This is a genomic window from Microbispora sitophila, assembly GCF_014892245.1.
Lineage (GTDB): Bacteria > Actinomycetota > Actinomycetes > Streptosporangiales > Streptosporangiaceae > Microbispora > Microbispora siamensis.
In genome coordinates this window covers 229,983-435,130 of the sequence record NZ_JADBGC010000005.1, presented here as the reverse complement: position 1 = coordinate 435,130, position 205,148 = coordinate 229,983, and the positions used below count along the sequence as shown (strand labels likewise).

Genomic DNA, 205,148 nt, shown 5'->3' with positions numbered 1-205,148 from the left:
GAAGGGCGAGTTCACCCCGCCCGCAGCCGGCACCACTCCGACGCCGTTCGTGTCCGAGGGCGGTTTCGTCACCTTCGAGACCACGACGGCCTTCACGGACGCCAAGCACGTCACGGTGTGGGCGAACGACGCTCCCGGGGGAAGCTGGCTGCGCGTCCCGATGTCCCGTGAGGGCGACCGGTGGCGGGTGACCCTGGGCCCGCTGGCCCCCTGGTTCTACTACTACCAGCTGATCGTGGACGGAGCCGGGGCCAAGGACACGTCGAACCCGACGAAGGTGACCTCCGAGCCGACCTGGAGCAGCTTCTTCATCCCGGGTGAGAGGTCACGCCTGCTCTCGGACGTTCCGGCCGGCCAGGGCGGAAAGGTCGAGAGCCTGACCTACCGGAGCACCGTGACGAACCAGGACCGGACCGCGTTGGTGTGGACCCCACCCGGATACGACCCGAAGCGCGCGGAGCCGTATCCCGTCTTCTACCTCCAGCACGGCAGCGGTCAGAGCTACACGGACTGGGTCGAGATGGGCCGCGCCAAGCAGATCCTCGACCACCACTTCCTGGACGGGAACCTGGTGCCGATGGTGGTCGTGATGGGCAACGGCAACGTGTCCGACTTCAACAAGGAGCTGCTGGACAACATCGTTCCCGCGGCCCGCGCCCACTACAACGTCTCCGGCGACCCGTCGCAGCAGGCACTCGCCGGCCTCTCCATGGGCGGTGTGCAGACGCTCGGGGTGCTCAAGGCGTACCCGGGCAAGTTCGCCTACGTCGCGGCGTTCTCGTCCTGGTTCGGCGATGGCGCCGGCGTCGACGTGGCGGCGATCAACAGCGGGACCAAGATGTTGCGCCTGTACGTCGGCGACCAGACCGACTTCGTGCAGCCGTTCTTCATGTCGTCCCTGACCACGATGAAGGATCTCGGTATCCGCTACGAGTTCGACGGGGTCACCCCCGGACCGCACGGCTGGGACGTGTGGCAGAAGAACCTCATCGACCTGGCGCCGCGTCTGTTCAAGCGCTGAGCTGTGACTTCCGCGGCGCAGTCGCCCGACACCACGGGCGGCCGCGCCGCGCCGTAGCGCCTCAACGGCCTGCCGGGTCGGGGAACGAGCGGCCGGCGCGGCGTTCACGAGTGGCACCGCGCCGTCGCCGTCATGCCCGAGATCAGCGAGGCGTCAGCTGGGCGCGGTGCGCGCGGTTGACGTCGATGAGCCGGTCGAGGGCGTCACGGGCCTGGGAGAGCTCGGCGATGTGCCGGCTGATCCGGTCCCGCTCCTGGAGCAGCCGCTCGAACGCCTCGTCGGAGTTCCGCTCGCTCGGCGAGTCGACACACGGGAGCACTTCGACGATCGTCCTGCTGGAGAGCCCGGCGGCGTACAGGCACTGGATGAGCCGTACGCGCTCGACCTCGCCGTCGGTGTAGTGGCGCTGGCCGCTGGGGCTGCGCGTGCTGGTGAGCAGGCCCTGCTCCTCGTAGTAGCGCAGAGAGCGGACGCTCACCCCGGCCCGCGTCGCCAGCTCACCGATCCGCATCGCGCCTCCTGTCGGAAAAGTCTCGGCCCGAACGCTTGCATCTGACGTCAATGTCAGGTCTTAGCGTAGTCGCCGTGTCCAGCCGGCGGACGCGACCATCCGCAGGAACGTCTGAAAGGCACTCAGGAATGACGACCCTTTTCGACCGCCACCAGCTCGGCGCGCTGACCCTGCCCAACCGTGTGGTGATGGCCCCCATGACCCGGGTCCGTGCGGCCGCGGGCGGCCTGGCGACACCGTCGATGGCGACCTACTACGCCCAGCGCGCCACCGCCGGGCTCATCGTGACCGAAGGAGTGCAGCCGAGCCTCGTCGGCCAGTCCAACCCGGGCACCCCGGGACTGTACACCGACGAGCAGGTCGAGTCCTGGCGGCCGGTCACCGACGCGGTCCACACCAACGGCGGCCGGATCTTCGCCCAGATCATGCACGGGGGCCGCGTCTCCCACCCCGACACCACGGGCATGTGGCCGGTGGGCCCCTCGGCCGTCGCCGCCCCCGGAGAGGTGTTCACTCCCGCGGGGCCCAAGCCCGCACCCGTGCCGAGGGCGCTGGACACCGCCGAGGTGCCCGAGCACGCCCTGTCCTACGCAAAGGCGGCGCTCCGCGCCGTCGACGCCGGTTTCGACGGCGTGGAACTGCACGGCGCGAACGGATACCTCATCGCGCAGTTCCTGTCCAGCACCGCCAACCTGCGCACCGACGCCTACGGCGGCTCGATCGCCAACCGGATCCGCTTCGCCGTGGAGGCGGTGTCGGCGACCGTCGAGGCGGTGGGCGGCCACCGGACGGGCATCCGGCTCTCGCCCGGCGCGGGCATCTGGGGCGCGGAGGAGACCGACGTCCCCGCCCTGTACGGCGCGCTGCTCGCCGAGCTGGCCTCCATGGACCTGGCGTACGTCCACCTCGAGGCCACCACCGACGAGGAGGTGCTCGTCGAACTGCGCAAGGCCTGGCCCGGCACGCTCATCGTCAACCCGGTCTTCCCGATGGGCCCCCGGCAGACGGACAAGGCGGCCGCCGATCACTGGCTGGGGCTCGGCGCCGATCTCATCAGCTTCGGCCGCGCCTTCATCGCCAATCCCGACCTCGTGGAGCGGCTGCGCCAGGGGCTCCCCATCGCGCCGCACGACCAATCCACCTGGTATCAGGGCGGCGATGACGGCTACCTCACCTATTCCGCATACCGTCACGCGGCCTGACCCTGCCCGGGGGCCGCAGGGGATGAGCCGGGCCGGCACCCGGTCGCGCCGCCGAGCGGGTCCCTTCGTGCCAGGTGAGCCGGGTCTCGGCTCCAAGATCAAGCCCATCCTTTTCGGTGGACCTCGTGCCGTGTCCGTGCGTCCATGCCCGCCGCGTGTCGTGTCGACCCCGGCACGCGGCAGGCGGTCGCGCACCCGCCCACTCCGGCGGACCCGCGCCCTCCTCGCCGTACCGCGCGTCGTGCTCCGCCACCGGATCCGTCAGTGGATCAGCCATGCCGACCGACCCTGGTGATGAGTTGTCGCGCCCGCACCCGTCATACCTACGACGGGACACGACGAGGCGGAAGGATGACGTGATGAGTGCGGACACGCGGCTGGAGGAGCTGGGCGTGAGCGGCCTGGGTGGGAGCGGTCTGGGCGAGGTCGACGAGCCGGCGTTCTCGGCGCTGGCGGAGCGGCACCGGCGGGAGCTGCACGTGCACTGCTACCGGATGCTCGGGTCGTTCGAGGACGCCGAGGACACCGTGCAGGAGACGTTCCTCCGTGCCTGGCGGCGGCGGGAGACCTTCGAGGGGCGGTCGACGTTCCGGGCCTGGCTGTACCGGATCGCCACCAACGCCTGCCTGGACCTGCTCGCCAAGTGCCGCCCGGAGCCCGCGGCCGGCGGCGAGGTGCCGTGGCTGCAGCCCTACCCGGACCGGCTGCTCGACGAGCTGCCCGCGGGCGACGCGGACGAGCCGGAGACCGTCGCCGTCGCGCGGGAGACGATCGAGCTGGCGTACCTGGTCGCGGTCCAGCACCTCGCGCCGCGCCCGCGGGCCGTGCTGATCCTGCGGGACGTGCTCGGCTGGCCGGCCAAGGACGTCGCGGAGCTCCTCGGTGACTCCGTCAACTCCGTGAACAGCGCGCTGCAGCGGGCCCGTGCCGGCATGCGGGAGCACCTGCCCGCCGAGCGGCAGGACTGGACCGGCGGAGAGGAGGACGCCGGGACGCGCGAGCTGGTGCGCCGCTTCACCGACGCCAGCGTGGCCACGGACATCGGCGGGCTCGCCGCACTGCTGCGGGACGACGTCCGCTGCTCGATGCCGCCCACGCCGGGCCTGTTCGTCGGCCGCGACGCGGTGGTGAACGACTGGGTCGAGAGCGGCTTCGAGGGCATGAAGCACCTGCGCGCCGTCCCCACCTCCGTGAACCGGCAGCCCGCCGTCGCCTTCTACCAGTGGCGGAAGCGGGAGGGCGCCTACCTGCCGCTGACGATCGACGTCCTGCGCGTCACCGGCGGGGCGATCACCGAGATCTTCATCTTCCACGACGACCGGTTCCCGCGGCTCGGGCTGCCGGAGCGCCTGCCGGCGGACGGCACGGAGTAGTCCCGGTGCGGACGCTCGCGCTGCGAGGTGGCGCGCGTGTCGCGGTGGTCGCGGCCGAGTGGTGCGACGCGTTCGGCGTCGTCACCCGCGGGCGGGTGCAGCTGGAGCTGCGCGACGGCGAGCCCGGGCCGGTCCTCGGACGCGACGCCGGGTTCTGGCTCCGCGGCACCGGCGTCCGCGCCCTGCGGAACCCCGGCCGTCGCACGGCGAGGGTGCGCATCGTCACCCCCAGGGCCAGGACCGTCTCGTGCCGGTCAGCACACCCCTACGCCAGTTACCGATTGATGGAGGACGACATGAACAGCACGAATGACACCGGGGTCGTCGCAGGCCCGGCATCGGGCCAGACCAGCCACACCCACCGACTCCGCGGGCTCGCCGGCACCGGCCTCGTCGCCACGCTCGCGGCGATGGTGGCCACCACCCTCGCCGCCGCGCTCGCCCAGGCCGTCGGCGTCGACTTCGAGGTCCCCGATGGTGGCGAGACGATCCCGTTGCCCGGATTCGCCGTGGTGACCGGCTTCTTCTCGGTCGTGGGCATCGTCATCGCCGTCGCTCTTCTTCGCTGGAGCGCCCGCCCCGCCGAGCGATTCGTGTGGACGGCGGTGTCGCTGACCGCGATCTCGCTGGTCCCGCCCCTCCTCGTGGGGGCGAACACCGCCACCACCACCGCCCTCCTCGGGCTACACCTCGTCTCTGCGACGGTGATGATCCCCACCCTGGCGCGGAGCCTCCGCACCCGGACCGATTGACGATCCCGCAACGGGACAACGCGCGGCGCAAGGGCGTGTGCGAGCGCACCAACGTGGCCCCCGGTGCTGCCACGACGACCTCAATCACGAGGCGAGCCGCCGCGCCGGGGTGGCGCGGCGGCTCGGCCGGGCGGGCCTGTGGCCGAGAACTCAGGCCGGTACGGAGGCGACGCCGGGCTCCAGGAAGCGGGACCCGGTGACCTCCTCGGAGATGCCCGTCCGGTCGAGGTACGGCGTGATGCCGCCGGTGTGGAACGGCCAGCCCGCGCCGAGGATCATGCACAGGTCGATGTCCTGCGGCGCCGCGACCACGCCCTCGTCGAGCATGAGCCTGATCTCCTGGGCGAGGGCCCGCAGGGCCCGCAGCCGCACATCGTCCGCCGTGGACGGGGACGAGCCGCCCTCGAACAGCGCCCGCACCTCCGGGTCGATCCGGAAGTCCGGGCCGTACAGGCCCGGCTTGCCTGCGGCGACCAGCTTGGCGAGGTTCTGCGAGACGCCGAAGCGGTCCGGGAACGCCGCGTGCATGGTCTCGGCGACGTGCAGAGCGACGGCCGGGCCGACGAGCTGGAGCAGCGCGAACGGCGTCATCGGCAGGCCGAGCGAGTCGAGCGCGTGGTCGGCGGCCTCCAGCGGGGTGCCCTCGTCGGCCGCCGCCGTGACCTCGCCCATGAACCGCGTCAGCAACCGGTTGACGACGAACGCGGGCGCGTCCTTGACCAGCACGCACGACTTCTTCAGCGTCTTGCCGACCGCGAACGCCGTGGCCAGCGTCGCGTCGTCGGTGGCGGCGCCCCGGACGATCTCCAGCAGCGGCAGCACCGCGACCGGGTTGAAGAAGTGGAAGCCCACCACCCGCTCCGGGTGCCGCAGGCCGGCCGCCATGTCGGTGACCGACAGCGACGAGGTGTTGGTGGCGAGCACGCAGGTCTCGGAGACGACCTCCTCCACCTCGGCGAAGACCTTCTGCTTCACGCCGAGGTCCTCGAACACCGCCTCGATCACGAAGTCGGCGTCGGCGAAGGCGTCCTTGGTCAGCGAGCCCGTCACCAGGCCCTTCAGCCGGTTGGCCTGGTCGGCGGAGACGCGGCCCTTGCCCAGCAGCTTGTCGACCTCGGCGTGGACGTAGCCGACGCCCTTGTCCAGCCGGGCCTGGTCGAGGTCGGTCAGCACGACCGGGACCTCCAGGCGGCGGGCGAACAGCAGCGCGAGCTGCGAGGCCATCAGCCCCGCGCCCACCACGCCGACCTTGGTGACCGGCCGGGCCAGCGACCTGTCCGGTGCCCCGGCCGGCCGCTTGGCCCGGCGCTGCACCAGATCGAAGGCGTACAGCCCGGCCCGCAGCTCGTCGCTCATGAGCAGGTCGGCCAGCGCCTCGTCCTCCGCGGCGAAGCCCTCGTCGCGCGACGCCGTACGGGCCAGGGCCATGAGGTCGAGCGCCCGGTACGGCGCGGGGGAGGCCCCCCGCAGCTTGAGATCGACGAGGGTCCTGGCCTGGTCGATCACCGGGGCCCAGTCCTCCGCGGTGTGGTCGGCCCGCTCGACGGTCACCTCGCCGCGCAGCACCTGCGCGGCCCACCGCAGCGACTCCTCGACGAAGTCGGCGGGCTCGAACATCGCGTCGGCGATCCCCAGGGCGTACGCGTCGCGGCCCTTGATCATGCGGTTCTGCGACAGCGGGTTCTCGGTGATCAGCTTGAGGGCCTTCTCGGGGCCGATCAGGCGGGGGAGAAGCTGGGTGCCGCCCCATCCGGGCACCAGGCCGAGGAAGCACTCCGGCAGCGCGATCGCCGGGACGCCGGACGACACGGTGCGATACGTACAGTGCAGGGCGATCTCCAGCCCGCCGCCCATCGCCGCGCCGTTGACGAACGCGAACGACGGCACATCCAGCTCGCCGAGGCGGCGGAACACGTGGTGACCGAGCTGTCCGATGGCCAGCGCCTCCTCGCGGGAGGACACCGCCGCCGCGCCCTTGAGGTCGGCCCCGACGGCGAAGATGAAGGGCTTGCCGACGACGCCGACGGCCGCGAGGCCGGAGCGCGCGGTGATCGCGTCGAGCGCGTCGTTCAGCGCGAGCAGGCCGTGGGGACCGAAGGTGTTGGGCTTGGTGTGGTCGAGGCCGTTGTCGAGCGTGATCAGGGCCATCGTGCCCGCGCCGTACGGAAGCTCGACGTCGCGCACGAGCGCCTTGGTGACCACCTCGTCGGCGTTCTTGCCCTCCAGAAGGGCCTTCCAGGTCTCGATCGTGCTCATGCCAGGTTCTCCCAGATGACGGTGCCGCCCATGCCCATGCCGACGCACATCGTGGTGATCCCATAGCGGACGTCGGGCCGCTCGGCGAACTCGCGCGAGAGCTGGGTCATCAGCCGCACGCCCGACGAGGCGAGCGGGTGGCCGAACGCGATCGCGCCGCCGTACGGGTTGACGCGCGGGTCGTCGTCGGCGATGCCGAAGTGCTCCAGGAAGGCCAGCACCTGTACGGCGAACGCCTCGTTGATCTCGAACAGACCGATGTCGTCGATGGACAGCCCGGCCAGGCGCAGCGCGCGCTCGGTGGAGGGGATCGGGCCGATGCCCATGACCTCGGGGTCCACACCGGCGAAGGCGTAGGACACCAGCCGCATGCGCGGGGTCAGGCCCAGCTCCCTGGCCACGTCCTCGGCGGCCACGATGCAGCCGGTCGCGCCGTCGTTGATGCCGGAGGCGTTGCCCGCCGTGACCCGCCCGTGCGCGCGGAACGGCGTCTTGAGCGTGCGCAGGCCCTCCAGCGTCGTGCCGGGGCGCGGCGTCTCGTCCACGGTGGCCAGGCCCCAGCCCTCGGCGGCCTTACGGGCCGCGACCGGCACCAGGTCGCGCTGGATCTTGCCGTCGGCGTACGCCTTGGCGACCTTCTCCTGCGAGGCGACGGCGAAGGCGTCGGCGCGCTCCTTGGTGATGGACGGGTAGCGGTCGTGCAGGTTCTCCGCGGTCATGCCCATGACCAGCGCCGAGCCGTCCACGAGCTGCTCGGACAGGAACCGGGGGTTGGGGTCCACCCCCTCGCCCATGGGGTGGCGGCCCATGTGCTCGACGCCGCCGGCGATGGCAACGTCGTACGCGCCGAAGGAGATGCCGCCCGCCACGGTGGTGACGGCGGTCATCGCGCCGGCGCACATGCGGTCGATGGCGTAACCGGGGACCGACTTCGGCAGGCCGGCGAGCACCGCCGCGGACCTGCCGATGGTCAGGCCCTGGTCGCCGATCTGGGTGGTGGCCGCGATGGCCACCTCGTCCACCCGCTCCGGGGGGAGGCCGGGATTGCGCCGCATCAGCTCGCGGATGACGCGGACTACCAGGTCGTCGGCACGCGTCTCGGCGTACAGGCCCTTCGGGCCCGACTTGCCGAAAGGCGTCCGAACGCCGTCGACGAAGACGACTTCACGGGACGCAGGCACGGGTTCGCTCCTACTTGTCGGTAGCTTCCGGCTCCCTATGCTACTGGTCAGTAACCGGTCCGGGGATCGGTGGGGTCGCCGTGTCTGTGAGTGATCCTTAACTGGTCGGAAACCGGGCGGAATCAGCACATGTCGCCGGTGACGATCTCATTCGGGATGCAACCCCTCAAAGCTCAAGAATCCCTCCTCTAACCCTTGTGAGTGGCTTTCTTGGGGCATTGCACTCGAAAAGGAACCAATGCGCTCTCCTGTGCGCGCCTGGACCAAGGCGCTCGCCGCGGCCGTCACGGCCGCGACCCTGTCCACCCCCCTCCTCGCGGGACCCGCACACGCCGCGCCGCCGACGCCGGCCGGCTCGAGCGGCGGGGACGGCACCTGGACCGTCGAACCCGTCGGCGGCGGCCACCGGGTCACGCTCCACCTGAACAAGCCGCTGCCGGTCCGCGACGCCGTCCCCGAACTCGCGGCGGACGGCCGGTCGCTCGGCCCGGCCGAGGAGTCGCCCGACGGCATGACGCTGACCGTCGTCACCCCCGACCCCACCGTCGCCACGGCGTCGTCCGTCGGCGTGGCCTGGAACGGCGAGGTGCCCGAGGCCGCCGCGGCGGTCGCCGGCAAGGCCGCCCCAACGCCCGCCGAGTCGCCCGCCAAGCCGCACGGCAAGCCGGCTCCCGCGCCCGTCGATCCCGCCGCGCCCGGTCCGTACGCCGTGATCCACGACGAGTACGACCTCGGCGACACCGCCATCACCCTGGAGGGGCTCGGCGGCCGCCAGGCCGAGATCCGGGCGAAGGTCTACCTGCCGGAAGGCGCCCCCGGCAGGCGTCCCTTGGTCGTCTTCCTGCACGGCCGCCACTCGGCCTGCTACAACCCCACGGCCTGGACGACGTCCAACACCCAGTGGCCCTGTCCTGCGGGGCAGCAGCCCATCGCCAGCTACCAGGGCTACGACGGCCCCGCCGACGTCCTCGCCAGCCAGGGGTACGTCGTCGTGTCGGTCAGCGCCAACGGCGTCAACGCCGCCGACAACCCCTACAGCGAGGACCGGGGGGCGCTGGCCCGGGGCGAGGTCGTCATGCGGCACCTCGACCTGCTCGCCGACGCCGGTAAGGGCGTGGGCGACGCGAAGCTGGTGAGCCTGTTCAAGGGCCGCCTCGACATGTCCGACGTCGGCCTGATGGGCCACTCGCGCGGCGGCGAGGGCGTCGTCAAGGCCGCGCTGATGAACGCGGGCCGGGCCAGGCCGTACGGGATCAGGGCGGTGCTGCCGCTCGCGCCGACCGACTTCGCGCGGGCGACCCTGCCCGGCACGCCGATGGCCGTCATCCTGCCGTACTGCGACGGGGACGTCTCCAACCAGCAGGGTCAGCACTTCTACGACGACTCCCGGTACGCCGCGGACGGCGACCCGGCCTTCCGCTCCTCCCTGATGGTCATGGGCGCCGACCACAACTTCTTCAACACCGAGTGGACCCCGGGCGTGGCGCACGCGCCCGCGTCCGACGACTGGTCGAACCGCAACGACCCGGTCTGCGGCGGCGCCGCGCCGTCGCGGCTGACCGCCGCCGAGCAGTACGCCGTCGGCACGGCGTACATCGCCGGGTTCTTCCGCCTGGTTCAGGGCGGCGAGCAGGGCCTGCTGCCGCTGTTCGACGGCAGCGGCGGCACCACCGCCTCCGCCGGGCGGGCCGTCGTGCACGCCGTCGCCCAGGCGCCCGCGGGCAAGCGCCTCGACGTGGCCTCCTTCACGTCGCTCGCGCCGTCCACGCGGGTCTCCGGCGCGGCCACCGCGGTCGTCTGCGCCGGGATGCTCGGCCGCTCGCCGCAGAGCGGCCTGCCGTCCTGCGCCTCCACGCTGACCACCTCGCAGGCGCCGTCCTGGACGCCCGCGACGTACGCGAACAACGTCGCCTCGACCCCGGTGCTGCGGTTCTCCTGGAGCGACCCCACGGGCACGGTGACGGTGCCGCTGGACAAGCAGGTCCAGAACGTCTCCCGCTACGACGCGCTCACCTTCCGCGTGGCGAGGGACGAGACGGCGACCGGCGACGTGGACCTCGCGGTCGAGGTCGTCGACAAGCGGGGTGCGTCCCAGACGGTCAGGGTGTCCGAGGCGAGCGACGCGCTCACGGCGTTCCCCGGAACGGCATCGCCGCTGCCCAAGACCTGGCTGCGCACGGTCCGCGTCCCGCTGGGCGCGCTCACCGGCGTCAAGCCGCAGCAGATCAGCGAGATCCGGATCTCGGGCGCGAGTCGGCAGGGCGCGGTCTACCTCGCCGACCTCGCGTTCACCACGACGGCCGCGGGTGAGGCCCGCACCGACAGGCTGCCGCAGGTGTCGGTGGAGGGCGCCACGGTGGACGAGGGCGACGGGCCCGGCACGGCCACGATGACCGTGCGGCTGTCGGACAAGAGCGACACGCCCGTGACGGTCCAGATCCAGACGATCGCGACCGGCGCCGCCCCGGTGGTCGCCTCGGCGGCGCAGGAGGTCGTCATCCCGGCCGGGGCCCTGGAGGCGTCCTTCCGGGTGCCGGTCAACGGCGACACCGCCGTGGCGTCCGCGCCGCAGTCCTACCAGGTGGTCGCCTCGGTGCCGGTCAACGCGACGATCGGCGGCGGCTTCACCCGGCTCGTCGTGAACGACGACGACGCGAGCTGAGTGAACAGGCTCCCGGGGGCCCGCCGGCGACGGCCGCGCCTCCGGGAGCCTCCGCGTGCTCACACCGGTTCGAGGAACTCCAGGCGGTTGCCGACGTTGTCGTGGGCGTAGAAGCGGCGATGGCCGGGGAAGTGCGGATCCCAGGCGACCTCGACGCCGGCGGCCTCCAGGCGCGCGGCAAGGTCGTCGAGGCCGGTCACCAGGATGCCCGGATGTGCCTTGCGCGCGGGGCGGAAGTCCTCCTCCACGCCGAGGTGGATCTCCAGGGCGCCGGCCCGCACCCACAGGCCCCCGCGCGCGGCGAGCGCGGGGGGCTTGCCGATCTCGGTCATCCCGAGCACGCCCACGTAGAAGGCGCGGCAGTCGTCCTCGGCCCCGGGCGGGACGGCGAGCTGGACGTGGTGCAGGCGGTAGCCGAAGGAGGACTCCACGTCCGGGCCGTAGCCCCGCATGTCACACCTCTCCTTTGATCTCCAGCCGTTCGAGCGCCTTGGCCAGCGGGTGGACGGTCAGGCCGATCTGCCACTCCCGCGCGCCCAGTGCGCGCAGCCGCGCCGCCACGGTCTCCTCGCTGATCGGCGCGGGCGGCTCCCAGGTCAGCCTGCGTACGGCGTCGGGCTGGAGCAGGTTCTCCGTCGGCATGCGGTGCTCGTCGGCGAGCGCGGCGACGACGGCCCGCGCCGCCACGAGCCGCTTGGCGGCGGCCGGGTCCCGGTCGGCCCACCGGTTGGCCGGGGGAGGGCCGTCCCCGGGCCCCACGGGCTGCGGCAGCGCCGCCTCCGGCATCGTGCGCGCCCGGTTCACCGCCGCAAGCCAGTCGTTGAGGTGGCGGCGGGCGCTGCGGCCGACGAACGGCGTGATCTCGGTGAGGGACTTGGTCGTGCGCGGCTGGTCGAGGGCGGCCTGCACGATCGCCGAGTCGGGCAGCACACGGCCCGGCGCGAGGTCGGCCTCCCGCGCGATCTCGTCGCGCAGCGTCCACAGCTCCCGCACCACGGCGAGCCCGCGCAGCGTGCGCACCCGGTGGATGCCCGAGGTGCGCCGCCACGGGTCGGTACGCGGGGGATGGGCGGGAGCGGCCAGGATCGACGCGAACTCCTCCAGCGCCCATTCCAGCTTGCCGGTGGCGGCCAGCTCGTCGTGCAGGACGTCGCGCAGCTCGACCAGCACCTCCACGTCGAGCGCCGCGTAGCGCAGCCAGTCCTCCGGCAGCGGGCGGGCCGACCAGTCGGCCGCGGAGTGCCCCTTCTCCAGCCGCAGGCCGAGGACGAGTTCGACCATGGTCCCCAGGCCGACCCGCTCGTAGCCGAGCAGCCGCCCGGCCAGCTCGGTGTCGAACAGCCGCCGCGGGCGGAAGCCCAGCTCGGCCAGGCACGGCAGGTCCTGGTTCGCGGCGTGCAGGACGATCTCGGCGTCGCGTACGGCCTCGTCCAGCGCGGACAGGTCGGGACACTTGATCGGGTCGATCAGCGCGGATCCCGCGCCGGCCCGGCGCAGCTGCACCAGGTAGGCGCGGCCGCTGTAGCGATATCCGGAGGCGCGCTCGGCGTCGACGGCCACCGGCCCGCTCCCACGGGCGAAGGCGTCCACGGCGGCCGCGAGCGCGGCGGAGTCCTCGATGACGGGCGGGATTCCCTCGCGCGGCTCCAACAGTGGCTGGACTACGGGTTCTGTCACGGGCTACGGAACTTTCGGATCATCACGGCGGGCGGGGCGCGGATGCAGCGTGGCGACGTCGGGCGGCAGCGGGGGGATGCCCGCGGCCAGGCACATGAGATCGCACCAGGCGGCCGCGTGCGGCGACAGGTCCTCGTCGAGCGGCGACCACGAGGCCCGCAGCTCGATCTCGGTGGTGACGGGGTCGTCCGCCTTGCCGCCGAACCCCTCCGAGACGGCGCGGGTGACCGTGCCGCCCACCGCGGCGTACCTCGCGCCGTGGGCGTCGAGCGCCTCGGTGAGCCAGCTCCAGGCCACCGGCCCCAGCAGCGGGTCGGTGGTCATCTCCGGCTCCATGTCGGCGCGTACGTAGGCGACGAGGCGGAACGGTCCCTCCCAGCCGCGCTGGCCCTCGGGGTCGAACAGCATGATCAGGCGGCCGACGGCGAGTTCGTCGTCGTCACGGTACACGGACGCCCCGACTGCACCGGAGTACGGCGCGAGCCTCTGGGGCGCAGGGATGTCCTCCAGCTCGATCTCCGGCCGTACCTCGGCGGGGCGCAGCGTCTCCAGCGCGCGCCGGAAGGCGGCGGGAGGCGCAGGCGGTTCACCGAGGGTCATGACGGAAGAGTAGGTCGGATTCGGGAGAGCGCGAAGCAGGGGGGTGGCTGTGGGGGGCATCGGAAGTCGTCAAACCGTCGCCGCCAGTCGAGCCGTCACCCGGTCGGCCGTCCGTGCCGGGGCGCGTCCGCGCATGCGGTCCCGGCGGTCGCCGCGGCCGTCCGCGCGGTCTCGCCGCCCCGTCGCGCGCGCCGCGCTGCTGGGGCGGGCGGGGCGCGCGGCGTCGCTGCCGGCACAGTGCTCAGTGCGGCGTTCGGGGGAACTCCACATCGAAGTCATCGCTCCGGGGCCTCTCGTCGGATCCACGGTCGTGGCGGTCGCTCGGGACTGATCCGACGTTGGCACGTCCCGGCGACATTTCCCCGCATCGCACTCGGCGTGTCTCGAAAGTGGTATTGGAATCGATGCCGGATGGCCGATTGGCGAACACATTGCCGAGCTGTGAGATGACTCACAGGAGGGGATGGGGTTCACCTTACGCGATCATCGGCCTTCCTCGCGTCGTTCTGGAGCCCCAGGTCATGGGTCAGGGCGCGGGGCGGCGCCGGGGCATGGCAGGCTGGTGCCGTGAAACCCCAGCTCGCCGATTCCGTTTTCATTCGCGCGTGCCGGCGCGAGCCCGTTCCGCACACGCCGGTGTGGTACATGCGCCAGGCCGGGCGCTCGCTGCCCGAGTACCGCAGGGTGCGCGCGGGCGTCGAGATGCTCACCGCCTGCGCCACGCCCGACCTCGTGGTCGAGATCACCATGCAGCCGGTCCGCAGGTACGGCACGGACGCGGCGATCTTCTTCAGCGACATCGTGGTCCCGCTCAAGGCCGTCGGCGTCGACCTCGACATCAAGCCCGGCGTCGGCCCGGTCGTCGGGACCCCCATCCGCGACAAGGCGGGCATGGATGTCCTGCGGCCCCTGGAGCCGGACGACGTCCCGTACGTGACGGAGGCGGTCGGCGCGCTCACCGGCGAGCTGGGCGGCACACCGCTGATCGGCTTCGCCGGAGGGCCGTTCACGCTCGCGTCCTACCTGATCGAGGGCGGCCCCTCCAAGAACCACGACCGCACCAAGGCCATGATGTACGGCGAGCCGGAGCTGTGGCACGAGCTGATGGAGCGGCTCGGCGCGATCACACTCGCCTTCCTGCGGGTTCAGGTGGCGGCGGGCGCCTCGGCCGTCCAGCTCTTCGACTCGTGGGTGGGCGCGGTCGCGCCGCAGGACTACCGCACCTACGTGCTGCCGCACACCAGCAAGATCTTCGCGGGCCTGGCGGACCTCGGTGTGCCGCGCATCCACTTCGGCGTCGGCACCGGCGAGCTGCTCGGCCTCATGGGCGAGGCCGGCGCCGACGTGGTGGGCGTCGACTGGCGGGTGCCGCTCGACGAGGCCGCGCTGCGCGTGGGCGCGGGCAAGGCCCTGCAGGGCAACCTGGACCCGGCGATCCTGCTCGCGCCCTGGGAGGTCGTCGAGAGGCGGGCCAGAGACGTGCTCGAACGCGGCCGGGTGGCCGAGGGGCACGTGTTCAACCTCGGACACGGCGTGCTTCCCTCGACCGACCCCGACCAGATCGCCCGGCTCACCGACTTCGTCCACGAGTCGTCGGCCCGCTGAGTGCTAGCTGGGCGTGCGCTCGGACTCCCGGCCCTGATCCTGGTTCTCGTCCCGGTCCTCGCGGGGCGCCGGCTCCGGTGAGCCGAGGTGCGGCTGCCCCGCGGGGCCGCCCGTGGGCGCGGGACCCCCGGGGAAGCCGGGCCCGTGCCCGGGAGGGACTGGAGGAACGGAGCCGGGGGGTACGGGGCCGGCCGGCGGGGCGGCACGGCGGCGCATCCGGCGCATGACGACCCGGACGGCCAGCCACACCACCCCGGCCACGACGATCCAGGGCAGCAGCGCGCCCAGCACGGTCAGTGCCATCACGGTCGACGTGGTCAGGGTGTCCCACCCGGCGCGCAGCCCGGCGAGGAACCCGGACTCGTCCTTCTTCTTCTCGGTGCCGGCCGAGTGCTCCGGCGGGGGCACCAGGGTGAGCGTCACGGTGGCCATGCCGGTCTGCGCCTCCAGGGCCTTCTGCCTGGCCTGCAGCGACTCCAGATCGGCCTCGCGGTTGGAGATCTCCCGCTCGATCTCGAGGATCTCACCGATCTTGTTCGCCTTCGACAGCAGCGTGCGGAACTGCCCGAGCGCGGCCTCGGCCGACTTCACCCGGCTGGCGACGTCGGCGACCTCCTCGGTGACGTCCTGTGCGTTCTGCCGCATCGACGTGCGTTTCCCGAGGTCGCGTCCGAGCTGGGCGAGCACGTCGGTGTAGCGCGCCGGGGGCACCTTGAACGCGATCATCGACTGGACGCCGCGCGAGACGGACTCGCTGCGCTCCTCGGCGACGTACCCGCCCGCGCCCGTCACGATCGCCTTCGCGCGGTCGGCCGCCGCCGTGACGTCCTTGGCCTCGACGGTGAGCTCGGCCTGGTAGATGATCGCGCGGTCGGCCGGTTCGATCCTGGTCTTCTCCTGCCCGCCGCTCCCGCCGCCCGTCGCGGGCGCCCGCTCCTCGCCCTGATCCATGGCCGCGCCCGTGGCGGCCTGCCCGGCCGGGGCCACGGGCGCGGCGGCGCTGCCGGCCGTGTCGCTGCTGGTTTCGCCCGCGCCGCCACACCCCGTCAACAGAAAGGCGACGGCCACCAGGGCCGCCGCGCCGTACCGGATTCGCCTCATGTCCTTTACATCGGCTCACCGATACGGACAGTTCGGCGCCGGCGATCACGATGGCATCACGATGCCGCCGTGGTCGCCGGCGCCTTTTGCAGCGGGTTCGGGGGGTGTGGGGCCCCGCGGGTCCGGCCGGGCCGGGCCGGACCCACGGGACGTCGTGCTAGCCGCGCAGCCGCTCGATCAGCGTCTTCGCGTCGCGGATGAGCGCGTCGCTCGCGGCCTTGTCGGTCACCCGCTTGGCGTCGCCGGCGAAGCCGACGAACCGCTCCAGGGCCTTGATCGCGTCGTCCTTCTTGCCCTTGCCGGCCTCCTTGGCCGCCTGGTCGAGCTGCGCGATCAGGACGTCGCCGTCCTCGGTCACCGTGCCGGCGCCGCGGAAGGAGGTGAGGAGGGCCTTCACGTCCTCGAAGGAGGTCGTGACGGTGAAGGTCGCCGTCTTCTTGGTGGTGTGCCCGGCCTTGTCCTTGGCGGTCACGACCAGCTCGTTCTCGCCGAGCGGCAGCTTCCACAGGGGGAGCGCCTCGCCCGACTTGACCTGCAGGTCGCCGATGACCGCCGTCACGCTCGCCACCCCGGACGTGGCGTCCGTGGCGGAGAAGACGGGCGTGATCGAGGTCGAGTCGCCGTGGTCGCCGGACTCGACGCCGCTCAGGGTCAGCGCGGGCGCGGTCTTGTCGATCTTCACGGTGACGGTGCCCTGCCCGATGTTGCCGCCGCTGTCGGTGGCGCGGTAGCGCACCTCGGTGGTGCCCTCGGTGCTGAACGTCACCGCGTTGTTGGCGCTGAGCCAGGTGGCGCCGCCGTTGATCGAGTACTGCCGGCTCGACACCGTGCCGTTGTCGGTCGCGGTGACCGTCATCGACACGTTGCCGGTGTACCAGCCGTTCTCACCGTTCGGCTGGGCCGGGTTGAGCGTGGCCGTCACGGTCGGCGGGGTCTTGTCGGCGACGCCGTCGCCCACGAAGGTGAACGCGTCCACGTCCACGCCGCCCGTCGAGGTGACGTAGAGCTTGCCGCTGCCCGTGGGGGCGTTCGGCAGCGCGGTGGTCACCGTCTGCCAGCCGGAGCCGGCCGGGATCGCGACGGTCGCGAAGGGGGTCGCGGTCGGCGAGTTCCAGCGCAGCGACAGGGTGCCCGCGCCGGTGGCCGTGGTCTTCACCGAGGTGATGCCGGAGAAGTTCACCGGGTCGTAGCCGATGTAGTCGCCCGCGTCGAACGAGGTGACCTTGTTCAGGCCGGACGCCGTCTCGTCCTGGGTCTTGGTGACGCCCTTGCTGTCGTCCCCGTGCTCGGCCTGCATGAGCTTCGGGTTGAGGATCAGCGTGGCGTCGCTGCTCGCGCCGGGGATGCCGTTGGCGCCGTTGTCGCGGTAGCTGACCACGACGACGCCGAAGATGTTCTCGGTCACGCCGTGCTCGGGCGCGTCGGCCGGGGTCGCCCAGGTGACGGTGCAGCCGGTGCCCGTGGTGATCGGGTGGGCGTGCGTGTCGTGACCGAGGCCGAAGGTCCACTGGACGCGGCTGCAGGTCGGGTTGTCGCCGTCCTCCTGGTCGCTCACCGCGACCTTGAACGGAACCGCGTTGCCCCAGTCGATGAAGCCGCCGTCGCCGGGGGTCTCGATGCTGACCTTGGGCGCGGTGTTGCCGACGGTGATCTCGATGGTGGCGAGGCCGAACCTGCCGCCCGCGTCGGTGACGCGGAGCCGGGCGGTGTACTGCCCGAGCTTGTCGTAGGTGTGGGTCGCCGTCACGCCCTTGGCGTCGAAGGAGCCGTTGCCGTCGAAGTCCCACTCGTAGGTGAGGGCGCCCGCCTCGGAGTCGGAGGACTTGGCGCCGCTGAACTCGACGGTGAGCGGCGCGTTGCTGCCCGACGTCTTGTCAACGGTGATCTTCGCCTGCGGGGCCTTGTTGCCGGGCGAGTAGTCGATGCGGTACAGGCCCGCGTCGGGGTTGGCCCGGAAGAAGCCGTCGCCGTACTCGAGCACGTACAGCGCCCCGTCGGGGCCGAACTCGAGGTCCATCGGGTTGTCCGTGATGGGCATCGCCATCTTGGTCAGCTCGGCGTTCGGCAGGAAGTGCTCGATCTTGGTCACCGGGCCGTCGGAGCCGGACACGGTGAACGCCGCCAGGTAGTCCTGGGAGAACTCGCCGAAGAAGAACTTGTTGTCCCAGTATGCGGGGAACTTCGTCGTCGAGGGGTTGTCCGCGTCGTAGTGGTAGACCGGGCCGCCCATCGGGGCCTGGCCGTTCTGCACCGGGTCGAACTCGGTCAGCCCGGACCACTCCGCCGGCTGGTCGCTCGCGCGGTCGCCGTAGTACAGATCGGCCGGGGTCGCGGGCGGCACCGTGTCGAGGCCGGTGTTCCACCGCGAGGTGTTCTTCGCCCCCGCCGCGCAGTCGAAGAACTCACGCGGCTTGGAGTTCGCGTAGTCCCAGTTGTTGTAGTTGAAGTTGTTGCCCGTGCAGTACGGCCAGCCGCCGTTCATCGGCTTGTTCAGCGGCGTCACGTTCCACTCGACGAGACCCATCGGGCCGCGGTTGGGGTCGGCGGCGCCGGCGTCCGGTCCGTAGTCGCCCCACGACAGCGTGCCGGTCTTGCCGTCGACGTCCATGCGGAACGGGTTCCGCACGCCCATCACGAAGATCTCGGGCCGGGTCTTGGCGGTGCCCTTGGGGAAGAGGTTGCCGTCGGGGACCGTGTAGGAGCCGTCCTCCGCCACCTTGATCCGCAGGATCTTGCCGCGCAGGTCGTTGGTGTTGCCCGCGCCGCGGCGGTCGTCGAAGCCCGGGTTCATGCCGGGGGCGTCGTTGTTGGGCGCCATGCCGTTTGCGCCGGGGGTGCTGGCCGGGGTGTTGTCACCGGTGGCCAGGTAGAGGTTGCCCTCGTCGTCCCAGTCGAAGTCGCCCGCGACGTGGCAGCACTGCCCGCGGTTGGTCTCGATCTTGATGATGACCTGCTCGGTGGACAGGTCGAGCTTGTCGCCGTCCCACTTGAACCGGGAGAGCTGGTTGTAGCCCTTCCACTGGTTCCAGTACGACTCGTCCGCGCCCGCGGGCAGGGAGTTGGGCGCCGACCCGGTCGGGGTCTCCGCCGGGTACGGCCCGGTCATCTTCCTGGGCGCGTAGTAGACGTAGACCCACTTGTTGTTCGCGAAGTCGGGGTCCAGTCCGATGGTCTGGAGGCCGTCCTCGGAGTTGTTGTAGACGTCGATCTTGTTGATGATCTTGGTGACGCCGGTGGCGGGGTCGGTCATCCGGATGTCGCCGTTGCGGGCGGTGTGCAGCACCCGGCTGTCCGGCAGGATCGCCATGTCGATCGGCTCGCCGACGTCCTTGGTGAGGGTGACCTTCTCGTAGTTCTCCCAGTGCAGCGCGTCTTCGTGCGCCTGGGCCGGTGCGGCGGTGAGCGTCGCCGTGAACGGGAGCGTCAACGCGGCGGCGAGACCGCCGACCAGAATGCGAGTACGCTTCAAATCTGCTGCGCCTCTTCTTTTCAGGGGGGTGGCAGGGAAAGGCGGGCCGCCGCGTGCCGGTGGAACGGGTCGAACGCGTGGCGGTCCGCCATAGTGAGATGACTGGCCGAGATGCTCGGGCGGGCCTCAGCCTCAGCCGCGGAGCTTGGCGATGTTGTTGTAGCTCAGCTCCGCGTACTGCAGCGACTGCGCCGGGTTGGCCGTGCCGCCGGGGGCGTTGTCCTGCTCGTACATCGGGTTGTGGTAGCCCTTGGCGCCCATCTGGGAGAAGAAGCTCTTGTAGTCGATGTCGCCGGTGCCGAACGGAACCATGTCGTAGCCGTTGGACGTGCCGGTGTTGATCTTGCCGTCCTTGGCGTGGAACAGCGGGAACCGCGTCGTCTGGGCCTGCACGACGCCGAGCGGGTTGAAGACCTGGGTCTGGGTGGAGCCGTCGGGCGCGGTGTAGGTCTTGTACTTGTACTGGGCCACGTGCGCCCAGAAGATGTCCATCTCCAGCCAGACGTTGTTCGGGTCGGTCTTCTGGAGGAAGTACTCCAGGCGGCGGATGCCGGAGGAGCGGGTGGGCCGGCCCTGCGCGTCGAGCGGGCCGCTGTCGAGCAGGAAGCTGTAGGCCACGTCGTGGTTGTGCGTGTACAGCTTGAGGCCGGCGGCGGTGGCGAGCTCGCCGAGCGCGTTCCACTTGTCGGCGGCCACGTCCCAGTCGGCCTTGTAGGCGCTGCCGGTCGGGTCGCTGCCGGTGCCGACGTGGCCCATGCCGAGGATGTTGGCGATCTCCAGGTGGAGCTTGAAGCGGTCCAGGTCGGCCTGGCTCAGCGGCCACGAGCCGGGGATGAAGCCGTGGTTGCCCTCGGCCTCCAGGCCGTTGTCGTCCAGCCAGGTGCGCAGCAGGCGGGCGCCCTCGACGCTCTCCAGGCTGGCGCCGCCCTCGGCGTTGCGGTGCTGGCCGTAGCCGGCGAACTCCACCTGCTTGTAGCCGATCCGGCTGAGCTCCTGCAGCACGGCGCGGAAGCCGGACGGGAGGTTGCTCGACAGCGGGTCGCGCGAGATGGCGTCGCGGACCGTGTACAGGATGATGCCCCGCTTGCCGGGCGGCACGAGCACGCCGTTGCCGCCGGCGGTCGCCGCACGCGCGGCCGACTTCATCGGGCCGGCCGCGGCCACGGCGGCGGCCGCCGCCATGCCGGTCGTGGCCGCGAGGAACTGGCGGCGGTTGAGCCCCAGCCTGCGTCCGAGGTTGCCGGCCGTCTCCATCTCTTCTTCGTACGCACTCATCGTCTTGCCAACTCCATCTGCGTGAAGAACCTTGATCCCCCCGATGACGCGGCCGAGCCGCTGGTGACTCCTCAGGAGCGGACGGGACGGTCAGGTGTGACGGCCGTCGCCGCGGCGGAGAACCACTGGATGTCCTGCCATGGGCACCGCCGTTCGTCTCACTCCGACCCCTCATGACCTGTGCGGAGCACTTGGCGAGCAAGTTACGCCACTTTTGCCTAACGGGGAAGAAGTTTTTTCATGATCTTTTGAACTTTCTCCTTCGAGAGGACAAAGTCCGAGGATTAGCGATGGGCTCGCAGGGGTGGCGGCGACTGCGACTGCCGGTGCCGTCGGGCTGGCCGAGCCGGCAGCCGAGAGCCATTGCATCGTTCCCATGCAGGTGGGTGAACTTTCTGTAGCTCACAGGAAACTTTTGCTTGTCAGTGACGAAAGATCCCTCTTACTATCCGAATGTTCCGGGGTCATCCTTCATACCCGAGTTGACGGGAGAGTTACAGTGCCCATCGGTGTCTGGCTGGTCGGCGCCCGGGGGTCCGTCGCGACCACGGCGGTGGTCGGAGCGGCGGCGGTCCGCGCGGGAGCAGCCCCGCCCACCGGCTGCGTCATCGAGGCGGCGGGCTTCCCGGGGGACTTCACCCCCCTGGGCGATCTGGTGTTCGGCGGTCACGACGTGGTCGCGATCCCGCTGCGCAAGAGAGCCGAGCTGCTCGCCCAGGCGGGCGTGCTCCCTCCCGTCCTCACGACCCTGCTCGCCGCGGATCTCGACGCCGCCGAGGCCGAGATCAGGCACGGCTACGTCCCCGGCGAGGAGAGCCAGGCGGAGGCCGCGAGGCGGCTCGCCGGCGACATCGCGGACTTCCGGGAGCGGCGCGGCCTGTCCCGCGTCGTCGTGGTGGACGTGTCGTCGACCGAGCCCCCCGCCGAGGTGCCGTACGCCACGCTCGCCGACCTCGAGGAGGCGCTGGCGTCCGGGCAGGACGTGCTGCCCGCGAGCTCCCTGTACGCCTACGCGGCCTTCACGGCCGGCTGCGGCTACGTCGCCTTCACCCCCTCCGCCGGCCCGACGCCGCCCGCGCTGGACGAGCTGGCGCGGCGTGACGGCCTGCCGTACGCGGGACGCGACGGCAAGACCGGGGAGACCCTGGTCAAGAGCGCGCTCGCGCCGATGTTCGCCGGCCGCGCGCTGCGGGTCCGCTCGTGGTCGGGGCTCAACCTCCTCGGCGGCGGCGACGGCGCCACGCTGGCCGACCCCGCCGCCCGGGAGAGCAAGTCGGCGAGCAAGGCGCGGGCCGTGCCCGCGATCGTGGGCGAGGACGTCGAGGGCCTGACGCACATCGACTACGTGGCCGACCTCGGCGAGTGGAAGACCGCCTGGGACCACATCACGTTCGAGGGGTTCCTCGGCGTCCGGATGACCATGCAGTTCACCTGGCAGGGCTGCGACTCGGCGCTGGCCGCCCCGCTCGTCCTCGACCTCGTGCGGCTCGTCGCGCGGGCTCACGAGGCCGGGCACAGCGGCGTGCTCCCCGAGCTCGGCTACTTCTTCAAGGACCCGCTGGGCGGCGCCGGGCACGACCTGCCCACCCAGTACGCCCGGCTGGTGGCGTTCGCACAGGCCCTGTCGGAGGAGCGGCCGTGAGGGCCTGGCTGGAGCTGGTCCGCGCGCCCGCCGCGCTGTCGGTTCCCGGGGACACGCTCGCCGGCGCGGCAGCGGCCGGACGATCGGCCCGGCCCGGCCTCGCCGCCGCGTCCGTGCTGCTCTACTGGGCCGGAATGGCGCTCAACGACTGGTCCGACCGCAAGATCGACGCGAAGGAGCGGCCGGAACGGCCCATCCCCTCCGGCCGGATCAGCCCGGGAGGTGCCCTCGGCCTCGCCGCCGCGCTGACCGGCGCCGGGGTGGCCACCGCCGCGGTCTTCGGCGGACGGCGCGGGCTCGCGCTCGCGGGCCTGCTCGCCGGCGCCGCCTGGGCCTACGACCTGCGTCTCAAGCACACGGCGGCGGGCCCGGCCGCGATGGCGGCCTGCCGCGTGCTCGACGTCCTGCTCGGCGCGGGCCCGCACACGCGGGCGGCCGCCCCCATGGCGCTGGCCGTCGGCGCCCACACCTACGGGATCACCCTGCTCGGCCGCGCCGAGGTGGACGGCGCCACCCCCGCGACCGTCACCCAGGCGCTGGCCGCGACCGGCGTGTCCGCGGCTCTGGCCGCCGTCGCCTGCCGGAGCGGCGAGACCACCGGGCGGCTGGGCGCCGCTGCGATGATCGCCGGCTACCTCGCCACCGCCGGAAGGGCCCAGGCGGCGCTGCGCGCCGACCCCGACCCCGAGCAGGTGCGGCAGGCGGTGCGGATGAGCATCCTCGGCCTGATCCCGCTGCAGGCGGCCGCGGTCGCGGGGCGGGGCAGGCTCGCCCAGGCGGCGGCGCTGCTGGCCGCGCTGCCGGCCGGCCGCTGGCTGTCGGCGAAGGTGGCCACGTCGTGATCTGGGCCTACTGCACCAACGGCTTCCGCGACCACCCGCTCGACCAGACGCTGGAGGTGCTCGCCGACCTCGGCTACACCGGCGCGGCGGTCACCCTCGACCACGGGCACCTCATGCCCGGAGCCTCCCCGGCGGAGGTCGGGCGGATCGCGGCGCTGGCGGGTCGGCTCGGCCTGGCCCTCGCCGTGGAGACGGGCGGCCGTTACACGCTCGACCCCCGGCGCAAGCACTTCCCGACCCTGCTGCACGACGAGGCCGAGGCGCGCGTGCGCTTCCTGTGCCGGGCCATGCGGGTCGCGGCCGACCTCGGCGCCCCCGTGGTGCACCTGTGGAGCGGCATCCGGCCGCCCGAGGTGCCCGAGGGCGAGGCGTGGGACCGGCTCGTACGGCAGTGCGAGCGCCTGCTCGAAGAGGCAGGCAGAGTGGGCGTCACGCTCGGGTTCGAGCCCGAGCCGGGCATGCTCGTGGCGGACCTCGCCGGATACGAACGGCTGCGCGGCCTGCTCGGGGGGCACCCGAGGTTCGGCCTCACCCTCGACATCGGGCACTGCCGCTGCCTGGAGCCGTACGACGTGCCCGAGTGCGTCGAGCGGGCGCTGCCGCACCTGGTGCACGTGCAGATCGAGGACATGCGGCGGGGCGTCCACGAGCATCTCGAGTTCGGCGAGGGCGAGATCGACTTCCCGCCCGTGCTCGCCGCGCTCGACGGCTTCGGCGGCCTGGTCGCCGTCGAACTGGCCAGGCACAGCCACGCGGCGCCCGACGTGGCCAGAAGGTCGATCGAATTCCTGAGGAGGGCACATGACCTGGCTGGCGCAGGCCGTAGCCGACGTTGAGCGCGACCCCGAGACCGTCTACGCGCTGTTCCCGCGGGCCGCGCGGGAGGGTGGCCCCGGCGCCCGCGCCGAGCTGCTGAGGGCGCTGGCGAAGGCGCTGCCGGAGCCGGCGGGGGCCGTCATGAAGCTCTACTGGCAGGGCGACGCGGGGGAGCGGCTGGAGATCCTGGAGTCGCTTCCGCAGCTCGACCTCGGTCCGGCCGCTCTCCCGCTCGTCCACGACGCCCTGCGGACCAACGACACCCGGCTCGTCGCCGCCGCGCTCGGCCCGTACGGCTCGGCCTGGCTGGACGACCACGCCTTCCGGCAGGGCGTGCTCAAGTGCGTCTTCATGTCCGTCCCGCTCGCGTCGGTCGAGGGCCTCGGCCGGCGGTCCGACGAGGAGCTGCGGCGCATGCTCGCCGACTTCGCCGCCGAGCGCCGCGCGGCCGGGCGTCCCGTTCCCCCCGACGTTCTCGAGAGGCTCTGATTCCGATGAGGATCTTCGACCCGCACGTCCACATGACGTCCCGCACGACGGACGACTACGAGCGCATGTACGCCGCCGGGGTCCGCGCCGTCGTGGAGCCCGCCTTCTGGCTCGGCCAGCCGCGCACGAACGTCGGCAGCTTCCTCGACTACTTCGACGCGCTGCTGGGCTGGGAGCCCTACCGCGCCGCGCAGTACGGCATCCGCCACCACTGCACGCTCGCGCTCAACCCGAAGGAGGCCAACGACCCGCGCTGCGCGGGCGTGCTCGACGAGCTGCCTCGCTACCTGCTGAAGGACTCGGTGGTCGCGGTCGGCGAGGTGGGCTACGACTCGATGACCCCGGAGGAGGACCGCGTCTTCGAGGCCCAGCTCGCGCTCGCCGAGGAGCACGGCCTGCCGGTGCTCGTGCACACGCCGCACCGCGACAAGGCGGCGGGCACGCGGCGCACGCTCGACGTGGTCAAGGGCATGGACCCCGGAACGGTGCTGGTCGACCACCTCAACGAGCTGACCGTCGGCATGGTCCACGAGGCCGGGTGCTGGATGGGCTTTTCGATCTACCCCGACACCAAGATGGACCCCCAGCGGATGGTGGCGATCCTCAAGGAGTACGGCACCGAGCGGATGATCGTGAACTCCGCCGCCGACTGGGGGCGCAGCGACGTGCTCAAGACCCGCGAGGTCGGCGAGGCCATGCTGGCCGCCGGGTTCACCGACGAGGACGTGGACCGGGTGCTGTGGCAGAACCCGGTGGCGTTCTACGGGCAGAGCGGGCGCCTGGCGCTGGACGACGTCGAGGCGGGCGGCGACTACGAGGGCAACACGATCCTGCGCGGGACGCGCTGACCATGCGCCTGCTTCATCCCTCCGGTTCCGTCGTCCACCTGGCCTACTGCACCAACGTCCACCCCGCCGAGGACCTCGCCGGGATCCACGGGCAGCTGTCCGGCGTCGCCGCCCGGGTGCGGGCGCTGACCGGCGCGCCGGTGCTCGGCCTCGGGCTGTGGCTGTCGTCGGGCGCGGCGCGGGCGCTGCGGGCCGACCCCGGCGAACTGGCGCGGCTGCGCGCCCGTCTCGACGAGCTGGGGCTGGAGGTCGTCACCCTCAACGGCTTCCCCTACCAGGGCTTCCACGACCAGGTCGTGAAGCTCCGGGTGTACCGGCCCGACTGGGCGGAGCCGCAGCGCCTCGCCTACACCCTGGACCTGGCCGAGATCCTCACCGTGCTGCTGCCCGACGACGTGACCGAGGGCTCGATCTCGACCCTGCCGCTCGCCTGGCGCACCGGCTGGACGCCGGACAAGGCCGGGGCCGTCGCCGCCAACCTCGACGCGCTCACCCGGGGCCTGCGGGCGCTGGCGGAGCGCACCGGCAAGACGATCCGCGTCGGCTTCGAGCCCGAGCCGGGCTGCATCGTGGAGACCACCCCGCAGGCGGTCGAACTGCTGGGCGGCACCGACCCCGCGCACCTCGGCGTCTGCCTGGACGCCTGCCACCTGGCCGTCGGCCTCGAGGAGGCCGCCGACGCGGCCGGCCTGGGGCTGCCGATCGTGAAACTCCAGGTCTCGTCGGCCGTCGAGGCGCCGCCGGGCGGCCAGCGGGCGCTGGCGGCGTACGAGGAGGAGCGGTATCTCCACCAGACACGCTGCGCGGCCGGGTACGCCGACGACCTGCCGGAGGCGCTGGCCGGCGGACTCCCGGCGGACCTGCCGTGGCGCACGCACTTCCACATGCCGCTGCACGCCGCGCCCCCGCCGCCGCTCACCACGACCACTCCGTACCTGGAGGACCTGCTCGGGCGGCTCATGACCCCGGACGGGGACGTCACCGCGCCCCTCACTCGGCACCTCGAGGTCGAGACCTACACCTGGAGCGTGCTGCCCGGCCCTGTGGACGTCGCCGAGGGCATCGCCGCCGAGCTGGACTGGACCCGGCGGCGGCTCGCCGCCCTCGGACTTAAGGAGATCTGATGGCGCCCGTCGTCGTCGTGAACGTCGTCGGCCTGACCCCGCGCCTGCTGGCGCACATGCCGAACGTGTCCAAGGTCGGTGCCGCCGCGTCGCTGCGGCCCGTGCTGCCCGCCGTGACCTGCTCGGTGCAGGCGACGCTGCTGACCGGCACGATGCCGCGTGACCACGGCATCGTCGGCAACGGCTGGTACTTCCGCGACCTGGGCGAGATCTTCCTGTGGCGGCAGCACAACCGGCTGATCCAGGGCGAGCAGCTGTGGGACGCGGTGCCCGGGATCCGCACGGCCAACGTCTGCTGGTGGTACGCCATGGGCGGCTCCAGCGACTTCATCGTCACCCCGCGCCCGATCTACTACGCCGACGGGCGCAAGGAGCCCGACTGCTACACCAGGCCGCCGTCGCTGCACGACGACCTGGTGGCCGAGCTGGGCGAGTTCCCGCTGTTCACCTACTGGGGGCCTACGGCGAGCATCACCTCGTCCAAGTGGATCATCGCGGCCGCCCGCCGGATCCTCGCGAAGGAACGGCCCGACCTGCTCATGGTCTACATCCCGCACCTCGACTACGACCTGCAGCGCTTCGGGCCCGACGCGCCGCAGGCCGTCGCGGCGGCCCGGGAGGTCGACGCCGCGCTCGCGCCACTGCTGCGGGAGGACGCCACCGTCGTGGTGCTGTCGGAATACGGCATCACCAACGCGTCCCGCCCGGTCGATGTCAACCGCGCGCTGCGCCGGGCCGGGCTGCTGGAGGTCTACACCCAGGACGGCATGGAGTATCTCGACCCCTGGGCCTCGCGGGCCTTCGCGGTCGCCGACCACCAGGTCGCCCACGTCTACGTGCGCGACCCCGCCGACCTGCCCCGCGTACGGGACATCGTGGCCGAACTGCCGGGCGTGGACGAGGTCCTGAACCAGGAGGGCAAGGCGAAGTACGGCCTCGACCACGAGCGGGCCGGTGACCTCGTCGCCGTGGCCGAGCCGGACGCCTGGTTCACCTACTACTACTGGCTGTCCGACGACCGGGCGCCCGACTTCGCGAAGCTCGTGGAGATCCACCGCAAGCCCGGATACGACCCGGCGGAGCTGTTCATGGATCCCAACGACCCCCTCGTGAAGCTGCGCGCCGGCACGGCGCTGGCCCGTAAGAAGCTGGGCATGCGCTACATGATGTCGGTGGTGCCGCTCGACCCGGAGCCGGTGCGCGGCAGCCACGGCCGCCTGCCCGACGCGGCGGCGGACGGGCCGGTGCTGCTCGGCCCCTTCGACCGGGACGCCTACGCCGCGACCGAGGTCAAGGGTCTGCTCACGCAGCTACTGAAAGGCTGAGCGTGTGAAGATGGCCGCCGTCCCCCTCGGGGGCGGCGGCCATCCGGCGTTCGGAGGCCGGGTGCTCACTCGACCGAGAAGACGTGGTCGCTGATCAGGCGGGTCGCCCCGATGATCCCGGCGGTGTCGCCGAGCTCGGACAAGACGATGGGCAGGTTGCCGGTCGCCAGCGGCAGCGAGCGCTGGTAGACGACGCTGCGGATCTCCGCGAGCAGCGCGTGGCCCAGACCGGCCACCCCGCCTCCGATGATCACCAGGCCGGGGTTGAAGAAGCTCACGAGCGAGGCCAGCACGATGCCCACGTGCCGGCCGCCCTCGCGGATCATCCGTACGGCGGAGGCGTCACCCGAGGCCGCCGCCGCGGCGACGTCCTCGGCGGTCAGCGTGCCCTCGTGCGCGAGCCGTTCCGCGAGGAAGGGGGAGTCGCCCGACTCCGCGGCGGCGCGGGCGTCGCGGGCCAGCGCCGCGCCGCCGAAGTACGCCTCGAGGCAGCCGGTGTTGCCGCACGTGCACAGCGGACCGTCGTCGGACACCCGGATGTGGCCGATGTCGCCGGCGCTGCCGGTCACCCCGCGGTAGATCTCGCCGTCGACCACGATGCCGCAGCCGACGCCGGTGCCGATCTTCACGAGCAGGAAGTCGCCGACCGCCCTGGCGAGGCCCGCGTGCAGCTCGCCGAGTGCCATGATGTTCACGTCGTTGTCCACGAGCACCGGGCAGCCGAACTCGCGGCTCAGTGTCTCCCGCACGGGGAAGCGGTCCCAGCCCGGCATGATCGGGGGCGAGACCGGCGTCCTGTCGAGGAAGCTCACCGGGCCGGGGACTCCGATCCCGACGCCGTGGATCTCGGTCGTCTCGCCGGTCCGCAGCTTGCCGACGAGCTCGAGGGCCTGCTCCAGGACCGCCTCGGGGCCCTCCCGCACGTCCGCGGGCTTCGACAGGTGGCCGAGCACCTCCAGCTCACCGTTGGTGACCCCCACGTCGATGGACGTGGCGCCGATGTCGATGCCGACGAAACGCAGGTGTGAGGCGATCCGTACGATGCCCGACCGCCGGCCGCCCCGCGAGGCCGCGAGCCCGCCGGATTCGAGGAGGTTCAGCTTGGTGAGCCGGTCGAGCTCGAGCGCGAGCTTCGACGGTGACAGACGGGCCACCTCGCCGAGTTCGGCGCGCGAACGCGCGCCGTCCTGACGCAGGAGGCGCAGGATCCGCGCCTGGTGCGGGTTCTCGGGGCGAGCCGTCATTCGCTTCACGCCGCTCTTCGGGTCGGGGAATCGGGTGCGTGCCAGAAGTGACTGTACTTCTGCTCTGACTACAACAACTTTATTACAGCGAACCCTGACTTTTTGCCCTACAGGTGAAAAGTTTCTGAGAATCTTGCGTTCCTGTCGGCTTTGTTGGGCAGTGTTCCGATGCGTGACTATCCGTGCTCCCACGGTGGCGGCGAGGTTCTCCGCTTCCCGGCGGACACGCCCTGCGCCGGTGCGGAACCCGGGCGTACGGGCCGGTAGCTTTTCCCCATGGACGGGATTGCGGGTCGTCATGTGGTCGTCGTCGGCGGGGGCATCGCGGGTCTGGCCGCGGCGCTGCACCTGAACCGGGCCGACGCCGGCCTGCGGATCACGGTGCTGGAGGCGGCGCCGAGAGTCGGCGGCAAGCTGTACGCCTCGCAGGTGGCGGGAATCGAGGTCGACGCGGGCGCAGAGTCGATGCTGGCGCGGCGGCCCGAGGGCAAGGAACTGGCCCGGCTGGCCGGCCTCGGAGACGACCTGGTGGACCCCGGCACGACCCGGGCCGCCGTCCTGTCGCGCGGGTCGCTGCGCCCGCTGCCCCGGCAGCAGGTGATGGGCGTCCCCTCGGACGTGGTCGCCCTCGCGCGCTCGGGCATCCTGTCGCCGGGCGGCCTCGCCCGGGTGCCGCTCGACCAGTTCCTGCCGCCCACGCTCGTGACCGGCGACGTCTCGGTGGCGGCGTACATCCGGGCCCGGATGGGGAGCGAGGTCGTCGACCGGCTGGTCGAGCCACTGCTCGGCGGCGTGTACGCGGGCCGGGCCGACATGCTGTCGCTGGACGCCACCATGCCGCGGATCGCCGCCGTCGCCCGCACCGAGCGGTCGCTGCTGCAGGCGGCCAGGAGCATCACCGCGGAGGCCCCCGCGGACGCCGGGCCCGTCTTCACCACGCTCAGGACCGGCCTGGGCGCGCTGCCCGACGCGGTGGCGAAGGAATCCGGCGCGCAGATCCGCACCGGTGTCACGGTGCGCGACCTGATCCGCACGCCGGACGGCTGGCGGCTGGTCACCGGTCCCACCAGGGACGAGGAGGTGATCGACGCCGACGCCGTCGTCCTGGCGGTCCCCGCGCGGCCCGCCTCCCGCCTGCTCGGGCGCGAGGTGCCCAAGGCGGCGGCCGAACTGGCCGGGATCGAGTACGCCAGCATGGCGATCGTCACCCTCGCCTACCCCAGGACGGCCTTCCCCGAGCCGCCGGAGGGCAGCGGCTACCTCGTGCCGCCGGTCGAGGGCAGGCCGGTCAAGGCCGCGACGTTCAGCAGCGTCAAGTGGCCCCACCTGGCCGAGGCCGACCGCAACGTCATGATCGTACGGTGCTCGCTCGGCCGCCTGGGAGAGGAACTCGTGCTCCAGCGCGACGACGCCGAGCTGACGGCCCTGGCCATGAACGAGATGGCCGAGATCATGGGTGTGCGGGGCCTGCCGCTGGACACCCGGGTGACGCGGTGGGGCGGTGCGCTCCCGCAGTACGACGTGGGCCACCTCGACCGGATCGCCCGCGTGCGCGCCGCGATCGCCGGGCAGCCCGGCCTCGCCGTCTGCGGCGCCGCGTACGAGGGAGTCGGCATCCCGGCCTGCGTCGCGACCGCCCGGACCGCCGCCACGCTCGTCCTGGAGCACCTGCGGGACGCCCACGGCGCACCGGCCTCGGAAGCCTGACCGGTCTGCGCGGGCGCCGGCCTCGGAAGCCTGACCGGCGGCGTGGGCGCCGGCCGCCGGTGCGCCTGATCGGCGGCACCCGGCGGCCGGACCACCGCCCCCTACCGGCAGAATGGAGGCATGACGGAGCCTGCCCCGCGGCCCAAGGCACGCGATCTCAACCTGGTCATCCGATACACCATGTGGTCGGTCTTCCGGCTGCGTGACCAGCTTCCCGCCGCCCGTGAGGGCGTCGCCGACGAGGTCGAGGAACTGCTCGCGCAGGCGGCGGGCAAGGACGTGACGACCCGGGGCTGCTATGACGTGGCCGGGTTCCGCGCCGACGCCGACTTCATGTTCTGGTGGCACGCCCCCTCGCCGGAGGACCTGCAGGAGACCTACTCCCGCTTCCGCCGCACGGCCCTCGGGCGCGCGAGCGAGCCGGTCTGGTCGGCCATGGCCCTGCACCGCCCGGCCGAGTTCAACAAGTCCCACATCCCGGCCTTCCTCGCCGAGGAGGAGCCCAGGGGCTTCGTCTGCGTCTACCCCTTCGTACGGTCCCTGGAGTGGTACCTGCTGGAGGACTCCGAGCGGCGCAGGATGCTCGCCGAGCACGGCAAGATGGCCCGCGATTACCCCGACGTGCGGTCGAACACCGTCGCCTGCTTCGCGCTCAACGACTACGAGTGGATGCTGGCCTTCGAAGCCGACGAGCTGCACCGCATCGTCGACCTGATGCGCCACCTGCGCGGAGCCGAGGCGCGGCGGCACACCAGGATCGAGATCCCCTTCTACACCGGCACCCGCAAGCCGGTCAGCGAGCTTGTCGCCGCGCTGCCCTAGCGATCGACCACCCCAGGACGGCCCAGGTCAGGGCCTCGACCAGGGGGCCCGCTGAGCACCGATCCGGGCATCCGCCCCCGTCAGAAGCCCGGGAAGAGGGAGCGCAGGTCGTCCAGCACGGCCGCGCCCGTGGCCGTGACGCCGTCGGCACCGGGACGGTTGCGGCCGTAGACGAGGCGCAGGACGGCGTCGGCGGTTCCGGTGACCGTGGCCACGGCGTCCGCCGGCTCCTCGGGGCGGATGCGCGGTACCTCCCCCAGGTCGAGACAGACCGTACGCCGCAGGTCGGTCAGCTCCACGGCCACTCGGGCAGGAGCGAGGCGGCGGAGCGTGCCGCCGTCGTGGAACCGGCTCATGACCAGGTCGAGGCGTTCCCACAGCAGGCGCGCCTCCTCGTCGGGGACGGTCGCGCCGGGGTTGAGGGCAACGGCGACGTCCCAGCCGTGCACCGACTGCTCCGACAGGCGGTAGCCCATAGAGGCGGAAACGCCGATCTGTCCCGCGAAGTACGGGATCGTCATGGTGATGCGCTCGGCCGCGTCGAGGGAGTCCAGCAGGCCCAGGTGCCGGGCGTCGGCCTCCCGCCACGCCGCCCTCTGCGCGAGTGGAGGCAGGGCGTCCCAGCGTGCCCAGACCGGCAGCATCTCCTCCCGGGTGGGACCGGTCATGTCCCCGGCCCTGCCCCGCTCCACCAGCCTCGCGCTGATCTCCGCGGCGCTGCCCAGGTGAGACAGCACCTGGGCGATGCTCCAGCCGTCCCCGTAGGACGGTTGCTTCAGCTCCTCCTCCGAGAGCCCGTCCACCAGCGCGGTCAACGACCGCGAGGCGGCGTGCAGCGCCGCGAGCCAACGGCCGGCGTCGTGCGTGGTCTCCGTCATGATCACTCCTTCTGGATCGTGGCTCAGCGGCCGGCGGCGGGGCCGGCCGCTGAGCGGTGCCGGGCGGGAAAGGGCTCAGACGGCCCAGCGGCCGCCGTCGACGTGCAGGGTCGTCCCGTGGACGAAGCTCGCCCGAGGCGAGGCCAGGAACGTGATCGCGTCGGCGATCTCCTCCGGGGAGGCGGGACGGCCGGCGGGCAGGGTCCGCGCGAGGACCTCCAGGTCCTCGCCCATGGGAGCGGCGCCTTCGGTGCGGGTCGGACCGGGGCTCACCGCGTTGACCCGCACGCCCCGGGGGCCGAACTCGGCGGCCCACGACTTGGTGAGGAGCACGATCGCGGCCTTGCTGGAGCCGTACAGGCTGTAGCCGGAGTGGCCGTACTCCGCCACCATCGTGGTGACGTCGACGATCGCGCCCCGGCCGCGCTCGGCCATGCCGGCGCCAGCTCGGCGACCAGGAAGAACGGAGCCTTGACGTTGACGCCGTAGACCCCGTCGAAGTCCCGCTCGGTCATGTGCGTCGTGGGGGCGAAGGGGTAGACGCCGGCGTTGTTCACCAGCACGTCCACGTGGCCGAGCAACTCGGTCGCGCGCCGCGCGAGCGACCGCGCGGACGCCTCGTCGCGCAGGTCGGCCGTGACGAAGTGCGCGCGGCCGCCGCCCGCGAGGATCTCCTCGACCGCCTGCTTGCCCTGCTGCTCGTCGCGGCCCGACAGCACCACCTCGGCGCCGAGCCGGGCCAGCGCCAGCGCGGTCACCCGTCCGATGCCCTTGGTGGCCCCCGTGACCAGAGCGCCCTGTCCCGACAGCTCTCCGGTCGTCACTTCTATGCTCGTCACGTTCATCCTTGGTTGTTCGGTTCGTTGCCGGCCGCCCGATGCGGCGGCTCGGCGCTTCGAGGGGTTAAAAGCCCAGATCGGTAAGGAACTTCCAGTTCGCCCAAAGCCGTCACCTATGCCGGCCATCAGCGATTTCTTGGGCAGTGCTCAGACCCGCGGGCCGCGCAGGGCGTCCTCGAGTTCACGGGCGAGTCCTCCCGCGACGTCCTTGGCGTCGCCGAAGAGCATGAGGGTCTTGCCGAGGTGGTAGAGCTCGTTCTCGACCCCGGCGAAGCCGGCGCTCATTGCCCGCTTCACGACCATGACCGTCCGGGCGGAGGCCACGTCGAGGATCGGCATCCCGTAGGTGGGACTGTCCGGACGGGTGCGGGCGGCGGGGTTGGTGACGTCGTCGGCCCCGACCACCAGCGCGACGTGCCGGAGCCCGACGACCACGGCGGCGGCGAACAACAGCAGATTCAGCGCCTGCTGGCCGGGGAAGACCGTGGGGCGGCCGGGCAGGATGCGCCGAACGCCATGAGGCTGCCGGTGAAGGTGACGAACCCGAGGACTAGCATGAGCGCGGCCGCGACGAAGACCCGCAGCGATCCGGCGCGTTCGTGGTATTCGGCCGTGCCGACCAGACCCGCCGCGAGCGGGCCGAACGCGTGGGACAGCGCGATCCGCTCGGGCATGGCCGTCATCGGCATGTACCGGGCCATGGCGCCGCCGACGAGGGACCCGGCGATGGCGGCGACGAGGATCCGCCGGTAGTCGACGACGTCCTTCTGCACCAGAGTGCCGGCGATCGCCCCCGCCATGCCGAGCACGGCGCCCCAGAGGTCCCCTGCGGGCCGTACGGGGCGGCGTCGGGATGGCTCGCCCGTTCCCCGGCGCCGTGCTCGACGACGATCTCATGGCCCTGCCCGGCCAGTGTCCGTGCCTCGTTCGGCGTTGGAGCCACCCGGGTTTCCCCCGCGGTTTTCTCCTGTGGGACGCCGATTAGCATTAATGCCGTCCTTTCCTCGCACCTTATCGGGACGGCATTTTCAGCGGTCGCCCAGGGCGAGGAATCCGCCGCGGCGGTCAGGAAGTAGGTGCCGCGGACATTGGTGTCCATCAGGGTCGCGAACGTGTCGAGGCCCTGCTCGAGGGTCGGGGCGAACGGGAAGGCGCCCGCGTTGTCGACCAGGACGTCGACCTCTCCGGCCGCCTCCGCGAGACGGCGCACCGAGCCGAGGTCCGCGAGGTCGGCGGCGACGAACGCGGCGCGCCCGCCGGCGGCCTCGATGGCGGCCACGGTGTCCGCGCCCTTGGCCGCGTCGCGGCCCGAGACGACGACGGACGCGCCTTCGGCGGCGAGCAGCAGCGCGGTCTCGCGGCCGATGCCGGACGTGCTGCCGGTGACGAGCGCGGTCTTATTCGTGAACTGCATGGGGAACACCTTTTCTTCGGGATCTTCTCAATGGTCCTGCGACCGGTTTTCGCGGGCGCTGACAGAGACAAGTTCCCGTGGAATCGAAGGATTCCGGAACGGCGATGTGCGTGCCTTATCGCCCCTATAAGAAAAGGCGTGAGATTCGATGTCTTCTTTCTTCGGAGGGGTCGTCGACGGCGCCCCGGCTCCCGCGGGGCCGGGCGGAGGGCGAGCGGGCTGCGGCGGCCCGCGCCTGGGGGTGAGCGCCCAAGGGGGACATTTCGGCGTATCTTGCGCGAAGCGTCGGAAACGGTCTTGGCGGCTCGAAGTCTTTGCCATACTGTGACGAAGGATCGACGTCCATGTGAGGCAGAGTGGCAAGCGGGCTGGCACGTTCCAGGGGGCGCCGCCGCAAGAGGCGGGCCCGTTCGCACGTCGTCGAGGTGTCCATCGGGGTGGCCGCCTTCGCCGTCGGTGCCGTCGCGATCGCCTGGCCGCTGTCGCGTTCCGACGCGGCCCCCGGCCACGTGGTCGCCGCGCCCACGCCGCAGGCCTCCCCGGCCGGGGAGTTGACCGTCGCCAGCGTCGACACCGACAAGAAGGCGACCAAGAAGCGGGACAAGAAGGCGGCCGAGAAGAAGGCGTCGGGACCGTCGAAGTACACCGACACCACGGCGGAGGCCTACTTCCGCAGCAGGTGGAACGACAAGACCGCCAAGCGGGTCAAGGACATTCGCACCACCGGCCGCTACCTGCGCATCTACACGAACCTCCCGGAGAACGCCGACAACTCCAAGGCCGCGATCACGCTGTGCAAGCGCGGCCTGGAGTACCTGGCCGAGCGGGGGGAGGCCAACCCCGTGGTGTTCGTCCAGTCCAGGTTCGGCGAGAACGGCAACCCCGTCCTCGCCAACATCCTCGGCCCGGACGACGACGACTGCCGGGTCACCTACCCCAAGCCGAAGTAGGCGTCACCCGGCCGGCTGCAGGGTCAGGCAGACGGAGTTGATGCAGTACCGGTCGTCGGTCGGCGTGGGGTAGCCCTCGCCGTGGAACACGTGCCCGAGGTGCGAGTCGCAGCGGGCGCAGCGGACCTCCACCCGGCGCATGCCGAGCGAGTCGTCCTCGTGCAGGGTCACGGCGTCCGACTCCGACGGCTCGTAGAACGACGGCCAGCCGCAGTGCGACTCGAACTTGGCCTCCGACCGGAACAGCTCCGCCCCGCAGGCGCGACAGGAGTAGACGCCGACGGTCTTGGTGTCGACGTACTCGCCGCTGAACGGGCGCTCGGTCCCCGCCTGCCGGAGGACCCGGTACTCCTCGGGGGAAAGCTGCCCGCGCCACTCGGCGTCGCTCTTGATGACCTTCTCCATAGCTCACCACCCTGCCTTCGGCGGCCCCTCGCGGGGATTGCGAACTGAGGAACTCCGTGGACGCTCGGAATCTTCCCCGCACGTGTTCGCGGGTCGAGGCATCCTTTCCCGGGTCTGCCGGCGTCTTCACTGACGAGGGGTTGATCGCCGTCACCCGCGCGGGGGCGGTCACCCGCACCGCCGTCAGGGCGGCGAAGCACCCGACCCGTGCTGGCCGCCGCCGGACGGTGAGAGGAGGCCGCCCGCGGGCGGCCGTCGTGGTCCGTCCCGTCGCGTGCGGCGCCGTCCGAACGCGAGAGCGCCGTACGCGACCACGAGCCTGCGCCGGAAGAGCGCGGCCGTGGGAGCGCCCGGTCCGGCCGCCGTCGGCAGCCCGGGACGGACCCCCTCCTCCCTGGGTAGGGTCACGTGCATGGCTTCGCCGTACATCGAGATAGAGGTGGGTGGCCGCACCGTCAAGGTCACCAATCCGGACAAGGTCTACTTCCCGGAGATCGGCGCCACCAAGCGCGACCTGGTGGAGTACTACGTGAGCGTGGGGGACGGCGTGCTGCGCGCTCTGCGGGAGCGGCCGACCTACCTCAAGCGGCACCCCGACGGTGTCGGCACCGAGGCGATCTACCAGAAGCGGATGCCCCGGCATCCCGACTGGATCGAGACCGTCACCGTGCGTTTCCCCAGCGGGCGCACCGCCGACGCGTTCTGCCCGACCGAGGTGGCGGCGATCGCGTGGTGCGCCAACCTCGGCACGATCGACTTCCATCCGTGGCACGCCCGCCGTGCCGACCTCGACCACCCCGACGAGCTGCGCGTCGACATCGACCCGCAGCCCGGCACCTCGTTCGAGCAGGCCCGTACGGTGGCCTTCACCGCCAAGGAGATCCTCGACGAGCTGGGCATGACGGGCTTCCCCAAGACCTCGGGCAGCCGCGGCATCCACGTGAACGTGCGCATCGAGCCTCGCTGGACCTTCACCGAGGTGCGCTACGCCGCGATCGCCCTCGCCCGAGAGGTCGAGCGCCGCTCGGACCTCGCGACGAGCGCCTGGTGGAAGGAGGAGCGGGGGGAGAAGGTCTTCATCGACTACAACCAGAACGCCCGCGACCGCACGGTGGTGGCCGCCTACTCGGTCCGGGCGCGGCCCGACGCCCGGGTCTCGGCCCCCGTGACGTGGGAGGAGCTGGCCGACTGCGACCCGCGCGACTTCGACATCAGGACGATGCCGGAGCGGTTCGCCAAGCTGGGCGACGTGCAGCGGGCGATCGACGACCGGGCCCACGACATCGGCACGCTGCTGGAGTGGTACGACGCCGACGACCGGGGCGACATGCCGTACCCGCCGAACTACCCGAAGATGCCCGGCGAGCCGAGGCGCGTGCAGCCCAGCAAGGCGAGGCCGTCCAGCTGATCGTGACCCGCCGGGTGACGTTTTTGTCCGCCTGTCTCTGCTCTTGATCGGCTCTTGCATTCCCGCCCGGTGTCCCTGGAGACGGGTGCGGGGATGGTCCTGGCGAGCGCTCGCCGACGGGGGAGCGGGCGCTCGTCCCCGGGCAAGACCGCACACGGACGAACCTGGAACACCCGAAAAGCCTCGCCCTCGCACCGCTGCCGAGGGCGGGGCCGTTGTGCACAAGACCGAGCGGGGGGAGACACCCGGATGTGCCTGAGCTGCGGCTGCGGCGAGCCTGACGACGACCACGGGAATCCCGACCACATCACCTGGACGGATCTGCGGAAGGCCTCCAGGGCCGCGGACATCAGCCCGGCGCAGGCCGCCGACAACATCAGGTCCGGGATGGAAGCCCTCGGCACGCCACCTTCCTGACGCCGGGCCGTTTTCCCCCGACTGGAACAGGTGGAAGCCGCCGCCAGACCGATATGTATGGAGAGTGACCAAGTGACAACACCGGTCAAGAGGATCACGATGTCCAAGCCGTTCTGCGCCCTCGCGGGCGTCGGCCCGTACGCCCTGGCCAAGGCCAACGAGGTGTACGAGGACATGGCCGTCCGCGGCCGCAGGCTCGTGAGCAGGATGAGCCGGGAGGCCGCGCAGGAGTTCGAGGAGACCGCGCACGAGCTGGAGGACATCTCCAGGACCGCTCGCCAGCAGGAGAGGCAGGAGCGGGAGAGGGAGACCGTCGGCCAGACGACCGGCAGGGCCCGCGCCACGACGTCCCGGGCCTGACGCGCGTCGCGTCCGTCTCGCCACGAGCGAGGAGGCACGCGCCTCCGGTCACGCCGCCGGACATCCCGGAAACCGATCGGAACGCGGAGCGGCCCCGCCTGTCTCGATTTAGGGAGAGGCGGGGCCGCTCCTGGCGTGGGCGGTGCGTCAGTGGTGGAAGCTCGTGGCGCCGTCCGGGCCGAACATGGGCGGGGACGGCATGAGCAGCCAGGCCAGCGGGCCGCGTAGGTCGTCCGCCAGGCGGTCGGCCAGATCGAGCGAGAACCCGTTGCGGCACACCACCCTCAGCACATGCAGGTCCTCCCGGTTGGGCGGGAAGGGGTACACCGGCACCAGCCGGCCTCACTCCCGCAGCCGCGCGGGATGTGGCGAGGTTGAGCCGCGGATACCCGTCCGGCATCAGCTCGTCGCGGGTGCCGCAGGGCCGAAGGGATGCATCTCGAAGACGCCGGGTTCGACGACCGTGTACGTCGACTCCGGAACCTCCAGCCACAGGCCGGGCAGGTCGCGCAGGGGTTCTGACACGACGACCCGAGCGTCGTCGGAGAGCTCCACGGACTCGAAGACCTCCGGATGCAGATGCCGGAGACTCTGAGTGTTCCCGCTGTGGAAGAGCGACCGCGAACGACGGTCGCTGGAGTAGCGGAAGGACCACAGCCGTTCGCCGTTCGACATGGCCAGCGACATCTGGAGCGGGTGCTCCACGTCGTGTCTCCGCCCTGTCCGCTCCACGAGGCCGGCCATCCGTTCCACCGCCCCCGGGGGGTCCTCCGGCAACCCCAGCGTGAGCGCCAGGAAGAACATGACCTCCGAGTCCGTGGACCCCTCGACCGCCGGGAACAGATCCGGGGCGATGGCCATGACGAGGTCCCGTTTGACGCGGCCGAACTCGGAGATCGCGCCGTTGTGCATCCACAGCCATGGGCCGTACCTGAACGGATGGCAGTTCGTCTGCTGTATCGCCGTTCCGGAAGACGCGCGCACGTGCGCCATGAAAAGCGGCGACCGGACATGGCGGGCGAGTTCGCGGAGGTTGCGGTCGCCCCACGCGGGCTTGGTGTCCTTGAACACCGCGGGCGGCACGTCGCGGTCACCGTAGTAGCCGACGCCGAACCCGTCGCCGTTCACCGTCTCCTTGCCGTACCTGGCGTGGAGACTCTGGTCGATCAGTGAGTGCTCCGGCTCGTAGAGCAGTTTCTCCAGAGCGATCGGCGAGCCACAGTAGGCCAGCCAGCGGCACATGTGTCCTGTCCCCCGTCACACAAGCTCGTCCGGCATCCGGTGCGGGTGGGCCGCGACGGCCTCGACGGGTGTACACGACCCGCTTCCGCTCGATCGGGCTCTCGGCGCGGTCGAACGCCCGCTGATCCGGCTGCACGCCATGGCGCCCCCTGATCTGCCGTTCCCCCGCGGGCAGGTCCGTACGCCCGGTGAGGCGCATTCCGGTGGTGTACTCGGCGTCAGCGCGACCGGGGCCACACGTCGTCGTAGCGGTAGCCCAGCTTCTCGATGTCGAGGACGCCCGCGACTGTGTCGCCGTACCGGGGCAGGCGGCTCTCCTCGGTGACGTTCCCGTACGCCGACCGGACCGGGGCCTTCGGATGGCGGGAGCGCCACATGTGCCACAGCAGGTCGCCGAAGCAGGCGACGACCCAGTACAGGGGGTCGTTCGGGGCGACGGGCTGGGCCAGGTCGCCCCCGATGCCCATCTGCACTGCGCCGATGTGGATCTCCACCTGCATGTTGAACACCTGGAAATCCGGATTTTTCAGCATGTTCGCAATGAGATCGGGCGAGGCCCATGGGGGAATCTTCCCGCCGTCGGCATAGGAACGCCGGAGCGGATGAACCCGCGGGACTTTGGCGGTCCACCCGGCGAACGCGCCGTCGAGCACGGCCTGATCGCGCTTCGCACTGCCGTTTCCCCCGAAGTACGCCTTGGACAGCACCGTCGAGCGCTCCGGCGCCCGGCCGTCGAGGGGCCAGTCCCAGTACGGCACGGACACGGCAGGATCGAGACGCTGGAGCGCGCGCTCGAAGTCCAGAAGGTATCTGCGCTGCCAGGGCAGGAAGAAGCCGTTGGCGTGGGTGGCCGTGAAGTCGTCCGCGTAGGTCTTGACCAGCGCGTCGTAGGTCCCCCGCGCCTTCAGTGCGCGCACCGCCCCGACGAACGCCTGCCACTGCTCCGTGGTCATGTCGCCGGTCCGCCGGCGTGTGGTCATGTCGCCGGCCCGCCGGCGGGCCGGCGGCGGGGCCGGGTCCGCGTGCGCCGCCGTCCCGCGCACCCCGAATGCGATCGCCGCCGTGCCCCACACCGCCGATGCCAGCATCTCCCGCCTGCTCGGCCCACGCATTTCCGCCCCCCGAATATCACCGGATTCCGTGGCCTGTTCCGATCGGCGGAAAGATTAGAACGACGAAGCCGCCGGGACGCTGCATTTGGCGCCGTGTCGGCTCGTCGGGAGCGGTGGAACGGCCATCGGCGACAGCGGGCCGCCGTTCCATCCGCGGTCACTCGGTGGAGAGCGCGCGGACGAGCCGGGCGACCAGGGGACGCGTCTGCTCGAACGAGGCCTCGCTGAGCGCGGGTGCGCCCACGATCGAGCGCATCACTCCCATGCCGAGCAGGAGCGCGCCGATCAGCTCGGCGCGCAGCGCGGCGTCCTGGCCTTCGAGGCGGTCGGCGAAGCGCGACGGAGGAGATGAGCTGGGGCCTGCCCGCCGTCGTCGTGCCCTCGCCGTCGGTCAGAGGGGGAGCGCGGCGGCCAGCTGACGGATCACCTCGGCTTCGCCGGCGTCGCTGGCGCCGTCGGGTGGCGCGTGTTCCGTGATGGCCGCGCCGACCACGTCGTCCAGGCATGAGACCAGCCTGGCGAGCCGTTGCGGGTCCACTCCGTCCGGTTCGGGATAGCAGACGGAGCGAAACGACCCGGGGTCGAGCACGTCGAGGTCGATGTGCACGTAGACGGGACCGGTCAGACCGTCGAGCACGCTTTCGAGGTCGTCGACGCCGTAGACCCGAAGGGGGGCCTTCTCGATGTAGTCGCGTTCGACGACGTCGCCCGCCCGGAGCCCCGCGATGATCACCTGCTCGGGCGCCAGCGGCTGCTCCGGGACAAGCGGCGCCGGGCCTTCGCCGAGCAGCGTGCGCAGCACCATCGCGTGAAAGGCGCCCGAGCGCAGGGAATGCGGAAGATACAGGTCCGGGTGTGCGTCGAACCACAGGAGCGTCAGGCGGTCGCCGTAGCGGGCGCGGGCGGCGGCGATCGGCGCCAGGTCCACCCCGCAGTCTCCACCTGCCGTGATCACGGCATCGTCGATGCCCTCCAGGGCCTGCTGAGTCCGCCGCAGGTTTTCGGTGAGCACGTCGAGCGCGCGTACGCCGGCCTGGAGATCCCCGTCCTCCTCGAGCACGGGCACGGTCACCAGGGAATCCGCCGAAACCAGCTCCGCGGTCCGACGGGCGCCCGTCACGAGCCGCGGCGCGTCGCCGGAGCCCGATCCCTGCCACTGAGGTACGCACAGCACTGTGGTCACGTCTCGACGATACAAACGGGAGAGCTCGTTCGCTGATCTCTGATACGAAACGTCCCGGACGAGCCGGGCCGCGAACGCCGTGCGGTCCGACCGCAGGCCCGGCCAGCCATGACGGCCCGGCACCTCGCCGCCCGCCCCGTCGACCCCGACCGATCCGCAGCCGACGGCCCCGCCACCGCAAGGCAGATCAAGGCTCGCACCCCGCACTGCCGCGTCATCCTCACCGTGTACGAGATGAAACGGCTCGCGACCAGGATGACGAACACACCGTCGCTGATGCGCCCGACGATCCGCTTACCGGCCCAGGCCCCGGCCAGGGTGGCGGGGGTCAACGCGGCGCCGTACAGCAGCACCCGGCTCGTGAGCTGGGTGCGGGTGGGCGGATGCCCAGCAGGCCGAACTCATCGAAGGCGAAGGTCCGCTCCGGCCGCTGGTTGGCGCGTACTCGATGCGCTCCAGCTTGGCCTCAAAGTCGGGGTCGGGGGAGTCCTTCCAGGTAGATGCGGTGGAAGGTGATTCCGCGCCGGGCCAGCAGTCATGCCAGAGGTTCGTGGTTCGCCCAGGCGACCTTGTACGGGTGCCGGGACTGCCAGCGGTCGATGACCTCGTGCATGCCCGGCGCGGTGAACGCTTTCGCGAGGGCGTCGTTGTCGGCGACGGCCACCTGCACGATCGCGGTCGCGATCAGGGCCGGGATGGCCTCCTCGCCGGGGACGGGAATGTGGCGCCGGGTCGCGACCGACTGCACGAAACCGGAGTCGAGCATGACCTGTTCGATATCCGCGAGGTACTGGTCGAGCTCCGCGTCGGGCAGCGGCTGGTCGAAGGAGACAATCATCGTGTGGTTGATCATGCAGCCATTCTTGACCCCGCACGGCGCCTGCGTCCAAGACCGGTTCGCCATTCGGCGATAACCTGAAGGCATGATCGAACTGCAGACCCGCGAGCTCGAGTACTTCATCGCACTCGCCGACGAGCTGCACTTCGGCCGGGCCGCCGTCCGGCTCTCGATCGCTCAGCCGGCGCTGTCGAAGGCCATCCGACGGATCGAGACCCGGCTCGGTGTCCCACTCTTCATCCGCTCCAGCCGGCACGTCGAGCTCACCCCGGCCGGGAAGGCGTTACAGGAACACGGCCGGCACGCGCTCAACGCGGTCAGCGCCGCCGTCCGGCACGCCCAGCGTGCCGGCGATACCCGGGCCCACCTGCGGCTCGTGCTCAAACCCGGCGGCGACGCGGGCCTGCTCTCCGGGCTCCTGGCCGAATACGCACACCAGCCCGACGCCCGCCAGGTGGACATTCTGTTCAGCGGCCCAGCCGATCGCGCCGACTTCCTGCGCGACGGCCGGGCCGACGTCGGCCTGCTCTACGCGCCGTTCGACGACCTCGACGGCCTGGCCCACGAGACGCTGCACACCGAGGACCGCGTGGTCATCGTCCCGGCCGGACACCGGCTGGCCAGGCACACTTCGGTGCGCATGTCCGATCTGGAGGGTGAGACCCTGCCACGCTGGAAAGGAATACCCGGGGGGGATGGCACCGGTCCCGAGGTCGCCGACGTGGTCCAGATGCTCCAGATGATCACGGTGGGCCGGATGATCGGGGTGCTGCCCCGCTCGCTGGTCGAACCGGTCCCGGCCGGCCTGGTGTGCGTCGCGGTGGCCGACGCGCCGCCCAGCCGCCTGGTGCTCGCCTGGATCGCGGAGGATCGCCGGCCGCTGGTCGCCTCGTTCGTGGCCGCTGCGATCAGGCCGCGCCGGGACAAGACCCGATCAGACATCGATGAACCTGACGCGCCGCTCGCTGCCGACAACGAGCGGCTCGTACCGGAGGACGTTCGGTGACTGGGACGAGCGTGCTGGCTCGAGGAGGATGCCCACGACGGACGTGTTCCGCGTCGCCTGCCCCAATTGACAAGAGCTCGGCCCGGCACCGGCTGTCTGATGCCGACCGCAACTAAAAACCGAAATGAACGTAGCGGCAGTGATCATCAGCCCGCCGCAGGAGGCCAACTCCTCCGTTACCGCAGGTCAGGTGCTACTTCGTAGAGAATTTCTTCATTGCTACCGGGACTCCCGTCGCGTCGGGCCTTCGCCGTGGTGGCGGGTCGGTGGTGTCGGGGGTACTGGAACGCTATCCGGCACCAATGAGGTTCCCGCTGATCAGCGAGCCGCCGCGGAGAACAGGCTGCCCATCGCACCGTGCCACTCGCGGCCGCCGTGCGCGATCAGGTTCGGGTCGTGGAATGCGGACGAGACCGCCGCCGCGGCATGGGGAGATTGCATCTCGGAAGTGCCTGGCGGATCGTGCCTGATGTGGCCCCAGAGAAACCCCATCATCAGGTCACAAGGCACTCTCCATTCCCCGAGAAACTGTCCCCAGACATCAAGCCCGGTGGATCAGGGATCAAACAACCTCGCCGGGACAAGATGGTCTTCAAGCGCGAAGGGCGTCGATCAGGGCATCGACGGCAGCGAGCGCGGCGGCCGTGTCGAGTCCTGCGCGGGAGACCAGGGAAAGGCCCTGGACGGTGAACAGCAGTAGCTGCGCCTGGGCCTCGGGGGTGGCGGCCTGGGTGACCTCGCCGCTGGCCTGCGCGCGCCGCAGGGCGTCGGCGACGATCTGGGTGAAGCGGGCGTGCGAGCGGGCGACGATTTCGCGGGCCTCGGCATCCTGCGGAACAAGTTCGGCGGTGGTGTTGCCGATCATGCACCCTTGCGGAACGCCGACGTCGGAGGCGTACTCCTGCGCCCGGGCCGGGTTGGCGAGCACCTCGCGCAGCGCCGGCAGCACCGGCCCGGCCTCCAGCGCGGTGACCAGCCGGCGCTCGTAGGTGTCCCAGTACAACTGGACCGCGGCCAGGTAGAACTGCCGCTTGTCGCCGAAAGCGCCGTACAGGCTGCCCCGTTCCAGGGTCAGTGCGTCGACGAGGTCCTGAACGGAGGTCGCTCCGTAGCCCCGGGACCAGAACAGCAGGAGCGCGCGCTCCAGGGCCTGGCCTTTGTCGAATGCGCGAGGGCGTCCCGTCCGTGCCACATCCCCAGGTTACGACTTTTTGACTGTGTGCACAAAAGCCCGTACGGTGATGGCTGAGCGACTTCTTGAACGATTACACAGAAGTCGGCGGGACGAGAGGCAGGACCACATGGACTTCGAGGGAAAGACGGCGCTGATCACCGGATCGGGCGCCATCGGCGGGCTCGGGCACGCGACAGCGAGAATCCTCGCCGCCGGCGGAGCTGACGTGATCATCACCGGCACCGATCCGGACCGCGGCGCCCAGGTCGTGGACGACGTGCGGGGGAGCGCGGCTGGGTCCGGCGGCGCCGTACGCTTCATTCCCGCCGACCTGGCCGACCCGCAGGCCGTGCAGCGGCTGGCCGAGGACGCTGGGGCGGTGGACATCCTCGTCAACAACGCGGGCGTCGTCCCGTTCAGCGCGACCGCCGACCAGGACATCGCCGCCTACGACGCCGCCTTCGCGGTCAACGTGCGCGCGCCGTTCGTCCTGGTCGCCCAGCTCGCACCGAAGATGGCCGCCGGCGGGGGCGGCAGCATCGTCAACGTCAGCTCCACCGCGGCCGGCCTGGGCATGCCGCCGATGGCGGTCTACGGGGCCACCAAGGCGGCGCTTGAGTCCCTGACCCGCACCTGGGCGGCCGAGTTCGCCGGGTCGAACGTGCGCGTCAACGCCGTGTCGCCCGGCCCGATGACCACCTCCAAGGTGGTGGCGGCCATGGGACCGGACCTCGGCGGCATGGGACTGACGACCGCGCTGAAGCGCGCCGCCGACCCAGCCGAGGTCGCCCGGGTAATCGCCTTCATCGCCAGCGACCAGGCAAGCTACGTCACCGGTGCCGTCGTGGCCGCCGACGGAGGCCGGACCGCCATCTAACCCGAACGCACCGGCTACCGGCACGGCGCAGGCGGGCCAGGTCCGCAGTGAGGAAGCCGGTCTCTGGCGGGTGTCCCGCGATGGCGGGGATGGCCCGTCATCGCTGCCAGAACCACCGTTACCAGAACCACGCGCCTTGGCGTGAGTGAGGAGAATGTTCAATGGGTCGTCTTGAGGGAAAGCACGCACTGATCACGGGCGGGACGGGCGGCATCGGGCTTGAGACCGCCCGTGAGTTCCTCGCCGAGGGAGCGACTGTCGCGATAACCGGCCGCTCGCGGGAACGGCTGGATGAGGCCGCCCGGCAGCTGGACGGCCCGCTGCTGCCCATCCTCAGCGACGCCGGCGACGTGCCCGGCCAGGCGGCACTCGCGGCGCGGCTGCAGCAGGAGTGGCCGAAGCTCGACATCCTGATGAGCAACGCCGCCGACGTCACCCATCTCCCGATCGAGGAATGGACCGAGGAGGCATTCGACAGGCTCGTCGCCACCAATCTCAAGGGACCGTTTTTCCTGATCAAGGCCTTGCTGCCGCTCTTCTCGCGGCAAGCTTCGGTCATCCTCGTCGGCTCTGTCTCCGCTTTCATCGGGCACGAGAACGCGGCGGTCTACGGTGCCGCCAAGGCAGGCCTGCTGTCCTTTTCCCGCGGGCTGACCTATGAGCTGAAGGACCGAGGCGTCCGGGTCAACGGGCTGAGCCCGGGGCCGACTCTCACGGACACGTTCAAGTCGCTTGGCCCCGAGCGGCAGGCCGCCATCTACGACGACCTCCGTCAGACCGTGCCCCTGCATCGCATCGGCACGGCCACCGAGCTGGCGAAGGCGGCTGTCTACCTGGCCTCTGACGAGTCCGCCTACACCGCCGGCACCGTCTTGCGCGTCGATGGCGGCATCGGAGAACTCGCCTACTGATCTCGATTCGTCAAGGATCGGATGCACGTCCCGTCGGCGGCCACTTGCCCCGGCCGGGCAGCTTTCCACAAGGAGGAGGGTGCGCGGGCGGGAGGCCGCTCCGGCATCCTGCAGGCCAATGCCCGCCGACCGAACACACGCCAGGCGGACATCCTGTCTGGCGGGGCCATCGACCGCGCCGACCACGTCCGCAACGGCACGATCTGGGCCCTGCTGTACGCGCCCTTCGACGACATGACCGCCGCGAGGGCCTGGCCGGACTGGATCAGGCGAGCAACCGGTCGACCAGCCCGTCGAGGTAGTCAGGGGTGAGCGGGACCGCGCCGAACAGGACGCGCATGTAGATCGGCGCCAGGAGATGGTCCAGCACCTCCAGCGCGTCGGGCGGGTCCTCGCCGCGGTCGCGGGCGCGGTCGAGCATGGCCTGCAACTGCCTGGTGCGGTCGGCCAGGAGCTCGTCGCGCGCCTGAAGGCCCTGCTGGCCCTCGCCTGACAGCGCGATGGTCAGCCGCACCAACGCCAGGCCGTCGGGTCCGGTGACCTCGCGGGCCACGATGGCGGCGTAGGTGCGCAGGTCGCCGGCCAGGCTGCCAGTGTCGGGCATCGGCGCCTGCGCGTTGAGCCGGGTCAGCAGCACATCGCCGAGCAGGGCTTGGAGGTTGCCCCACCGGCGGTAGAGGCTGGTGTCGGCCACGCCCGCGCGGGCCGCGATGTCGCCGACGGTGAAGTTTCCGTAGCCACGCTCGCTGACCAGGTCGGTAACGGCCTGGTGCACTGCCGCGCGGACCCGGGCGCTGCGCCCGCCGGGCCGCCTGGCTCGCCCCTGCTCATCCATACCCTCACCTTAACGCAGTCGAGACTTGCGTTAGAGTCTCCCTAAACGCAGTCATCGACTGCTTTTAGGAAGGATGTACGTGAAAGCGTTGCTCACCCTGACCTGCGCAGGTCAGTTCATGGTGCTGCTCGACAACACGATCGTCGGTGCCGCCCTGCCCGACATGCAGCAGCGGCTCCACACCGGGCTGACCGGCCTGCAGTGGATCGTCGACGCCTACGTGCTGCTGGTGGCCATGCTGCTGCTGTCGGGCGGCGTCTTCGCCGACCGGTTCGGCCGCAGGCGGGTGTTCCTGGCCGGGGTGGTGGTGTTCACGGCCGCGTCGGTGGTGTGTTCGCTCGCGCCCTCGATCGCTTGGCTGATCGCCGGGCGGGTGCTGCAGGGCGTCGGGGCCGCGGCGCTGAGCCCCGCCTCACTAGCGCTGCTCGCCGCCGCGTATCCCGCCCCGAGGGAGCGCGTCAGAGCGATCGGGTTGTGGGCCGGGTTCAGCGGCATCGGCCTGGCCGCCGGACCGCTGGCGGGCGGGATCCTGGTGGAGTCCTTCGGCTGGCCCGCCATCTTCCTGGTCAACGTGCCCATAGGGGCGGTCCTGCTCCTGGCCGGGCTGCGCGTGCTGGGGGAGTCCCGCAACCCGAGCGCGCCGCCGATCGACGTCCCCGGCACGGTCCTGTCCGTCGCGGGCGTGGGCACTGTGACCTACGGCCTGATCGAGGGCGGTTCCCGAGGCTGGACCTCGCCGGTGATCCTGGGCAGCTTCGCCGCCGGACTGGTGCTCCTGGCCGCGTTCGTCGTGGTCGAGGGTGGTGTGTCGACGCCGATGCTGCCGCTACGGCTGTTTCGTCAGCGGCTGTTCACGGTGTCCAACACGGCGATGGTCGTGGTCGGGTTCGCGCTGATGGGGTCGTCGTTCTTCTTCTCCCAGTTCTTCGTCTACGTCCAGGACACTTCGATCCTGGTCGCCGGGCTGCGGACCCTGCCCGCCTCGCTGGCCATGGTGATCGTCAGCCCGTACGCGGGCCGGTTCGCGGCCAGGTGCGGCTTCCGCGTCGTCGTCAGCATCGGCCTGGTCCTGGCCGGGCTGGGGCTGCTGGCGCTGGGCTTCGTCCACGCCGATACCGGCTACGGGAACGTGTGGTGGCGGCTGGCGGTCGTCGGCATCGGGTTCGCTCTCACCATGTCGCCGCTGACCGGGGCCGCCATCCAGGCGGTCAGCCCGCAGGAGGGCGGCCTCGCCTCGGGCGTCAGCAGCACCACCCGGCAGATCGGCGCGGTGCTCGGAGTGGCGGTGCTCGGGGCGATCGTCCACACGCGGGAGTCCGGCGGCGCCTCCTTCGAATCCGGCCTCAACAGCGCCTTCCTCGCGGCGGGTGCTGTAACGCTGGCCTGCGCCGTATTCACCGGCCTGTGGCTGACCGCGGCCCGGACGCCGAGGGGCGTCAGGGTCGAACAGTCAGGAGGCCGAGCAGTCAGTGAGCCGCCGCTGACAGCTCCTCCCGGCCGGCCCACGTCTTGAGCCGCTCGACGTAGGCCTGCTTGGTCATCCGCGGCCCTTCGGTGCCGAAGAGCACCCGCAGCGGCGAGCGAGCCGCCGGTTATGGGGCGAAGAGGACTTGGGACTCGAGGTCGAGTCGGGTGGTGGGGTTGGCGGTCGGCGGGGTCAGGTTGAGGATCCAGTCGCCGAACCGGCGGATGACGTGGGTGATGTAGGGCGAGATGGTGGCCATGTCATCGAGGTCGACGGGGTGGCCGTCGGCGGCGATGGCGTTGGCCGCGAGATAGTGCAGTGCCGCGGCGAGCTCCCGGTATCTGGTCGGTGTTGGCGTCGGAGCGGGCTGCGTTGAGGACATGGCCCAGCGGGATCTCGACGGCGCGGTGAATCGGGGCCGGCGCGTACTCAACCGCGAAGTGAAGCATCTGCCGGTCGTCTTCAGGGAGTGTCATAGGCGGGCCTCTGCCGGGGGAGTCGTTCGGGGCTCCCCGTTGTCATCCGGCGGCGAGATCCATTGCGGGCGATACCTGCAGCCGTACCGCATGAATCTACGTTGGAAGGGCGAGGCCATCGCACAACACCCTCATGAGAGGCCCGGACGAGCGACCAGGCCGAGCTGGTGGCCGCCCGGCGCCGGATCGCCGGCACGCCATGGGGCGAGCCGCAGTCTCAATGGTCTGTCTACGCACCAGACCTTCCTCGACTGCGGCAGGTGAAGCTCGGTGATCACTGGTTCTCCTGATGGGGCGATTGCTCAGGCGGTCGGGGCTGGCGCGCCGTGCCGAGGCGCTGGGCTTCGACCCGGTATGGGCGCCCGGGCGCAGGAGCTGTGGCGGAAGATCCTCACCCGGGCGTCGCGGCGGCGTTGTCGGTGCGGTGTGCCACTGTAGGAAGCGTGCGCCGCATCCACCCCTTCACCGAGGACGAGCCGGACATCCCCGCCGCCTACGCCTATCCGCGCGACCACTGGCTGCGCCTCAACATGGTGGCCAGCGCCGACGGCGCGGCCTGGATCGAGGGCCATTCGGAGGGCCTGTCCGGCCGGGCCGACAAGCGGATCTTCGGACTGCTGCGCGGCCTGGCCGACGTGGTGCTGGCCGGGGCCGCCACCGTCCGCACGGAGGGATACCGCCCGGCCCGCCCGCGCGAGTCGTGGCGGGCGCTGCGGGAGGGCAGGCCACCGGCGCCGCCCGTCGCCGTCGTCACCCGCGGCCTCGACCTCGACCTCGACAGCCCGCTGTTCACCGAGGCGGAGCCGTACGCCCGGACGATCGTGATCACCACGGAGTCGGCGCCGAAGGACCGCCGCGAGGAGGCGGCCGGGAGGGCCGACCTGATCGTCGCGGGCGACGAGCGGGTCGATCTCGCGGCCGCCGTGAGCGAGCTGCGCGACCGGGGGCTCGGCCGCGTCCTGTGCGAGGGCGGCCCCCGGGTGAACGCGCAGCTGGCCGCCGCCGGCCTGGTCGACGAGCTGGCGCTGACCGTGAGCCCGCTGCTGGTCGGCGGCGACGCGGCGCGCATACTGGACGGCGTCGCCTCGCACACGCCGCTGACCCTCGCTCAGGTGCTAGAAGAGGATGGCTTCCTCTTCTGCCGATACATCAGGGAGGCGCAGGATGAAGCTTCCGGTTGAGCCGCAGATCCCCGACCTGGACCTGCCGGTCGTGCCGCCGGTCGCGCCGATGCTCGCCAAGGCCGTCAAGGGGCTGCCGAGACAGGACGGCACGCTCTACTACGAGCCGAAGTGGGACGGCTTCCGCTGCATCGTCTTCCGTGACGGCGACGAGGTCTTCCTGGGCAGCAGGAACGAGCGGCCCTTCACGCGCTACTTCCCCGAGCTGGTCGAGGCCGTCAGGCGGGAGTTGCCGCCCAAGTGCGTCGTGGACGGCGAGATCGTGCTGATCAGGGGACAGTCGCTCGACTTCGACGCGCTGCAGCAGCGCATCCACCCCGCGCAGTCCCGGGTGCGGCTGCTGGCCGAGAACACGCCCGCGTCCTTCGTCGCCTTCGACCTGCTCGCCACCGCGACGGAGGACCTCATGGAGGCGCCGTTCTCGGAGCGGAGGGCCCGTCTGGAGGAGATGCTGGTGGGTGCGGGCCGGTCCGTACGGCTCACGCCGGTCACGCAGGACGAGGGCCGGGCCGCCGAGTGGTTCGACGCGTTCGAGGGCGCCGGTCTGGACGGCATCGTCGTCAAGCCGGGCGACCAGCCGTACGTGCCGGACAAGCGCGTGATGTTCAAGGTCAAGCACGAGCGCACGGCCGACTGCGTGGTGGCGGGCTACCGCGAGCACAAGTCGGGGCCGGTCGTCGGCTCGCTGCTGCTCGGGCTCTACTCGCCGGACGGCCGCCTGCACCACGTCGGCGTCGCGGCGTCGTTCCCGATGAAGCGGCGGGAGGAACTCGTCGAGGAGCTCGCGCCCTACCGGGTGGAGGACCTGAGCGAGCACCCGTGGGGACACTGGGCCGAGGTCGCGGCGGGCGGCGCCGAGGGCCAGCGCCTGCCCGGCGCCGTGTCACGGTGGAACGCCAAGAAGGACCTGTCGTTCATCCCGCTGCGGCCCGAACGGGTCGTCGAGGTGGCCTACGACCACATGGAGGGCGACCGGTTCCGTCACACCGCCCAGTTCCGCCGCTGGCGCCCCGACCGCACCCCCGCGTCCTGCACCTATGAACAGCTCGAACGCCCGGTGAGCTACGACCTCGACAAGATCCTCGCCCGCTGACCTGCCGGCGTCACCGGTCAGCGCCGGGCGCACCACTCGGGCGGCGTACGGCCCGCACTGGGGTACGCGCACGCGGCGTACTCGTCCGCCGCGGCGTCCGCCTGCCGGATCCGGATGAGCGAGACGGCGACCAGCACCACGCACAGCACCAGCGCCATCCTGGAGCGTCGCATGAGCAGCGCGGCGAGTACGGCGAACAGGACGGCCAGACCGGAGACCAGCATGACGGCCAGGGGCGTGTCCCCGTCCACGGCGGCGGGTTCTCCGGGGCCGAGCGGGGGGCGGTACAAGTCCACGACCCAGCCGCAGGAGGTCAGCAGGACCGCCATGGAGAAGAGGATGCCGAAGAGCGCGAACCGTAACGCTCTCGTCTCCGCCTCCTCCGCGTCCCCCTCGGCGGCACTGTTCACCGGCACCTCCTCACATGGCGGAGCACGCATGATCACCGCTGTGTGGCCCCGCCGTCAAGCCGCGGCGTCCGCCCGTGAGGGGCGCGCTGGTCAGCCGGTCAGGGCGCGGACGGCGGCGGTGACGACGACGGCGACCGCGACGATCACCAGGAACGGCGCGCGCAGCAGCAGCGCGACGGCCGCCGCGGCGAGCCCGGCGGCCCGGGCGTCGACGACGATCGTGCGGCCGTCGGCGAAGGTCTGCAGGGCGATCAGCGCCGCCAGTGCCGCGATCGGCACCAGCGCGGCCAGTCTGCGGACGAGCGGCCGCTCCAGCACCGCCGCCGGCACCGACAGACCGAGCAGCTTCACGGCGTAGCACCCGGCCGCCGTGACGACGATCGCGACCCAGACCATCAACGTCCTCCTCCGGGCGAGCGGCGGGCGAGGAGCCGGGATACGGCCAGCACGGCGGGCGCGGCGAGCACGGCCACCAGCACCGGCACGCCCGCGGGCACGAACGGCACGCAGGCGAGGGCGAGCACGACGGCCAGCGCCGCCACCGCCGCCTCCTCACGCCGGACGAACGCCCGGATGAACGCGCGGACGAACGCCCGGACGAGCGGGGCCCGGCCCGGCGGTGTGCCGGGCGGCGCGGCGTGCGGGCGGGCCGCGTCACCGGCCGTCTCGTGAGAAGCAGCGGGAGAAGCAGCGGGAAAAGCAGTGGAGCCGGCCGGGGGAGCGGCGGCGGGCGTGGAGGCGGAGCGGGCCCGGAGCATGGGCAGGAGCAGGGCGAGGAAGACGGCCGGGCCGGCGGCGTCGAGCCCCCAGACCGCCGGATCGCCGAGCGCGGAGGCGCCCAGCGCGCCCAGGAACGTGGTGATGTTCCATCCTGCGTACAGGCTGACCCCGGTGACCGTGAACCCGAGCCGGGCGAGGCGCCGGTCGGGCTGGGCCAGGGCCACGGCGGAGGTCTCGTCGATCAGCCACTGCGCGGCGAACGGGCGGACCGCCGCGGGGAGCCCGAGCAACTGCGACAGCCGCAGCCCGTAGAAGGCGTTCCGTACGCCGAGCAGCAGCGCCCCGGCCGCGGCGGCGAGCGGGTTCCCGCCGCTGCCGAGCGCGCCCACCAGAGCGAACTGGGACGCCCCGGTGAACACGAACAGCGACAGCACGCAGGTCTGGACGACGGTCATCCCCGCGCCCGCCGAGGTGACGCCGAACGCGAAGCCCGACAGACCGACGGCCGTGCCGACCCCGAGGGCGTCCCGCACGACCGCCGCCCGGGGCTTCGGCGGCAGGCCGGCCTGCACTGGTGTCGTGGTCACCCGCCCGAGGGTAACGAAGTGTGCAGGAATGTCCCCTATGGGGGTAAGCGGCCGAGTTGCGCCATCGACCCGCACGGCACGCGGGTCCGCCGGGGTCGTGCCCGGCCGCGTCCCGGCCTTCCGGCGGCCCGGGGCGGCAGCGTGGACGGCTCAGCCGCCGGCGCAGACCAGGACCCGCATGGACCGGTCGGCGAGGCAGACCTTGGCCCCGGCGGGCAGGATCTCCTCGGCGTACGGGTCGTCGCGGACGTCCTCGTCGGCGGTGTCGAGGACGGGACGCCAGGCGGCCCCCAGCTCCGGCCCGGGGAGTGCGAACGTCAGGTTCTCGTGGTGGGCGTTGATCAGCAGCAGGAACGTCTCGTCCCTGATCCGCTCGCCGCGCGGGCCGGGCTCGCTGATCGCGTCGCCGTTGACGTACACCGCCAGCGACTTCGCGTAGCCCGTGTGCCAGTCGCCGTCGGTCATCTCGGTGCCGGACGGCGTGAGCCAGATGACGTCCCTGCTGCCGTCCCCGACCGTGCGGCCCTGGAAGAACCGGCGCCGCCGGAAGACGGGATGCGCCCGCCGTAAGGCGGCCAGGCGGCGGACGAACTCGAGCAGGTCGCCCTCCTGCCGGATCAGCGACCAGTCGATCCAGGAGATCTCGTTGTCCTGGCAGTAGGCGTTGTTGTTGCCGTGCTGGGTGCGGCCGAACTCGTCGCCCGCCAGCAGCATCGGCACGCCCTGGGACACGAACAGCGTGGTGAGGAGGTTGCGTCGTTGCCGGCGGCGCAGCCGTACGATGCCGGGATCCTCCACCGGGCCCTCGGCGCCGCAGTTCCAGGAGCGGTTGTCGTCCGTGCCGTCGCGGTTGCCCTCGCCGTTGGCCTCGTTGTGCTTGTGGTCGTACGACACGAGATCGGTGAGGGTGAACCCGTCGTGGGCGGTCACGAAGTTGATCGAGGCGACCGGACGGCGGCCGCTGCTGGCGTACAGGTCGCTCGACCCGGCCAGGCGCGAGGCGAACTCGGGCAGCGTCTGGGAGGCCCCGCGCCAGAAGTCCCGCACGGAGTCGCGGTATTTGCCGTTCCACTCGGTCCACAACGGCGGGAAGTTCCCGACCTGGTAGCCGCCCGGGCCGACGTCCCACGGCTCGGCGATCAGCTTGACCTGCGAGATCACCGGATCCTGCTGGATGAGGTCGAAGAACGCGCTCAGCCGGTCGACGTCGTGCAGTTCCCGCGCCAGCGCGGCGGCGAGGTCGAAGCGGAAGCCGTCCACGTGCATGTCGAGCACCCAGTAGCGCAGCGAATCCATGATCAGCTGAAGCGCGTGGGGCGAGCGGACGTTGAGCGAGTTGCCGCACCCGGTGTAGTCGAGGTAGTAGCGGCGGTCCTCCTCGCGCAGGCGATAGTAGGCGACGTTGTCGATGCCCCGGAAGCCCAGCGTGGGGCCCATGTGGTCGCCCTCGGCGGTGTGGTTGTAGACGACGTCGAGGATCACCTCGATGCCCGCCTCGTGCAGGGCGCGCACCATCGCCTTGAACTCCTGGACCTGCTCGCCGCGCTGCCCGGAACTGGCGTACGCGTTGTGCGGCGCCATGTAGGCGATCGTGTTGTAGCCCCAGTAGTTGGTCAGCCCCCGGGCGACCAGGAAGTGCTCCGGCACGAACTGGTGGACGGGCATGAGCTCGACCGCGGTCACGCCGATCGACTGGAGGTGGTCGATCACGGCCGGGTGGGCGAGCCCCGCGTAGGTGCCCCGCTGCTCCGCGGGGATGGCGGGATGGCGCATGGTCAGGCCGCGCACGTGTGCCTCGTAGATCACCGTCTCGTGGTACGGCGTGCGGGGCGGCCGGTCGTTGCCCCACTCGAAGAACGGGTTCACGACCACGTTCTTTGGCATGTACGGCGCGGAGTTCTCCGTGTTGAGCCGGGCGGGGTCGGCGAAGTGGTAGGAGAACAGCGACTCGTTCCACCGCACCGAGCCCTCGATCGCCTTGGCGTACGGATCGAGCAGCAGCTTGGACGGATTGCACCGGTGCCCGTGGTCGGGACGATAGGGCCCGTGCACGCGGAAGCCGTACCGCTGGCCGGGCATGATCCCCGGCACGTAGCCGTGCCAGACGAACCCGTCGACCTCGGGCAGATCGACGCGGGTCTCCCCGCCTCTGTCGTCGTACAGGCACAGCTCGACCCGCTCGGCCACCTCCGAGAACACCGAGAAGTTGGTGCCCACACCATCCCAGGTGGCGCCGAGCGGGTAGGGCTCTCCAGGCCAAACCTCGCGCATGTAACCTCATTCTCCACTGCCGGGGCGAATCGTGCACCCGCGACGACCCCTGCTCTCGCACGGGAACGCGGGAGCCCCCGCCGGATCGGGTCCGGCGGGGGCTCCCGCTGGTGCTCAGCCGACGAGTTCGGCGTTCAGGGTGATCGTCGTGCCGGTGAGCGCCTTGCTCACCGGGCAGTTCGCCTTGGCCGTCTCGGCGGCCTGCTGGAAGTCCTCGGCCGAGATGCCGGGCACCTGCCCGCGGACGGAGATCACGATGCCGGTGATGCCCTCACCCGGCTGGAAGGTCACGTCCGCCCGGGTCTCCAGCGACTGCGGCGGCGTGCCGGCCTTGGCCAGGCCGTTGGACAGGGCCATCGAGAAGCACGAGGAGTGGGCGGCGGCGATCAGCTCCTCCGGGCTCGTCTTGCCGTTGGCCTCCTCCGCCCGGGAGGGCCAGGAGACGTCGAAGGTGCCGACCCCGGAGGAGTCGAGCGAAACGGTGCCCGAACCGTCGAGCAGCGCGCCCTTCCACTGCGTCGTCGCGGTACGAGTGGTCGCCATGGCGACTTCCCTTCACTAGCGAGTCTTAATCCGTCAGCAGCGACCTTAACGCCGTCGCCGACGCGATGGGCTCACCGGCATGGCCGGTCGGCTCACGCCGGCGCCGCGCGGTCCAGGATCGCCTCCAGGTCGAGGCCGGAGGGCAGCGTCCCGAAGGCGCGCCCCCAGTCGCCGGACAGGCGCGACGCGCAGAACGCGTCGGCGACCGCGGCGGGGGCGTGCCGTACGAGCAGGGACGCCTGGAGGACCAGCGTCATCTCCTCGGCCACCCGGCGCGCGTCGGCCTCTCCCGCCGAGGCGAGCCTCTTCAGCACCCGCTCGGCCGCGTCGGCGACCCTCCTGTCCTGGGCCAGCGCCACCTCGGAGAAGAACGCTTCGACCGCCTCCGGCTCCCTGGCCATCACCCGCATCAGGTCGAGGGCGGCCACGTTGCCCGAGCCCTCCCAGATGCCGTTCAGCGGCGACTCCCGGAACAGCCGGGGCATCTGCGACTCCTCGACGTACCCGTTGCCGCCGAGGCACTCCAGCGCCTCGGCCGCGTGCACCGGGGCCCGCTTGCACACCCAGTATTTGCCGGCGGCGAGGGCGGCCCGGCGGAACAGGCCCTCGGCCGCGTCGCCCCCGATGGCCCGGTCGGTCGCCCCGGCCAGGCGCATCATGAGCGTGGTCGCCGCCTCGGACTCCAGCGCCAGGTCGGCGAGCACCGAGCGCATCAGCGGCTGCTCGGCCAGCGTCCGGCCGAACGCCTTGCGGTGGCGGGCGTGGTGGAGCGCCTGCGTCAGCCCGTACCGCATGCCGGCGGCCGAGCCGATCACGCAGTCGAGCCTGGTCATGTTCACCATCTCGATGATCGTCCGGACGCCCCTGCCCTCCTCGCCGACGAGGTAGGCGACCGCGCCCTCGTACTCGACCTCGGCCGAGGCGTTCGACCGGTTGCCGAGCTTGTCCTTGAGCCGCATCAGGCGCACCGCGTTGCGGGTGCCGTCGGGCAGCACGCGGGGGAGCAGGAAGCACGACAGCCCGCCCGGGGCCTGGGCCAGCACCAGGAACACGTCGCACATCGGGGCGGAGTTGAACCACTTGTGGCCGGTCAGGGCGAAGCTCCCATCGCCCAGCGGCTCGGCCCTGGTGGTGTTGGCCCGCACGTCGGAGCCGCCCTGCTTCTCGGTCATGGCCATCCCGGCCAGCACGCCGCGCTTGTCCTGCGGCGGGCGCAGCCCGAAGTCGTACGTGCGGGAGGCCAGCAGCGGCTCCCACTCCGCCCGCAGCGACGGCGAGTGCCGCAGCGCGGCCACGGCGGCGTACGTCATGGAGATCGGGCAGCCGTGCCCGGCCTCGACCTGCGACCAGGTGAAGAACTTGGCGGCCCTGGCGACGTGCGCGCCCGGCCGGGCCGACGTCCAGGGCGCGGCGTGCGCGCCGCTCTCGACCGCGACCGTCATGAGCTCGTGCCAGGCCGGGTGGAACTCGACCTCGTCGATCCTGTTGCCGTACCGGTCGTGGGTGCGCAGGACGGGCGGGTGCTCGTTGGCCAGCCGCCCCCACTCCTGCGCCTTCGCCGAACCGGCCAGCAGTCCGAGCTGGTGCAGTTCCCCGGTCGCCCAGTCCGCCCCCTCCCTGGCGAGCCCCTCCAGCAGCGCCGGGTCGGCCGAGACGTCGTGGCCGGTCAGCGGGGGCACCTGGTTGGTCACGTCGTGGGTCACTGGGTCCTCCTGTGGTCGATGCCGGGACTCGTCCATACCGGGACGTCCACGATGCCGGGACTCCATCTCAACATTTCCGGCGGCCGGGACAAACACCGGGCGGGAGATCCGGTCAGGCGCCCGAGATCTCCAGGCCGAGCTCCTGGGCCGCCTCCAGGGCGAGGTCGCGGGCGTAGTCCTGGTCGGCGCGCGCCTCGCACAGCACCCGGTGGACGCCCTCGATCGCCCGCCGGTCCCCGCGCCCGGCCAGGCCCCGCGCGGCCTCGGCCACCGTCGTCAGATCGCGGTCCGTCAGCCGGGTGACCAGCGCGTCTCTGATGGCGGCGGTGTCGGCGGGCAGCCCCGCGATGCCCATCGTCGCCCAGTCGCGCACCTCGTCGTCGGCGCACTGGCTCAGCCGGATCAGCGTGGTCAGTCCGTCCTCGTCGTCCGGGGGCAGGACCGCGGCGAGCGCGATGGGGTCGTGGACCGTCGGCTCCCGGCCCGGGCTGTTGACGATCTTCAGCACCTCGGGGAGCGCCCGTTCGTCGGCCTGGTGGCCGAAGGCGTGCAGGAGCGCCTCGACGACCGCGGGCTCGGTCTCGTGCCGGGCCATGTCGCGCAGGATCTCCAGGATGCGGTCCCGGTAGGGGTCGTGCCCCGCACCCAGGGACACGGCCCCCTGGCCGATCCCCGCCTCCTTTCCGAGCCCCGCCTCCTGGCCGAATTCCGCGAGCACGTCGACGCCGAACTCCCGCTCCACCGGGTCGTCGCTCTCGCACAGCCGGGCCAGAGCCAGGAACGTCTCCTCGTCGTGGCGGGACTGGAGCGCGTGCACGGCCGCCCACCACGTCTCGTCGTCCTCGTCCAGGTCGCGGTAGGGCAGCACGCGCCTGAGCAGCACGTCCGCGGACGGCCGCAGGCCGAGAGCCGCCTCCAGGACCGTCGCGATGGCGGCGTGCCCGTGCTGGCGGATGATCGAGTAGCCGCCGCCGGCGCCGCGCGCCTCGACCGTGACGCTCCGGGTGCCGTCCGGAGCGGAGCCGTGGGCGACCAGCACCGTGTGCTCGCCCTCCACCCTCGCGGAGACCTCCTCGCGCAACACGGCTTCGAGATCCACCGTCGCCAGCCGCGCGGCGATCTCCAGCGGGGTCGCGCCGTCCCAGCCCGGCGCGGACGGGTCGGCGCCGTGCTCCAGCAGGGACCAGACGATCCCGTACGCCCCGAAGATCGTGGCCAGTGTCAGCGGGGTGTCGCCGTCGTCGTCGGCCCGGCCGGGATCGGCCCCGGCGTCGAGCAGGATGTCGGCCGACTCAAGGTTGCCGTTGGCCGCGGCCCACAGCAGGGCCGTCCAGCCGCCCTCCTCCGCCGCGTCGGGGTCGGCGCCGCCGTCGAGCAGCGCCTGCACGGTCTCGGCGTGGTCCCAGCACGCCGCCGCGCAGAGCGGAAGGCCCTCCTCGTGCCCCCCGCTCGGCTGGTCCGGGTCGGCGCCGTACTCCAGGAGCAGCCTGACGATGTCATGGTGACCGCCGACGGCCGCCCGATAAAGCGGCGTCGTCCCCTGAGCGGGGTTCACGGCGGTGTCCGGGTGCAGCATCGCCGCCACCCGCGCGACGTCCCCTCCCGCTATCGCCTCCAGCAACCTGCTGCGGGTCACGATTCCATGCTCACACAGCCCCTTTCCGGCCTCGTCCGCAGGGATCGTCTCGCAGGATCGTTCCCAGGATCGTTCCCAGGGAGGAGGGAGAGCGGGGCCGGCCGGGATACGGTGAAGGGCGTGAATGATCCGGGTGGTATGCGGGCATCCGACGCCGAACGCGAGTCCGTGGTGGAACGGCTGCGCGTGGCGTCCGCGGAGGGGCGGCTGACCCTCGGGGAACTGACCGAGCGGACCGAGGCCGCCTATCTGGCGCAGACCCACGGCGAGCTCGCCCAGATCACCGCCGACCTGCCGGGTGCCGCCCCCGCCCCGGCACCCGCCCCTGCGGCGCCGGCCGCCCCGCAGGGCAGGATGCGCAAGTGGATCGTGGCGGTGATGGGCGACGCCAAGAGGACCGGCACGTGGCGGATCGACGACGGCATCGGCGCGGTCTGCGTCATGGGCGACGTGGTCCTCGACCTGCGCCAGGCGGAGGTGCGCGGGCGTGAGGTGGACATCGTCGCCACGTGCGTGATGGGCGACGTGAAGATCATCGTGCCGGACGGCGTCGACGTCGAGCTCTCCGGCGTCACGATCATGGGGGACAAGAAGGTCCAGGTGGTCGAGGCCCCCCGCGGCCAGTCCGCCCCCGTCGTCAAGGTCACGGCGTACGTGCTGATGGGCGACGTGAAGATCATCGGCGACTCCCGGGCCGAGCCGATCAAGCGCGGCTGGTTCGCCTGGAGCGAGTGGTGGCAGGAGCGCCGCCGGCGGCCGGGCTACGGCGGATACGAGGTCCCCGACCGCCGCCACCACGGCCTGCACTGAGCCCCCTGCACTGAGCCCCCCTGCACTGAGCCCCCCTGCACTGAGCCCCCCTGCACTGAGCCGGTCCGCACCGCCCCGCCGCGAAACCGGATGGCCGTACGAGGCAACGGCGGGACGCTCCCAGGGCGTAGTCATCGGTGACCGTTCACCGAGGGATCACCGAGAACCTGGGGGCCGCACATGCGCGACCGGGCCGACTTCGAGCGCTACGTCCAACAGCGCTCGGACCGACTGCTGCGGACGGCCTACCTGCTCTGCCGCGACTGGGCCACCGCCGAGGACCTGCTCCAGACGGCGCTGGCCAAGGCGTGGCTGGCCTGGCGCAGGGTCGGCGAGAACCCCGACCCGTACGTCTACCGCATCCTGGCCAACACCCACGCCTCCTGGTGGCGCAGGCGCTGGCGGGGCGAGCGGCCGACCGACGTGCTGCCGGAACCGGCCGTCGGCGACTCCGCCGACCTGCTCGGCTCCCGCGAGGCCGTACGGCAGGCCCTCACCTGCCTGCCGCCGAAACAGCGCGCGGTGATCGTGCTGCGTTACTTCGCCGACCTGGGTGACGTGCAGATCGCGGAGATCCTCGGCTGCTCGGTCGCCACCGTGCGGAGCCAGGCGAGCAGGGCGCTGGCCAGGCTGCGCGTCCATTCCGCCGCCCGCTCCGCGATGAGCCTGGAGGGCTGACATGACGATGACCGACAGCGATCTGCGTGACCTGCTCGCCCGGCACGCCGCCGAGGTGAGGGGCGCGGGCGTCACCCTGGCCGACGTCGACCGGCGGGTGCGGCGCATCCGGCGCCGTCGCGGCGCCGCGGGGGCGGTGCTGGCCGCCGGCCTGGCCGCCGCGGTGCTGGTGGCGACCGCGCCGCGTACGGTCACGATCGCACCCGGCGACGGCCCGGACACCGCGGCCATGGCCGGCCCTTCGCTGACTCCGGGGGTGTCGTACCTCGCGGGGCAGCGGGTGTTCCTCGAAAAGGAGATCGATACGGGCGGGCGCGTCCTGCGGTTCCCCTACACGGGCATCAGCGAGTCGGTGAACGTGCAGGTCGACTGCCGCGAGCCGTCGTACGCGTTCGTCTGGCTCAACGGCCGACTGGAGACGCAGGGCGTCTGCGGCGTCCAGAGCGACCAGGTCGATCACCTGATCTCGTGGATCGACGAGTCCGGCAGGGATCTGAAGGGATACAACGAGGTGGACGTCGCGCTGGTGCCGGTCCAGCGGGTGGCGGCGGACCGTGACCCGGGCGCGCCGATTCCCACGCTCGGCGAGCGGGAGGTCGAGCGGCTCGTCGGCGAGACCGGCGAGTATCGCACCAGCGCCAGGGTGACGATCCGGGAGGCGTGGCTGGTGGGCGTGGCGCCGACGCCCATCAACTGTGACAGGGACATCGTGATCCGCAAGCCGAACGGGCAGGAGATCCTGTCGTCGGCGTGCGAGCAGCCCACCGAGAAGCCGCCATTCCCGAAGGGCTAGGTCGTCATGCGCCAATCCTGGCGCCGCGTGCCCCGGGGGCCGCCCTCGCTGTATCGACTCCGACATAGCCGCCAATTGCCGCCATTCATTCAAACTCTCAGTAATTGATTGAACACATTCAGTAACGTCGCAGCCATGCCTGGTATCGATCACGAAATACCGATCGAGCTCATCCGCAACCGGCCGGAGACCGCGATCGAGCTTCTGCGCTGCGTGACCGGGATGCAGATCCCGCCCTTCGTCGCCGTTCGCGTCGAGGCTGCCGACTGCACCCAGCCGGGACCGATCGAACACCGCGCCGACTCGGTGGTGGTCGTGCGGGACGAGACCGGAACGGCGCTCCTGGCCGTGATCGTGGAGGTGCAGCTCGGACGGGATGTCGCCAAGAGGTTCAGCTGGCCGGTCTACGTCACGACGTTGCGATCGCAGCACAAGTGCGACACGGCGCTGCTAGTCATCTGTCCGGACCGGTCGATGGCCCGCTGGCGCGAGCAGGCGATCCGACTGGGCCCGAACGGCGTCATCGCTCCACTGGCGATCCATCCTGGCCGCATGCCCCTGATCACCGACCCTGAGCAGGCCCGCGCCTGCCCCGAACTCGCGGTGCTGTCGGCCGTGGCACACCCCGACGAGGCCGAGAGCGAGCATGTGCTGGAGGCGATGCTGGCGGGGCTGACCACCCTGGATGAGGATCGGGCCAGAGTATATTTGAACTACGTGTTCGGCTCGCTACCTGCTGTGACCGTCAAGCGTCTGGAGGAGTTGGTGACCACCATTCAGGACTTCGCCTAGCCTCGGCCGCACCGTCAGGCGGCCGCGGAGGCGGCGCGTACGGCCTGGGCGTGGCGTTCGAGCAGGAGAGCGACCAGTTCGGGGGCGGGGCCGAGGACGTCTGCCACGGCGTGCGCCCCGGCCTCCAGGGTGTCGCGCTCCACGGCGTCGGCGAAGTAGCCGGGGGCCAGCAGGTAAGGCGCCACCACGACCTTCGGGGCGCCCGCGCGCGTCAGCCGTACGACCTCGTCCCGGGGCCTGGGCGCGGCGGCCGAGGCGTAGGCGGCGGTGACCGACCACCAGGGGCGGGTGCGTGCCCACTCGCGGGCGACGGCGGCGATCGTCGCGTTCGCCCGGCGGTCGCTGGAGCCGGCCGAGACGAGCACCACGGCGGTGTCCGGGTCGCCGATCTCCACACCGGCCTCGGCGAGGCGGCGTTCGAGGGCCTGGACGAGCAGCGGGTGCGGGCCGAGCGTGGGGCCGCAGACGGCCCGCAGCAGCGGCGTGCGTCCGGCCGCCTCCCGCAGCGCCGCCGGGATGTCCACCCGGCTGTGGTAGGCGGCGGTGAGCAGCAGGGGAAGCACGACGGCCTCGTCCAGCCCCGACAGCGCCTGCGGCAGCGACGGCGTGGCGTGGTCGAGATAGGCGGCGCGGACGTCCAGGCCGGGCCGCGCCCGCCGTACGCCGTCGAGCAGCGCCTCCACGGTCGCGGCGGCGCGCGGGTCGCGGGACCCGTGCGCCACCGCGATCAGCGGCGCGCCTGCGTGCGGGACGGTCGTCACAGGTGGATGCCGCACTCGATCTTGCCGAGGCCGGCCCAGCGGCCGCTGCGCGGGTCCTCGCCCGGCGCCACCCGGCGGGTGCAGGGTGCGCAGCCGATCGAGGGGTAGTCGTCGTAGTGCAGCGGGTTGATCAGGACGCCGTTGTCGGCGATGTAGTTGTCCACGTCCTCCTGGGTCCACCGGGCGATGGGGTTGATCTTCACCATCTGCCGCTTGGCGTCCCACTCCACGACCTTGGTGTTCGCCCTGGTGGGCGACTCATCGCGGCGGATGCCCGACACCCAGGCGAGGTACGGCTCGAGCGCCCGGTTCAGCGGCTCGACCTTGCGCAGGTAGCAGCACAGGTCGGGGTTGCGCCCGTACAGGCGCGGCCCCAGGTCGCGGTCCTGCTCCTCGACGGTCCTGGACGGCTTCACGTTGATCACGTTGACCTGGTAGACCGCCTCGACCGCGTCCCGCGTGCCGATGGTCTCGGCGAAGTGGTAGCCGGTGTCGATGAACAGCACGTCGACACCGGGCTTGACCCTGCTGACCAGGTCGATCAGCAGGGCGTCGCTCATCGACGAGGTGAGACAGAGGCGGTCGCCGAAGGTGGCCGCGGCCCAACGGATGATCTCCCGGGCGGGCGCGTCCTCAAGGAAGCGCGCCGCGGACTCCACGATTCCCTGGAGGTCCAGCGTCACCCGCTGCCGCTCCAGCCCTGCCTCTATCTCCGCCACCGACATCGCTACTCCTCACACGTCGTTCATTGGTTCATCGGATCATTGGATGAAAAGCCTTCGGGGATCACGAACGCACGCCGAGGCCGAGGAATTTCACCCGGAAGGCGCGGGCGCAGGATCTGCAGTACCATCCGTGGCTCTCCTCCTCGGTCACGTAGGGCTCCAGGTCCTCCTCGCCGCAGTACGGGCAGTAGAACGGCGCCGCCCTCTCGGTGCTCATTTGCTCGCTCCGCTCGCTGGCCTCGGGCGCTTTCCAGGTGGCGTCTTCCGTCGTCGCTCACGAGCGCTCGTTCCTCGCACTCGCTCGCTCCTCAGTCCAGACGCCACCGCGCCCTCGGTGGTCACTTGAGGTCGGTTTCGTCGGCGCGCTGGACCCATTCGGCGAAGGTCTCGCCGTCGTTCTTCTGCTTCTCGAAGTTGCGCACGACCCGCTCCACGTAGTCGGGCAGCTCCTCGGCCGTGGCCTTGAGCCCGCGGACCTTCCGGCCGAAGCTCGGGTTGAGCCCGACCGAGCCGCCCAGGTGGACCTGGTAGCCCTCGACCTGCTCGCCCTTGTCGTTGACCACGAGCTGGCCCTTCAGGCCGATGTCGGCGACCTGGATGCGGGCGCAGGAGTTGGGGCAGCCGTTGACGTTGATGGTCAGCGGCTCGGCGAAGTCCGGCAGTCGCCGCTCCAGCTCGTCGATCAGTGCTGACGCGGTCGCCTTGGTCTCGACGATCGCGAGCTTGCAGTACTCGATGCCGGTGCAGGCCATCGTCTGACGGCGGAAGGTGGACGGGTTGACCCGCAGGTCGACCGCCTCAAGCTCCGACACGATCGACTCCACCTTGTCCGGGGCGACGTCGAGGATGACCATCTTCTGCTCGACCGTCGTGTGGACCCGGGCGGACCCGTGCCGCTCGGCGATGTCGGCGATGCGGTGCAGGGTGTCGCCGTCCAGCCGGCCCACCCGGGGGGCGAAGCCGACGTAGAAGTTGCCGTCCCGCTGCGGGTGGACGCCCACGTGGTCGCGTCGGCCGCTGCGCGGCGTCTGCGGGGCCGGGCCGTCCGGCAGGGCGTACTTGAGGTACTCGGTCTCAAGGACCTGGCGGAACTTCTCCGCGCCCCAGTCGTTGACAAGGAACTTGATCCGCGCCCGGTGCCGCAGGCGGCGGTAGCCGTAGTCGCGGAAGATCCCCGCCACCCCGGCCCACACCTCGTGGACCTGCTCGGGCCGGACGAACGCGCCGAGCCGCTTGGCGAACATCGGATTGGTCGACAGGCCGCCGCCCACCCAGACGTCGAAGCCGCGCTCGCCCTGCTCGTTCACCACGCCGACGAACGCGACGTCGTTGATCTCATGGACCGTGCAGTGGGCCGGGCAGCCGCTGACCGCGGTCTTGAACTTGCGCGGCAGGTTCGAGAACGCCTTGTCCCCGATGTACCGGTCGTAGATCTCGCGGATCTGTTCCGTGCCGTCGATCACCTCGTCGGCGTCGATCCCGGCCAGAGGGCAGCCCAGAATGACACGAGGGGTGTCGCCGCACGCCTCGGTGGTCGACAGGCCGACCGCCTCCAGCCGCCGCCAGATGTCCGGGACGGACTCGATCGCGATCCAGTGGAGCTGGATATTCTGGCGGTCGGTGACGTCGGCGGTGCCCCTGGCGTACTCGTTGGAGATGTCGGCGATCACCCGGAGCTGCTCCAGGCTGAGCCGGCCGCCGTCGATGCGGACGCGCAGCATGAAGTAGCGGTCGTCCAGCTCCTCGGGCTCCAGGATCGCGGTCTTGCCGCCGTCGATGCCGGGCTTGCGCTGGGTGTACAGGCCGAACCAGCGGAAGCGGCCGCGCAGGTCGGCGGGGTCGATGGAGTCGAAGCCGCGCTTGGAGTAGATGTCGATGATCCGCTGGCGGACGTTCAGCCCGTCGTCGGCCTTCTTGTTCTCCTCGTTCTTGTTCAGCGGCTCACGGTAACCGAGAGCCCACTGACCTTCGCCGCGCGGGCGCTTGTGGTGGCGATTCGCCGGGCGGGCCGGGGTGCTCATGGGCACACGTCCTTCTCCGAGGCTCGGTCTGAGATCGGGTTTCGGCGGACGCCGGCGCAGGCGGCCTCTCACCTCGCCGTCGAGTGTGAGGGCATACGAAAAAGACGCCTGGCCGAGCGCCCGGATGGATCAGCGGAGGGCGACGGTCAGCCGGCGTCGATACAGATCGCGCTACGGACACGCAGGAGATCGACGTGGCGTCGCACGACGAGCAACGGGTCCGCTGGCATGTCCCAAACGATACCTCTGAGATCCTGGATGTCCAAGTTCGTGTCCAGGATGCGGGATTGTGACGGCAATGTGACGCGGGGTCGTCAGCCCTTGCGGACCCAGTTCTCCGGCGGCTCGGCCTCGTGCTCCCTCTCGGACGGATCCTGATGCTGGCAGTCGCACCAGGATCCGCCGCGGCAGTCCTCGTGCCGGTGCTCCCTGCACGCTGGGCAGATCATGTCTCCATTGTTCACCGCCCGTCACGGACAGATGACACGGGTACGCGTACAACGGTTCGTGAGGGGTTCTCGCGAGCAGCACGCCGGGGCCCCTATTCTGGGCGGCGACAATCCGCCCGCAGGCCACGTACTAACCGCCGCGGCAGCGGGTAGAGCGCAGTTCTCATGACCGGTTGGGTGCCATGACCTCCACGGACGCGCCGTCGCGCAGGCCGCGGCGCCTCACGCGCAAGGGTATGGCGCTGGCCCGCGCGCGTGTCACGTGGCTGCGCGAGACGAACGTCTGGGCCCTGGTCAAGGCGACCACGATGGCGGGCGTCAACTACCGGGTGACCGGCCTCGCGGGTGAGGCGGCGTTCTTCGCGCTGCTGTCGCTGCCGCCGTTCGTGCTCGGGCTGCTCGGCGTCATGGGCCACCTGAGCGGGCTGCTCGGCCCGGCCGCCATCGGCGAGATCAGGCGCTGGGTCGTGGACCAGTCCGAGCTGCTGTTCACCGACAACACCGTCCAGCGGGTCGTCAAGCCGCTGCTCGCCGACGTGCTGAGCGGCGGCCAGGTCTCGCTGATCTCCGTCGGCTTCCTGCTGTCGCTGTGGTCGGGCTCGCGGGCCCTGTTCGTCTACGTGGACCTGATATCCATCGCGTACGGCCTTGGGGAGACCCGGGGGATCATCCGCACCCGGGTCCTGTCGTTCGGCCTGTATCTCGCCGCGCTGCTGATCGGGCTGGTCGTCATGCCGATCCTGGTCATCGGGCCCACCCTGATGTCCACCGCCCTGCCCAGGTACGCCGTGCTCGTGACGATCCTCTACTGGCCCGTGCTCGTGATCGGCTCGGTGCTGATGCTCACGCTGCTCTACCACGTGAGCGTGCCGCACCGCACGCGCTGGTGGCGCGAGGTTCCGGGGGCCGTGCTGGCGCTGGTGATCTGGATCGTGTGCGCCGCGTTCCTGCGCGAGGTGCTGGCGGCCTGGTTCACCCCGCTGTCGATCTACGGCTCGCTCGCGGCGCCGATCGCCGTGCTGCTGTGGCTCTACATCACCGCGCTGGCCGTGCTCATCGGGGCGACGCTGAACGCGGAGGTGGACCGGCTGTGGCCGCTGGGCGGCGCCACCCGGCACGAGCACCATCACCGCAAGTCCGGTAAGGACTGATCCATCCCGGTAGCGGGGGAAGGCTGCGCGCCGGGTCCAGGCTCTTCGCCGACCTGCCCGTTTCGCCGGAGTGAGGGGGCGTCCCGCTCCGATAAAGTGGGGACGTCGCGACTGGCGCTGACGTGCTCCTGTGGCGCGTCACTAGGTGGGGCACCACCGGGGAGCGAATTCGCGGAGGCCGTGCGCCTGGGTCGCCGCCGCCGTCGACGTGGAGAAGGAAGGCGCCATGGCTGAGAACTCGCTGAACGCCGTCGATCCCGAGATCGCCGAACTGATCAGGGCGGAGGAGCGGCGGCAGGCCGACACCGTCAAGCTGATCGCGTCCGAGAACTACGTGTCCAGAGCCGTCCTGGAGGCGACCGGGACCGTTCTCACCAACAAGTACTCCGAGGGCTACCCGGGCAAGCGCTACTACGAGGGCCAGCAGGTCATCGACAAGATCGAGACGCTGGCGATCGAGCGGGCCAAGTCGGTCTTCGGCGTGGGCCACGCCAACGTCCAGCCCTACTCGGGCTCGCCCGCCAACCTCGCCGTCTACCTGGCGTTCCTGAACCCGGGCGACACCGTGCTCGGCATGGGCCTGCCGTTCGGCGGCCACCTCACCCACGGCTGGTCGGTGTCCGCCACCGGCAAGTGGTTCAACTCGGTCCGGTACGGCGTGCGCCGCGACACCGGCCGCATCGACATGGACGAGGTGCGCGCGCTGGCGCTCGAGCACCGGCCCAAGCTGATCTTCTGCGGCGGCACCGCGATCCCGCGCACGATCGACTTCCCGGCCTTCGCCGAGGTCGCCAAGGAGGTCGGCGCGGTGCTGGCGGCCGACATCGCCCACATCGCGGGCCTCGTCGCCGGCGGCGCCCACCCCTCGCCGGTCGGGCACGCGGACGTGATCTCCACGACCACCCACAAGACCCTGCGCGGCCCGCGCGGCGCGATGCTCATGGCGAACTCCGACGAGGTCGCCAAGGCGCTCGACAAGGCCGTCTTCCCCGGCCTGCAGGGCGGCCCGCACAACCACACCACCGCCGCCATCGCCGTCGCTCTGCACGAGGCCGCCCAGCCGGAGTTCAAGGCGTACGCCGCGCAGATCGTGAAGAACGCCCAGGCGCTCGCCGACGAGTTGCTCGCCCGCGGGTTCGACCTGGTCTCCGGTGGCACCGACAACCACCTGATCCTGATGGACCTCACGTCCAAGGGTGTCGGCGGCAAGCCGGCCGCGCAGGCCCTCGACCGGGCGGGCCTGGAGACCAACTACAACACCGTGCCCTTCGATCCGCGCAAGCCGTTCGACCCGTCGGGCATCCGCATCGGCACGCCGTCGGTCACCTCGCGCGGGATGGGCGAGGCCGAGATGCGCCAGATCGCCGCGTGGATGGACGAGGTCGTCACCGCCGTGGCCAAGGGCGACGCGGAGGACGTGATCGCCCGGGTGCACGGCGAGGTCACCGAGCTGACGAGCCGGTTCCCCGCGCCCGGCCTGTCCTGATCTCCGGAAGCGAGCGACGGCTCCCAGCGGCCTCACGAGGTCGCGGGGAGCCGTTTTCGTTCCGCCCGTGATTCCGTACGGCCGGTCGCGCGGATGAGATTTGAATTTATTCGGTTGCGCGGGGCCGCGGGGGTGCTGCTAACGTTCTCCCGTCGCCGCCACCGGGCGGCCAGGACCAGGGAGGTGAGGACTATGCGGGTCTTTCTGACGACCATGCCGTCCGTCAACTCCCGGGTGCCCGCCTAGTCTCTTCTCGCTGGGACACCCGGTTTCCGAAGGGTGTTCACCAGCAGTGTTCAACGATCTTTCTCTTCTCGGCTGGCACGACGGGCTCGCGGAGCAGCTCCCCGACCTGCCCGGCGGCGCCGTTCCCGCGCGCGTGGCGCGGGTCGACCGGGGCGCCGCCGAGGTCATCGCCGCCGACGGAACCCACCAGGCGCGGTTCGGCGCCCGCGTACGCAGGGCCGCGGCGGCAGACCCGCTCGCGCTTCCGTGCGTGGGCGACTGGGTCGCGCTCACCCGGCTCAGTGAGGGCCGCTACGAGCTGGCCGAGGTGCTGCCCCGCCGTACGGCCTTCGTCCGGGGTGGCGTGAGCCGCGACTCGCGCGGAGGGCTGTCGGGCGACGGCCAGGGCCAGGTCCTGGCCGCCAACGTCGACGTGGTCTTCGTGGCCGAGCCGTCCATGCACGCCACGGACTTCGCGGATCTCGGCAGGATCGAGCGCCTCGTGGCGCTCGCCTGGGAGAGCGGCGCCCGGCCGGTCGTGCTCGTCACCAAGGCCGACCTCTTCGATCAGGGACTGGACGATCTCCTCGCCGACGTCGCGGCGGCGGCGCCCGGCGTCGACGTCCACCCGGTCTGCTCGCTCACCGGCGACGGGGTGGACCTGGTGCGCGCCCACCTCGGCCCCTGCGGGACCGCGGTGGTCCTCGGCCCGTCGGGCGCGGGCAAATCCACGCTCGTCAACGCCCTCGCCGGCGCGGAGGTCATGGAGACCCAGCAGGTCAGGGCCGCCGACGGGCGGGGCAGGCACACCACCGTCCACCGGCAGCTCATCCCGCTGCCCGGCGGGGGGCTCGTCATCGACACCCCCGGCATCCGCCGGGTCGGTCTGTACGAGATGAGCGAGGGCGTCGACCTGGTCTTCTCGGACATCGAGGAGCTGGCCGGGAACTGCCGGTTCTCCGACTGCCGGCACCGCGAGGAGCCGGGCTGCGCGGTGCTGGCGGCGGTCGAGTCGGGCGAACTGCCCGAGCGGCGGCTGGAGAGCTGGAACAGGCTCCAGCGCGAGGCCGCCTGGATGGCCCGCCGCACCGACGCCAGGCTGCGCGCCGAGGAGACCCGCAAGTGGAAGACGATCCACAAGCAGATGAGGGGCATGAGCCGCCCGTAGGGTCGGGTGTCTCCCGTCCCGGACGGGTATGACCGGGGCGTGAAGACGATGCGGGTGCGGCTGCCGTACGCCGACCGCGCCGAGGCGGGGGCGCTGCTCGCCGAGATCCTGTGGGACATGAGCCCGCGGAATCCGGTGGTGCTCGCCCTGCCGCGCGGCGGCGTGGCGGTGGCCGCGCCGATCGCGGAGCGGCTTCGCGCCCCCCTCGACGTGCTGGTGACCCGGAAGATCGGGCATCCGGCCCGGCCCGAGCTCGGGGTCGGCGCGATCGCGGAGGGCGGGCGGCCCGTGTTCGACTCCGAGATGCTCGACCGGCTCGGCCTGGAGCCGGAGGACGTGGCGGAGGTGACCGGCAGCGAGCGGCGTGAGCTGGCCAGGCGGGTGCGGGTCTACCGGGGAGATCGGCCGCTACCGGAGCTCCACGGCCGCGACGTGATCGTGGTGGACGACGGCCTGGCGACCGGAGGGACGGCGCGCGCGGCGCTGCGGGCCGTACGGACGATCCAGGCGGGGCGGGGCCGGGTGACGCTGGCGGTGCCGGTCGCCGATCCGGAGACGGCGGAGGCGATGCGGGGCGAGGCGGACGAGGTCGTCGTGCCGGCCACGCCGGAGAACTTCCGCGCGGTGGGCCAGTGGTATCGGCGGTTCGACCAGCTCACCGATGACGACGTGCTGGGCCTGCTGGCCGGGGCGGGGTGTGGAGGGGCGGATGAGACCTGAAGGGCGCTCCGCGTGCTCCGTCGCCCGGATCGGGGGACGGGACGCGAAGCGCCCAGCGGTGACGCGTGTCGGGGAAAGGGGGAAACGCTCAGGCGACGGCGCTGATGCCGGCGCTGGCGGCGCGGCGCATACGACGGCGACGCTCGGACGCGCGCTCGTCCTCGTTGAGGCCGCCCCACGTGCCGTACTTCTCCGGACGGGAGAGCGCGTAGTCGAGGCACTCCGCTCGCACAGGACACTGAGCGCAGATGGCCTTGGCCTTGCGCTCCCGGATGTCGCGCTCGGGCTGACGCTCGCCGTCAGGACCGAAGAACAGCACCAGGTCCTCTCCCCGGCACGCGGCATCATCCTGCCAACCCCAGCTGGGGCGCGGGCGGGCGAGCTGCCGACGTACCTGAGACATGAGAAACCACCTTTGGTGAGAGGTATTTCAGTGTTTGTGCCGCATTGGACGCTTGTGGCGTCCCTTGTGCCAACGCCGGGATAGGCCGTGGTGTTCCCGGCTCCGGGGAGGAGCCCTCAGGTCAATACCGGCGTGAGCTCGCTCAGCTCGGCCAACCTGTAGGTCGGGATTCCGTCGGCGCAGGTCATCCCGCACGGTGCCGTGAACACCGTGGGTTCGACCACGACCCGAAATCGCGACGTCCCACGCTCCGTCGTGCGCCGCACGACGCAGATCGTGGTGTCGTCAACCGACCGGGAGGATTCCACGGCCACCCCGCCGACCGAGAGCTCGCCGGTATGCGCCCGGACGAAGTGCTCGGCGGCCTGCAGTGGCTCAGGGATACCCGCGCGTCCCCGGAAACGGTCGAGGACGACCTCGCCGTGCCGGTACGCGTTTGCCGCCGCGATCGCAGCAGCCTGAGACATGCTGCCGTAGTAAAGCCCGTGTGGCAAGCATACGAGGTTGGCGGCGTATCGATCGCCGCCGACATGTGTGGTTTCCCACACTTCGCCGGGCAGGTTCTCGTCGAGGGACCGCGCCAGCGGGAGCCCCAGACGCGCACAGCACGCGTTGTGCCTGCCGTGCGTGCAGACCAGGTACATCGGCTCGCTCACCAGTATGCAGGACTTCGGAACCACTCCGTGCACGAGAGCGCCCAGGTCAAGATCGTCGGGGCGCTCCACGAAGCCCTCGGCCAGCCATGGATCGTCCACCGCCGACGCGGCGACGTAGACGTGCAGGGGGCCCGTGAGGGCCCCGCGGCGGCCGGGCCGGCGGATCAGCTGCGGCCGGATGTCAAGAGCCCTGGCACGGGAGATCAGCCGGTGGACGTCGTCGGGCAGCCGGCACTCCTCCAGCTCGGCGGCCCAGGGCCCCGCGTGCTCGATGAGCAGCCAGAACCGGCCCTTCTTGGTCGCGCTCGCCAGGATCGGCGCCCCACCCGTGTGGCAGGCGGCGGGGTGCTCGCACCCGTTGGCCATCCGGTCCCCGTCCTTCACTCGCGTTTCTTAGGTAAGACTAACCTTAACCAATCGAGTCGGAGGTCGCGGGGGCGGGGACGTAAATCGACGTTAAATCCGTAAATGTCCGGATGCTGCCCGTGTATGCATCCCGGGCGCGAGGGCGGGCGCCGGTCAGGAATAGGCCAGGGCGGCCTCGGCGGCGGGGAGGGCAGCCGCCCGGTCCTCGGGCACCAGGCCGATCCTGGTCCGCCGGTCCAGCAGGTCGCCGGCGTCCAGGGCGCCCTCGTGGCGGACGGCCCACACCAGTTCGGCCCGGGTGATCCCCAGCGCCACCGGTTCGGCCAGGGCCGGATCCGCGCGCATCAGGTCGCGCACCGCCCAGGCCTCCGAGCCGTACCTGCGGGCCAGCCGCCCGGGCGTGTCCGGCCGCACCGGTCCGGCCCCGACGAGGGGCAGTCGCGCCGTACGGCTCGCGCGGGCGTGCGGACAGGCGGCGTTGACGGCGTCCTCGGCCATCCGCCGATACGTGGTGAGCTTCCCGCCCACGACCGTCACGACGCCGTCCGGCGAGCGCAGCACGGCGTGGCGGCGGGACAGGTCGGCCGTCCGGCCGTCGGGGGAGGCCGGTGCGTCGCCCGCGTCGGCCGTGTCTGCCGTGTCGACCAGGGGCCGCAGCCCGGCGAAGGCGCCGGCGACGTCCGCGCGGGACAGCGGCCGGTCCAGCGCCGTCCCGACGACCTCGAGCAGGAACGCGACGTCGCTCTCGGGAGCCTCGGGGACGTCCGGGATCGGGCCGTCGAGCGGCTCGTCGGTCAGCCCCGCGTAGACCCGCCCGTCGGCCTGGGGGAGCACCAGCGCGAATCGGGCGCGCTCGCCGGGGATCGGCACGTGCAGCCCCGCGCGCAGCGCGCCGAGGGCGCCGGGGCGCAGGACGAGGTGCGTGCCCCGCGAGGGACGCAGCGCCACCGACGGCGTCAGCTCTCCGGCCCACACGCCGGTCGCGTTGATCACCGCACGGGCCCGGATGTCGAACTCGTCGCCGGTCAGCTCGTCGCGCACCCGGGCGCCGTCCCCGGCGAGCGCCAGCGCCCGGCACCGGGTGAGGATCCGCGCGCCGTGGGCGGCGGCCGTACGCGCCAGCGCCACGACCAGGCGGGCGTCGTCCACCACCCGGCCGTCCCACGACAGCAGCGCCCCGCGCAGGCCGTCCGCGCGCAGCGACGGGGCGAGCGCGAGCGCCCGGTCCGGCGCGAGCCGGGACGGGCCGGGCAGCAGGCGCCGCGGCGTGCCCGCGGCGGCCCGCAGCGCGTCGCCCAGGCGGTAGCCGGCCATGAGGGTCGCGGCCTGACCCCGGGGGACGTCCGGCGTCAGCGGCAGCAGGTACGGATGGGCGGCGACCAGATGGGGCGCGGTGAAGCGCAGCAGGGCGTCGCGCTCCACCGCGCTCTCCCACGCCACGCCGACCTGCCCGCTCGCCAGGTAGCGCAGCCCGCCGTGGATCAGCTTCGAGCTCCACCGGGAGGTGCCGAACGCCAGGTCGTGAGCGTCCACGGCGGCCACCGACAGCCCGCGTGAGGCGGCGTCGAGCGCGGCTCCGGCGCCCGTCGCCCCCAGGCCGACCACGAGCACGTCCACGACGTCCGTACGCGCCTCGTCGAGGTCCCACCGGCGCCTGGCCGCGTTCAGTGAGGAGTTCATGTCCCCTCCACTACTTGCGCATTACTCTTGAGTAACCTACCTGGAGGCGCGACGGCTATGGAAACCCCTCTCACTCCGGCGGAACCCATGCTCTGGTCGGGCTGGGGCGATCCCGCCAAGGCCGCCGAGCTGCCCGCGCCGGTGCGCGACCTGCTGGCGGAACTCCTCGGCGTCCGGGCGCCCGCCACACCGGCGGCGACGTTCGGCGAGGTGCGGCTGCCGCCGGTGGCGCTGCCGCCGCCCGTCCTGGCCGCGCTGGCCGCGATCGTGGGGGACGAGCACGTGCGGGCCGACGACGACGCCCGTATCCGCCACACCCGCGGCAAGTCCACCCCCGACCTGCTGCTCATGCGCGCGGGGGACGCCTCGGACGCGCCCGACGCCGTCGTGCTCCCCGGCTCGCACGACGAGGTGGCCGCCGTGCTGCGCCTGTGCGCGGAGCACCGGGTGGCCGTGGTGCCGTTCGGCGGGGGCACCTCGGTGGTCGGCGGCCTCGTGGCGGCCCGGCAGGGCTTCACGGGTGTGGTCGCGCTCGACCTGGCCCGGCTCAACCGGCTCGTCTCCGTCGACCCCGTGTCCATGGTCGCCGAGCTGGAGCCGGGCCTGCGCGCGCCGCAGGCCGAGCAACTCCTCGCCGCGCACGGGCTGACGCTCGGGCACTTCCCGCAGTCGTACGAGTACGCGACGCTGGGCGGGTTCGCGGCGGCCCGGTCCAGCGGGCAGGCCTCGGCCGGGTACGGCAGGTTCGACGACATGGTCGCCGGCATGACCGTGGCGACGCCCCGGGGCACCCTGGAGATCGGCCGCGCGCCCAGGTCGGCCGCCGGGCCCGACCTGCGTCAGGTGTTCCTGGGCTCGGAGGGCGCCTTCGGGGTGATCACCTCGATGCGGCTGCGCGTCCGCCGGGCCCCGGCCGTCAGGACGTACGAGGGCTGGCGGTTCGACACCTTCGCCGAGGGCACGGCCGCCATGCGGCGGCTCGCGCAGCAGGAGGGCCCCCCGCCCACGGTGCTGAGGCTGTCGGACGAGACCGAGACCATGGTCGGGCTGGCGAAGCCCACCGACCTCGGCGCGGCCGGGCGCGACTCCGGCTGCCTGCTGGTGGCGGGCTTCGAGGGCTCCCCGGGCGACGTGGCGTACCGGCGGGACCGGGCCTCCGCCGCGCTGGTCGAGGCGGGCGGCGTGCACCTGGGGCCGGAGCCGGGGGACAAGTGGGCGCAGGGCCGGTTCTCCGCCCCCTACCTGCGCGACTCCCTGCTGGCCGCAGGGGCGACGGTGGAGACGCTGGAGACCGCGTGCTTCTGGTCGAACCTGCCGCGCCTGTACGACGCCGTACGGCTGGCCCTGCTCGGCGCGCTGGGCTCGCCGCTGGTCATGTGCCACATCTCCCACGTCTACGCCACGGGGGCCTCGCTGTACTTCACCGTGGTGACCGCGCAGACCGGCGATCCGCTCGGGCAGTGGGCGGCCGCCAAGCGCGCGGCGAACGAGGCGATCGTGCAGGCGGGTGGCACGATCTCGCATCACCACGGCGTCGGCCGCGACCACCGTGAGGCGTACGCCGCGGAGATCGGCGACCTGGGGGGCGAGATCCTGCGGGGGATCAAGGAACGGCTCGATCCCGCCGGGATCCTCAACCCGGGTGTGCTGTTGCCGTGAAATTGCCAAGATTGTTCCCATGGTCGATGTGGGCGCGGCCGCCGCGCGGGGGAAGCAGGTCTCGTCACGGGTCTCGCAGGCCGGAGCAGGCTGGGACTGCTCGCGGATCGGCACGTTCGACGCGCTGCGGCCCAACCGCAACTCCTTCACCTGGCTGAACCCCGCGACCCTGTGGCGGTCCCGCAACGAGGTCCTCGCCCAGTTGTTCGGCGACCCCTCGCCGCAGGTGCGCCGCCGCTGGGTGGCGGCCCAGCGCGACCGCAGCGTGGACGAGGACTTCCGCATCAGGCTCGACCTGGGGGAGGAGTTCTCGTTCCTGGTGCTCGGCGACACCGGCGAGGGCGACGCCTCGCAGTACGCGGTGGTGCCCGGGCTGCTCAAGCTCGGCGCGGACACCGCGTTCGCCGTCATCGCGAGCGACGTGATCTACCCGACCGGCTCGGGCAACGAGTACTGCGACAAGTTCTTCCGGCCCTACAAGGACTACCCGGCCCCGATCTTCGCCGTGCCCGGCAACCATGACTGGTACGACGGGCTCGGCGGCTTCATGCGGGTCTTCTGCGACGCCCACCCCCTGTCCGCCGAACAGCGCGGGTTCCGGTTGTCGCCGGACGGGCTGCGCGGGCTGCTGTGGAAGAAGCCGGAGACGATCGACGAGGACGCCCTCGCCGAGGCCAGGAAGATGCGGCCCAACCCGGGCCCGGCGCTGCCGGGGCCGTACTGGGTGATCGACACCGGCCGCCTGCTGCTCGTCGGCATCGACACCGGGATCAAGGGCACCCTCGACCGCGAGCAGGGCGAGTGGCTGCGCCGGGTCTCCGCCGACCCCCGGCCCAAGATTCTGATCACCGGTAAGCCGATCTACGTCAACAACGCCTACCACCCGTGCGAGATCGAGGGCGGCGGCACGGTGGACGACGTGGTCCGCGACCCCGCGCACAACTACGTCGCGGCCATCGGCGGCGACGTGCACAACTACCAGCGCTACCCGGTCCGGGCGGAGGGGCGGCTCATCCAGTACGTCGTCTCCGGAGGCGGCGGGGCGTTCATGCACGCCACGCACACCATTCCCCGGGTGGACGCCGGCGGCGTCCACGAGGACGACTTCAAGTGCTATCCGCTGCGCGGCGACTCGCTGTCGTTCTACAGCCTCCTCTACAGCAGGAGGCTGCGGCTGCGCGGGCTCTACATCACCCCCGAGGAGGGGCTGGCCCTGATGTCGCGGCAGATCGGCAACACCCCACCCCGGCCGACGCCGGGGGCGCCGATCGGCGCGCGGGTGAAGTGGGCGGCCCGGCTGCTCGGCGGCTGGCCGATGCCGTTCCGCCTGCCGGTGGGACGGGTCTTCCACCGGTACATCTCCGAACTGTCCGACTGGGACACCCCGCCCTTCTTCAAGAGCTTCCTCCACTTGTCGGTCACGGGGGACACGCTCCGGCTGCGCTGCTTCGCCGCCACGGGCTGCCTGCCCCAGGAGGAGGAGCCCCCCCTGGAGGACGAGGTCGAGATCCCGCTCTGACCTGCCGGGAGCGGGTGGGGAAATGTCGGCGCCGCCTGGCACGCTGGTGGGGTGCACGTTGTGGTGGCGGCCGACCCCGAGGGGGGCGGCACCGTGCAGCCCCTCGGCGGGCCGGCGAGCCGGGTCTCCGATCTCGCGGCGGCCGTGCGCGCGCTGGAGGCCGCCGAGCGGCCCCGCTGGGTGTGGGCCGACGCGCGCCGCGTCTACCCGGCGCTCCTGTCCGCCGGCGTACGGCTGTCGCGCTGCCACGACGTCGCGCTCACCGAGAACCTGCTGCTGGCGGCAGACGGGCGCTACGGGGAGCCCAGACTGGTCCAGGCGGCCTACGCGCGCCTGCGCGGCCTCCCCGTGCCCGACGACCCCCACGAGGCCTCAGACGCGCATCAGGCGGGCGGCACGCAGGCGAGCCTGTTCGACCCGGCGCCGCCGGGGCACGGCGTGCCCGAGACCGACATGGTCGCCGAGGTGTTCGAGGACCAGCGCCGCCGCGTCGCGCGCACACCCGATCCCGGGCGGTTCCGCCTGCTCGTCGCCGCCGAGTCGGCCGGTGCGCTCATCGCCGCGGAGATGGCCCACGACGGCATGCCCTGGCGCGAGGACGTCCACGACGCGCTGCTGACCGACCTGCTCGGGCCCCGCCCCGCCCACGGAATGCGGCCCGCGAAGCTCCAGGCCCTGGCCGACGAGGTGTCGGCCGCCTTCGGCCACCTGGTCAATCCCGACTCCCCGCAGCAGATCGTCCGGGCGTTCAAGACCGCGGGGATCGAGATTCCGTCCACCCGCTCCCACGTGCTGAAGACCGTCGACCACCCGGCCGTCGCGCCGCTGCTGGCGTACAAGGAACTGGCCCGTCTGTTCAGCTTCCACGGCTGGACCTGGGCCGCGCAGTGGGTCAGCGGCGACCGCTTCCGGCCCGAGTACGTCGTGGGCGGGGTGGTGAGCGGCCGGTGGGCCACCAGCGGCGGCGGCGCGCTGCAGATCCCCAAGGTCATGCGCAGGGTCGTGATGGCCGACGACGGCTGGACGCTCGTGGTCGCCGACGCCGCGCAGCTCGAACCCCGGGTGCTGGCCGCGCTGTCCGGAGACCGGGGGCTCGCGCGGGCGGCCGGGGAGATCGACCTGTACGCCGCGCTGGCCCAGGCGTTCGGCGGGGTCCGCGAGTCGGCCAAGATCGCCATGCTGTCCGCGATGTACGGCGGGACCAGCGGCGACGCCTCCAAGCTGCTGGCCGTGATGCGGCAGCGGTTCCCCAAGGCGTACGCGTTCGTGGAGGACGCGGCCCGCGCGGGGGAGGAGGGGCGGCTGGTCCGCTCGTGGCTGGGCCGCACGTGCCCGCCCCCGTCCGAGCGATGGCGGCGCCTGGTGGCCGGTCCGGAAGGAGCCAGGGCGGCCAGGGACAGGGGGAGGTTCACCCGAAACTTCGTCGTGCAGGCCACGGCGGCCGAGTGGGCGCTGACGCTCCTCGCGGTGCTGCGCGGGCTGCTGCCCGACTCCGCCCGGCTGGTGTTCTTCCAGCACGACGAGGTGATGGTGCACTGCCCGCTCGACGTGGCGGACGAGGTCCGCGAGGCCGTCGGCCGCGCGGCGGACGAGGCGACCCGGCTGCTGTTCGGCGACACCACGGTCCGTTTCCCGATGGAGGCGGTGGCCGTCACCTGCTACGCCGACGCCAAGTGACAAGGGGGGCCGGACGCCTTCGGCTCAGGGGGCCGGACGTCACTTCCTGGTGATGAGAGCGGCCAGCAGCAGAGCCGGCGCTCCGAGGACGGCGAGGAGCACCAGGAGCGCCACGGCGGCGGCGGTGACGTTCCGGGCGTCGGAGGAGGGCGCCGCTCCGACGCCGAACACGGTGTCGTCGCCGGAGCACGTCACTTTGTAGGTGTCCGTCTTCGGCGGGCGGATCTCGTAGAGCAGCCGCCACTTGGTGTCGCCCGTGGTGAACGGCCGGTAGCTCGCCGCCGGCCGGGTGAGCCTGACGTTCCGCCCGCGGCCGTTCTCGACTTCGCAGCGCGGATCGGGCGACGCGCCGGAGACGTAGATCGCCGGCTTCAGCGTGGGATTCAGCGCGACGGTCAGCGCGGAACCGTCGGCGGAAATCCTCCTCGGCGTGGCGGAGATGCCCATGCCGACCTCGCACACGGCGGCGACGGTCACGAGGAGTCCGCAGAGGACCGCCCAGGCGCGCGTGGTCCGCCGCAGCCAGGCGGGGTACCGCCTGGGCCGCCGTCGTCCGGGTGCGTGACGCACCGGCGGCGCGTACGGCCTCGCCGGGCGGCGCGCGGGTCCCGCCGGGTAGGGAGCGGGGCGAGAATACGGAGGGCCCGGCACAGGAAAGGCCGGCCGCGGCCCGGGTGTGATGGTCAGCGGGGCTGGTCCGCCGCCCGCCCGGGGAGCCCCGGGCGGGCCGGCCATGTACGGCTGCGGCGCCCCCGCCGTCCCCGGGCCGGACGGGCCGGACGCCACCGCGCCGGGCCCGTCGGACGGCAGCGAGCGCGGCGTCTCGGGTGACGCGGTGAAGGCGCGTGTCGGGGCGACGCGCGTACGCACCGCCTGCGCCACGCTCGGGGGGAGCCACCTGCCCTGCTGGATGGGCGAGGCGAAGTCACGGCCGCTGCCGGCGAGTTCGTTCAGCACGGCCGACACGGTCGGCCGCCCTTCGGGTTCCTTGGTCAGGCACCGTGCGACCAGCGTCCGCACCGTGGGCGGCAGCGCGTCGAGGGCGGGCTCCTCGTGCACGATGCGATACCACAGCCCCTGCCAGGACCCCTGTCCGAACGGCCCGGTGCCCGTCGCGGCGAACGCGAGCACCAGCCCCAGGCAGAACACGTCGCTCGCCGGTCCGACCCGGGCGCCCTTGAGCTGCTCCGGGGACATGAACCCGGGGGATCCCATGGTGATGCCGGTCTTCGTCAGCGAGCCGCCCTCGGCGGCCAGGGAGATGCCGAAGTCGATGACGCGGGGGCCGTCGTCGGCCAGCAGCACGTTCGACGGCTTGAGGTCCCGGTGGACGACCCCGGCCGCGTGGATCGACTCCAGCGCCTCGGCCAGCCCCGCGGCCAGGGCCAGAACGGACTCCTCCGGCCAGGGCCCGTGCTCGTCCACGGCGTCTTCCAGCGACATTCCGGGCACGTACGCGGTGGCGAGCCACGGCGGCGACCCCTGTGGGTCGGCGTCGACTACTCCGGCCGTGAAGAAGCCGTTGACCTTGCGGGCCGTGGCGACCTCGCGGTCGAACCTGCGGCGGAAATCGGCGTCGCCGGCCAGCTCGGGCCGCACGACCTTCACCGCGACGGCCCGCCCGCTCCGCGAACGCCCGAGATACACGCGGCCCATCCCGCCCTCACCCAGGCGTGCCTCGATCCGGAAGGGCCCCACCTGCCGCGGATCGTCCTCCCGCAGCGTCTCGAAGGTCCGCATCCTCGGCGTCAGGCGGGGCGGAAGGTGCTCCAGAGGGCCTGCCGTACCGGTGCGGCGGACTCGTTCCAGTCGAAGTCGGGCGAGGCGAACATGATCGCGTAGGCGCGCTCGCCCGTCTCCAGGTAGCGGATGACCGCGTGGACGGTGACCTCGCTGGTGTTGGTGTAGGTGTACTCCCAGTCGGCCGCGGGGTAGCGGTAGTCCACCTGGCGCAGCTGGACCTGTGTGTAGTCGGTGAAGTCCTTGATGTCCAGGTTCTGCTCGGCGGACCGCAGCGCCGCCAGGCTGCCGTCGGGAATCCTCTTGATCGTGATGCTCTGCCCGCTGTCCTTCGGGCCCGTGAGCCTGACGACCCCGTCGTCGGTCGCGGCTGTCCAGTCCTTCCGTACCGCCAAGGACACCCCGCCCTCGGTCAGCAGGCGGTAGCCCTCGGGCACGCGTACGGCCGACAGCGGGCGCGCGGTCGGCGCGGCGGCGCCGGTGGGCGCGAGGGTGGCGCCCGACCTGCCGTCCTGCTGGGAGACCACGGCCTCGTCCGGGCCGCTCGGCAGCAGCACGAACACGATCGCGACGATCACCGCGACCACGGCCGCGGCGGCGACGGCGAGCAGGAGCTTCGACCGGCCCTCGCCGTCGGGGACCGTGTCGGCCCGATCCTTGCGCCTGCGCCCCGCCCGGGGCCGGTGCGCGCCCGTGGCGTCCTCGGGCGCGGAGTCACCGGCCTGCGGTGAGACGGCCGCGGGTGAGACGGCCCCCGCGGCGGCGGCCTGCAGGGGCGCCGCGTGCTGCGGTCCCGTCTGCTGGGGCCGCGCGCGCTGCCCGGGCCGGTGCGGCGGCTGCGGCGTTCCGCCCAGGTCGCCGGGCATGTCGCCCGGCGCGGGCGTCGGCCACATGGCCTCCTTCGGCCGCTCCGGCGCGTGCGTCGACCCCGAGGGGGACGACAGCGGGTCGAAGCCCGTGCCGAAGGAAGGGGTCTGCCCGAAGGCGTTCACGGGCCCGAACGCGCCCGGAGGCTCGTACGCCGGGTCGCCGGCACGGGGCTCCGCGGGACGGGGAGCGGCGGCGCCGGGCGGGGTCGCCCCGGCCGCGGGCAGGCTCTCCGCCGTGAGCGGCACGCGGACCGGGCCCGAGGGCGTCTCGATGATGCGCGAGGGCAGCGGCCCCGAGGGGATGTCGAGCGGCGGCAGCAGCCCCGCGGGCGTGGAGTCCTGCGGGGTCGGCACCGACGTCGGCGTGCCGGCGCGGCCCGGCAGCCCCGCGCCGTGGCTGTGCAGCACCCGCTCCAGCATCTCCGCGACCTGCGCGGCCGGAAGCCGGTCGGCCGGGTTCTTGCGGAGCAGGCCCTCGATGACCGGCAGCAGCGCGCCCGCCCGGCGCGGCCGGTTGGGCTCCTGCGTCAGCACCGCGCCGAGCACGGCGACCGCGTCCGGCCCCTCGTACGGCGGGCGGCCCTCCACGGCGGCGTACAGCGTCGCGCCGAAGGACCACAGGTCGGCGGCGTGGGTGATCGGGCGGCCCTGCAGGCGCTCCGGCGGGATGTAGGCGGGCGAGCCCATGAGCAGCCCGGTCTGGGTGATCGTGACGTCGCCCTCGATCGCGGCGATGCCGAAGTCGGTGAGCACCACGCGGTCGGCGGTGAGCAGCACGTTGCCGGGCTTCACGTCCCGGTGGAGGATGCCGGCGGCGTGGGCGTGCCGCAGCGCGTCGAGCACCCGGATGCCGATCTCGGCGGCCTGCACGACCGGCAGCGGCCCACTCTGCCGTACGGCCTGCTCGAGCGACCAGGCGCGGACGAGCTCCATGACGATCCACGGCCGCCCGTCCTCCTCGACGACGTCGTGGACGGTGACGATGCCGGGGTGGCTGAGCCGCGCGGCCGAGCGCGCCTCGCGCAGCATGCGCCGGTGGGCGGTCTGCGCGCCGGCGTTGTCGAGCCCGAACGGCAGGAGCAGTTCCTTGACCGCGACGTCCCGGTCCAGCAGCACGTCGTGGGCGTGCCAGACCATCCCCATGCCGCCGCGGCCCACCGGGGACAGCAGCCGGTAGCGCCGGCCGACGAGACGTCCCTGCCCTTCGGGGGCGCCTCCCGCGGGGACGCGGCCCACAGGTCCCTGACCCTCTGGCATAGGGGGGACCATACCGAGCAGGCGATCGGTCGTCATAGATAAGGTCCCCAATTCACGCTCGCTCCGCAAGATCCCCCGAACGGACCGTGCGAATTGCATCGGATATCTGAGGTTGACGACGATATTACGGTCTGATGACGGTCAAAGGGAATTCATCCGTCGGCCAGCGCGTCGAGCGCGGCCGTGAAGGCCTCGGCCGGCGGGCTGACCAGACCCGCTCCCACCTGCCCGGTTCCGGCGATCCTGCCCGCGATTCCGGTGTTCACGACGGGCAGCAGACCGGTCCTGGCCACGAGCGCGACGTCGATGCCCGCCGGCGTGCCGCGGAAGCCCAGCCCCGGGATCTGGTACGCCGGGTGCTCGGCCATGGTGATCTCGTACATCGAGGTCGTGGCCGCCACCGCGTCGGACACCTCGCCGCCGACGAACCGGACGATCGCGGGGGCCGCCGCCATGGCGAAGCCGCCGAGGCCCGCCGTCTCGGTGATCGTGGAGTCGCCGATGTCGGGGTTGGCGTCATCCGGGCCGTACCCGCCGAGGTACAGGCCGTCGGGCACGCCGGCGGGGCCGGTGAACCACCGGTCGCCGAGGCCCGACACCTGTATTCCGAAATCGGTTCCATTGCGCGCCATCGCCACGACCAGGCTCGATCCGGGCACCCCGCGCGCCGCGTCGGCGCTGACTTTCGCCGCCGCCATTCCCGCGTTCAGGAAGAAATGATCATTTCCATTGATGAATCGCAGCACCTCGGCCGCGCGGTCCGGGGCCGCCTCCACGACCGCGGGCGCGATCTCGCGGACCAGCAGGGACGTCGCGGCGCGGTTGCGGTTGTGCAGCTCGTCGCCCATCTGCAGCGCCTGGGCGATGAGCGTGCGCAGATCGAGGGGGCCGCACCGCTCCAGCGCCGCCGCCAGCACCGGCCCGAGCACCTCGCCCATCCAGCGCAGCCGCTCGATCACCTCGGGCCCGTACGCGCCGTAGCGCAGCACCTTGCCCAGCCCCTCGTTCAGCGAGCAGTAGGCCGTGCCGCCGTGCTCGGCGTCGGCGACCTCCAGCATCCACATGGACGGGCTGACCACCCCCGCCATGGGGCCGACCGTGCGGTGGTGGTGGCAGGAGTCGAGGCTGATCCCCGCGCCGGAGGCCAGGCGGTCCTCCGCCTCCTCGGGGGTGGCCGCCAGGCCCTCGAACAGCATCGCCCCGACGAGGGCCCCCCGCATCGGGCCGGAGGCCCGTTCCCAGGTGATCGGCGGACCGGCGTGGAAGAACTCCCCGGCCACCAGGCCGAGGACCTCGCGCGCCGGACGTACGCCGGTCAGCATGGGCCGGGCCGACAGCATCCTCCCGACGGCGGCCGCGTTGGCGCTCTCGCGCCGGGGGTCGGCCAGCACCCGCGCGAGGGCCCCGGAGGCGCCCGGCAGCGGCGGCCGCCAGTCGACCTCCCGCCGCGGCACGGCCTGCCGGTCCAGCGCCTCGCCCAGCACCTGCGCGCCCACGGTGATGACGCGCGGCTCGCCGTACAGCATGGAGAGGGTCATCGGGCTCCGATCGGGGTCGGCGCGGCCACGCCCGTCACCCGCCCGCCAGGAGGCGGGCGTGCCGGGCGGCCGCGGCGTTGGAGGTGAAGACCGCCGCCCCGGCCTCGTTCAGCCGGGCGGCCTGGGCGCGCAGCCCCTGCGGGTCGCCGTCGGTGCCGACGACGGCCACGACCACGTCGACACCCCTGGCCACCGCGTCGCGGATCGCGGGCGCGAGCCAGGAGGACGGGTCGGGGTCGGCGCCGTGGCCGAGCACGACGTCCATCAGCACGACGCCGGAGGCGACGCCGCGCAACGCCTCCAGGCGCAGCGCCGGGTCGATCATGGGATGGGCGCGGCCCCGGGTGTAGGAGTCGTCGCCGAAGTCGGTGAACTCGCCGGCGCCCGCGGCCAGGGCCGCCTCCGCACACAGCGTGCCGCCGGCGTAGAGCCCCCGCAGGGCCCCCGCCGTGTTCGGCCGGTTCATGGGGGCGGGCCAGGACGGCCACTCGGGCACGTCGCGGCCGAGGGCCCGCAGCACCTTCTCCGCGGCGGTGGTCAGGTCGTCCTGCCCCGGACCGAGCAGCGCGGCGACGACCGGCGTCGCCAGGTCGAGGTCCCGTACGGCACGGGCCACCTCGGGGGCGGGGGGCTTGGAGACCAGCACGATCAGCTCGGTCGCGGGGTCCTCGTCGAGCGCGCGCAGCGCCTGCACGGCCGAGCGCCCGCCCACCTCGGCGGACAGGTCCCTGCCGCCCACGCCGAGCACGTGGGACACGCCGACGCCGGCGAGGTCGAGCAGGCTCGTCACCTGCTGGGCGCCGGTCCCCGAGGCGGCCACGACGCCGACGGGCCCGGGGCGCAGGACGTTGGCGAAACCCAGGCCCGCCCCGCCCACGACCGCGGTGCCGCAGTCGGGCCCCATCACGAGCACGCCCTTGACCCGCGCCCGGTCCTTGAGCAGGATCTCCTGCTCCACCGGCATGTTGTCACTGAAGATCATCACCGAGAGCCCGGCCTCCACGGCGTCGAGCGCCTCGGCGAAGGCGTGCTCGCCCGGCACGCTCACCAGGGCCAGGCTCGCCTCGAAGGCCCGCGCCGCCGACCGGGTCGTGCGCGGCGGCGCCTCGCCCCGCGTCCCGCTCGCCGGCGCCCGTGCGGCGAGCTGACGCTCCAGTTCGGCGGCGGCGTCCTCCAGCTCCGCCGCGGTGGCGGCCCGGACCGCCACCAGCAGGTCGCCGGGCGTCGCGGGCGGAACCGCGAAGCCGAGATCGCGGGCGAGGCCCAGGTTGAGCTCGGTGGCCATCGCGACGACGGCGACGGTCACTCCGGGGCGGTCGGTGAGCGCCCGGCTCACCCGCATCAGCGTCACGGAGTCGCGGTAGACCCCGGGGCGCACCTCGACCAGGTCGTTCACAGGGTCGTTCACTGGCCCTCCCGATGGGCGAGGACGGCGGACAGGCCGATCTGCACCCCCCACGCCAGGTCGGCGCCCGAAGTGTGGCCGAGGCGGAGCAGGCGGTGCACGGCGGGCTCCAGCGGCTGGTGCCCAACCACGCCGCGCAGCACCCCGGTGACCTCCGGGCTCGCCTCGCCCCTCGCGGCGCAGTGCAGCAGGGTGGCCGAGATGGGCGTTGTCCGGGTGCGGGCGTCGTAGGTGACCGCCGCGGCGAGCCAGTCGGCCAGCCAGACGGCGCGCGGCGCCCCCGCCGCCGCGCCGAGGTGCCGCAGCGCGACCAGCAGGCCGGCGAGCATATCGTCGCCGCTGGGCGTCAGCCCCGGGCCGAGGCCGATCAGCCGCTCGGCCGCGGTGATGCTCTCCACCAGCGAACCGGCCCGGCAGCCGCGCTCGAGCAGCGCGGGGGCGCCGTCCGGGTCCAGTCCCGGACGCCGGGGCGAGGCCGCGCGGGCACGGCCGAGCAGGCCGAGGGCGGGCGCGAGCCGTACGGGGTCGGCGGGGCCAAGCGGGGGAGCGGGATCCCACCAGCGGCGCACGCAGATCGACACGCCGCCGACCTCGACGGCGCCCTCGCCGACCCAGGCGTCGTCGCCCGCCGACACTCCGGCGAGGCGTTCCGGCAGCACCACGGCGTTGGGCAGGCGGGTGGCCTCGCCCGTCACCACCGCGACGACGTGCGGCTCGGCCTCGCTCCTGATCTCCAGGTAGAGCGCGAGGGGAAAGACCGCGAGCACCCTGGCCGGGCGGCGGGGCGCCTCGAGCGCGGGCCGTACGGCCACGCTCGCGGCGCCGCTCACGTAGGTCGGGGCCGCCGGGGGGCGGGACGCGGGCGTCGTCGCCCGCCGCCCTCTCGGGCGCGTGCCAACACTCACCGGACCTCCCGAAGCCAGTCGTTGCCGACGCTAAGGCCCGGTCTCCCCCCTCCGTACGGAGAAAGATGCCAACAGTCGGCCGAATGCTTGGCTCTTCCTGACAGGACCGTGGTCGGGCACAATCGGCCTGAGACGTCCCCGGAGCGGCCCGCGTAGCGAACGAGGAGGGTGAGCGACCACTGACTCGAGGGCGTCGCGACCCCCCGGTGACGGCATTCTCGGAGACGGCATTGCAGAACGACCCGGCCCCGCCCGCCATGCGCCTGGCGAGCACGGGAACGATCCTCCACGGCGTGTCGGTGGGCGAGGTGCTGGGGGTCTCGACGCTGGCGGACGCCCGCCTGATCGCGGGACGGAGCGGCCTCGACCGCATCGTGCAGCGCCTCAACGTGATGGAGGTGCCCGACATCCTCGCCTGGGTGAAGCCGCACGAGCTGCTGCTCACCACGGGCTACCCGCTGCGCAACACGCCGCAGTCGCTCGACCGGCTCGTGGCCGACCTGGACGAGCGGGGCCTCGCCGCCCTGGCGATCAAGCTCGGCCGCTATCTGGACGAGCTCCCGGGGGAGATGGTCGAGCAGGCCGACCGGCTGGGCTTCCCGCTGATCCTGCTGCCCAACGACGTGGGCTTCGACGACATCCTCAACCAGGTGCTCACCGACATCCTCAACCGGCAGGCGGCGATCCTCGCCCGTACGGAGGAGGCGCACCGGGCGCTCGTGCAGATCGTGCTGGCCGGGGGTGGGATGCGGGAGGTCACGGCGGAGGTGGCCGGGCTGCTGCAGGTGGCGGTGGGGGCGACCGACGCCGCCGGTCATCTCCTCGCGGCTGCCGGCGAGTCCGCGCAGGTGGCGCGGCTGCGGGAGATCAACGCGGCCCTCCTGCGCACCCCGGCGGCTACGCCCGCGGCCGGCGACGGGCACTACGCGGCGGTGCCGATCGTCGCGGGCGGGCACCACCACGGGAGGATCGCGGCCTACAGTGCCAACGGCACGCTGACCCCCAGCGACATCGGCATCCTGGAGCGCGCCGCGACCGTCGCCGCGCTGGTGATCACCAAGCAGGAGGCGGTCACCGCCGTCGAGAGCAAATACCGCGCCGACTTCCTGCGCGACGTGCTCACCGGCAGGGGCGGGCTGCGGGTGGCCGAGCGCGCCCAGGCGTTCGGCTGGGACCTGGAGCGCCCGGTGAGCGTGCTGGTCGCCGAGATCGACCCGGACGCCGAGGAACGACCGGTCCAGGACCGCATGCTGGCGGCGTGGCAGGCGTCGGTGCGCAAGCACGACCCGCGCGGTGCGATCGCGGGCTTCTCCCACGAGGTCGTGGCGATCGTCGGGGCGGCGGCCGACCCGGCCAAGGTGGCCAGGGACGCGCTCGCCGCCGTCTCCGACGGCACGTTCTCCACCGGCCTCAGCCGGGTCGCCTCCGGCGTGGACGCCCTGCCCGGCGCGTACGGCCAGGCGCTGAAGGCCGCCCGGGTGGGTCGCCAGCTCCACGGGGCGGGCGCGGTCGCCCACTTCGACGAGCTGGGGGTCTACCGGCTGCTGTCGCTGGTGAACGACACCGACGAGCTGCACGCCTTCGTCCGCGAGACCCTGGGCCCGCTGGCGGGGGACGACGACGCGGAGAACGCCGACCTGCGCCGCACCCTGCAGGCGCTGCTGGAGACCAACCTCAACGTCGCCGAGACCGCGCGCCGCCTGCACTTCCACTACAACACCCTGCGCTACCGGATCGGGAAGCTGGAGCGCATGCTGGGCAACTTCACCGAGGACGCGCACCTGCGGCTCAACCTCACCCTCGCCCTGCACGTCCTGCGCATGAGGGGCATCTAGGCTGACGGCGTGAACGACGCGAAGGCCCCAGCGATCACCTTCGAGCTGGACGGCGACTACATCCCGCTCTGCGATCTCCTCAAGTTCTGCCAGATCACCGACAGCGGCGGCGCGGCCAAGCACCTCATCGCGGAGGGCCGGGTGCGCGTCGACGGACGTGTGGAGCTGCGCAAGGCCTGCAAAATCCGGGCGGGCCAGGTCGTCACCGGCGAGGGGTACACGATCCGTGTGGTATGACGCCCAAGAGCTCGCCGGTTTGGCAGATCATGCCCATGTTTGTCGCGCACGCCAGTCCTAAAGTGCCCCAAACGGTCTAGAAGCGCCGCGGAGGGACGCCTGCGGGGTGGCCGACCGGCCCACGGCCCAGTGAGCAAGAGGGGCGTAAATGGCTTTCAGATGGACGATGCACGGCGACGGGAGAGGGCTGGCCCCCGGAGAGGTCGTCAAACCGGACGAGAGGCTGAGCTGGCCGCGCACCATCGGCATCGGCGCCCAGCACGTGATCGCCATGTTCGGCGCGACCTTCGTGTTCCCGCTCGTGATGGGCCTGGATCCGAACATCGCTGTGATGATGTCGGGCGTCGCGACGATCCTGTTCCTGCTGATCACCCAGGGGAAGGTGCCCAGCTACCTCGGCACCTCCGCGTCGTTCGTCGGCGGCGTGGTCGCCGTGCGGGCCGCGTTCGGCGGCGACACCCCGGCGGCCGACAAGGTCGTCACCGGCGCGATCCTCGTCGCCGGTCTGGTGCTCGCCCTGTGCGGCGTGGCGATCCACGTGCTCGGCGTGCAGATCATCCACCGGATCTTCCCGCCGGTCGTGACCGGCGCGGTGGTCATGCTGATCGGCTTCGGCCTGGCGTACGTGGTGGCGGACGTCTACTGGCCGCAGGACCCGTGGATCGCGCTGATCACGATGATCGCGACGTTCGTGTTCATCGTGCTGTTCCGCGGCTTCCTCGGCCGGATCGGCGTGCTGCTCGGGCTGGTCTTCGGGTTCGTCCTGTCCTGGATCGCCGACAAGGTGTTCGGGAACATCACCGCCTACAACGCGGGCACCGGGAAGATCGACACCCACCCCCGGGTGAGCTTCCAGGCCGTCGCCGACGCCGACTTGTTCGGCCTGCCGCACTTCAACATGCCCCCGTCGTTCCATGTCTCGGCGGTGCTGGTGGTGCTGCCCGCCGTGATCGCCCTGATCGCGGAGAACGTCGGCCATGTCAAGGCCGTGGGCCAGATGACCGGCGCCGACGTCGACCCCCAGATGGGCAAGGCGATCATCGCCGACGGCGTCGGCACCGCGGTCGCGACCGCCGTCGGCGGCTCGCCCACCACGACGTACGCCGAGAACATCGGCGTCATGGCGGCCACACGGGTCTATTCGACGGCCGCCTACTACATCGCCGCGGTCATCGCGATCCTGTTCGGCCTGTCCCCCAAGTTCGGCGCGCTGGTCGCCGCCACGCCCGGCGGCGTGCTCGGCGGCGTCACGGTCATCCTGTACGGCATGATCGGTCTGCTCGGCGCGAAGATCTGGGTGGAGAACCGGGTGGACTTCGCCGACCCGGTCAACATGGTGCCGATCGGCGCGGGGATCATCCTCGCGATCGGGCCGGTCACCCACCAGATCACCGGTGACTTCTCGCTCGCCGGGATCGCGCTCGGCACGATCGTGGTGCTCGCCGGCTATCACCTGCTCCGCGCGATCGCGGGCAGACGAGCGAAGGAGGTCACGGGTGGGGAGATCGGGCTCGAACGCGACCCGGCCGTCTGAACGGCCCGCGTCGCGGGTGCGAACGCGGTGAAGCCGCCCCCGTTCGGCTACCACGGCCCGGCCACCCTCGGCGAGGCGCTCGACGTCCTCGCCGAGGCCGGGCCCGGCGGGAAGGTGCTGGCCGGCGGCCAGAGTCTGATCCCGCTGCTCAACATGCGGCTGGCCGCGCCCGCCCACATCGTCGACGTGAACCGCGTGCCCGGTCTGGACGGGATCGAGGCCGGGCCGTCCGGCGTACGCGTCGGGGCCCTGGCCCGCCACGCCGCCGTGGAGCGCTCGCCGGAGGCCACCGCCGCGCAGCCGCTGCTGCGGCAGGCGCTGCGGCTGGTCGCCCATCCCGTGATCCGCAACCGCGGCACGGTGGTGGGCAGCCTCGTCCACGCCGACCCCGCCGCCGAGATGCCCGCCGTGCTCGTCCTGCTCGGCGGGTCCGTACGGCTGGCGAGCCGGGGCGGGGAGCGGGAGGTGCCGGCCGTGGAGTTCTTCACCGGCCCGATGGAGTCGGCGCTGCGGCCCGGCGAACTGGCCGTGTCGGCGTTCTTCCCGGTGCTGCCCCGGCGGTCGGGCACGGCCTTCCACGAGGTGGCCCGGCGGCACGGCGACTACGCGGTGGCCGGGGTGGCCGCCGCCGTCACACTGGACGAGGACTTCCGGATCGCCGCCGCCCGCGTCGCCTGCGTGAGCGTGGGACCGGTCCCGGTTGTCGTGGACGTGACCGCCGCGTGCGGCCCGCGCCCGGCCGCCTCGGTCGACTGGGCGGCCGTGGCGGGAGCCGTACGGGACCGGATCGAGCCGGAGGGCGACATCCACGCCACGGCGGACTACCGGCGGCACCTCACCGGGGTGCTCGCCGCACGGGCGCTGCGGGACGCCGCCTCCGCGGCCCGCGGGGAGGAATCGTGAACGAGACACGCCATCACGTGACGCTGACGGTCAACGGGGTCGTGCGGGAGGCGACGGTGCCCGGACGGCGGCTGCTGTCCGACTGCCTGCGCCACGACCTCGGCCTCACCGGCACCCACGTGGGCTGCGAGCACGGCGTCTGCGGCGCCTGCACGGTGCTGCTGGACGGCGAGCCGGTGCGGTCGTGCCTGACGTTCGCCGTCACGGTGGACGGCCACGAGATCACGACGGTGGAGGGGCTGGCGCGCGACGGCGAGCTGTCGCCGGTCCAGCGGGCCTTCACCGAGTGCCACGCCCTGCAGTGCGGGTTCTGCACGCCGGGGTTCCTGTGCACGGTCACCGCGTTCCTGCGGCACACCCCCGCACCGACCGAGGAGGAGGCGCTGGAGGCCGTGGCGGGCAACCTGTGCCGGTGCACCGGCTACCAGAACATCCTCAAGGCCGTCCATCGGGCGGCGGAGCTTCAGGCGGAGGAGGACCGGTGACGACCAAGTTGTTCGGCGAGCCGGTCCGGCGGCGCGAGGACGCCCGGCTCATCACGGGGCAGGGACGCTACCTCGACGACCTGGGCGAAGGTGCGCTGGCCGCCGCCTTCGTGAGGTCGCCGCACGCCCACGCGCGGATCCTCGACATCGACGTGTCGGCCGCCCTCGACGTGGAGGGCCTGGTCGCGATCTACACGTGGGAGGACCTGCCGGGCGCGCTGGCCGAGCCGCTGCCGCTGCTGATCCCGCACCCCGCGCTCACCCACGGCCGTACGGCGTACCCGCTGGCCCGGGAGATCGTCCGGCACGTCGGCGAGCCGGTCGTGATGGTCGTCGCCCGCGACCGCTACCTCGCCGAGGACGCCTGCGCCCTGATCCGGGTCGACTACGAGATCCGCAAGCCCGTCGTGGGCATCGAGGAGGCCGTGCGCGGCGTGCATCTGGTGCACGAGGACGTGCCGGGCAACGTCGGCGCGCACCTCGTCCAGGAGGTGCCGGGACCGGGCGGCCTGACCGCGCGGGAGGCGATCGAGGCCGCCCCGCACACGCTGGAGTTCCGCCTCGACGTCGAGCGCAGCGCGTGCACGCCCCTGGAGGGCAAGGGCGTGTACGCCCGCTGGGACGCCGACGACGGGTCGCTGCGCGTCTACTCCTCCACGCAGACGTCCACCAGCGTGCGGATGGCGATCGCGGCCAAGCTCGGACTGCCGCTGCCCAAGGTGGAGGTCATCGCGCCCGACGTCGGCGGCGGGTTCGGCGTCAAGATCGTTCACCCGTGGCCGGAGGAGATCCTCGTGCCGTGGGCGGCCCGGCTGCTGAACCGCGAGGTGAAGTGGACCGAGGACCGGCGCGAGCACTTCGTCTCGTCGTCGCACGAGCGCGGCCAGGTCCAGCACGTGCGGGTCGGGTTCGACGACGGCGGGCGCGTCCTCGGCCTGGAGGTCGAGATCCTGCACGACCACGGCGCCTACACGCCGTACGGGATCATCGTGCCGATCATCACCTCGACGCAGTTGCTCGGGCCGTACAAAGTGGGGGCCTACCGGGTCGAGTTCTCCTCGATCTACACCAACACCGTGCAGGTCACGCCTTATCGGGGCGCGGGCCGCCCGCAGGGCGTGTTCTGCATGGAGCGGACGATGGACCGCATCGCCGCCCACCTCGGCAGGGACCGCACCGAGGTCCGCGCGGCCAACTTCATCCAGCCGGACGAGTTCCCGTACGACCAGGGCATGACGTTCCAGGACGGGCGCCCGCTGATCTACGACAGCGGCGACTACCCCGAGGCGCTGCGCATGCTCAAGGAGCTGATCGGCTGGGACTCCTTCCCCGAGACGAAGGCCCGTGCGGCGGCCGAAGGACGCAGGATCGGCATCGGCGTCGGCTGCTACGTCGAGGGCACCGGCGTCGGCCCGTACGAGGGCGGGCACGTGCAGGTCACCTCCGACGGCCGGGTGCACGTCTCGACCGGCCTGACCTCCCAGGGGCAGGGGCACGAGACCGTCTTCGCGCAGATCGCGGCCACCGAGCTCGGCGTGCCGATCGAGAAGGTGTCGGTCGTCACCGGCGACACCCGGCGCTTCGGGTACGCCGTGGGCACCTTCGCCTCACGGGCGGCGGTGATGAGCGGCAACGCGATCGCGCTCGCCTGCCGGAAGGTCAGGGAGAAGGCGCTGCGGATCGCGGCGGAGGCGCTGGAGGCCGACCCGCGTGACCTGGAGATCACCGATGGGATGGTCCACGTCGCCGGCGTGCCGTCGGCGTCGATCCCGCTGGCGACCGTCGCCGTGCTGTCCAACCCGCTGCGGTACGCCTTCGACGAGGAGGCCAAACGGGCCACGCAGTTCGCCGGGCCCGCCTCCGACGACCGGCCGCCGGTGGCCGAGGGGGAGGAGCCGGGCCTGGAGGGCCGGGACTACTACTCGCCGGTCAGGTCCACCTTCGCGGCCGGCATGCACGCGGCGATCGTGGAGACCGACCCGGACACCGCGGAGATCAGGATCCTGCGTTACGCCGTCGTCCACGACTGCGGCAAGCTGATCAACCCGATGATCGTCGAGGGCCAGATCCACGGCGGGGTCGCCCAGGGCGTCGGCGGCGCGCTGTACGAGAAGATGGTCTACGACGAGCACGGCCAGTTGCTGAACGCCTCGTTCATGGACTTCCTGATGCCGTACGCCACGGAGGTGCCGCGCATCGAGACGGCCCATCTGGAGACGCCCTCGCCGCTGAACCCGCTCGGGATCAAGGGCGCGGGGGAGGCCGGGGTCATCCCCGTCTCGGCCGTCATCGCCTCCGCGGTCGAGGACGCCGAGGGCATCACCATCACCCGGATGCCCATCTCCCCCTCCGACCTCCACCACCTGCGCCTGCGACGGTGACCACCGTCAGAGCGCCGGAGTCACGTCGGTATGAATGAAGTCGTCACCCTTGAACAGGAGTGGTTCCTGGCACTCTCTCGCGAGTGCGTAGGAGAAGCAGGCGCCGAAGTTCAGTCCTGCTTTGTGGCCGCTGCCCCTGCCGTAGTCCCAGTAGGCCCGGCGCGCGGTCCGAGCCTGCTCAGGTGTGACCGGCATGATCTGCGCCCTCATCCGGGCGAGAAGGTCGTCCAGGAGCCGTGAGGCAGCGGGGTCACGGGCACGCTCGACCACCGCGGCCAACTCGACGTACGTCCCCGCCGAGATTCGTCGCGTCGGCGCATCCCTTATGGCTCTGGCCAGGTCGATGGCGTCCGGCTCTCCGTTGAGGATCGCGACGATCGCGCTCTGCCGTTCCTGAGTCAGGACACTTCGGCGGTGAGGCGCTTGCGGAAGACCCAGTAGGTCCAGGCCTGGTAGGCGATCACGCCCGGCAGGGCGATCAGGCCGATCCAGGTGAGGACGGTCAGCGTGTACGGCGCGGAGGCCGCCTCGGCCAGCGTGAGCCCGGGCAGGGGAGCGGTCCACAGCACGCCGAAGACGGTGGCGGTCGTCGCGGCGATCGCGGTCGCGGTCGCGGTGAAGGCCCAGCCCTCCCGGCGGCCCCACACCAGCGTCACCCCGGCCGCCAGCGCCGCGGCGGCGAGCAGGGCCGTGCCCAGCGTCCACATCGGCCCCTTGCCCGGCACGGACGGCAGTGTGGCGAGTGCGACCGGCACCGCGCCGACGGCCGCGAGCAGCGCGGCGCGCCGGGCGCGGGCGCGGACCCCGCCGGTCGTCTTGAGCGCCACGAACACCGCGCCGTGCAGCACGGCCACCGACAGCGACAGGGCCCCGCCGAGCACGGTCGCCAGCGCCGTGCCGAACAGCAGGTTGCCGAAGATCGCGCCCCACAGGAACGCGGGCAGCACGCTGCCGGCGACGATCCCGGCGTCGCACAGCGCGACCTCGCGCCGGGAGTGGACCTTGCCCCGCCACTCCAGGCCCACCCCGCGTACGACCAGGCCGGCGATGACGAGGAAGACCGCCAGGTAGAAGCCGCTCAGCAGGCCGGAATACCAGGCCGGGAAGGCGGCGAACATCGCCCCGATCGCGGTGATCAACCACACCTCGTTGCCGTCCCAGACCGGCCCGATGGTGCCCAGCACCTGCTTGCGGTCGGCCTCCGACCGGGACAGCAGCGGCAGCAGCGCGCCCACCCCGAAGTCGAACCCCTCCAGGACGAAGTAACCCGTCCAGAGGAACGCGATCACGATGAACCAGAAGGTCGTCATCTCGTGGCTCCTCAGTACATGAGCGTCGGCGTGAGCCGCGCCTCGTCGGGGCGGGCGGGAACGGCGCCGGCGGGCGCGCTCTCGACCGGCGGCAGCTCCGGGCCCGCCTTGACGTGCCGCACCAGCAGCACGCCCTCGGCCACCGCGAGCACGCCGTACAGGACCGTGAAGATCGCCAGGGTGATCGCCACCTCGCCGAGCGAGACGCCGGGCGACACGCTGGCGGCGGTCATGAGCTCGCCCTGGACGGTCCACGGCTGGCGGCCGATCTCGCTGAGCAGCCAGCCGGAGATGATCGCGATGGCGGGCAGCGGGAGCGCCAGCACGCACAGGCGGGCGAACCAGTCGGGCACCGGCTTCGCCGTGCCGCCGCGCCGCCGCCGGGTCAGCCACAGGCCGAGCACGGACAGGCCCACCGTGGCCATGCCGAAGCCGATCATCACGCGGAACGACCAGAAGACGACCGGCAGGTTCGGGGTGTAGTCCGCCGGCCCGAAGGTCTTCTCGTACCGCGCCTGGATGTCGTCGACGCCCTGGACCGTCGCGCCGGGGTCGTGCGCGGCGAGCAGGCTGAGCAGGCCGGGCACCTCGACGCCGGGCGCGATCGAGAACGGCGCTCCGGCGGTGTCGTGGCGCAGGCCCTCCGCCGCGGCGAGCTTCATCGGCTGCTGCTCGCGCAGCAGCTGGCCGGACAGGTCACCGCTGCCGGCGACGACGGCCCCCGCGATCGCCGTCATGACGAGCGCGGCGCGCAGGCTGGTCCGCCACATGTCCGGGAGGCGACGCATCGGCGTGGTCGCGTCCCCGGCGGACGTGCGGGTCGGGCGGCCCGGCCGCAGGCCGAGGCCGCGCTCGCGCAGGATGCGGTAGCCCGCGACGGCGATCACGAACCCGCCCGCCACGACGAACGAGGCGGCGACGACGTGCGGCACCTGGGCGAGGGCCGTCGAGTTGGTCAGCACGGCCCACAGGTCGGTCATCCTGGCCCTGCCGTCCACGACCTCGTAGCCGACCGGGTGCTTCATCCACGCGTTGGCCGCGAGGATGAAGTACGCGGACAGGTTGGAGCCGATGACGGCCGCCCACAGGCAGGCGAGGTGGACCCGCTTGGGCAGCCGGTCCCAGCCGAAGATCCACAGACCGAGGAACGTGGACTCCAGGAAGAACGCGAGCAGCGCCTCCAGCGCCAGCGGCGCGCCGAACACGTCGCCGACGAAGGTCGAGTACTCGCTCCAGTTCATCCCGAACTGGAACTCCTGGACGATGCCGGTGACCACGCCCATGGCGAAGTTGATCAGGAAGAGCTTGCCGAAGAACTTCGTGAGCCTGAGGTAGTGCTCCTTGCCCGTCAGGTGCCAGGCGGTCTGGAGCCCGGCGACGTAGACGCCCAGCCCGATCGTCAGGGGTACGAAGAGAAAGTGGTACACGGTGGTCACCCCGAACTGCCACCGTGCCAGGTCAAGCGCGTCCATGTCTCCCCCACGCCGGAGCTCTACAGCTCGTAGTTCTATAACCAGTAGTACTACAAGCTGTAGAGCATTAGGGCCCCGCGAGGTGCGATCTTCGTCACAGCCGGGCGGTGCGCCGCCCGGACCCCGGTTCGCGGCGCCGGATCCCGTTGCTTGCAGTACCGACGATTGCGGTCGGACCGTCCCGGTCACCAGGGACAGGGGTCCCGTCCCGCCGGGAGCGCCTCCTGGGGAGGCACGGGATCAAGAATGGACGAACGATGACAAGTGCCGCGTCCGCCGCGCGGCTGATTCGCCCGTACGCCGTGCGGTTGACGGCGCGAGGGCCGGATCGATGGGTGGGTGTACGGCGCCCCTACGCGGCGGCCGGGTGGAGGGCCAGCGTGGGATAGTCGGTGTAGCCGCGGTGGTCGCCGCCGAACGCGGTGCTCGGGTCGGCCTCGTTCAGCGGCGCGCCGACGCGCAGGCGCAGCGGCAGGTCGGGGTTGGCCAGGAAGGCCCTGCCCAGCGCGACCAGGTCGGCGCCCCAGTCGATCAGCCTCTCCACGGCGGACGCGGGGTCGGGCGCCACGGGGTCGTTGACGATCAGTGCGTTCGGCCACAGGTCGCGGATCCGCGCGTTGAGCTCGTCGCCGCCGGTCGCCAGGAGGTGCAGGTAGACCAGGTCGAGGTCGGCGAGCGCGGACACCAGCGCGGGGTAGAGCTCGTGCGCGTCCTCCTCGACCAATCCCTGGGCGCCGTTGAGAGGGGACAGCCGGATGCCCACCCGGTCGGGGCCGATCTCCTCCGCGACGGCCCTGGCGGTCTCCACGGCGAACCGGATCCGGTTGGACACCGACCCGCCGTACCGGTCGTCGCGCAGGTTGGCGTTCTGTGACAGGAACTGGTGGATGAGGTAGCCGTTGGCCCCGTGCAGCTCGACCCCGTCGAACCCGGCCTCCACGGCGCGGCGCGCGGCGGTGGCGAAGTCGCGGACCGTCGCCTCCACCTCGGCGGTGGACAGCTCGACGGCGACCGGCGTGTCCTGGAGGCCCGTCGGTGTGAAGATCTGTTCACCGAGTCGTACGGCCGAGGGAGCGACCGGCAGCCTGCCGGTGTTGTCGGGGTGGCCGACCCCTCCCGTGTGCATGATCTGGGCCACGATCCTGCCGCCCGCGGCGTGGACGGCGCCGGTCACCTCACGCCACCCCGCCACCTGTTCGTCCGTGTGCAGCCCGGGCGTGTTCATGTAACCCTGCCCCGCGGCGCTGGGCTGGACTCCCTCGGTGACGATCAGGCCGGCGGATGCGCGCTGAGCGTAGTAGAGCGCGGTCAGCGGAGAGGGGACTCCGGCCACGTATGCGCGTGACCGCGTCATAGGCGCCATGACGAGGCGGTTCGGCAGCCGGAGGGAACCCAGCTCGAAGGGCGTGAACGGCATGATCGTGTCCTTTTCTCGATAGGTGGCCCGCCAACTTGGTCAGCAAACTTGGTCGGCCAATGCCCTAGTGATACAACTTGGCCGACCAATATGCAAGCGGGCCAGCGGCCTGCGAGGGCTGGAGTGCGATGGGCGGCGAGGCGCGACGGCATGGCCTTCCGGTAGCGGGCCGTACCACCGGGGCATGTGAACTCTGCACGACCGCGGCGCCGTGCCGGGGCAGATCTTGCCGTTCTCGGCGTACGGGTGATTCTCTAGGGTGCTCGGCATCGGAGGTGGCCCATGAAGGTCTCAGGCAGCGCGCTGGTCGCGGCGGAGCGCAAGCGGGTCTGGGACGCCCTCCAGGACCCCGGCGTCCTGGTGCGGACGATCCCCGGCTGCGAGCGCCTGGAGACGATCGGCGAGAACGTGTACGCGATGACGGTGACCGCGGGGGTCGCCTCGATCAAGGGCGTCTACCAGGGCGAGGTGGCGCTGCGCGACCAGGAGGAGCCGGACCGGTTCACGCTCGGCGCGCGCGGTCAGGGCGCTCCCGGCACGGTCGAGGCGACCGTGGCCGTACGGCTCAGCGAGGCAGGGGGCGGCACCCGGATCGACTACGACGCCGAGGCCGTCGTGGGCGGCATGATCGGCGGTGTGGGGCAGCGGATGCTCGCCTCGGTCGCCAAGAAGACCGCGGGGGAGTTCTTCTCCGCCGTCGAGCGGCACCTGCTGTCCGTCTCCGCCGTCCCCGCGGAGACCGCCGTCCCCGCGGCCGCGCCGGCGGCGGGCGGCGAGGCGGCCCGTGCGGCGATGGCGGCCGTGACCGGGGAGACCGCGCCGCGAGTGTTCACGCGCGAGGCTCCGGCCGTGCCCCGCCAGGGCGTGCCGGCCTGGACGATGCTCGCGGCGTTCGGCGCGGGCGCCGGGGTGGCGCTCGGCAGCGCCGTCATCGGCTGGCTCCTCGGCCGCCAAGGCCGCCGCAGATAGGACACGCGCCGCCGCGGGCAGGAGACACGACAGGCAGGCCGGTCCCGCCGCAGCGGGACCGGCCCGTGTGGTTCGGCTCCCGAACTAGGAGAGGGCGCTAGCGGGTGCGTTCCAGTCGATGCGGTAGCGCTGCTCTGGGCCCACTGTCTTGTCCGGATTCATGAACGTCTTCAACATCAGCGGCATGAGAAGCGGCATCAGCCTCTGCATGACCGGGCCCGGCGTCTTGGCATGGTTGATCTTGGAGGCGCGTGCCGCCACCTTCTCCACCCGGGTACGGCGGAGCCGCTCGTACGTGGAGAAGGCCTGCGGTACGTCCTCGATGTCCCGCAGGCAGCGGGCGAGCTCGACGGCGCTCTCGATGGAGAGCGACGCGCCCTGTCCCGAGCTGTTCGACGGCGCGTGGGCGGCGTCGCCGACCAGGACCATCCGGTCCCGGTGCCAGTGCGGAACACTGGGCATGATGTAGAGCGCGCCCGTCACCTGCATCGATGTCACCGGGGTGTGACGGAGCAGATCACCGCCGGGCACGTCCTCGCCGTACGTCTCGCGCAGGATGCGCATCCACTCCTCGCGCGGCACCTCGCGGGCCTGGGTGAGGGACAGGGGGCGATGGTAGGGCAGGTTGACGCCCCAGGTGCTGCCGCCCGCCGCGTTGCGCCAGTACAGGTAGTAGCCGCGCCGGCCGAAGGCGAAGACCATGGTCTCCGGATCCTCGGGCACCTCGTACGAGGACACGCCTTCCAGACCGAGCATCCCGGTCCACTTCGGCCCGGGCGCGCCCGGATCGATGAGCCGGCGAACGGTGGAGTGGACGCCGTCGGCGCCGACCAGGACGTCGAACCGGGCCCGGCTGCCGTCGTCGAAGACCGCCGTGGTGCCCTCGACCCCGGTGAGCCGTCTGCCGTACTCGACATTGACGCCCTGCCTCACGGCCTCGTCGCGAAGCGCACGGTAGAGGTCGGTGCGCCGCACCACGTGCAGCGGTCCGACCTCGGACAGGGTGGGCAGCTCCAGGCGCGTGCGGCCGGCGAGCGTCATCACCGAGCGCGTGCTGGGCTGCGCGGCCGCCCGCACCGCGTCGGCCACCCCGACGATCTCCAGTGCCGCCATGCCGTTGGGGGCGAGGGCGATCGTTCCGCCGACGCCGTCGGCGCCGGTCGGGTACGCCTCGTAGATGGTGGCGTCGATGCCCGCCTTGCGCAGCGCCAGCGCGGTGACCGGGCCGGCGATGCCGCCGCCGATGATCGCGACGTTGTTCATTTCTCCTCCTGTCGGTTGACGTGCTCGCCGAACCGTCATGGGAGGGAGACCCGTTATTCTCGATTCGTTGCATCTTCGGGCCACCGCATGTCGGTTCGAAGGTTCTCCTGGTGGCGGTGTTGCAGCACCGCCACCAGGGCTAAATGTCGATGATGTTGTTTTCCGCGAGTTCCTTCATCTCGGCTGACAGCCCGCCGTTCTCGTGGAAGGCACGCCACTCGGGCAGCCCGGGGAAGGTGCCCGCGGTGAGTTCCTCGAGCAGCGCGCCGATCCAGCTCTCTTCCGCCTTGAGAATCGCCAGGTCGTACTCCGTCTCGATGAGGAACAGACGCGGCACCTGCGCGCTGTCACGTTCGTAGAGCTCCTCCAGCCCGGTGATCTCCTTCCTGATCGCCGCGAGCCGGTCGGTGAGCAGCCCGGCCACGTCGTCCGGGGGGAGCACCGCCATGACCGACAGGCCGGCTCGAAACCACGGGAACTCCGTGTGGGGGACGCTGAGCAGCTCCCGGGTCCAGTCGACCAACTCCTCCCGGCCCGCCTCGGTGATCTGGTAGACGGTCCGCTCCGGGCGGCGCCCCTGGCGGCCGCTCTCCAGTTCCTCGATCAGCCCGTGCTTGGCCAGGTTGCCGACGACCGTGTAGAGAGACCCCCACTTGATCCCCATGTCGTGCTCTTTGTTCCAGCCGCGCAGGGCCGCCGCCATCTCGTAGGGATGCATCGGCCGATGCGCGAGTGCGGAGAGCACCGCCAACGCCAGCAGGTTCGACACCTTGCGCCGCTTCGCCATCGACGATCACCCTCTTGCTTGGTTACTCGTCTACGAATATACGGACACGAGTTCATGGCCGCAAGACCGGCGATCCGGCGTACGCCGGGGGTGGGCCGGGCGGATCAGGCGGCGCGGTAGACGGTCGCTCTGTGGACCCCGCCGACCGTGCAGGAGGAACGGGTCCCGACCGCCCACAGCACCGGCGTCCCGGGCCGGGAGGCCAGGGCCGTGACCGCACCTCCCCAGCACTTGCCGTCCTCCAGTCGCTGGCGCAGAGTGATGCGGCCGTTCCGGTTCATATGGAGGAGCCGGCTGCCCCAGTGCGCCTCGATCCACGCGCCGTGCCTCCCGTCGTCCACGATCTCGGTGAGACCGGTCCCGTCGAACTCGTCGTCCTGGATGACGTCCATGGACCACTCGCGGCCGTTCCAGTGGCCGATCAGCCATCGCACGGGCTGCTCCTCGCCGATGTCGTTGAAGACGCCCCCGACCGCCCACACGTCCCTCGTGCCGCGTACGAGGACGTCCCAGAAGAGCGCGCTCAACCCCTGCGCCAACGGCAGGCGGGGAAGGGCCACACTGGTCCAGGTGTGGCCGTTCCACCTCGCCGCGGCGGGCTGCCGGGTGGCCTTGTCCCGGCCCACCGCCCACACGTCCGAGGGGGTGTGCCCGTCGATCGACTCGGCCCAGACAGGCACGTGCGTGTCCGTCCAGCGGCCGTCGGGCAGCCGGCGCTCGACGACGGGGGCGTTCGCCTGGTCGGCGTCGGCCTTCCGCGCCAGGAACCACACCTCCGGGCCGATCGCCCGCGCCTGGGTGATGCCGAGGCCGCCGCCGAGATCGGTGATCCGCCAGGATCGGCCGTCCCACCGCGCGGCGGAGGATCGAGACGTGTCCGGCGCGTAATCGGGGGCGCCGGTGAAGACCCACAGGTGATCCTCCTGGTCCACCACCACGGCGCGCCCGGGACCCTCCACACCGGCCAGGGGCAGCCGCTTCCAGCCGCGTACGGTGAACCGTCCCACCCAGGCTTCGTTGCCGACGTCCGCGCCGACGGCCCAGGCGCTCCCGTCCGCTCGCACCGCCACGTCGGCGAACGTCACAGGCTCCGTCTCCGGGAGAACGCGTACCGGCCGCCATGGTCCCGTCAGGGTGGGGGCGGGCATGATCGGGGACGCCGGTCTTGGAGTCGGCTGTCCGAGCGTGGGCGTACGCCGGGCCGGCGGCTGCGGCCGGTCACTGTCGGATGAGGTGTGCACGGTATGACGCCCCTCCTCGGGTTGGGCGCACGACGCGACCAGGACGGCCGAGAGCAGAGCGACAAGGAGTTTCCCGCCGGGTGACATGCCCCACAGCGAACTAGACGCACCGGCCCCGCCGCAATCGGCCGGCGGGGCCTGCTCCCAGTCCTGGTGCGGCCCGCGATCGGACGGACCCGCCGCGCGCAGCCGGTCGACGCCGGGCGCGATGGTGACCGTCCCTGCCGCTTTCGAGCAACGCCGTGGGCGGGGAATCGGCAGCCGGAGGCGCTGGTTGGGACATGTCGTGAAAGTCGAGATCTTCTCCGATGTCGTGTGTCCCTGGTGCTACATCGGTCACCAGCGTCTCCGTCAGGCCGTGCGCCTCTACGAGGGGGACGTCGAGGTCGCCCATCGTCCGTTCCAGCTCGACCCGGACGGGGTGTCCAGCGGTGAGCCGCTGCTGTCCGCGCTGGAGCGCAAGTTCGGCGGCGCCGCCCGGGTGACGCAGATGACCGGTCACGTGACGGGCGTGGCGGCGCAGGACGGGCTGGACCTCCGCTTCGACCGGGCGGTCGCCGCCAACACGTTCGAGGCGCACCGGCTGATCTGGCTGGCCGGGCGCGCGGGGCGCGACGCGGACATGGCCGACCGGCTCTTCCGGGCGCACTTCACCGACGGCCTCGACGTCGGCGACCCCGCCACGCTCGCGACGCTCGCCGCCGAGACCGGCGTCGACGACACGGGGGACGGCGCCGAGCAGGTGCGCGCGGAACTGGCCCGGGCCCGGACGCTCGGCGTCCGCGCGGTCCCGCTGTTCCTGTTCGAGGAGAAGTTCGCCGTCTCGGGCGCGCAGCCCGTCGAGACGCTCGTGGCCGCCCTGCGGGAGGTCGAGGCGCGTACGGCCGAGGAGAGGGCCGTACGCGTGCCGGCCGGCGAGGACTGCGACGACGGAACCTGCGCGGTGTAAGCCACCCGTCCGGGCAGGGTCTGACGACAGGACGGCGATTCTTCGGCAGAGTGCGCCGGTTCTTCCGATCGGCGGCGATCGGTAAACACGGAGCATGTCCAGCGTCCGCATCGGGGTCGACACAGGCGGCACCTTCACCGACGTCGTGCTCGTCGACGAGGAGTCCGGCCAGATCGTCACGACCAAGACTCCCTCGACTCCTGCCAACCCGGCCGACGGGTTCATGGCAGGCGTTCACAAGGTGCTCGAGGCCCACTCGGGGTCCCGCGCCCTCGATGCCGTGTCCGCCCTCGTCCACGGCACCACCGTCGCCACCAACCAGTTGCTGGAGGACCGCCCGGACGGCACGTCTCACCTGGGCTTCGTCACCACGGAGGGCTTCGAGTTCGTCCTGGAGATCGCCCGGCAGAGCGTGCCGGACGGGTACGGCAACTCCTACTTCTGGGTCAAGCCGCCGCGCATCGTGCCCGTCCACCGGGTGCGGACCGTCGGGGGACGGCTCGACCACCTCGGCCGGGAGGTCCGGCCGTTCGACGAGGAGCAGGCCGCGGACGTCGCCCGGTGGTTCAGGGAGCGGGGCGTCACCGCGATCGGGGTGTGCTTCCTGCACTCCTACGCCAATCCCGAGCACGAACGGCGGATGCGCGAGGTGCTGCGGCGCGAGCACCCCGAGGCGGTCGTGTCGCTGTCGAGCGACGTGCTGCGGGAGTACCGGGAGTACGAGCGGTCGGTCACCACGCTCGTGGACGCGGCGGTCAAGCCGATCATGCGGCGGTACATCGAGAACCTGTCGGAGCGGCTCGGCCGGCCGTTCTCCGTCATGAAGAGCAACGGCGGCGTGCTGTCGGCGACCGAGGTGGTGCACCAGCCGATCACGACCGTCCTGTCCGGCCCGGCGGCGGGCGCGCTCGGCGCGGCGCTGATCGCGGGGACCGCCGGACACCCGAGCGCCATCACCCTCGACGGCGGCGGCACCTCGACCGACGTGGCCGTCGTCGTGGACGGAGAGCCGTCGCTGACGACCGAGGGCAGCATCGGCCGCTACCCGTGCAAGATTCCGATGATCGACATCGTCACGGTCGGGGCGGGCGGCGGGTCCATCGCCTGGATCTCGCCGGAGGGGACGCTGAAGGTCGGCCCGAGGTCGGCGGGCGCGGACCCCGGCCCGATCTGCTACGGCCGGGGCGGCACCGAGGTGACGGTGACCGACGCGCACGTCTTCCTCGGCCGGGTGCCCCCGCATCTGCTCGGCGGCGAGATCCCTCTCGACGTCGCCGCCGCGCGGGCGGGCGTCGAGGCGCTGGCGGGCCGGCTGGGGCTGGCCCCGGAGCGCTGCGCCACCGGGATCCTGGAGATCAGCGCGTTCAACCAGTCGAACGCGATCAGGCAGATCACCGTCCAGCGCGGCCTCGACGTGCGGGACTTCCCGATGGTCGCCTTCGGCGGCTCCGGGCCCCTGCTGGCCTGCCGCCTCATCGACATCCTCGGGCTGCGGGCCGCGATCGTCCCGCCCGACCCCGGGAACGTGTCCGCGTTCGGCCTGCTCACGGTCGACGTGAAGAACGACTACGTGCGCACGCACGTGGCCCGCGACCCCTCGCCGGAGACGCTCGGCGAGATCTTCGCCGACCTGGAGGCCCAGGCGGCGGCCGCGCTCGACCGCGAGGGATTCGCCGACCACGTGTACGCGCGCAGCGCCGACCTGCGCTATTACGGCCAGGCGTACGAGGTGCGGGTGCCCGCCCCCGACGGTCCGGTGGACGAGGCGTGGCTCGCCGTGGTCGCCGAGCGGTTCCACGCCGAGCACGAGAGGCTCTACGGGTACGGCTACCGCGACGACCCCCGCCACGCCGTCGAGTGGGTCAACCTCCGGGTGTCCGGCATCGGCCCCATCACCCGGCCGAAGATCGCCCGCAGGCCCCGCCAGGAGGACGAGCCGAGCCCCGTCGCGACCCGCGACGTGTACTTCGAGCAGTGGGGCCGGACCGTGATCTACCGCCGGGCCGACCTCGGCGCGGGGGCGGCGGTGCGAGGGCCCGCCGTCATCGAGGAGTACGGCTCGACCCTGCCGGTGCATCCCGGCTTCACGGCGACCATGGACGACTACGGCAACCTCGTGGTGGTGAGCGATGACCGATAGGACCGTCGACCCCGTGCTCGTGGAGATCGTGGAGGGCACGCTCGCTTCCGTGGAGATGGAGGTGGAGACCGCCATCGCCCGCACCGCCCGCTCGCCGATGATCCGTGACGCGCACGACTTCCGCGCGGGCATCCACGACGCGCGGCTGCGCAAGCTGACCGGGCGCTCCTATTCGGCGCTGGTGCAGCCGATCGTCCGCGACTTCCCGATCGGCACCATGCGACCCGGCGACGTCTTCTTCCACAACGACGTCTACCTGTCGGAGGGCGGCATCGGCCACCTGCCCGACCTGTGCGTGACGGTGCCGGTCTTCCACGAGGGCGACGTCGTCGCGTTCGTCCAGGCGTTCGGCCACCACGACGACATCGGCGGCGCGGTGCCGGGATCGATGCCGTCGCACGCGCGCAGCGCGTTCGAGGAGGGCCTGATGGTCCCGCCGATCAAACTGTGGGACCAGGGCGTGCCCAACCGCGCCGCGCTCACCATCATGACGCGCAACTCCCGGATGCCCGACTCCCTGGCCGGGGACCTCGACGCGGAGTGCTCGGCCTGCCTCATGGGCGCCCGGCGGCTCGGCGAGCTTTTCGACCGGTACGGCCGGGAGGCGGTCGAGGCGTGCTTCGACGCCATCATCGACAAGACGACCGAGACGTTCCGCCGCGAGCTGCTCGCGAAGATCCCCGAGGGCGTGCACGTCTGGGAGGACTACGCCGAGCACGACGGCGTGGACGAGCCGCGCCTGCACACCCAGCGAATCACGCTCACCGTCGACCACTCGGCGGACACCCCGCTGACCATCGACTTCACCGGCACCTCGCTCCAGGCCAAGGGGCCGATCAACCACGCCGGCGACTACGCCGACGGCGTCTTCCTGAAGAAGTGGCTGGCGCCGATCCTGCGCAACCTCGCCGACACGCCCGAGCGGATGGCCGAGCTCGACGTCAACGAGGGCGTCGTGCCGCTGATCAAGATGGTCTTCCCGGAGAAGGGCACCCTGCTCACGCCGATCTTCCCCGCGCCCACCAACGCCCGTACGTTCGTGATCCTGCGCCTGCTCGGCGTGCTGGCGGGCGTGCTGGCCAAGGCGACCGGCGGCCGCATGCCCGCCGACCAGGAGACCATCCGCTACACGGGCGTGTACGGCGAGTCGGACGACGGGCCCTACCTCATGCGCGAGGTGCTCGGCGGCGGCTCTGGCGGGCGCTGGTACGCCGACGGGGAGGACACCATCCACGTGGTGCCCGACAGCCGCAACATCCCGGTGGAGTTCGCCGAGGCACGCTGGCCGTTCCGGGTCGAGCGGCTGGGCCTGGCCGTGGACAGCGGCGGTCCGGGGGAGTTCCGCGGCGGCCTCGGCTACGACAAGCACATCCGCATGCTGAGGGACGCCTCCTTCATGTCGATCGCCGACCGCTCGATCCTGTCGTGCTGGGGGGTCAACGGCGGCCGGGCGGGCCGTCCCTTCCAGGTCACGGTGGACGGCGTGGAGATGGAGGGACTGGTCGACGACTTCCCCGTACGCGCCGGGCAGGTCATCCGCATCCGCACGACCGGCGGAGGCGGCTGGGGCTCGCCGTACGACCGGCCGGCGGAGAGGGTGGCGGCCGACGTGCGCGACGGGAAGGTCTCGTTCGAGGGCGCGCGCGAGGACTACGGCGTCGTGCTGTCCGGCACCGCCGACGAGGTCGTCGTGGACGCGGAGGCGACCGAGCGCCTGCGGGAGCGGCTGCGCCAGGCGCGTCCCGGCGCCTTCTTCGACCGCGGCCCGGGGTACCCCAAACTCTCCGGCGGCCTCCCGCACGCGGAGGTGGACACCGTCTGACCTGCCGCCGCCGGGGTGGCGCCGGGGGTCGCCCGGCGTCCGGCGGCTCGTGTGAGGAAGCCGAGGGCCTTGCGCGCGGCCGCCCATGGCACGAGCCGGTCGGATGTGCGCCGACCCGTCCCGCCTCGGCGTCAGCCGCTCATCGCGACGGAACGGGAGACCTCGGCGGGGGTGGCGCGCAGCTCCGCCTCGAGCTCTGCGATCACCTGCTGAACGGCGCTCCTCATCCGCGCCCGGCGGCCGTTGAGTTCCTCGGCGAAGGCGCGAGCCGCCGGGCCCACCCATACCGGGTCACCGCCGAACTGGGCGCAGGCCCGGTCGAGCGCCGTCTCCAGGACGTGAACGTGCTCCCGGACCGTCTCGAGCGCGGCCCGCAGGTCGTCGTACCTCGGATTCGGCACCAGGTCGTCGTCCGTGGGCACGTTTCGGGCTCCCGTTTTCGATAACCGAAAAAGACACGTGGTGTGCCGTGCTACTCCTGAGATTATGTGGCTGGATATGGTTCCGGCGAGACCCGGAGGCGGACCTCGATGCCCGGCGCGCCCCTTTCCGTACGGCTACGCCCCATCGCCGTCCACTCCTGCTGGCGCTTCTCACCGCCACCGCCTGCACATCAGAAGACCCCCCAACGGCGGCGGAAGCAGGCCAAACTCTAAAAGAGCACATCCTCCACCTGCTGAAGGAGCGCAACGCTCAGAACGTGACCATCACCGACCCCGGCGGCAGGAACATCCCCTGCGGCGACGGCAGAGCCGAACAGACCTTCGCCGCGACAGGGCAAGACCTCGCGCACGGTTGCCTGACCGGGAGATGGCGGGAAGGGGCGGAGGTCGCCCTCGTCGTCCGCGCGCCCGTCACCCCCGGGGCTCACCGGACCGCCACGTGTGCCACTGCAGCCGGGGATTGGCGGCGGTGTCCGTGGGTAGCCGTTCAGTAACGGCACAAACGGGATGGTGAGTTACAAATGGCGTCTATCGTCCAGCGCATCAGAGAGTACCTGCAGAGCCCCAAGGGCCACGAGAACGTCGAGAAGGCCAAGACCATGGCGCGTGATCCTGAGAACCGGCAGCGGCTGCGCCGGCTGATGGACCAGATGCGCGGCCATCGCGCGCACCGCTGACATCTCGGGGGCCGGGCGCCGGCGGCGGCTGTTCCGGGCGCGGACGCGCCGGGGGATGCCGGGCCGTACGGGCGGCCGGGAGCGCGGACCGGGCTGTCGTGCCGGAGGGGTGACCTGGCAGGCTTGCCGGTGGAGACCGAAGGACGTTCTCCTTAGCGACCCCCGTGGAGGCTGGCCGTGCAGGGACCTCTCAGCGGCATCGTCGTCCTCGATCTGTCCCGGGCACTCGCCGGGCCGCACTGCGCGCAGATGCTCGGCGACCTGGGTGCTCACGTGATCAAACTGGAGCACCCGTCGGGGGACGAGTCGCGCGGATGGGGCCCGCCCTTCGTCGGCCCGGACCACGACATATCCACGTACTTCCTCGCGGCCAACCGCAACAAGCGGTCGATCACGGTGGACATGAAGTCCGCGGAGGGCCGCGACCTGGTCGAGCGCCTGGTGCGGCAGAGCGACGTGCTGGTGGAGAACTTCCGCACCGGGGTGCTCGACCGCCTCGGCTTCTCCGTCGAGCGCCTGCACGCGCTCAATGCCCGTCTGGTGATCCTTTCCATCACCGGGTTCGGCCACGACGGTCCCGAGGGAGGCCGGCCGGGCTACGACCAGATCGCCCAGGGAGAGGCCGGGCTGATGTCGCTGACCGGGCCGTCGCCCGACGAGCCGTACCGGGTCGGCGCCTCGATCGCGGACCTGCTCGCGGGCATCCACGGTGCGTACGGCGTGGTCGCGGCGCTGTACGAGCGGGAGCGCACCGGCCGCGGTACGGTCGTCAGGACGTCCCTGCTGGCGTCGGTCGTGGGTGTGCACTCCTACCACGGCACCGCCTGGACCGTGGGCGGCGCGGTGCCGAAGGCGGGCGGCAACCACCACGCCTCCATCGCCCCGTACGGCGCCTTCCGCTGTGCCGACGGCATGATCCAGATCGCGGTGGCCAACGACGGGCAGTGGCGTAAGGTCGCCCAGCTACTGGACATCGATCCCGAAATGCCGAAATATGCGACAAACAGGGATAGGTTCGCCCATCGGGAAGAGCTGATCGCCGAGATGGAGAAGGCGCTGGCGGCGCACGACCGCGAGCACTGGCTCGCGGCGCTGCGGGAGATCGGCGTGCCCGCGGGCGCGATCCGGTCGATCGACGAGGTGTACGCCTGGGACCAGGTCAGGTCGCAGGGCCTGCTCGTCACCGTCGACCATCCCGTGCTCGGCCCGATCGAGCTGCCCGGCCCGCCGCTGCGGTTCGACGGCCGAGCCCCGGATGACGGGCATGCCGCGCCTCCCGGCCTGGGCCAGGACAACGACGCCGTGCTCGACTGGCTGGCCGAACGGGAGCGGCGCTCGCCATGAACGAAGGCGACGCGGGCAGGCCGGACACGCGTACGCTGATCGCGCGGGTGCTCGACCCGTACTCGTGGAAGTCGTGGGACGAGCCCCCGCGGGACCGGGCCGCGCCCGGGTCGGAGTACGCCGCCGAACTCGCCCGCGTCCGGGCCAGGACGGGGTACGACGAGTCGGTCGTCACCGGCGAGGGCACGCTCGACGGACGCCGGGTGGCCGTCGTCGCCTGTGAGTTCTCCTTCCTGGCCGGCTCGATCGGGGTGGTGGCGGCGGAGCGGCTCGTCCGGGCCGTCGAGCGGGCCACCGCCGAGCGCCTGCCGCTGCTCGCCGCCCCCGCCAGCGGAGGCACCCGCATGCAGGAGGGCGCGCTGGCCTTCACCCAGATGGTGAAGATCACCGCGGCGGTCGCCGCCCACCGCGCCGCCGGCCTGCCGTACGTCGTCTACCTGCGCCATCCCACGACGGGCGGGGTGTTCGCGTCGTGGGGCTCGCTCGGGCACGTGACGGCCGCGGAGCCGGGCGCGCTCATCGGCTTCCTCGGGCCGCGGGTGTTCGAGTCGCTGCACGGCTACCCGTTCCCCCAGGGGGTGCAGGTCGCGGAGAACCTCTACGCTCACGGGCTGGTCGACGCCGTGGTCTCGGCCGAGGACGCGCGGGAGATCGCCATCCGGACGCTGGCCGTGCTCTGCGCTCCGCGCGCGGGCCTGGAGCCCGGCCCGGAACCCGAGGAGGCGGCCGAACCCGTGCCCGCGTGGGAGGCCATCACCCGCTCGCGCCGCGACGACCGTCCCGGCGTGCGCGACCTGCTCAAATACGGCGCACGGGACGTGACTCCGCTGCACGGCACCGGCACGGGGGAGCGCGACCCCGGCCTCCTGCTGGCGCTGGCCAGGTTCGGCGCCGCGCCCGCCGTCGTACTCGGCCAGGACCGGCGGCGGCAGCGGGCGGGCAGCACGCTCGGCCCGGCCGGGCTGCGGGTGGCCCGGCGCGGCATGCGCCTGGCCGGTGAACTGGGCCTGCCGCTGGTCACGGTCGTCGACACCGGCGGGGCGGAGTTGTCGAAGGCGGCCGAGGAGGGCGGCCTGGCCGCCGAGATCGCCCGCTGCCTGGCCGACCTCGTCATGCTCGACGCGCCGACCGTGTGCCTGCTGCTGGGGGAGGGCGCGGGCGGCGCCGCGCTGGCCCTGCTCCCGGCCGACCGGGTCGTCTGCGCGCAGCACGCCTGGCTGTCGCCGCTCCCGCCGGAGGGCGCGTCGGCGTTGCTGTACCGGACCGTCGACTTCGCCCCGGAGATCGCCGCCGCCCAGGGCGTACGCGCCGCCGACCTGCGGCGGGACGGCATCGTGGACCGGATCGTGCCGGAACGGCCGGACGCGGCGTACGAACCGGAGGAGTTCTGCCGCAGGGTCGGCCGTACGCTCGAACACGAGATCGCGGGCCTGCTGGACCGCCCGGCGGGGGAGCGGGTGGCGGCCCGCTTCGCCCGCTACCGGTCGCTGGGCTCCTGAACCGCTCTCCCCTTCCACCGGCGAACGGCTTCCGAGTCCGGGAGGTCTTTCAAGAACTCTCGTGACCGTCCGCCCGGTCAGGTGTGAGCGGCACCGGCACGCGCTCCACCCGGATCGCGTGGACCTCGTCGCGTGGCACGACCACCTCGTAGGCGCCGTGGTCCACCAGCCAGTAGCCGAGCGCCTCGGCCTTCAGGCCGTTGTGGCCGGTGTAGGCGATGTGCAGGCCGCCCTCCCCGCCGTCGCCGCCGTCGTCCTCGTCCAGCACGAGGCACGGCTCGCCGCCGAACGCCCCGACCGTGCGCAGCAGGGTCAGCCGCTCCAGCGCGGACCGGCTCACCCGCAGCCGCCAGTAGCCGCCGGCGGCGGTGAACCCCTCCTGCGGCGTCTCGCTGAACAGCACCACGTCGTCGCCGCCCGGCCCGACCGCGGCGGCGTAGTCCCGGTCGCGGTAGCGGGCCACGAATCCCAGGCCGACCGGCTCGATCTCGCTCATCGCGCCGGCCGCCAGGTCAGGCCGTCGTACGCGGCGAAGGGACGCTCACCGGCCGCGGTGAGGTGGACGATCTCCGCGCCCGCGGGGATCGGCATGGGCATCGTGTGGAACTGCGGCACCACCTGCTCGCGCGAGGCGGTGAAGCCGTTCCCCGTGAAGGGCGGTGCATCGCTCCAATCACCGCCCATGTGCGGGCCGTACGGGACGACGTAGGTGTCGATGTCCCGCGCGTCCCAGCGCATGATGTACAGCTCTGGCACGTCCGGCGTCAGCTCCGATCCGTCGAAGCACAGGTCGAGGGCCTCGACGAGCGCGGCGGGGGCGGTGAGGCGGTCGCAGTCCTGCACGCGGTACACGTAGCCGGAGATGATCGTGCGACGGCCCGACAGGTACGGCACGAGCAGCCGTGGCGGAACCACCTTCTGCATCCGCGTCCTGCGTCCCGGCTCGCTCATGGGGCCAAGTTTACGATCTGCGGACTCCGAGCCGGCGGTGTTCGAGCGAGGGGAGGGTGGCGCGCGCGGTCTCGGTCCACGCCGCGTCGATCTCCGCGATGAGCACGCCGGGGCCCGTGCCCAGGTCATGGCGGGCGACGCCCATCGGATCGACGAGCATGCTGCGGCCCACACCGAACCCGTCCGGTATGGCGGGATTGGGCGCCTGGCCGACCGCGATGGTCCAGGTGGTGTTCTCGATCGCCCTGGCCCTGACGAGGGTCGTCCAGTGGTCTTCCTTCAGCGGCCCGGAGCCCCAGGCGGCGATCACCGCGAACGTGTCCGCGCCCTGGTCGACCAGCGCGCGGGCCAGTTCGGGGAAGCGGACGTCGTAACAGGTGATCAGGCCGATCCTGAGCCCGGCCAGCGCCACGACCTCCGGCGCGTCCCCCGGCGCGACCAGCTTCGACTCCTTCGCCCCGAAGGAGTCGAACAGGTGGATCTTCCGGTAGGCCGCGGCGAGCGAGCCGTCCTCCCGCAGGGCGACGGCGGTGTTCCAGACCCTGCCGTCCGCGGCGGGCTCGAAAACGCCGGCGATGACGGCCGTGCCGTGCTCGCGCGCGGCCTCGGCCAGGCCGGTGACGAACGGGCCGTCCAGCGGCTGGGCGGTCTCGACGATCCCCGGGCCGAAGCGGGCGAGCGTCGCCTCGGGGAACACGGCGAGGTCGGCACCCCGCGCCCGCGCGAGGGCGTCACGCACGGTCGAGAGGTTGGTCTCCGGGTCGTGGTCTACGGGGATCTGGCACAGCGCTACGCGGGTCACGGATCACAGTCTGCCCGGTCGTCGCCACACCCCACCAGGTGAGCGTGCGCCAGATCCACTCCAGCGGGCCGTGCCGGTGCCGGGCGAGCCACCACCTGCAGAAGACCGCCTGCGCGGCGACGGTGACGACGGCGAGCACCACGACGGCGGCCCCCGTGCCGTCGGCCTCCAGAAGCGGCATCGCCAGCACGATCACGGTCGTGCCCGTCACGTAGTTGGTCAGCGTCATCCGCCCCAGCGCCTCGAACACCGCCGTGTGACGCGCGAGCAGCAGGAGCGCCGTGGCGTACGCCACCGCGCCGCACAGCGCCGCCGCCTGGTAGACCCCGCCGCCGGGCGGCGCGTGGTTCCACCACCAGGTCAGCCCGGCCGCGAGCAGGGCCGCCGCCGCGCACACGACGCCGAGGAACGGCCCGCTGCCCAGGCCGTCCGCCCCGCCGAGGCGCCCGGCCCCCCTCCTCGCCTCCGCCTCCGGGGCGGCGGCCAGGCCGAGCAGGAACAGCGCGGTGATCAGCACGTACGGATGGGGGTCGAGCACGGCGGCGACCAGGACGCCGCAGCCCACCAGCAGCACGGCCGTCCGGGGCAGGAGGCTCGCCGGAAGCAGGACGACCACCCCCAGCAGCGCGTACGGCAGCAGCACCTCGCCGGGGTCGATCAGGATGTGCGCCGCGCCCAGCGCGGCGAGCACGACCAGGCGCCGCAGCATGACGACGCGCGGGCGCCTCGTACGCAGCCGCGCCGAGCGCAGGAACAGCGCGAAGGACAACCCGAACAGGAACGCGAACATCGGGTAGAAGCGGCTCTGGAACAGGTTCACCATCACCCAGTCCAACGAGGTCGGCCCGTGCCGCACCCTCTGCTGCCAGGCGTTGACCAGCATGATCCCGCACACCGCGAACCCCCGCAGCGCGTCGACCCGCCGGATCCTGCCCGCCGCCACGTTCACCCGCCAGTCCCTTCGTGAGCCGGGCGGCCAGAACCCCAGCACCCGCGTCTCCTGCTCGCGGGCGTGACGACTGGCGACCGGGTCCCGCAGTCACCGCTCGTGCCCCATCATGGCAAGTCGTCGGATGTCGGTTCCAGCGCCTCCTGCCCGAGGGCGTGGACGCGTCGGGGAGTCCGCCGGCGCGTGCCGTCCTCCGCGGCCCCGGATAGGGTGAGGGCCGTGAGGGAGCCGCTGGTGCGGCGGATGCGGGAGTTCGGCACGACCGTGTTCGCCACGATGACGAAGCTTGCCGTGGAGACGGGCTCGATCAACCTGGGCCAGGGTTTCCCCGACACCGACGGGCCGGAGCGCATGCTGGAGCGCGCGGTCGAGGCCGTGCGGAGCGGCCTCAACCAGTACCCGCCCGGACCTGGCCTCCCTGAGCTGAGGCAGGCGGTCGCCGAGCACCGCAAGCAGTGGTACGGCCTCGCCTACGACCCCGACGGGGAGGTCCTCGTCACCGTCGGCGCCACCGAGGCCATCGCCGCGGCGATCCTCGCGCTGTGCGAGCCGGGCGACGAGGTGGTCGTCTTCGAGCCGTACTACGACTCCTACGCCGCGGCCGTCGCGCTCGCGGGAGCCGTGCGCAGGGCGGTCACGCTGCGTGTGGACGCGGGGCGGTTCACCTTCGACCCGGCCGAGCTGGAGGCCGCGATCACGCCCCGCACCCGGGTGATCCTGGTGAACTCGCCGCACAACCCGACCGGGACCGTGTTCACCCGCGAGGAGCTGGAGTGCGTCGCCCGGGTCTGCCTGGAGCACGACCTGATCGCGGTGACCGACGAGGTCTACGAGCACCTCACCTTCGACGGCGTCGCGCACGTTCCGCTCGCCACGCTGCCCGGCATGCGCGAGCGCACGGTCATGATCTCCTCCGCGGGCAAGACCTTCAGCGTCACCGGCTGGAAGACCGGCTGGGTGTGCGCCCCTGCGCCGCTCGCGGGAGCCGTGCAGGCGGTCAAGCAATTCCTCACCTTCACCGCGAACGCCCCCTGGCAGGCCGCGGTCGCGTACGCCCTCCGGGAGGAGATGGAGTGGGTCGCGGCCCAGCGGGCGGCCCTGCAGGCCAAGCGGGACCGCCTCGTGACGGGTCTGACGGAGGCCGGCTTCGACGTGCTCCGGCCGGCCGGCACCTATTTCGTGCAGACCGACATACGGCCGCTCGGCTTCGACGACGGGCTGGAGCTGGCCCGGCGGCTGCCCGAGCTGGCGGGGGTGGTGGCCATCCCGACCCAGGTCTTCTACGACCACCCCGTACGGGGCCGGCACTTCCTGCGGTTCGCCTTCTGCAAGCGCGACGAGGTCATCGACGAGGCGGTGACCCGCCTGCGCCGCCTGTCCTGAGCGAAGCCGCCTGGATGCCGTGGCTTGAAAAGTCCTTATCGCGCACCGTCATATGGCATGTACTCTAAGTGATGGCGTCAACCGTGACGCGGCGCCGGATGGTGGAGACATGACCATGACTCTTCGCCTCGATGAGGCGCAGATGGAGGCCCTGCGGTGGTGCGCAGAGAGGGAAGGCCGCAGCATGCGGGAGATCGCCGCCGCGGCGGTGGAGGAGTACCTCCGGCGCGCCGCCGATGAGGAGGTCGAGCGGTTGGCGATCGAGGCGGTGCGCCGCTGGAAGCCGCTCCTCGACCGACTCGCTCAGTAGTCCGCGACGATGTGGTCCTTGCGAGTTGTGATCGCAGTGGCGTCGGGGAGGCTCACCGAGGTCGACGAGATCGCGGACGTGCTGCGCGGCTTCACCGCCTCATCCTGAGCAGACGGACCTGGCCGGCGGCGACGAGCGGGGTCGCCAGCCACAGGAAGGGCACCGCGGTGACCGCCCACCCGCTCACCGCAGCGGTCAGCAGCCAGTAGACCCCGATCCCCCAGTAGACCCAGGCGTTGCCGCGTAGGCGTCGCAGGTCGGCGTCCGGCCGGTGCAGGCGCTGCGCCAGCACCAGAGTGAACAGCGCGCCCTGGCAGAGCAGCAGGAGGGCCTCGTTGCCGGCGAACAGGCCGGTCGCCAGGGCCCTGCCGTCCGCCTCGGCCGGCAGGTGGCCCGCGTTGGTCTCGCCGAAGATCGACGTCGTGTACGGCAGGACGGCCACGAAGAACAGCAGCGGGATGTGCAGCAGGAGCATCGGCTGGGACACCCGCTCGATCTGGTCGAACAGCGTGTGATGGGCCCGCCAGGCGAACCAGAGCATGAGGAAGGCGATGGCGAAGGCCATGAAGGAGCCGGAGTGGTCGCCGAAGAACGCGCCGAGCCGCTGGAAGTCCTCGCCCTCAGGCCGGGGGAGTTCCAGGGCGAGCAGCGTGATGGCGATCGCGAAGATCGCGTCGGCGAAGACGCCGACGCGTTCGTGTGTGAGCCCGGGACGCACCTGAGGCGTGGCCATGCGGATCTCCAGGAAAGGGGGGCAGTGGCGAGCATTCTGGCAGAAGTCGCCTCGGACGGGAGCCGGGCGGCTGCGGGAAGGCCACACGCCCGGACGCCGTCGGGAACGGCCCTGCCGCTCGGCGCCGAGCTTGTCTGCCGAGCTTGGTGAAATCTGCCCATGGATGCGGTAGGGGTGGGCGAGACTCGCCAATGAAGGCCAGGATGGGGCTGGATAGTTTCCGGGTGTGGGCGGACGCGTACTGATCGCACTGGGCGGCAACGCCATGACGGCTCCCGACGGGAGCGCGTCCCCGGCCGACCAGCAGCGGGCGATCGGCGAGGCCATGGCCCACGTGGCGGCGCTCAGCAGGGCCGGGCACGAGGTGGTGCTCACGCACGGCAACGGCCCCCAGGTCGGCAACCTCCTGTTGAAGAACCAGCTCGCCGCCCACGTCGTGCCGCCCGTCCCGCTCGACTGGTGCGTGGCCCAGACGCAGGGCACGATCGGCACGCTCATCATGAACGCCCTGCAGCGTGAGCTGGGACACGCCCGGGTGGCGGCGATCGTCACCCGCACGCTCGTGGACCCGGCCGACCCGGCGTTCCAGGACCCCGTCAAGCCGATCGGGCGCTATTTCGGGGAGGACGAGGCGCGCCGATTCGAGGGACACGGCCAGGTTTGGCGGCGGTTCGACCGTGGGTGGCGGCGGGTGGTCGCCTCGCCGCGGCCCGTGGAGATCCTGGACGCCCCCGCCGCCGTCGCGCTCATCGACGCGGGGTTCATCGTCGTCGCCGCGGGAGGCGGGGGAGTGCCGGTCGTGCGCGGGGAGGACGGCACGCTGAACGGAATCGAGGCCGTGGTCGACAAGGACCTCGCCGCCGCCGTGCTGGCCGCCGCCGTCGGCGCCACCGAGCTCGTGATCGCGACGGACGTGCCGTACGCCGCCGTGGACTTCGGCACGCCCCGTGCCCGCCCGATCGGGGAGATCGACGTGGCCGCCCTGCGCGAGTTGCAGGCGGCCGGTCACTTCGCCGGAGGCAGCATGGGGCCCAAGGTCGAGGCCGCCCTGTGCTTCGCCGAGGAGACCGGGGGACGGGCCGTGATCACCTCGCTGCACCACATCGGTGCCGCGCTGTCAGGAAATATCGGTACGAGGGTGTACAGAGGGGTGGAGAGATAGTGCCGGATCCGATCGAGGTACGGAAGGTCCCCATCGAGAGCGTCACCGACGCCTCCGGGCTGGCGAGGCTGATCGACGACGGCGTGATCGAGGCCGACCGCGTGCTGGCCGTGATCGGCAAGACCGAGGGCAACGGCGGCGTGAACGACTACACGCGGATCCTGGCCGACCGGGCCTTCCGCGAGGTGCTCGTGGCCAAGGGCACGCGCACCGCCGAGGAGGTCGCGCAGGTGCCCCTGGTGTGGTCCGGCGGCACCGACGGCGTGCTCAGCCCGCACGCGACGATCTTCGCGACCGTCGATCCGGCCACGGCCGTACGGACCGACGAGCCGCGGGTGAGCGTCGGCGTGGCGATGAGCGAGGTGATCCTCCCCGAGGACATCGGCAGGCCCGCCATGGTCGAGAAGGTGGCCGCCGGGGTGCGCGAGGCGATGAAGATCGCCGGCATCGACAACCCGGCCGACGTCCACTACGTGCAGACCAAGACGCCGCTGCTCACGCTGTCCACGATCACCGACGCCAAGGAGCGCGGCCAGACGGTCGTCACCGAGGACACGCTGAAGTCGATGGACATCTCCAACTCCACCACGGCGCTCGGCATCGCGGTCGCGCTGGGGGAGATCGAGACGCCCTCGGCCGAGCAGATCCACAAGGACCTGTCGCTCTACTCGTCGGTCGCCTCGTGCTCCAGCGGCGTCGAGCTCGACCGGGCCCAGATCGTCGTGGTGGGCAACGTACGCGGGATCGGCGGGCGATACCGCGCCGGCCACTCCGTCATGAAGGACGCCCTCGACACCGACGGGATCTGGGAGGCCATCCGGAGCGCCGGAATCGACCTGCCCGAGCGCCCGCACCCGGACGACCTCGGCGACCGGCTGGTCAACCTGTTCATCAAATGCGAGGCCGACCCGTCGGGCCGCGTACGCGGGCGGCGCAACATCATGCTCGACGACTCCGACGTCCACTGGCACCGCCAGATCAAGGCGACCGTCGGCGGGGTGGCGGCGAGTGTGACCGGCGATCCGGCCGTGTTCGTCTCCGTGGCGGCGGTCCATCAGGGCCCGTCCGGTGGAGGTCCCGTGATCGCCATCGCGGATCTGGGCTGATCGGGCTTCCCGACTGGGGCTGATCCGCTGCCCGGCCTGGGCTGATCGGGCGGAAGGAGCGCGTACGGCACCGACCGGGGCGGGCGGTAGGGTCGCAGACATGCCGGCCATTCCGCAGCCCCTGCGCCCCGACGACGACGGCGGCACCGACGCGTCCGTCGCGGCGGCGCTGTCGGCGTTCCAGGACGGCACGGCGACCGCGGCCGACGTCCTGGCGGCGCTCGCCGGGACCAGGCTGCTGGTGCCCGTGGTCGCGCTGCTCACCGAGTCGGAAGTGGGGGAGCACGGCCTGCGCCAGGAGAAGGAGAGCGAGATGGCCCTCCCGAAACTGGTCGGCAAGGACGGCCGTGAGGCCGTGCTCGCCTTCACCGGCACCGAGCCGATGCGCAGGTGGCGCCCGGACGCCCGGCCGGTGCAGGCCACCACTCCGCAGGTCTGCCAGGCGGCGCGGCACGAGAGCGCCGCCGCCGTGGTGGTGGACGTGGCGGGGCCCGTCCCGTTCGTGATCGAGGGTGGCATGCTGCAGGCCCTCGCCACGGTGGAGGAGGCCAAGAGGGACACCTCCGCCGTGGACCGTCTCGCCCGCGAGGTGCCGGGCGCCACGGTGGCCCGTCTGGGGACCGCGGAGGAGAAGCGCCGCGGCCGCTGGTGGAGCCGCCGCCGCGCCTGAGCGGCCTCGCCCGCCACCCGGCCGGTGACGGCCACGTCGTTCGCAGGAACGCCGTAGTTCCCACGAACACCTGCGTTCCCAGGAACACCTGCGTTCCCACGAACACCGGCGTTCCCAGGAACACCGGCGTCCACAGGATCGCGGTCGTCCGTCCACAGGGGAGTCCGCATCCGGGGCCACGGCGGCGTGCGGGCGTTAGTGTCGGCCCCGTGTCCCTCGTCGTCCTCGCAGCCGCCGTCCTCGGCCTGATCGCCGGCGCGTACGCCCGGGAGGTCGCCGCCGGATTCGGCGCGGAGCCGGACGACCAGGGCAGGAGCCGCCGCGGGGAGGCGCGGGGGGCCTTCGCCGCCGCGGCCCGCGCCGTGCCGCTGCCCCGTCCGCCGTACGTGACCGAGAGCGTGACCGGGCTGGCCGCGGCGCTGGTGGCCTGGCGGGTCCACCACGGCTGGGTGCTCGCCGCCTGGCTGTACGCGGTGGCCGCGGGGGCCGCGCTCGCGGAGATCGACCGGAGAACCTGGCGGCTGCCCGACGCGATCACGCTGCCGTCGTACCCGATCCTGCTGGCCCTGCTCGCGCCGTCGGGCCGCCTGCTGCCCGCGGTGGCGTCGGGCTGCGCGCTCGGCGCGGTCTACGCCGTGCTGTGGTTCGCCCGCCCCACGGGCCTCGGGCTCGGCGACGTGAAGCTGGCCGGGCTGATCGGCCTGCTCACCGGCGCGCTCGGCGTGCAGGCCACGATCGTCGCCGGGATGGCGGGCCAGGTCCTCGGCGCGTTGTACGCCGTGGGGCTGCTCCTGGCCCGCAGGGCCACCCGCACGACCGAGTTCCCGTTCGGCCCGTTCATGCTCGCGGGGGCGCTCGTCGCAATGGCCTTTCCCGGCGCTTTTCCCGGGGCTTCCCCCGGCGGGTAGCACCCGCGGTTTTCCGGTCTGGGGGGATCCGCGTACGGTCATGGGGGTGTCAGGGGGACGTCGCAGTCGGGCACACATGGAAGACTTGTCACCATGCTGCGCTGGTTGACCGCCGGGGAGTCACACGGCCCCGAGCTTCTCGCGATCCTGGAAGGCCTGCCCGCCGGGGTGGAGGTGACCACCGCGGAGCTCGCCGAGGCGCTGCGCCGCCGCCGTCTCGGATACGGCCGCGGGGCGCGAATGAAGTTCGAGCAGGACGAGGTGACGATCTCCGGAGGCGTACGGCACGGCCGTACGCTCGGCTCGCCCGTCGCGATCCGCATCGGCAACACCGAGTGGCCGAAGTGGGAGACCGTGATGGCCGCCGACCCGGTGGACCCGGCGGTGCTGGAGGGCCAGGCGCGCAACGCGCCGCGGTCGCGGCCCCGCCCCGGCCACGCGGACCTCGCCGGCATGCAGAAGTACGGCTTCGACGACGCGCGGCCGGTGCTCGACCGGGCCAGCGCCCGGGAGACCGCCGCCCGGGTGGCGCTCGGACAGGTCGCCCGCTCCTTCCTCAAGCAGGCCCTCGGCGTCGACATCGTCAGCCACGTGGTCTCGATCGGTGAGGCCGTCGCGCCCCGCGACGTGCTCCCGGGCCCCGGCGACATGGAGGCGGTGGACGCCGACCCGGTGCGCTGCGTCGACCCGGCCGCGAGCGCGGCGATGGTCGCCGAGATCGACAAGGCGCACAAGGACGGCGACACCCTCGGCGGCGTGGTCGAGGTGGTCGCCTACGGCCTGCCGCCGGGCCTCGGCAGCTACACCCACTGGGACCGGCGCCTCGACGCCCGCCTCGCCGGGGCGCTCATGGGCATCCAGGCGATCAAGGGGGTCGCGGTCGGCGACGGCTTCGAGACGGCCCGCCGCCCCGGCTCACGGGCCCACGACGAGATCGAGAACACCCCCGAGGGCGTGCGCCGGATGACCAACCGGGCCGGCGGCGTCGAGGGCGGCATGACCAACGGCGAGCCGCTGCGGGTCAGCGCCGCGATGAAGCCGATCTCCACCGTGCCCCGCGCGCTCGCCACGGTCGACGTGCTGACCGGCGAGCCCGCCAAGGCGCACCACGAGCGCTCGGACGTCTGCGCGGTCCCGGCCGCCGCGATCGTCGCCGAGGCGATGGTGGCGCTGGTGCTCGCGGACGCGGCCGTCGAGAAGTTCGGCGGCGACTCCGTCGAAGAGGTCGCGCGCAACCTGTCGGGCTACCTGTCGTCCCTGGTCATCAAGTAATAGGGTTTGTGATCATGCAATCGGCGTCCCAAGGCCCCGCCGCGGTCCTCATCGGCCCGCCCGGCTCGGGCAAGTCCACGGTCGGGCGGCTCCTCGCGGACCGACTCGGCCTGCCGTTCCGCGACACCGACACCGACGTCGAGGCCGTCGCCGGCAAGGCCGTCAGCGACGTGTTCGTGGAGGACGGCGAGGAGAGGTTCCGCGAGCTGGAGGCGCAGGCCGTGCGCGACGCGCTGGAGACGCATCCCGGCGTGCTCGCGCTCGGCGGCGGCGCGATCCTGCACGAGCACACCCAGAAGCTGCTGTCCGGCCACCGGGTCGTGTACCTCCAGGTCGGGCTCGACCAGGCGGTCAAGCGGGTCGGCCTCGCCTCGGCCCGGCCGCTGCTGGTGCTGAACCCGCGCAGCCGGCTCAGGCAGTTGATGGAGCAGCGCCGTCCGATCTACGAGGGCCTCGCCGCGATCACCGTCGCCACCGATGGCCGCGAGCCCGAGGACGTGGCGACCGAGATCGAGGCGGCGCTGTGACCGCGACGCGCATCACCGTGCGGGGCGACAGCCCGTACGACGTCGTCGTCGGCACCGATGTGCTGCCGGAGCTGCCGGGCCTGCTGGACGCGAAGGTGCGCACGGTCGCCGTGATCCACCCCGCCGGGCTGCCCGAGATCGCCAGGCCGGTGCGCGAGACCCTGGAGGGCGCCGGGTTCGAGGTCGTCGCCCTGCCCGTGCCGGACGGCGAGGAGGCCAAGTCGGTCCACGTCGCGGCCGAGCTCTGGTCGGCGTTCGGCCGCTACGGCATCACGCGTTCCGACGCGGTCGTCGGGGTCGGCGGCGGGGCGACCACCGACCTGGCCGGGTTCGTGGCCGCGACGTGGCTGCGCGGCGTCCAGGTCGTGCAGGTGCCGACCACGCTGCTGGCCATGGTGGACGCGGCGGTCGGCGGCAAGACCGGCATCAACACGCCCGAGGGCAAGAACCTGGTCGGGTCCTTCCACCCGCCGAAGGGCGTGCTGTGCGACCTGGCCACGCTGGCGAGCGTGCCGCGCGAGGACTACGTCGCGGGCCTCGCCGAGATCATCAAGGGCGGATTCATCGCCGACCCCACGATCCTCATGCTGATCGAGGACGACCCCGCCGCCGCCCGCACCCCCGAAGGCGAGCACACCCGCGAGCTGGTCGAGCGCAAGATCCGGGTGAAGGCCGACGTCGTCGGGGCGGATCTGCGGGAAAGCGGCATCCGGGAGATCCTCAACTACGGTCACACCCTCGCCCACGCGATCGAGCGGGTGGAGGACTACCGCATCAGGCACGGCGAGGCCGTGGCCATCGGGCTGGTCTACGCCGCCGAGCTGTCCCGGCTCGACGGCCGCGTCGGAAGCGACGTCGTGGACCGCACGCGCTCGATCCTGGAGTCGGTCGGGCTGCCCACCTCCTACCGCGCCGACGCCTGGCCGCGGCTGCGCGAGCACATGCGGGTGGACAAGAAGGCCAGGGGAGCGGTGTTGCGGTTCGTCGTGCTCGACGACATCGGCAGGCCCGCCCGCCTGGAGAACCCCTCGGAGGAACTCCTCGAAGCCGCGTACCGGGAGGTCGCCCGATGAGGCAGGTGCTCGTGCTGAACGGGCCCAACCTGGGCCGTCTCGGCAGCCGGGAGCCCGACGTCTACGGCGCGCAGACCTTCGACGACCTGGCGGCGCTGTGCCGCGAGACCGGCCGAGAGCTGGGCCTGTCGGTGGAGGTCAGGCAGACCGACGACGAGGCCGAGCTGGTGAGCTGGATCCACGAGGCGGCCGACAGCAGGACCCCCGTGGTCCTCAACCCCGCCGCCTTCACCCACTATTCGTACGCGTTGCGCGACGCGATCGCGCAGCGTACGGCTCCGCTGGTCGAGGTGCACATCTCCAACCCGAACGCGCGGGAGGAGTTCCGCCACACCTCGGTCGTGGCGGCGGTGGCCACCGGGACGATCGCGGGGTTCGGCATGCGGTCGTACGAGCTCGCGCTGCGCGCGATCGCGGACATGGGCGAGTGACGAAAGAAGGGATCATGGGCTACCGGTCGTACGTGGCGGTCGGAGACAGCTTCACCGAGGGGCTCAACGACCCCCTCCCGGACGCGCCCCCTCCGGCGCCGGGGGAGGTGGTCCGCTACCGGGGCTGGGCCGACCGGGTAGCCGAGCGGCTCGCCTTGCTCGAGCCGGACTTCCGCTACGCCAACCTCGCGGTGCGGGGGAAGCTGATCGACCAGATCGTCGCCGACCAGGTGCCCGTGGCCGTCGGGCTGAAGCCCGACCTCATCAGCTTCTGCGCGGGCGGCAACGACCTCATCCGCCCCGGCGCCGACCCCGACCAGATGGCGAAGAAGCTGGCCGCCGCCGTACGCGACCTGCGGGCCACCGGCGCCGACGTCGTGCTGTTCACCGGGACCGATCCCCGGGACACTCCGATCATGCGGCAGCTGCGCGGCAAGTTCGCGATCTTCTTCATGCACGTCCGCTCGATCGCCGACCTGTACGGCTGCCACCTGGTGGACATGTGGTCGATGCAGGGGCTGCGGGACTGGCGGGCCTGGAGCGGCGACCGGCTGCACATGAACGCCGAGGGCCACCGCCTGGTCGCGGCCCGGGTCCTGCACGTGCTGGGCGTGCCGGGCGAGGACGACTGGCGCAAGTCCTGGCCGCCCCGGGAGCAGGTGGACCCGAGGGCCAAGCGCCGCGAGGACGTGCAGTGGCTCAGGGAGCACTTCGGCCCGTGGATCGGGCGGCGCCTTCGCGGCACGTCCTCCGGCGACGGCCTCGCTCCGAAGCGGCCCGACCTCAGCCCGCTGCCCCCTGCTTCCTGACCCTGCTTCCTGACCCTGCTCCCTCTCCCTGAACCAGCTCCCTCATGCAGGCCCGCGCCGCAATGTTCGCACCGGCAGTCCGGCCGGCGTGAACGCCGCCTCAGACCGGAGGACGTCGTACCACGGTCCGATGCGCGAAAGGCGGACATCGCGCAAAGCTCCTGCTTCATGACCACCGGAGTCGAGAACGGGAGCGACGATGGCCTGGAAGCGATGGCGCGCGCCATGGCGCGGGCGGGTGTGGCTGCTCGTCGTGCTCGCGGCCCTGCCGATCGCGGCGGCCGCCGTCGTGGCGGTGGCCTATCCGTCGGTCGCCGCCACGGCCTGCCCCGGCTGTTACGGTCTGCAGCGGCTGGCGCCGGACGTGTACGCGGAGTCGGGCCTGCCGCCGTTCCGGAGGCGGCAGGTGCTCATCGCCGTGGAGGAGGCGGAGCGGCGCGTCCGCGCCTTCTACGGCGGCAGGCAGGCCTCTCCCCGGATCCTCGCCTGCCTCAGCGACCGCTGTTACCGCCGGATCGGCGGCGGCGGTGAGCGGGGTGTCGCGGTGCTCAACCGCGCGGTGATGCTGTCACCGGACGGCGTGGATCCGGTCATCGCCTCCCACGAGATGTCGCACGTCGAACTGCACGACCGCCTGGTCACGGATGATGCGGTGCCGCAGTGGTTCGACGAGGGCCTGGCCGTTCTCGTCTCCGGCGACCCGCGCTACCTCGCGCCGGAGACGGCGGCCGACCGCTGCCTGGCGAGCACGGACGCCGCGCTGCCGGTGACGCTGGACGCCTGGTTGCGGGCGGCCGGCGCGGACGTGCGCACCTACGCGAAGGCGGCGTGCCAGGTGAGCCGATGGGGCGCCGCGAACGGCGGGCCGCGCGCCGTGCCCGACCTCGTACGGCGCCTGAACGCCGGGGAGACGTTCGGCGCGGTCACGAGGATGTGACCGGAGCCGGCGCGGCCGGGCCTCCCGGATGAGGCGGGACGCCGAGATGACCGCCGGGTCCGGCCCTGCAGAGGCGCGCGTCGTCCCCCTGGCCTGACCTCCGCCCGCCGGTCCCGGCTTCAGGAACCGGCGGTGAGGCGGCGCAGGGCGTCGCGGACCTTCGCGGGATCGGTGGTGCGCCAGAAGGGCGGCAGCGAGTTGAGCAGGAACCCGCTGTAACGGGCGGTGGCGAGCCTCGGGTCGAGCACGGCGACGACGCCCCGGTCGTCCATCGACCGCAGCAGCCGGCCCGCGCCCTGCGCCAGCAGCAGCGCGGCGTGGGTGGCGGCTACCGCCATGAAGCCGTTGCCCCCGGTGGCCGCCACGTGCCGCTGCCGGGCCGAGGCGAGCGGGTCGTCGGGACGCGGGAACGGGATCCTGTCGATGATCACCAGGGTCAGCGAGGGGCCCGGCACGTCGACGCCCTGCCACAGGGACAGCGTGCCGAACAGGCAGGTGGCGGGGTCGCCCGCGAACTGCTTGACGAGCTGCGAGGTCGAGTCGTCGCCCTGGCAGAGCAGCGGCACGTCGAGCCGCTCGCGCAGCGCCTCCGTGGCGGCCTTCGCGGCCCGCATGGAGGAGAACAGGCCGAGCGTCCGGCCGCCGGCCGCCTCGATGAGCTCGGCGATCTCGTCGACGTACGCCTCGGGCAGGCCGTCGCGGCCGGGCTGGGGGAGATGCGTGGCGACGTAGAGGATGCCCCGGCGCGGATGGTCGAACGGCGAGCCGACGTCGAGGCCGGTCCACTCCCCGGCCCGCAGGCCCCACTGTCGGGACAGGCTGTCGAACGAGCCGCCGAGCGCGAGCGTGGCGCTGGTGAGCACGACGGTGCGATCGCCGAAGAGCTTGTCGCGCAGCATGCCGCCGACCGACAGCGGCGCGACCCGCAGGGTGGGGGGAACGCGCCCGCGCCCCTCCTCCAGCCAGACGACCTCCGCCCGGTGGACCTCCTCGGATCGAGCGTCCGTGCCCCCGCTGTTCACGCCGCCGCCGTTCGCTCCGCCCCCGGAGCCGGCAGAGCCCCGGGAGTCCCCGGCGTCCTCCGCGTCGTCTCCGGCCTCGTCGCCGCGGGCCCCCGGGCCGAAGGCGTCGAGCATCCGCTGGGCGGTGTCGTGCACCTCGTCCAGCGCGGTGAAGGCGGCCTTGCGCAGCCCGGCGTTCTCCGGGTCGTCCTTGTCCTTGTTGCGCGGCCCGAGGGCCGTGATGCAGGCGAAGGCGGCGTCGCGCACCAGCGCGAGCGTCATCCCGAGCGACCCCGGCAACGTGTCGACGCGGCCGGGCGGGGCGACGGCCAGCAGGGCGCGCAGGTCCTCGCCCGCCTCCTGGAGCCGGTCGGCCACCCCCTGCTCGATCAGCCGTCCGGCCCGGCGTACGGCGAGGCTCACCGTGCTCTCCGACAGCTCCCCGGTGACCACCGACGTCACCCGGTCGACCAGCTCGTGCGCCTCGTCCACCACGACCACGTCGTGCTCGGGCAGGACCGCGAAGTCCTCCATGGCGTCGATCGCCAGCAGCGCGTGGTTGGTCACCACGACGTCGGCCGCGCCCGCGCGCTCCCGCGCGAGCTCGGCGAAGCAGTCGGCGCCGCTGGGGCACCGCTGGGCCCCCAGACACTCCCGGGCCGTCACGGAGAACTGCCGCCAGGCCTGGTCGCTCACGCCGGGCACGATCTCGTCGCGGTCGCCGGTCTCGGTCTCGTTGGCCCACTCCTGGATGCGCTGCACCATCCGGCCGGTGGCGCTGACCTCACGCGGGTCGAAGAGCTGGTCGTCCTCGTCCTCGGGCATCCCGGCGGCCATCTTGTGGCGGCACAGGTAGTTGCGGCGGCCCTTCAGGATCGCGAACTCGGGGCGGTGCGGCAGCAGGCTCTCCAGCGCGTCGGCCAGCCGGGGGAGGTCGCGGTCGACCAGCTGGCGTTGCAGGGCGATCGTGGCCGTGGACACCACCACGGCATCGCCGCTCTCGGCCGCGTGCCTGATCGCGGGCACGAGGTAGGCCAGCGACTTGCCGGTGCCGGTGCCGGCCTGCACCGCGAGATGCTCCTCGCTCTCGATGGCGTCGCGCACCGCCTGTGCCATCTTGACCTGCCCCGGGCGCTCGACGCCGCCCAGCGCGGTCACCGCGGAGGTGAGGAGTTCTTCGACGGGCGGAAGCTCGGGACGGTCCTTGGGCACGGAAGAACGCTACCCGGTGCCACCGACATCCGGTGCGTGTCCGCCTCACCACATCCTGGCGTTCCAGGAACTCCCCCCCGGCGCGCATGGCACACTGAGATGTCAGTGCTCTCAGGTCAACGGCGATCTACCCAGTGAGGTCGAAAAGGGACGGAACGGAAGTTTCGCGAGGGTTCCCGAGATCGAGTGGACGGAAAAGGGCAGGTAAAGGCACTATGTCTGCCATGTCGGAAGTTGTCCCACTGCCATCGTTCGGCGAGGTGTTCTTCGACGCACGAGGCCAGGACCGTGTGCTCCGGGTCACGTGGCACGACGGCACGCTGGTGCTGAGCCTGTGGCGGGGCGAGATGTGCACGGCCAGTTTCCGCATGCCCATGAACGACGTGGGACGGCTGATCGACACCCTGGACGAGGGTTTCGCCGAGGCGGGCGGCGAGGAGCAGGACGCCGGGACGGGACCGTTCCCGCAGCAGGGGATGCCGGGCCAGGAGGGCTACGCTCCCCAGGAGGCGTACCCCGCGCGCCCGCAGGACCAGGGGCAGGACGCCTACGCGACCCAGGTCCACGACCCGTACGCCACACAGGTCCACGACCCGTACGCGGCCGAGTCCCAGGACGCGTACGCGACGCGGGTCCAGGACGCCTACGCCGTTCCCGACGCGTACGCGGGGCAGCCCGGCGACGGATACGCGGCGCAGGACCCCTACGGCGCGCCGCAGAACGCGCCCCAGAACCCGTACGCCCAGGCGCGGGACGGGTACGCCGTCGATGAGGGCCACGTCACGGCGCCCGACGGCTACGGCCAGGCCCCGGACGGGTACGGCAGGGCCCGCGACGGCTACGCGCAGGGCGAGAACGGGTACGCCGCCCGGGACCGTCGTGGGACGCACGACGCCGGGTTCCCCGAGCAGCCCGTCCAGTCCGACTACGAGTACCCGGACTATCCCGGCGCCGATTATCCAGGCAACGGTTATCCAGGCACAGGGCAGTACGCCCGCCCGCCGGTGCCGCCGCCCGTCCCGGCCCCCGAGGCCTACCCGGCGCCCGCCGCGCTCGGCCCCAACGACGTGCTCGTCGCCCGGGGTACGCCGACCCAGGACCGCCTCGTCGCGTCCTCGGCCCAGACGGGCCCGCAGCCGGCCTACCCCCCGGCCCCGCAGCCGGCGGGGCAACAGCCCGGGGCGGTCGACCCGAACGACCCCCTCGGCCTCGGCGCGGTCCGGCCGTACATGAACGAGCAGTACGCGAACGAGCAGTACGTTAACGAACCGCCGCTCTACACCACGGGCGAGCGCCTGCGGCCGGACCAGTGGCCGGCCGGTCAGGGCCCGGACCAGCACGCCGAGCACGAGCGCCGCGGGGGGCGGCGCGCCGGGCAGCCCGCGACGGACTCCCCGATCCCGTGGTCGGACGAGGACGGGGAAGGCTGGGAGGCCTCGCGGGGATGGTGAGGGCCCCGGTCAGCGGGAGTCCCAGCTGTAAGTAACCTCGTCGTCTGATGGACACATCAACGGCACTGCAGTTCCTCCTGCTCCCGGCCGGCGCCCTCGGCGTCGCCGCCCTGGCCAGATGGCGAGACTGGTCGGCCCCACTGCTCCTGGTGGTGGCCGGCCTGGCCGCCTCCTACGTGCCCGGGGTTCCCGACTATCGCCTCGACCCCCACATCGTCCTGGTGGTCTTCCTGCCGCCGATGCTCTACTCGGCGGCGCTGGACAGCTCATATCTGCGGCTGCGCGACGCCGCCAGGCCCGTCGGCCTTCTGGCCGTCGGACTCGTCCTGGCGACCACCCTCGTGGTCGGCTTCGTCGCGCACGCGATCGTCCCCCAGCTCCCGCTCGCCGCTGCCTTCGCGCTCGGCGCGATCGTCGCCCCTCCCGACGCGGTGTCGGCGGTCGCCATCGGGCGCAGGCTCGGCCTGCCGCGACGGGCGCTGACCATCCTCGTGGGCGAGAGCCTGTTCAACGACGCCACGGCGCTGACCGCCTACCGGGTCGCGGTCGGCGCGATGACCGGCGCCGCCGCCGACCTGCTCGACATCGGCGGGCAGTTCCTCCTGGCCGCCGGCCTCGGCGTGGCGATCGGCCTCGCCATCGCCTACCTCGCCGGGTTCGTGCTGCGGCGGCTCGACGACGCGCTGATCGCCAACGGGGTCTCGCTGCTCGTGCCGTACGCCGCCTACCTCGCGGCCGAGGCCGTGCACGCCTCCGGCGTGATCGCCGTCGTGATCGTCGGCATCTACCTGGGCCACGAGCTCAGCAGGACGACGTACGGCACGCGCCTGCTGTCGGGCGCGGTCTGGAAGGTCGCCGACCTGGTGCTGGAGTCGATCGTGTTCGCCCTGATCGGCCTGCAACTGCGCCCGATCATCGCCGGGCTGGACGGCGAGCGGCCCGGGGAGCTGGCCACGTACGCGATCGTGCTGTTCCTGGTGGTCGTCCTCGTGCGGGTCGCGTGGGTGCCGCCGAGCACCTACCTGCCCCGGATGCTGTCGAAGCGGGTGCGCGCCCGGGAGCCCAAGACGCCGTCCTGGCAGAACGTGGTGCTGACGAGCTGGGCGGGCATGCGCGGGGTGGTGTCGCTGGCCGCGGCCTTCGCCCTGCCCGAGCACTTCCCCCAGCGCAACCTGCTGCTGTTCCTGACGTTCACGATCGTCGTGGGCACGCTGATCGTCCATGGGCTCTCGTTCCCCTGGCTGATCAGGCGGCTGGGCGTCTCCACCGCCCGGGAGCGGTACGCCGACGACCTCGCGGAGGCGGGCGCCCAGCAGGCCGCCGCCGCCGCGGCCCTCGCGCGGCTGGAGGAGCTCACCTCCGACGGCGTGCTGGACGTCCACGAAGAGGTGGTCGAGCAGTTGCGCAGCCGCTCCGAGCGCCGGGCCATGCACGCCTGGGAGCGGCTCGGCGGCGGCACCGGCCCCGAGGGCGAGGAGACCCCCGCCTCGCTCTACCGGCGGCTGCGCCGGGAGATGCTCGCCGCGGAACGCGAGGTGTTCGTGCGGCTGCGCGACGAGCGGCGCATCGACGACGAGGTCCTCCACCGGGTCATGCAGGAGCTCGACTTCGAGGAGGCGACGCTCGAACGCGGCTGAGCGGGCTCAGGACCGGCCTGCCGGCCCGCCGCTAGCCCAGGCGCTGGTCCACGAAGCACCACCGCCAGTCCTCGCCAGGCTCGAACGAGCGGATCACCGGGTGGCCGGTCTCCTTGTAGTGGGCGGTGGCGTGCTTGCCGGGAGAGGAGTCGCAGCAGCCGATGCGGCCGCACTCCAGGCACTTGCGCAGATGGACCCATCGCATGCCGAGCTCCAGGCACTCCTGGCAGCCTTCAGGTGTGAGCGGCTCAGGGTCGGCCGTCACGAGCAGGTGTTCGCAGTTCCCCATGCCGCAGATGCTACGGCCCGCGATCGGGTGCCCGTAGCGCCCTCCCGCGCCCGTGGGCCGTACGCCGAACCTCTACAAACTCCCCCTCGGGATCTGCACACCGCTTCCGTAGCTTCGTGGCCATGACGACGACGGTCGAAGACACGGGCGACTTCACCGCCTGGTTACGCGACTTCGAGGGCGCCGCGCTGCTGCGAAGCACGTGGGGCGACCCCGACTGGAATGCGGGAGCACGGCTGGAGCCCGCCCTCGTACGGAGCCTCCAGCGGTTCCAGGTGGGGGAGGACGGCGACGGGGCCCGGCTCATGGACAAGGCCCGCCGGGCGGGCGACCCCGTGTACGCGGAGGCCGTCCGCCTGTTCGTGGCGGAGGAGCGCGAGCACGCCCGCCTGCTGGGCCGGCTCCTGGAGGCGGCGGGCGCGGTGACGATCCCCGGCCACTGGACCGACGCGGCCTTCGTCCGGCTGCGGCGGCTCCTCGGACTGCGCACGGAGCTGATGGTCCTGATGCTCGCCGAGGTGGTCGCGCTCGGCTACTACCGGGTCGTGCGCGACGGCGTCAGGGACCTGCTCGCCTCGGAGGTCGCGGGCCGGATCCTCGCCGACGAGCTGCGCCACGTGCCCTTCCACTGTGACCGGCTGCGGCGGTCGTTCCGGGGGTCCTCCCGGCTCATGCGGGCGATCGCCTCGGCCCTGTGGTGGTCGCTGCTGGCGGGCGCACGGGCCGTGGTCACCCTCGACCACGGCGACGCCCTGCTGCGGGCCGGAGTGTCCAGGACCGCCTTCGCCCGCGAGGTCGTGGGATATTTCCGCGGGGTCGTCGCCGAGGTGATGACCCGATGACGCGGTGGAGGGCGGGGGTCTCGAAGGGCGGGCCCGGGCGTCGTTTCCGCGGCGGGCGGGCCGGGGTTGGGTAGGGTGATCGGCATGCGACTCCTCCCGTTCGCCGCCGCCTGCGCGGCCGCCGTCCTGCTCGTCTCCGGCTGCGCGAGCGCGGACAAGGCGCAGACGTGCGCCGAGGCGACGCAGGTGATCAGCCGGACCATCAGCGAGATCGGCAAGGTCGTGGACGACCCCGCCGCCATGCGCAAGAAGATCGAGGACGGCGCAGCCGACCTGGAGAACATGGCGAACAAGGCCGCCGACACCACGCTCAGGGACGCCCTTCAGGGGCTCGCCGACAGCCTCCAGAAGCTCAACGTCGACGACGCCAACGCGGCGGTGGACGCGGCGCAGAAGGTCGCCACCGACGGCGCGAACTACCTGCGCGAGGTCAGCAAGGCCTGCCTCTGACCCGGCCCCCCCGGCGCCGCCCTCTCCGCTCACGGGCGGTCCGCGGGGATGACCGGCTTTCCTCCGGCGGGACGGAGTGCGAGCGCGACCACCACGCCGGCCATGGAGATCACGGCGGCGACCAGGACGGCGGACCGCAGACCGCCGGCGGTGGCGGTGCGTAGCGCCTCCCCGGTCAGACCGGCGGTCCCGCGACCGGCCACGGCCACCAGGACGGCCAGGCCCGCGGCGCTGCCCGCCTGCAGGAGGGTGGAGGACAGGCCGGAGACCACGCCCTGCTCCCGCGGCGCCACGCCGGTCGAGGCGAGGATGAACATCGTGGAGAACCACAGGCCCGCGCCCAGCCCGAACCCGACGACGCCGGCCAGCAGACCGAGGTAGGACCCGTCGGCCGACAGGCGCCACGCCAGCACCGCCGTGCCCGTCGCGCCCACCGCCATGCCCAGGATCAATGTGCCGCGCAGCCCCAGGCGCGGGATGAGCCGTTCGGCGGCCAGGTTGCCCGCCGTGATCGCGAGGGTGGGCCCGAGGAAGGCCAGGCCCGACTGGAGGGCGTCGTAGCCGAGCACGTCCTGGAAGTGCAGCGTGAGGAAGTAGGGCACGCACTGCAGGGTCAGGCCGTAGACGAGGATGACCCCGGCCCCGGCGGCCGTGTGCCGGTTGGCGAGCAGTCGCGGCGGCAGCAACGGGTCGCGGCCCCGCGCCTCCGTCACGAGGAAGACGGCGAGCAGCCCGGCCGCCGCGGCGGCGGACGCCAGGACGCCGGGGGAGGTCCAGCCCCACTGGGGGCCCTGGGCGACGACGAACACGAGTCCCGTGACGCCCGCGGTGCCGGTGAGGGCCCCCGGCAGGTCGAATCCGCCGGCTCGCCGCCTCCCGTCCGGTGTCAGCACGGCGAGCGCCGCGGCGGCGCCCACCCCGGTCAGCGGCACGTTCACGAAGAAGACCGCCTCCCAGCCGAGCGTGCCGGTCAGGATGCCGCCGAGCAGCGCGCCGAGACTCAGCCCGGCGGCGCCGCACACCGCCCACACGGTCATCGCCCGGTTGCGCGCGGGCCCCTCCGCGAACATGGTGACGACCAGGGAGAGGGTCGCGGGCATCAGCACCGCGCCGCCGAGCCCCTGCAGCGCCCTGGCGCAGATCAGCGGTGCGGGGGAGGAGGCCAGCCCGCCGAGCAGCGAGGCGACGCCGTACAGCACCATGCCGGCGACGAACATGCGCCGCCTGCCGAGCAGGTCGGACAGACGGCCCCCGAGCAGCAGGAAGCCGCCGAAGGGCACCGCGTAGCCGCTGACCACCCACTGCAGCGCGTACGGGGAGAACCCCGCGTCGCGGGCGATCTGCGGCAGCGCGACGTAGACGATGGTGAAGTCCAGGGCGGTGATCGAGCTGCCCAGGCCGAGAAGTACGAGAGGGATCACGGATCGCATGCAGGCAGCCTGATCGCGGCCCCGGGCCCCAGCCAGCCCCGAGTTCTGACTACTCAAAAGTTGCCTAGGCTGGACGATCGTGGATCGAGGGGTCGAGCTGAGCGAGTTCCTCAAGTCCCGCAGAGCGCGGGTGCGGCCGGAGGACGTCGGCCTGCCGTACACGGGCAACGGGACGCGGCGCGTGCGCGGCCTGCGCCGTGAGGAGCTGGCGCTGGCGGCGGGGGTCAGCGTCAGTCACTACACGCGCCTGGAACAGGGCAACAGCAGGAACGTCTCGGCCGAGGTGCTGGACGCGATCGCCGACGTGCTGCGGCTCACCGGGGACGAGCGGGTCTATCTGCACGCGCTGGCCCGCCCGGCGCATCGGCGCGACGACGTCGCGCAGGCCCCGATCAGACCGGGGCTGCAGCGTGTCCTGGACTCGCTGGTGCTCACTCCGGCACTCGTCCTCGGACGGCACGCCGTCGTGGTCGCCTGGAACAGGCTGGCGGCCGCCGTCTTCGCCGACTTCGCCGCGATCCCGGAAGAGCGCAGGACGATCGCCCACCTGATCTTCCTGAACGAGGAGATCAGGCGTATGCACGGGGAGGGGTGGCCGCGGCTCGCCCGGGAGCACGTGGCCCAGCTCCGCGTCCTGGCCGCGCGTTATCCGACGAACCCGCAGATCATGGAGCACGTCGACACCATCTGCGGGCAGAGCCCCGAGTTCCGGAGGCTGTGGCACGAGCACCACGTGGCCGCCGCGACGCACCGCGACTACGTCCTCGACCACCCGGTCGTGGGCGAGCTGCGGCTGTCCGCCGAGCTCGTCGGCCTGCCCGGCGACCCTGAGTTGCAGGGGATGGACCTGTTCGCCGCCGAGCCCGGTTCGGAGTCGGAGGACAGGCTGCGCCACCTGGCCGCCACGACGACGCGGGTGGGGTCGTCCCCTCCGCACAGTAGAAGTGGCAACCCGGCAAATCTAGGGGAAAAGGGGCAGAAATAGCGTTCTCGTATGGAAGAGAACGAACCCGACCCCCGCTTCGTCCTCGCCAACGAGCGTACGTTCCTTACCTGGATCAGCACCTCCCTCGCGCTGAGCGCGGGCGGCATCGCCATCGCGGTCGTCCCCGAGGACGTCTTCGTGCCGTGGGTGCGCACGCTGCTCGCCGTGGTGCTCGTGCTGCTGTCCGCCGTGGCGGCCGGCTCCGCCTATCCCCGCTGGCGGCACATCGACCGGGCGCTCCGGCAGGACCGCGCGCTCCCGCCGCCCGCCCTGGCCCCCATGTTCGGGTACGGCGTGGCCGCGGTGGCCGTCCTGGCCCTGCTCCTCATCCTCATGGCGCGGTGAGCGGCCGGTGAGCGGCGAGCCGAGGCCGGGCCTGCACAGCGAGCGGACCCGGCTGGCCTGGGTCCGCACCGCCGTGACGATGTCGGGCTCGGCCGTCGGGGCGGCGGGGATCATGGTCCGTCACGATCTGCCCGGCCTCGCCGTCCTCTTCGCGGCGGCGGCGCTGGCCGGGGCGGTCCTGCTGCTGCGCACAGGGAGACGGCACCGCGCCCTGGAGCGGACGCTCCGGCACGGGCGTCCGCTCGACCACCGGCTGGACGCCGGCATCGCCTGGGCGGGCGCGCTGGCCGTCGCCGCCGCGGCGCTGGTCGCGATCCTCACGCTCACGAGGTGAGCCGGGGCCCTGCGGCCCTCCGGCGGATCGCCGTGAAGGCCCCGCACGTCCGCCGTGCCCCGGCAGGTGGTCGTCAGATCGCCGGCACGGCGTCCATGCTGTGCGGGCGCGGGCTGGTCTCCAGCCGGACGCCGCCGATGGCCGTCACCGCCGCCTTGTCCGCGTTCTTCCCCGCCCACGCCTCCGCCTGCTTGCGCAGGGTCCGGTCGGGAGAGAGCAGAGTGTCCGCCATCATCGAGAAGAGGCTCGTGCACGCCTTCGATCTGACGCCGAGATCGCAGCGGGCTTTCACGGAGAGCACCTTGTCCGGCCCGTCGTACCAGATATAGACGGACATTTGGAGCCTTGCGGCGTCACCGGGCCGGCAGATCATTCCCATCGTGGCGCCGGTCAACGGGTCGGAGGCCGCGGACCTCGCGCATCTCCAGGAAGCGGCCGCCTGCAGCCAGCTCACCGCGACCATGTCGACCGTCACCTTGGGCAGGTACCGCTGCTTCGCCGTGGGGAACCTCCCGGGGAAGGAAGGCGCGGGGGCGTCCGTCACCGGCTCTGTGGTCGCCAGGCCCACGGCGGCGCCGGCAGCCCCGCCCAGCACCAGTGCTGCGATCAGCGTCCCCACCGTGACCAGCACGAATACCGCGGTTCCCGGGCGGCGGGGACGGGGGGCCACGCCGGGATGCGTGTACGGGGGCGCCTGCTGGAGGGCGTACGGCTGGGCCGCCTGCGCCCCGGGTGTCTGCGGCCAGGGCGAGGCCGTGGACGGATGGCCGGGCGCAGGCCAGGGAGGCGGCACGGTGGGGCCCTGCTGTGCGGGTGTTCCGGGAGGCGGCGGCACGGTGGGGCCCTGCTGGGCGGGTGTTCCGGGAGGCGGCGTCCGCACCGGCTGCCAGGCGGCGCCGTCCCACCGGAACCTCCCGTCGGGAGAGTATGGCCAGCGGGGTGGAGCCGCCATCAATATCTCCTCTTCATCGTGAGTTCGATGGACCGGGTGTTCGCGTTCCGCTCCAGCGCGTACTCCCAGTCGAGAATGAAGGCCATGTCCCCGTCGCCCGCGATCTGCTCGGCCAGCCAGCCGCCGACCTTCTTGACCGTCGGGGGATCGTCACGGTGGGGCAGGGCCGCGAACCACGACATGTAGTCCAATCCGGCCGCCGCCGTAGTGCTGTCCGGATTGATGATCCTGGCCTCGACCTTGCTGATGTATTCGTGGAAGTCCACCACGGTGACGGCGCGGAAGAGGTCTGCTTCGAACCGGACCTTGCCGATCCTCAGCTCACAGGACCAGAACTGCCTCTTGTCGGCGCAGGTGTGCCCCTGGCCCCGCAGTGCCTCGACCACGGTGCCGATCTTGAGGCCGGGAACGCAGTCGTGGCCGCAGTATCGCGTGTCCTGCTTGCGAACGTTGTAGGCGACGGCGTAAGCGCCGACGCCGGCGAGCAGGAAGACGACCAGGCCGATCGCCCCGACCACGATCCGGCGGGACCCGCGGCCACTCTGCGTCAACTCCACAGTCACGAAGACGGAGTATGGCAAGGATTCCCAACAGATGGGGACAAGGATCGCGAATCCCGCCGATCGACCCGGCCGGTGCCGCAGTCGCGACGATCACGGTGTGATCGGCGGTCAGTCGCCCGCGGCGGCGATGGTTTCGGCGACCTCCTCCGCCCGTTCCTCCTCCTCGCGGGCGAAGCGCTCCGCGTCGAGACGCTCGGCGATCTCCTCGTCCTGCCGCATCAGCGCGTCGAGGCTCTGCCCGGCCATCTCGAGCACGCCCATGTCGGCGTACGCCTTCTGGAGGCGGGGACTCCACAGGCCGATGTCCTTCACGCAGGGGACGATCCGGCTGAACAGCAGCGAACGGAACAGCCGCAGGTACTCCGACCGGTCCACGCACTCCATGGCCTCGGCGGACTCCTGCCGCGACAGGCCGACGGTCTCCCAGATCTCCTCGCCGCGCAGCCGGTCGCGCATGAGATAGCAGCCCTCGATCACGAAGTCCTCGCGCTCGCGCAACTCGGCGTCGGACAGGTTCCGGTAGTAGTCGCGCAGCGCCATCCGGCCGAACGCCACGTGCCTGGCCTCGTCCTGCATCACGTACGCGAGGATCTGCTTGGGCAGCGGCTTGGTGGTGATGTCACGCATCACCCCGAACGCGGCCAGGGCCAGGCCCTCGATCAGCACCTGCATGCCGAGGTAGGGCATGTCCCACCGCGAGTCGTTCAGTGTGCTGTCCAGCAGCGCCTTGAGGTGCTCGTTGATGGGGTAGGCGAGCCCGACCTTCTCCTGGAGGAACCGCGCGTACGTCTCGGCGTGCCGTGCCTCGTCCATCGTCTGGGTGGCGGCGTAGAACTTGGAATCGAGGTCGGGCACCGACTCGACGATGCGGGCCGAGCAGATCATGGCGCCCTGCTCGCCGTGCAGGAACTGGGAGAACTGCCAGGCGGCGTTGTGCCTGCGCACCTCGTCGCGCTGCCGCCGGTCCATGCGCTCCCACAGTGGCGAGCCGTAGATCGCGAGGGTGGTGTCGGGAACGCCGAGCACGTCGCAGGGGTCGACCTCGAGATCCCAGTCGATCCGCTTGACGGAGTCCCACTGCTTGTCCTTGCCCTTCTGGTAGAGGGCGAGCATGCGGTCCCGGCCGTCGTCGTACTCCCAGGTGAACCGGGCCGCCCCGGTCATCTCCACGTCCCACGTGGAAAGCTCGGCGGGGATGGTGTAGAGCTCGTGGGTCGACACGGGGGACCTCCCTTGACGTACACCGTACGTATCCCTGCGAGCGTGTCACGTACGCTGTACGTACGTCAATGGACGGGCGGACGTCCGCGGCGAGAGAGGATTCGGTCATGCTCAACCGGAACCGCATCGTCACCGTCGCCGTGGAACTCATCGAGAGGGAGGGCGCCGACGCCGTCTCGATGCGCAGGATCGCCGCGGAACTGGGCGTCGGCGTCATGTCGCTGTACAACCACGTGCCCAGCAAGGCCGCGCTGCTCGACGCCGTCGCCGAGGACGTGCTGTCGCGGATCGGCTTCACCGACGACCCGTCCGCCCACTGGACCGAGCGGGTGCGCATCCAGGCGCGGGCGTTCCGGCGCATCGCCCATCACTATCCCCGTTCCACGATGGTCGTGGTGAGCAGGCAACTGGGCTCGACCGCGGGCCTCCTCCCGGTGGAGCGCGCCCTGGCGACCCTGCGCGAGGCGGGCTTCGACGGCCGGGAGGCCGTCCGGATGCTGCGGATGTTCATCGCGTACGTCGTCGGGTCGCTGCTGCGGGAGGTGGGGGTGACCCCCACGTTCGCCCCCGTGCGGGCCGACGGGGTGATCGCCGAGGTGGACCCGGCGCTGTTCCCCGTGGTGAGCGAGTTGCGGCCGCATCTGGACTCCTGCGACCACGACGAGGAGTTCGAGTTCGGCCTGGAACTGCTGGTCCAGGCGATGGCCGTGAGGGCCGCCGCGCGGACGGACGCTCAGGCCGGGCGCGGGACCGGCGAGCGGGCCGGTCGTGGAGGCGCCCGGCAGTAGGCCGCCGGGCGCCTCCGCCCGGGTCAGTACCAGTTGTGGGACCGGAAGTGGCCCCAGGCGCCGCACGGCGAGCCGTAGCGGCCCTTGATGTACCGCAGCCCCCACCTGATCTGGGTCTGCGGGTTGAACCGCCAGTCGCCGGCGACGTAGCCCATCTTCCGCCCGGGCAGCGCCTGCGGGATGCCGTAGGCGCCCGAGCCCTGGTTGTACGCCCGGTGGTCCCAGTTGCTCTCCCTGGTCCACAGGCTGTCCAGGCATTGGAACTGCTCGCCCGACCAGGTGCGGCGGGTCACGAGCCGGAAGGCGTACGCCTTGCTGCGGACCTTCGCCGGCGCCCGGCCGAACCGGGGCGGCTGCGCCGCCACCCGCGTGGTCCACACTCCGACGTGGGTGACGGGCCGCACGTTTTCCCCGGTCCGCTCCGCGGCGGCCCACTCGTCGGCCCACGCCACGCCGCTCCCGCCACCGGCCACGGTGGCCGCGATGACGGCGGCGACTGTGTTGCGTAGAACGCTGTTGCTGTCCAAATCGGTCCTTGTCGTCGGGTCGCGTGCGGAGGGCGGGCGCGCGTGGCGCCCGCCGTGCGGCCGCGCGCCCATGGCGTGGGCGCCGCCGTCCGCTCGGCCCGCACCGGATCACCAAGAGCTTCCGGCGGGCACCGCGACGGGTCCTCACGCGGATTGAAATACGGCCGCCCGCCTCCCCGGCGGCATCCGCGGCACGCCGCGGACGGTTCTTTGCCGATCCGCCCCCCAACGCCGACCCTTCCCGGGGGCGCGGGTTACCGTGCGCGGCGCGGCGCGCCCTGCGGCGAGACCGGACGGGACGCTCGTTTAGGGTGCGGACATGAGCGTTCTCGAGATTCCGGTGACCACGATCGACGGCGAGAGCACGACCCTCGGCGACCTGCTGGGCGGCGGGGCCGCCCTGGTGGTCAACGTGGCGTCCAGGTGCGGGCTGACCCCGCAGTACGAGGGCCTGGTCGCCCTCCAGCGGGCATACGCCGGCCGGGGGTTCACCGTCGTCGGCGTGCCGTGCAACCAGTTCATGGGCCAGGAGCCCGGCTCCGCGGAGGAGATCAAGGAGTTCTGCTCCACGACCTACGGCGTGGACTTCCCGCTGCTGGAGAAGACCGAGGTCAACGGCCCGGAGCGGCACCCTCTCTACGCCGAGCTGACCGCGGTTCCCGACGCGGAGGGCGAGGCGGGCGACATCCAGTGGAACTTCGAGAAGTTCCTGGTCGCCGCCGACGGCCAGGTGGTGGCCCGGTTCCGCCCCCGCGTCGTCCCCGAGGCCCCGGAGGTCACCGAGGCCATCGAGAAGGTCATCTCCTAGGGACTGAGACCTTGGGCCCGCAGCTCGCCCGTACGACGAGCTTGGTGGGCAGTGTGACGGCCGGAGGACGCCTGCCCTGCCGCAGCACGAGTTCGGCCGCGCGATAGCCGATGTCCTGGGCCGGCTGGGCGATCACCGTCAGCGGCGGGGAGCACAGCTCGGCCCAGGGCACGTCGTCGAACATGATGAGCGACACGTCCCTGGGGATGCGCACGTCCAGCTCGCGGGCGGCCAGCACGGCCGCCTCGCCCAGCACGTTGCCGCCCGCGATCACCGCGGTGACGTCCGGCCGGTGCTGCAGCAGGCCCGCGGCGGCGGCGTAGGCGGAGTCACGGCTCGACCGGGCGTGCACGACCAGATCCCGGTCGGCGGGCAGGCCCAGCGAGGCGATCGCGGCGGTGAACGCGGCCACCCGCTGCGACTGCCCATGCCGGCCGAGGTAGGCGATCTTCCGGTGGCCCAGCCCGGCCAGGTACTCCACGGCCGTCAGCACTCCCGCCCGGTCGTCGGGCACCACGCTGGGCACGTCGTCGCGCACCCGCCGGTCGGCGAACACCACGTTCAGCCCCGCGCGCAGCGCGGGGGCCCACATCTCCCCGTCCCCGGACGGCACCGCGATCAAGCGGTCCATGCTCTGCTCGATGAGCGTGCCGATCAGTTCGGCCTCCCGCTCGGGGTCGTCGCCGGTGACCCCCACCGTGACGGGCTCGCCGTACGAGCGGGCGCACGACAGCACGCCGTCGGTCAGCCGCGCGTAGAAGCTGTCGGTGATGTCGGGGACCAGCAGGCCGATGCCGCCCGTCCGCTGGCGCCTCAGGTTGCGTCCCAGCGCGCTCGGCCGGTAGTCGAGCCGCGCCGCCGCGGCGAACACCTTCTCCCGGGTCTCGGCGCTCGCCGAGCCACCCGACAGGACCCGGGACACGGTGGCCACCCCGACCCCGGCCGCCTCCGCCACTTCCTTGATGGTTATCCGCCGCTGCGCTGGACCGCTCATGGAAACGATTCCATCATGGTTCCATCGGTTGTGTCACCGAAATCTTGACAATATGCGGTATTTCACGGGACAGTCTTGAAAACGTATCCACTCCCTCTTGTCTCGGAAGCGCGAAGGACTGGCATGGCTTCTATCGTTCTGAACAACGTCGACAAGATCTACGCGGGCGGGGTCAAGGCCGTGAACGGCCTCAACCTGGAGATCAAGGACGGCGAGTTCATGGTGCTGGTCGGCCCGTCGGGCTGTGGCAAGTCCACCGCCCTGCGGATGATCGCCGGCCTGGAGGACATCAGCGGCGGCGAGATCGTCATCGGCGACCGTGTCGTGAACCACCTTCCCCCGAAGGACCGCGACATCGCGATGGTCTTCCAGAACTACGCGCTGTACCCGCACATGACGGTCGAGGAGAACCTCGCCTTCGGCCTCAAGCTGCGCAAGATGTCGAAGCCCGAGATCCAGAAGCGGGTCAACGAGGCCGCGCGCATGCTCGGCCTGGAGCAGTACCTCAAGCGCAAGCCGGCCGCCCTGTCCGGTGGTCAGCGCCAGCGTGTCGCGATGGGCCGCGCCATCGTCCGCGAGCCCCAGGCCTTCCTCATGGACGAGCCGCTGTCCAACCTGGACGCCAAGCTCCGTGTCTCCATGCGCGCCTCGCTCAACCAGCTCCACGAGAACCTCGGCGTCACCACGGTCTACGTCACCCACGACCAGGTCGAGGCCATGACCCTCGGCGACCGTGTCTGCGTCCTGCGCGACGGCGTGCTCCAGCAGGTGGACACCCCGCAGAACCTGTTCGACGACCCGGTCAACCTGTTCGTCGCCGGCTTCATGGGCTCCCCGTCCATGAACTTCAGCTACGCCGAGCTGATCCGCGACAACGGCGGCGCGGCCGTGGCCTTCGCCGGCTACCGTCTCCCCGTCCCCGACTCGACCTTCGCCGAGAAGCCGGGCCTCGACCGCTACATCGGCCGCAAGATCATCCTCGGCATCCGGCCCTCCGACTTCGAGGACGCCGGCTCGGCCAGCGGCAACAGCGCCGGGTGGGTGCGCATCCCGGTCCGCGCCAACGTCACCGAGGAGCTGGGCTCGGAGATCAACGTCCTGTTCACGATCGACGCCCCGCCGGTCGAGCACAAGGACACCGTGGCCGCCGCCCACGACGGCGACGACGAGGAGACGACGCTGCCGCTGACCGGCGACAAGTCGCTGTGGACCGCGCGTGTCAACGCCCGCAGCCACGTCCGTCCGGGGCAGGAGATCGAGCTGGTCGTCGACACGCACAACCTGCACTTCTTCGACGTCGACTCGGGCCTGTCCATCGGCCACGAGGCCAACATCGGCCGCTGACCCCGGTCACCCCCGCCGTACTACGGGCGGCGGGGGATTTCCGGCGGAGCGGGGGTGCGGCACGCGCCCGCGCGGCCGATCGTCGTCGGCCGGCGTCCACAAGGACGTCCACGCCCGCCTCGGGCGCGGTCGGTCAAGGTCGTGCCGGAGGCGCGCGTCAGTCGAGTCGTGCCGGAGGCGCGCGTGGACAAGGTCGTGCCGGAGACGCGCTCGGTCAAGGCCGTGCCCGTGGCGCGCGTAAGTCGAGATGTACCGGAGGCGCGCGTAGACGAGCAGCGTGACGGCGGTCGCGGCGGTGACCGCCGCCGCGGCCCCCGCGGGCACCCAGCCGAGCGCGACCGCGAGCCCGGCCGTCCCGGTGCCGGCCGAGACGCCGCACAGGGCGGGCGCCGCCTTCCGTGCCGGCCCCGCCGGCCGGCTCGCGTCGCGCCGCGGTCCGTGGACGGCGTAAACCCCGGCGCCCACGATGGCCGCCAGCGCCGGCAGCAGCAGCCCGGCCGTGACTGTGGCCGGGCCGCGTCCGGCCGTCAGCCCGGCGGCTGTGCAGGTCAGGACGAACCCGGCGAACAGTGAGCCGGACGGCCCGAGCCGCACCCTGCCCCGGGCCCTGCCGTACGGGAGGGCGCCGAGGCACGCCCCGGCCAGGGCGGCCGCGAGCACCGCGAGGGACGGGTCGCCCAGCACGAGCGCCGTCCCGGCGAGGAACACGCCGGTGACGGCGGCGACCGCGGCGAGCGCGCCGCCGAGCCGGTCGAGCAGCCCGTACGCGTTGGTCATCGCGACGATCCACATCACGCTGACCGGGCCGTCCAGCCAGTCGCCCGTCAGCGTCACCTGCACGCCGCACAGCACGACCCCTCCCGCCGCCACCGACTCCACGATGAGCCGCGTGGCGAGCGGCAGCGCGCCCACGTCCGCGATGAGCCCGAGCAGCGCCACCGCCGCGGCGGCCAGCAGGACCGCGCTCACCCTCCGGTCCGGCGCGCCCAGGGCCGTCATCGTGCCCGCCACCGCGGCGCCCGCCGTGGCCGCCGCCAGCGTCACTCCGCTCAGGTAGGGGACCGTACGGCGCACCGGGCGCAGGCCCGCGACGGCGAGCAGGCAGGCGGCCGCTCCCGCGAGCGCGGGCGCCAGCGCCGGAAGGGGCGTCATCGGCTGCTCACCTCCGACCGCGTCGCGCCGCGCAGCGCCCGGTAGAGGGCCTCGGTGTCGGCCACCAGCCGGTCCACGCAGAACGCCCGTCCGGCCCACGCGCGGGCCGACTCGCCCATCCGCCGCGCCAGGCCGGGGTCCACCAGCAGCCGTACGACGTGGTCGGCCATCTCGTCGGCGTCCGGCTCGGTCAAGAACCCCGTGCGGTGGTCCATGACGACCTCGGGGACGCTGCCGACCCGCGTGGCCACCACCGGCAGGCCCGCCATGCCGGCCTCCACGAGCGCCAGCGGCGTGCCCTCGCTGTCGGAGGTGAGCAGGACCACGTCGGCCGCGGCGTACACGGTCTCGACGTCGCGCCGCCAGCCGAGCAGCCGGAAGGAGTCCCACATCGGCATGACGGCCCGCTCCACCTCCTCCTTCAGCTCGCCGCTGCCGCAGACGAGGAACCGGGCGCCGGGCAGCCGGGCGAGGACCGCTCTGGCGACCTCCGCGAGCCGGTCGGGCCGCTTGGCCTTCTTCAGCCGGCCGACGTAGGCGACGACCGGCGCGTCCAGCGGGACGCCCAGCGCGGCGCGGGCCCGGGCGCGCTCGGGCAGCGGGGCGAGCCCGACGCCGGGCGGGATGACGACGTACTGCTCGGGCCGGCCGATCCCGGCCGCGAGGAGGTCGTCGCGAACCCGGGCGCCGACCGTGACGAGGCGGTCGGTCATCCTCGCCAGCCGGCGCTCGGTGCGGACGTAGACGGATCGCCGCAGGCGGGAGAGCTGTCCGTCGAGGAGGTGGCCGTGGTAGCTGTGCACCCGGGCCGCCTCGACGCCCGACAGCCGCACCGCGAGGCGGCCGAGCGCGCCCGCCTTGGTGGTCCTGGTGTGCACGATGTGCGGCCTGAACTCGCGCATGGCGTTCGCCAGCCGGAACAGGGCCCGGTAGTCGTCGGCCGGTTTGATCGCGCGGCCGAGGCCCGGCACCCGGTGAACCGGAATCGTCGCGTCGCGAAGCTGCAGGTGGTCGCCTTCGCCGCCGTCGACGTACCCGGTGTACAGGCGATGGTCGAACTCCACCGGGCTGAGCCGCTCGCACAACCCCGTGACCTGGGTGGCGGGACCGCTCACGTTCATCCGGGCGATTATCTCCATGACACGAATCCGGTCGTCCGGTTTCATGCTGGCTCCTCCCTGATCATGTCGGAGAAGCTAGCCCGCGGTCCCACCGCCGACGGGTCGCCCGGACGCCGCCGGAAGAGACTTTTCCCTATCCGTACCCAAGCCTTACAGCCGTCCCGTCCGCCAATCCCGGGGGCGGCGGCGGGGTCGCTCCTACAGTTCGTAGCGTGGCGGAGAAGCTGGTGGTCGTGGGCCAGGGCCCGGCCGGGCTGCCCCTGGCGATGCGGGCCGTGGAGGCCGGGTTCCGCGTCGTCGGCCTCGACGAGGACGAGTGGCGGGTCAAGCGGCTGAACGCGGGGGAGCCGTGTGCCGAGGGCGTCGGCGCGGGCGCGCTGGCCGCCGCGCACGCCTCCGGCCGGTACGCGGCCAGCGCCGACGCGGCCGACGCCTCCGGGTTCGACGTCTGCGTGCTCACCTCACCCGTGCGGATGCGGAACGGCGCGCCCGACCTCGGCCCGCTCGGCTCGGCCGCCGGCCGGATCGCCCCGTACCTGCGGCCGGGGGCGACCGTGGTGCTGGAGGGCACCGCCTATCCCGGCACCACCGAGGAGTTCGTACGGCCGCTGCTCGAACAGGGATCGGGACTGCGCGCCGGGGACGACTTCCACCTCGGCCACAGCCCGCACCGGGCCGAGCCGGGCAACCCGCGCTGGCGGCTCGGCAACACGCCCAAGGTCGTCTCGGGCGTCGGCCCGGCCTCGCTGCGGGCGGTGACGGACTTCTACGGCAGGCTCGTACGGGAGACCGTCCCGGTCTCCTCACCCCGGGTGTCGGAGCTGTGCGCGCTGCTGGAGAGCGCCCGCGCGCACGTCGGCGCGGCTCTGGCGAACGAGCTGTCGATCTTCGCCGCGCACCTCGGCGTCGACGTGTGGGAGGCGGTCGAGGCCGCCGCCACCACGCCCTTCCAGCATGCCGCCGCGGCACCCTGCCCCGGGCTCGAGGACTCCTGCCTGCCGCTCGACGTGGCATACCTGCCGTGGGGGATCCGGCGCGGCGTCGGGCGGGGATTCCGGCTGGTCGAGGCGGCCAACGACGTCAACGCGCACATGCCCGCCCACGTGGTCGACCGGCTCTGCCTCGCGCTCAACCGGAGGTGCCGCTCGATCAGGGGCAGCAGGATCCTGCTGCTCGGGCTGTCGCCGGTCGAGGTCGCCAAGACGCTGTGCCGGCTCGGCGCCCGGGTGCGGGCCGCCGACCCCATGGCGGAGGACCTCGTCGTACCGGCCGGGGTCGAGATCGTCGAGCCGGACGCCGCCGAACTGGCCAGGGCCGACGCGGTCGTCGTGCTCGGCGGGCAGGACTGCTACGACTACGACCTGGTCCAGCGGGCCGGCCGGTTCGTCTTCGACACCCGGGGCCGCTGCCGCGGCCCCAACGTCGAACGGCTGTGACTCAGCGGTAGCGCAGCCGCGCCATGCGGCCGACCAGGTTGAGCGGCAGGAGCCTGGCGAGCGCCGCGACCGCCTTGTAGCGGGCCGACGGGACGCTCACCCAGGCCCCGCGGGCCAGGTCGCGCATCGCGTCGGCGGCGACGCGGTCGGCCGACAGCCACGCGAAGGGCGGCAGGCCGGACATGTCGAGCTTGGCCCGGTCGTGGAACTCGGTGCGCACGAACCCCGGACACAGCGCCATCACCCGCACGCCGTGCCGGTTGACCATGTTGGCCGCCGAGGCGCTGTAGTTCACCACCCACGACTTCGTGGCGCTGTAGGTGCCGCCGGGGAGGAACGCCGCGACCGAGGCCACGTTGATCACCCCGCCCCGCCTCTTGGACATCATGTACGGCAGGGCCGCCCGGGTCAGCCGCAGTACGGCTTCGCAGTGCAGCCGCAGCATCCGGACCTCGTCCTCCACGGGGGTGTCGAGGAAGCCGCCGGGGTGCCCGAACCCGGCGTTGTTGACCAGCAGGTCGATGCCGGAGCGCAGCCGCTCCTCGGCCGCCGCCATCCCCTCCTCGGTGGTCAGGTCGGCGCACAGCGGCTCGACCGGCACGCCGTACCGCTTGTGCAGGGCCTCGGCGGAGGCGGCGAGCCGCTCCTCGTCGCGGGCCACCAGGACCAGGGAGAATCCGTCGGCGGCCAGGCGGCGCGCGAAGGCGGCGCCGATCCCGGCGGTCGCGCCGGTGATGAGTGCGGTGGGCATGACGGCAGCGTACCCACCGCACGGGTCCACTCGTCCGGCCCCGTGGCGGCGGTCACATCTCGGCGGTGCGGCTGATGAGCTCCTCCACCTTCGCGCTGAGCCGGGCGGCGCGGGGCCACCCGGCGTACAGGGTGAGGAACACGACCGTCTCGCGCAGCTCGGCCGGGGTCAGCTCGCCCGAGCGCAGGGCGGTGTCGAGGTGCAGTTCGAGCATGTCGTCCATGTCCTGGCCGACGAGCAGGCCGAGCAGCAGCAACCGCCGTTCCCTGACCGTGAGGACCTGCCGGGACCACACCTCGGAGAACATGCGCTCCGCCGTCACCCCGAAGAAGCCGTCCGGCCCCTCGCCGGTGCCGTCTTCTTCGTAGACCTGCTTCATGTTCGCCAGCCTTCCCACGGTGATTCCTGACGGCATGCAACAAGTTGTCGTGTTCGAGGCAGTCAGGTGTTACATGATCTGCTCATCCGACGCCTGTCGATCTCACCGCGCGGGTCTCCCCCTGCTTTCGTCGGTCGTCGTTTGGGTATCGCCATCAGAGGGCCGTCAGGGGGCGGGTGCCGGTACCGGCCGGGCGATGCGAGCAGCCTCCGTATAACAGGAAGAGCCAAGATCCGAGAAAGATTTGGTCTAGTTTCCGGCCCATCGCAGATTTACCGTTGAGAGGGATAGTTGGAAAACGGGCACTACTACCTCGTAGACCCGCAAAGCGGAGGTTGGGCCCTGGTGGAAAGACCGCGGGTAAGGACCGGGGTGGTGGGAACGGTCGTGGGGGCGGCGGTGGCCGCCTCCTTGCTGTCCGGCTGTGCCGGCCCCCAATACACCTACGTACGGGACGATTCGGGCGACACCTACTTCAAGGTCCCCGTGTCATGGCGGCAGATCGACCAGAAGACGCTCGACAAGGAGTTCTTGGGCGACGCCGAGTCGGCCACCGCGCAGCTCGCGAAGCAGGCGGTGTGGACGAGGGCCTTCGACGCGCACGCCAATCCGTCCCTCGGGCATCTGCTGCAGGGCTCGGCCGGGGCCGAAGACGAGCCGTTCGTGTTCGCCAAGGTGGAGAAGCTCAGTGAGGACGCGCAGAACGCGGTGTCGCTCAACGATCTGCGCAACTCCGCTCTCATGCCGGTGGCGCTGCCCAAGGAGAAACGGCAGCAATTGGAGGCGCAAGGCCTTTCGGGCTTCGAGTTGCTGGTCGACGAGGTGCTGCCGGTCGCGGACGGCGTGCGGGGGGTCCACAGCGTCTTCAATTACAGCCTGCTGGACGGGCCGGTGCAGACGTTCGACAAGACCGCCTACCTGTCGGCCGACGGGACGACGGTCTCCACTCTTCTGATCCGCTGTTCGCCCGCGTGCTACCGGAAGCGGGCCGCGGAGATCGCCACTGTCGTCAAGTCCTTCAAGGTCAAGCACCTCATCAACCCGTGAAGGAGCCCCTCATATGAGCACGGCCCTCCCGCCGAAGCACCACGAGGGGCTTCGCGAGCCGGGGTCGGGTCCGGTGGACCGCGACCCCGTCACCAGGAAACGTCTGCCGCTGTGGGACCGCACCAAGTTCCTGATCCTGCTCGCCGTCGCGTTCGGCGTGCTGCTCTGGAACCAGATCGCGACGTACGAGGGCATCATCTCCCTCTATGACGCCTTCGTGATGACCGTCCGTGACTCGTCCTGGGTGCTGTGGCTGGCGGGCATCGAGGTGGTCCGGCAGATCCACTTCCTCATCAGCGAGCGCTCGCCCGGCTACCACCGGTTCTGGACGCACAAGGTCTTCGGCGGCTGGAACCGCTGGACTCACCGCAGGTTCAACGACTGGAACCGCTACCGAATCGCGCGGGCCGTCAAATGGGTCGTCTGGATCGCGGTCATCGCCCTGGTGCTGGGCAAGCTGCAGCAGGTCTCGCCGCTCGAGGCGCTGTACAGCGTGCCGGCCACCGTGTGGGGCTTCCTCCCCATGGCCCTGCAGCTCGTACTGATCATGGTGGTCGCCGTCGGGCAGTTCGTGGCGATCTTCTGGTTCCTGTCGCGGGGCGGCGTCGACGTCTACTATCCCGACGACATCAAGACGCGCTTCTCCGACGTCTGGGGCCAGGACCACGTCGTCGAGCGGGTCAAGGAGAACATCGTCTTCCTGGAGAAGCCGGACGAGATCGAGGCCAGGGGCGGTTACGTGCCCAGCGGCATCCTGCTGTGGGGCCCGCCCGGCACCGGCAAGACGCTGATGGCCGAGGCCGTCGCGGGCTCCACCGGCAAGCCGTACGTGTTCGTCGACCCGGGCGCGTTCATCAACATGTTCTTCGGCGTCGGCGTCCTGAAGGTCAAGTCGCTGTTCCGCAAGCTGCGCAAGCTGGCCCTGCGATACGGCGGCGTCATCGTGTTCTTCGACGAGGCCGACTCGCTCGGCAACCGCGGCGCGCTCGCGCAGGGCGGCCCCGGCGGCTGGGGCAGGTCGGTGCCGGCGCCGTTCGAGAACTCCGGCTGCCACGGCTTCGCCTACCTCGACCCGCACACGCGTACTGCGCTCGGCCGTCACGCCGCCGGCCCGGCCGCCGAGGCCGCGCCCCCGCGGATGCCGCGCACCGGCGCCTTCGTCAACCGTCTGATGTACGGCGGCGGCATGGGCGGCGGTGGCGGCATGGGCACGCTGGAGGCGCTGCTCACCGAGATCTCCGGACTGAAGAAGCCGCGCGGGTTCGTCAACCGTTACGTGCGCAGGCTGCTCGGCATGCGGCCCAAGCCGCCGCCGAAGTACCGCATCCTCATCATGATGGCCACCAACCTGCCCGAGGCCCTGGACGAGGCGCTGCTGCGGCCCGGCCGCATCGACCGCATCTACAAGGTCGGCTACCCCTCCAAGGCAGGCCGGATTCGCACGTACAAGGGCTACTTCGACAAGGTCAGCCATCAGCTCACCGACGAGCAGATCGACAAGCTCGCCACGATCACGCCGTACGCCACGGGCGCGACGATCAAGGACCTGGTCAACGAGTCGCTGATCACCGCGATCCGGGACGGCCGGGAGACCATCACCTGGTCGGACGTCATGCGCGCCAAGCGGCTCAAGCAGCTCGGGCCGCCCGAGGACGTGGAGTACATCGAGCGCGAGCGGCACGCCGTCGCGGTCCACGAGGCGTGCCACGCCGTCGTCGCCTACCGCACCCAGCACCACCTGGAGGTCGACCTCGCGACGATCGAGAAGGGCGCCGACTACCTCGGCATGGTGGCCAGCATCAAGCCGGAGGACCAGTTCACCCGGTGGAAGTCGGAGTACGAGGCCGACATCATGGTCTCCCTCGCCTCACTCGCGGGGGAGCGGATGTTCTTCGGCGAGGACAACTCCTCCGGCGTCTCGAGCGACCTGCAGAACGCGACCGCGATCACCGGGCTGATGGAGGCCTACTGGGGCATGGGCATCGGGGTCGCCTCGCTGCCCGCCCTGCAGGAGCTCGGCCTGCGCGAGGGCAAGGCGGCCCAGCCGCAGCCCGGAGGCGGCGGCATCGGCTTCACCGGCACTCCGGCGGGCCGGCGCGACGAGATGGTGCCCGACATGCTTCCCGAGCGGATCGAGTTCAACCTCAGCCGGCTGCTGGAGAAGACGGCCGAGTTGCTGCGCGAGAACCGCCGCGAGGTGCTGTCGGTCGCGCACGCGCTGGAACAGCACAAGACGCTCAACGGCGACGACGTGGTCGCGGTCATCGAGGGCAGGATGGGCCCGCTGATCGACGGCAGTGCCTACACCTCCGACGAGTTCTACGAGGAGATCGAGGCGTACCACACGGCGGCGGTGGCGGCCCACAAGGCGCACAGCGAGGTCCCGGTCGAGCTTCCACTGCCCCGGACGCGGGTGATCGAGGCGTCGGTCGTGGCGGCGTCCTCGGGTGGCGCGCCGGTGCTGGTCGCCCCGCCGCCGAACGGCACGGCCGGCGGAAACGGGCACGCCCCGGCGGTGCAGCCGGGGGTGGCGCAGCCGGACTTCGTGCCGTGGAACGGCACGCAGCCACCGGTCTCCCCGGCCCTGCCGCCCGGGCCGTCGCCCGCCGCGCCGTCCCGCACGTCGCACGGCGCGCTGTGGGCGGTCGTCGGCGTCGTCGTGGCGGTGGTGCTGCTCACGCTGCTGGGGGTGCTGCTGTTCGCCTCGCCGCGGGGTGCGGCCGGCGCCGGGGGCGCCGCCGCCTTCGGGGGCGTGCCCGCCGGCACGGCCGTCCTGCTGACCGTCGCGCTGGTCGCGGTGATCGGCGGCATCGCGGTCGCGGTCCTGCTCGTCCGCTCCCACCAGGCGGGGCGGCGGCGGGCCGAGGAGGCCAGAGACCGGGCGGCCGAACGAGCGCAGTTGCTCGCGGCGGCCATGGACCCCGAGGTCGCGATGCGGCTGCTCGGCTACGACGGCAGGCGAGGCCCGGAGGCCTGAGACACCCTGCGATCCGATCCCCGGCGGGCCGTGCCCGCCGGGGATCGGCGTTTCCCGGCCCATTTTGTATCAGAAACTTAATTAAGTTACTGATATAGTTGCGCGCGTGCCGGAGATCGCCGAGCTGAGCATCGCCCGCCTGACCCGCGTGCTCGAAGACTTCACCCGCATGCACATCCGGCTGCCCGCGGAGCGGCGGCTGAGCTTCACGACCCTGTCCGTGCTCCACACGCTGGCGGGCGACGGCCCCAAGCGGCTCACCGAACTCGCCGGCAGCGAACAGGTCACGCAGTCGGCGATCACCCAGATGGTGACCAAGCTGGAGCGCGAGGGCCTGGTGGAGCGTCAGCCCGATCCGTCGGACGGCCGGGCGGTCCTCGTCCGCATCACGGCAGCGGGCGCCGCGATCGTGGACGGACGGCGCGCCGAGCGCGTGGCCCGGCTCTCCGAGCTCGCCGACGGGCTCACCGAGGCGGAGCGGGCGGCCATCGCGGCGGCGCTGCCCGCGCTGGCCCGCATGGTCGAACTGCACGACGACTCCCGCGTGGACACGCCGCGCGACAGTGCGAGGAGATGACGATGAGCCCCACGACCACCCCGTCCGCCGCGAGCCGGCCGTTCCCCCTGGAGCCCGCGCCGATCCACGTGCCGGACGACGCGCTCGCCGACCTGCGGCGGCGCCTGGAGCTGACCCGCCTGCCCGACGACGCGGGCAACGACGACTGGCGCTACGGCGTGAACGCCGCCTACCTGCGGGAGCTCGTCGACTACTGGCGCGACGGGTACGACTGGCGGGCGGCCGAGGCCGCCATCAACGCCTACGAGCACTACCGGGTCGAGGTCGAGGGCGTGCCGGTCCACTTCATGCGCAGGCCCGGCGCCGGTCCCGACCCCACGCCGCTGATCCTCACCCACGGCTGGCCCTGGACGTTCTGGCACTGGTCCAAGGTCGTCGATCCGCTGGCCGACCCGGGCGCGTACGGCGGCGACCCGGCCGAGGCGTTCGACGTGATCGTCCCCTCGTTCCCCGGCTTCGGGTTCTCCACCCCGCTGCCGAACCACCCGGACATGAACTACTGGAAGGTCGCCGACCTCTGGCACACGCTGATGACCCGGACCCTCGGCTACGAGAGGTACGGCGCGGCGGGTTGCGACGTCGGAGCCCTGGTGACCGGACAGCTCGGCCACAAGTACGCCGGCGAGCTGCACGCCATTCACATCGGGTCGGGCCAGAAGCTCACGTTGTTCAACGGCGACCGGGGCTGGGACCTCAGCGGAGGCAGGCCCATCCCGGACGGCCTGCCCGCCGACGTCCACGCCCAGGTCGTCGCGTGGGAGAGGCGGTTCGCCGTCCACCTCGCCGCGCATGTGCTCGCTCCGAGCACGCTCGCCCACGGGTTGTCCGACTCACCCGCCGGAATGCTCGCCTGGGTGCTGGAGCGCTGGGCGAACTGGAGCGACAACGGCGGCGACGTCGAAACCGTCTTCACCAAGGACGACCTGCTCACCCACGCCATGATCTTCTGGGTGACCAACTCGATCGGCACCTCGATGCGGACCTACGCCAACAACAACCGCTATCCGTGGACTCCGTCCCACGACCGGCAGCCGGTCGTCGAGGCCCCCACCGGCATCACCTTCGTCGGCTACGAGAACCCGCCCGGCGTGAGCACGGACCAGCGTGTGCGGCACTTCCTCGACGGCGACCGGGCCGGCTGGTACAACCTCGTCAACCTCAACGCCCACGACCGCGGCGGCCACTTCATTCCCTGGGAGATCCCGGGCGAGTGGGTGGACGACCTGCGGCGCACCTTCCGGGGCCGGCGCTGACCGGTCTTCCGGCTCCGGGTCAGATCCGGAAGCCCAGATCAGGGGTGATCTCCGCCACGTCCATCTGGGCCTTCTGCAGGCGACCCGAGTAGTCCCAGTTCATCGCCTGCCAGCGGGTGAACTGGTCGAGCACCCACATGCCGCTCTGCCTGCTGCCGTTGCCCGACTTGCCGTTCCCGCCGAACGGCAGGTGGGCCTCCGCGCCGGAGGTCGAGTTGTTGACGCTGACCATGCCGGCCGTGACGCCCTCGCGGAACCGGAACACCGCCTTCGGGTCGGTGGTGTAGATGGACGACGACAGGCCGTATCCCGGCCGGTTGGCCAGGTCGATCGCCTGCTCGAGGGTGGAGAACGTGGTCACGCCCACGATCGGGCCGAACGTCTCCTCCAGGAACAGCCGGTCGTCGGGACGGACGCCGTCCACCACCACCGGGTGGTAATAGAGGCCCTCGCCGTCCATCCGGCCGACCGGGCCCGGCAGCACGGTGTGGTGCGGCTGGATCCAGCCCAGGTACTCCTCGTATCGCTCGGCGAACTTGTGGTCGAGCAGCGGGCCGTACAGCACGTCGCCGTTCGGGTCGCCGATCTTCGCGTCGCGCACGGCGGCGGTGAACCGGCGCAGGAACTCGTCGTGGACGTCCTCGTGGACGATGACCGTGCCGAGGGACGTGCACCGCTGCCCGGCGGTGCCGAAGCCCGAGAACAGTGCGCCCTCGGCGGCGAGGTCGAGGTCGGCGTCCGGCATGACGACCATCGGGTTCTTGCCGCCGAGTTCCAGGCAGGGCGACTGCAGGTGCCGCCCGCACAGCTCGCCGACGGCTCGGCCGACCGCGCTCGACCCGGTGAAGCCGACCTTCTGCACGGTGCCCTCGCCGAGCGCGCGGTCGAGACCCTCGTACGTCTGGCCTCCGTCGGCGAAGACGACGTTGAGCACGCCGTCGGGCAGCCCGGCCGCCGCGAACAGCCGGTAGAGCGCGTGCGCGGAGGCCGCGGCGTACTCCGCGGGCTTCCACACCACCGCGTTGCCGCACAGCAGCGCCGGGACCAGATACCACGAGGGGACGGCCACCGGGAAGTTGCCCGCCGTCACGACCGCCGCCACGCCGACCGGGACACGGAAGGTGAACAGACTCTTGTCGGGCATCTCCGACGGCACGGTCTGCCCGTAGAGGCGGCGGCCCTCGCCCAGGAAGAAGTCGCAGGTGTCCACGATCTCGCGGACCTCGCCCAGCGCCTCGGCGTACGGCTTGCCGATCTCCTCGGTCACCAGCCGGGCCAGCGCCTCGGTGTTGGCCTCGACCAGGCGGCCGATCGAGGCGATCACCCGTCCGCGCACCGGCGCGGGGACGCGCGCCCACTCCCGCTGGGCGGCCGCCGCGGCGCGGCAGGCGCCGGCGAAGTCGTCCGCGTCCGCGAGCAGGACGGTCGCCACCGTCTCCGCGGGCCGCGCCGGGTTGACCGACTCGTACGGCGTGCCCGAGGAGAGCTCCTCACCCGCGACGACGGAAACGATCTGCCGAGCCACCGCTGACCTCCGGAAGTGTTGCTGCTGCCGAGCCTCGATTACACAGTATTTCCGCCCGCGGCGCCCGGCGACAGCCCCTCCTGGAGGGCGACCGCGGCGGCCTGGGTGCGGCTGGTCACGCCGAGCTTGGCCAGGATGTTCGATACGTGCACGCTGACCGTCTTCTGCGAGATGAACAGCCGCTCGCCGATCTCCCGGTTGGCCAGGCCGTCCGCGACGTGGGCCAGCACCTCCCGCTCGCGCGCGGTGAGCGCGGACAGCCGCCCCGGCTCCCGTGCCGCCCCCGGTGGCTCCCCAGTCGTCATCTCCCGCGCGTCGCCGTCGTAGGCGGCGGGGGAGGCCGTGAGGGTGGTCGTGGGGGTGCTCGCCGTCGGGTCGGGGAATCCCGCCCGCGTCCCGACCGCCCTGAGCGCCTCCAGGAAGGGCCGGGCCTCCAGCTCGGCGGCGACGCGCACCGCGCGCTCCCACTCGGCGCGGGCCGCCGCGCGGTCGCCCGTCCGCAGCAGGCTCTCGGCCAGGCGCCACCGCGACCGCGCCTCCTCGTACACGAAACCGAAGCCGAAGGCCTCGGTGGCACGGCGCCAGACCTCCGGGTCGGCCGTGCCGTGGGCACGGTGCCACTCGGCCTCCGCCCGGGCCAGCCAGGCGAGCCCTTCCGGCCCCAGCCGGGCGCGCGGGCCGTTCGGCCCGTTCTCCGCCGCCCACCGCGCCCGCCGCAGCAGGTCGTCGCAGGGCTCGCCGGTCCTGCCGAGGTCGGCCAGCGCCCACAGACCGGTGGCCGCGATGCGGATCAGACTGGGATCGAACGGCTCGAGTGCCGCGACGATCGCGTTGACGTGGTCGAGTGCGGTGCGCGGGTCGCCGCGCCACAGCGCCTGCTCGGCCGCCATGCCGCGCGCCATATAGCTGATCAGCGCGTCCGACCAGAAGCGCGACAGCCACCGCAGTCTCTCGTCGGCGCCCGCGCGTCCCCGGCCCACCTCGACGAAGAGGGCGAACGACGACAGTTGGGCCTCGGCCCGGGTGCCGACCCGGACGCCGAACCCTCCCGCCAGCCGTTCCGCCGTGTCCCAGTCGCCGTCCGCGTAGTGCACCAGATAGTGCAGGAAACGCAGGTCCGTGCCGAACGTGCTCCAGGTGAGACCGGTTTCCCCGGCCAGCCGTACGCCGTCCTCGGTGATGCCGGCGGCCACCGCGAGGGCGCCGTTCTCGTAGTGGATGCGGGCGAGGTTGAAACGCGCCCGCAGGTCGATGGACAGGTCGCCCGAGGGGCGGCGGGTGGCGCGCGTGAGCAGGTCGACGGCGTGCTCGACGCTGCTGCCGAACTCCTCCTCGATCAGGGCGAGCGAGACGAGGGCGCTGGCCTCGGCATCGCGGGCGCCGGTCGCCTGCGCCACCTCCAGCGCCTTGGACGCCGTCGCCGCCCCCTCCTCGAAGCGGTACTGCCGGGACAGGGCGCGGGCGTAGGTGGCCAGGGCCCTCGCCCGCAGTGGGCTGTGCGGTGCGATCTCCACCGCCTCCCGGGCGGCCTCGATCGCCTCGGCCTCGTCGGCGCCCGCGTCCGCCAGATAGTAGGAGAGCCGCTCGCCGGTCTCGGCGATCAGGACCGGGTCGCTCGCCTCCCGGCGCAGCCGCCGCACCTGCTCCGCCGCCCGGTGGTAGTCACCGCCCGCGGCCGCCGCCGCGGCGCTGGCCAGCGCTATCCTCGCCCGGCTCTCCCCGGCCAGCCGTTCGGCCTCCGGCACCTGGTCCCAGACCTCCAGCGCCCGTTCGAAGTGCCGGTGCGCCTCCGCCGGCGCGCCGAGCCCGGCGGCCAGCCGCCCGGCCTCCACCGACGCCCGCAGCGCGCCCGGCAAATCGTGCCCGGCGAGGTGGTGATGGGCCAGCTCGGCGGGGGCGCCGCCGCGTTCGGCGAGCAGCGCGGCGAACGCTGTGTGCAGACGGGTCCGCTCGCCCGGCAGCAGGTCGTCGTAGACGGCCTCCTGCAGGAGCGCGTGCCGGAACGTGTAGCCGTCGCTGCCCGCCGTGAGCAGCCGCCGCGAGACGATCTCGCGCAGCGCGTCCTCCAGCGGCAGGTCGCCGAGCCCGGTCGCGTCGCGCAGCAGGTCGTGGCCGACCCGGCGGCCGGCGACCGCGGCGACCCGCAGCACCTGGCGGGCGGTGTCCGACAGGGTCTCGACCCGGGCGAGCAGCAGGTCGGCCAGCGTTCCGGGCAGCCGCGCCCGTTCCGCGCCGGCCGCCAGCAGCTCCTCGGCGAAGAACGGATTGCCCCCGGCGCGCTCGATCACGGTCGTCAGGCCGCGTCCCGCCACCGCTCCCGCGGGGCCCTCGCCGTACCGGTCGAGGGTGGCGAGATACTCCGCCATGTCGTCGTCGGCGAGCGGCGGCAGTTCGACGGAGGTGACCAGCGGCAGCCGTCGCAGCTCGGCCAGGACCGGGCGCAGCGGATGGCGGCGGTGGAGGTCGTCGGTCCGGTAGGTGCCGACGAGACAGACCCGCTCGCGCTGCAGCATGCGGGTGAGGAAGACCAGCAGGTCGCGGGTCGAGCGGTCGGCCCAGTGCAGGTCCTCGAACACGAACAGGACCGGCTGCCGCCCGGCTACCTCGGACAGCATGTCGAGCACCGACCCGAACAGGCGCTGCTGGGCGAGTCCCCCGGTGGTCTCCTCCGCCGGGCCCGCCTCGTCGCCGGGCAGCAGCCGCCGCAGCGCGGGACGGGCTGTGACGGCCGGGCCGACCGGCCCGTCGGCATCGGCGGCGCCGCGCAGGGCGTCCGCGAGCGGCAGGTAGGGCAGGGCGTCGCCGAGCTCGGCGCACTGCCCGGTGAGCGTCACGAATCCCCGCCGCTGCCCGAGGTCGCACAGCTCGGTGACGATCCGCGTCTTGCCGATCCCCGCGTCGCCGCCCACCAGGGCGACCCCCGCGAGCCCGGCCGCGGCGGCGTCGAGCACGCCCACAAGCCGATCGAGCTCGGCGGAACGCCCGATCAGCACCCTTTGCGGCGTACGCGCAACCACGCAGGTGAGTATGACACGCGGCCCTGACAGAACCGGTCTCGCGCTTCAGCCCGCCCCGGCCTCGCGCGCCGCCGCCTCCGGCCCCGAAGCGTAACCCGAAAGGATTCTGAACTTTTCAGCGTCCGCATAACTGTCCGTCGAGTGCTTCGATCGCACCCCCATACCTATCCATCAGGCTGTTCTTCCTCTCGGGCAATGCCGGGTGGAAAGTAATTTTCCGCGACGTTTCGGGTGACGTTGACGGCTCGCCCAGGCGGTCCGATACTTTCGCCAAACTGCCGATAGTTTCGGCATCGTGGCGCCGGCGCGGTGGCCGTCACCTCCGGCCGCCCCCAGCCCGCGGTGCCTGGTCCGCGTCGGCCTTCAAAGGAGGAAGTGCGCATGATCGACGCTCCCGTTCACCGGACAGGCCGCAGGCGCGGCCGCGTCAGGCTGCTCGTCGGCCGTGTCTGCGCCGTGGTGCTGGCCGCGGCCGTGGCGCTGCTGCCCGGCGTCGCCCACGCGGCCGTGACCACGAATCAGACCGGCACCAACAACGGCTACTTCTATTCGTTCTGGACCGACAGCCAGGGCACGGTCTCCATGGAGTTGGGGTCCGGCGGCAACTACAGCACCTCATGGCGCAACACCGGCAACTTCGTCGCCGGCAAGGGCTGGAAACCCGGTGCGCGCAGGACGGTGACCTACTCGGGCAGCTTCAACCCCTCGGGCAACGCCTACCTGGCGTTGTACGGGTGGACGCGGAGCCCGCTGGTGGAGTACTACATCGTCGACAACTGGGGCACCTACCGGCCCACGGGGACGTACAAGGGCACCGTCACCACCGACGGCGGCACCTACGACATCTACCAGACCACCCGATACAACGCGCCCTCGATCGACGGCAACCAGACCTTCAACCAGTACTGGAGCGTCCGGCAGCAGAAGAGGACCGGCGGCACCATCACCGTCGGCAACCACTTCGACGCCTGGGCCCGTTACGGCATGAACCTGGGCAGCCACGACTACCAGATCCTCGCCACCGAGGGCTACCAGAGCAGCGGAAACTCCAACATCACCATCGGCGGCTCCTCCGGAGGCGACGGATCCACGCCGCCCCCGAGCGGCGGCGGTGGCCAGATCAAGAACGTCGCCTCCGGCCGCTGCCTGGACGTGCCGAACGCCGGTACCGCCGACGGCACCCAGGTGCAGCTGTGGGACTGCAACGGTCAGAGCAACCAGCAGTGGAATTACACCTCCGCCCAGGAGTTGCGGGTCTACGGCAACAAGTGCCTGGACGCCGCGGGCACCGGCAACGGCGCCAAGGTCCAGATCTACAGCTGCTGGGGTGGCGACAACCAGAAGTGGCGCCTCAACTCGGACGGGACCATCGTCGGCGTGCAGTCGAACCTGTGCCTGGACGCCGTCGGCGCCGGCACGAGCAACGGCACCCAGATCCAGCTCTACTCCTGCTGGGGCGGCAACAACCAGAAATGGACCCGGAGCTGACGCCCGGGGCCGCGATCCCCGCCTGCTGATCCTTTCTTTACGGTGAGGAGGCTCCGGTGCGGTGGCATCCGCCGCACCGGAGGCTTCCCTGACGGGCATGCCGTGCCGATCCCGGTGAAGGGCTCGGGGAACCCCCGCCCGGGCGGGAACGGGGCCTTCCCTACCGGGCCGGCTCATACCACGATGGGCCGCAGCAGTTGCCGATGAGAAACACTCGTCGACTCGTGAAGGCACACACTGATGCGACTTGTTCGTGGTTACCTCCCCGATCACACCGGCGTCTCCGGCCCCGCGCGCTGGGCCGTCCGCGATGAGGAGGGCGACCGCCTGCTCCCCGAGGACTTCTCGCTCGGGGAGGCGCTCTCGTCCGGCCTCGGCCACTTCCGCCGGTCCCTCGCGGCGGCGGCCGGTGAGGCCGTGACGCTGGCCTCGCTCGCGGCCCCCGTGGACCACTGGACGGAGGTCTGGGCCGCCGGGGTCACCTACCGCAGATCGCGGGAGGCGCGCAGAGAGGAGAGCCGCGCCCCCGACGTCTACGAGATGGTGTACGACGCTCCCCGCCCCGAGCTGTTCTTCAAGTCGCTCGGCTGGCGCGTGCGCGGGCACGGGCAGGCGATCGCCGTACGGCCCGACTCGTCCTGGAACGTCCCGGAGCCCGAGCTGGCCGTGGTCGTCTGCGCCAACGGGGACATCGCCGGTTACACCATCTGCGACGACGTGAGCTCCCGTTCCATCGAGGGTGAGAACCCGCTGTACCTCCCGCAGGCGAAGGTCTACCTCGGCGCGACCGCGCTGGGGCCGGGCATCCGTCCCGCCTGGGAGGTGCCGGACCCCTACGCCCTCGGCATCCGTCTCGGCATCTCGCGCGGTTCCCGGGAGATCTGGGCGGGCTCGGCGAGCACCGGCCTGCTCCACCGGCGCATCGACGACCTCGTCGAACACCTCCAGCGCGCCGACCGATATCCGTACGGGGTGGTCCTGGCCACCGGCACCTGCCTCGTGCCCGAGTCGGACTTCACGCTGACGCCGGGCGACGAGGTGCGCATCGAGATCGACGGCCTGGGCCGTCTGGTCACTCCCGTGGGCACGGTCGCGGACGTCGACGTGTGACGGGCATCCCGGGGGTGCCGGCGGCCTCGCGCGGGACCACGGTCGTCTGACGGGGAAGCGCTCACGTTGCGTCGCTCGCCTGCTCGCCGGGCGAGGCGGCCGGTGCACCGTGCGCCGCTCGGGCGGCGACGATGGCGTCCGCATGATCGCGGATCCAGGCCGTCAGACCTCGCAGTGGTTCGCTGATGCCCGCGCCGAGCGGCGTCAGCCGGTAACTCACCTGGGGCGGAGCGGAGGGCACGACGGTGCGGTGCACCAGGCCGTCCTGGGCGAGCGTGCGCAACGTCTGCGAGAGCATCTTCTCGCTGATCCCCTCGATCTTCTCACGCAGCTCGAAGAACCGGAGCGGTCCGCCGGACAGCGCGCTCAGCACGAGCACGCCCCAGCGGCTCGTCACATGCTCCAGCACCATACGTGCGGCGCAGCCGCTGTGAAACTCGTCACTCAACGGCTCCGCCTCCGCCGTCCGGCCTGGACCCCGACTCCGACCTCATGAACTTACCTCAATGTATGCCCTTACCAATAGAAAGCCCGTTTCCTATCGTGACTCATCGAGGCGAGGGGAGCGGGAAATGGAGAAGGTCGCACTCGTGACAGGCGCGGGCCGAGGGATCGGCGCCGCGACCGCCCGGGAACTGGCGGCACGGGGATATCACGTGATCGTGAACTACCGTCGCGACGGGGCTGCGGTCAAAGCCGTGGTCGACGCGATCGAAGGGGCCGGGGGAACCGCCGAGCCCGTCCGTGCCGATGTACGCGAGCCGCGGCAGGTGGAGGACCTGATCGCCGCCTGCCGTCGCCTCGACGTCCTGGTGTGCAACGCGAACATCCAACCGCCGTTCGCCCCGCTGGCCACGATGACCTGGGAGGACTTCGCCGGGAAGGTCACCGGTGAACTCGCCGCCGTCTTCCACGTCAGCAAGCTCGCGCTCGCACTGATGCGAGAGCGGCGACAGGGCCGGATCGTGTACGTCTCCAGCGTCGCCGCCGACCTCGTCCGTCCGGGAGGCCTCGCGCACGCATCCGCGAAGGCGGCGCTCGAGGCCTTCGCCCGGCAGGTGGCCGGGGAAGCCGGGCCGTACGGGATCACTGTGAACATCGTGGCCCCCGGCGCGGTCCGCACCGACGCCTCGGCGGGGCTCCGCACCCCTGAGCTGGAGGCCGCCCTGGGCAGACGTTCGGTCCTGGGGCGCATGGTGGACCCCGAGGACGTGGCCGCGGTGATCGCCACGATCGCCGACGGGGGTTTCCACGCCGTCACCGGGACCCGCGTCACCGTGGACGCCGGGCACGGCATCCTCGTCGACGTGTGAGGCCGTCAGCCGGGCGATCACGGGGGGCCGCCCGGCTCATGTCCTCAGTGGCCGGTGGCGCCGTCGATCCGCTCGCGGAGCAGGTCGGCGTGCCCGTTGTGGCGCGCGTACTCGGCGATCATTTGCACCAGGATGCGGCGCAGCGAGATCGGCTGCCCGGTGGCGCGGTGGACACCGGTCTCGTCCAGCGAGCGGGCGGCGGCCACGATCTCGCGGGAGCGCTCGCACTCCGCCCGCCACACGGCGAACGCCTCCTCGACGTCCCCGCCCAGATCCTCGAAGTCCTGGTCGGGGTCGTCGTCGGAGTAGTAGAGGAGCGGGACGTCCTCACCGGTGAACTGGATGCGGAACCACCACCGCTCCACGCTCGAGAGGTGCCGGAGGATCCCGTGGAGACTGAGCCCGGACGGCGGCACCCCCTTGTCCGACAGCCGCTCCTTCGGGACGCCCGAGCACTTCAGCGCGAACGTCTCGCGGTGCCACTCGAGGAAGGCCGTGAGGATCTCCCGCTCGTCGCCGACGAGGGGAGGAGTGGACCGGGAATCGTCGTCCCACTTCTTCGAGTAGTTGGTCTCGGGAATCTCGCTCATGGGCTCGATCCTGTCAGGCGGCACCGACAGTTCCGCCGCCGCGCTCCCGGCCGGTGCGGCGGTCGTCCGCGTCCCGGCCCGGTTTTGTCGGAGCGCGTGGCTACTGTGCGGCGCGTGAAGGAACGGTGGGGCGGGGCCGCGACCCGAAACACGGGCGACGCCGAGGCAGGTCGCGCACGGGCCGACGCCGAGGGCGGTGGCCGGGCGGCGGCCAGGCGGACCCAGGTGGAGCAGCGGGAAGGCAGGGTCGCCGCGGGTCTGTCGGAGCTGGAGCGGTGGCTGGCCGACCAGATCGGACAGGGGATCGCGCAGGCACGCCAGACGGGGCCGGCCGACTGGGACGACCTCGCCAGGCGGCTCGTCGACGCGCAGGCTCCGGGTGTGGCGGGGACGGTCACGCGGCTCTCGCGCCTGCTCGCCGCCGAGGACTGGCCGGGCCTTCTGCTCGGGGAGTACGCGCTGCTTAATCTGCTCGCGGTCGCCCATCGCCGCGCCGCCGCGCTGCCCGAGCCGTTGCGGCAGACCGTGCGGGCGCGGGTCGGCTTCCCCGTCACCAGGGAGTCCGTCCTGGCCACCCCGGCAATGCGGGACCACTGGGATGTCGTCGGATGCCGGGACGAGGAGCAGGACCGGCTGGTCGCCCGGCGCGTGTGGCTGGCGGGCCGTACGACGGGCCGGGTGGCGATGGTGCTGGCGTTCTCGCCGGCCGGGCAGCCGCTCGAGTCGTTTCCGCCGCCGGGCACGACGATCGACGCCGACCTGGCCTTCTACCCGGGCGCGTCGCCGTTGCGCGCGCTGGTGGCCGAGCGACGGGGTTTCGTCGACGCGGGGCCGCCCCCGGGGACGAAGGTCTCCCAGGTGCCCGCGCTGATCGCGGAGGTGCTCGCGGCCGATCCCTGGACCGACTCCTGGCCGCTGGTGCTCGACGGGGCCGTCCCCTGCCCGGACGGCCTCGCGGACGACGAGGGGAACGCGCTGCCGCTGCATCCGTCCGCGGGCGTCCCCTGGCGGCTGCTGGCCGTCTCCGGCGGGCGGCCGGTGACGGTCGCCGCCGAATGGACGCCGCGCGGGCTGCTCCCGCTGACGGCCTGGGACGAGGAGGGCGGGGTGGTGCGGTTATGACCCGGGCCGTTCCCGGCGGGTGGGAGGCCGGGCGGGTCTCGTGGGAGGAACTGGTGTCCACCGCGCTGGTGGGCGCCGACCGCCGCGCTGTCCCGCCGGAGAGCCTGCTGGAGCGGGCCGCCGAGCAGGTGGTCCGGATGCGTGCGGGGCGGCGGCCGGGCAGGGGCAGGCCGCCGGCCCCGGCGGCGGCGGAGACGCTGCCGCTCGTGCCGAGCGCCGCCGCGGACCGGCTGGCCCGGATGCTCGCCGGTGAGCAGGGCAGGCTGCTGACCGAGTGGCTGGAGACGGCCGCCGCGCGGCGGGTGCGGGTTCCGGCCGAGATGGTCCCCGGGCTGCTCGACCTCGGGGCGCGTGACCGGTCGATCCGCGCATACCTGGGGGCGGTCACCGGAGCCCGGGGCCGCTGGCTCGCCGGTCTCAACTCCGCCTGGACGTACCTGCTTGCGGAGCCGGCGCACGTGCCGCCCGACGAGGTGTGGGAGCTCGGCACGAGGGGTGACAGGCGCGCCTTCCTGACCGCGTTGCGGCGCCGCGACCCCGCTGCCGCGCGGGAACTGCTGGAACGCGGCTGGAGCGCGGAGACGCCGGAGGACCGGGCCGTCTTCGTGACGATCCTCGCCGACGGCCTCGGCATGGCCGACGAGCCGTTCCTGGAGGCGGTGCTCGACGACCGGCGCCGTGAGGTGCGGCAGGCCGCCGCCGACCTCCTCACCCGCCTGCCGCGGTCGCGGCTGGCCCTGCGCATGACCGAACGGGCGCGCCGGTTCGTGACCGGGAACGGCTCCGGGCTCCGGGCCGAGCCGCCGCCGGCCTGTGACGACGCGATGGAGCGCGACGGCGTCAGGGCGCGGCCACCCGCCGGCATGGAGACGCGGGGCTGGTGGCTACAGCAGGTGGTGGCGCACACGCCGCTGTCGTTCTGGCCGGGTCACCTCGGCATGGCGCCGGACGAGATCGCGCGGGCCCGGATCGGCGACTGGGAGCGGGAGGTCCGCATGGGCTGGACCCGGGCCGCCATCCTGCAGCGGGACGCGACGTGGGCGCGCGCCCTGTTCGAGGCCGAGCCGCTGACCGACCTGCTTGCCGTGCTCCCGCCGGAGGAGCGGTCCCACCGGGCGGCCGAACTGGTGGCGGGCCACCCGGTGGACGGCCAGATGGTCATGATGCTGGGCGGCGTGCCGCGGCCGTGGGGGCACCGGCTGGCGAGGGCCGTGCTCAAGAAGATCGTCGAGACCACACGGACACAGCCGTGGAACGCCGGCGAGCTGATCCGGCTGGCGGGGGAGCGATTCGACCCCGTGATGCACGAGCAGGCCGGAGAGGTCCCCGAACTGGCCGCGACCCTGCGGTTCCGCTTCGACATGCTCAAGGAGCTTGCATGACCAGCGTTCTGCGCCCGCACGCGGAGGACCAGTTCGCCGACGAGCTGGCGATCCTCGCGAAGACCGACGACCGGCAGCGCCCGCCGGGCTGGCGGCTGTCGCCCTGGGCGGTGACGACCTACGTGCTGGGGGACGGCGGCCAGATCACGCCGAAGTACATCGGCCCGCGCAGGATCGTCGAGGTCGCGGTGGCGACGCTCGCCACCGACAGGGCGCTGCTGCTGCTCGGCGTGCCCGGCACGGCCAAGACCTGGCTGTCCGAGCACCTCGCCGCGGCGATCAGCGGCGACTCGACCCTGCTCGTGCAGGGCACGGCCGGCACCGCGGAGGAGGCCGTCCGCTACGGGTGGAACTACGCGCGGCTGCTGTCGGAGGGCCCTTCCCGCCGGGCGCTGACGCCGAGCCCGGTCATGCGCGCGATGGCGGAGGGACGGCTGGCCAGGGTCGAGGAGCTCACCCGCATGCCGTCCGACGTCCAGGACGCCCTGATCACCGTGCTGTCGGAGAAGACGCTGCCGATCCCGGAGCTGGGAGAGGAGGTGCAGGCGGCCAAGGGCTTCAACGTCATCGCCACCGCCAACGACCGCGACCGCGGGGTCAACGACCTGTCGAGCGCGCTGCGCAGGCGGTTCAACACCGTCGTGCTGCCGGTCCCCGCCACCACGGAGGAGGAGGTCGACATCGTGGCCCGGCGCGTGGCGCAGCTCGGCCGCTCCCTGGAGCTGCCCGAGACCGTGACCGGGCTGGAGGAGATCCGCCGCGTGGTGACGGTCTTCCGGGAGCTGCGCGCGGGCGTGACCTCCGACGGGCGGACCAAGGTCAAGTCGCCCAGCGGCACGCTCAGCACGGCGGAGGCCATCTCGGTCGTCACCAGCGGGATCGTGCTCGCCGCCCATTTCGGGGACGGCGTGCTGCGCCCGGCCGACGTCGCGGGCGGCATCGTGGGGGCGGTGGTCCAGGACCCGGTGTCCGACCGCGTGGTCTGGCAGGAGTACCTGGAGACGGTCGTCCGCGACCGCGACGACTGGCGCGACTTCTACCGGGCCTGCCGCGATGCCGGCTGAGATCGCCGCGGGCGCCCTGTCCGGCCCGGGCGGCGGCCGGGGCGGTTCCCGGCGTAGGGGCGACCGCGACGACCGGGGTCACCCGGGCGGCGAGGGCAGGCCGGGGGTGCCGGTGCCGGAGGTGTCGGTGCTGGGGGTGCGGCACCACGGGCCGGGATCGGCCAGGGCCGTGCGTGACGAGCTGAACAGGATCCGGCCCGATCTGGTGCTCGTCGAGGGCCCGCCCGAGGCCGACGGCCTGGTGGCGCTCGCCGCCGATCCCGGCATGCGCCCGCCCGTCGCGCTGCTGGCGTACGTGCCGGGTGAGCCGTCGCGGGCCGCCTTCTGGCCGTTCGCGGAGTTCTCGCCGGAGTGGCAGGCGATCGCCTACGCCGCCCGGGCGGGCGTCGAGGCGCGCTTCTGCGACCTGCCCGCCGCGCACGGTCTCGCGCTCGACGCCGACCCGGTACGCCGCGATCCCATCGGCGAGCTGGCCCGCGCGGCGGGGTACGACGACCCGGAGCGGTGGTGGGAGGACCTGGTCGAGCACCGGGGCGAGGCCGGGACGCTCGATGTGGTCGCCGAGGCGATGCGGGCCGTGCGCGAGGGGCACGTCGCGGAGGGCGTCGAGGCCCGGCGCGAGGCGTACATGCGCAGGACGCTGCGGAAGGCGGCGCGGGAGGGCTTCGCCCGGATCGCGGTGGTCTGCGGGGCCTGGCACCTGCCCGCACTGACCCCGCTCGCGCTGACTCCGCCCGTGCTGACTCCGCCCGTGCTGACTCCGCCCACGCTGTCCCTGGCCGGAGGTCGCGTCCGCGGGAGCGGTCTGCCCGCCGGGCCGGGCCAGGACGCGCCGGACGGGCCGGGCCGCCCGCCCTCCGCGGCGGAGGACGAGCGGCTGCTGCGCGGCCTGCCCAAGGTCAGGGTCGAGATGACGTGGGTGCCGTGGACCCACGGACGGCTCGCGGCGGGCGCGGGCTACGGCGCGGGCGTCGCCGCGCCGGGGTGGTACGAGCACCTGTTCACGGCGCCCGACCGTCCGGTGGAGCGCTGGCTCGCCCGCGCCGCCGCGATCCTGCGCGAGGAGGACCTGCCCGTCTCCTCCGCGCACGTCATCGAGGCCGTACGGCTGGCCGAGGGACTGGCGGCGCTGCGCGGCAGGCCGCTCGCCGGGCTGTCGGAGGTCACCGAGGCGGTCAGGGCGGTGCTGTGCGGCGGTGACGAGCTGCCGGTCGAGCTGGTGCAGCGGCGGATGGTCGTGGGGGAGCGGCTCGGGCGGGTGCCGGACGCCACACCGATGGTGCCGCTGCGGCGGGATCTGCGCGACGAGCAGCGGCGGCTGCGCATGAAGCCGGAGGCCATGGCAGGGGAGCACGACCTCGACCTGCGCAGGCCGCTCGACCTCGGCCGCAGCCGGCTGCTGCACCGGCTCGCCCTGCTGGAGGTGCCCTGGGGAACGCCACGGCGGGCCCGGAGCAAGGGGACGTTCAAGGAGTCCTGGTCGCTGGAGTGGCGCCCCGAGCTCGACGTGGCCCTCATCGAGGCCGCCGTGTGGGGGATCACGGTCGAGGCGGCGGCGACGGCCCGCGTCCGCGACCTGGCGGGCGGCGCGGGCCTGCCCGAGCTGGCCGCGCTGGTCGAGCGCTGCCTGCTCGCCCACCTGCCGGACGCGCTGCCGTACGTCCTGGGCCGGATTGAGGACCGGGCGGCGCTCGACGGCGAGGTGCGCCACCTCATGGGCGCGCTGCCCGCGCTCGTGCGGGCCCGCCGCTACGGGGACGTGCGCGGCACCGAGGGCCTCGCGGGCGTCACCGAGTCGATGCTCGCGCGGATCTGCGCCGGGCTGTCCCCCGCCCTCACGGGACTGGACGAGGACGCGGCCCGCGAGATGGCGGCGCTGATGGACGGCGTCCACACCGCGGCCGGGTTGATGGGGAGCGGCCGGTGGCTCACGACGCTGGCCGGGATCGCCCGGCGCGACGACCTGCCGGGGCTGCTCGACGGCCGGATCGTGCGGATCCTGTTCGACGCCGAGGCCCTGGAGGACGACGTGGCCGCCCGCATGGCGCGGTCGATGTCACCCGGCAACCCCCCGGCCCGGTCGGCGGCCTGGATGGAGGGCTTCCTGTCCGGGGGCGGCCTGCTGCTCGTCCACGACCCGCGTCTGCTCGCCACCGTGGACACCTGGCTCACCGGCCTGTCGCCCGAGGCGTTCGTGGACGTGCTGCCGCTGCTGCGGCGCACGTTCGGGGCGTTCCCGGCGCCGGAGCGGCGGATGGTCGGCCGGCGGGTCCGCTCCGGTTCCACACTCCGTTCCTCCGCACTGGGCTCCTCAGAAGCGGGCGGCGCCGAGGGGGCGGACTGCGACGACGGGCTGGCGGCGGGGGCCGTGCGGACCGTGCGCGAGATCCTGGGACGCGAGACGGGCGGGAGGCCCTGATGGACGGCGAGGACGAGCGGCTGCGCCGCTGGCGGCTGGTGCTGGGCGGCGCGGCGGAGGGGACGCTGGAAGGAGCGGACGCCCGGATGGACGCCGCGCTCACGGCCCTCTACGACGACGGACAGGAACGGCGCGGCGCCGGCCTGGGCGCGTCCGCGCCGCGAGTGGCCCGATGGCTGGGGGACATCAGGGAGTACTTCCCCGGCGGCGTCGTGCAGGTCATGCAGAAGGACGCCATCGAGCGGCTCGACCTGACCCGGCTGCTGCTGGAGCCCGAGATGCTGGAGGCCGTCGAGCCCGACGTGCACCTGGTGGGCACGCTGCTGTCGCTGAGCCGGCTGATGCCGGAGCGGGCCCTCGAGTCGGCCAGGGCCGTCGTCCGCACGGTCGTGCGGGAGCTGGAGGCGCGGCTGACGCGGCGCACCCTGACGGCCGTCAGCGGCGCGCTCGACCGCTCGGCCAGGACCCATCGGCCCAGGAGGGCGGCCGAAGTCGACTGGGACCGTACGATCCGGGCGAACCTGCGCAACTACCTCCCCGAGCGGAAGACCGTCGTGCCGTCCCGGCTGGTCGGATACGCTCGCGGGCAGCGGGCCGTGCAGCGGGAGGTCGTGCTGGCCGTCGACCAGAGCGGCTCGATGGCCGCCTCGGTGGTGTACGCGGGCGTCTTCGCCGCGGTGCTCGCCTCGATGCGTTCGCTCAAGACCTCGTTCGTGGCCTTCGACACGGCCGTGGCCGACCTGACCGACCGCCTGCGCGACCCCGTCGAGGTGCTGTTCGGCACCCAGCTCGGCGGCGGCACCGACATCAACCGGGCCGTGGCCTACTGCCAGAACCTCGTCACCCGCCCCGCCGACACGATCTTCCTGCTGATCAGCGACCTGTACGAGGGCGGGCCGCGGGAGGAGATGCTGCGCAGGATCGCCGCGATGACCGCCGCCGGGGTCCAGGTGATCGTGCTGCTCGCGCTGTCGGACGAGGGGGCGCCGCGGTACGACCACGACAACGCGGCGGCGCTGGCCGCGATGGGTGTCCCGGCCTTCGCCTGCACACCGGACGCCTTTCCCGGCCTCATGGCGGCCGCCATCGAGCGCCGGTCCTACGACCAAGGTCGCATTTCCGTGCGAGGACGGTGATTTGTAATGTCCGTATCATGTCTTCGGTAATGACCGCCCCAGCCGTCTTCAGCCAGCGATATCGCGCCTTGAGCGTCGGGATCGTGGCCCTGGTGATGCTCGTGGCGTTCGAATATCTGGCGGTGGCCACCGCGATGCCCTTGATCGGCCGGGAGCTGAACGGCTACCACCTCTACGGCCTGGCGTTCAGCGGTGGAATGGCGGCCAACATCATCGCCACGGTGGTCGGCGGACGCTGGAGCGACGCACGGGGGCCGTTCCCCGCCCTGTGGACGGGAGTGGCGGGGTTCGTCGCCGGGCTGGCCGTCTCCGGGTTCGCGCCCGCCATGGAGGTCTTCCTCGTCGGCCGCTTCCTGCAGGGACTCGGCGGCGGCCTGTTCAACGTGGCGCTGTACGTCCTCGTCGCCCAGGCGTACCCCTCCGCCATGCACCCGCGGGTGTTCTCCGCGCTGGCCGCGGCGTGGGTGCTGCCGTCCGTGGTCGGCCCGGCCGTCACCGGCTTCGTGGCGGAGACCTGGAACTGGCGCTTGATCTTCCTGGGCGTGGCGGTGCTGTCGGTCCCCGCCGCGCTGATCATGTGGCGGGGACTGCCCGCCTCGAGCGGGCAGCCGAGGGAGGCGATGGGCCGGGCCTTCCTGCCCCGGTTCGCCTGGGGCGTGTGCGCCGCGATCGGCGCGGCCCTGCTGCAGTACGGCAGCGGCGCTGCGGGTGCGGGGATCGTCCTGGCGGTCGCCGGAGTGGCGGTCCTCGCGCTGGCACTGCCGAAACTGCTGCCCAAGGGGACGCTGCGCGCGGCCCGCGGGCTGCCCACCGTGATCGCGCTGCGCGGCCTGGCGGCCGGATCGTTCTTCGCCGCCGAGGTGTTCGTCCCGCTGATGCTGGTGCAGGAGCGGGACCTGAACACGGCCGAGGCCGGGCTCGCGCTCACCGGAGGGGCCCTCGCCTGGTCGCTCGGCTCGTGGATCCAGGGCCGCAGACCCCACGCGCGGGCGCTGACCATCCGCCTCGGTGCGACGCTGATCGCCGCCGGAATCTGCGTCACCGCTCTGATCGTCATCCCCGCCACGCCGGCCGTCGTGGTCTTCGCGGGCTGGGTGGTGGCGGGCCTGGGCATCGGAATGGTCTTCCCGACGTTGTCGGTGCTGGTGCTGGAGCTGTCTGCGCCGGGGGAGGAGGGCCGCAACAGCGCGTCGCTGAGCATCGGCGAGTCGGTCTTCTCCGTCGTCGCCGTCGCGATCACGGGGGCCGTGTTCGCCGCGTACGGAGGCCGGCCGTGGGTCTACGTGACCTGCCTGGGCCTGCTGGTCGTCATGGCGGGCACGGCCACTCTCGTCGGCGGCCGTTTCGAGCACCGCCGCGAAGCGGGCACCATGGAGGTCTAGGGAATCCCGGAAATCCCGCCGTGGAGCAGGCCGGCCGGACGCAGCGCCCCCGCGGCGGCGCCGGGACGGCCTTCGGTGGGATCCGGGGGAAGAAGCGAGGGGATCCGAGTGCCGCGTGTCCGGGAGCTGGAGGTCTTCAGGATGACCCTGCCGTACGGCAGGCGTCCGGAGACCGTCCTGATAAAGATCACGGACTACGGCGGCATGGTCGGCTGGGGCGAGGCCGTCGATCCCGCCGAGGCCGGCCCGCTGGAGCGGGCCCTGCCCGCGCTCATCGGCCTCGACTGGGAGCACCCGTCGGAGCTGGGGGAGATCCCCGGCGGGGCGGCCGGCGACATGGCGTGCTGGGACCTGTGGGGCCGCATGAACGGCGTCCCGCTCGCCCACGCCCTCGGCGGCAGCCGCACGTCGCTGATCGCGACCGTCAGGCTGGCGGCGGACCGCTCGCTGGAGAGCATGGTCGCCCGGGTGAACCGGCACGTCTGCGCGGGCTACGGGCACGTGACCCTGGACGTCCACCCCGGCTGGGACGTCGAGCCGCTGCGCGCCGTGCGCGCCGCCTACCCCGGCCTGGCCATCGCGGTGGACGGGCGCGGCGCCTACACGGAGATCGCGCAGCTGGAGGCGCTGGACGCCTACGGGGTGGTGGCCATCGAACGCCCCTTCAAGGACCTGCTGACCAGCGCCGACCTGCAGGATCGGGTGTCTGCCGCGGTCGCGGTCGAGGTGACCTCCGTGGGCGAGCTCGACGAGGCGGTGAGCCGCAAGGCGGGCCGGGCGATGCTGCTGCGCCCCGCGAAGTTCGGCTCGCTCGGCGCCGTACGGCTCGCGCACGACCGCGCGGTGGAGGCCGGGTGGGACATCGTCTGCGCCGGCGGCCTCGGCGCGGGGCTGGCCCGGGCCGCGACGGTCGCCGTCGCCAGCCTGCCCGGCTGCTCCCTGCCCAGCGACGTGGCCGAGCCGCCGCGCAGCGCCCAGGTGGTGCTCCCGCCGGTCGGCGCGTCCGGCGGGGTCGTCGCCGTGCCGCTGACCCAGCCCGGTCTCGGGCACACCGTGGACGAGGACCGGGTGCGCCGCATGGCCCGCGAGTCGTTCCGCGTCTGATCCGTGAGCCGGCGGCGTCCGGCCGGCCTCGGGCCCTCAGCCGGATCCGCCGGCGGCGCGGTCTACCACTTCTTCCCCGGGGGGCAAGGAGGCCGTCGCGGTCGCCGCCATCGAGCACGGTGAACAGGAGTTCGCGGCGCTCCTCCGGACCGCGCCGGACGGCGAGGAGAACCCGGCCGTGGCCGTCGACCAGTATCTTCATCCAACTGCCTCGTCTTGGGGTGAGGCGGAGCACGGGCGCCGTTTTGACCTTCAAGCTGCTTGAAGGCCGACAATCCCACGCATGGATGACACCGACGCGTTGATGAGCATCGGCGCCTTCGCACGCAGGGTGAGGCTGGCTCCGAGCGCTCTGCGGTTCTACGACGACTGCGACGTGCTGCATCCCGCCCACGTAGACGACTCGACCGGCTATCGCTATTACTCCCCGGACCAGGAAGCCCGCGCGGTCCTGGTGCGGCGGCTACGCGAAGCCGGGATGCCGCTCACCGACGCTTCGGTGGTACTCGACGGCACTCGCGAGGAAGCCCTGGCCATTCTGGAAGAACCGCCAGAAGAGCTCGGGAGACCGCGGCATCGGCCCAGTCGGCGATCGAGGAGATCCTGCGTGGTCTGCCGAGGGGTGCGCATCGGGCCACCGTACGACTCGATGGGGCCGAGCTGGCCGGCGCCGTACGCCAGGTCGCCCCGGCGGTGGCGTCCGCTTCTGCGCGGGAGGAGCTCCCGGTACTCGGTTGTGTCCTGATCGAAGTAGAACGCCAGGACGGGCCACTCACCCTGTCCGCCGACGAGCAGCATCTCACTGTCGTCTCCCGCGGCCAGGCCGTCTCCACGCTGGCCGCCATCTGCACAGGGCCGCCTGTACGCATCGCGTTCGACCCGGGAGTTCTTCTTCCGGCGCTCGACGCAGGCGTCGGCCAGGATGCGCTGCTGGAAATCTCCTCGCCGGCCCAGCCCGTGGTCGTCCGCTCCGCCGACCAGGGCACCTTCACCACCTTGGTCATGCCGGTCCACGGCGAACCGGCTGACGAGTGACGCTTCACGTACGCATCGAGAAAGCGAGACCATGGACCCCGACAACCCCGTCGTCAGGCTGTGCACCCAGGGTATGCAGGCCGAGGCCGAAGGCCGTGACACCGACGCCAGGAGCCTCTTCGGGCCGGCAATCCTCCCAGCCGGGCAGCTGGGGGGCCGGGCGGCGGGCATCCGAGCACCCGTTGTCCGATGCCTGGTTCACGTGCCGGAGCGGAGCCGTTCGCGGTCCGCCTCGACCGTCTCGTCATCGACGGCGCCGGACAGGATGGCGTCGAGCAGCCCGGGGTAGCGGGCGTCCAGATCCTCGCGCCGCAGGATGAGCAGGTTCTCCCGGCCCGAGGGTTGTTGCCAGATGACGCCGCTGTCCCGTAGCACCCGCCAGTGATGGGTCATGGTGGACTTCGCGGTGATCCCCAGCGTGTTCAGGACGCTGGTGCAGTTGTGCTCGCCGCCGGCGTCGAGCAGGCGTACGACAGCCAGGCGCACGCCGTTTCCCAACGCCGACAGCACGTCTGCGATCCGGATCTGGTCGCGGTCGGGATGACGATAGGCCATGGTCCCACTGTACCGGGATTGTCGAACAGTCGTCGTGGGTGTGACATAGTACGACCGTACGTAAATCAACGTAGATTGGCGGGCTTCGCGTGCCCGTCACCGGCTCCCTCCGAAGGGCGATCCATGTCCACACCATCCGCGCCGCCCGCGCGATCCGCAGGCGAGGTCAAACCGCGCCTCGGCTGGACCCTGGCGCTACTGGCCCTGGCTCAGCTCATCTACGCGCTCGACCTCAACATCGTGTTCGTCGCGCTCCCCCAGATCGGCGCCAGCCTGGGCTTCCCCGGCCAGACCCAGCAGCTCGTGGTCAGCGCCTACGTCGTCTTCGCCGGCGGCTTCCTGCTGTTCGGCGGCCGGGCGGCCGACCTGTTCGGCCGCCGCCGCGTCTTCGTGCTCGCCCTGGCCCTGTACGCCGTCTCCTCGTTGGCGGGCGGGCTGGCCGCCACTCCCGCTGTCATCATCGTCGCCCGCGCCATCCAGGGCATCGGTGGTGCACTGCTGCTGCCCTCCACGCTGGCGCTGCTCAACAACCTGTTCGCCGAAGGCCCGCAACGCAACCGCGCGCTGGCGGTCTGGGGCGGCGCCGGCGCAAGCGGGCTCACCATCGGCGCACTGCTCGGCGGCCTGCTCACCCAGAACTTCGGCTGGCCCGCCGTCTTCTTCGTCAACGTCCCCCTGGCCGGGCTCGTCGCCCTGGCCGCCCTGGCCGTCATCCCGCGGGACCCGGCCGGAGGGGAACGACGCAGATTCGACGTACCTGGGGCGCTGAGCGTCACCGCCGGATCGACACTGCTGGTCTTCGCCCTGGTCGAGGGACCCGAACTGGGCTGGGGCAGCCTCCCGGTGATCGCCGCCTTCCTGCTGGCCGTCGCGCTCCTGGTGATCTTCACGCTGGTCGAGGCGCGCAGCGCGGACCCGCTCATGCCCTTCCGGCTCTTCCGTAACCGCAGCCTGACCGTCGGCATGCTGGTGACCTTCATCTACATGGCCACCTTCGGTGTCCTGCCGTACTTCCTCACCGTGCTGCTGCAGAGCGTCCACGGCTACAGCGCCCTGCAGACGGGGCTGGCCTTTCTCATCCCCTCACTGGCCATCGCCGGCGGCACCCAGGGCGGCGAACGCCTGGCCACACGGATCGGCACCCGTACCACGCTGCTGATCGGCTTCGCCATCGGCGTGGTGGGCACCGCCGTCCTCGCCCTCGGCTTCGACGCCGAGGGCGGCTACGGCCTGCTGGTGCCCGGCCTGATCGTCTCCGGCCTCGGCCAGGGCATCGTCTGGACCGCCATGTGGATCGCCGCCGCCGCCGGCACCGCCAGCCATGAACAGGGCGTGGCGAACGGTATCGCCTCCACCGCGCTCAACATCGGCAACGCCATCGGCCTGGCCGTCTTCACCGTCATCGCCGACATCGGCGTCGAGGGCAAGGCCGGCGAGGCTCTGCGTGTCGCCACCGCCGACGGCGAGTTCCTCGTCGTCCTGCTCACCGCGGCCGTGATGATCGCCGGCATCCTGATCACGCTCACCCTGCCGCGCCTCATCCGTCAAATCCCGGCCACCCCGCAGCGGGACGGGTCCCACGTGGCCGGCTGACCGCACAGGCGCGGCGAACGACGGCGACGGCCGGAGCACCTGACATGGCTCGCAGGTGCTCCGCCGTGTCCGTCGGTGCTGCCCACAGGGACCGCGGTTTGAGCCTGGCTGTGCTCGGCGATGGGCGGGAGGACACAGCCCCCAGGGGGGAACAGACGGGCTCAGCGCGCCATCGCCGTGTGCGGCGCCCCGCAGCCGTCGTCGATCGGGCTCGGCGTCCCCGGGGACGGGAGCACGGGCGCGGGGGAGGGCGTCGGGAAGTGCCGGTGCCGGCGCGGCTCCGCAGCGGACGGTGAGCCGGACGGCGTGACGGAAGGGCCGGGCTGGGCGTGGACCGAGGCGCGGATCGCCCTGGCCGTGAGCAGCCGGATCCGGTCCCAGTCGGGATAGGCGGTATTGATCAGGGGCGGCACGAACTGCAGGCTGGTGATCGAGGCGTGCTTGACCTTCCAGGCCAGCGGCACCAGGTGCTCCAGCATGGGCCGGGGCACGTCGGTGCTGATCATCCTGCGCGTGACCGCCGCGATCTCGGTGAACCGCGTCAGCACCATGGCCGGGTCGGCCTGGGAGAGCAGGGCCCCCAGGACGCATCGCTGCCGGTGCATCCGGTCGAAGTCGTCGCTGAAGGTGCGGGAGCGGGCATACCACAGCGCCTCGGCGCCGTTCAGTCGCCGGGTGCCCGACCTGACGACGCCCTCGTTGCGCAGGCCGTACACGATGTCGCGGTCCACCGTCACCACGAGCCCGCCGAGGGCGTCGATCATCTTCGCGAAGCCCCAGATGTTGACCAGCGCGTACCAGTCGATCCGCAGGCCCAGGATGTGGCCGACCGTCTCCTTGAGGACCTCGGCGCCCATGTGCCGCCGCCCGCCGAACAGCTCGGGGTGGTCGTCGGCGTACTGCCACACCGAGAACAGCAGGTCCTCCCGCCAGCCGGGGCGATACTCCGGAAGCTGGAAACCGAAGGGGAACCGCGCGGCCATGGGGCTGCCCGGAGGGAAGCGGACGTGCTCCAGGTTGCGGGGCAGGCCGAGCAGCACGGTGTTGCCGGTCCGCACGTCCACGCTGGCGACGTTGATGCTGTCGGTGCGCATCCCGATCCGGTTGTCGCCCCAGTCGCCGCCGAGCAGGAGCACGTTGACCCGGTCGCGGCCCGCCCACGGGTCGTCCTGGCGTACGGCGCCGCCCGCCTGGGCGGTCCCGCCCGGCGCGGCGAACAGCGAGTCGAGGGTCTGCTCCGACACGTGGACGTACCGGGCGGCGATCGCGAACGGCACCGCGACGACGACCGCGAGCACGCCCGCGACCAGCCCGGTGAGGACCTGCCCCCTGCGGGGCAGCCGGGCGGGCCGCAGGACGACGTACGAACGGATGACCAACCAGAACCAGGCGACGGCGCAGGCCGCGAACACCAGTGAGATCTGGCCCAGCCAGTTGAGCGCGCGTCCGGCGAGGCCCGCGTCCGCGCCGACGGCCACGCACGCGACGGCGACGACCGCGGTCAGGTAGCCGCCGAGCAGGAGCAGCCCGGTGCGCCACCGGCCCGCTCGCAGGTGCGCCGCGCCGGGCAGCACCGCCGACAGCGCCACCCAGCCGATGAGCGCGGCGGCTCTGAACGCCGGCCCGCGGCGACGCGTCGCCTGCGGGGCGCCGTTCCTGGGCGCCAGATCAGGGGTGACCACGCGTCAATTGAAGCGACACCGGCCGCGGAAAGCCCGTGACCGGCCCGAGCCGGAGCAGTCCATACCGGCATTTGACCGAGGCTCGACCCGGGGCTCGACCTACCAGGGGAAGGCGAACAGGCCGTAGTAGGCGGCGGTCAGCAACAGCAGCGCGGTCCCGCCGAGCACGCCGGCGAGCACGCTCTTCTGCCAGGGCGTCGGCTCCCAGCCGTCCCGCAGGCCGCCGGCCACCGCCGCGAACGTCGTGACCGTCTGCACGAGCATCACGATGGCGAGCAGGCGTACGACCAGCCATCCGGCCTGCACGGCGGGCCAGGCGCCGGCCTGGTTGACCGAGAACAGCACGATGAGCGTGATGAACGCCAGAACGGCGGCGAGTTCCCCGAGGCCGGTCCAGGCCATCCGGCGCAGCCGCCGCCGGATGGCGGGCCACAACTGCACGCTGGCCTCCATCCTGGCCTGCAGCCGCAGGTCGCGCCCGCGCAGCCGGACGACCATCTCGGTGACCGGCGCCGCGACATACCCGACCGCGGCCAGGCAGAGCGTGAGCCACAGGATCGTGCTGTCCCCCCACCACGGCGCGGCCGGTACGTCGGCCGCCTCGAAGCGCTGCACCGGCGTCGCCCCCGCGATCGCCACCGAGGGCCTGGCCGTACCCGGCAGGTCTCTGATCCAGTTCGCCAGCGTGGGCAGGTAGTCGGCCGCGTACGGCCCGCCGCGGATCCGCATGGCGTGGTCGGCCCCGGCGAGGAAGCGGATCGTGTAGTCGGTGTTGCCGCCCTTGGCCAGGGCGCCGGTGAGCGTCTCGGTGCTCTCCACGAACGGGATGGACGGGTCGTCGGTGCCGTACAGCGCCAGGACGGGCTGGGTGATCCCGCGCAGGGCGGGCACCCCGTCGTAGCGGAGGAAGTCGAAGCCGACCCCGCCCATCGCCCGGGTGAGCAGGTCGCGTACGCCGGTCGGGGCGTGCAGGCGCAGCAGTTGTTCGTTCAGCGCCCAGGCGACCTGGCGCAACGGTGAGACGTTCGGAGAGGAGACCAGGACCACGAAGGCGGTCTGGGGGTCGCGCGCGGCGGCGATCGGGACGACCCAGCCGCCCTCGCTGACGCCCCACAGACCGGCCCGACCCGGGTCGACGTCGGGCCGCTCGCGCAGCACCCGCAGCATGCGCAGGGCATCGTCGGCGAGCAGGCCGAAGTCGCGGCTGCGGAAGGAGTAGCCCACCGTCCGCTTGTCGTACGCCAGCGTCACGATGCCCGCCTGTGCCAGCCACTCGGCCTGCTGGGTGAACTCCCCGCCGTCGCCCGACCCCGACCCCTGCACGAACACCATCGCGGGGTGGCGTCCCGGGGACAGGGGCGCCCTGATCGTCGCCTTCAGCGTCTCGTTCACCGCCGGCACGAGCAGCGTCTCCGTACGGAACCGGTCGGTATGGGCGACCGGCCGCACTTCGGCGGCGGACTGGGGAGGTATGTCACGAAACTGGGGCGAAGCGGACAGAGGTGGGGGATCGAAGGCCGGCGGGGAGAGGAGATGGCCGACGGTGGCGAGCACCACCATCAGCACACCGGCGATCACCCCGAGAGTGCCCCGGCCGACGTTCATGAGGCCGCTCCCCCATGCGTACTCGTGATACCGAATCCAGGCTAAGTCATTACTCCTCCTTTGCGTCGTGCACCAGAGGGGCGGTTGGGGCCGCGTTTGTCGGCGGGACCTGTTAGCTTCCTGCGACATGCGTGTCCTGCACAGCTCCGACTGGCACCTCGGCCGGTCGTTCCACCGCGAGAGCCTGCTCGGCGCTCAGGCCGCGTTCGTCGACCACCTGGTCGAGACCGTGCGGAGCGAGCGTGTGGACGTCGTGGTGGTCTCCGGCGACGTCTACGACCGGGCCCTGCCTCCCGTCGACGCGGTCGCGCTGTGCAACGAGGCGCTGGCCAGGCTCAAGGCCCTCGGCGTGCACACCGTGCTGATCAGCGGCAACCACGACTCCGCCGTACGCCTGGGCTTCGGCGCCGACCTGATGGAGCGGGTGCACCTGCGCACCGACCCCGGCAAGGCCTGGGAACCGGTCATGATCGGCGACGTGGCGTTCTTCGGCATCCCCTACCTCGAGCCCGAGCTGGTCAGGGCGCCGTGGGAGCTGGCCGAGCGTAGCCACACCGCCGCCGTCACGTACGCGATGGACCGCGTGCGGGCGCATCCGGCGGCGCGCAAGGTCGTGCTCGCCCACGCGTTCGTCACCGGGGGAGAGGCCAGCGACAGCGAGCGCGACATCAGCGTCGGCGGGGTCTCGCACGTGCCGTTGAGCGCGTTCGCGGGGGTCGACTACGCGGCGCTGGGGCACCTGCACGGCCGTCAGGTGATGAGCGAGACGGTCCGCTACAGCGGCTCGCCGATCGCCTACTCCTTCTCCGAGGCCGGCCACACCAAGGGTTCCTGGCTGGCCGACCTCGACACGGGCCGCACGGAGTTCGTCCCCGCCCCGGTGCCCCGGCCGGTGAGCACGGTGCGCGGCCGCATCGACGACCTGCTGACCGACGGCCGCTTCGACCGATACGAGGACCACTGGCTGCAGGTGACGCTGACCGATCCGGTGCGGCCGCGCGAGGCGATGGAGCGCCTGCGCCGGCGGTTCCCGCACACGCTGGCGCTCGCCTTCGAGCCGGACGGCGTGACGGAGGGACCGGCGGGCCGGGCGAGGATCGCCGGCCGGGCCGAGATCGAGGTGGCGCTCGACTTCGTCCGCGAGGTCCGCGGTGAGCCCGCGGACGACGACGAACGGCGCCTGTTGCAGGAGGCGGTCGAGGCGTGCCGCATCAAGGAGAGCGCATGAGCGAGCGGAGCGAGCGAATCGATAAGCACAGTGCGATTCGCGAATGCGACCCCGAGCCGCCAGGCGAGGGGGTGGCATGAGCGGCCGGCCCGCCGCGCTCGCGGACGTGGCGGCCGGGCGGGCAGTGCCGGGGGCGGTGGTGCGGGAGCGCGGGCCCGGCCCGTGGACGAATGAGGAGGTCCGGTGAGGCTGCATCGGCTGCGCCTGGTCGCGTTCGGGTCGTTCCCCGGGACGGAGGAGGTCGACTTCGACGCGCTCGGCGAGGCGGGACTGTTCCTGATCCACGGGCCGACCGGCGCCGGCAAGACGACCGTGCTCGACGCCGTCTGCTACGCCCTGTACGGCAGGGTGCCCGGCCAGCGGGAGAGCGCCCGGAGCCTGCGCTGCGACCACGCGCCGCCCGACCGGGGGCCGTCGGTGACGCTGGAGCTGACGATCCGGGGCAGGCGCCTGCGCATCATCCGTTCGCCCGCCTGGATGCGGCCGAAGCTGAGGGGTTCCGGCCTGGTGGAGGAGAAGGCCAAGGCCCGGATCGAGGAGCTGATCGAGTCCGGTGGGCAGTGGACCGTGCGCAGCACCCGCAGCGACGAGGCCGGCGACTTCGTGAACACGCTCACCGGTATGACCGCCGCCCAGTTCTGCCAGGTCGCGATGCTGCCGCAGGGCGAGTTCGCGAAGTTCCTGCGGGCCGGCGGCGAGGAGCGGCGGGAGCTGCTGGAGCGGCTCTTCTCGGTGCGGGTGTTCAGCGACGTGGAGCGGTGGCTGGCCGACCACCGCACGCGCACCTGGCGGGAGGCGCAGGAGCTGGGCCAGCGGGTCGAGTCGGTGCTCGACCGCATGCGCGGCGCGGCGGGTGACGGCCTGCCGCTGCCCGAGGACGCCGGCGAGCCCGCGGCATGGGCGGAGGAGGTGCTCGAGCTCGCCCGGGGCGCGCTCGCCGACGCGGTCGCGGCCTGCGCGGCGAGCGGGGAGGCGCTGCTGTCGGCCCGCGCCCGTCTGGAGGAGGGCCGGGCCCTGGCCGACCGGCAGCGCAGGCACGCCGCCGCCCTCGTCCGGCGGCAGGAGCTCGACGCGGCGGCGGACGAGCGGTCGGACCTGGAGGCGATGCTCGACGAGGCCGGGCGGGCCGACCGGGTGGCGCCGCTGATCCGGCAGGCAGGCCAGCGGGCTGAGGCCGCCGCCAAGGCGCGGCGCGTGGCCGCCGACGCCGTGCTCCGCGCGCTTCCCGGCCTCGGGCCGGGGCTCGACGTGGAACCGCGTGCCTCGTGGCAGGACGCCGAGGACGCCGTATGGCAGGTGCGGGGACCGGACCCGGAGCCGATGGACCCGGAGCGGATGGATCCGGAGCGGCTGGCCGTCCTTGAGCGGGAGCGGCGCGACGAGGTCGCCCGCGTGGGCCAGATCCTCCCGGAGGAGGCGCGCCTGCGGCAGGTGCGAAGCGAGCGCGCGGACGCCGAACGCGGGCTGGCGGAGCTGACCGAGGAGGAATCGGAGCTGACACGGCGGCTGGCGGCCCTGCCCGCCGAGCGGCTCGACGTCGAGGAACGGCTCGCCCGGGCGCGTACGGCGGCGGCGAGCCTGCCGGGCCTGACGGCCGTCAGGGACGCCGCGCTGCGGCTGCGGGAGGTCACGGGGCAGGCCGCGCTGCTGGACGGTGAACTGACGCGGCTCGCCGACGACGAGGCGCGGGCACGGGCCTCGCAGGCGGAGCTGCCGGAGCTGCTGGCCGGCGCCGAGAAGCGGCTCAGGGGCTTACGCGACATGGCCGCGCGCGTCCCCGCGCTGGAGGCCGCCACTCTCCTGGCGGGCGAGCGACTGGAGGCCGCGCGGCTGCGCGACACGCTGATTGCCGAGCTGGAGGCGGCCGAGCACGACCGGCGCGCTGCCGTCGACCTGGCTCAGGAGCGCCGCGACCGGCTCCAGGAGGTCCGCCAGGCCAGGATCGACGGCATGGCCGCGGAACTGGCGGCAGGGCTCGTGGCCGGGGCGCCCTGCGCCGTCTGCGGCGCCACCGAACATCCTCGTCCCGCCGCGCCCGCCGGACGGGCCGCCACCGCGGACGACGAGCAGGCGGCGCAGGAGGCGTTCGAGGCCGCGCAGCGGGCCCGCGAGGAGGCGGAGACGACCGTCGCCGCGCTCTCGTCGAGGCTCGGTGACGCGACGGCGCGCGCCGCGGACCTGTCCCAGGAGGACGCGTCCGCCGCCCTCGCGGACGTCCGCGAGGAGCTGTCGCGGTTGCGCGCGGCCGAGACGGCGGTCGAGGCGGCCGAGGCGGAGGCCGGGCGGCTCGCGGCGGAGCTGGAGTCGGCCCGCGACCGGGCCGCGGAGCTGACCGGGCTGCTGACCGAGACCAGGACCAGGCGGGACGCCCTGCTCGCGGAGGGCGAGCGGCTCGCCGCCGGTCTGGAGGGCGACCTCGCGACGGCGGAGACGGACCTGGAACGCGCCCGGTCCCTGGCCGCGGCCGAGGAGGAGCTGGCCGCCCGCGCCACCCGGCTCGCGGCCGAGCTGGAGAAGCTGGGCGCGCGGGCCGCGCGCACCGGCGCGGCGCTCGCCGAGGCGCGCGCGCATCGGGACAGGCTGGCGGCCGACGAGCGCAGGCTGGCCGAGGTGATCGACGCCGCCCGCGGCGAGGACCCCTCGCTCGCCGCCCGCCTCGACCGGCTGGCCGAGGAGGCGGACCTGCTCAGGGAGGCCGCCGAGGCGGCGGCCGCGGCGGTCGCGGCCGACCGCGAGAGCGAGACGGCACTGGCCGAGGCGGTCAGGGCCGCCACCGGCGAGGGGTTCGCGAGCGTGGAGCACGCGGCGGCCGCCGTGCGCACGCCGGAGGACCGGGAGGCGATGTCCGAGCGGCTTGGACACCTGGACGCCGAGCGGGCCACGGTCGAGGGATTGCTCGCCGATCCCGAACTGGTCGCGGCGGCGGCCGAGCCCGCCGCCGAAGTGCCGGAGCTGGAGGCCGGCCACGAGCGGGCCGAGCGGGACCACGCGACCCGCACCTCGGCGCGCGACCGGGCGAAGGGCAGGCTCGACCAGCTCACGGGGCTCGCCGGGGAACTGGACGCCGCGCTGCGCGCCTACCGGCCCGCCGAGGAACGGCACCGCCTGGCGCGACGGCTCGCCGAGCTGGCGACCGGCACGTCCGGCGACAACCGGTGGCACATGAGACTGTCGGCGTACGTGCTGGGTGAGCGCCTCCGCCAGGTCGTCGACGCGGCGAACGAGCGCCTCGACCGCATGTCGAGCGGCCGCTACCTGCTGCGGCACGACCTGAACCGGTCCGCGGGCGACCGGGGCCGGTCGGGCGGCGGGCTGGGCCTGCGCGTGCTCGACGCCTGGACGGGCGTGGAACGCGACCCGGCCACGCTCTCCGGCGGCGAGAGCTTCATCACCTCGCTCGCCCTGGCGCTGGGCCTGGCCGACGTGGTGACCGCCGAGGCGGGCGGCGCGGAGATCGGCAGCCTCTTCGTGGACGAGGGCTTCGGCACCCTCGACGACGAGACGCTCGACGACGTGCTCGACATCCTCGACGGCCTGCGCGAGGGCGGCCGGGCCGTCGGCGTGGTCAGCCATGTCGCCGAGCTTCGGGTGCGCATCCCCGCCCAGCTCCGCGTGGTCAAGGGCCGATCCGGCTCCACCCTGTCGCACCGCTGACCCGAAGCCGCCGGAGCCCGCCGTCCGTGCGGCCTCCGGCGCGCTCGAGGACCGAGGACGCCGGAGGACGGGACCGGACGTCAGGTGCGCAGGCTGTAGGCGTACACCCACATGAACTTGTCGAAGAACGTGTCCCAGGGGAAGAACAGGGGCCAGACCTCGCTGTCGCGGACGAAGTCGGGGGCGGTCGAGACGTGGCGGGGCTCTGCCCATCGAGCGAGGAAGTCACCGGTGCGGCGGGTGTTGGGATCGCTGACGACGACGCCGTCCTCGCTGACGCGGATGATGGCGTAGTTGTGTCGCTTGTCCTGGATTGTGGTCGTCATCGGCATGTTCTCGGCGTGGAATCGCAGCATCTTCTCCCGCCACGCGGCAGGATCCGGCTTCGCGTTGTTCAGCAGCTGGATCTTGCTGGACATGGGCGAGGCGAGGCCCAGGGCCAGCATCACCGGTTCCTCCAGGGCTCCGGCGAGCTGCCCGTAACCGCCCCACATGACCGCGAAGGCCTTCTCGAAGATCGCGGGCCAGACGGGGAACAAGGTGTCCCTCGTGTCGTTGCCCTGCAGGCAGTACAGCAGCTCCGGTTCCCTCGACAACCTGTTCACCGGCAGGGCGGCGGAGACCCGGAACACCTCCGGTCGCTGGCTGGACGACGGCGCCCTGTCGGGCGCGGGAGCGCGCTTCAGCGCGACCTCGTACGTGTCGGGGCCGCCGCTGAGCGCCGAGGTCAGCAGGGCGGGCTGGGCGACGGCGATCGCCTGCAGGGCGGAGATGACCCGGCAGTCGCCGATCAGCCCCTGGTTGACGTCGGAGGGCAGAGGTGTTCCGGAGAAGGGCTTGTTCGTCAGCGGCAGGAAAGCGCTGACCATCGTCTGGCCCTGGGCGACCATGGGCTCGGGGACGCCCTCTGCGAGCAGTGCGACGAGGTCTCCGTCGGGGAGCTGGACGGTGCTGCCCGCCGTCGCCCACTCCTTTCCGTGTTTGACCACCCGTACGCAGCCCGGTTTCGGCCCGTTCACGACGATGATCTCCGACACCGTCAGCTCGACGGGCGAGCCCGCCGACGATTGGCCTTTGATCACGCGGCCTTCGGGAAACCGGACCCGGCTCGGCATGGACGAAAGGGTCTGTTCGGACATAAGGCACCGCCTCGCTCCGTCCTATGGGCCCTCATGCTCTATCCGCAGTTCAGAGGGGTCAACCGTGAGGAAAACTCGCGTCGTGCCCTCGACCGGATGGACGCACGCCCCGCTCGTCAAGGGGCGACGATGCGCGCCCGCTCACCGGGGTGCCCGCCTCCTCACCAGAGGGCGAGCGAACGGGTCAGGATGCCGGAGAGGTCCTCCTCCCGCACTGTCCTGGGGGAGGTGGTGAGCAGTCGCTGCTGCTTCATCGCCCCCTCCACCAGTGCCGGCACGTCGGCCTCCGCGTATCCCACGCCGCCGATGCCGTTCGGGATGCCGACGTCGCGCATGAGCGCGGTCAGCACGCCGGGCAGGAACTCCGCCGGCTCGTCCGGCTTCGCCGCGGAGGGATCGAGCAGCTCGGCCGCGCGCAGGTGCCGCGCCGGGTCCGCCTCGAAGGTGAACCGGAACGCCTCCGGCGCGGTCAGTGCCACGGCCATGCCGTGCGGCACCATGGGCTCGCTCCCGGGATAGCCGCGCGGGTGGAAGTCCTTCACCCGGCCGGCGATCGGATAGGCGTTGGCGTGCGGGATATGCACGCCCGCGTTGCCGAACCCCAGTCCCGCGAACGTCGCCGCCAGCGCCATCGCCCCCCTCGCCTCCGCGTCGTCGCCGTGCCGTACGGCCGTGCGGAACGAGCCCGCGAGCAGCCGGATCGCCTGCTCCGACCACATGTCCGCCACCGGGTTCGACCCGCAGTACGGCACGCGTTCCTCCGGTCGTCTGCGCTCATACGAGGTGTACGGCCGGGCGGTGTAGCTCTCCAGGGCGTGACAGAGGATGTCCATCCCCGCCGCGGCGGTCACCTCGGGCGGCTGCGTCATCGTGAGGTCCGGGTCCACGACGGCCAGCACCGGGCGGAGGCGGGCGTGGCTGATCCCCGTCTTGACCTTCAGGCCGAGCACGTCGAGCACGCAGATCGTGGTGCTCTCCGAGCCGGTGCCCGTGGTCGTGGGCACCGCGACCAGCGGCTTGAGCGGCCGGGAGGGAGCGCGCCCGGCGCCGATCGGCGCGTTGACGTAGTCCATCAGCTCGCCGGGATTCGTCGTCAGCAGGTTGACGGCCTTGGCCGTGTCGATGCTCGACCCGCCGCCGACCGCCACGAAGGCGTCCCATGGGCCGCTCTCGCGGGCGTGCCCGATCGCCGCGAGCAGGCTCTCGTCGGTGGGCTCGACGTGCACGCCGTCGTACACCTCCGCGTGCATGCCGAACCCGGCGATCTGTTCGGCGATCCGCGCCGGAGCGCCCGTCGCCGCCACCCCGGCGTCGGTCAGCACCAGCACGCGGCGCACGCCGTACTGCCCGAGGTCGAAACCGATCTCGGCGGACGCGCCGGGCCCGAACTTCAGGGCGGGCGCGCCGTACGTGAAGACGGACTCGGGGTTGCTCGGGACGATCACGATTGCTGGGCCTCTCACTCGCGGGGTCATGGGGGCGCGGGCCTCTGGGGCCTGCGCGGCGCGCGGCATGTCCGATGGGCAACCTGGCATGTAGCATGCTGCATGTCAATGCGCCGCCATACGGGGGCGAGCCCCACGACCCTCCGGAGGGTGGTCAGACGGTGCGAGCGGTCGCCGGCACGTCCAGTCTCACCGAGCAGGTCATCGAGGCGGTCAGGGACGCCATCCACTCGGGGGAGCTGCGGCCCGGAGAGCTGTATTCGGTGTATCGGCTGGCCGAGCAGCTCAACGTCTCCCGCACCCCCGTACGCGAGGCGATGCTCCGGCTGGCGGAGGCCGGCCTGGTGCGTTTCGAGCGGAGCCGGGGCTTCCGGGTGCTGCGCCGCGATCCCCGGGAGATCGCCGAGGTGTTCCACCTGCGGCTGCTGCTCGAGGTGCCGGCGACCAGGCGGGCGGCCCGCCACGCCGTTCCCGGCCTCGCTCGCGCGCTGCGCGAGGAACTGGAGGCCATGCGCGCCGCGGCGGCCGACCACGACGAGCCCCGGTTCATGCGGCACGACCGGGCGTTCCACGACGCGATCCTCGCCGCGGGGGCCAACCGGCGGCTCGCCGAGGTCGTCTCCGGGCTCAGGGACGCCACGGTGACGCTGGGCGCCTCCACCGTCGACCGCTCCCGCTCGCTCGCGGACGTCGCCGCGGAGCACGAGCCGATCCTCGCCGCCGTCCTCGGGGGCGACCCGGACGCCGCCGCCGCGGCGATGCGCGCCCACGTGGCCCACACCGGCGAGCTCCTCGTGGCCCAGGCCGCCGCCGAGAACGGCCGCCCCGCCGACCCCGCCGACATCGCCCTCATCCACGACGCAATGGGCGAATCTACAACGTAAAAGGGCAAAGCCGCTGCGGCGACGAGCGGACCACGCACATGATCGGAACATGGGCGAGAACCGATCGGTGCGAGACGTCGTCATCCCTCGGCGTGGCGACCTGGAGAACGCCAGGCGGGTGGTCCGGGCCCACCTGCGCCCCACGCCGGTGGACCGGGGTGCGGGCACACCCGGCGACCCGACGCTGAAGCTGGAGAGCCTGCAGCCCACGGGGTCGTTCAAGGTCCGCGGCGCGCTCAACGCCGTGGCCGCCGCACCCGAACCGCGTGTGGTGACGGCGTCGGCCGGCAACCATGGGCTCGGCGTCGCCTTCGCCGCGAAGACGCTCGGCCGCGAGGCGACGGTGGTGGTCCCGAGGACCGCCTCGGCCGCGAAGGCGGACCGGCTGCGCCGCCTGAACGTGGACCTGGTGTGCACCGGCGAGAGCTTCGACGAGGCCGAGGAACACGCGCTCGCGCTCGCCGAGGCGTCGGGGTGGTGTTACCTATCGCCCTACAACGACCCTTACGTCATCGCGGGTCAGGGCACGATCGGCCACGAACTGGACGAGCAGCTCGACGAGCCGCTGACCGTGGTGTGCGGGATCGGCGGCGGGGGGCTGGCCTCCGGGCTGGGGCTGTGGGCAGCGGGCCGCGCGGACGTACGCGTCGTCGGCGTGGAGGCCGCAGCCTCCACCGCCGTGTCCGCGGCGGTCGCCGCGGGCGGTCGCGTGCCCGTCGAGGTCGGCCCGACCCTCGCCGACGGCCTGGCCGGGAATATCGAGCCCGGATCGGTGACCGTCGGCCTTGTCGCGCGATATGTGCATCAACTGGTCACGGTGACCGAGGACGAGATCCGCGCCGCGCTGCGTTACCTGGCCGCCGAGCGTGGATACGTGGCCGAGGGCGCGGGAGCGGTGCCGGTCGCCGCCCTGCTCGCCGGAAAGGCCGCCGCGTACGGACGGGTCGTCGCGGTGGTCTCCGGCCGCAACATCACCGCCGCCGCGCTCGCGTCCGTTCTCTCGGCCGACGAGGCGGAACCGGCCGCGTCGCCGTGAGCCGCAGGCGGTGTCCGGCAATGCTGCGGTCCAGGTGGGCCGCCGCGGGAGCCGGCGTTTGCGGTGCCCGGACTGGTCGGCAGGACCAGGTCAGGGCAGAACTCGTTCCAGAAGATCGAGACGGTGGCGCGCAGGTCCCCGTGGATCGTCACCAGCTTGTCGGTCATGTCGCCGACGAAGGTTTCTCGTACGTTTCCTTCGGCAGCCCGCGCCGCTCGAACAGGTCCACCGCATCGCCGCAGGCGAGGTGACTCGATCGCATCCGCCCGACCATCGCAGTGAAATGCACCCGTCCTCCAGGGCGGAACGCAGCTTCGGGTTGCCGCCGTAGACCTCGTCGCCGGCCACCCAGGGGGCGTGGTGGCCGGCATCCGGGAACCGGGTGATCACGCCTCCTGCCGGCGGGCAGAGTCTGCGCTGTGACCTGCGGTCACCACGTGATCGTTTGTCTTCATTCAATACCGGAGGAGTTCGCAGAAGCGGTCCAGGGCGCGGTCGGTGCGGTGGCGGTCGCCGGTGGTCGTCAGATCGAACAGGAGGCCCCGGATGACGGCCATGACCAAGGTGGGAGTGACGGTGTCGTCAGGGGTGGTGGCGAGGTCGCGGAACGTGGCGCCGAGGGTGTTGAACCAGTTCGTGATCGCCTCGGCTCGGTCCGGGTAGTTCTCGGGGTGAGCCAGGCCGTCGGCGTGCACCTCGAAGATCAGCCGGACGTACGGGGCGCGCTCGGGCGCGCTGATCCAGGCCCAGATGCCGCGCAGGCGTTCCTCCGGAGAGGCCGCCTCCGGCGGGAGGTTCTCAGCCAGCCGTGTCGCACCGCGGCGGCGGGCCTCGGCAAGGACGGCAGACACCAACTCCTGCTTGCTGCCGAAGTCGTAGAGCAGCATCCGCGGGCTGGTGCCGAGAGCCGCGGCCAGCGGCCGCAAACTCAACCCGGCCAGGCCGTGCGCCAGTACGTAATCGGTCGCCCGCGCCAGCGTGGCCTCCCGTCGGGCGGGATCTGGAGGTCGCCCCACGGTGGATCATCCTCTCGCCAGCGCCGATCTCAGCCTACGCCAGTATATGGTACGACTGTTTCAACAATGGGAGGAGACAGTCATGCACTCGCTCGACCGGGCACTCGTACTGGGCGCCGGAGGTCTCGTCGGCATGGCCTGGATGGCTGGGCTCGCCTGCGGACTGCGCCGCGCCGGGGTGGATCTCGGCGAGGCCGATCTGATCGTCGGCACCTCGGCGGGCGCGATCACCGCCGCACTGCTGGCCACCGGCCAGGACCCCGACCGGCTCGCCACCCCAGTGCGCCCTGCCGACTCCGGCAGCACTCCTCCCCAGGTGGACGGGCGCCGGCTGGGCGAGGCGTTCGCGGTGCTCGCCAGTGCCGCCTCGAACCCGGACGAGGCGCGGCGCCGAGTGGGCCAGATCGCGCTGGCCGCCGAGACCGGCCCCGAGCAGGCGCATATCGCCCGGATGCGCGCCATGGCCGGCGCAGACCAATGGCCGGACCGGCAGCTGCTCATCACCGCGCTGGACGCCGAGACCGGCGAGCAGGAGGTCTTCGACCGTGCCAGTGGCGCACCGCTGCCCTCCGCCGTGGCGGCAAGCACCGCCTTCCCGGGCATCTACCCACCGATCACCATCAACGGCCGCCGTTACATGGACGGCTCCCTGCGGTCGGCGACCAACGCCGGGCTCGCGGCCGGAGCCCGCACGCTCGTCGTGATCGACCCGCAGGCGCACCTGTTTCCCCGCGAGTTGCTCCACCAGGAGCTGGCGGTCGCCGGGGCGCACACAGTGGTGACCATCGAGCCCGATCCGGAATCAATACGCGCATTCGGCTCGGACCTGAATGACCGGACGGCCTGGGAACCGGCCTACCAGGCGGGTCTTCGCCAAGCCACCGATGCCGAAAAGCAGCTCCGTCTCGCGTGGAAGACCGGATCAGACACGGACTGAGCGCCGCCCGATCTCCGGGGTGGTGCACCGAGGGCGGGCCAACGAGACGCACGACCAGCCACCGACCGTCAGCAGGCCGTCCGGCCGTCAAGATCACGATCTACCGCTGGAGCATAAGGCCGGGGGCGGGTCTCGCCAGACGACAGGTCAGGGAGCGCGCTCGCCCGCGGCCACCGTGGTGAGCGCGGCGACGGCCCGCAGCGCCGCCGCCGGGTCGTCGGCGAAGAACCGCACCCGCCGGACGGTCGCCGCCGGGCGTGCGGTCATCCAAGGACGGCGTGGGCGAGGCACCTCCATCGGTTCGCGCAGGTCGACCACGATGTTCGTCTGGGACGAGACCGCGAGGGCGAGTTCGCCGTCCGAGAGGCGCACGAGTCCCTTCTCGTCGTAGCGGCGGTCGATCCACGCCGCCGCGATGAGCTCCGCCGGGACGTCCAGGCTGAACAAGGAACGCCTGGGCGAACGGGTCGTCGGCGCCGGGCATCGCGCAGGCCGGCGCGGCGGCGGCGTCGGCCGCCGCGAACGGGGAGTCGCGCACGGGTTCGAGGCCCGCAGGAACTCGGCCATCCGCGGCGAGACGGCGCCGTCCGGCGACGGCGCCTCCTCGCTCAGCAGCGCGGCGAGCCGCTCGCGCCCGGCCCGGATCGCCGCCTCCTGCCGGGCGAGGTCGGCGTCCAGCTCCAGCAGGATCTCCCGCAGTTCCCGCGTGGAGTCGCCGGCCAGCACGTCGCGCACCTCGTCCAGCGACAGGCCCAGCTCGGTCAGCCTGCGGCCCGGGCGAGGCGGAGCGCGTCGCGCAGGCCGTACTCGCGGTAGCCGTTGACCCGCCTCGGCGGCTCGGGCAGCACGCCCTGGTGGTGGTAGTGCCGCGCGGTACGGGTGGACATCCCGGCCAGCGCGGCGAGTTCTCCGATCCGCATGCCCTCATCAGAGACGTTGACGTCGCGGCAAGGTCAACAGCTCACAGAGGCAGCCAGTGGGCGGTGAGGAGATAGCCGCCGTAGACGAGCGCGGCGGTGGAGACGAGCAGGAACAGCAGCACCCAGAGAGTGCCGGGCACGCGGGTCAGCCGGGCGAGCTGGTCGGCGTCGGAGTCCGGGGCGCGGCCGAGGCGGCGCTTGGTCTGCAGCTCCAGGATCGGCCGCACGCCGCCGAGCAGCAGGAACCACGCGGCGACGTACGCGCAGGCCGACTGGACGTGGGGCGGGGCGAACCACGACAGCGCGAAGACGGCGCCGCCCACGGCGAGCAGTGACACGGCGCCGAAGAAGTTTCTGATCATCAGCAGCATGCACGTCAGCAGCGCGAGCACGGCCCACAGCAGCATCGTGATCCGCCCGCCGGAGACCAGCCAGGCCGACCCGAGCCCGATCAGGGAGGGCGCGACGTATCCCGCCGCGGCTGTGGCGATCATGCCGGGTCCCGTGGGCCTGCCCCTGGTGAGCGTCACGCCCGAGGTGTCCGAGTGGAGGCGGATGCCCCGCAGCTTGCGCCGGGTCAGCACCGCGACCAGCGCGTGGCCCCCCTCGTGCGCGATCGTGATCAGGCCGCGGGAGATGTGCCACGACGCCGGATAGGCGACGACGGCGAGGGCGGCGAACCCGGACAGGACGACCAGCCAGAGCGGGGGCGCGATCTGCGTGGCGGTCAGGTGGTTCCACAGGGCCTTCAGGGGGTTCACCCCCGGAATCGTACGGCCCGCCGCCCCGGCCCGTGCTCCCCGTGCTTCCGTCCCCGGTCCGTACGGTCTGTCTGAGTAAGAACCGAGTAAGCGTGCCGATGGCGGTTACCTTCTACGTGTGGCTGAGCGGCGTATGCGTGGACTGCGCGGATTGAGCGGATTGAGTGGGCTGATGAGGGCGAAACCGGAGCAGGCTCCCGAGCACTCCATGGACCCCCGTGCGGACGAGGGGGAGACGTTCAGGCAGAGCGTGATCGACAACGCGATCTACGTGGACGGCGAGCGCGTGGACTCGCCGCTGTCGCTGGGCGACGCGATCGCCTCGCTCCGCTCGCGGCCGAATGCGATGGCGTGGATCGGCCTCTACCGGCCGGAGGAGGCCGAGCTGATCAAGGCGGCCGAGGAGTTCGGCCTGCACGAGCTCGCCATCGAGGACGCCATCGTCGCCCACCAGCGGCCCAAGGCCGACCGATACGGCGACACGCTGTTCGTGGTGCTGCGGGCGGCGCAGTACCTCGACAAGCCCGAGAAGGTCGCGTTCGGCGAGCTGCACGTCTTCGTCGGTCCCGACTTCGTGCTGACCGTACGGCACAGCGAGGCGCCCGACCTGTCGAAGGTGCGCCGGCGCATGGAGTCGGACCCCGACCTGCTCCGCCAGGGGCCGCAGGCCGTGCTGTACGCGATCCTCGACGCGGTGGTGGACGGCTACGCGCCGGTGGTCGCCGGGCTGCAGAACGACATCGACGAGATCGAGGTGCAGGTCTTCGGCGGCGACCCGGCCGCGCCCCGGCGCATCTACTCCCTGTCACGGGAGGTCATCGAGTTCCAGCGGGCGACCAGCCCGCTGGTCCCGATGCTCGACGGCTTCATCGCGGGCTCGCCCAAATACGGCGTGAACGAGGAACTGCAGCGCTACCTGCGCGACGTGTCCGACCACGCCATCACGGTCACCGAGCGCGTGGCGGGCTTCCGGCAGATGCTCCAGGACATCCTCGTCGTCAACTCCACACTCGTCAGCCAGCAGCAGAACGAGGAGATGACCAAGCTCACCGCCGCGAGCATCGCCCAGGGCGACGAGGTCAAGAAGATCTCGGCGTGGGCGGCCATCCTGTTCGCCCCGACGCTGGTCGGAACGATCTACGGGATGAACTTCGACCACATGCCCGAGCTGCACTGGGTGCTCGGATACCCCGTCGCGATCATGCTCATGGGGGTCGTCTGCCTCACGCTCTATCTGGTCTTCAAACGTCGCGACTGGCTCTGAGCCGCCGCACACGTGCATCAGCAGCCTCATGACCACTGAGAAGAGGATGGTGCATCGGTGAGCCTTGCGGTGGAGGTGCGCGGGCTGCGCAAGAACTACGGCGAGGTCGAGGCCGTCAAGGGCGTCGGCTTCGAGGTGGCGCCCGGTGAGGTGTTCGGCTTCCTCGGACCGAACGGCGCGGGGAAGACCACCACGATCAGCATGCTGTGCACGCTGGTCACCCCCACGGGCGGCACGGCGCGCGTCGCCGGGTACGACGTGGTGAAACAGCGCGACGAGGTGCGCCGCAACATCGGCCTGGTCTTCCAGGACCCGACCCTGGACGGCTACCTCACCGCCGAGCAGAACCTGCGCTTCCACGCCGAGCTGTACGGCGTGCCGAAGGAGGTGCTCGGCGACCGGATGCGCCAGGTGCTGGAGATGGTCGGGCTGTGGGAGCGCAAGGACAGCAAGGTCATGACGTTCTCCGGCGGCATGAAGCGCCGCCTGGAGATCGCCCGCGGCCTGCTGCACTCGCCCCGCGTGCTCTTCCTCGACGAACCCACGGTGGGCCTGGACCCGCAGACGCGCTCGGCCATCTGGGGGTACATCAACAGGCTGCGTCACAGCGAGGACATCACGATCTTCATGACGACGCACTACATGGACGAGGCCGAGTACTGCGACCGCATCGCGATCATCGACCACGGCGAGATCGTCGTGATCGACTCGCCGGAGGCGCTGAAGGCGAGCGTCGGCAAGGACCGCGTGCAGATCCAGACCGGCGACGACGAGCGGGCCATCGGACTGCTGAAGGAGAGGTTCGGCGTCGACGCCGCCGTACGCGAGGGCCAGGTGACGTTCGCGGTGGCGTCGGGGGAGGAGTTCGTGCCCCGGCTGTTCGCCGACCTCGGCGTGCCGATCCGGTCGGTGAGCGTGTCGCGCCCGTCGCTCGACGACGTCTTCATGTCCTACACCGGCTCCACCATCCGCGACGCCGAGTCGTCGGGGACGGGCAACCAGTGGATGCGGGCGAGAGCCATGCGGGGAAGGTGAGCCCGATGACGACCGACGTGGTCCGGGTCAGCGTGCCGCGCGCGAGCGGCGGTCACGACCTGCGCGCGATCAAGGTGGTCCTGCACCGGGAGATGCTGCGGTTCGTGAACGACCGCACCAGGATCGTCTCCTCGCTGGTCCAGCCCGTGCTGTGGCTGTTCGTGATGGGCACCGGGCTCGGCACGCTCGTGCGCGGGTCGATCCCCGGCGTCGACTTCCGCACGTTCATGTACCCCGGCATGATCTCGATGACGGTGATCATGACGGCGATGTTCTCGGCCGGCTCGATCGTCTGGGACCGCGAGTTCGGCTTCCTGCGCGAGATGCTGGTCGCGCCGGTGAGCCGCGGCGCGATCGTGATCGGCAAGTGCCTCGGCGGCGCCGTCGTCGCCTGTATGCAGGGCGTGATCATCGTCGCCCTCGCGGGGCTGGTCGGCGTGCCGTACTCGCCGGCGCTGATCCTCACGCTGCTCGGCGAGATGTTGCTGGCGGCCTTCACGATCACGGCGTTCGGCGTGACGCTGGCCGCCAGGATGCGCACCATGCAGAGCTTCTTCGGCGTGATGCAGATGGCGATCATGCCGATGATGTTCCTGTCGGGCGCGATGTTCCCGCTGGCCAACCTGCCGTCGTGGCTCCACGTGCTGACCACGGTCAACCCGCTGACGTACGCGGTGGACCCGATGCGCCGGGCGGTCTTCGGCCACCTCGGCGTGCCGCCGCAGGTGGACGCGATGCTCAACCCCGGAGTGAGCTGGTTCGGCCACAAGCTGCCGGTGCCGCTCGAACTCGGCCTGGTCGCCGCCATCGGCGCCGCCCTGCTCGGCGTGGCCGTCCTCCAGTTCCGTCGCACGGACTGAGCGTTCCCGTACGAGTTCCCCGTCCGAGTTCCCCGTACGGGTGGGTGAGCGCGAACCGGCCCGGGGCGTGGGCCACGCCCCGGGCCGGCTCAGTGATCCTCTGGCGAATCCTCTAGCGCTTCACGCGCACCCAGTCGCTCCGGCTGGTGGAGCGATCGGCCTCGCCGTTCCCGGCGAAGACGACCTTCCAGTAGCCGGACGCGGACGCCTTGGTCTTGCCCCAGAACTTGCCGGTGCTGTTCGTCCAGAGCGTCTTGACGTAGTGCCAGGAACCGCCGGCCTTCTTGAACCACACGGTCACCCGCTGGTGGCCGTAGCCCTCCCAGCCGTCGTCCCAGGCCTGGAGCTCGCCCCGGAAGGTGAGGTACTTGTGATACCTGACCGGCTCGGGCGCGGCGTTGAACTTGACGACCCGGGTGTCGGCCTTGGGCGCGGGCGGAGGCGTCGGCCGGGGCACGCGGACCGTCACGTAGTCGGTCGCGCTCGCCGAGTATCCCGCTCCGCCGGCGCCGTCGAACTCGGCCCGCCACCAGCCGGAGGTCCTGGCCGTGACGTCCGCGAAGAAGCGGCCGTCGGAGTCGGTCCAGTCGGAGGTGACGTACTGCCAGCGGTAGCCGCCGGCCGGCTTGAACAGGATCTTCACCTGCCGGCCCGGGTAGCCGCTCCAGCCGGCGAAGCCGGAGATCTCCAGCCGGCCGCGCAGGCGCAGCGCGTCACCGGCGTCGACGGGCTCGGGGGAGGCGTCGAATCCGGTGATCCGGGTGCGGCTGGCCTGGGCCCTGACGTCGACCCGGTCGCTGTCGCTCGTCGCGGGCTCGGCGTCGGAGGCGCCCTCGAACTCGGCGCGCCACCAGCCGCTCGTGTCCGCCCTGCGGTCGACCGAGAAGCGGCCGTGCCGGTCGGTCGTCACCGAGCCGACCCGGCTGTAGGAGCCGCCGACCGGCTTGAAGGCGAGGTACACCCGCTGCCCGTCGTACGCCTGCCGGCCGCCGCCGTCCCGGTAGGTCAGCGCGCCGGTCAGCCTGATCCGGTCGCCCCGGTCGACGACGTCCGGTGCCGCGTCGAAGTCGAGGTCGGTGGTCCAGTGGACCTGGAACTCCTTGGTCGCGATGCCGCCGTCGGCGCGCACCTGCAGCTTCCAGACGCCCGGCTCGTCCCTGAAGGTGAAGCCGTACCTGGCCGTGTAGGCGCCGGAGCCCGTGGGGCCCGATGCCGCGGGGGCCGGGTCCAGCGTCACGATCCGGCCGTCGCGGTCGACCAGCCTCGCCGCGCCCTTCTCGGACGCCTTGTAGGTGAAGGTCGCCGTCGTGCCCGCGCCGCTGTCGACGACCACTGGATTGGGGGAGACGGTCAGGTCACTGGGACCCGCCGCCGTCGCCGCGCCGGCGGTGGCCGGGAGCGCGACGAGGGCCGCCCCTCCCAGAGCCACTGCCGCGATCGCGGCATGGATGCGTTTCAACATTCCGGTGAACCATCCTTCCCGGTGGTTGAACGCGGCCTGAGGGTGCCACGTCATTCATAACGAGTAGACGGGCGAATACCGGCGATGGTTGAGTGCTCTGACTTATCGTCATCGATTTGTGTCAAAAGGCATGATCCATCACCGCTGGTGTGCGGAGTTGTCGCTGTGCGGGACGGAGCGTGCATCGTGCGACATAATCGGCCCTGTGGTTCGGGACGCTGTGGAGACGCATTTCGCCGAGGCCGTCGGGGCGCTGACCCCCGGACCCTCCCGGGATCCGGACCTGCCGGTGCGGCCGGGCACGGGCCTGACGGGGACACGGTGCCGTGAACTGTTCGCCGTGCAACTCGGCAGCCGGCTCCTCGACGTCGCCGCCCGCGTCATGCGTGAGCGCGACGAGGGCTTCTACACGATCGGGTCGTCGGGGCACGAGGGCAACGCCGCCGTGGCCGCCGCGCTCCGCGTGGACGACCCCGCGCTCCTGCACTACCGGTCCGGCGCCTTCTACCTGACCCGTTCTGCTCAGGCCGGGCGGCTGGCCGAGGAGGGGCTGCGTGACGTGCTGCTGGGGATCGCGGCGTCGGCCGAGGAGCCGATCGCGGGCGGCCGGCACAAGGTGTTCGGCCACCCCGGCCTCGCCGTCATTCCGCAGACCTCCACGATCGCCAGTCACCTGCCGCGCGCCGTCGGCGTCGGCTTCGCGATCGAGCGGGCGCGCATGCTCGGGCTGCCCTCACCCTGGCCCGGGGACGCCGTCGCCGTCTGCAGCTTCGGCGACGCGTCGATGAACCACGCCTCCGCGTTGACCGGGCTGAACACCGCCGCGTACGGCCGCTTCCGCGGGCTGCAGATCCCGGTGCTGTTCGTGTGCGAGGACAACGGCCTCGGCATCAGCGTGAAGACGCCGCCGGAGTGGGTCGCACAGGCCAGGCACCCCCTGCTGGAGTACTTCCAGGCCGACGGCTGCGACCTCGCCGAGACCTACGACGTGGCGCTGCGCGCCGTCGAGCACGTGCGCGCCAACCGCGCACCGGCGTTCCTGCACCTGCGCACCGTGCGCCTGATGGGCCATGCCGGCTCCGACGTGGAGATCGGCTACCGCACCCGCCGGGAGATCGCCGCCGACCTGGACCGCGACCCCCTCGTCCGTACGGCGCGATTGCTGGTGGAGGCGGGCCTGGCCGAGCCCGACGAGTTGCTCGCGCGCTACGAGGCCGAGCGCGACCACGTGCTGAAGCTGGCGTCGGAGTGCGCGCGGCGGCCCCGGCTCACGACGGCGGCGGAGGTGATGGCCCCGCTCGCGCCGCGCCGTCCCGCGGCGGTGGCCGCCGAGGCCACGCGGTCCGCGCCGGCCGAGGCGCGCGAGCGCGCCTTCGCCACGCTGCCGGAGCAGGAGGGCAGGCTGACTGTCGCCCAGGCGGTCAACCGCGCGCTGGCCGACGCGATGGCGCTGGACCCCGGTGTCCTGGTGTTCGGCGAGGACGTGGCCCGCAAGGGCGGCGTGTACGGCGTGACGCGCGGGCTGCTGCGCAGGTTCGGGGCCGAGCGGGTCTTCGACATGCTCCTGGACGAGCAGGCCATCCTCGGCCTCGCGCTCGGGGCCGGGGTGTCGGGGCTGCTGCCGGTGCCGGAGATCCAATACCTCGCCTACCTGCATAACGCGCTTGATCAGATTCGCGGCGAGGCGTCGACCATGCAGTTCTTCTCGCAGGGCGCGTATCGCAATCCCCTGGTCGTGCGAGTCGCCTCATATGCCTATCAAAAGGGCTTTGGGGGACATTTCCATAATGACAACTCAATTGCCGCATTGCGCGATATTCCCGGCGTGATCGTCGCGTCTCCGGCGCGGCCCGACGACGCGGCCGCGATGCTGCGCACCTGCCTGGCCGCCGCCCGCGCGGACGGCGGCGTCTGCGTGTTCCTCGAACCCATCGCGCTGTACCACACGCGTGACCTCTTCGAGGAGGGCGATGGCGGCTGGCTCGCGCCGTACGCGCCGCCGGCGCGCTGGGCCGAGACGCACGTCCCGGTCGGCCGCGCCCGCCCCTACGGCGACGGCCGTGACCTGACCATCGTCACGTACGGCAACGGCCTGCGGATGAGCCTGCGGGCGGCGGTCAAGCTCACGGCGGAGGACATGGGTTGCCGGGTGCTCGACCTGCGGTGGCTGTCGCCGCTGCCGGTCGACGACCTCATGCGCGCGGCCGAACTGACCGGCCGCGTGCTGATCGCCGACGAGACCCGCCACAGCGGCGGCGTCTCCGAGAGCGTGATCGCGGCGCTCGTCGACAACGGCTTCCGCGGTCCGATCGCCCGGGTGACCTCTCAGGACAGCTTCGTGCCGCTCGGCCCGGCCGCCGACACCGTCCTGCTGTCGGAGTCCGACATCGAACGCGCCGCCCGCAAACTGCTCGCCTGACCCGGGCGGGGGCAGGTGGTGCGCGCCCAGGCCGTTCCGGGCCGGAAGCCGTGAATCATCTCAACCGTGTATCACGTCAGCCGGGCCATCGCCCTGGCCCACGACGCGGTCGTCCAGTCGCGCGACACGTCCCCCACGGGTCCGAAGGCATCCGCGTAGGTCTCCAGCACGAGATTCCCGTCCCGCACGACGATCAGCACCTTTTGCGCGCCCTTGTCGTGTCCCCACAGGCCGGGCGGGAGAGTGGTCTTCACCCCGCTGACGGAGGCGCCGGGAATGTCGGGCAGTTCGGCGGAGGTCAGCGGGGCGATCTTCACTTTGACGCGTCTGCCTTGGTAGGCGACCCGCACGCTCGCACACCCCCTGGGCACCCGGACGTGGAACAGCGAGTCCGGCAGCGACTCCGGGACGGAGATCAGCGACTCGCCGAGCGCGTGTCTGCCGCTGAACTCGACCACGGCGGCGGGGCTCTTGGGGAAACGGGCGACGACCTTCGGATCCCAGAGCAGCCCTGTGGTGGCCGCGGTCCTGCATCGCGCCGGAAGAGCGCTGAAGGCCCAGTCGGCGACGGCCGTACCGCCGGAGGCGAATCTCGATGCGCGGGCGGCGACGGTGTGCACCTTCGCGTAGCCGGCCTTCGAGCCGATGAGCGCGGCCTTCAGTTCGCTCGCGGCTGGCCCGGAGGCCGGTGGTTGCGCGGCGGCGGTCACGGACAGGGCGGCCAGGAGCGGTGCGATGAATCGGATCACGATGCCTCCACGGAGATCGCGGCGTTTCCCGCAGCGTGGCAAAGAGGCGTTGCGAATCGCGTATAACCGCCCGTATAAGAGCATTGACCAGCAAGGGGCGTGATGCTGCTTCGCATCCTGGGACCGATCGAGATCCGGCAGAACGGCGAGGCCGTACGGCTGACCGCACCGAAGACGTGTGCGCTGCTCGCCGCGCTGGTCACCTGTCCGAACGAGCCGGTCGTCCTGGACGGCTTGGTCGATGCGGTGTGGCCGTCCGACCCGCCGCCGTCCGCCGCGGACAACCTTCGGGTGTACGTCGCCCAGTTACGCCGTGTCCTGGGGGACGGCGCGCGCATCGTCTCCGTCAACCGGGGCTACGCCCTGACCCTCGACTCCGATGAGCTGGACGCGCGGAGGTTCGAGGATCTTCTCGCGGAGGCCCGGCGGCGGCGGACGGGGGACCTCCAGTCCGCCGCCGCGGCGTACCGGGACGCACTGGCACTGTGGCGCGGCCCGGTCTTCGGCGGTGCGGACCTGAGCGGGAGGGCCCACGAGTACGCGGTCAGGCTGGAGGAGGAACGCGCCGCCGCGGTCGAGGAGCGGATCGACGTCGAACTGGCCCTGGGACGCCACAGCCCACTGATCGGAGAACTGCGTGGCCTGGTCGCCGCGCATCCGCTGCGGGAACGGCTGCACGGACAGCTCATGCTGGCCTTGTACCGCTCCGGCCGCCAGGCCGAGGCCCTGGAGGCATACCGGAACGCCCGGCGCGTCCTCGTCGAGGAACTCGGACTCGATCCCGGGCCCGAACTGCGCGCGATCGAGTCGGCGATCCTGACCGGCGAGCCGAGGGGCGTCTCTCCGGCTCCGACCGGCCCGGGGTCCACGCGGTCGCCGGCGATGGTGCCCTCGCCCCGGCGGGTACGCCGCCGGGTCAGGCCGATCCTGGTCGCGGGTCTCGGCGTGCTGGTGGCGGTGACGGCGGCGCTGGGGCTGCGGGGCTCCTCGCCCAAGGGGAGCCCGCCCACACCCGCACGGGTCGAGATGGCGAAGGGGGCGGTGGGGGACGGCGTCCTGACCGTCGGGACCCTGCTGCCGGTTACGGGGTCCCTCTACTTCCTCGGGGCCGCGACGGCCGCGGGAGCCGACCTGGCGGTCCAGGACGTCAACGCCGCGGGTGGCGTGCTCGGGCGGCCCGTGCGCCTCGTCCGGTCGGACTCGGGCGACCCGGCACGGGACATCGCGTCGTCCGCCGTCGCGGATCTGCTCGCCCGGAAGGCGGATCTCATCGTGGGCGCGGTGTCCAACACCGTGTCCCTGACCATCCTCGATCAGGTCACCGAGGCGGGGGCGGTGATAATTTCGCCCTCCAACACCTCGTCGCTGCTCACCTCCGCCTACGACCGCGGCCTCTACTTCCGTACGGCGCCCGGGGACGACCTGCAAGGACGTGCGATCGGCCGGCTGATCGCGGAGAACCACGACCGCACCGTCGCGATCACGGCCCTCGACGACCCCTACTCGGAGAGCGTGATCGGGGGAATCGAGTCGGCGATCACCGGGACCGGGAGCCGCGTGGTCAGGAAGGTCACGTACGACGAGGACGAAACGCGCTTCGCGAAGCCGCTGAACACCGTCACCCGGGAGAAGGCGGACGCGCTGGTGCTCATCGGCTTCGAGGAGACGGCCGAGATCGTCAAGGAACTGAGGCGGCGTGGGGTCACGGCCGGCACCCAGCACTGGTATCTGGTGGACGGCAATCTCTCCGACTACTCGGCGGATCTGCCCAGGGGGGCGTTGCTCGGTGCCAAGGGGACGCTGGCCGGTGCGGACGCCGGCGAAGAGTTCGCCCGGCGGATGCGTGCGATGGATCCGAGCCTCGGCGATCTCGGCTACGGCCCGGAGGCCTATGACGCGGTGATCCTGGGAGCCCTCGCAGCGGAGGCGGCCGGGGGGGATCTCGGCCAGTCCGTGGCCGCGCGGCTGAGGGACGTCAGTTCGGGTGGTCGGAGATGCACGTCTTACCGGGAGTGCTCGGCCCTCGTCCGCTCCGGTCTGGACATCGACTACGACGGGTTGAGCGGGCGGATCGAGTTCGACAGCAACGGGGACGTCACGGAGGGGACCTTCGGGGTGTACGAGTACGCCGCGGACAACACCTACAGTCGTGCCGGCACGCGCGTCGTGACGTCCCGATGAGCGCGGCGGACTCCTACAACCGGGACAGCGCGGCGCGGGCCATGGTGTGGAGCAGGTCGGCCATGGCCTCGGGGGCGAGCTCCCCGGCGCTGCGCGGGGTGGAGTTGAGCAGGCCGAAGACCGCGTGCGTGGCGGCGCGCAGCCGCGCGGGCGGGCACGCGGGGTGCAGTTCGGACAGCACGGTCACCCACTCCTCGACGTACAGCCGCTGCAGCCGCCGGATGGCCCGGCGGGCCTGCTCCGGCACGTTGTCCAGCTCGCGCTCGTGGACGCGGATGAGCGCGGGGTGAGTCAGCGCGAACTCGATGTGCCCGGACAGCAGCGCGTCGAGCGCGGCCTCCGCGGTGTCCGGGTCGGCGGTGGTGGCCAGCCGTGCCCCCTGCTCGCGCAGCCGCTCGCTGATGTCGAGCAGCATCTCGGTGAGCAGGGCCTCCTTGCCGTTGAAGTGCCGGTAAAGCGCCGGCCCCGACACGCCCACGGCCGTGCCGATGTCCTCGATGGACACGCCGTGGAAGCCGCGCGCCGCGAAGAGGTCCGCCGCCGCTTCGAGGATCTCGGCCCGCCGATTGCGGGTAGGGGTCTTCACGGTCCTCCCAGTCTGCACGGCACCATGGTAGACGGAGTCTGTTAATGATGATTAACATCCGAGCATGAGCACGAGTGACTGGCCGGTGCTGGAGAGCCGGTGCGACCCGGGCGGCGAGCCGTACAAGCGCAACGCGGAGGCGAACGAACGCCTGGTGGCGGACCTGCGGGAACGGCTCGCGGTGGCGGCGCGAGGCGGCCCCGAGCGGGCCAGGGCCAGGCACGTCCAGCGCGGCAAGCTGCTGCCCAGGGACCGCGTCGACACGCTCCTCGACCCCGGCGGGCGGTTCCTGGAGCTGTCCCCGCTCGCGGCCACCGGCATGTACGACGACCAGGCCCCGGCCGCCGGGATCATCACCGGCGTGGGACGGGTCGCCGGACGCGAGGTCGTGATCGTGGCCAACGACGCCACCGTCAAGGGCGGCACGTACTATCCGATCACGGTCAAGAAGCACCTGCGCGCCCAGGAGGTCGCCCTCCACAACAACCTGCCGTGCGTGTACCTGGTCGACTCGGGCGGCGCCTTCCTGCCGAAGCAGGACGAGGTCTTCCCCGACCGCGAGCACTTCGGCCGTATCTTCTACAACCAGGCCACCATGTCGGCGCGGGGCATCCCGCAGATCGCGGCCGTGCTCGGCTCCTGCACCGCGGGCGGGGCGTACGTCCCGGCGATGAGCGACGAGGCCGTGATCGTCCGCAACCAGGGCACGATCTTCCTGGGCGGGCCGCCGCTGGTGAAGGCCGCCACCGGCGAGACCGTCACCGCCGAGGAACTGGGCGGCGGCGACGTCCACGCCCGCGTCAGCGGCGTCACCGACCACCTCGCCGAGGACGACGCGCACGCCCTGAAGATCGTGCGGGACATCGTGTCGACGCTCGCCCCGGGAGGCCCCCGCCCCTGGGAGGTCGCGCCCGCCGAGCCGCCGCTGTGGGACCCCCGCGACCTGTACGGCATCGTCCCCCAGGACACCCGGCAGCCGTACGACGTGCGCGAGGTGATCGCCCGGGTGGTCGACGGCAGCCGGTTCCTGGAGTTCAAGGCCGAGTACGGCCCGACCCTGGTCACCGGGTTCGCCCGGATCCACGGGCACCCCGTGGGCGTCGTGGCCAACAACGGCATCCTGTTCGGTGAGTCGGCGCTCAAGGGCGCGCATTTCATCGAGCTGTGCGACCGGCGGTCTATCCCGCTGGTGTTCCTGCAGAACATCAGCGGCTTCATGGTCGGCAAGGCGTACGAGGCCGGGGGCATCGCCAAGCACGGCGCGAAGATGGTGACGGCGGTCGCCTGCGCCCGGGTGCCGAAGTTCACGGTGATCATCGGCGGCTCGTTCGGCGCGGGCAACTACGCGATGGCCGGCCGCGCCTACTCGCCCCGCTTCCTGTGGATGTGGCCGAACGCCCGCATCTCGGTCATGGGCGGCGAGCAGGCGGCCACCGTGCTCACCATGGTCGGCGACGCCGACGCCGACGAGATCCGGGCGCAGTACGAGCACCAGGGCAACCCCTACTACTCGACCGCCCGGCTGTGGGACGACGGGGTGATCGACCCGGTGGACACCAGGACCGTCCTCGGCCTGGCGCTCGGCGCCGCCGCGAACGCCCCCCTCGAACCCGTCGGCTACGGCGTCTTCCGGATGTGAGGCAGTCTTGATGACTCGTTCACCAGCTCCTCGTTCGCTTCGCGAGCGGCTCGTTCCTCACCGCTCACTCCGCTCACTGCGTCGGGTTCTCGCTGTGTTGATGACTCGTTCACCAGCTCCTCGTTCGCTTCGCGAGCGGCTCGTTCCTCACCGCTCACTCCGCTCACTGCGTCGGGTTCTCTCGTGATGTTCTCCAGTGTCCTGATCGCCAACCGGGGCGAGATCGCCGTCCGGATCATCCGTACGCTGCGCGCGATGGGGATCCGCGCCGTCGCCGTGCACAGCGACGCCGACCGTGACGCCCGCCACGTGCGCGAGGCCGATCTCGCCGTACGGCTCCCGCGCGGTTACCTCGACATCGACGCGATCGTCGAGGCCGCCCGGGCGAGCGGCGCCGATGCCGTCCATCCCGGGTACGGCTTCCTCTCCGAGAACGCCGAGTTCGCCCAGCGCTGCGCGCAGGAGGGCCTGGTGTTCGTCGGCCCGCCGGCCGGGGCCATCGAGGCCATGGGCGACAAGATCCGGGCCAAGGAGACGGTCGCCCGCGCGGGTGTGCCGGTCGTGCCCGGCGGCGCGGAACCGCACGACGACCTGGCCGAGGTCGCCGAGCGCATCGGCTTCCCCGTGCTGATCAAGCCGTCCGCGGGCGGGGGCGGCAAGGGCATGCTGCGGGTCGAGTCCGCCGACGCCCTGGCCGCGGCCGTCGAGTCGGCCCGCCGTACGGCGACGGCCGCCTTCGGGGACGGCACCCTGCTGATCGAGCGGTTCGTGGACCGGCCCCGGCACATCGAGATCCAGGTCATGGCCGACGGCCACGGGAACGTCGTCCACCTCGGCGAGCGTGAGTGCAGCCTGCAGCGGCGCCACCAGAAGATCGTCGAGGAGGCGCCCTCGCCGCTGCTCGACGACGAGACGCGGGCCCGCATGGGGGCGGCGGCGGTGCAGGCCGCCCGGTCGGTCGGCTACGTCGGCGCCGGCACGGTCGAGTTCATCGTCCCCGGCTCCCATCCCGGTGACTTCTTCTTCATGGAGATGAACACCCGGCTGCAGGTCGAGCACCCGGTCACCGAGATGGTCACGGGCCTCGACCTGGTCGAACTGCAACTGCGGATCGCGGCGGGGGAGTTGCTGCCGTTCGCGCAGGACGAGGTGCGCCTGCGCGGTCACGCCGTCGAGGCCCGCGTCTACGCCGAGGACCCGGCCCGCGACTTCCTGCCGACCGGCGGCCGGATCCTCGCCCTGCGCGAGCCCGCGGGCGAGGGCGTGCGGTTCGACTCGGGGCT

187 protein-coding genes, 2 pseudogenes and 1 riboswitch (1 of these 190 only partly in view) are annotated in these 205,148 nt (G+C 72.2%); of the genes and pseudogenes, 101 read left to right on the top strand and 88 right to left on the bottom strand.

Going from position 1 to position 205,148, the window contains the following annotated elements:
* A partial coding sequence (locus IL992_RS12125; protein ID WP_226872727.1) for an alpha/beta hydrolase occupies positions 1 to 1,021 on the top strand: 1,021 nt, incomplete at its 5' end.
* A gap of 142 nt (positions 1,022 to 1,163) precedes the next feature.
* Here the strand turns inward: IL992_RS12125 and IL992_RS12120 are convergent.
* Positions 1,164 to 1,532, bottom strand: a complete 369-nt coding sequence (locus IL992_RS12120; RefSeq protein WP_193203404.1) for a MerR family transcriptional regulator — start codon at positions 1,530 to 1,532, stop codon at positions 1,164 to 1,166.
* Between the two features lie 128 nt (positions 1,533 to 1,660).
* Between IL992_RS12120 and IL992_RS12115 the strand changes: the two genes are divergently transcribed.
* From IL992_RS12115 to IL992_RS48310, 3 genes are all read left to right on the top strand, one after another.
* Positions 1,661 to 2,734, top strand: coding sequence for an alkene reductase (locus IL992_RS12115; RefSeq protein ID WP_193203403.1), 1,074 nt, complete (start codon positions 1,661 to 1,663; stop codon positions 2,732 to 2,734).
* A gap of 359 nt (positions 2,735 to 3,093) precedes the next feature.
* The gene (locus IL992_RS12110; RefSeq protein WP_193203402.1) at positions 3,094 to 4,107 is read left to right on the top strand and encodes an RNA polymerase subunit sigma-70; all 1,014 of its coding nucleotides are present in this window, start codon (positions 3,094 to 3,096) and stop codon (positions 4,105 to 4,107) included.
* A gap of 5 nt (positions 4,108 to 4,112) precedes the next feature.
* Positions 4,113 to 4,859 (top strand): DUF6069 family protein, encoded by a 747-nt coding sequence (locus IL992_RS48310; RefSeq protein WP_319018498.1) that lies wholly within the window; start codon positions 4,113 to 4,115, stop codon positions 4,857 to 4,859.
* Positions 4,860 to 5,009: 150 nt separating this feature from the next.
* Here the strand turns inward: IL992_RS48310 and IL992_RS12100 are convergent, their stop codons facing one another.
* Both IL992_RS12100 and IL992_RS12095 read right to left on the bottom strand, forming a co-directional pair.
* Entirely contained in the window at positions 5,010 to 7,115 is a 2,106-nt protein-coding gene (locus tag IL992_RS12100; protein WP_193203401.1) for a 3-hydroxyacyl-CoA dehydrogenase NAD-binding domain-containing protein, read from the bottom strand.
* Positions 7,112 to 8,296: a thiolase family protein gene (locus IL992_RS12095; RefSeq protein WP_193203400.1), complete on the bottom strand. Its 1,185-nt coding sequence runs from the start codon at positions 8,294 to 8,296 to the stop codon at positions 7,112 to 7,114. Before IL992_RS12095 ends, IL992_RS12100 begins: the two co-directional genes overlap by 4 nt.
* A 238-nt stretch (positions 8,297 to 8,534) precedes the next feature.
* On the opposite strand from IL992_RS12095, the gene IL992_RS12090 reads away from it, so the two are divergent.
* Positions 8,535 to 10,958, top strand: coding sequence for an alpha/beta hydrolase (locus tag IL992_RS12090; protein WP_193203399.1), 2,424 nt, complete (start codon positions 8,535 to 8,537; stop codon positions 10,956 to 10,958).
* Positions 10,959 to 11,017: 59 nt separating this feature from the next.
* Here IL992_RS12090 and IL992_RS12085 read toward each other — a convergent pair whose 3' ends face one another.
* The 3 genes from IL992_RS12085 to IL992_RS12075 are packed head-to-tail and all read right to left on the bottom strand — an operon-like array spanning position 11,018 to position 13,235.
* Positions 11,018 to 11,410: a VOC family protein gene (locus IL992_RS12085; RefSeq protein ID WP_193203398.1), complete on the bottom strand. Its 393-nt coding sequence runs from the start codon at positions 11,408 to 11,410 to the stop codon at positions 11,018 to 11,020.
* Between the two features lies 1 nt (position 11,411).
* A complete protein-coding gene (locus tag IL992_RS12080) occupies positions 11,412 to 12,635 on the bottom strand; it encodes an HRDC domain-containing protein (RefSeq protein WP_193203397.1) in 1,224 nt (407 codons plus the stop codon).
* A gap of 3 nt (positions 12,636 to 12,638) precedes the next feature.
* Positions 12,639 to 13,235 carry a DUF3000 domain-containing protein gene (locus tag IL992_RS12075; protein ID WP_142563873.1) on the bottom strand — a complete coding sequence of 199 codons (597 nt, stop codon included), beginning with the start codon at positions 13,233 to 13,235 and terminating at the stop codon, positions 12,639 to 12,641.
* A gap of 567 nt (positions 13,236 to 13,802) precedes the next feature.
* Between IL992_RS12075 and hemE the strand changes: the two genes are divergently transcribed.
* Positions 13,803 to 14,840: a uroporphyrinogen decarboxylase gene (gene hemE / locus IL992_RS12070; protein ID WP_193203396.1), complete on the top strand. Its 1,038-nt coding sequence runs from the start codon at positions 13,803 to 13,805 to the stop codon at positions 14,838 to 14,840.
* A gap of 3 nt (positions 14,841 to 14,843) precedes the next feature.
* Here the strand turns inward: hemE and IL992_RS12065 are convergent, their stop codons facing one another.
* The 3 genes from IL992_RS12065 to IL992_RS12055 form a co-directional block, all read right to left on the bottom strand.
* Positions 14,844 to 15,941: a DUF4349 domain-containing protein gene (locus IL992_RS12065; RefSeq protein WP_193203395.1), complete on the bottom strand. Its 1,098-nt coding sequence runs from the start codon at positions 15,939 to 15,941 to the stop codon at positions 14,844 to 14,846.
* A 157-nt stretch (positions 15,942 to 16,098) separates the two neighbouring features.
* On the bottom strand, positions 16,099 to 19,410 hold the full coding sequence (locus IL992_RS12060) for a PQQ-dependent sugar dehydrogenase (protein WP_226872726.1): 3,312 nt from the start codon (positions 19,408 to 19,410) through the stop codon (positions 16,099 to 16,101).
* Positions 19,411 to 19,542: 132 nt separating this feature from the next.
* Positions 19,543 to 20,685: a sugar phosphate isomerase/epimerase family protein gene (locus IL992_RS12055; protein WP_193203394.1), complete on the bottom strand. Its 1,143-nt coding sequence runs from the start codon at positions 20,683 to 20,685 to the stop codon at positions 19,543 to 19,545.
* Between the two features lie 499 nt (positions 20,686 to 21,184).
* Between IL992_RS12055 and IL992_RS12050 the strand changes: the two genes are divergently transcribed.
* Genes IL992_RS12050 through IL992_RS12020 form a run of 7 tightly spaced genes read left to right on the top strand, consistent with a single transcriptional unit; the run spans position 21,185 to position 27,771 of the window.
* Positions 21,185 to 22,327: an inositol-3-phosphate synthase gene (locus IL992_RS12050; protein WP_319018497.1), complete on the top strand. Its 1,143-nt coding sequence runs from the start codon at positions 21,185 to 21,187 to the stop codon at positions 22,325 to 22,327.
* A complete protein-coding gene (locus IL992_RS12045) occupies positions 22,324 to 23,169 on the top strand; it encodes an SCO3242 family prenyltransferase (protein WP_193203393.1) in 846 nt (281 codons plus the stop codon). The genes IL992_RS12050 and IL992_RS12045 overlap by 4 nt, the downstream gene beginning before the upstream one ends.
* The gene (locus IL992_RS12040) at positions 23,166 to 24,005 is read left to right on the top strand and encodes a sugar phosphate isomerase/epimerase family protein (RefSeq protein WP_193203392.1); all 840 of its coding nucleotides are present in this window, start codon (positions 23,166 to 23,168) and stop codon (positions 24,003 to 24,005) included. The genes IL992_RS12045 and IL992_RS12040 overlap by 4 nt, the downstream gene beginning before the upstream one ends.
* Positions 23,971 to 24,474 carry an EboA domain-containing protein gene (locus IL992_RS12035; RefSeq protein ID WP_193203391.1) on the top strand — a complete coding sequence of 168 codons (504 nt, stop codon included), beginning with the start codon at positions 23,971 to 23,973 and terminating at the stop codon, positions 24,472 to 24,474. Before IL992_RS12040 ends, IL992_RS12035 begins: the two co-directional genes overlap by 35 nt.
* 5 nt (positions 24,475 to 24,479) lie before the next feature.
* Positions 24,480 to 25,322: a TatD family hydrolase gene (locus IL992_RS12030; RefSeq protein WP_193203390.1), complete on the top strand. Its 843-nt coding sequence runs from the start codon at positions 24,480 to 24,482 to the stop codon at positions 25,320 to 25,322.
* Positions 25,323 to 25,324: 2 nt separating this feature from the next.
* Positions 25,325 to 26,446, top strand: a complete 1,122-nt coding sequence (eboE, locus tag IL992_RS12025; protein ID WP_193203389.1) for a metabolite traffic protein EboE — start codon at positions 25,325 to 25,327, stop codon at positions 26,444 to 26,446.
* Positions 26,446 to 27,771: an alkaline phosphatase family protein gene (locus IL992_RS12020; protein ID WP_193203388.1), complete on the top strand. Its 1,326-nt coding sequence runs from the start codon at positions 26,446 to 26,448 to the stop codon at positions 27,769 to 27,771. Before eboE ends, IL992_RS12020 begins: the two co-directional genes overlap by 1 nt.
* Before the next feature lie 65 nt (positions 27,772 to 27,836).
* On the opposite strand, the gene IL992_RS12015 is transcribed toward IL992_RS12020, so the two are convergent.
* Positions 27,837 to 29,015 carry an ROK family transcriptional regulator gene (locus tag IL992_RS12015; protein WP_193203387.1) on the bottom strand — a complete coding sequence of 393 codons (1,179 nt, stop codon included), beginning with the start codon at positions 29,013 to 29,015 and terminating at the stop codon, positions 27,837 to 27,839.
* 276 nt (positions 29,016 to 29,291) lie between these two features.
* Between IL992_RS12015 and hemG the strand changes: the two genes are divergently transcribed.
* Both hemG and hemQ read left to right on the top strand, forming a co-directional pair.
* Positions 29,292 to 30,722, top strand: coding sequence for a protoporphyrinogen oxidase (hemG, locus tag IL992_RS12010; protein WP_193203386.1), 1,431 nt, complete (start codon positions 29,292 to 29,294; stop codon positions 30,720 to 30,722).
* Between the two features lie 120 nt (positions 30,723 to 30,842).
* Complete coding sequence (hemQ, locus tag IL992_RS12005) at positions 30,843 to 31,544, top strand: hydrogen peroxide-dependent heme synthase (RefSeq protein WP_193203385.1); 702 nt, start codon at positions 30,843 to 30,845, stop codon at positions 31,542 to 31,544.
* A gap of 80 nt (positions 31,545 to 31,624) precedes the next feature.
* Here the strand turns inward: hemQ and IL992_RS12000 are convergent, their stop codons facing one another.
* The 5 genes and pseudogenes from IL992_RS12000 to IL992_RS48305 form a co-directional block, all read right to left on the bottom strand.
* Entirely contained in the window at positions 31,625 to 32,422 is a 798-nt protein-coding gene (locus IL992_RS12000; RefSeq protein ID WP_193203384.1) for a maleylpyruvate isomerase family mycothiol-dependent enzyme, read from the bottom strand.
* A 75-nt stretch (positions 32,423 to 32,497) separates the two neighbouring features.
* Positions 32,498 to 33,267: pseudogene (locus IL992_RS11995) on the bottom strand (SDR family NAD(P)-dependent oxidoreductase).
* 141 nt (positions 33,268 to 33,408) lie between these two features.
* On the bottom strand, positions 33,409 to 33,711 hold the full coding sequence (locus tag IL992_RS11990; RefSeq protein ID WP_193203453.1) for an NAD(P)(+) transhydrogenase (Re/Si-specific) subunit beta: 303 nt from the start codon (positions 33,709 to 33,711) through the stop codon (positions 33,409 to 33,411).
* An 8-nt stretch (positions 33,712 to 33,719) separates the two neighbouring features.
* The gene (locus IL992_RS11985; RefSeq protein ID WP_319018496.1) at positions 33,720 to 34,034 is read right to left on the bottom strand and encodes an NAD(P)(+) transhydrogenase (Re/Si-specific) subunit beta; all 315 of its coding nucleotides are present in this window, start codon (positions 34,032 to 34,034) and stop codon (positions 33,720 to 33,722) included.
* Entirely contained in the window at positions 33,941 to 34,675 is a 735-nt protein-coding gene (locus tag IL992_RS48305) for an SDR family NAD(P)-dependent oxidoreductase (RefSeq protein ID WP_193203383.1), read from the bottom strand. Before IL992_RS48305 ends, IL992_RS11985 begins: the two co-directional genes overlap by 94 nt.
* A 356-nt stretch (positions 34,676 to 35,031) precedes the next feature.
* On the opposite strand from IL992_RS48305, the gene IL992_RS11975 reads away from it, so the two are divergent.
* Positions 35,032 to 35,625: a hypothetical protein gene (locus IL992_RS11975; RefSeq protein WP_193203382.1), complete on the top strand. Its 594-nt coding sequence runs from the start codon at positions 35,032 to 35,034 to the stop codon at positions 35,623 to 35,625.
* A 3-nt stretch (positions 35,626 to 35,628) separates the two neighbouring features.
* Here IL992_RS11975 and msrB read toward each other — a convergent pair whose 3' ends face one another.
* Positions 35,629 to 36,030, bottom strand: coding sequence for a peptide-methionine (R)-S-oxide reductase MsrB (gene msrB, locus IL992_RS11970; protein ID WP_193203381.1), 402 nt, complete (start codon positions 36,028 to 36,030; stop codon positions 35,629 to 35,631).
* 183 nt (positions 36,031 to 36,213) lie between these two features.
* Positions 36,214 to 36,444, bottom strand: a complete 231-nt coding sequence (locus tag IL992_RS11965; RefSeq protein WP_193203380.1) for a hypothetical protein — start codon at positions 36,442 to 36,444, stop codon at positions 36,214 to 36,216.
* On the opposite strand from IL992_RS11965, the gene ligD reads away from it, so the two are divergent.
* The 3 genes from ligD to IL992_RS11950 all read left to right on the top strand — a co-directional run bounded on the left by ligD (position 36,443) and on the right by IL992_RS11950 (position 38,215).
* A complete protein-coding gene (ligD, locus tag IL992_RS11960) occupies positions 36,443 to 37,438 on the top strand; it encodes a non-homologous end-joining DNA ligase (protein WP_193203379.1) in 996 nt (331 codons plus the stop codon). The genes IL992_RS11965 and ligD overlap by 2 nt on opposite strands.
* Before the next feature lie 249 nt (positions 37,439 to 37,687).
* Complete coding sequence (locus IL992_RS11955) at positions 37,688 to 37,855, top strand: hypothetical protein (protein ID WP_193203378.1); 168 nt, start codon at positions 37,688 to 37,690, stop codon at positions 37,853 to 37,855.
* Positions 37,856 to 37,927: 72 nt separating this feature from the next.
* Positions 37,928 to 38,215, top strand: coding sequence for a hypothetical protein (locus IL992_RS11950; protein WP_193203377.1), 288 nt, complete (start codon positions 37,928 to 37,930; stop codon positions 38,213 to 38,215).
* Between the two features lie 147 nt (positions 38,216 to 38,362).
* Here IL992_RS11950 and IL992_RS11945 read toward each other — a convergent pair whose 3' ends face one another.
* The 6 genes and pseudogenes from IL992_RS11945 to IL992_RS11920 form a co-directional block, all read right to left on the bottom strand.
* Positions 38,363 to 38,548: a hypothetical protein gene (locus IL992_RS11945; protein ID WP_193203376.1), complete on the bottom strand. Its 186-nt coding sequence runs from the start codon at positions 38,546 to 38,548 to the stop codon at positions 38,363 to 38,365.
* 66 nt (positions 38,549 to 38,614) lie between these two features.
* Positions 38,615 to 39,457 carry a class II glutamine amidotransferase gene (locus IL992_RS11940; protein ID WP_193203375.1) on the bottom strand — a complete coding sequence of 281 codons (843 nt, stop codon included), beginning with the start codon at positions 39,455 to 39,457 and terminating at the stop codon, positions 38,615 to 38,617.
* 218 nt (positions 39,458 to 39,675) lie between these two features.
* Entirely contained in the window at positions 39,676 to 40,545 is an 870-nt protein-coding gene (locus tag IL992_RS11935) for a tyrosinase family protein (protein ID WP_193203374.1), read from the bottom strand.
* A 181-nt stretch (positions 40,546 to 40,726) separates the two neighbouring features.
* A pseudogene (locus IL992_RS11930) lies at positions 40,727 to 40,894 on the bottom strand (TetR/AcrR family transcriptional regulator); the annotation flags it as partial.
* A 66-nt stretch (positions 40,895 to 40,960) separates the two neighbouring features.
* Positions 40,961 to 41,752 (bottom strand): arginase family protein, encoded by a 792-nt coding sequence (locus IL992_RS11925; protein ID WP_193203373.1) that lies wholly within the window; start codon positions 41,750 to 41,752, stop codon positions 40,961 to 40,963.
* A 535-nt stretch (positions 41,753 to 42,287) separates the two neighbouring features.
* On the bottom strand, positions 42,288 to 42,605 hold the full coding sequence (locus IL992_RS11920) for a hypothetical protein (RefSeq protein ID WP_193203372.1): 318 nt from the start codon (positions 42,603 to 42,605) through the stop codon (positions 42,288 to 42,290).
* 70 nt (positions 42,606 to 42,675) lie between these two features.
* Between IL992_RS11920 and IL992_RS11915 the strand changes: the two genes are divergently transcribed.
* On the top strand, positions 42,676 to 43,596 hold the full coding sequence (locus IL992_RS11915) for a LysR family transcriptional regulator (protein ID WP_193203371.1): 921 nt from the start codon (positions 42,676 to 42,678) through the stop codon (positions 43,594 to 43,596).
* A gap of 318 nt (positions 43,597 to 43,914) precedes the next feature.
* Here the strand turns inward: IL992_RS11915 and IL992_RS47565 are convergent, their stop codons facing one another.
* Both IL992_RS47565 and IL992_RS11910 read right to left on the bottom strand, forming a co-directional pair.
* Positions 43,915 to 44,037 carry a hypothetical protein gene (locus IL992_RS47565; protein WP_264294969.1) on the bottom strand — a complete coding sequence of 41 codons (123 nt, stop codon included), beginning with the start codon at positions 44,035 to 44,037 and terminating at the stop codon, positions 43,915 to 43,917.
* A gap of 151 nt (positions 44,038 to 44,188) precedes the next feature.
* On the bottom strand, positions 44,189 to 44,788 hold the full coding sequence (locus tag IL992_RS11910) for a TetR/AcrR family transcriptional regulator (protein WP_193203370.1): 600 nt from the start codon (positions 44,786 to 44,788) through the stop codon (positions 44,189 to 44,191).
* A gap of 109 nt (positions 44,789 to 44,897) precedes the next feature.
* Here IL992_RS11910 and IL992_RS11905 point away from each other — a divergent pair, with 109 nt between their 5' ends.
* Positions 44,898 to 45,647 (top strand): SDR family NAD(P)-dependent oxidoreductase, encoded by a 750-nt coding sequence (locus IL992_RS11905; protein ID WP_193203369.1) that lies wholly within the window; start codon positions 44,898 to 44,900, stop codon positions 45,645 to 45,647.
* A 161-nt stretch (positions 45,648 to 45,808) separates the two neighbouring features.
* Positions 45,809 to 46,558, top strand: coding sequence for an SDR family oxidoreductase (locus IL992_RS11900; RefSeq protein ID WP_193203368.1), 750 nt, complete (start codon positions 45,809 to 45,811; stop codon positions 46,556 to 46,558).
* A gap of 265 nt (positions 46,559 to 46,823) precedes the next feature.
* Here IL992_RS11900 and IL992_RS11895 read toward each other — a convergent pair whose 3' ends face one another.
* A complete protein-coding gene (locus tag IL992_RS11895; protein ID WP_193203367.1) occupies positions 46,824 to 47,393 on the bottom strand; it encodes a TetR/AcrR family transcriptional regulator in 570 nt (189 codons plus the stop codon).
* 79 nt (positions 47,394 to 47,472) lie between these two features.
* Here IL992_RS11895 and IL992_RS11890 point away from each other — a divergent pair, with 79 nt between their 5' ends.
* Positions 47,473 to 48,906 (top strand): MFS transporter, encoded by a 1,434-nt coding sequence (locus tag IL992_RS11890; protein WP_319018495.1) that lies wholly within the window; start codon positions 47,473 to 47,475, stop codon positions 48,904 to 48,906.
* Between the two features lie 79 nt (positions 48,907 to 48,985).
* Here IL992_RS11890 and IL992_RS11885 read toward each other — a convergent pair whose 3' ends face one another.
* Complete coding sequence (locus IL992_RS11885; protein ID WP_193203451.1) at positions 48,986 to 49,240, bottom strand: hypothetical protein; 255 nt, start codon at positions 49,238 to 49,240, stop codon at positions 48,986 to 48,988.
* A 537-nt stretch (positions 49,241 to 49,777) separates the two neighbouring features.
* On the opposite strand from IL992_RS11885, the gene IL992_RS11880 reads away from it, so the two are divergent.
* Positions 49,778 to 50,515: a pyrimidine reductase family protein gene (locus IL992_RS11880; protein WP_193203365.1), complete on the top strand. Its 738-nt coding sequence runs from the start codon at positions 49,778 to 49,780 to the stop codon at positions 50,513 to 50,515.
* Positions 50,516 to 50,531: 16 nt separating this feature from the next.
* On the top strand, positions 50,532 to 51,608 hold the full coding sequence (locus IL992_RS11875; RefSeq protein ID WP_193203446.1) for an ATP-dependent DNA ligase: 1,077 nt from the start codon (positions 50,532 to 50,534) through the stop codon (positions 51,606 to 51,608).
* A 17-nt stretch (positions 51,609 to 51,625) separates the two neighbouring features.
* Here the strand turns inward: IL992_RS11875 and IL992_RS11870 are convergent, their stop codons facing one another.
* The 7 genes from IL992_RS11870 to IL992_RS11840 form a co-directional block, all read right to left on the bottom strand.
* Entirely contained in the window at positions 51,626 to 52,018 is a 393-nt protein-coding gene (locus IL992_RS11870) for a hypothetical protein (RefSeq protein ID WP_193203364.1), read from the bottom strand.
* A 90-nt stretch (positions 52,019 to 52,108) separates the two neighbouring features.
* Positions 52,109 to 52,417: an AzlD domain-containing protein gene (locus IL992_RS11865; protein WP_193203363.1), complete on the bottom strand. Its 309-nt coding sequence runs from the start codon at positions 52,415 to 52,417 to the stop codon at positions 52,109 to 52,111.
* Positions 52,414 to 53,325: an AzlC family ABC transporter permease gene (locus tag IL992_RS11860; protein ID WP_319018494.1), complete on the bottom strand. Its 912-nt coding sequence runs from the start codon at positions 53,323 to 53,325 to the stop codon at positions 52,414 to 52,416. Before IL992_RS11860 ends, IL992_RS11865 begins: the two co-directional genes overlap by 4 nt.
* Positions 53,326 to 53,475: 150 nt before the next feature.
* Positions 53,476 to 55,596 (bottom strand): glycogen debranching protein GlgX, encoded by a 2,121-nt coding sequence (gene glgX / locus IL992_RS11855; RefSeq protein WP_193203362.1) that lies wholly within the window; start codon positions 55,594 to 55,596, stop codon positions 53,476 to 53,478.
* 114 nt (positions 55,597 to 55,710) lie between these two features.
* Entirely contained in the window at positions 55,711 to 56,139 is a 429-nt protein-coding gene (locus IL992_RS11850; RefSeq protein WP_193203361.1) for an OsmC family protein, read from the bottom strand.
* A 92-nt stretch (positions 56,140 to 56,231) separates the two neighbouring features.
* Positions 56,232 to 57,878, bottom strand: coding sequence for an isovaleryl-CoA dehydrogenase (locus IL992_RS11845; protein ID WP_193203360.1), 1,647 nt, complete (start codon positions 57,876 to 57,878; stop codon positions 56,232 to 56,234).
* Between the two features lie 76 nt (positions 57,879 to 57,954).
* Positions 57,955 to 59,478 carry an ankyrin repeat domain-containing protein gene (locus IL992_RS11840; RefSeq protein ID WP_319018493.1) on the bottom strand — a complete coding sequence of 508 codons (1,524 nt, stop codon included), beginning with the start codon at positions 59,476 to 59,478 and terminating at the stop codon, positions 57,955 to 57,957.
* A gap of 138 nt (positions 59,479 to 59,616) precedes the next feature.
* On the opposite strand from IL992_RS11840, the gene IL992_RS11835 reads away from it, so the two are divergent.
* The 4 genes from IL992_RS11835 to IL992_RS11820 all read left to right on the top strand — a co-directional run bounded on the left by IL992_RS11835 (position 59,617) and on the right by IL992_RS11820 (position 62,551).
* Positions 59,617 to 60,288, top strand: a complete 672-nt coding sequence (locus IL992_RS11835; protein WP_226872724.1) for a DUF1707 SHOCT-like domain-containing protein — start codon at positions 59,617 to 59,619, stop codon at positions 60,286 to 60,288.
* A gap of 180 nt (positions 60,289 to 60,468) precedes the next feature.
* Positions 60,469 to 60,966 (top strand): SigE family RNA polymerase sigma factor, encoded by a 498-nt coding sequence (locus IL992_RS11830; protein ID WP_193203358.1) that lies wholly within the window; start codon positions 60,469 to 60,471, stop codon positions 60,964 to 60,966.
* Position 60,967: 1 nt separating this feature from the next.
* The gene (locus tag IL992_RS11825; RefSeq protein WP_193203357.1) at positions 60,968 to 61,759 is read left to right on the top strand and encodes a hypothetical protein; all 792 of its coding nucleotides are present in this window, start codon (positions 60,968 to 60,970) and stop codon (positions 61,757 to 61,759) included.
* Between the two features lie 108 nt (positions 61,760 to 61,867).
* Positions 61,868 to 62,551 carry a hypothetical protein gene (locus IL992_RS11820; protein WP_193203356.1) on the top strand — a complete coding sequence of 228 codons (684 nt, stop codon included), beginning with the start codon at positions 61,868 to 61,870 and terminating at the stop codon, positions 62,549 to 62,551.
* Positions 62,552 to 62,565: 14 nt separating this feature from the next.
* Here the strand turns inward: IL992_RS11820 and IL992_RS11815 are convergent, their stop codons facing one another.
* The 5 genes from IL992_RS11815 to IL992_RS48910 form a co-directional block, all read right to left on the bottom strand.
* Positions 62,566 to 63,312, bottom strand: coding sequence for a sirohydrochlorin chelatase (locus IL992_RS11815; protein ID WP_193203355.1), 747 nt, complete (start codon positions 63,310 to 63,312; stop codon positions 62,566 to 62,568).
* On the bottom strand, positions 63,309 to 64,037 hold the full coding sequence (locus IL992_RS11810) for a phosphoadenylyl-sulfate reductase (protein ID WP_079314141.1): 729 nt from the start codon (positions 64,035 to 64,037) through the stop codon (positions 63,309 to 63,311). The genes IL992_RS11815 and IL992_RS11810 overlap by 4 nt, the downstream gene beginning before the upstream one ends.
* A 61-nt stretch (positions 64,038 to 64,098) precedes the next feature.
* Positions 64,099 to 64,254, bottom strand: coding sequence for an Insertion element protein (locus IL992_RS11805; protein ID WP_142563833.1), 156 nt, complete (start codon positions 64,252 to 64,254; stop codon positions 64,099 to 64,101).
* Between the two features lie 121 nt (positions 64,255 to 64,375).
* Entirely contained in the window at positions 64,376 to 66,058 is a 1,683-nt protein-coding gene (locus tag IL992_RS11800; protein WP_193203354.1) for a nitrite/sulfite reductase, read from the bottom strand.
* 146 nt (positions 66,059 to 66,204) lie between these two features.
* A complete protein-coding gene (locus tag IL992_RS48910) occupies positions 66,205 to 66,288 on the bottom strand; it encodes a putative leader peptide (RefSeq protein WP_357054749.1) in 84 nt (27 codons plus the stop codon).
* Positions 66,289 to 66,689: 401 nt separating this feature from the next.
* On the opposite strand from IL992_RS48910, the gene IL992_RS11795 reads away from it, so the two are divergent.
* The 4 genes from IL992_RS11795 (at position 66,690) to IL992_RS11780 (ending at position 71,257) form a co-directional block, all read left to right on the top strand.
* Entirely contained in the window at positions 66,690 to 67,658 is a 969-nt protein-coding gene (locus IL992_RS11795; protein ID WP_226872723.1) for a YihY/virulence factor BrkB family protein, read from the top strand.
* 97 nt (positions 67,659 to 67,755) lie between these two features.
* A riboswitch (ZMP/ZTP riboswitch) is annotated at positions 67,756 to 67,857 on the top strand.
* A gap of 9 nt (positions 67,858 to 67,866) precedes the next feature.
* The gene (gene glyA / locus IL992_RS11790) at positions 67,867 to 69,144 is read left to right on the top strand and encodes a serine hydroxymethyltransferase (protein ID WP_449843666.1); all 1,278 of its coding nucleotides are present in this window, start codon (positions 67,867 to 67,869) and stop codon (positions 69,142 to 69,144) included.
* A 292-nt stretch (positions 69,145 to 69,436) separates the two neighbouring features.
* On the top strand, positions 69,437 to 70,537 hold the full coding sequence (gene rsgA / locus IL992_RS11785; protein ID WP_193203352.1) for a ribosome small subunit-dependent GTPase A: 1,101 nt from the start codon (positions 69,437 to 69,439) through the stop codon (positions 70,535 to 70,537).
* 48 nt (positions 70,538 to 70,585) lie between these two features.
* The gene (locus IL992_RS11780; RefSeq protein ID WP_193203442.1) at positions 70,586 to 71,257 is read left to right on the top strand and encodes a phosphoribosyltransferase; all 672 of its coding nucleotides are present in this window, start codon (positions 70,586 to 70,588) and stop codon (positions 71,255 to 71,257) included.
* Positions 71,258 to 71,345: 88 nt separating this feature from the next.
* Here the strand turns inward: IL992_RS11780 and IL992_RS11775 are convergent, their stop codons facing one another.
* The 3 genes from IL992_RS11775 to IL992_RS11765 form a co-directional block, all read right to left on the bottom strand.
* Entirely contained in the window at positions 71,346 to 71,660 is a 315-nt protein-coding gene (locus tag IL992_RS11775) for a WhiB family transcriptional regulator (protein ID WP_076434697.1), read from the bottom strand.
* Between the two features lie 116 nt (positions 71,661 to 71,776).
* Positions 71,777 to 72,700 carry a sucrase ferredoxin gene (locus tag IL992_RS11770; protein WP_319018492.1) on the bottom strand — a complete coding sequence of 308 codons (924 nt, stop codon included), beginning with the start codon at positions 72,698 to 72,700 and terminating at the stop codon, positions 71,777 to 71,779.
* A gap of 135 nt (positions 72,701 to 72,835) precedes the next feature.
* On the bottom strand, positions 72,836 to 74,362 hold the full coding sequence (locus IL992_RS11765) for a glycerol-3-phosphate dehydrogenase/oxidase (RefSeq protein ID WP_193203351.1): 1,527 nt from the start codon (positions 74,360 to 74,362) through the stop codon (positions 72,836 to 72,838).
* A 57-nt stretch (positions 74,363 to 74,419) separates the two neighbouring features.
* Here IL992_RS11765 and IL992_RS11760 point away from each other — a divergent pair, with 57 nt between their 5' ends.
* The 3 genes from IL992_RS11760 to IL992_RS11750 are packed head-to-tail and all read left to right on the top strand — an operon-like array spanning position 74,420 to position 79,217.
* Positions 74,420 to 76,021: an FAD-binding oxidoreductase gene (locus tag IL992_RS11760; RefSeq protein WP_226872721.1), complete on the top strand. Its 1,602-nt coding sequence runs from the start codon at positions 74,420 to 74,422 to the stop codon at positions 76,019 to 76,021.
* 19 nt (positions 76,022 to 76,040) lie between these two features.
* Positions 76,041 to 77,540: a metallophosphoesterase family protein gene (locus tag IL992_RS11755; protein ID WP_193203350.1), complete on the top strand. Its 1,500-nt coding sequence runs from the start codon at positions 76,041 to 76,043 to the stop codon at positions 77,538 to 77,540.
* 51 nt (positions 77,541 to 77,591) lie between these two features.
* Positions 77,592 to 79,217, top strand: a complete 1,626-nt coding sequence (locus IL992_RS11750; protein ID WP_193203349.1) for a bifunctional 3'-5' exonuclease/DNA polymerase — start codon at positions 77,592 to 77,594, stop codon at positions 79,215 to 79,217.
* Between the two features lie 39 nt (positions 79,218 to 79,256).
* On the opposite strand, the gene IL992_RS11745 is transcribed toward IL992_RS11750, so the two are convergent.
* From IL992_RS11745 to IL992_RS48300, 5 genes are all read right to left on the bottom strand, one after another.
* A complete protein-coding gene (locus IL992_RS11745; protein ID WP_226872720.1) occupies positions 79,257 to 80,957 on the bottom strand; it encodes a serine/threonine protein kinase in 1,701 nt (566 codons plus the stop codon).
* Positions 80,958 to 80,965: 8 nt separating this feature from the next.
* Positions 80,966 to 83,083: a serine/threonine-protein kinase gene (locus tag IL992_RS46085; RefSeq protein ID WP_226872719.1), complete on the bottom strand. Its 2,118-nt coding sequence runs from the start codon at positions 83,081 to 83,083 to the stop codon at positions 80,966 to 80,968.
* A 152-nt stretch (positions 83,084 to 83,235) separates the two neighbouring features.
* Complete coding sequence (locus IL992_RS11735; protein WP_193203348.1) at positions 83,236 to 84,621, bottom strand: YlbE family protein; 1,386 nt, start codon at positions 84,619 to 84,621, stop codon at positions 83,236 to 83,238.
* A gap of 34 nt (positions 84,622 to 84,655) precedes the next feature.
* Positions 84,656 to 86,029: an FdrA family protein gene (locus IL992_RS11730; RefSeq protein ID WP_319018491.1), complete on the bottom strand. Its 1,374-nt coding sequence runs from the start codon at positions 86,027 to 86,029 to the stop codon at positions 84,656 to 84,658.
* Positions 86,026 to 86,931 carry a DUF2877 domain-containing protein gene (locus IL992_RS48300; protein ID WP_193203347.1) on the bottom strand — a complete coding sequence of 302 codons (906 nt, stop codon included), beginning with the start codon at positions 86,929 to 86,931 and terminating at the stop codon, positions 86,026 to 86,028. The genes IL992_RS11730 and IL992_RS48300 overlap by 4 nt, the downstream gene beginning before the upstream one ends.
* Positions 86,932 to 87,188: 257 nt before the next feature.
* On the opposite strand from IL992_RS48300, the gene IL992_RS11720 reads away from it, so the two are divergent.
* The 6 genes from IL992_RS11720 (at position 87,189) to cutA (ending at position 94,306) form a co-directional block, all read left to right on the top strand.
* Positions 87,189 to 88,766, top strand: coding sequence for a PucR family transcriptional regulator (locus tag IL992_RS11720; protein WP_193203438.1), 1,578 nt, complete (start codon positions 87,189 to 87,191; stop codon positions 88,764 to 88,766).
* Positions 88,767 to 88,775: 9 nt separating this feature from the next.
* A complete protein-coding gene (locus tag IL992_RS11715; protein ID WP_239108187.1) occupies positions 88,776 to 89,003 on the top strand; it encodes an RNA-binding S4 domain-containing protein in 228 nt (75 codons plus the stop codon).
* A gap of 148 nt (positions 89,004 to 89,151) precedes the next feature.
* Entirely contained in the window at positions 89,152 to 90,537 is a 1,386-nt protein-coding gene (locus IL992_RS11710) for a uracil-xanthine permease family protein (protein WP_193203346.1), read from the top strand.
* A gap of 27 nt (positions 90,538 to 90,564) precedes the next feature.
* Positions 90,565 to 91,440, top strand: a complete 876-nt coding sequence (locus tag IL992_RS48295) for an FAD binding domain-containing protein (RefSeq protein ID WP_193203345.1) — start codon at positions 90,565 to 90,567, stop codon at positions 91,438 to 91,440.
* The gene (locus tag IL992_RS11700; protein WP_193203344.1) at positions 91,437 to 91,925 is read left to right on the top strand and encodes a (2Fe-2S)-binding protein; all 489 of its coding nucleotides are present in this window, start codon (positions 91,437 to 91,439) and stop codon (positions 91,923 to 91,925) included. The genes IL992_RS48295 and IL992_RS11700 overlap by 4 nt, the downstream gene beginning before the upstream one ends.
* On the top strand, positions 91,922 to 94,306 hold the full coding sequence (gene cutA, locus IL992_RS11695) for an aerobic carbon-monoxide dehydrogenase large subunit (protein ID WP_193203343.1): 2,385 nt from the start codon (positions 91,922 to 91,924) through the stop codon (positions 94,304 to 94,306). The genes IL992_RS11700 and cutA overlap by 4 nt, the downstream gene beginning before the upstream one ends.
* 6 nt (positions 94,307 to 94,312) lie before the next feature.
* On the opposite strand, the gene IL992_RS11690 is transcribed toward cutA, so the two are convergent.
* The 4 genes from IL992_RS11690 to IL992_RS11675 all read right to left on the bottom strand — a co-directional run bounded on the left by IL992_RS11690 (position 94,313) and on the right by IL992_RS11675 (position 98,505).
* Entirely contained in the window at positions 94,313 to 94,684 is a 372-nt protein-coding gene (locus IL992_RS11690) for a type II toxin-antitoxin system VapC family toxin (protein ID WP_319018500.1), read from the bottom strand.
* A gap of 20 nt (positions 94,685 to 94,704) precedes the next feature.
* Entirely contained in the window at positions 94,705 to 95,616 is a 912-nt protein-coding gene (gene cydB / locus IL992_RS11685; RefSeq protein ID WP_193203342.1) for a cytochrome d ubiquinol oxidase subunit II, read from the bottom strand.
* Positions 95,617 to 95,627: 11 nt separating this feature from the next.
* Positions 95,628 to 97,088: a cytochrome ubiquinol oxidase subunit I gene (locus IL992_RS11680; protein ID WP_193203341.1), complete on the bottom strand. Its 1,461-nt coding sequence runs from the start codon at positions 97,086 to 97,088 to the stop codon at positions 95,628 to 95,630.
* A gap of 352 nt (positions 97,089 to 97,440) precedes the next feature.
* Entirely contained in the window at positions 97,441 to 98,505 is a 1,065-nt protein-coding gene (locus IL992_RS11675; RefSeq protein ID WP_193203340.1) for an alkene reductase, read from the bottom strand.
* A 282-nt stretch (positions 98,506 to 98,787) separates the two neighbouring features.
* Between IL992_RS11675 and IL992_RS11670 the strand changes: the two genes are divergently transcribed.
* Positions 98,788 to 99,474 carry an SRPBCC family protein gene (locus IL992_RS11670; protein WP_193203339.1) on the top strand — a complete coding sequence of 229 codons (687 nt, stop codon included), beginning with the start codon at positions 98,788 to 98,790 and terminating at the stop codon, positions 99,472 to 99,474.
* 84 nt (positions 99,475 to 99,558) lie between these two features.
* Here IL992_RS11670 and IL992_RS11665 read toward each other — a convergent pair whose 3' ends face one another.
* The 3 genes from IL992_RS11665 to IL992_RS11655 all read right to left on the bottom strand — a co-directional run bounded on the left by IL992_RS11665 (position 99,559) and on the right by IL992_RS11655 (position 102,609).
* Positions 99,559 to 100,737 carry an FAD-dependent oxidoreductase gene (locus IL992_RS11665; RefSeq protein WP_193203338.1) on the bottom strand — a complete coding sequence of 393 codons (1,179 nt, stop codon included), beginning with the start codon at positions 100,735 to 100,737 and terminating at the stop codon, positions 99,559 to 99,561.
* Between the two features lie 139 nt (positions 100,738 to 100,876).
* Complete coding sequence (locus tag IL992_RS11660; RefSeq protein ID WP_193203337.1) at positions 100,877 to 101,524, bottom strand: PadR family transcriptional regulator; 648 nt, start codon at positions 101,522 to 101,524, stop codon at positions 100,877 to 100,879.
* A gap of 104 nt (positions 101,525 to 101,628) precedes the next feature.
* Positions 101,629 to 102,609 carry a hypothetical protein gene (locus IL992_RS11655; protein ID WP_193203336.1) on the bottom strand — a complete coding sequence of 327 codons (981 nt, stop codon included), beginning with the start codon at positions 102,607 to 102,609 and terminating at the stop codon, positions 101,629 to 101,631.
* A 442-nt stretch (positions 102,610 to 103,051) separates the two neighbouring features.
* Between IL992_RS11655 and IL992_RS11650 the strand changes: the two genes are divergently transcribed.
* The 3 genes from IL992_RS11650 to IL992_RS11640 all read left to right on the top strand — a co-directional run bounded on the left by IL992_RS11650 (position 103,052) and on the right by IL992_RS11640 (position 107,676).
* Positions 103,052 to 103,714: a DsbA family oxidoreductase gene (locus IL992_RS11650; RefSeq protein ID WP_193203335.1), complete on the top strand. Its 663-nt coding sequence runs from the start codon at positions 103,052 to 103,054 to the stop codon at positions 103,712 to 103,714.
* A gap of 94 nt (positions 103,715 to 103,808) precedes the next feature.
* A complete protein-coding gene (locus IL992_RS11645; protein WP_193203334.1) occupies positions 103,809 to 105,854 on the top strand; it encodes a hydantoinase/oxoprolinase family protein in 2,046 nt (681 codons plus the stop codon).
* On the top strand, positions 105,844 to 107,676 hold the full coding sequence (locus IL992_RS11640; protein WP_193203333.1) for a hydantoinase B/oxoprolinase family protein: 1,833 nt from the start codon (positions 105,844 to 105,846) through the stop codon (positions 107,674 to 107,676). The genes IL992_RS11645 and IL992_RS11640 overlap by 11 nt, the downstream gene beginning before the upstream one ends.
* Positions 107,677 to 107,807: 131 nt before the next feature.
* Here the strand turns inward: IL992_RS11640 and IL992_RS11635 are convergent, their stop codons facing one another.
* A complete protein-coding gene (locus IL992_RS11635; RefSeq protein ID WP_193203332.1) occupies positions 107,808 to 108,098 on the bottom strand; it encodes a hypothetical protein in 291 nt (96 codons plus the stop codon).
* 542 nt (positions 108,099 to 108,640) lie between these two features.
* On the opposite strand from IL992_RS11635, the gene IL992_RS11630 reads away from it, so the two are divergent.
* The 3 genes from IL992_RS11630 (at position 108,641) to IL992_RS11620 (ending at position 111,639) form a co-directional block, all read left to right on the top strand.
* The gene (locus tag IL992_RS11630; RefSeq protein ID WP_193203331.1) at positions 108,641 to 108,796 is read left to right on the top strand and encodes a hypothetical protein; all 156 of its coding nucleotides are present in this window, start codon (positions 108,641 to 108,643) and stop codon (positions 108,794 to 108,796) included.
* Positions 108,797 to 108,973: 177 nt separating this feature from the next.
* Positions 108,974 to 110,140 carry a CaiB/BaiF CoA transferase family protein gene (locus tag IL992_RS11625; protein WP_193203330.1) on the top strand — a complete coding sequence of 389 codons (1,167 nt, stop codon included), beginning with the start codon at positions 108,974 to 108,976 and terminating at the stop codon, positions 110,138 to 110,140.
* A complete protein-coding gene (locus IL992_RS11620; RefSeq protein WP_193203329.1) occupies positions 110,137 to 111,639 on the top strand; it encodes a carboxyl transferase domain-containing protein in 1,503 nt (500 codons plus the stop codon). The genes IL992_RS11625 and IL992_RS11620 overlap by 4 nt, the downstream gene beginning before the upstream one ends.
* A gap of 49 nt (positions 111,640 to 111,688) precedes the next feature.
* On the opposite strand, the gene IL992_RS11615 is transcribed toward IL992_RS11620, so the two are convergent.
* The 4 genes from IL992_RS11615 to IL992_RS11600 are packed head-to-tail and all read right to left on the bottom strand — an operon-like array spanning position 111,689 to position 114,383.
* Positions 111,689 to 112,135 carry a hypothetical protein gene (locus IL992_RS11615; protein WP_193203328.1) on the bottom strand — a complete coding sequence of 149 codons (447 nt, stop codon included), beginning with the start codon at positions 112,133 to 112,135 and terminating at the stop codon, positions 111,689 to 111,691.
* Positions 112,132 to 112,590, bottom strand: a complete 459-nt coding sequence (locus tag IL992_RS11610; RefSeq protein ID WP_226872717.1) for a hypothetical protein — start codon at positions 112,588 to 112,590, stop codon at positions 112,132 to 112,134. The genes IL992_RS11615 and IL992_RS11610 overlap by 4 nt, the downstream gene beginning before the upstream one ends.
* Positions 112,591 to 112,600: 10 nt before the next feature.
* The gene (locus IL992_RS11605; RefSeq protein WP_319018490.1) at positions 112,601 to 113,329 is read right to left on the bottom strand and encodes a carbon-nitrogen hydrolase family protein; all 729 of its coding nucleotides are present in this window, start codon (positions 113,327 to 113,329) and stop codon (positions 112,601 to 112,603) included.
* A complete protein-coding gene (locus IL992_RS11600; protein ID WP_193203326.1) occupies positions 113,322 to 114,383 on the bottom strand; it encodes a DUF418 domain-containing protein in 1,062 nt (353 codons plus the stop codon). The genes IL992_RS11605 and IL992_RS11600 overlap by 8 nt, the downstream gene beginning before the upstream one ends.
* 177 nt (positions 114,384 to 114,560) lie before the next feature.
* Here IL992_RS11600 and IL992_RS11595 point away from each other — a divergent pair, with 177 nt between their 5' ends.
* Both IL992_RS11595 and IL992_RS11590 read left to right on the top strand, forming a co-directional pair.
* On the top strand, positions 114,561 to 115,724 hold the full coding sequence (locus IL992_RS11595; protein WP_193203325.1) for a pyridoxal phosphate-dependent aminotransferase: 1,164 nt from the start codon (positions 114,561 to 114,563) through the stop codon (positions 115,722 to 115,724).
* A gap of 109 nt (positions 115,725 to 115,833) precedes the next feature.
* Entirely contained in the window at positions 115,834 to 116,034 is a 201-nt protein-coding gene (locus tag IL992_RS11590) for a ribbon-helix-helix protein, CopG family (RefSeq protein ID WP_193203324.1), read from the top strand.
* A gap of 91 nt (positions 116,035 to 116,125) precedes the next feature.
* On the opposite strand, the gene IL992_RS11585 is transcribed toward IL992_RS11590, so the two are convergent.
* Positions 116,126 to 116,767 carry a TMEM175 family protein gene (locus IL992_RS11585; RefSeq protein WP_193203323.1) on the bottom strand — a complete coding sequence of 214 codons (642 nt, stop codon included), beginning with the start codon at positions 116,765 to 116,767 and terminating at the stop codon, positions 116,126 to 116,128.
* A gap of 226 nt (positions 116,768 to 116,993) precedes the next feature.
* Here IL992_RS11585 and IL992_RS11580 point away from each other — a divergent pair, with 226 nt between their 5' ends.
* The 10 genes from IL992_RS11580 (at position 116,994) to IL992_RS11535 (ending at position 125,662) form a co-directional block, all read left to right on the top strand.
* Entirely contained in the window at positions 116,994 to 117,929 is a 936-nt protein-coding gene (locus tag IL992_RS11580) for a carbamate kinase (RefSeq protein ID WP_319018489.1), read from the top strand.
* Complete coding sequence (locus tag IL992_RS11575) at positions 117,929 to 119,035, top strand: barbiturase (protein WP_193203322.1); 1,107 nt, start codon at positions 117,929 to 117,931, stop codon at positions 119,033 to 119,035. Before IL992_RS11580 ends, IL992_RS11575 begins: the two co-directional genes overlap by 1 nt.
* 100 nt (positions 119,036 to 119,135) lie before the next feature.
* Positions 119,136 to 119,705 carry an SseB family protein gene (locus IL992_RS11570; protein ID WP_193203321.1) on the top strand — a complete coding sequence of 190 codons (570 nt, stop codon included), beginning with the start codon at positions 119,136 to 119,138 and terminating at the stop codon, positions 119,703 to 119,705.
* A gap of 209 nt (positions 119,706 to 119,914) precedes the next feature.
* Positions 119,915 to 120,613: a prepilin peptidase gene (locus tag IL992_RS48290; RefSeq protein ID WP_193203320.1), complete on the top strand. Its 699-nt coding sequence runs from the start codon at positions 119,915 to 119,917 to the stop codon at positions 120,611 to 120,613.
* A gap of 93 nt (positions 120,614 to 120,706) precedes the next feature.
* Positions 120,707 to 121,885 (top strand): chorismate synthase, encoded by a 1,179-nt coding sequence (gene aroC / locus IL992_RS11560; protein WP_193203319.1) that lies wholly within the window; start codon positions 120,707 to 120,709, stop codon positions 121,883 to 121,885.
* A 14-nt stretch (positions 121,886 to 121,899) separates the two neighbouring features.
* Positions 121,900 to 122,412 (top strand): shikimate kinase, encoded by a 513-nt coding sequence (locus tag IL992_RS11555; protein WP_193203318.1) that lies wholly within the window; start codon positions 121,900 to 121,902, stop codon positions 122,410 to 122,412.
* Positions 122,409 to 123,485, top strand: a complete 1,077-nt coding sequence (aroB, locus tag IL992_RS11550) for a 3-dehydroquinate synthase (protein WP_193203317.1) — start codon at positions 122,409 to 122,411, stop codon at positions 123,483 to 123,485. The genes IL992_RS11555 and aroB overlap by 4 nt, the downstream gene beginning before the upstream one ends.
* Positions 123,482 to 123,916 carry a type II 3-dehydroquinate dehydratase gene (gene aroQ / locus IL992_RS11545; protein ID WP_079314096.1) on the top strand — a complete coding sequence of 145 codons (435 nt, stop codon included), beginning with the start codon at positions 123,482 to 123,484 and terminating at the stop codon, positions 123,914 to 123,916. Before aroB ends, aroQ begins: the two co-directional genes overlap by 4 nt.
* A 14-nt stretch (positions 123,917 to 123,930) precedes the next feature.
* Positions 123,931 to 124,725 carry an SGNH/GDSL hydrolase family protein gene (locus IL992_RS11540; protein WP_193203316.1) on the top strand — a complete coding sequence of 265 codons (795 nt, stop codon included), beginning with the start codon at positions 123,931 to 123,933 and terminating at the stop codon, positions 124,723 to 124,725.
* Between the two features lie 199 nt (positions 124,726 to 124,924).
* Positions 124,925 to 125,662: a hypothetical protein gene (locus IL992_RS11535; RefSeq protein WP_193203315.1), complete on the top strand. Its 738-nt coding sequence runs from the start codon at positions 124,925 to 124,927 to the stop codon at positions 125,660 to 125,662.
* A 119-nt stretch (positions 125,663 to 125,781) separates the two neighbouring features.
* Here IL992_RS11535 and IL992_RS11530 read toward each other — a convergent pair whose 3' ends face one another.
* On the bottom strand, positions 125,782 to 127,875 hold the full coding sequence (locus IL992_RS11530) for an ATP-dependent DNA helicase (protein ID WP_193203314.1): 2,094 nt from the start codon (positions 127,873 to 127,875) through the stop codon (positions 125,782 to 125,784).
* A gap of 224 nt (positions 127,876 to 128,099) precedes the next feature.
* Here IL992_RS11530 and IL992_RS11525 point away from each other — a divergent pair, with 224 nt between their 5' ends.
* Positions 128,100 to 129,326: a hypothetical protein gene (locus IL992_RS11525; RefSeq protein ID WP_193203313.1), complete on the top strand. Its 1,227-nt coding sequence runs from the start codon at positions 128,100 to 128,102 to the stop codon at positions 129,324 to 129,326.
* 47 nt (positions 129,327 to 129,373) lie between these two features.
* Complete coding sequence (locus tag IL992_RS11520; RefSeq protein ID WP_193203312.1) at positions 129,374 to 130,963, top strand: Na+/H+ antiporter; 1,590 nt, start codon at positions 129,374 to 129,376, stop codon at positions 130,961 to 130,963.
* 31 nt (positions 130,964 to 130,994) lie between these two features.
* Here the strand turns inward: IL992_RS11520 and IL992_RS11515 are convergent, their stop codons facing one another.
* Positions 130,995 to 131,252: a ubiquitin carboxyl-terminal hydrolase 14 gene (locus IL992_RS11515; RefSeq protein WP_193203311.1), complete on the bottom strand. Its 258-nt coding sequence runs from the start codon at positions 131,250 to 131,252 to the stop codon at positions 130,995 to 130,997.
* A 122-nt stretch (positions 131,253 to 131,374) separates the two neighbouring features.
* On the opposite strand from IL992_RS11515, the gene IL992_RS11510 reads away from it, so the two are divergent.
* A complete protein-coding gene (locus IL992_RS11510) occupies positions 131,375 to 132,094 on the top strand; it encodes a ferritin-like domain-containing protein (RefSeq protein ID WP_193203310.1) in 720 nt (239 codons plus the stop codon).
* Positions 132,095 to 132,178: 84 nt separating this feature from the next.
* On the top strand, positions 132,179 to 132,544 hold the full coding sequence (locus IL992_RS11505) for a hypothetical protein (protein ID WP_193203309.1): 366 nt from the start codon (positions 132,179 to 132,181) through the stop codon (positions 132,542 to 132,544).
* 29 nt (positions 132,545 to 132,573) lie between these two features.
* Here the strand turns inward: IL992_RS11505 and IL992_RS11500 are convergent, their stop codons facing one another.
* On the bottom strand, positions 132,574 to 133,974 hold the full coding sequence (locus IL992_RS11500; protein ID WP_193203308.1) for an MFS transporter: 1,401 nt from the start codon (positions 133,972 to 133,974) through the stop codon (positions 132,574 to 132,576).
* 79 nt (positions 133,975 to 134,053) lie between these two features.
* Between IL992_RS11500 and IL992_RS11495 the strand changes: the two genes are divergently transcribed.
* From IL992_RS11495 to IL992_RS11485, 3 genes are read left to right on the top strand one after another with little or no spacing between them, the layout of a single operon-like run.
* Positions 134,054 to 134,959, top strand: coding sequence for a helix-turn-helix domain-containing protein (locus tag IL992_RS11495; RefSeq protein ID WP_193203307.1), 906 nt, complete (start codon positions 134,054 to 134,056; stop codon positions 134,957 to 134,959).
* Positions 134,960 to 134,968: 9 nt separating this feature from the next.
* Positions 134,969 to 135,304, top strand: a complete 336-nt coding sequence (locus tag IL992_RS11490) for a YidH family protein (RefSeq protein WP_193203306.1) — start codon at positions 134,969 to 134,971, stop codon at positions 135,302 to 135,304.
* A gap of 7 nt (positions 135,305 to 135,311) precedes the next feature.
* Positions 135,312 to 135,638, top strand: coding sequence for a DUF202 domain-containing protein (locus tag IL992_RS11485; RefSeq protein WP_193203305.1), 327 nt, complete (start codon positions 135,312 to 135,314; stop codon positions 135,636 to 135,638).
* A gap of 73 nt (positions 135,639 to 135,711) precedes the next feature.
* On the opposite strand, the gene IL992_RS11480 is transcribed toward IL992_RS11485, so the two are convergent.
* The 3 genes from IL992_RS11480 to IL992_RS11470 all read right to left on the bottom strand — a co-directional run bounded on the left by IL992_RS11480 (position 135,712) and on the right by IL992_RS11470 (position 138,374).
* Positions 135,712 to 136,590 (bottom strand): hypothetical protein, encoded by an 879-nt coding sequence (locus IL992_RS11480; RefSeq protein ID WP_193203304.1) that lies wholly within the window; start codon positions 136,588 to 136,590, stop codon positions 135,712 to 135,714.
* A complete protein-coding gene (locus tag IL992_RS11475) occupies positions 136,590 to 137,153 on the bottom strand; it encodes a hypothetical protein (protein ID WP_193203303.1) in 564 nt (187 codons plus the stop codon). The genes IL992_RS11480 and IL992_RS11475 overlap by 1 nt, the downstream gene beginning before the upstream one ends.
* A 108-nt stretch (positions 137,154 to 137,261) precedes the next feature.
* Entirely contained in the window at positions 137,262 to 138,374 is a 1,113-nt protein-coding gene (locus IL992_RS11470) for a ferritin-like domain-containing protein (protein WP_193203302.1), read from the bottom strand.
* A 107-nt stretch (positions 138,375 to 138,481) separates the two neighbouring features.
* Here IL992_RS11470 and IL992_RS11465 point away from each other — a divergent pair, with 107 nt between their 5' ends.
* Positions 138,482 to 139,162, top strand: a complete 681-nt coding sequence (locus tag IL992_RS11465) for a TetR/AcrR family transcriptional regulator C-terminal domain-containing protein (protein ID WP_193203301.1) — start codon at positions 138,482 to 138,484, stop codon at positions 139,160 to 139,162.
* Between the two features lie 23 nt (positions 139,163 to 139,185).
* On the opposite strand, the gene IL992_RS11460 is transcribed toward IL992_RS11465, so the two are convergent.
* The gene (locus IL992_RS11460; RefSeq protein ID WP_193203300.1) at positions 139,186 to 139,689 is read right to left on the bottom strand and encodes an aggregation-promoting factor C-terminal-like domain-containing protein; all 504 of its coding nucleotides are present in this window, start codon (positions 139,687 to 139,689) and stop codon (positions 139,186 to 139,188) included.
* Between the two features lie 319 nt (positions 139,690 to 140,008).
* On the opposite strand from IL992_RS11460, the gene IL992_RS11455 reads away from it, so the two are divergent.
* Positions 140,009 to 140,497 (top strand): glutathione peroxidase, encoded by a 489-nt coding sequence (locus IL992_RS11455; RefSeq protein ID WP_193203299.1) that lies wholly within the window; start codon positions 140,009 to 140,011, stop codon positions 140,495 to 140,497.
* Here IL992_RS11455 and IL992_RS11450 read toward each other — a convergent pair.
* Positions 140,487 to 141,491 carry a LacI family DNA-binding transcriptional regulator gene (locus IL992_RS11450; protein ID WP_193203298.1) on the bottom strand — a complete coding sequence of 335 codons (1,005 nt, stop codon included), beginning with the start codon at positions 141,489 to 141,491 and terminating at the stop codon, positions 140,487 to 140,489. The genes IL992_RS11455 and IL992_RS11450 overlap by 11 nt on opposite strands.
* A 123-nt stretch (positions 141,492 to 141,614) precedes the next feature.
* Here IL992_RS11450 and IL992_RS11445 point away from each other — a divergent pair, with 123 nt between their 5' ends.
* The gene (locus IL992_RS11445) at positions 141,615 to 142,835 is read left to right on the top strand and encodes an ABC transporter ATP-binding protein (RefSeq protein WP_193203297.1); all 1,221 of its coding nucleotides are present in this window, start codon (positions 141,615 to 141,617) and stop codon (positions 142,833 to 142,835) included.
* 6 nt (positions 142,836 to 142,841) lie between these two features.
* Here IL992_RS11445 and IL992_RS11440 read toward each other — a convergent pair whose 3' ends face one another.
* The gene (locus IL992_RS11440; RefSeq protein WP_193203296.1) at positions 142,842 to 143,987 is read right to left on the bottom strand and encodes an MraY family glycosyltransferase; all 1,146 of its coding nucleotides are present in this window, start codon (positions 143,985 to 143,987) and stop codon (positions 142,842 to 142,844) included.
* Positions 143,984 to 145,153 carry a glycosyltransferase gene (locus IL992_RS11435; RefSeq protein ID WP_193203295.1) on the bottom strand — a complete coding sequence of 390 codons (1,170 nt, stop codon included), beginning with the start codon at positions 145,151 to 145,153 and terminating at the stop codon, positions 143,984 to 143,986. Before IL992_RS11435 ends, IL992_RS11440 begins: the two co-directional genes overlap by 4 nt.
* 167 nt (positions 145,154 to 145,320) lie before the next feature.
* Between IL992_RS11435 and IL992_RS11430 the strand changes: the two genes are divergently transcribed.
* Positions 145,321 to 146,544: a nucleotide sugar dehydrogenase gene (locus IL992_RS11430; RefSeq protein ID WP_193203294.1), complete on the top strand. Its 1,224-nt coding sequence runs from the start codon at positions 145,321 to 145,323 to the stop codon at positions 146,542 to 146,544.
* A gap of 1 nt (position 146,545) precedes the next feature.
* Here IL992_RS11430 and IL992_RS11425 read toward each other — a convergent pair whose 3' ends face one another.
* Positions 146,546 to 147,295: an SDR family NAD(P)-dependent oxidoreductase gene (locus IL992_RS11425; RefSeq protein WP_193203293.1), complete on the bottom strand. Its 750-nt coding sequence runs from the start codon at positions 147,293 to 147,295 to the stop codon at positions 146,546 to 146,548.
* Between the two features lie 52 nt (positions 147,296 to 147,347).
* Positions 147,348 to 147,692 (bottom strand): carboxymuconolactone decarboxylase family protein, encoded by a 345-nt coding sequence (locus tag IL992_RS11420; RefSeq protein ID WP_319018488.1) that lies wholly within the window; start codon positions 147,690 to 147,692, stop codon positions 147,348 to 147,350.
* A 357-nt stretch (positions 147,693 to 148,049) separates the two neighbouring features.
* On the opposite strand from IL992_RS11420, the gene IL992_RS11415 reads away from it, so the two are divergent.
* From IL992_RS11415 to IL992_RS11400, 4 genes are all read left to right on the top strand, one after another.
* The gene (locus tag IL992_RS11415; protein WP_193203291.1) at positions 148,050 to 148,721 is read left to right on the top strand and encodes a hypothetical protein; all 672 of its coding nucleotides are present in this window, start codon (positions 148,050 to 148,052) and stop codon (positions 148,719 to 148,721) included.
* Positions 148,722 to 148,734: 13 nt separating this feature from the next.
* Complete coding sequence (locus IL992_RS11410) at positions 148,735 to 151,698, top strand: AAA family ATPase (protein ID WP_193203290.1); 2,964 nt, start codon at positions 148,735 to 148,737, stop codon at positions 151,696 to 151,698.
* Positions 151,699 to 151,804: 106 nt separating this feature from the next.
* The gene (locus IL992_RS11405; RefSeq protein ID WP_319018487.1) at positions 151,805 to 152,275 is read left to right on the top strand and encodes a MarR family winged helix-turn-helix transcriptional regulator; all 471 of its coding nucleotides are present in this window, start codon (positions 151,805 to 151,807) and stop codon (positions 152,273 to 152,275) included.
* A gap of 2 nt (positions 152,276 to 152,277) precedes the next feature.
* Positions 152,278 to 153,528 (top strand): epoxide hydrolase family protein, encoded by a 1,251-nt coding sequence (locus IL992_RS11400; RefSeq protein WP_193203289.1) that lies wholly within the window; start codon positions 152,278 to 152,280, stop codon positions 153,526 to 153,528.
* A gap of 19 nt (positions 153,529 to 153,547) precedes the next feature.
* Here the strand turns inward: IL992_RS11400 and IL992_RS11395 are convergent, their stop codons facing one another.
* Together IL992_RS11395 and IL992_RS48285 are read right to left on the bottom strand one after the other, a co-directional pair.
* Positions 153,548 to 155,053 (bottom strand): aldehyde dehydrogenase family protein, encoded by a 1,506-nt coding sequence (locus tag IL992_RS11395; protein WP_193203288.1) that lies wholly within the window; start codon positions 155,051 to 155,053, stop codon positions 153,548 to 153,550.
* Positions 155,054 to 155,091: 38 nt separating this feature from the next.
* Positions 155,092 to 158,070, bottom strand: a complete 2,979-nt coding sequence (locus tag IL992_RS48285; protein ID WP_193203287.1) for a helix-turn-helix transcriptional regulator — start codon at positions 158,068 to 158,070, stop codon at positions 155,092 to 155,094.
* Positions 158,071 to 158,451: 381 nt separating this feature from the next.
* On the opposite strand from IL992_RS48285, the gene IL992_RS11385 reads away from it, so the two are divergent.
* Together IL992_RS11385 and IL992_RS11380 are read left to right on the top strand one after the other, a co-directional pair.
* Positions 158,452 to 159,558, top strand: coding sequence for a glycoside hydrolase family 11 protein (locus IL992_RS11385; RefSeq protein ID WP_193203286.1), 1,107 nt, complete (start codon positions 158,452 to 158,454; stop codon positions 159,556 to 159,558).
* 240 nt (positions 159,559 to 159,798) lie between these two features.
* Positions 159,799 to 160,668 carry a fumarylacetoacetate hydrolase family protein gene (locus IL992_RS11380; RefSeq protein ID WP_193203285.1) on the top strand — a complete coding sequence of 290 codons (870 nt, stop codon included), beginning with the start codon at positions 159,799 to 159,801 and terminating at the stop codon, positions 160,666 to 160,668.
* 61 nt (positions 160,669 to 160,729) lie between these two features.
* Here IL992_RS11380 and IL992_RS11375 read toward each other — a convergent pair whose 3' ends face one another.
* The gene (locus IL992_RS11375; RefSeq protein ID WP_226872716.1) at positions 160,730 to 161,116 is read right to left on the bottom strand and encodes a winged helix-turn-helix transcriptional regulator; all 387 of its coding nucleotides are present in this window, start codon (positions 161,114 to 161,116) and stop codon (positions 160,730 to 160,732) included.
* Positions 161,117 to 161,240: 124 nt separating this feature from the next.
* On the opposite strand from IL992_RS11375, the gene IL992_RS11370 reads away from it, so the two are divergent.
* Positions 161,241 to 161,981 carry an SDR family oxidoreductase gene (locus tag IL992_RS11370; protein WP_193203284.1) on the top strand — a complete coding sequence of 247 codons (741 nt, stop codon included), beginning with the start codon at positions 161,241 to 161,243 and terminating at the stop codon, positions 161,979 to 161,981.
* Between the two features lie 44 nt (positions 161,982 to 162,025).
* Here the strand turns inward: IL992_RS11370 and IL992_RS11365 are convergent, their stop codons facing one another.
* A complete protein-coding gene (locus IL992_RS11365; RefSeq protein ID WP_193203283.1) occupies positions 162,026 to 162,571 on the bottom strand; it encodes a DinB family protein in 546 nt (181 codons plus the stop codon).
* 114 nt (positions 162,572 to 162,685) lie between these two features.
* Between IL992_RS11365 and IL992_RS11360 the strand changes: the two genes are divergently transcribed.
* The 9 genes from IL992_RS11360 (at position 162,686) to IL992_RS46045 (ending at position 173,215) form a co-directional block, all read left to right on the top strand.
* Positions 162,686 to 163,693: an SWIM zinc finger family protein gene (locus IL992_RS11360; RefSeq protein WP_193203282.1), complete on the top strand. Its 1,008-nt coding sequence runs from the start codon at positions 162,686 to 162,688 to the stop codon at positions 163,691 to 163,693.
* Complete coding sequence (locus IL992_RS11355; protein ID WP_193203281.1) at positions 163,690 to 165,075, top strand: DUF5691 domain-containing protein; 1,386 nt, start codon at positions 163,690 to 163,692, stop codon at positions 165,073 to 165,075. The genes IL992_RS11360 and IL992_RS11355 overlap by 4 nt, the downstream gene beginning before the upstream one ends.
* The gene (locus tag IL992_RS11350; RefSeq protein ID WP_193203280.1) at positions 165,072 to 166,139 is read left to right on the top strand and encodes an ATP-binding protein; all 1,068 of its coding nucleotides are present in this window, start codon (positions 165,072 to 165,074) and stop codon (positions 166,137 to 166,139) included. Before IL992_RS11355 ends, IL992_RS11350 begins: the two co-directional genes overlap by 4 nt.
* Positions 166,129 to 168,558 (top strand): DUF5682 family protein, encoded by a 2,430-nt coding sequence (locus tag IL992_RS11345; RefSeq protein ID WP_226872715.1) that lies wholly within the window; start codon positions 166,129 to 166,131, stop codon positions 168,556 to 168,558. The genes IL992_RS11350 and IL992_RS11345 overlap by 11 nt, the downstream gene beginning before the upstream one ends.
* Entirely contained in the window at positions 168,558 to 169,694 is a 1,137-nt protein-coding gene (locus IL992_RS11340; protein ID WP_193203279.1) for a VWA domain-containing protein, read from the top strand. The genes IL992_RS11345 and IL992_RS11340 overlap by 1 nt, the downstream gene beginning before the upstream one ends.
* 29 nt (positions 169,695 to 169,723) lie before the next feature.
* On the top strand, positions 169,724 to 171,076 hold the full coding sequence (locus IL992_RS11335) for an MFS transporter (protein WP_226872714.1): 1,353 nt from the start codon (positions 169,724 to 169,726) through the stop codon (positions 171,074 to 171,076).
* A 108-nt stretch (positions 171,077 to 171,184) separates the two neighbouring features.
* The gene (locus IL992_RS11330) at positions 171,185 to 172,180 is read left to right on the top strand and encodes an enolase C-terminal domain-like protein (RefSeq protein WP_193203277.1); all 996 of its coding nucleotides are present in this window, start codon (positions 171,185 to 171,187) and stop codon (positions 172,178 to 172,180) included.
* A 283-nt stretch (positions 172,181 to 172,463) separates the two neighbouring features.
* Positions 172,464 to 172,925, top strand: coding sequence for a MerR family transcriptional regulator (locus IL992_RS46050; RefSeq protein WP_319018486.1), 462 nt, complete (start codon positions 172,464 to 172,466; stop codon positions 172,923 to 172,925).
* Positions 172,874 to 173,215, top strand: coding sequence for a hypothetical protein (locus tag IL992_RS46045; protein ID WP_226872713.1), 342 nt, complete (start codon positions 172,874 to 172,876; stop codon positions 173,213 to 173,215). Before IL992_RS46050 ends, IL992_RS46045 begins: the two co-directional genes overlap by 52 nt.
* Positions 173,216 to 173,413: 198 nt before the next feature.
* On the opposite strand, the gene IL992_RS11320 is transcribed toward IL992_RS46045, so the two are convergent.
* Positions 173,414 to 173,770: an ArsR/SmtB family transcription factor gene (locus IL992_RS11320; protein WP_193203276.1), complete on the bottom strand. Its 357-nt coding sequence runs from the start codon at positions 173,768 to 173,770 to the stop codon at positions 173,414 to 173,416.
* 123 nt (positions 173,771 to 173,893) lie between these two features.
* Here IL992_RS11320 and IL992_RS11315 point away from each other — a divergent pair, with 123 nt between their 5' ends.
* Positions 173,894 to 175,363 (top strand): MFS transporter, encoded by a 1,470-nt coding sequence (locus IL992_RS11315; RefSeq protein ID WP_193203275.1) that lies wholly within the window; start codon positions 173,894 to 173,896, stop codon positions 175,361 to 175,363.
* 161 nt (positions 175,364 to 175,524) lie between these two features.
* Here IL992_RS11315 and IL992_RS11310 read toward each other — a convergent pair whose 3' ends face one another.
* On the bottom strand, positions 175,525 to 177,045 hold the full coding sequence (locus tag IL992_RS11310; RefSeq protein ID WP_193203274.1) for an LCP family protein: 1,521 nt from the start codon (positions 177,043 to 177,045) through the stop codon (positions 175,525 to 175,527).
* A gap of 99 nt (positions 177,046 to 177,144) precedes the next feature.
* Positions 177,145 to 178,650 carry an alpha/beta hydrolase family protein gene (locus tag IL992_RS11305; RefSeq protein ID WP_193203273.1) on the bottom strand — a complete coding sequence of 502 codons (1,506 nt, stop codon included), beginning with the start codon at positions 178,648 to 178,650 and terminating at the stop codon, positions 177,145 to 177,147.
* Positions 178,651 to 178,777: 127 nt separating this feature from the next.
* Between IL992_RS11305 and IL992_RS11300 the strand changes: the two genes are divergently transcribed.
* Positions 178,778 to 179,878, top strand: a complete 1,101-nt coding sequence (locus IL992_RS11300) for an exonuclease SbcCD subunit D (protein ID WP_193203272.1) — start codon at positions 178,778 to 178,780, stop codon at positions 179,876 to 179,878.
* Positions 179,879 to 180,061: 183 nt separating this feature from the next.
* On the top strand, positions 180,062 to 183,532 hold the full coding sequence (locus tag IL992_RS11295; protein WP_193203271.1) for an AAA family ATPase: 3,471 nt from the start codon (positions 180,062 to 180,064) through the stop codon (positions 183,530 to 183,532).
* Between the two features lie 80 nt (positions 183,533 to 183,612).
* On the opposite strand, the gene IL992_RS11290 is transcribed toward IL992_RS11295, so the two are convergent.
* Together IL992_RS11290 and IL992_RS11285 are read right to left on the bottom strand one after the other, a co-directional pair.
* Positions 183,613 to 184,647, bottom strand: a complete 1,035-nt coding sequence (locus IL992_RS11290) for a calpain family cysteine peptidase (protein WP_193203270.1) — start codon at positions 184,645 to 184,647, stop codon at positions 183,613 to 183,615.
* Positions 184,648 to 184,832: 185 nt separating this feature from the next.
* Complete coding sequence (locus IL992_RS11285) at positions 184,833 to 186,134, bottom strand: hydroxyacid-oxoacid transhydrogenase (RefSeq protein ID WP_319018485.1); 1,302 nt, start codon at positions 186,132 to 186,134, stop codon at positions 184,833 to 184,835.
* Positions 186,135 to 186,277: 143 nt separating this feature from the next.
* Here IL992_RS11285 and IL992_RS11280 point away from each other — a divergent pair, with 143 nt between their 5' ends.
* Complete coding sequence (locus IL992_RS11280; protein WP_319018484.1) at positions 186,278 to 187,000, top strand: GntR family transcriptional regulator; 723 nt, start codon at positions 186,278 to 186,280, stop codon at positions 186,998 to 187,000.
* A gap of 49 nt (positions 187,001 to 187,049) precedes the next feature.
* Positions 187,050 to 188,036: a threonine ammonia-lyase gene (locus IL992_RS11275; protein WP_193203267.1), complete on the top strand. Its 987-nt coding sequence runs from the start codon at positions 187,050 to 187,052 to the stop codon at positions 188,034 to 188,036.
* Between the two features lie 455 nt (positions 188,037 to 188,491).
* Here the strand turns inward: IL992_RS11275 and IL992_RS11270 are convergent, their stop codons facing one another.
* Positions 188,492 to 189,052, bottom strand: coding sequence for a TetR/AcrR family transcriptional regulator (locus IL992_RS11270; protein WP_193203266.1), 561 nt, complete (start codon positions 189,050 to 189,052; stop codon positions 188,492 to 188,494).
* An 82-nt stretch (positions 189,053 to 189,134) separates the two neighbouring features.
* On the opposite strand from IL992_RS11270, the gene IL992_RS11265 reads away from it, so the two are divergent.
* Positions 189,135 to 189,989 carry a patatin-like phospholipase family protein gene (locus IL992_RS11265; RefSeq protein ID WP_193203265.1) on the top strand — a complete coding sequence of 285 codons (855 nt, stop codon included), beginning with the start codon at positions 189,135 to 189,137 and terminating at the stop codon, positions 189,987 to 189,989.
* 147 nt (positions 189,990 to 190,136) lie between these two features.
* Here IL992_RS11265 and IL992_RS11260 read toward each other — a convergent pair whose 3' ends face one another.
* The 3 genes from IL992_RS11260 to IL992_RS11255 are packed head-to-tail and all read right to left on the bottom strand — an operon-like array spanning position 190,137 to position 191,670.
* Positions 190,137 to 190,715: a hypothetical protein gene (locus tag IL992_RS11260; RefSeq protein WP_226872712.1), complete on the bottom strand. Its 579-nt coding sequence runs from the start codon at positions 190,713 to 190,715 to the stop codon at positions 190,137 to 190,139.
* A 35-nt stretch (positions 190,716 to 190,750) separates the two neighbouring features.
* Positions 190,751 to 190,909 (bottom strand): MerR family DNA-binding transcriptional regulator, encoded by a 159-nt coding sequence (locus tag IL992_RS46040; protein WP_226872711.1) that lies wholly within the window; start codon positions 190,907 to 190,909, stop codon positions 190,751 to 190,753.
* 41 nt (positions 190,910 to 190,950) lie between these two features.
* Positions 190,951 to 191,670: a M50 family metallopeptidase gene (locus IL992_RS11255; protein WP_319018483.1), complete on the bottom strand. Its 720-nt coding sequence runs from the start codon at positions 191,668 to 191,670 to the stop codon at positions 190,951 to 190,953.
* Between the two features lie 172 nt (positions 191,671 to 191,842).
* Here IL992_RS11255 and IL992_RS11250 point away from each other — a divergent pair, with 172 nt between their 5' ends.
* From IL992_RS11250 to IL992_RS11240, 3 genes are read left to right on the top strand one after another with little or no spacing between them, the layout of a single operon-like run.
* A complete protein-coding gene (locus tag IL992_RS11250; RefSeq protein WP_226872710.1) occupies positions 191,843 to 192,934 on the top strand; it encodes a magnesium and cobalt transport protein CorA in 1,092 nt (363 codons plus the stop codon).
* Between the two features lie 57 nt (positions 192,935 to 192,991).
* Positions 192,992 to 193,969 carry an ATP-binding cassette domain-containing protein gene (locus IL992_RS11245; protein ID WP_193203264.1) on the top strand — a complete coding sequence of 326 codons (978 nt, stop codon included), beginning with the start codon at positions 192,992 to 192,994 and terminating at the stop codon, positions 193,967 to 193,969.
* 5 nt (positions 193,970 to 193,974) lie between these two features.
* A complete protein-coding gene (locus IL992_RS11240) occupies positions 193,975 to 194,829 on the top strand; it encodes an ABC transporter permease (protein ID WP_193203263.1) in 855 nt (284 codons plus the stop codon).
* Between the two features lie 112 nt (positions 194,830 to 194,941).
* Here IL992_RS11240 and IL992_RS11235 read toward each other — a convergent pair whose 3' ends face one another.
* Positions 194,942 to 196,291, bottom strand: a complete 1,350-nt coding sequence (locus IL992_RS11235) for a hypothetical protein (protein ID WP_193203262.1) — start codon at positions 196,289 to 196,291, stop codon at positions 194,942 to 194,944.
* Positions 196,292 to 196,496: 205 nt separating this feature from the next.
* Here IL992_RS11235 and IL992_RS11230 point away from each other — a divergent pair, with 205 nt between their 5' ends.
* Positions 196,497 to 198,710, top strand: a complete 2,214-nt coding sequence (locus IL992_RS11230) for a thiamine pyrophosphate-dependent enzyme (RefSeq protein ID WP_193203261.1) — start codon at positions 196,497 to 196,499, stop codon at positions 198,708 to 198,710.
* Positions 198,711 to 198,781: 71 nt separating this feature from the next.
* Here the strand turns inward: IL992_RS11230 and IL992_RS11225 are convergent, their stop codons facing one another.
* Positions 198,782 to 199,459 carry a cupin domain-containing protein gene (locus IL992_RS11225; protein WP_193203260.1) on the bottom strand — a complete coding sequence of 226 codons (678 nt, stop codon included), beginning with the start codon at positions 199,457 to 199,459 and terminating at the stop codon, positions 198,782 to 198,784.
* 102 nt (positions 199,460 to 199,561) lie between these two features.
* Between IL992_RS11225 and IL992_RS11220 the strand changes: the two genes are divergently transcribed.
* On the top strand, positions 199,562 to 201,640 hold the full coding sequence (locus IL992_RS11220; RefSeq protein ID WP_193203259.1) for a BTAD domain-containing putative transcriptional regulator: 2,079 nt from the start codon (positions 199,562 to 199,564) through the stop codon (positions 201,638 to 201,640).
* A gap of 13 nt (positions 201,641 to 201,653) precedes the next feature.
* On the opposite strand, the gene IL992_RS11215 is transcribed toward IL992_RS11220, so the two are convergent.
* Entirely contained in the window at positions 201,654 to 202,244 is a 591-nt protein-coding gene (locus tag IL992_RS11215; RefSeq protein ID WP_319018482.1) for an SACE_7040 family transcriptional regulator, read from the bottom strand.
* 46 nt (positions 202,245 to 202,290) lie between these two features.
* Between IL992_RS11215 and IL992_RS11210 the strand changes: the two genes are divergently transcribed.
* Complete coding sequence (locus tag IL992_RS11210) at positions 202,291 to 203,865, top strand: carboxyl transferase domain-containing protein (RefSeq protein WP_193203258.1); 1,575 nt, start codon at positions 202,291 to 202,293, stop codon at positions 203,863 to 203,865.
* A gap of 186 nt (positions 203,866 to 204,051) precedes the next feature.
* Positions 204,052 to 205,148, top strand: the 5' portion of a protein-coding gene (locus tag IL992_RS11205) for an acetyl/propionyl/methylcrotonyl-CoA carboxylase subunit alpha (protein WP_193203428.1). 853 nt of this gene lie beyond the right edge of the window; the window shows 1,097 of its 1,950 coding nt (coding positions 1-1,097); its start codon is at positions 204,052 to 204,054; its stop codon lies off the right edge, out of view.

Coding starts and splice junctions, on each gene's coding strand:
- IL992_RS11615 (WP_193203328.1), bottom strand. CDS start 112,135: ATGAGCGAGATCGAGCCGGTCGGCCTGGGATTCGTGGCCCGCTACCGC.
- IL992_RS11365 (WP_193203283.1), bottom strand. CDS start 162,571: ATGAGCGAGATTCCCGAGACCAACTACTCGAAGAAGTGGGACGACGAT.
- IL992_RS11335 (WP_226872714.1), top strand. CDS start 169,724: ATGACCGCCCCAGCCGTCTTCAGCCAGCGATATCGCGCCTTGAGCGTC.
- IL992_RS12100 (WP_193203401.1), bottom strand. CDS start 7,115: ATGAGCACGATCGAGACCTGGAAGGCCCTTCTGGAGGGCAAGAACGCC.
- IL992_RS11315 (WP_193203275.1), top strand. CDS start 173,894: ATGTCCACACCATCCGCGCCGCCCGCGCGATCCGCAGGCGAGGTCAAA.
- IL992_RS11965 (WP_193203380.1), bottom strand. CDS start 36,444: ATGCACGTGACCCTACCCAGGGAGGAGGGGGTCCGTCCCGGGCTGCCG.
- IL992_RS11825 (WP_193203357.1), top strand. CDS start 60,968: ATGACGATGACCGACAGCGATCTGCGTGACCTGCTCGCCCGGCACGCC.
- IL992_RS11780 (WP_193203442.1), top strand. CDS start 70,586: ATGCGGGTGCGGCTGCCGTACGCCGACCGCGCCGAGGCGGGGGCGCTG.
- eboE (WP_193203389.1), top strand. CDS start 25,325: ATGCGCCTGCTTCATCCCTCCGGTTCCGTCGTCCACCTGGCCTACTGC.
- IL992_RS12115 (WP_193203403.1), top strand. CDS start 1,661: ATGACGACCCTTTTCGACCGCCACCAGCTCGGCGCGCTGACCCTGCCC.
- IL992_RS11480 (WP_193203304.1), bottom strand. CDS start 136,590: ATGGCGGCTCCACCCCGCTGGCCATACTCTCCCGACGGGAGGTTCCGG.
- hemG (WP_193203386.1), top strand. CDS start 29,292: ATGGACGGGATTGCGGGTCGTCATGTGGTCGTCGTCGGCGGGGGCATC.
- IL992_RS11895 (WP_193203367.1), bottom strand. CDS start 47,393: ATGGATGAGCAGGGGCGAGCCAGGCGGCCCGGCGGGCGCAGCGCCCGG.
- IL992_RS46040 (WP_226872711.1), bottom strand. CDS start 190,909: ATGCGGATCGGAGAACTCGCCGCGCTGGCCGGGATGTCCACCCGTACC.
- IL992_RS11210 (WP_193203258.1), top strand. CDS start 202,291: ATGAGCACGAGTGACTGGCCGGTGCTGGAGAGCCGGTGCGACCCGGGC.
- IL992_RS11220 (WP_193203259.1), top strand. CDS start 199,562: ATGCTGCTTCGCATCCTGGGACCGATCGAGATCCGGCAGAACGGCGAG.
- IL992_RS11235 (WP_193203262.1), bottom strand. CDS start 196,291: ATGTTGAAACGCATCCATGCCGCGATCGCGGCAGTGGCTCTGGGAGGG.
- IL992_RS11660 (WP_193203337.1), bottom strand. CDS start 101,524: ATGGCGAAGCGGCGCAAGGTGTCGAACCTGCTGGCGTTGGCGGTGCTC.
- IL992_RS11665 (WP_193203338.1), bottom strand. CDS start 100,737: ATGAACAACGTCGCGATCATCGGCGGCGGCATCGCCGGCCCGGTCACC.
- IL992_RS11535 (WP_193203315.1), top strand. CDS start 124,925: ATGGCCTGGAAGCGATGGCGCGCGCCATGGCGCGGGCGGGTGTGGCTG.
- IL992_RS11775 (WP_076434697.1), bottom strand. CDS start 71,660: ATGTCTCAGGTACGTCGGCAGCTCGCCCGCCCGCGCCCCAGCTGGGGT.
- IL992_RS11915 (WP_193203371.1), top strand. CDS start 42,676: ATGATCGAACTGCAGACCCGCGAGCTCGAGTACTTCATCGCACTCGCC.
- IL992_RS11240 (WP_193203263.1), top strand. CDS start 193,975: ATGACGACCGACGTGGTCCGGGTCAGCGTGCCGCGCGCGAGCGGCGGT.
- IL992_RS11505 (WP_193203309.1), top strand. CDS start 132,179: ATGCGACTCCTCCCGTTCGCCGCCGCCTGCGCGGCCGCCGTCCTGCTC.
- IL992_RS12110 (WP_193203402.1), top strand. CDS start 3,094: ATGAGTGCGGACACGCGGCTGGAGGAGCTGGGCGTGAGCGGCCTGGGT.
- IL992_RS11590 (WP_193203324.1), top strand. CDS start 115,834: ATGACCATGACTCTTCGCCTCGATGAGGCGCAGATGGAGGCCCTGCGG.
- IL992_RS12035 (WP_193203391.1), top strand. CDS start 23,971: ATGACCTGGCTGGCGCAGGCCGTAGCCGACGTTGAGCGCGACCCCGAG.
- IL992_RS11300 (WP_193203272.1), top strand. CDS start 178,778: ATGCGTGTCCTGCACAGCTCCGACTGGCACCTCGGCCGGTCGTTCCAC.
- IL992_RS11675 (WP_193203340.1), bottom strand. CDS start 98,505: ATGCCGTTCACGCCCTTCGAGCTGGGTTCCCTCCGGCTGCCGAACCGC.
- IL992_RS12030 (WP_193203390.1), top strand. CDS start 24,480: ATGAGGATCTTCGACCCGCACGTCCACATGACGTCCCGCACGACGGAC.
- IL992_RS11850 (WP_193203361.1), bottom strand. CDS start 56,139: ATGGCGACCACTCGTACCGCGACGACGCAGTGGAAGGGCGCGCTGCTC.
- IL992_RS11445 (WP_193203297.1), top strand. CDS start 141,615: ATGGCTTCTATCGTTCTGAACAACGTCGACAAGATCTACGCGGGCGGG.
- IL992_RS11765 (WP_193203351.1), bottom strand. CDS start 74,362: ATGAACTCCTCACTGAACGCGGCCAGGCGCCGGTGGGACCTCGACGAG.
- IL992_RS11810 (WP_079314141.1), bottom strand. CDS start 64,037: ATGTCGGTGGCGGAGATAGAGGCAGGGCTGGAGCGGCAGCGGGTGACG.
- IL992_RS11275 (WP_193203267.1), top strand. CDS start 187,050: ATGGGCGAGAACCGATCGGTGCGAGACGTCGTCATCCCTCGGCGTGGC.
- IL992_RS12120 (WP_193203404.1), bottom strand. CDS start 1,532: ATGCGGATCGGTGAGCTGGCGACGCGGGCCGGGGTGAGCGTCCGCTCT.
- IL992_RS11805 (WP_142563833.1), bottom strand. CDS start 64,254: ATGAGCACCGAGAGGGCGGCGCCGTTCTACTGCCCGTACTGCGGCGAG.
- IL992_RS11385 (WP_193203286.1), top strand. CDS start 158,452: ATGATCGACGCTCCCGTTCACCGGACAGGCCGCAGGCGCGGCCGCGTC.
- IL992_RS11290 (WP_193203270.1), bottom strand. CDS start 184,647: ATGCCGAGCCGGGTCCGGTTTCCCGAAGGCCGCGTGATCAAAGGCCAA.
- IL992_RS11735 (WP_193203348.1), bottom strand. CDS start 84,621: ATGACCCTCTCCATGCTGTACGGCGAGCCGCGCGTCATCACCGTGGGC.
- IL992_RS11640 (WP_193203333.1), top strand. CDS start 105,844: ATGACCGATAGGACCGTCGACCCCGTGCTCGTGGAGATCGTGGAGGGC.
- IL992_RS11745 (WP_226872720.1), bottom strand. CDS start 80,957: ATGCGGACCTTCGAGACGCTGCGGGAGGACGATCCGCGGCAGGTGGGG.
- IL992_RS11800 (WP_193203354.1), bottom strand. CDS start 66,058: ATGAGCACCCCGGCCCGCCCGGCGAATCGCCACCACAAGCGCCCGCGC.
- IL992_RS11710 (WP_193203346.1), top strand. CDS start 89,152: ATGGCTTTCAGATGGACGATGCACGGCGACGGGAGAGGGCTGGCCCCC.
- IL992_RS48910 (WP_357054749.1), bottom strand. CDS start 66,288: ATGCCAGCGGACCCGTTGCTCGTCGTGCGACGCCACGTCGATCTCCTG.
- IL992_RS12085 (WP_193203398.1), bottom strand. CDS start 11,410: ATGCGGGGCTACGGCCCGGACGTGGAGTCCTCCTTCGGCTACCGCCTG.
- IL992_RS12015 (WP_193203387.1), bottom strand. CDS start 29,015: ATGACGGCTCGCCCCGAGAACCCGCACCAGGCGCGGATCCTGCGCCTC.
- IL992_RS11645 (WP_193203334.1), top strand. CDS start 103,809: ATGTCCAGCGTCCGCATCGGGGTCGACACAGGCGGCACCTTCACCGAC.
- IL992_RS12090 (WP_193203399.1), top strand. CDS start 8,535: ATGCGCTCTCCTGTGCGCGCCTGGACCAAGGCGCTCGCCGCGGCCGTC.
- IL992_RS11435 (WP_193203295.1), bottom strand. CDS start 145,153: ATGAAACCGGACGACCGGATTCGTGTCATGGAGATAATCGCCCGGATG.
- IL992_RS11510 (WP_193203310.1), top strand. CDS start 131,375: ATGACGACGACGGTCGAAGACACGGGCGACTTCACCGCCTGGTTACGC.
- IL992_RS11760 (WP_226872721.1), top strand. CDS start 74,420: ATGGAAACCCCTCTCACTCCGGCGGAACCCATGCTCTGGTCGGGCTGG.
- IL992_RS11670 (WP_193203339.1), top strand. CDS start 98,788: ATGAAGGTCTCAGGCAGCGCGCTGGTCGCGGCGGAGCGCAAGCGGGTC.
- IL992_RS11955 (WP_193203378.1), top strand. CDS start 37,688: ATGTGCCTGAGCTGCGGCTGCGGCGAGCCTGACGACGACCACGGGAAT.
- IL992_RS11920 (WP_193203372.1), bottom strand. CDS start 42,605: ATGATCAACCACACGATGATTGTCTCCTTCGACCAGCCGCTGCCCGAC.
- IL992_RS11630 (WP_193203331.1), top strand. CDS start 108,641: ATGGCGTCTATCGTCCAGCGCATCAGAGAGTACCTGCAGAGCCCCAAG.
- IL992_RS12055 (WP_193203394.1), bottom strand. CDS start 20,685: ATGAGTGCGTACGAAGAAGAGATGGAGACGGCCGGCAACCTCGGACGC.
- IL992_RS11345 (WP_226872715.1), top strand. CDS start 166,129: ATGCCGGCTGAGATCGCCGCGGGCGCCCTGTCCGGCCCGGGCGGCGGC.
- aroC (WP_193203319.1), top strand. CDS start 120,707: ATGCTGCGCTGGTTGACCGCCGGGGAGTCACACGGCCCCGAGCTTCTC.
- IL992_RS11570 (WP_193203321.1), top strand. CDS start 119,136: ATGCCGGCCATTCCGCAGCCCCTGCGCCCCGACGACGACGGCGGCACC.
- hemQ (WP_193203385.1), top strand. CDS start 30,843: ATGACGGAGCCTGCCCCGCGGCCCAAGGCACGCGATCTCAACCTGGTC.
- IL992_RS47565 (WP_264294969.1), bottom strand. CDS start 44,037: ATGCAATCTCCCCATGCCGCGGCGGCGGTCTCGTCCGCATTCCACGAC.
- IL992_RS11520 (WP_193203312.1), top strand. CDS start 129,374: ATGGACACATCAACGGCACTGCAGTTCCTCCTGCTCCCGGCCGGCGCC.
- IL992_RS12020 (WP_193203388.1), top strand. CDS start 26,446: ATGGCGCCCGTCGTCGTCGTGAACGTCGTCGGCCTGACCCCGCGCCTG.
- IL992_RS11455 (WP_193203299.1), top strand. CDS start 140,009: ATGAGCGTTCTCGAGATTCCGGTGACCACGATCGACGGCGAGAGCACG.
- IL992_RS11585 (WP_193203323.1), bottom strand. CDS start 116,767: ATGGCCACGCCTCAGGTGCGTCCCGGGCTCACACACGAACGCGTCGGC.
- IL992_RS11830 (WP_193203358.1), top strand. CDS start 60,469: ATGCGCGACCGGGCCGACTTCGAGCGCTACGTCCAACAGCGCTCGGAC.
- glgX (WP_193203362.1), bottom strand. CDS start 55,596: ATGCGCGAGGTTTGGCCTGGAGAGCCCTACCCGCTCGGCGCCACCTGG.
- IL992_RS11845 (WP_193203360.1), bottom strand. CDS start 57,878: ATGGACGAGTCCCGGCATCGACCACAGGAGGACCCAGTGACCCACGAC.
- IL992_RS11340 (WP_193203279.1), top strand. CDS start 168,558: ATGGACGGCGAGGACGAGCGGCTGCGCCGCTGGCGGCTGGTGCTGGGC.
- IL992_RS11500 (WP_193203308.1), bottom strand. CDS start 133,974: ATGCGATCCGTGATCCCTCTCGTACTTCTCGGCCTGGGCAGCTCGATC.
- IL992_RS11680 (WP_193203341.1), bottom strand. CDS start 97,088: ATGGACGCGCTTGACCTGGCACGGTGGCAGTTCGGGGTGACCACCGTG.
- IL992_RS46085 (WP_226872719.1), bottom strand. CDS start 83,083: ATGCCAGAGGGTCAGGGACCTGTGGGCCGCGTCCCCGCGGGAGGCGCC.
- IL992_RS11620 (WP_193203329.1), top strand. CDS start 110,137: ATGAACGAAGGCGACGCGGGCAGGCCGGACACGCGTACGCTGATCGCG.
- IL992_RS11410 (WP_193203290.1), top strand. CDS start 148,735: ATGAGCACGGCCCTCCCGCCGAAGCACCACGAGGGGCTTCGCGAGCCG.
- aroQ (WP_079314096.1), top strand. CDS start 123,482: ATGAGGCAGGTGCTCGTGCTGAACGGGCCCAACCTGGGCCGTCTCGGC.
- IL992_RS11265 (WP_193203265.1), top strand. CDS start 189,135: ATGCACTCGCTCGACCGGGCACTCGTACTGGGCGCCGGAGGTCTCGTC.
- IL992_RS11885 (WP_193203451.1), bottom strand. CDS start 49,240: ATGTCCTCAACGCAGCCCGCTCCGACGCCAACACCGACCAGATACCGG.
- IL992_RS11905 (WP_193203369.1), top strand. CDS start 44,898: ATGGACTTCGAGGGAAAGACGGCGCTGATCACCGGATCGGGCGCCATC.
- IL992_RS11515 (WP_193203311.1), bottom strand. CDS start 131,252: ATGGGGAACTGCGAACACCTGCTCGTGACGGCCGACCCTGAGCCGCTC.
- IL992_RS11835 (WP_226872724.1), top strand. CDS start 59,617: ATGCGGGCATCCGACGCCGAACGCGAGTCCGTGGTGGAACGGCTGCGC.
- ligD (WP_193203379.1), top strand. CDS start 36,443: ATGGCTTCGCCGTACATCGAGATAGAGGTGGGTGGCCGCACCGTCAAG.
- IL992_RS11400 (WP_193203289.1), top strand. CDS start 152,278: ATGAGCCCCACGACCACCCCGTCCGCCGCGAGCCGGCCGTTCCCCCTG.
- IL992_RS12065 (WP_193203395.1), bottom strand. CDS start 15,941: ATGAGGCGAATCCGGTACGGCGCGGCGGCCCTGGTGGCCGTCGCCTTT.
- IL992_RS11525 (WP_193203313.1), top strand. CDS start 128,100: ATGTCGGAAGTTGTCCCACTGCCATCGTTCGGCGAGGTGTTCTTCGAC.
- IL992_RS11940 (WP_193203375.1), bottom strand. CDS start 39,457: ATGTGCCGCTGGCTGGCCTACTGTGGCTCGCCGATCGCTCTGGAGAAA.
- IL992_RS12000 (WP_193203384.1), bottom strand. CDS start 32,422: ATGACGGAGACCACGCACGACGCCGGCCGTTGGCTCGCGGCGCTGCAC.
- IL992_RS11465 (WP_193203301.1), top strand. CDS start 138,482: ATGCTCAACCGGAACCGCATCGTCACCGTCGCCGTGGAACTCATCGAG.
- IL992_RS11610 (WP_226872717.1), bottom strand. CDS start 112,590: ATGAGCGAGCCGGGACGCAGGACGCGGATGCAGAAGGTGGTTCCGCCA.
- IL992_RS11540 (WP_193203316.1), top strand. CDS start 123,931: ATGGGCTACCGGTCGTACGTGGCGGTCGGAGACAGCTTCACCGAGGGG.
- IL992_RS12075 (WP_142563873.1), bottom strand. CDS start 13,235: ATGACCCTCGGTGAACCGCCTGCGCCTCCCGCCGCCTTCCGGCGCGCG.
- IL992_RS11795 (WP_226872723.1), top strand. CDS start 66,690: ATGACCTCCACGGACGCGCCGTCGCGCAGGCCGCGGCGCCTCACGCGC.
- IL992_RS11355 (WP_193203281.1), top strand. CDS start 163,690: ATGACCCGGGCCGTTCCCGGCGGGTGGGAGGCCGGGCGGGTCTCGTGG.
- msrB (WP_193203381.1), bottom strand. CDS start 36,030: ATGGAGAAGGTCATCAAGAGCGACGCCGAGTGGCGCGGGCAGCTTTCC.
- IL992_RS11320 (WP_193203276.1), bottom strand. CDS start 173,770: ATGGCCTATCGTCATCCCGACCGCGACCAGATCCGGATCGCAGACGTG.
- IL992_RS11350 (WP_193203280.1), top strand. CDS start 165,072: ATGACCAGCGTTCTGCGCCCGCACGCGGAGGACCAGTTCGCCGACGAG.
- IL992_RS11380 (WP_193203285.1), top strand. CDS start 159,799: ATGCGACTTGTTCGTGGTTACCTCCCCGATCACACCGGCGTCTCCGGC.
- IL992_RS11425 (WP_193203293.1), bottom strand. CDS start 147,295: ATGCCCACCGCACTCATCACCGGCGCGACCGCCGGGATCGGCGCCGCC.
- IL992_RS48305 (WP_193203383.1), bottom strand. CDS start 34,675: ATGCAGTTCACGAATAAGACCGCGCTCGTCACCGGCAGCACGTCCGGC.
- IL992_RS11440 (WP_193203296.1), bottom strand. CDS start 143,987: ATGACGCCCCTTCCGGCGCTGGCGCCCGCGCTCGCGGGAGCGGCCGCC.
- IL992_RS11720 (WP_193203438.1), top strand. CDS start 87,189: ATGCGCCTGGCGAGCACGGGAACGATCCTCCACGGCGTGTCGGTGGGC.
- IL992_RS11370 (WP_193203284.1), top strand. CDS start 161,241: ATGGAGAAGGTCGCACTCGTGACAGGCGCGGGCCGAGGGATCGGCGCC.
- IL992_RS11900 (WP_193203368.1), top strand. CDS start 45,809: ATGGGTCGTCTTGAGGGAAAGCACGCACTGATCACGGGCGGGACGGGC.
- cydB (WP_193203342.1), bottom strand. CDS start 95,616: ATGACGACCTTCTGGTTCATCGTGATCGCGTTCCTCTGGACGGGTTAC.
- IL992_RS11250 (WP_226872710.1), top strand. CDS start 191,843: ATGAGGGCGAAACCGGAGCAGGCTCCCGAGCACTCCATGGACCCCCGT.
- IL992_RS46050 (WP_319018486.1), top strand. CDS start 172,464: ATGGATGACACCGACGCGTTGATGAGCATCGGCGCCTTCGCACGCAGG.
- IL992_RS11555 (WP_193203318.1), top strand. CDS start 121,900: ATGCAATCGGCGTCCCAAGGCCCCGCCGCGGTCCTCATCGGCCCGCCC.
- IL992_RS11305 (WP_193203273.1), bottom strand. CDS start 178,650: ATGAACGTCGGCCGGGGCACTCTCGGGGTGATCGCCGGTGTGCTGATG.
- IL992_RS11450 (WP_193203298.1), bottom strand. CDS start 141,491: ATGAGCGGTCCAGCGCAGCGGCGGATAACCATCAAGGAAGTGGCGGAG.
- IL992_RS11755 (WP_193203350.1), top strand. CDS start 76,041: ATGGTCGATGTGGGCGCGGCCGCCGCGCGGGGGAAGCAGGTCTCGTCA.
- IL992_RS11490 (WP_193203306.1), top strand. CDS start 134,969: ATGGAAGAGAACGAACCCGACCCCCGCTTCGTCCTCGCCAACGAGCGT.
- IL992_RS11935 (WP_193203374.1), bottom strand. CDS start 40,545: ATGCTGGCATCGGCGGTGTGGGGCACGGCGGCGATCGCATTCGGGGTG.